Annotated in this window: 216 protein-coding genes and 6 pseudogenes (2 of these 222 cut by a window edge); 91 read left to right on the top strand and 131 right to left on the bottom strand. The window is 61.6% G+C overall.

The genetic code is table 11. The features are described from left to right. Together MESOP_RS14855 and MESOP_RS14850 are read right to left on the bottom strand one after the other, a co-directional pair. Positions 1 to 666, bottom strand: the 5' portion of a protein-coding gene (locus tag MESOP_RS14855) for a phosphotransferase enzyme family protein (protein ID WP_013894130.1). The gene continues 345 nt to the left of window position 1, outside the view; only the first 666 of its 1,011 coding nucleotides appear in the window; it begins with the start codon at positions 664 to 666; its stop codon lies off the left edge, out of view. Positions 667 to 783: 117 nt separating this feature from the next. Then, a complete protein-coding gene (locus MESOP_RS14850; protein WP_013894129.1) occupies positions 784 to 2,067 on the bottom strand; it encodes a class-III pyridoxal-phosphate-dependent aminotransferase in 1,284 nt (427 codons plus the stop codon). Positions 2,068 to 2,167: 100 nt separating this feature from the next. Between MESOP_RS14850 and MESOP_RS14845 the strand changes: the two genes are divergently transcribed. Together MESOP_RS14845 and MESOP_RS14840 are read left to right on the top strand one after the other, a co-directional pair. Continuing rightward, positions 2,168 to 2,929, top strand: coding sequence for an SDR family NAD(P)-dependent oxidoreductase (locus MESOP_RS14845; protein WP_013894128.1), 762 nt, complete (start codon positions 2,168 to 2,170; stop codon positions 2,927 to 2,929). Positions 2,930 to 3,416: 487 nt separating this feature from the next. Then, positions 3,417 to 3,797 (top strand): hypothetical protein, encoded by a 381-nt coding sequence (locus MESOP_RS14840; RefSeq protein ID WP_013894127.1) that lies wholly within the window; start codon positions 3,417 to 3,419, stop codon positions 3,795 to 3,797. Here MESOP_RS14840 and MESOP_RS14835 read toward each other — a convergent pair. Continuing rightward, the gene (locus tag MESOP_RS14835; protein ID WP_013894126.1) at positions 3,778 to 4,695 is read right to left on the bottom strand and encodes an NADP-dependent oxidoreductase; all 918 of its coding nucleotides are present in this window, start codon (positions 4,693 to 4,695) and stop codon (positions 3,778 to 3,780) included. The genes MESOP_RS14840 and MESOP_RS14835 overlap by 20 nt on opposite strands. A gap of 873 nt (positions 4,696 to 5,568) precedes the next feature. Then, complete coding sequence (locus MESOP_RS14830; RefSeq protein ID WP_013894380.1) at positions 5,569 to 6,972, bottom strand: coiled-coil domain-containing protein; 1,404 nt, start codon at positions 6,970 to 6,972, stop codon at positions 5,569 to 5,571. Between the two features lie 94 nt (positions 6,973 to 7,066). Between MESOP_RS14830 and MESOP_RS34670 the strand changes: the two are divergent. Further along, a pseudogene (locus MESOP_RS34670) lies at positions 7,067 to 7,326 on the top strand (ABC transporter ATP-binding protein); the annotation flags it as partial. 328 nt (positions 7,327 to 7,654) lie between these two features. Beyond that, entirely contained in the window at positions 7,655 to 7,870 is a 216-nt protein-coding gene (locus tag MESOP_RS35610) for a hypothetical protein (RefSeq protein WP_013894124.1), read from the top strand. Positions 7,871 to 9,609: 1,739 nt separating this feature from the next. On the opposite strand, the gene MESOP_RS14815 is transcribed toward MESOP_RS35610, so the two are convergent. Continuing rightward, complete coding sequence (locus MESOP_RS14815) at positions 9,610 to 10,134, bottom strand: hypothetical protein (protein ID WP_013894123.1); 525 nt, start codon at positions 10,132 to 10,134, stop codon at positions 9,610 to 9,612. A gap of 674 nt (positions 10,135 to 10,808) precedes the next feature. After that, on the bottom strand, positions 10,809 to 12,329 hold the full coding sequence (locus MESOP_RS14810) for a phosphomannomutase/phosphoglucomutase (protein ID WP_013894122.1): 1,521 nt from the start codon (positions 12,327 to 12,329) through the stop codon (positions 10,809 to 10,811). Positions 12,330 to 12,692: 363 nt separating this feature from the next. On the opposite strand from MESOP_RS14810, the gene MESOP_RS14805 reads away from it, so the two are divergent. Then, on the top strand, positions 12,693 to 12,947 hold the full coding sequence (locus tag MESOP_RS14805; RefSeq protein WP_013894121.1) for a DUF6894 family protein: 255 nt from the start codon (positions 12,693 to 12,695) through the stop codon (positions 12,945 to 12,947). Positions 12,948 to 12,968: 21 nt separating this feature from the next. Here MESOP_RS14805 and MESOP_RS36180 read toward each other — a convergent pair whose 3' ends face one another. Continuing rightward, complete coding sequence (locus tag MESOP_RS36180) at positions 12,969 to 13,706, bottom strand: glycosyltransferase family 4 protein (RefSeq protein ID WP_245265102.1); 738 nt, start codon at positions 13,704 to 13,706, stop codon at positions 12,969 to 12,971. A 719-nt stretch (positions 13,707 to 14,425) separates the two neighbouring features. Here MESOP_RS36180 and MESOP_RS14795 point away from each other — a divergent pair. From MESOP_RS14795 to MESOP_RS14785, 3 genes are read left to right on the top strand one after another with little or no spacing between them, the layout of a single operon-like run. Further along, complete coding sequence (locus tag MESOP_RS14795) at positions 14,426 to 15,970, top strand: DUF4214 domain-containing protein (protein WP_013894119.1); 1,545 nt, start codon at positions 14,426 to 14,428, stop codon at positions 15,968 to 15,970. Next, positions 15,967 to 17,415, top strand: a complete 1,449-nt coding sequence (locus MESOP_RS14790; protein ID WP_013894118.1) for a lipopolysaccharide biosynthesis protein — start codon at positions 15,967 to 15,969, stop codon at positions 17,413 to 17,415. Before MESOP_RS14795 ends, MESOP_RS14790 begins: the two co-directional genes overlap by 4 nt. Further along, positions 17,412 to 18,668 (top strand): glycosyltransferase family 4 protein, encoded by a 1,257-nt coding sequence (locus MESOP_RS14785; protein WP_013894117.1) that lies wholly within the window; start codon positions 17,412 to 17,414, stop codon positions 18,666 to 18,668. The genes MESOP_RS14790 and MESOP_RS14785 overlap by 4 nt, the downstream gene beginning before the upstream one ends. Before the next feature lie 17 nt (positions 18,669 to 18,685). Here MESOP_RS14785 and MESOP_RS14780 read toward each other — a convergent pair whose 3' ends face one another. The 3 genes from MESOP_RS14780 to MESOP_RS14770 all read right to left on the bottom strand — a co-directional run bounded on the left by MESOP_RS14780 (position 18,686) and on the right by MESOP_RS14770 (position 22,501). After that, positions 18,686 to 20,767: a hypothetical protein gene (locus MESOP_RS14780; protein WP_013894116.1), complete on the bottom strand. Its 2,082-nt coding sequence runs from the start codon at positions 20,765 to 20,767 to the stop codon at positions 18,686 to 18,688. Between the two features lie 10 nt (positions 20,768 to 20,777). Next, on the bottom strand, positions 20,778 to 21,530 hold the full coding sequence (locus MESOP_RS14775) for an FkbM family methyltransferase (RefSeq protein ID WP_013894115.1): 753 nt from the start codon (positions 21,528 to 21,530) through the stop codon (positions 20,778 to 20,780). 146 nt (positions 21,531 to 21,676) lie between these two features. Further along, positions 21,677 to 22,501, bottom strand: a complete 825-nt coding sequence (locus tag MESOP_RS14770; protein WP_013894114.1) for a PIG-L deacetylase family protein — start codon at positions 22,499 to 22,501, stop codon at positions 21,677 to 21,679. A gap of 85 nt (positions 22,502 to 22,586) precedes the next feature. Between MESOP_RS14770 and rfbF the strand changes: the two genes are divergently transcribed. The 4 genes from rfbF to MESOP_RS14750 are packed head-to-tail and all read left to right on the top strand — an operon-like array spanning position 22,587 to position 26,895. Then, a complete protein-coding gene (gene rfbF / locus MESOP_RS14765; protein WP_013894113.1) occupies positions 22,587 to 23,357 on the top strand; it encodes a glucose-1-phosphate cytidylyltransferase in 771 nt (256 codons plus the stop codon). 3 nt (positions 23,358 to 23,360) lie between these two features. Next, a complete protein-coding gene (locus tag MESOP_RS14760) occupies positions 23,361 to 24,404 on the top strand; it encodes an NAD-dependent epimerase/dehydratase family protein (RefSeq protein ID WP_013894112.1) in 1,044 nt (347 codons plus the stop codon). Positions 24,405 to 24,424: 20 nt separating this feature from the next. Then, positions 24,425 to 25,678 (top strand): class I SAM-dependent methyltransferase, encoded by a 1,254-nt coding sequence (locus MESOP_RS14755; RefSeq protein ID WP_342447464.1) that lies wholly within the window; start codon positions 24,425 to 24,427, stop codon positions 25,676 to 25,678. Between the two features lie 2 nt (positions 25,679 to 25,680). Continuing rightward, on the top strand, positions 25,681 to 26,895 hold the full coding sequence (locus MESOP_RS14750) for a class I SAM-dependent methyltransferase (protein WP_013894110.1): 1,215 nt from the start codon (positions 25,681 to 25,683) through the stop codon (positions 26,893 to 26,895). Here the strand turns inward: MESOP_RS14750 and MESOP_RS32985 are convergent. The 4 genes from MESOP_RS32985 to MESOP_RS14730 form a co-directional block, all read right to left on the bottom strand. After that, positions 26,882 to 27,871 carry a hypothetical protein gene (locus MESOP_RS32985; RefSeq protein WP_013894109.1) on the bottom strand — a complete coding sequence of 330 codons (990 nt, stop codon included), beginning with the start codon at positions 27,869 to 27,871 and terminating at the stop codon, positions 26,882 to 26,884. The genes MESOP_RS14750 and MESOP_RS32985 overlap by 14 nt on opposite strands. Positions 27,872 to 27,907: 36 nt before the next feature. Further along, entirely contained in the window at positions 27,908 to 28,855 is a 948-nt protein-coding gene (locus MESOP_RS14740; protein WP_041164137.1) for a glycosyltransferase family 2 protein, read from the bottom strand. A gap of 40 nt (positions 28,856 to 28,895) precedes the next feature. Then, positions 28,896 to 29,984 (bottom strand): class I SAM-dependent methyltransferase, encoded by a 1,089-nt coding sequence (locus MESOP_RS14735; RefSeq protein WP_245265099.1) that lies wholly within the window; start codon positions 29,982 to 29,984, stop codon positions 28,896 to 28,898. Between the two features lie 128 nt (positions 29,985 to 30,112). Beyond that, complete coding sequence (locus tag MESOP_RS14730; protein WP_013894106.1) at positions 30,113 to 31,429, bottom strand: glycosyltransferase; 1,317 nt, start codon at positions 31,427 to 31,429, stop codon at positions 30,113 to 30,115. Between the two features lie 268 nt (positions 31,430 to 31,697). Between MESOP_RS14730 and MESOP_RS14725 the strand changes: the two genes are divergently transcribed. Both MESOP_RS14725 and MESOP_RS14720 read left to right on the top strand, forming a co-directional pair. Continuing rightward, positions 31,698 to 32,564 carry a glycosyltransferase family 2 protein gene (locus tag MESOP_RS14725; RefSeq protein WP_013894105.1) on the top strand — a complete coding sequence of 289 codons (867 nt, stop codon included), beginning with the start codon at positions 31,698 to 31,700 and terminating at the stop codon, positions 32,562 to 32,564. Positions 32,565 to 32,577: 13 nt separating this feature from the next. Continuing rightward, a complete protein-coding gene (locus MESOP_RS14720) occupies positions 32,578 to 34,005 on the top strand; it encodes a polysaccharide biosynthesis/export family protein (protein ID WP_013894104.1) in 1,428 nt (475 codons plus the stop codon). Between the two features lie 27 nt (positions 34,006 to 34,032). On the opposite strand, the gene MESOP_RS14715 is transcribed toward MESOP_RS14720, so the two are convergent. Then, the gene (locus tag MESOP_RS14715) at positions 34,033 to 35,493 is read right to left on the bottom strand and encodes a hypothetical protein (RefSeq protein WP_013894103.1); all 1,461 of its coding nucleotides are present in this window, start codon (positions 35,491 to 35,493) and stop codon (positions 34,033 to 34,035) included. Between the two features lie 133 nt (positions 35,494 to 35,626). On the opposite strand from MESOP_RS14715, the gene MESOP_RS14710 reads away from it, so the two are divergent. Continuing rightward, a complete protein-coding gene (locus MESOP_RS14710) occupies positions 35,627 to 35,863 on the top strand; it encodes a hypothetical protein (protein WP_013894102.1) in 237 nt (78 codons plus the stop codon). Between the two features lie 39 nt (positions 35,864 to 35,902). On the opposite strand, the gene MESOP_RS33660 is transcribed toward MESOP_RS14710, so the two are convergent. From MESOP_RS33660 to MESOP_RS14670, 8 genes are all read right to left on the bottom strand, one after another. Next, on the bottom strand, positions 35,903 to 36,766 hold the full coding sequence (locus tag MESOP_RS33660) for a sugar transferase (RefSeq protein ID WP_013894101.1): 864 nt from the start codon (positions 36,764 to 36,766) through the stop codon (positions 35,903 to 35,905). Positions 36,767 to 37,206: 440 nt separating this feature from the next. Then, the gene (locus MESOP_RS14700) at positions 37,207 to 39,021 is read right to left on the bottom strand and encodes a GNVR domain-containing protein (RefSeq protein WP_013894100.1); all 1,815 of its coding nucleotides are present in this window, start codon (positions 39,019 to 39,021) and stop codon (positions 37,207 to 37,209) included. Positions 39,022 to 39,241: 220 nt separating this feature from the next. Beyond that, a complete protein-coding gene (locus MESOP_RS14695) occupies positions 39,242 to 41,566 on the bottom strand; it encodes an AGE family epimerase/isomerase (protein ID WP_013894099.1) in 2,325 nt (774 codons plus the stop codon). Positions 41,567 to 41,759: 193 nt separating this feature from the next. Next, entirely contained in the window at positions 41,760 to 42,533 is a 774-nt protein-coding gene (locus MESOP_RS14690; protein WP_013894098.1) for a response regulator transcription factor, read from the bottom strand. 373 nt (positions 42,534 to 42,906) lie between these two features. Continuing rightward, entirely contained in the window at positions 42,907 to 43,626 is a 720-nt protein-coding gene (locus tag MESOP_RS14685; protein WP_013894097.1) for a Crp/Fnr family transcriptional regulator, read from the bottom strand. A 159-nt stretch (positions 43,627 to 43,785) separates the two neighbouring features. Beyond that, positions 43,786 to 44,067, bottom strand: coding sequence for a hypothetical protein (locus MESOP_RS14680; RefSeq protein WP_013894096.1), 282 nt, complete (start codon positions 44,065 to 44,067; stop codon positions 43,786 to 43,788). Positions 44,068 to 44,348: 281 nt separating this feature from the next. After that, the gene (locus tag MESOP_RS14675; protein ID WP_013894095.1) at positions 44,349 to 45,488 is read right to left on the bottom strand and encodes an acyltransferase family protein; all 1,140 of its coding nucleotides are present in this window, start codon (positions 45,486 to 45,488) and stop codon (positions 44,349 to 44,351) included. Positions 45,489 to 45,695: 207 nt separating this feature from the next. Then, entirely contained in the window at positions 45,696 to 46,865 is a 1,170-nt protein-coding gene (locus tag MESOP_RS14670; protein ID WP_013894094.1) for an acyltransferase family protein, read from the bottom strand. Between the two features lie 151 nt (positions 46,866 to 47,016). Between MESOP_RS14670 and MESOP_RS36755 the strand changes: the two genes are divergently transcribed. Both MESOP_RS36755 and MESOP_RS14660 read left to right on the top strand, forming a co-directional pair. Beyond that, complete coding sequence (locus MESOP_RS36755; protein ID WP_041164134.1) at positions 47,017 to 47,367, top strand: VanZ family protein; 351 nt, start codon at positions 47,017 to 47,019, stop codon at positions 47,365 to 47,367. A 260-nt stretch (positions 47,368 to 47,627) separates the two neighbouring features. Then, positions 47,628 to 48,038, top strand: a complete 411-nt coding sequence (locus MESOP_RS14660; RefSeq protein ID WP_140572128.1) for a hypothetical protein — start codon at positions 47,628 to 47,630, stop codon at positions 48,036 to 48,038. 1,616 nt (positions 48,039 to 49,654) lie between these two features. On the opposite strand, the gene MESOP_RS14655 is transcribed toward MESOP_RS14660, so the two are convergent. The 7 genes from MESOP_RS14655 to MESOP_RS14620 all read right to left on the bottom strand — a co-directional run bounded on the left by MESOP_RS14655 (position 49,655) and on the right by MESOP_RS14620 (position 55,984). Next, a complete protein-coding gene (locus MESOP_RS14655; protein WP_013894093.1) occupies positions 49,655 to 50,020 on the bottom strand; it encodes a hypothetical protein in 366 nt (121 codons plus the stop codon). A 997-nt stretch (positions 50,021 to 51,017) separates the two neighbouring features. Further along, positions 51,018 to 51,536 (bottom strand): RES family NAD+ phosphorylase, encoded by a 519-nt coding sequence (locus MESOP_RS14650; RefSeq protein WP_013894092.1) that lies wholly within the window; start codon positions 51,534 to 51,536, stop codon positions 51,018 to 51,020. Then, the gene (locus MESOP_RS14645; RefSeq protein ID WP_041164682.1) at positions 51,533 to 51,922 is read right to left on the bottom strand and encodes an MbcA/ParS/Xre antitoxin family protein; all 390 of its coding nucleotides are present in this window, start codon (positions 51,920 to 51,922) and stop codon (positions 51,533 to 51,535) included. Before MESOP_RS14645 ends, MESOP_RS14650 begins: the two co-directional genes overlap by 4 nt. Before the next feature lie 712 nt (positions 51,923 to 52,634). Beyond that, on the bottom strand, positions 52,635 to 53,321 hold the full coding sequence (locus tag MESOP_RS14635; RefSeq protein WP_013894090.1) for a class I SAM-dependent methyltransferase: 687 nt from the start codon (positions 53,319 to 53,321) through the stop codon (positions 52,635 to 52,637). 161 nt (positions 53,322 to 53,482) lie between these two features. After that, on the bottom strand, positions 53,483 to 53,959 hold the full coding sequence (locus tag MESOP_RS14630) for a hypothetical protein (RefSeq protein WP_041164130.1): 477 nt from the start codon (positions 53,957 to 53,959) through the stop codon (positions 53,483 to 53,485). Positions 53,960 to 54,699: 740 nt separating this feature from the next. Then, positions 54,700 to 55,314: a class I SAM-dependent methyltransferase gene (locus MESOP_RS14625; protein WP_013894088.1), complete on the bottom strand. Its 615-nt coding sequence runs from the start codon at positions 55,312 to 55,314 to the stop codon at positions 54,700 to 54,702. Between the two features lie 355 nt (positions 55,315 to 55,669). Continuing rightward, positions 55,670 to 55,984, bottom strand: a complete 315-nt coding sequence (locus MESOP_RS14620; RefSeq protein ID WP_013894087.1) for a YMGG-like glycine zipper-containing protein — start codon at positions 55,982 to 55,984, stop codon at positions 55,670 to 55,672. Between the two features lie 238 nt (positions 55,985 to 56,222). Here MESOP_RS14620 and MESOP_RS14615 point away from each other — a divergent pair, with 238 nt between their 5' ends. Beyond that, on the top strand, positions 56,223 to 57,785 hold the full coding sequence (locus MESOP_RS14615) for a recombinase family protein (RefSeq protein ID WP_013894086.1): 1,563 nt from the start codon (positions 56,223 to 56,225) through the stop codon (positions 57,783 to 57,785). A 14-nt stretch (positions 57,786 to 57,799) separates the two neighbouring features. Continuing rightward, the gene (locus MESOP_RS32975) at positions 57,800 to 58,609 is read left to right on the top strand and encodes a plasmid partitioning protein RepB C-terminal domain-containing protein (protein WP_049802363.1); all 810 of its coding nucleotides are present in this window, start codon (positions 57,800 to 57,802) and stop codon (positions 58,607 to 58,609) included. 161 nt (positions 58,610 to 58,770) lie between these two features. Here MESOP_RS32975 and MESOP_RS14605 read toward each other — a convergent pair whose 3' ends face one another. Continuing rightward, positions 58,771 to 59,112 (bottom strand): hypothetical protein, encoded by a 342-nt coding sequence (locus MESOP_RS14605; protein WP_013894084.1) that lies wholly within the window; start codon positions 59,110 to 59,112, stop codon positions 58,771 to 58,773. Between the two features lie 643 nt (positions 59,113 to 59,755). On the opposite strand from MESOP_RS14605, the gene MESOP_RS14595 reads away from it, so the two are divergent. Further along, entirely contained in the window at positions 59,756 to 60,136 is a 381-nt protein-coding gene (locus tag MESOP_RS14595) for a hypothetical protein (protein WP_013894082.1), read from the top strand. 212 nt (positions 60,137 to 60,348) lie between these two features. Here MESOP_RS14595 and MESOP_RS14590 read toward each other — a convergent pair. Beyond that, positions 60,349 to 60,847, bottom strand: a pseudogene (locus MESOP_RS14590) (metallophosphoesterase). Positions 60,848 to 61,227: 380 nt separating this feature from the next. Here MESOP_RS14590 and MESOP_RS14585 point away from each other — a divergent pair. The 3 genes from MESOP_RS14585 (at position 61,228) to MESOP_RS14580 (ending at position 62,638) form a co-directional block, all read left to right on the top strand. Then, entirely contained in the window at positions 61,228 to 61,536 is a 309-nt protein-coding gene (locus MESOP_RS14585) for a hypothetical protein (protein ID WP_013894081.1), read from the top strand. Next, positions 61,533 to 61,802 carry a hypothetical protein gene (locus MESOP_RS35605; RefSeq protein ID WP_013894080.1) on the top strand — a complete coding sequence of 90 codons (270 nt, stop codon included), beginning with the start codon at positions 61,533 to 61,535 and terminating at the stop codon, positions 61,800 to 61,802. The genes MESOP_RS14585 and MESOP_RS35605 overlap by 4 nt, the downstream gene beginning before the upstream one ends. Positions 61,803 to 62,377: 575 nt before the next feature. Continuing rightward, on the top strand, positions 62,378 to 62,638 hold the full coding sequence (locus MESOP_RS14580) for a hypothetical protein (RefSeq protein ID WP_013894079.1): 261 nt from the start codon (positions 62,378 to 62,380) through the stop codon (positions 62,636 to 62,638). A gap of 73 nt (positions 62,639 to 62,711) precedes the next feature. On the opposite strand, the gene ligD is transcribed toward MESOP_RS14580, so the two are convergent. Next, positions 62,712 to 64,478 (bottom strand): DNA ligase D, encoded by a 1,767-nt coding sequence (ligD, locus tag MESOP_RS14575; RefSeq protein ID WP_013894078.1) that lies wholly within the window; start codon positions 64,476 to 64,478, stop codon positions 62,712 to 62,714. Between the two features lie 903 nt (positions 64,479 to 65,381). On the opposite strand from ligD, the gene MESOP_RS14570 reads away from it, so the two are divergent. After that, positions 65,382 to 65,597, top strand: a complete 216-nt coding sequence (locus MESOP_RS14570; RefSeq protein ID WP_245265097.1) for a hypothetical protein — start codon at positions 65,382 to 65,384, stop codon at positions 65,595 to 65,597. A gap of 190 nt (positions 65,598 to 65,787) precedes the next feature. Here the strand turns inward: MESOP_RS14570 and MESOP_RS14565 are convergent, their stop codons facing one another. The 5 genes from MESOP_RS14565 to MESOP_RS14545 all read right to left on the bottom strand — a co-directional run bounded on the left by MESOP_RS14565 (position 65,788) and on the right by MESOP_RS14545 (position 73,595). Next, the gene (locus MESOP_RS14565; protein WP_013894076.1) at positions 65,788 to 68,001 is read right to left on the bottom strand and encodes a putative bifunctional diguanylate cyclase/phosphodiesterase; all 2,214 of its coding nucleotides are present in this window, start codon (positions 67,999 to 68,001) and stop codon (positions 65,788 to 65,790) included. An 857-nt stretch (positions 68,002 to 68,858) separates the two neighbouring features. Further along, positions 68,859 to 69,377: an RES family NAD+ phosphorylase gene (locus MESOP_RS14560; RefSeq protein ID WP_013894075.1), complete on the bottom strand. Its 519-nt coding sequence runs from the start codon at positions 69,375 to 69,377 to the stop codon at positions 68,859 to 68,861. Then, positions 69,374 to 69,763, bottom strand: a complete 390-nt coding sequence (locus MESOP_RS14555) for an MbcA/ParS/Xre antitoxin family protein (protein WP_013894074.1) — start codon at positions 69,761 to 69,763, stop codon at positions 69,374 to 69,376. The genes MESOP_RS14560 and MESOP_RS14555 overlap by 4 nt, the downstream gene beginning before the upstream one ends. 451 nt (positions 69,764 to 70,214) lie before the next feature. Then, positions 70,215 to 70,592, bottom strand: a complete 378-nt coding sequence (locus tag MESOP_RS14550; protein WP_013894073.1) for a hypothetical protein — start codon at positions 70,590 to 70,592, stop codon at positions 70,215 to 70,217. A gap of 318 nt (positions 70,593 to 70,910) precedes the next feature. Then, the gene (locus tag MESOP_RS14545; protein ID WP_013894072.1) at positions 70,911 to 73,595 is read right to left on the bottom strand and encodes an EAL domain-containing protein; all 2,685 of its coding nucleotides are present in this window, start codon (positions 73,593 to 73,595) and stop codon (positions 70,911 to 70,913) included. 280 nt (positions 73,596 to 73,875) lie between these two features. On the opposite strand from MESOP_RS14545, the gene MESOP_RS35600 reads away from it, so the two are divergent. Continuing rightward, positions 73,876 to 74,025 (top strand): hypothetical protein, encoded by a 150-nt coding sequence (locus tag MESOP_RS35600; protein WP_167313555.1) that lies wholly within the window; start codon positions 73,876 to 73,878, stop codon positions 74,023 to 74,025. 321 nt (positions 74,026 to 74,346) lie between these two features. Here the strand turns inward: MESOP_RS35600 and MESOP_RS14540 are convergent, their stop codons facing one another. Then, entirely contained in the window at positions 74,347 to 75,447 is a 1,101-nt protein-coding gene (locus tag MESOP_RS14540) for a tartrate dehydrogenase (protein ID WP_013894070.1), read from the bottom strand. A gap of 495 nt (positions 75,448 to 75,942) precedes the next feature. On the opposite strand from MESOP_RS14540, the gene MESOP_RS14530 reads away from it, so the two are divergent. The 4 genes from MESOP_RS14530 (at position 75,943) to MESOP_RS14515 (ending at position 80,313) form a co-directional block, all read left to right on the top strand. Then, entirely contained in the window at positions 75,943 to 77,022 is a 1,080-nt protein-coding gene (locus tag MESOP_RS14530) for an ABC transporter ATP-binding protein (protein ID WP_013894069.1), read from the top strand. A 38-nt stretch (positions 77,023 to 77,060) separates the two neighbouring features. Continuing rightward, positions 77,061 to 78,386 carry an ABC transporter substrate-binding protein gene (locus MESOP_RS14525; protein ID WP_013894068.1) on the top strand — a complete coding sequence of 442 codons (1,326 nt, stop codon included), beginning with the start codon at positions 77,061 to 77,063 and terminating at the stop codon, positions 78,384 to 78,386. A gap of 93 nt (positions 78,387 to 78,479) precedes the next feature. Then, positions 78,480 to 79,418 (top strand): carbohydrate ABC transporter permease, encoded by a 939-nt coding sequence (locus tag MESOP_RS14520; protein ID WP_013894067.1) that lies wholly within the window; start codon positions 78,480 to 78,482, stop codon positions 79,416 to 79,418. Position 79,419: 1 nt separating this feature from the next. Continuing rightward, complete coding sequence (locus MESOP_RS14515) at positions 79,420 to 80,313, top strand: carbohydrate ABC transporter permease (RefSeq protein WP_013894066.1); 894 nt, start codon at positions 79,420 to 79,422, stop codon at positions 80,311 to 80,313. 427 nt (positions 80,314 to 80,740) lie between these two features. On the opposite strand, the gene MESOP_RS14510 is transcribed toward MESOP_RS14515, so the two are convergent. Beyond that, a complete protein-coding gene (locus MESOP_RS14510; protein WP_013894065.1) occupies positions 80,741 to 81,637 on the bottom strand; it encodes a GNAT family N-acetyltransferase in 897 nt (298 codons plus the stop codon). 238 nt (positions 81,638 to 81,875) lie between these two features. On the opposite strand from MESOP_RS14510, the gene argE reads away from it, so the two are divergent. The 6 genes from argE (at position 81,876) to MESOP_RS14480 (ending at position 88,509) form a co-directional block, all read left to right on the top strand. Beyond that, a complete protein-coding gene (gene argE, locus MESOP_RS14505) occupies positions 81,876 to 83,000 on the top strand; it encodes an acetylornithine deacetylase (protein WP_013894064.1) in 1,125 nt (374 codons plus the stop codon). Between the two features lie 10 nt (positions 83,001 to 83,010). Further along, complete coding sequence (locus MESOP_RS14500) at positions 83,011 to 83,934, top strand: 2-hydroxyacid dehydrogenase (protein WP_013894063.1); 924 nt, start codon at positions 83,011 to 83,013, stop codon at positions 83,932 to 83,934. 81 nt (positions 83,935 to 84,015) lie between these two features. Next, a complete protein-coding gene (locus MESOP_RS14495) occupies positions 84,016 to 84,369 on the top strand; it encodes a cupin domain-containing protein (protein ID WP_041164678.1) in 354 nt (117 codons plus the stop codon). A gap of 147 nt (positions 84,370 to 84,516) precedes the next feature. Then, positions 84,517 to 85,980, top strand: coding sequence for an aldehyde dehydrogenase family protein (locus tag MESOP_RS14490; RefSeq protein WP_013894061.1), 1,464 nt, complete (start codon positions 84,517 to 84,519; stop codon positions 85,978 to 85,980). Between the two features lie 10 nt (positions 85,981 to 85,990). Then, on the top strand, positions 85,991 to 87,034 hold the full coding sequence (locus MESOP_RS14485; protein ID WP_013894060.1) for a tartrate dehydrogenase: 1,044 nt from the start codon (positions 85,991 to 85,993) through the stop codon (positions 87,032 to 87,034). Positions 87,035 to 87,051: 17 nt separating this feature from the next. Next, positions 87,052 to 88,509 carry an NAD-dependent succinate-semialdehyde dehydrogenase gene (locus MESOP_RS14480; RefSeq protein ID WP_013894059.1) on the top strand — a complete coding sequence of 486 codons (1,458 nt, stop codon included), beginning with the start codon at positions 87,052 to 87,054 and terminating at the stop codon, positions 88,507 to 88,509. Between the two features lie 40 nt (positions 88,510 to 88,549). On the opposite strand, the gene MESOP_RS14475 is transcribed toward MESOP_RS14480, so the two are convergent. Both MESOP_RS14475 and MESOP_RS14470 read right to left on the bottom strand, forming a co-directional pair. Then, complete coding sequence (locus MESOP_RS14475) at positions 88,550 to 89,824, bottom strand: NAD(P)/FAD-dependent oxidoreductase (protein WP_013894058.1); 1,275 nt, start codon at positions 89,822 to 89,824, stop codon at positions 88,550 to 88,552. A gap of 16 nt (positions 89,825 to 89,840) precedes the next feature. Next, complete coding sequence (locus MESOP_RS14470; protein WP_013894057.1) at positions 89,841 to 90,509, bottom strand: haloacid dehalogenase type II; 669 nt, start codon at positions 90,507 to 90,509, stop codon at positions 89,841 to 89,843. On the opposite strand from MESOP_RS14470, the gene MESOP_RS33645 reads away from it, so the two are divergent. From MESOP_RS33645 to MESOP_RS14435, 8 genes are all read left to right on the top strand, one after another. Further along, positions 90,508 to 90,681 (top strand): hypothetical protein, encoded by a 174-nt coding sequence (locus tag MESOP_RS33645; protein ID WP_224729596.1) that lies wholly within the window; start codon positions 90,508 to 90,510, stop codon positions 90,679 to 90,681. The two genes, MESOP_RS14470 and MESOP_RS33645, sit on opposite strands and share 2 nt — an antisense overlap. 146 nt (positions 90,682 to 90,827) lie before the next feature. Next, positions 90,828 to 91,667 carry a GNAT family N-acetyltransferase gene (locus MESOP_RS14465; RefSeq protein WP_013894056.1) on the top strand — a complete coding sequence of 280 codons (840 nt, stop codon included), beginning with the start codon at positions 90,828 to 90,830 and terminating at the stop codon, positions 91,665 to 91,667. 10 nt (positions 91,668 to 91,677) lie between these two features. Next, entirely contained in the window at positions 91,678 to 93,051 is a 1,374-nt protein-coding gene (locus MESOP_RS14460) for an aspartate aminotransferase family protein (protein WP_013894055.1), read from the top strand. 267 nt (positions 93,052 to 93,318) lie between these two features. After that, complete coding sequence (locus MESOP_RS14455) at positions 93,319 to 94,011, top strand: HAD-IA family hydrolase (RefSeq protein WP_412033901.1); 693 nt, start codon at positions 93,319 to 93,321, stop codon at positions 94,009 to 94,011. Positions 94,012 to 94,073: 62 nt separating this feature from the next. Further along, complete coding sequence (locus MESOP_RS14450) at positions 94,074 to 95,684, top strand: ABC transporter substrate-binding protein (RefSeq protein WP_013894053.1); 1,611 nt, start codon at positions 94,074 to 94,076, stop codon at positions 95,682 to 95,684. 87 nt (positions 95,685 to 95,771) lie between these two features. Continuing rightward, complete coding sequence (locus tag MESOP_RS14445) at positions 95,772 to 96,722, top strand: ABC transporter permease (protein WP_013894052.1); 951 nt, start codon at positions 95,772 to 95,774, stop codon at positions 96,720 to 96,722. Between the two features lie 2 nt (positions 96,723 to 96,724). Then, complete coding sequence (locus MESOP_RS14440; RefSeq protein WP_013894051.1) at positions 96,725 to 97,570, top strand: ABC transporter permease; 846 nt, start codon at positions 96,725 to 96,727, stop codon at positions 97,568 to 97,570. After that, a complete protein-coding gene (locus MESOP_RS14435) occupies positions 97,567 to 99,222 on the top strand; it encodes an ABC transporter ATP-binding protein (RefSeq protein ID WP_013894050.1) in 1,656 nt (551 codons plus the stop codon). The genes MESOP_RS14440 and MESOP_RS14435 overlap by 4 nt, the downstream gene beginning before the upstream one ends. Positions 99,223 to 99,261: 39 nt before the next feature. Here MESOP_RS14435 and MESOP_RS14430 read toward each other — a convergent pair whose 3' ends face one another. Both MESOP_RS14430 and MESOP_RS14425 read right to left on the bottom strand, forming a co-directional pair. Then, the gene (locus tag MESOP_RS14430) at positions 99,262 to 99,738 is read right to left on the bottom strand and encodes an Lrp/AsnC family transcriptional regulator (RefSeq protein ID WP_013894049.1); all 477 of its coding nucleotides are present in this window, start codon (positions 99,736 to 99,738) and stop codon (positions 99,262 to 99,264) included. Between the two features lie 7 nt (positions 99,739 to 99,745). After that, on the bottom strand, positions 99,746 to 101,839 hold the full coding sequence (locus MESOP_RS14425; RefSeq protein WP_245265096.1) for an NADH:flavin oxidoreductase: 2,094 nt from the start codon (positions 101,837 to 101,839) through the stop codon (positions 99,746 to 99,748). Positions 101,840 to 101,892: 53 nt separating this feature from the next. On the opposite strand from MESOP_RS14425, the gene MESOP_RS14420 reads away from it, so the two are divergent. Further along, the gene (locus MESOP_RS14420; protein WP_013894047.1) at positions 101,893 to 102,834 is read left to right on the top strand and encodes a LysR substrate-binding domain-containing protein; all 942 of its coding nucleotides are present in this window, start codon (positions 101,893 to 101,895) and stop codon (positions 102,832 to 102,834) included. A gap of 44 nt (positions 102,835 to 102,878) precedes the next feature. On the opposite strand, the gene MESOP_RS14415 is transcribed toward MESOP_RS14420, so the two are convergent. Beyond that, positions 102,879 to 103,355: an Lrp/AsnC family transcriptional regulator gene (locus MESOP_RS14415; protein WP_031250456.1), complete on the bottom strand. Its 477-nt coding sequence runs from the start codon at positions 103,353 to 103,355 to the stop codon at positions 102,879 to 102,881. A 222-nt stretch (positions 103,356 to 103,577) separates the two neighbouring features. On the opposite strand from MESOP_RS14415, the gene MESOP_RS14410 reads away from it, so the two are divergent. Beyond that, positions 103,578 to 104,903, top strand: a complete 1,326-nt coding sequence (locus MESOP_RS14410; protein WP_013894045.1) for an NAD(P)/FAD-dependent oxidoreductase — start codon at positions 103,578 to 103,580, stop codon at positions 104,901 to 104,903. A gap of 20 nt (positions 104,904 to 104,923) precedes the next feature. Here the strand turns inward: MESOP_RS14410 and MESOP_RS14405 are convergent, their stop codons facing one another. From MESOP_RS14405 to MESOP_RS14385, 5 genes are all read right to left on the bottom strand, one after another. Next, positions 104,924 to 106,315 carry an FAD/NAD(P)-dependent oxidoreductase gene (locus tag MESOP_RS14405; RefSeq protein ID WP_013894044.1) on the bottom strand — a complete coding sequence of 464 codons (1,392 nt, stop codon included), beginning with the start codon at positions 106,313 to 106,315 and terminating at the stop codon, positions 104,924 to 104,926. Beyond that, positions 106,312 to 106,614 (bottom strand): (2Fe-2S)-binding protein, encoded by a 303-nt coding sequence (locus MESOP_RS14400; protein WP_013894043.1) that lies wholly within the window; start codon positions 106,612 to 106,614, stop codon positions 106,312 to 106,314. Before MESOP_RS14400 ends, MESOP_RS14405 begins: the two co-directional genes overlap by 4 nt. Further along, a complete protein-coding gene (locus tag MESOP_RS14395; RefSeq protein WP_013894042.1) occupies positions 106,611 to 108,596 on the bottom strand; it encodes a hydantoinase B/oxoprolinase family protein in 1,986 nt (661 codons plus the stop codon). The genes MESOP_RS14400 and MESOP_RS14395 overlap by 4 nt, the downstream gene beginning before the upstream one ends. Before the next feature lie 4 nt (positions 108,597 to 108,600). After that, the gene (locus MESOP_RS14390; RefSeq protein ID WP_013894041.1) at positions 108,601 to 110,679 is read right to left on the bottom strand and encodes a hydantoinase/oxoprolinase family protein; all 2,079 of its coding nucleotides are present in this window, start codon (positions 110,677 to 110,679) and stop codon (positions 108,601 to 108,603) included. Between the two features lie 107 nt (positions 110,680 to 110,786). Beyond that, on the bottom strand, positions 110,787 to 111,674 hold the full coding sequence (locus tag MESOP_RS14385) for a LysR family transcriptional regulator (RefSeq protein ID WP_013894040.1): 888 nt from the start codon (positions 111,672 to 111,674) through the stop codon (positions 110,787 to 110,789). A gap of 114 nt (positions 111,675 to 111,788) precedes the next feature. Between MESOP_RS14385 and MESOP_RS14380 the strand changes: the two genes are divergently transcribed. Next, positions 111,789 to 112,907: an NAD(P)/FAD-dependent oxidoreductase gene (locus MESOP_RS14380; protein ID WP_013894039.1), complete on the top strand. Its 1,119-nt coding sequence runs from the start codon at positions 111,789 to 111,791 to the stop codon at positions 112,905 to 112,907. 89 nt (positions 112,908 to 112,996) lie between these two features. Here the strand turns inward: MESOP_RS14380 and MESOP_RS14375 are convergent, their stop codons facing one another. Genes MESOP_RS14375 through MESOP_RS14360 form a run of 4 tightly spaced genes read right to left on the bottom strand, consistent with a single transcriptional unit; the run spans position 112,997 to position 115,476 of the window. Next, positions 112,997 to 113,338 carry a hypothetical protein gene (locus MESOP_RS14375; protein ID WP_013894038.1) on the bottom strand — a complete coding sequence of 114 codons (342 nt, stop codon included), beginning with the start codon at positions 113,336 to 113,338 and terminating at the stop codon, positions 112,997 to 112,999. Then, complete coding sequence (locus tag MESOP_RS14370) at positions 113,335 to 114,219, bottom strand: NAD(P)-dependent oxidoreductase (protein WP_013894037.1); 885 nt, start codon at positions 114,217 to 114,219, stop codon at positions 113,335 to 113,337. The genes MESOP_RS14375 and MESOP_RS14370 overlap by 4 nt, the downstream gene beginning before the upstream one ends. After that, positions 114,216 to 114,707: a gluconokinase gene (locus MESOP_RS14365; RefSeq protein ID WP_041164127.1), complete on the bottom strand. Its 492-nt coding sequence runs from the start codon at positions 114,705 to 114,707 to the stop codon at positions 114,216 to 114,218. The genes MESOP_RS14370 and MESOP_RS14365 overlap by 4 nt, the downstream gene beginning before the upstream one ends. A 13-nt stretch (positions 114,708 to 114,720) precedes the next feature. Beyond that, positions 114,721 to 115,476, bottom strand: a complete 756-nt coding sequence (locus MESOP_RS14360; RefSeq protein WP_013894035.1) for an SDR family oxidoreductase — start codon at positions 115,474 to 115,476, stop codon at positions 114,721 to 114,723. A gap of 78 nt (positions 115,477 to 115,554) precedes the next feature. On the opposite strand from MESOP_RS14360, the gene MESOP_RS14355 reads away from it, so the two are divergent. The 3 genes from MESOP_RS14355 (at position 115,555) to MESOP_RS14345 (ending at position 118,678) form a co-directional block, all read left to right on the top strand. Further along, positions 115,555 to 116,502 carry a 2-hydroxyacid dehydrogenase gene (locus MESOP_RS14355; RefSeq protein ID WP_013894034.1) on the top strand — a complete coding sequence of 316 codons (948 nt, stop codon included), beginning with the start codon at positions 115,555 to 115,557 and terminating at the stop codon, positions 116,500 to 116,502. Between the two features lie 73 nt (positions 116,503 to 116,575). Continuing rightward, entirely contained in the window at positions 116,576 to 117,610 is a 1,035-nt protein-coding gene (locus MESOP_RS14350; RefSeq protein ID WP_013894033.1) for an L-idonate 5-dehydrogenase, read from the top strand. A 48-nt stretch (positions 117,611 to 117,658) separates the two neighbouring features. Then, the gene (locus MESOP_RS14345; RefSeq protein ID WP_031250491.1) at positions 117,659 to 118,678 is read left to right on the top strand and encodes a LacI family DNA-binding transcriptional regulator; all 1,020 of its coding nucleotides are present in this window, start codon (positions 117,659 to 117,661) and stop codon (positions 118,676 to 118,678) included. 81 nt (positions 118,679 to 118,759) lie between these two features. On the opposite strand, the gene MESOP_RS14340 is transcribed toward MESOP_RS14345, so the two are convergent. The 3 genes from MESOP_RS14340 to MESOP_RS14330 are packed head-to-tail and all read right to left on the bottom strand — an operon-like array spanning position 118,760 to position 122,441. Continuing rightward, positions 118,760 to 119,857: an ABC transporter substrate-binding protein gene (locus tag MESOP_RS14340; RefSeq protein WP_013894031.1), complete on the bottom strand. Its 1,098-nt coding sequence runs from the start codon at positions 119,855 to 119,857 to the stop codon at positions 118,760 to 118,762. A 13-nt stretch (positions 119,858 to 119,870) separates the two neighbouring features. After that, on the bottom strand, positions 119,871 to 120,938 hold the full coding sequence (locus MESOP_RS14335) for an ABC transporter permease (RefSeq protein ID WP_013894030.1): 1,068 nt from the start codon (positions 120,936 to 120,938) through the stop codon (positions 119,871 to 119,873). A gap of 9 nt (positions 120,939 to 120,947) precedes the next feature. Beyond that, positions 120,948 to 122,441: a sugar ABC transporter ATP-binding protein gene (locus MESOP_RS14330; protein ID WP_013894029.1), complete on the bottom strand. Its 1,494-nt coding sequence runs from the start codon at positions 122,439 to 122,441 to the stop codon at positions 120,948 to 120,950. Between the two features lie 132 nt (positions 122,442 to 122,573). Between MESOP_RS14330 and MESOP_RS14325 the strand changes: the two genes are divergently transcribed. Next, entirely contained in the window at positions 122,574 to 123,497 is a 924-nt protein-coding gene (locus tag MESOP_RS14325) for an SMP-30/gluconolactonase/LRE family protein (protein ID WP_013894028.1), read from the top strand. Positions 123,498 to 124,138: 641 nt separating this feature from the next. Here MESOP_RS14325 and MESOP_RS14320 read toward each other — a convergent pair. Genes MESOP_RS14320 through MESOP_RS14310 form a run of 3 tightly spaced genes read right to left on the bottom strand, consistent with a single transcriptional unit; the run spans position 124,139 to position 125,522 of the window. After that, positions 124,139 to 124,582 carry a VOC family protein gene (locus MESOP_RS14320; RefSeq protein WP_013894027.1) on the bottom strand — a complete coding sequence of 148 codons (444 nt, stop codon included), beginning with the start codon at positions 124,580 to 124,582 and terminating at the stop codon, positions 124,139 to 124,141. A 52-nt stretch (positions 124,583 to 124,634) separates the two neighbouring features. Then, entirely contained in the window at positions 124,635 to 125,060 is a 426-nt protein-coding gene (locus MESOP_RS14315) for a BA14K family protein (RefSeq protein ID WP_013894026.1), read from the bottom strand. 39 nt (positions 125,061 to 125,099) lie between these two features. Further along, a complete protein-coding gene (locus tag MESOP_RS14310; RefSeq protein ID WP_013894025.1) occupies positions 125,100 to 125,522 on the bottom strand; it encodes an EF-hand domain-containing protein in 423 nt (140 codons plus the stop codon). Positions 125,523 to 125,772: 250 nt separating this feature from the next. On the opposite strand from MESOP_RS14310, the gene MESOP_RS14305 reads away from it, so the two are divergent. From MESOP_RS14305 to MESOP_RS14275, 7 genes are all read left to right on the top strand, one after another. Continuing rightward, on the top strand, positions 125,773 to 126,207 hold the full coding sequence (locus MESOP_RS14305) for an EF-hand domain-containing protein (protein ID WP_013894024.1): 435 nt from the start codon (positions 125,773 to 125,775) through the stop codon (positions 126,205 to 126,207). 42 nt (positions 126,208 to 126,249) lie between these two features. After that, the gene (locus MESOP_RS14300) at positions 126,250 to 126,633 is read left to right on the top strand and encodes a hypothetical protein (protein ID WP_013894023.1); all 384 of its coding nucleotides are present in this window, start codon (positions 126,250 to 126,252) and stop codon (positions 126,631 to 126,633) included. A gap of 108 nt (positions 126,634 to 126,741) precedes the next feature. Then, complete coding sequence (locus MESOP_RS14295; protein WP_245265095.1) at positions 126,742 to 127,326, top strand: RNA polymerase sigma factor; 585 nt, start codon at positions 126,742 to 126,744, stop codon at positions 127,324 to 127,326. Next, complete coding sequence (locus tag MESOP_RS14290; protein ID WP_013894021.1) at positions 127,323 to 127,757, top strand: hypothetical protein; 435 nt, start codon at positions 127,323 to 127,325, stop codon at positions 127,755 to 127,757. The genes MESOP_RS14295 and MESOP_RS14290 overlap by 4 nt, the downstream gene beginning before the upstream one ends. Beyond that, positions 127,754 to 128,155 carry a periplasmic heavy metal sensor gene (locus tag MESOP_RS14285; RefSeq protein WP_013894020.1) on the top strand — a complete coding sequence of 134 codons (402 nt, stop codon included), beginning with the start codon at positions 127,754 to 127,756 and terminating at the stop codon, positions 128,153 to 128,155. Before MESOP_RS14290 ends, MESOP_RS14285 begins: the two co-directional genes overlap by 4 nt. A gap of 126 nt (positions 128,156 to 128,281) precedes the next feature. Next, positions 128,282 to 129,400 (top strand): hypothetical protein, encoded by a 1,119-nt coding sequence (locus tag MESOP_RS14280; RefSeq protein WP_245265094.1) that lies wholly within the window; start codon positions 128,282 to 128,284, stop codon positions 129,398 to 129,400. Then, a complete protein-coding gene (locus MESOP_RS14275; protein WP_013894018.1) occupies positions 129,393 to 130,157 on the top strand; it encodes an ATP-binding cassette domain-containing protein in 765 nt (254 codons plus the stop codon). Before MESOP_RS14280 ends, MESOP_RS14275 begins: the two co-directional genes overlap by 8 nt. Positions 130,158 to 130,455: 298 nt before the next feature. Here MESOP_RS14275 and MESOP_RS14270 read toward each other — a convergent pair whose 3' ends face one another. From MESOP_RS14270 to MESOP_RS14250, 5 genes are all read right to left on the bottom strand, one after another. Continuing rightward, positions 130,456 to 131,316, bottom strand: coding sequence for a phosphorylase family protein (locus MESOP_RS14270; RefSeq protein WP_224729718.1), 861 nt, complete (start codon positions 131,314 to 131,316; stop codon positions 130,456 to 130,458). Positions 131,317 to 131,390: 74 nt separating this feature from the next. Then, positions 131,391 to 132,182 (bottom strand): ABC transporter permease, encoded by a 792-nt coding sequence (locus MESOP_RS14265; protein WP_013894016.1) that lies wholly within the window; start codon positions 132,180 to 132,182, stop codon positions 131,391 to 131,393. Next, positions 132,175 to 133,062, bottom strand: coding sequence for an ABC transporter permease (locus MESOP_RS14260; protein ID WP_013894015.1), 888 nt, complete (start codon positions 133,060 to 133,062; stop codon positions 132,175 to 132,177). Before MESOP_RS14260 ends, MESOP_RS14265 begins: the two co-directional genes overlap by 8 nt. Then, on the bottom strand, positions 133,059 to 134,096 hold the full coding sequence (locus tag MESOP_RS14255) for an ABC transporter ATP-binding protein (RefSeq protein ID WP_013894014.1): 1,038 nt from the start codon (positions 134,094 to 134,096) through the stop codon (positions 133,059 to 133,061). The genes MESOP_RS14260 and MESOP_RS14255 overlap by 4 nt, the downstream gene beginning before the upstream one ends. A 37-nt stretch (positions 134,097 to 134,133) precedes the next feature. Next, positions 134,134 to 135,174, bottom strand: a complete 1,041-nt coding sequence (locus tag MESOP_RS14250) for an ABC transporter substrate-binding protein (RefSeq protein ID WP_013894013.1) — start codon at positions 135,172 to 135,174, stop codon at positions 134,134 to 134,136. A 197-nt stretch (positions 135,175 to 135,371) separates the two neighbouring features. On the opposite strand from MESOP_RS14250, the gene MESOP_RS14245 reads away from it, so the two are divergent. Beyond that, positions 135,372 to 136,370, top strand: coding sequence for a LacI family DNA-binding transcriptional regulator (locus MESOP_RS14245; RefSeq protein WP_013894012.1), 999 nt, complete (start codon positions 135,372 to 135,374; stop codon positions 136,368 to 136,370). 174 nt (positions 136,371 to 136,544) lie between these two features. On the opposite strand, the gene MESOP_RS14240 is transcribed toward MESOP_RS14245, so the two are convergent. The 7 genes from MESOP_RS14240 to MESOP_RS14210 form a co-directional block, all read right to left on the bottom strand. Continuing rightward, complete coding sequence (locus tag MESOP_RS14240) at positions 136,545 to 137,408, bottom strand: aldose 1-epimerase (RefSeq protein WP_013894011.1); 864 nt, start codon at positions 137,406 to 137,408, stop codon at positions 136,545 to 136,547. Between the two features lie 3 nt (positions 137,409 to 137,411). Beyond that, positions 137,412 to 138,167 carry an SDR family oxidoreductase gene (locus tag MESOP_RS14235; protein WP_013894010.1) on the bottom strand — a complete coding sequence of 252 codons (756 nt, stop codon included), beginning with the start codon at positions 138,165 to 138,167 and terminating at the stop codon, positions 137,412 to 137,414. A gap of 12 nt (positions 138,168 to 138,179) precedes the next feature. Further along, entirely contained in the window at positions 138,180 to 138,911 is a 732-nt protein-coding gene (locus tag MESOP_RS14230; RefSeq protein ID WP_013894009.1) for an ATP-binding cassette domain-containing protein, read from the bottom strand. Positions 138,912 to 138,914: 3 nt separating this feature from the next. Continuing rightward, a complete protein-coding gene (locus tag MESOP_RS14225) occupies positions 138,915 to 139,892 on the bottom strand; it encodes an ABC transporter permease (RefSeq protein ID WP_041164676.1) in 978 nt (325 codons plus the stop codon). A gap of 87 nt (positions 139,893 to 139,979) precedes the next feature. After that, positions 139,980 to 140,957, bottom strand: coding sequence for a sugar ABC transporter substrate-binding protein (locus MESOP_RS14220; protein ID WP_013894007.1), 978 nt, complete (start codon positions 140,955 to 140,957; stop codon positions 139,980 to 139,982). Between the two features lie 23 nt (positions 140,958 to 140,980). Beyond that, the gene (locus MESOP_RS14215) at positions 140,981 to 142,183 is read right to left on the bottom strand and encodes a mandelate racemase/muconate lactonizing enzyme family protein (RefSeq protein ID WP_041164126.1); all 1,203 of its coding nucleotides are present in this window, start codon (positions 142,181 to 142,183) and stop codon (positions 140,981 to 140,983) included. A 1-nt stretch (position 142,184) separates the two neighbouring features. Further along, positions 142,185 to 142,904, bottom strand: a complete 720-nt coding sequence (locus MESOP_RS14210) for a FadR/GntR family transcriptional regulator (protein WP_013894005.1) — start codon at positions 142,902 to 142,904, stop codon at positions 142,185 to 142,187. A 107-nt stretch (positions 142,905 to 143,011) separates the two neighbouring features. On the opposite strand from MESOP_RS14210, the gene MESOP_RS14205 reads away from it, so the two are divergent. Next, the gene (locus tag MESOP_RS14205; RefSeq protein WP_013894004.1) at positions 143,012 to 143,911 is read left to right on the top strand and encodes an SMP-30/gluconolactonase/LRE family protein; all 900 of its coding nucleotides are present in this window, start codon (positions 143,012 to 143,014) and stop codon (positions 143,909 to 143,911) included. 404 nt (positions 143,912 to 144,315) lie between these two features. Here the strand turns inward: MESOP_RS14205 and MESOP_RS14200 are convergent, their stop codons facing one another. Beyond that, positions 144,316 to 144,933: a DedA family protein gene (locus MESOP_RS14200; RefSeq protein WP_013894003.1), complete on the bottom strand. Its 618-nt coding sequence runs from the start codon at positions 144,931 to 144,933 to the stop codon at positions 144,316 to 144,318. Next, on the bottom strand, positions 144,930 to 145,529 hold the full coding sequence (locus MESOP_RS14195) for a class I SAM-dependent methyltransferase (protein ID WP_041164125.1): 600 nt from the start codon (positions 145,527 to 145,529) through the stop codon (positions 144,930 to 144,932). The genes MESOP_RS14200 and MESOP_RS14195 overlap by 4 nt, the downstream gene beginning before the upstream one ends. A 285-nt stretch (positions 145,530 to 145,814) precedes the next feature. On the opposite strand from MESOP_RS14195, the gene MESOP_RS14190 reads away from it, so the two are divergent. Beyond that, a complete protein-coding gene (locus tag MESOP_RS14190) occupies positions 145,815 to 146,474 on the top strand; it encodes a response regulator transcription factor (protein WP_041164124.1) in 660 nt (219 codons plus the stop codon). A gap of 174 nt (positions 146,475 to 146,648) precedes the next feature. Here the strand turns inward: MESOP_RS14190 and MESOP_RS14185 are convergent, their stop codons facing one another. Next, positions 146,649 to 147,680, bottom strand: coding sequence for an IS110 family RNA-guided transposase (locus MESOP_RS14185; protein ID WP_013891550.1), 1,032 nt, complete (start codon positions 147,678 to 147,680; stop codon positions 146,649 to 146,651). A 136-nt stretch (positions 147,681 to 147,816) separates the two neighbouring features. Here MESOP_RS14185 and MESOP_RS35060 point away from each other — a divergent pair. After that, positions 147,817 to 147,954, top strand: a pseudogene (locus MESOP_RS35060) (winged helix-turn-helix domain-containing protein); the annotation flags it as partial. Next, positions 147,951 to 149,312, top strand: coding sequence for a sensor histidine kinase (locus MESOP_RS14175; protein ID WP_013894001.1), 1,362 nt, complete (start codon positions 147,951 to 147,953; stop codon positions 149,310 to 149,312). The pseudogene MESOP_RS35060 and the gene MESOP_RS14175, both read left to right, overlap by 4 nt. A gap of 447 nt (positions 149,313 to 149,759) precedes the next feature. Here MESOP_RS14175 and MESOP_RS14170 read toward each other — a convergent pair whose 3' ends face one another. Further along, positions 149,760 to 150,488, bottom strand: coding sequence for a class I SAM-dependent methyltransferase (locus tag MESOP_RS14170; protein WP_013894000.1), 729 nt, complete (start codon positions 150,486 to 150,488; stop codon positions 149,760 to 149,762). Between the two features lie 545 nt (positions 150,489 to 151,033). Next, positions 151,034 to 151,606, bottom strand: a complete 573-nt coding sequence (locus tag MESOP_RS14165; protein WP_013893999.1) for a PadR family transcriptional regulator — start codon at positions 151,604 to 151,606, stop codon at positions 151,034 to 151,036. Positions 151,607 to 151,699: 93 nt separating this feature from the next. Between MESOP_RS14165 and MESOP_RS32970 the strand changes: the two genes are divergently transcribed. After that, positions 151,700 to 152,110, top strand: a complete 411-nt coding sequence (locus MESOP_RS32970; protein WP_013893998.1) for a DUF6194 family protein — start codon at positions 151,700 to 151,702, stop codon at positions 152,108 to 152,110. Between the two features lie 171 nt (positions 152,111 to 152,281). Here MESOP_RS32970 and MESOP_RS14155 read toward each other — a convergent pair whose 3' ends face one another. From MESOP_RS14155 to trbB, 13 genes are all read right to left on the bottom strand, one after another. After that, positions 152,282 to 152,503: a DUF2274 domain-containing protein gene (locus tag MESOP_RS14155; RefSeq protein WP_013893997.1), complete on the bottom strand. Its 222-nt coding sequence runs from the start codon at positions 152,501 to 152,503 to the stop codon at positions 152,282 to 152,284. Between the two features lie 2 nt (positions 152,504 to 152,505). Continuing rightward, entirely contained in the window at positions 152,506 to 153,663 is a 1,158-nt protein-coding gene (locus tag MESOP_RS14150; protein WP_013893996.1) for a TraB/TrbI/VirB10 family type IV secretion system protein, read from the bottom strand. Beyond that, positions 153,660 to 154,715: a P-type conjugative transfer protein TrbG gene (trbG, locus tag MESOP_RS14145; protein ID WP_013893995.1), complete on the bottom strand. Its 1,056-nt coding sequence runs from the start codon at positions 154,713 to 154,715 to the stop codon at positions 153,660 to 153,662. The genes MESOP_RS14150 and trbG overlap by 4 nt, the downstream gene beginning before the upstream one ends. Next, positions 154,712 to 155,401, bottom strand: a complete 690-nt coding sequence (trbF, locus tag MESOP_RS14140; RefSeq protein WP_013893994.1) for a conjugal transfer protein TrbF — start codon at positions 155,399 to 155,401, stop codon at positions 154,712 to 154,714. Before trbF ends, trbG begins: the two co-directional genes overlap by 4 nt. Before the next feature lie 3 nt (positions 155,402 to 155,404). Further along, positions 155,405 to 156,748: a P-type conjugative transfer protein TrbL gene (gene trbL / locus MESOP_RS14135; RefSeq protein WP_013893993.1), complete on the bottom strand. Its 1,344-nt coding sequence runs from the start codon at positions 156,746 to 156,748 to the stop codon at positions 155,405 to 155,407. 2 nt (positions 156,749 to 156,750) lie between these two features. After that, a complete protein-coding gene (gene trbK-alt, locus MESOP_RS33640; RefSeq protein WP_342447462.1) occupies positions 156,751 to 156,951 on the bottom strand; it encodes a putative entry exclusion protein TrbK-alt in 201 nt (66 codons plus the stop codon). Between the two features lie 277 nt (positions 156,952 to 157,228). Then, a complete protein-coding gene (locus MESOP_RS14130) occupies positions 157,229 to 158,260 on the bottom strand; it encodes an IS110 family RNA-guided transposase (protein WP_013891550.1) in 1,032 nt (343 codons plus the stop codon). 129 nt (positions 158,261 to 158,389) lie between these two features. Next, positions 158,390 to 158,539, bottom strand: a complete 150-nt coding sequence (locus tag MESOP_RS35045; protein ID WP_013893991.1) for a hypothetical protein — start codon at positions 158,537 to 158,539, stop codon at positions 158,390 to 158,392. Between the two features lie 11 nt (positions 158,540 to 158,550). Next, positions 158,551 to 159,309, bottom strand: coding sequence for a P-type conjugative transfer protein TrbJ (gene trbJ, locus MESOP_RS14120; RefSeq protein WP_013893990.1), 759 nt, complete (start codon positions 159,307 to 159,309; stop codon positions 158,551 to 158,553). Then, positions 159,306 to 161,756 (bottom strand): conjugal transfer protein TrbE, encoded by a 2,451-nt coding sequence (gene trbE, locus MESOP_RS14115; RefSeq protein ID WP_013893989.1) that lies wholly within the window; start codon positions 161,754 to 161,756, stop codon positions 159,306 to 159,308. The genes trbJ and trbE overlap by 4 nt, the downstream gene beginning before the upstream one ends. 10 nt (positions 161,757 to 161,766) lie before the next feature. Next, on the bottom strand, positions 161,767 to 162,048 hold the full coding sequence (locus MESOP_RS14110) for a VirB3 family type IV secretion system protein (RefSeq protein ID WP_013893988.1): 282 nt from the start codon (positions 162,046 to 162,048) through the stop codon (positions 161,767 to 161,769). Then, positions 162,048 to 162,380, bottom strand: coding sequence for a TrbC/VirB2 family type IV secretion system protein (locus tag MESOP_RS14105; RefSeq protein ID WP_013893987.1), 333 nt, complete (start codon positions 162,378 to 162,380; stop codon positions 162,048 to 162,050). Before MESOP_RS14105 ends, MESOP_RS14110 begins: the two co-directional genes overlap by 1 nt. Beyond that, positions 162,377 to 163,360 (bottom strand): P-type conjugative transfer ATPase TrbB, encoded by a 984-nt coding sequence (trbB, locus tag MESOP_RS14100; protein WP_013893986.1) that lies wholly within the window; start codon positions 163,358 to 163,360, stop codon positions 162,377 to 162,379. Before trbB ends, MESOP_RS14105 begins: the two co-directional genes overlap by 4 nt. Positions 163,361 to 163,779: 419 nt before the next feature. Between trbB and MESOP_RS14095 the strand changes: the two genes are divergently transcribed. The 3 genes from MESOP_RS14095 to MESOP_RS14085 are packed head-to-tail and all read left to right on the top strand — an operon-like array spanning position 163,780 to position 165,858. Next, positions 163,780 to 164,433, top strand: a complete 654-nt coding sequence (locus MESOP_RS14095) for an amino acid ABC transporter permease (protein ID WP_245265092.1) — start codon at positions 163,780 to 163,782, stop codon at positions 164,431 to 164,433. Continuing rightward, the gene (locus MESOP_RS14090) at positions 164,423 to 165,082 is read left to right on the top strand and encodes an amino acid ABC transporter permease (RefSeq protein WP_013893984.1); all 660 of its coding nucleotides are present in this window, start codon (positions 164,423 to 164,425) and stop codon (positions 165,080 to 165,082) included. Before MESOP_RS14095 ends, MESOP_RS14090 begins: the two co-directional genes overlap by 11 nt. After that, positions 165,082 to 165,858, top strand: a complete 777-nt coding sequence (locus MESOP_RS14085) for an amino acid ABC transporter ATP-binding protein (protein ID WP_013893983.1) — start codon at positions 165,082 to 165,084, stop codon at positions 165,856 to 165,858. Before MESOP_RS14090 ends, MESOP_RS14085 begins: the two co-directional genes overlap by 1 nt. Positions 165,859 to 165,929: 71 nt before the next feature. Here the strand turns inward: MESOP_RS14085 and MESOP_RS14080 are convergent, their stop codons facing one another. The 4 genes from MESOP_RS14080 to MESOP_RS14065 form a co-directional block, all read right to left on the bottom strand. Beyond that, positions 165,930 to 166,628: a response regulator transcription factor gene (locus tag MESOP_RS14080; protein WP_013893982.1), complete on the bottom strand. Its 699-nt coding sequence runs from the start codon at positions 166,626 to 166,628 to the stop codon at positions 165,930 to 165,932. Between the two features lie 116 nt (positions 166,629 to 166,744). Further along, positions 166,745 to 167,359: an acyl-homoserine-lactone synthase gene (locus MESOP_RS14075; protein WP_013893981.1), complete on the bottom strand. Its 615-nt coding sequence runs from the start codon at positions 167,357 to 167,359 to the stop codon at positions 166,745 to 166,747. Positions 167,360 to 167,425: 66 nt separating this feature from the next. Beyond that, positions 167,426 to 168,154, bottom strand: coding sequence for a LuxR family transcriptional regulator (locus MESOP_RS14070; RefSeq protein ID WP_013893980.1), 729 nt, complete (start codon positions 168,152 to 168,154; stop codon positions 167,426 to 167,428). Between the two features lie 168 nt (positions 168,155 to 168,322). Continuing rightward, positions 168,323 to 168,589 carry a helix-turn-helix domain-containing protein gene (locus MESOP_RS14065; RefSeq protein ID WP_041164121.1) on the bottom strand — a complete coding sequence of 89 codons (267 nt, stop codon included), beginning with the start codon at positions 168,587 to 168,589 and terminating at the stop codon, positions 168,323 to 168,325. A gap of 202 nt (positions 168,590 to 168,791) precedes the next feature. Between MESOP_RS14065 and MESOP_RS14060 the strand changes: the two genes are divergently transcribed. Beyond that, entirely contained in the window at positions 168,792 to 170,054 is a 1,263-nt protein-coding gene (locus MESOP_RS14060) for a threonine synthase (protein WP_049802455.1), read from the top strand. On the opposite strand, the gene MESOP_RS14055 is transcribed toward MESOP_RS14060, so the two are convergent. From MESOP_RS14055 to MESOP_RS14045, 3 genes are all read right to left on the bottom strand, one after another. After that, complete coding sequence (locus MESOP_RS14055) at positions 170,049 to 171,119, bottom strand: PLP-dependent cysteine synthase family protein (RefSeq protein ID WP_013893977.1); 1,071 nt, start codon at positions 171,117 to 171,119, stop codon at positions 170,049 to 170,051. The two genes, MESOP_RS14060 and MESOP_RS14055, sit on opposite strands and share 6 nt — an antisense overlap. Further along, positions 171,116 to 172,060 carry a GHMP family kinase ATP-binding protein gene (locus tag MESOP_RS14050; RefSeq protein WP_041164120.1) on the bottom strand — a complete coding sequence of 315 codons (945 nt, stop codon included), beginning with the start codon at positions 172,058 to 172,060 and terminating at the stop codon, positions 171,116 to 171,118. Before MESOP_RS14050 ends, MESOP_RS14055 begins: the two co-directional genes overlap by 4 nt. A gap of 121 nt (positions 172,061 to 172,181) precedes the next feature. Then, positions 172,182 to 174,563: a pyruvate dehydrogenase (acetyl-transferring), homodimeric type gene (locus tag MESOP_RS14045; RefSeq protein ID WP_013893975.1), complete on the bottom strand. Its 2,382-nt coding sequence runs from the start codon at positions 174,561 to 174,563 to the stop codon at positions 172,182 to 172,184. A gap of 126 nt (positions 174,564 to 174,689) precedes the next feature. Here MESOP_RS14045 and MESOP_RS14040 point away from each other — a divergent pair, with 126 nt between their 5' ends. Beyond that, positions 174,690 to 175,157: an Lrp/AsnC family transcriptional regulator gene (locus MESOP_RS14040; protein ID WP_013893974.1), complete on the top strand. Its 468-nt coding sequence runs from the start codon at positions 174,690 to 174,692 to the stop codon at positions 175,155 to 175,157. Positions 175,158 to 175,549: 392 nt separating this feature from the next. Here the strand turns inward: MESOP_RS14040 and MESOP_RS14035 are convergent, their stop codons facing one another. From MESOP_RS14035 to MESOP_RS14010, 6 genes are all read right to left on the bottom strand, one after another. Further along, positions 175,550 to 176,278 carry an ABC transporter ATP-binding protein gene (locus MESOP_RS14035; RefSeq protein ID WP_013893973.1) on the bottom strand — a complete coding sequence of 243 codons (729 nt, stop codon included), beginning with the start codon at positions 176,276 to 176,278 and terminating at the stop codon, positions 175,550 to 175,552. Next, positions 176,278 to 177,042, bottom strand: coding sequence for an ABC transporter ATP-binding protein (locus MESOP_RS14030; protein WP_013893972.1), 765 nt, complete (start codon positions 177,040 to 177,042; stop codon positions 176,278 to 176,280). Before MESOP_RS14030 ends, MESOP_RS14035 begins: the two co-directional genes overlap by 1 nt. Positions 177,043 to 177,044: 2 nt before the next feature. After that, complete coding sequence (locus MESOP_RS14025; RefSeq protein WP_245265091.1) at positions 177,045 to 178,004, bottom strand: branched-chain amino acid ABC transporter permease; 960 nt, start codon at positions 178,002 to 178,004, stop codon at positions 177,045 to 177,047. After that, positions 178,004 to 178,915 carry a branched-chain amino acid ABC transporter permease gene (locus tag MESOP_RS14020; protein ID WP_013893970.1) on the bottom strand — a complete coding sequence of 304 codons (912 nt, stop codon included), beginning with the start codon at positions 178,913 to 178,915 and terminating at the stop codon, positions 178,004 to 178,006. Before MESOP_RS14020 ends, MESOP_RS14025 begins: the two co-directional genes overlap by 1 nt. A gap of 119 nt (positions 178,916 to 179,034) precedes the next feature. Continuing rightward, complete coding sequence (locus MESOP_RS14015) at positions 179,035 to 180,156, bottom strand: branched-chain amino acid ABC transporter substrate-binding protein (RefSeq protein ID WP_245265090.1); 1,122 nt, start codon at positions 180,154 to 180,156, stop codon at positions 179,035 to 179,037. Positions 180,157 to 180,304: 148 nt separating this feature from the next. Next, a complete protein-coding gene (locus MESOP_RS14010) occupies positions 180,305 to 180,940 on the bottom strand; it encodes an RraA family protein (protein ID WP_013525175.1) in 636 nt (211 codons plus the stop codon). A 240-nt stretch (positions 180,941 to 181,180) separates the two neighbouring features. Between MESOP_RS14010 and MESOP_RS14005 the strand changes: the two genes are divergently transcribed. Genes MESOP_RS14005 through MESOP_RS13980 form a run of 6 tightly spaced genes read left to right on the top strand, consistent with a single transcriptional unit; the run spans position 181,181 to position 186,910 of the window. Beyond that, complete coding sequence (locus MESOP_RS14005; RefSeq protein ID WP_041164662.1) at positions 181,181 to 181,957, top strand: SDR family NAD(P)-dependent oxidoreductase; 777 nt, start codon at positions 181,181 to 181,183, stop codon at positions 181,955 to 181,957. Positions 181,958 to 181,963: 6 nt separating this feature from the next. Further along, the gene (pxpB, locus tag MESOP_RS14000; protein WP_013893967.1) at positions 181,964 to 182,626 is read left to right on the top strand and encodes a 5-oxoprolinase subunit PxpB; all 663 of its coding nucleotides are present in this window, start codon (positions 181,964 to 181,966) and stop codon (positions 182,624 to 182,626) included. Continuing rightward, entirely contained in the window at positions 182,623 to 183,603 is a 981-nt protein-coding gene (locus MESOP_RS13995) for a 5-oxoprolinase subunit C family protein (protein WP_013893966.1), read from the top strand. The genes pxpB and MESOP_RS13995 overlap by 4 nt, the downstream gene beginning before the upstream one ends. Beyond that, complete coding sequence (locus MESOP_RS13990) at positions 183,600 to 184,763, top strand: epoxide hydrolase family protein (protein ID WP_013893965.1); 1,164 nt, start codon at positions 183,600 to 183,602, stop codon at positions 184,761 to 184,763. The genes MESOP_RS13995 and MESOP_RS13990 overlap by 4 nt, the downstream gene beginning before the upstream one ends. Positions 184,764 to 184,802: 39 nt before the next feature. Continuing rightward, on the top strand, positions 184,803 to 185,831 hold the full coding sequence (locus tag MESOP_RS13985; protein WP_013893964.1) for an Ldh family oxidoreductase: 1,029 nt from the start codon (positions 184,803 to 184,805) through the stop codon (positions 185,829 to 185,831). A gap of 53 nt (positions 185,832 to 185,884) precedes the next feature. Then, positions 185,885 to 186,910 (top strand): proline racemase family protein, encoded by a 1,026-nt coding sequence (locus MESOP_RS13980; RefSeq protein ID WP_013893963.1) that lies wholly within the window; start codon positions 185,885 to 185,887, stop codon positions 186,908 to 186,910. A gap of 50 nt (positions 186,911 to 186,960) precedes the next feature. Here the strand turns inward: MESOP_RS13980 and MESOP_RS13975 are convergent, their stop codons facing one another. Genes MESOP_RS13975 through MESOP_RS13955 form a run of 5 tightly spaced genes read right to left on the bottom strand, consistent with a single transcriptional unit; the run spans position 186,961 to position 191,188 of the window. After that, positions 186,961 to 187,761, bottom strand: coding sequence for a LamB/YcsF family protein (locus tag MESOP_RS13975; RefSeq protein ID WP_049802454.1), 801 nt, complete (start codon positions 187,759 to 187,761; stop codon positions 186,961 to 186,963). Positions 187,762 to 187,772: 11 nt separating this feature from the next. Then, positions 187,773 to 188,168, bottom strand: coding sequence for a biotin attachment protein (locus MESOP_RS13970; RefSeq protein ID WP_013893961.1), 396 nt, complete (start codon positions 188,166 to 188,168; stop codon positions 187,773 to 187,775). Beyond that, complete coding sequence (gene accC, locus MESOP_RS13965; RefSeq protein ID WP_013893960.1) at positions 188,158 to 189,531, bottom strand: acetyl-CoA carboxylase biotin carboxylase subunit; 1,374 nt, start codon at positions 189,529 to 189,531, stop codon at positions 188,158 to 188,160. Before accC ends, MESOP_RS13970 begins: the two co-directional genes overlap by 11 nt. A 5-nt stretch (positions 189,532 to 189,536) precedes the next feature. Then, positions 189,537 to 189,977, bottom strand: coding sequence for an acetyl-CoA carboxylase biotin carboxyl carrier protein (locus tag MESOP_RS13960; protein WP_013893959.1), 441 nt, complete (start codon positions 189,975 to 189,977; stop codon positions 189,537 to 189,539). Between the two features lie 8 nt (positions 189,978 to 189,985). Then, positions 189,986 to 191,188, bottom strand: a complete 1,203-nt coding sequence (locus tag MESOP_RS13955; protein ID WP_013893958.1) for a pyridoxal phosphate-dependent aminotransferase — start codon at positions 191,186 to 191,188, stop codon at positions 189,986 to 189,988. A gap of 183 nt (positions 191,189 to 191,371) precedes the next feature. On the opposite strand from MESOP_RS13955, the gene MESOP_RS13950 reads away from it, so the two are divergent. After that, positions 191,372 to 192,550 carry an NAD(P)/FAD-dependent oxidoreductase gene (locus MESOP_RS13950; protein ID WP_013893957.1) on the top strand — a complete coding sequence of 393 codons (1,179 nt, stop codon included), beginning with the start codon at positions 191,372 to 191,374 and terminating at the stop codon, positions 192,548 to 192,550. Positions 192,551 to 192,656: 106 nt separating this feature from the next. Continuing rightward, complete coding sequence (locus MESOP_RS13945; RefSeq protein WP_013525162.1) at positions 192,657 to 193,310, top strand: GntR family transcriptional regulator; 654 nt, start codon at positions 192,657 to 192,659, stop codon at positions 193,308 to 193,310. A gap of 55 nt (positions 193,311 to 193,365) precedes the next feature. Here MESOP_RS13945 and MESOP_RS13940 read toward each other — a convergent pair whose 3' ends face one another. From MESOP_RS13940 to MESOP_RS13920, 5 genes are all read right to left on the bottom strand, one after another. Further along, a complete protein-coding gene (locus tag MESOP_RS13940) occupies positions 193,366 to 193,815 on the bottom strand; it encodes a VOC family protein (RefSeq protein ID WP_013893956.1) in 450 nt (149 codons plus the stop codon). Positions 193,816 to 193,821: 6 nt separating this feature from the next. After that, complete coding sequence (locus MESOP_RS13935) at positions 193,822 to 194,601, bottom strand: SDR family NAD(P)-dependent oxidoreductase (RefSeq protein WP_013893955.1); 780 nt, start codon at positions 194,599 to 194,601, stop codon at positions 193,822 to 193,824. A gap of 97 nt (positions 194,602 to 194,698) precedes the next feature. Then, complete coding sequence (locus MESOP_RS13930; protein ID WP_013893954.1) at positions 194,699 to 196,177, bottom strand: aldehyde dehydrogenase; 1,479 nt, start codon at positions 196,175 to 196,177, stop codon at positions 194,699 to 194,701. A gap of 8 nt (positions 196,178 to 196,185) precedes the next feature. Next, positions 196,186 to 196,773, bottom strand: coding sequence for a thiamine pyrophosphate-dependent enzyme (locus tag MESOP_RS13925; protein WP_013893953.1), 588 nt, complete (start codon positions 196,771 to 196,773; stop codon positions 196,186 to 196,188). Positions 196,774 to 196,778: 5 nt separating this feature from the next. Next, on the bottom strand, positions 196,779 to 197,351 hold the full coding sequence (locus MESOP_RS13920; protein ID WP_013893952.1) for a thiamine pyrophosphate-binding protein: 573 nt from the start codon (positions 197,349 to 197,351) through the stop codon (positions 196,779 to 196,781). A 100-nt stretch (positions 197,352 to 197,451) separates the two neighbouring features. Between MESOP_RS13920 and MESOP_RS13915 the strand changes: the two genes are divergently transcribed. The 8 genes from MESOP_RS13915 (at position 197,452) to ehuB (ending at position 205,855) form a co-directional block, all read left to right on the top strand. After that, the gene (locus MESOP_RS13915; protein ID WP_013893951.1) at positions 197,452 to 198,387 is read left to right on the top strand and encodes a LysR family transcriptional regulator; all 936 of its coding nucleotides are present in this window, start codon (positions 197,452 to 197,454) and stop codon (positions 198,385 to 198,387) included. A 104-nt stretch (positions 198,388 to 198,491) separates the two neighbouring features. Then, positions 198,492 to 199,640, top strand: a complete 1,149-nt coding sequence (locus MESOP_RS13910; RefSeq protein ID WP_013893950.1) for an acyl-CoA dehydrogenase family protein — start codon at positions 198,492 to 198,494, stop codon at positions 199,638 to 199,640. A gap of 11 nt (positions 199,641 to 199,651) precedes the next feature. Further along, positions 199,652 to 200,392, top strand: a complete 741-nt coding sequence (locus tag MESOP_RS13905; RefSeq protein ID WP_013893949.1) for an NAD(P)H-dependent oxidoreductase — start codon at positions 199,652 to 199,654, stop codon at positions 200,390 to 200,392. Then, positions 200,385 to 201,515, top strand: a complete 1,131-nt coding sequence (locus MESOP_RS13900) for a CaiB/BaiF CoA transferase family protein (RefSeq protein ID WP_013893948.1) — start codon at positions 200,385 to 200,387, stop codon at positions 201,513 to 201,515. The genes MESOP_RS13905 and MESOP_RS13900 overlap by 8 nt, the downstream gene beginning before the upstream one ends. Positions 201,516 to 201,526: 11 nt before the next feature. Beyond that, entirely contained in the window at positions 201,527 to 202,369 is an 843-nt protein-coding gene (locus tag MESOP_RS13895; protein ID WP_013893947.1) for an HTD2 family dehydratase, read from the top strand. Continuing rightward, entirely contained in the window at positions 202,363 to 203,175 is an 813-nt protein-coding gene (locus MESOP_RS13890; RefSeq protein ID WP_013893946.1) for an HpcH/HpaI aldolase/citrate lyase family protein, read from the top strand. The genes MESOP_RS13895 and MESOP_RS13890 overlap by 7 nt, the downstream gene beginning before the upstream one ends. Positions 203,176 to 203,198: 23 nt before the next feature. After that, positions 203,199 to 204,575 carry an MmgE/PrpD family protein gene (locus tag MESOP_RS13885; RefSeq protein WP_013893945.1) on the top strand — a complete coding sequence of 459 codons (1,377 nt, stop codon included), beginning with the start codon at positions 203,199 to 203,201 and terminating at the stop codon, positions 204,573 to 204,575. A 407-nt stretch (positions 204,576 to 204,982) separates the two neighbouring features. Continuing rightward, a complete protein-coding gene (gene ehuB, locus MESOP_RS13880) occupies positions 204,983 to 205,855 on the top strand; it encodes an ectoine/hydroxyectoine ABC transporter substrate-binding protein EhuB (RefSeq protein WP_013893944.1) in 873 nt (290 codons plus the stop codon). A gap of 62 nt (positions 205,856 to 205,917) precedes the next feature. On the opposite strand, the pseudogene MESOP_RS33635 reads toward ehuB, so the two are convergent. Then, positions 205,918 to 206,208: pseudogene (locus MESOP_RS33635) on the bottom strand (conjugal transfer protein TraG); the annotation flags it as partial. 406 nt (positions 206,209 to 206,614) lie between these two features. Here MESOP_RS33635 and MESOP_RS13875 point away from each other — a divergent pair. Beyond that, entirely contained in the window at positions 206,615 to 206,869 is a 255-nt protein-coding gene (locus tag MESOP_RS13875; RefSeq protein ID WP_013893943.1) for a helix-turn-helix domain-containing protein, read from the top strand. After that, positions 206,869 to 208,194 carry a type II toxin-antitoxin system HipA family toxin gene (locus tag MESOP_RS13870; RefSeq protein ID WP_013893942.1) on the top strand — a complete coding sequence of 442 codons (1,326 nt, stop codon included), beginning with the start codon at positions 206,869 to 206,871 and terminating at the stop codon, positions 208,192 to 208,194. The genes MESOP_RS13875 and MESOP_RS13870 overlap by 1 nt, the downstream gene beginning before the upstream one ends. Positions 208,195 to 208,336: 142 nt before the next feature. Here the strand turns inward: MESOP_RS13870 and MESOP_RS13865 are convergent, their stop codons facing one another. From MESOP_RS13865 to MESOP_RS13810, 12 genes are all read right to left on the bottom strand, one after another. Then, positions 208,337 to 208,780, bottom strand: a complete 444-nt coding sequence (locus MESOP_RS13865; RefSeq protein ID WP_013893941.1) for a hypothetical protein — start codon at positions 208,778 to 208,780, stop codon at positions 208,337 to 208,339. Between the two features lie 5 nt (positions 208,781 to 208,785). After that, the gene (locus MESOP_RS13860; protein WP_013893940.1) at positions 208,786 to 210,774 is read right to left on the bottom strand and encodes a conjugal transfer protein TraG; all 1,989 of its coding nucleotides are present in this window, start codon (positions 210,772 to 210,774) and stop codon (positions 208,786 to 208,788) included. A gap of 23 nt (positions 210,775 to 210,797) precedes the next feature. Then, positions 210,798 to 212,537 (bottom strand): relaxase/mobilization nuclease domain-containing protein, encoded by a 1,740-nt coding sequence (locus MESOP_RS13855; protein WP_013893939.1) that lies wholly within the window; start codon positions 212,535 to 212,537, stop codon positions 210,798 to 210,800. Between the two features lie 243 nt (positions 212,538 to 212,780). Continuing rightward, entirely contained in the window at positions 212,781 to 213,557 is a 777-nt protein-coding gene (locus tag MESOP_RS13850; protein ID WP_013893938.1) for a lytic transglycosylase domain-containing protein, read from the bottom strand. After that, entirely contained in the window at positions 213,554 to 213,883 is a 330-nt protein-coding gene (locus MESOP_RS13845) for a DUF736 domain-containing protein (protein ID WP_013893937.1), read from the bottom strand. Before MESOP_RS13845 ends, MESOP_RS13850 begins: the two co-directional genes overlap by 4 nt. Positions 213,884 to 213,918: 35 nt before the next feature. Next, a complete protein-coding gene (locus MESOP_RS13840) occupies positions 213,919 to 214,464 on the bottom strand; it encodes a S26 family signal peptidase (protein ID WP_013893936.1) in 546 nt (181 codons plus the stop codon). Next, a complete protein-coding gene (locus tag MESOP_RS13835; protein WP_013893935.1) occupies positions 214,461 to 214,952 on the bottom strand; it encodes a DUF2840 domain-containing protein in 492 nt (163 codons plus the stop codon). Before MESOP_RS13835 ends, MESOP_RS13840 begins: the two co-directional genes overlap by 4 nt. After that, positions 214,949 to 216,004 (bottom strand): replication initiator protein A, encoded by a 1,056-nt coding sequence (locus MESOP_RS13830; protein WP_013893934.1) that lies wholly within the window; start codon positions 216,002 to 216,004, stop codon positions 214,949 to 214,951. The genes MESOP_RS13835 and MESOP_RS13830 overlap by 4 nt, the downstream gene beginning before the upstream one ends. 17 nt (positions 216,005 to 216,021) lie before the next feature. Further along, positions 216,022 to 216,303, bottom strand: coding sequence for a helix-turn-helix transcriptional regulator (locus tag MESOP_RS13825; protein WP_013893933.1), 282 nt, complete (start codon positions 216,301 to 216,303; stop codon positions 216,022 to 216,024). A 302-nt stretch (positions 216,304 to 216,605) separates the two neighbouring features. Continuing rightward, positions 216,606 to 216,932: a DUF736 domain-containing protein gene (locus MESOP_RS13820; protein ID WP_013893932.1), complete on the bottom strand. Its 327-nt coding sequence runs from the start codon at positions 216,930 to 216,932 to the stop codon at positions 216,606 to 216,608. Positions 216,933 to 217,436: 504 nt separating this feature from the next. Next, positions 217,437 to 218,507, bottom strand: a complete 1,071-nt coding sequence (locus MESOP_RS13815; protein WP_245265089.1) for an ROK family transcriptional regulator — start codon at positions 218,505 to 218,507, stop codon at positions 217,437 to 217,439. Between the two features lie 81 nt (positions 218,508 to 218,588). Beyond that, a complete protein-coding gene (locus MESOP_RS13810; RefSeq protein WP_013893930.1) occupies positions 218,589 to 219,239 on the bottom strand; it encodes an SGNH/GDSL hydrolase family protein in 651 nt (216 codons plus the stop codon). Positions 219,240 to 219,562: 323 nt separating this feature from the next. Between MESOP_RS13810 and MESOP_RS13805 the strand changes: the two genes are divergently transcribed. From MESOP_RS13805 to MESOP_RS13785, 5 genes are all read left to right on the top strand, one after another. Continuing rightward, positions 219,563 to 220,642, top strand: a complete 1,080-nt coding sequence (locus MESOP_RS13805) for a substrate-binding domain-containing protein (RefSeq protein ID WP_013893929.1) — start codon at positions 219,563 to 219,565, stop codon at positions 220,640 to 220,642. A gap of 85 nt (positions 220,643 to 220,727) precedes the next feature. Next, a complete protein-coding gene (locus tag MESOP_RS13800; protein WP_013893928.1) occupies positions 220,728 to 222,239 on the top strand; it encodes a sugar ABC transporter ATP-binding protein in 1,512 nt (503 codons plus the stop codon). A gap of 8 nt (positions 222,240 to 222,247) precedes the next feature. Then, positions 222,248 to 223,210 carry an ABC transporter permease gene (locus MESOP_RS13795; protein WP_013893927.1) on the top strand — a complete coding sequence of 321 codons (963 nt, stop codon included), beginning with the start codon at positions 222,248 to 222,250 and terminating at the stop codon, positions 223,208 to 223,210. Between the two features lie 3 nt (positions 223,211 to 223,213). Beyond that, positions 223,214 to 224,161 (top strand): ABC transporter permease, encoded by a 948-nt coding sequence (locus tag MESOP_RS13790; RefSeq protein ID WP_013893926.1) that lies wholly within the window; start codon positions 223,214 to 223,216, stop codon positions 224,159 to 224,161. Positions 224,162 to 224,242: 81 nt separating this feature from the next. Further along, the gene (locus tag MESOP_RS13785; RefSeq protein ID WP_013893925.1) at positions 224,243 to 224,926 is read left to right on the top strand and encodes an SGNH/GDSL hydrolase family protein; all 684 of its coding nucleotides are present in this window, start codon (positions 224,243 to 224,245) and stop codon (positions 224,924 to 224,926) included. Between the two features lie 277 nt (positions 224,927 to 225,203). Here MESOP_RS13785 and MESOP_RS13780 read toward each other — a convergent pair whose 3' ends face one another. The 5 genes and pseudogenes from MESOP_RS13780 to MESOP_RS13760 form a co-directional block, all read right to left on the bottom strand. Then, complete coding sequence (locus MESOP_RS13780; protein ID WP_013893924.1) at positions 225,204 to 225,704, bottom strand: DUF2285 domain-containing protein; 501 nt, start codon at positions 225,702 to 225,704, stop codon at positions 225,204 to 225,206. Between the two features lie 55 nt (positions 225,705 to 225,759). After that, a complete protein-coding gene (locus MESOP_RS13775; RefSeq protein WP_013893923.1) occupies positions 225,760 to 225,954 on the bottom strand; it encodes a transcriptional regulator domain-containing protein in 195 nt (64 codons plus the stop codon). 198 nt (positions 225,955 to 226,152) lie between these two features. Next, a pseudogene (locus tag MESOP_RS13770) lies at positions 226,153 to 226,747 on the bottom strand (IS91 family transposase); the annotation flags it as partial. Positions 226,748 to 226,751: 4 nt separating this feature from the next. Continuing rightward, positions 226,752 to 227,657 (bottom strand): annotated as a pseudogene (locus MESOP_RS13765) (tyrosine-type recombinase/integrase). A gap of 411 nt (positions 227,658 to 228,068) precedes the next feature. Next, a protein-coding gene (locus tag MESOP_RS13760; RefSeq protein WP_013891550.1) for an IS110 family RNA-guided transposase crosses the window boundary here: on the bottom strand, positions 228,069 to 228,356 show its end. Its footprint extends 744 nt past the window's final position; the window shows 288 of its 1,032 coding nt (coding positions 745-1,032); its start codon lies beyond the right edge, outside the window; it ends in the stop codon at positions 228,069 to 228,071.

The following is a 228,356-nucleotide window of genomic DNA, read 5'->3' as shown; positions in this document are numbered from 1 at the left end:
CAGGTCGCAATGAATGAGGCCGAAGCGGTCTTGGCCCTTGCCGAAGGCATCGAGCCTGCGGCCGATCAGCTCCGCGGCACGGCCAAAGAGTTTGGCTTTCGCGGCGTCGACGCCCATGCCGTCGCGCCAGCGCCCCCAATGGGGTCTTTCCTCACCGAGGCTTGTCTCGAAATCCCACACGTGACGGCTGAACCAGGAAGGGCGCCGCCACTGCCGGGCATGGATGTGCATGCGGGCCGTCACCTCGCCCAGCACCTCGAAGGGCTCGCCAAGCGCCTCGCCTATGCCCGGCTCCGCACCGGTCTCCCATTGCGACAACACGACATTGCGCGGTCGCGCCAATCCGGCATGGCCGACAAGCTGGATTTGGTCGCCGTCCTTGCCCGCGACCGGAACGGGTGTGGGGACGATCCCGGTCTGGCGCAGATCCGTAAGCCAGGCCAGTTCGGATTGGATGGCCGTTCTTGAATGGTAGCCGTCGCGATGGATGCGAAGCGCCCAGCGCCGGCCGTCGCGAGCTGCAATCTTGTAAGTCGCGTTCTCCGACAGGTTGATCATCTCGACGGAGACATCCGCCGGCAAGTCGTAGTTGGCGGTGGCCGCCTCCGCCGTCTCCTGCAGGATGCCGAGTTGCTGGTCGTGAGTGAGCGCATCGAAATCCGTCATTGTCCGTCCTGCCCGATCATTACACCATCGTCCCCTGCCCGACCCTGGGCTATCCCGGCAAGTCCAGTGGCCAGCCCGCACTCGATGCCTGGCAGTTTCAACCAGGTCCGGGGCATGTCAACTCGCCTTGCCTGCCTGATGCAGCAGCTCGCGGGCGCGTGGCATCGCGGCATCGAAACGATCCATGATGTCCCGGCAGGTTTCGGAATCCAGAAGAACGCCGGGCTTCCATTGCAGCACCCGCTTGTCGAGCGACGAGAAAATCGCCCAGACGCCCTGCTCATAGAGTGCACGCGAGACGAACACGGCGCCTTCCGGATGATTGCTGAACTCCAGGCCGAGGATCACGCCTTTCTGGCGCACCCCGGTGAAGATATCGCCGTGACGAGCCTGCATCTCACGCATGGCCTGCGCCATGAACTCGGTCACGGTGCCGACATTGGCGACCAGTTCAGGCCGCTGCAGCATCTCGATGACCTTGTGAGCAACGACACAGCCGAGTTCCGCCCCGCCGGTGGTCGAGATGTGGGCCGCCCCGTCCTCGTTGAGCCAGCCACCGGCCCTGTCGTTCACCAGCGTCGCGCTGATCGGATAGAGGCCGCCGGACAGGCCCTTTGCCGTCACCATGATATCCGGCTGGACGCCATAGGCCTGCCAGCCCCACATGCTGCCGGTCCGCATCAGGCCGGTCTGGACCTCGTCGGCGATGTACATCACGCCATGCTTTTCGCACAGCGCCTTGCAGGCGCCGAGATAGCCGTCCTTCGGCATCGGGAAGCCATAAGTAGCGGGGATCGTCTCCATGATCAGCGCCGCGACGTCTTCGCCCTTCAGCGCCTGCTCCATGGCGTCCATATCGTTGAAGGGAACCTGGATGAACGTCTCCGGCTGGTCGGAAAGAAAGATCTTGGTGAAGCGATCGTCGCCGGTCGCCACCGCGAGTCCCGAATGCCCGTGATAACCCTTGATAATCGACACGATCTTGCGCCGCTTGGTGGCATAGCGAGCGCTCTTGATGGCGATGTCCACCGCCTCCGCGCCGCCTGGCGCGAAGATCGCATATTTCATTCCCGGTGAGACATTGACCAGGGATTCGGCCAGCGCCGTCCGCGCCACGGAGGGAAACCAGTGGTTGCCGATATCGAAATAATCGAGCGCGCTCTTCAACGTCTCGACCAGTTCCGGATTGCGGTGACCGAGATTGTAGGTGCCGCCATTGAGGTGCAGGTCGATCAGGCGGCGGCCCGACATGTCGTAGAGGAAATAGCCTTCCCGCCTGCCGATCACCAGATCGATCCCGGCTTTCTGCCAGAACCTGGTCTTGTCGGGATTCCAGAAACGGATTGCCTTGTCGAAAAAATCCTGCTTCGACTCGAACTTGAAGGGGCCGAAGTCGTACATGCCTGTTTTTCCCCGGAGGTTGGTCGGCGCGCACCCAAGCTTGGGGGGCTCGTCCGCCGATGATGCAGGATTACGGGCCGGGGAGAAAGGGGACTGAAAGATGATCCTGAAGAACAGGACCGCAATCGTCACCGGGGCAGGATCGGGCATCGGCAGGGCGGCAGCGCTGATCATCGCGCGCGAGGGTGCGGTGGTCGGCGTGACGGACCGCAGCGCTGACGGCGCGAACGCGACTGTCGACCAGATTGTTGCTGCTGGTGGCCGGGCGAAAGCGCTTGTGTTCGACCTGACCGACGATCAGGCGCTTGAAGCCGGTTTCCGCGATTTCATCGACACACAAGGCGGGATCGACATCCTGCACAATCACGCCGGCGTACAGGTAGAGGGTGACGTGCTCGGTGTGAGCGTCAAAGGCTTCGACACGTCCTGGACGCTCAACGTGCGGGCTCACTTCCTCGGTGCCCGCATCGTCATGCCCTTCATGAAAAAGGCGGGTCGCGGGGTCATCCTCAACACGTCGTCGAGCTCCGGCGTGCTCTACGATCGCGAGATGATCGCCTATACGACGACCAAGCACGCGGTGATCGCGATGACGAAGCAGATGGCGGGCGACTATGGCCGGTTCGGCATTCGCGTCAACGCGCTTTGCCCCGGTTGGGTCGACACGCCCTTCAATGGCCCCTTCATCGCCCAGATGGGAGGCCGGGAAGCCATCGAAGCCTACATCCGCGAAAAAGTGCCGCTTGGTCGTTGGGCAAGCGTCGAGGAAATCGCGGAGGCAGTGCTGTTTCTTGTATCCGACCGGTCCTCGTACATGACGGGCCAGATTCTGGTTATCGATGGCGGAGAGACGGTGGTCTAGGCGTGGGCTTCAGGAGGTTGTCCAGGCAGCGCTTTCCACACAAAATCAACACGTTAGCAGCTGATTCGCCAGCCCATATCTCTTGCATGATCTCACCTGGGACGGTGGGCCAGCAACCTTCGCGCCAAACCGCCCGATTCCGTCCCAAAAAAGTGGCGACAGGCCAACAAGATGTGGCGATGGGGAGAATGATAATGGTGGTGCTGTCAGTCGGTCGCGAACCAGTCTCTGCCTGAATTTCCCTGTTAGGCGTCGAAAAACAGCGAATTTTCGGCGGTTTTCGGTTTTGGAGCCAATTCCGGCCTGAAATCACAGCGCACTTTCAACGTCTTCGCAGAGAATTCCCTATTCGACCTAACAGGGAAATGGAAATGCCCTAACAGGGATCGACGTGCGCGCCCGAGCCCAGAAATGCACACTACGTGCTTGACTTTGAGAGGCGCAGCGACTGGGTTGTCTCCCTCCGCCAAATCCGCATACAACTAGAATGCAGCACACCTTCACCCGCCAAGAATTGTATGACCTAGTTTGGTCGACCCCCATCCTCACGCTCGCTAAGCGGTTCGACATTTCGGACCGTGGACTGGCGAAGATTTGTGCTCGGTATCAGATCCCCGTCCCAGGCCCGGGCTATTGGGCAAAAATCGAAGCCGGCCAATCTGCGTCAAAAACGCCGCTTTGGAAAATCGATAACCCGACTTTGGAAACCGTCCGCATCGGCGGCTACAAACCGCCAGTGAACCCCTACGTCGCGTTTGCGATCGAGGCCGCGGCCGGCACAGTCGTCGCCATTTCACACAGGAAACCCAAGTTGGGAGGGCAATCGGATTTGACACCGGGGCATGGCCTCACGGCCGAACGCGGATGATCGTCTTCCCCGAATGTCGCTCTTTCGAATTGAAGGTTGCAACGGCATCGTCCAGGGTCGCGACTATGCCAATATTCGTCCGCAATCTTCCGTCCCGCACCCGGTGAACTATCTCGCTTAGCTGGGCGCGATCGGTATCTACGACGAAGTCAATCGCCATACCATTGACGGGCGTTGCACCGGCCGGCCCTATGACGGTCACCAGCGTGCCTCCGGCCCGGATCAGGGCTGCAGACCGCTTCTGAATGTCGCCGCCAATGACATCGAACACCAGATCGACGCCGCCGACGTCTTCCAGAGCGTCGTTCTCAAGATCGACGAATTCATTTGCGCCGAAGTCGAGCGCCTTCTGGCGATCTGCCGTGCGTCCGGTGCCGATGACGTAAGCCCCGGCCTCCCTTGCAAGCTGCGTCACCATCGAACCGACGGCACCGGCCGCACCATGCGCAAGCACACTTTGACCCGCCTGAAGGCGACCGTGCTGGAACAGGCCCTGCCACGCGGTCAGGCCGGAGATCGGCAGGCTCGCACCGACGGTGAAGTCGACGTCGCCGGGTAGTGGGGCGAGATTGCGTGCTTCCATGGCGACATGCTCGGCTAGCGTGCCATCGCGATGCCAGTCGGCGAGGCCGAACACGCGCTGGCCGATTGAAAGCCCCGTCGTGCCGTAGCCGAGCGCAGTGACCACGCCGGCCAACTCATGGCCGAGGATCGATGGCGTCCGGTCACGGAAGGCTCGATCGGCCCAGGTCGAAGGCCACTCCAGTTCGGTGTTGACGAATCCCGCTGCATGAACCTGCACGAGGACATCGTTTATTGCCGCCCGCGGCTCGGGCCGCTGCACCAGCTTCATCCCGGCCTCTCCAGCAGCCTGGTCCGTCACTACGATCGCTTTCATGGGAATTGTCTCCTCAGACATTTGTGAGTGGGGGTAATTAGCGGGCGTGGCAGGTCTTTCGAGCTTCACGCTGCGACCGCGCCCTGGAGTGAGCCAGTCGAGCGCCCACCGATCCAGGCCTTTGTCACACTCCGCCCAGCATTCGGATATCGACGTCCTTTCGTTTCGTCTCGTATCGGAACGACCGGGAGTCGGCAGGGCGCCGCTCAACGGATCGACCGCTTTCAGGAAATCGCTGAGGTGACTCGACCGACATCAGGCGCATTGCTGCCATTCGGTTGTAGATAATGCGGTTGGATCAGCTTCTTGAATCAACTTCGGCGAGCCGCCTTATAACCGATTGAGAAACAACGATTATATCAGTCTGTCAGGGTCACCGTTTCTACAGGAAATCAACGCGACCTGCACATTGCGTCATATCGTCGGTCTCGCGTCAGATCGCAGGCATTTTTGTCGGCATACTCGGCCGAATCGCAAACTGCCAACACAGCTTGCAATTTGCGCTTGCTCAAAAAACGTGCATCTGTTTGTCTAGCGTGAAAACTTCGTTCCTGAAGGCACATACATTTTGTGCTGCCCATCAAATGCCTGGCATCGTCAGCATTACGGCAATGGATTTCCCCCAAGGTCAAGGCGATTGGCGTCGATCATAAGATTGTTGGGGAGAAGCCTCGTCCCACGACTTGGGGGCAGCTCGTCGTCAGCAAGCGAACCATACTCTGCGCCACTAGGACCGGTTGATGCAAGCGCACCTGACACACAGCTTGCCTGGTTCAGTGGCTCTTATAACCGAGCACTTCGGCTGAGCGTTAGTTCCCGCCGCGATTTGGCGATTTCAGGAAACCGATGACATCGGCTTCGGGGGGCGTTGCGCTACCCAGCATTAGCGCGCATCTGACGTCGAGATGTGCGCCTCGCGCGCGGCGCAGCTTCGACGATATGTCCATTTGTGGGCAACACAGCGTCTTTGCGCGATCTCGCGTCGGTCACTCGGTGCAACCGCTCGTAGGGCAGCAATTCCTTAATGCGCGCGTCAAGAGTCACGATTTCGGCGCGCAGATCTTCGCATTCCTGCCTCTGGATATCGAGCTGTATCTGGTCTGAAGCCAGTTGCAATGAGAGCTCCGATAGGTTGGTGCTGACCGCCGACAGGTTTTTCTTGTCGCCTTCGCTCTCAATTTTGAGAGCGACAAGCCTTTCCTCCGCGATCCGGCGCTCGGTCGCGAAATCGTTAGCCTGGGTTCTGAGCAGGGTGATCTCGGCGGAGGTTTCGCTGCTGTCGCTGGATGCCTTCTCCAGCCTCGATCGCAACTCCTCTATCTCGGAACGCAGGCCGCGCATCTCCGCGTGGGCGCGCGCCCGTTCGGCAGCGCTGTCGCTTTCCACGATGCGGGCCGCCTCGGTTGCCTCGGCAAGCTGGGCATGCGTGGTCTCCAGTGACTTCTGCAGCCGGGCTCCTTCCTTCTCGTGCCTGCCGAGTTGGCCCAACAGCTCGGCTATGTGCGCGGTTTCGTTGGCGTGAGTTGCCGCGAACTCGTCCAGTTTATGCCGAGCCTCGGTCTCCCGCTTTTGCGCCTGCTCGAGCTCGACCGAAAGGCCGACCTGCTTTTCGCGCAGCAGCTTGTTCTCGCTTGCGCGTCTGTCGACCTCGACGGTTTTGACGGTCAGAGCCTTGACGATCTCGCCGAACTGCGTTTCGCGCCTTGCACTCTCATTGCCCATTTCCACGAGCTCGAGCCGTGCCTTCGCAAGCGCTGTACGCAGCGACTCGCGGTCCTGGACTATGCCGGCCTCGCGCTGTTGCCAGACCTCGGCTGCACGGTCGAGTTCGCGCAGCTTGCGGGTGGTGTCGAGCAATTGTTCCGACAAGGTCTTGTGTTCCGTCGTCAAAGCGATATTGGCCAGTTCCAACTCATTGGCCCTTAGGGTGTCGCGATACAGGACGTTCAGAACCTCGCGCGTCATGCGATGCGCGGTGGCTATCTCGGCCAATCTGGTTTCGATCTCTTCCAAGTGGCCTTGCCCGTCCCGGAAAAGGCCGGCGACGGCCTCCAGGGCAGCAAGCCGGGTCTGTGTGTGCGGTGTCAACCTCACGGACGGCGCGTCGCTTTCGCCTTCAGCAGGGCCAGTGTCCTCGTTTGCCGGCACTTCCGCATCTTCGGAACCCTGCCCATTGGTCGAAAGGCAGTCCTCGATTGCTTCCGCCAGATCCGATTGGAATTCCTGAAATTCCTTGTCTACGTTCTCGGCCCGCTTGATTAGAGATTTGAAACTCACCACGACACACCCCTTATGCTCACCTTAGGCTGGCCTCCGGGCACACTTAACGAATTGCTAATGTATCGCATCACCTTCCATTCCGAAAGAGGTGGCTGCCATGGCCGATCCCGCCGACCGGATGGACGAGATCAGCGAGAAGTATGGCGAGGCGCAGCACCGGTTCGAGGAGCTCGACGGCAATGGGTTGGATGGCAGGGGGCGCGAGGTGCTCGGCGGGCTCGGCTTTTCAACGTCGGCAAACTGCCCTGGGGCTAGCAGATGCGCGTAGCGCTGGCGCGTTTTCTTCTCGTCCGGCCCGACGTCATGCTGCACGACGACCCGTCCAGCCGTCTCCACCTCGAAAGCCTCCTGCAGCGGTGGTGTTCCTGAGAGCGGAAGACGCCGGGTACGTCAACGCCGGCACCCTGCTGGCGGTTGACAGCGGCAACAGGCTTCAGGAGCGCAAGGGCCGAATCTGAAATGAGCGGTCGTTCCAAGAGCAGCCGTTTGGATTGCTGGCGCCGGCAATGTAGCCGATCGCATCGCCAGGGCCGTGGCCTTGGTCGTCAGAACGGTCCGCCAGTGCGGCGCGCCCGGATACGCGTGTTCGTTCAAAATGGGATGTGTTTCATTTGTATTAGAACAGGAGCATAAATGACTTGTTGCGGCATCTACGCGCAATTTTCAAGGGGAAACAAACATGCAGAATCAAACATCATTTCAACTCGCATTTTTCGCTTCTATATCGTTCTTTGTCACCGACGTCGCATTGGCGAAAGATGCTACCAAGACACCCTGTAGGGCCGATGCGCTGAGAGTATGCCACATGGCCAATGAGATTAAGGCGCAAGGCTGCCTTAAACAGCACCTCAGCGAAATCACTCCGGCTTGTAAGGCCTTTCTCACCAAGAAATGAAACCGCACAGCCAGTTGCCGGCTGTGCTCCGGCAACTGGCGCCACTGCCGCTGGGAAATGGCTCGCTCGCCATTTCCCAGCGGCCAAGGTCCGTATCGGAAATGCGACGCCCTCCCTGCCAGGGCTGGGCGTCCGAAGACGTCCAAATTAGCGCCGGCGCGCTCCATGCTTCTGGGGCCTGACGATACTTCCAGGCGTATGGCAGGCCACTTCGTAGCGCAGTTTCGCGACGGCGACTCCCCATTCCGGTCGCTCGGCCAAACCGCCCTGGGGCGCGAGCAGAGGCTGCAAAAGCTTGGTCAGCGTGCTCTTTCCTTTGGTCCGAACAGCGCGAACGTGAACTCGTGCTCGGCGCTGCGCAATATTAAGCCCCGGACCAATGCAACGCGGCAGATAAGCGTGTGCATACGTAGGGGAATGGCCGGTGCGGTTGGGCGCTTGGGAGCGAGCCACACCGGCCACTGCGGGAATGGTTGGGATGCTCCCCGCGCTGTTTAAATTAAAAGCATATTAGCGATCCCGCAATTATCCTTATGGCTGTCCGAGCCGTGGGAGCATGGATGACCAGCTCGACCCTAATCCGACATAAACGGCCTCCAGCCCGTTTGTCCCAAAGCGATCGCTTGCTATCGCCATCAGAATATCCTTGCATGTCGCAAATATTGTCGCGCCAGTAGCGGATGCCGGATTGGTGAATGCCCGAGGTCGCCGCGCATGCCGATGACCCACACCAGTAAAGACGAAAGCGGCCCGACGCTCCTCGGCAAACCAGCGATCCTCCAATAACCTGGCGTCCTGGTCGATGTTGCAAAAGAAAACCCGCGACAGTGAAGCCGACGGGTTGTCTTCCCTCGAATGTGCGCCCCTTTCCCGGATGGTCCGCCTGACCCAGGAACCCTGCACCCGACCAACTTAGTCAACGCACGCCGTCAGCGCTGTAGTATTGCGGCAACAGAACGGAGGATCACAGCTTGGAACGTTTCCCAACCGGATAGATCGAAGCGCGGCCCACCACCAGCGCTTCTCGAGTGCGCGATCTGCGTCAGAGCGGAGCCTGATCATCACATCAACTCATGTTCGCCCACCCGTCGCGCGGTGTCGGTTGGCATGTCCAAGCGGTCCATATGCGCCATAGGGAGGAAGCCCAGCACGACTCGCCCACCTGGCTTGAGAACGCGTGCTAGCTCCGCTGATCCAGATCCAAGGGTTTGCCAGAAGTACACTGTGTGGTCGCTGTGCAGAGTCCTGTTCATGCAGTTGTTAGGACAATCCTAAAGTCCGGCAAAGCGCCGGATAAGCGATGGATCCAGGTTAGAGACTCCACCGGCGGAAAGGCCAGTGCATTTTGTCGGTGCCGCTGCAGGTCAGTTTCGAGCTTTTGTTCGGGCCGGTGAACCGGCAGTGGCAGACTCACCGGGTGTCGGTCAATCTTACGTCGGGCGGGGCCGCAAGCGCCGGAAATCCGAACCGGCGAGCAGCCGAAGCCAGCCGACACCGCACCCTCGATAGCCGTCAAGCCGAACATGAAAACCAAACCGATCAAGCCGCAGGTGCAATCGTGCCGCTCAACAAAGGACACTTCAGAGGTACGTTTGCATCCTCGACTCAACAGGCGCGCGGACGGTCTGGGATGGCGAGACGGAGATGCCTGCCTCGCTAGAGGCAGCTTGCCTGCCGAAATTCCGTCTTGCTGCTCGATGGGAAGCCGTCCCATGATTCAGAACGCTACATCGCGCTTCTCATACATTCCGACGCGCTGTTGCGTCATCTCGCAGGTTATGCATTGCAGCGCGAAATTCTGCCATCGCATCTGTCTGGCGTGACAGCATCGCGATCCGCCGTTCGTAGCTCAAGATCAGATTTGTCAGCCTGCTAAGTTGCAACGAACGATCTGGCGACACAGAACGGTTTTCAATCGCCTCGTCAAGGAAGGCGGCGTTGGTGACACTGCTTCTATAGCGATTTACGAGATTTTCTTTCTCGGCATCCAACTCGGCAGCAAACTTGTCGAAGATCATTGCCAGAAAATCGAACCGCGCGATCCCCGCAGGTCGACTACGCGATGGATGTCTGGATATGAAGCTGAGTATCGACATCCCACCAATCTCGCTATGGCCTGGATCCTCACTGGCGGCAGCGCGGGTTTTTTGTGAGCGCCCCATCGCGGACTGCTTCCCTACGCCGAACATGGCTGCGTTGGTCTTGTCGCGAATGCCTGCGTGCCACACAACGCAAATCTGGTTGCCGAAAATCGCATCGGCCATGATGCCCTCGCCCCGCCCGGTAGGCAATTAGTCCTTCCGAATAGCAACCACGATCACAAATAGGTAGGTTGGTTGTCCCCTCAGCCGCTCAGGCCCGGCTGCTGGCGGGGGGTCCTTGGCGACAGGATAGGCAGCCGGGCCGAGCCGGGCGCTAGGGCTCCGGCGTGCCAATCTGTCCCGTGGAGCAATCATGCGCAAGGCGTCTCTCAGGAGAGAAAACTATCCCTTGAGATGGCTTCTGGAGGTGTACTACAGCATATGGAGTACTGGAGGTTTGCTGACTGGGCTCAATGGTGGCGTTGCTGATCCTTGCATGCCATCCCAAGGGAGATGTTGAGCGAAAGGTGGCCGGGCAAGTCAAGTAGACAGACCGACTGACTTCGCCGCAACATGACGCCAGCGCAGGCATCGCCGTCGATAGGTCCCATCTCTGTCGTCTTCGCGGGGGTGGCAAGCCCGAACCGCCGGCCGGCCAATTGGATGCTTCGTCGCGGCGGACCTCACCACAGAAAATCCCTGCGAATTATCGGCTGCCGGCCGACTAGCCGGGCTACATCTCGTCGTGTCGTACCAGGCAGGTGGGCGCCAGTTGGTTTGAACCATCAGCCTCGCACAGGCTTCACGTCTTTGACCCAATCCATGTCTGCCTCAGACCAAATGGCAAAACCCGCCTCTCAAAAGGTCTGGTTGTAGGTGCCGACTTCGGGGCTGCGGCGCAGCACGGCGTCGACGGCCTCGAACATCTGGCGGCGACGCTGCGACGACACCGGGCTTTCGACGACCACGACGAGCTCAGGCTTGTTCGAAGACGCCCGCACCAGCCCCCAGGTGCCATCCTCGGCGACGACACGCACGCCGTTGACGGTGATCAGGGCCGATATCTTCTGGCCGGCGAAAGCGGCGCCGTCGCGCATCATCGCCTGAAAGTCGGAGACCACCCGCTCGACCACGCCATACTTCACGTCGTCCGCGCAGTGCGGCGACATGGTCGGCGTGCCGAAGGTCAGTGGCAGCGCACGATAGAGGTCGGCCATCGAGCTGTCCGGGTTGCGGTCGAGCATCTGGCAGATGGCGATGGCCGTGACCAGCCCATCGTCATAGCCGCGCCCGATCGGCGGGTTGAAGAAGAAATGTCCCGATTTCTCGAAGCCGGCGACGGCGCCGAGTTCGGCGACACGCCGCTTGATGTAGGAGTGGCCGGTCTTCCAGTAGTCGGTGACGGCGCCATTGGCCTTAAGCACGCTGTCGGTGTTGAACAGCCCGGTCGACTTGACGTCGACCACGAAGGTCGAACCCGGGTGCTGGCCGGAGATGTCGCGCGCGAGCATCACGCCGACCTTGTCGGCAAAAATCTCGTTGCCTTCATTGTCGACGACGCCGCAGCGGTCGCCGTCGCCGTCAAAACCCAGCCCGACATCGGCGCCGGTCTCCAAAACCTTGTCCCTTATGGCATGCAGCATCTGCATGTCTTCGGGATTGGGGTTGTAGCGCGGGAAGGTGTGGTCGAGTTCGGTATCGAGCGGGATCACCTCGCAGCCGATGCGCTGCAACGCTTCCGGGGCAAAGGCGCCGGCGGTGCCGTTGCCGCAGGCGGCGACCACTTTCAGCTTTCGCGCGATACGCTTGTCCCTGGTCAGGTCGTCGAGATAGGTGGCGCGAAAATCGCGGATGAAATCATAGGAACCACCGCCGACAAGGTCGAAATCTCCGGCCTGCACGATCGCCTTCAGCGCGCTCATCTCCTCGGGTCCGAAGGTCAGTGGCCGCGCCGCTCCCATCTTGACGCCGGTCCAGCCATTTTCGTTGTGCGAGGCGGTGACCATGGCCACCGACTGGGTTTCCAGCGCGAACTGGGCGAAATAGGCCATCGGCGACAGCGCCAGGCCGATATCCCTCACCCGTGCGCCAGCGGCCATCAATCCGGACACCAGCGCCAGCTTGATCGACAGCGAATAGGAACGGAAATCATGCCCGGTGACGATGTCGGGGCCGGCTCCGAGACGGCGGATCAGCGTGCCAAGCCCCATGCCGAGCGCCTGGACACCGATCAAGTTGAGCTCCGGCGGCACAGCCGAACCGGGGTGGCCAAACCACCAGCGCGCGTCATATTCGCGGAAGCCGGACGGCTTTATCAGCGCCGCGGTTTCGAATTCGAAGCTGTTGGGCAAGGCCTCGCCGACGATCCTGGGGGTCAAGACTAGAAAACTCCAAATGGCTGGAACAGATATCGGTCAAGCGGCGACAATATCACACAAGCCCCAGCTCTTGCTCATTCGTCTGACAAACAGGCTCTCCTAACGGTGGGGTCGATCGCCGCATAGTTGTCGGCAGAGTTCCACATTGGCTCACGTATTCCGAAACGATAGGTAACGAATTATATCGCTACCTTATATCTTGTGATCAAGCTTCTGCCAGGTTGTGCACAGCTCCGTTTTGGTTCCCACCTGCGGTTGCTGTCCTGTGTCAGGAAATTGACTTATGAACTGGCGCCAGCACAGCCCAAGCGCCTCGGCGAGCGGTATTTTTGACGTCGCAGTTTAATAAGGTTGAGATAATTAATGCCCGTGTTTTTTTTCGACATCCAGGACGGCAAAACACGCTCGCCCGACACAGAAGGTACCGAATACCTGGGCATTGCCGAGGCGCAGGCCGACGCCATCAGGATGCTCGTGGCCATAGCGCAAGACGAATGGCATGATGGTGTGAAGAGCGCGCTGGCTGTCCAGGTATATGACGACAAACACAGACCTGTGGTCGCAGCCAAGATCGATTGCGCCGTAACGGTCTATGACGGTCCGTTGCGAGCCAATTAATTAGATCCGCGGTCCGAACTGTCAGGTTGCAAGGCGTTCAATGTCTTCAAGACGGCACGGCGCCACTTCCGGAACCCCATCTGCACGAGCCATCAGTTCGAGATATCGTTGAGCCGATGCGGTCCAGCTGTATCGAGCTGCTCTCGCCCGGCCGCGCGAAGACAAATCGCGTCTGAGACCCTCGTTCTGTTGCAGCCGCATGAAACAGTCGAACCAGGCATTGGCATTATCGGGGGAAGCGTAAAGAACGGCATCTCCGCCGATTTCTGGGAGGCTTGCACGGTCCGACATGACGACCGGACATCCAAGAGACATGGCTTCGAGCGGCGGCAATCCAAAGCCCTCAACAAGTGACGGGAACGCCAGGCACAAAGAGTCCTGCAAAAGTGCAGCCAGTTCCGCGTCCGACGTTCTTCCCAGCCAGACGACGTTTGGCGCGTTCTTGTAGTCGATCCTGCTGAAGACACGGGAGGCAGAGGCGCCGACGACCGCCACCTGCAGGCCCGCCGAACCAAGCCTATCCTGCAGGCCAAGGATCAGACCTATGTTCTTGTGCGGAATTGAACTGCCGAGCACAACAATCGTCCTTGGTCCGGCGACAGCCCGGGTGCGGTCTGAATGACGAGGCACCCAGCGAAGCGAATGTTCGTGCCCGTTGCCGATGACCTCGATCTTGGACGCTGAAGACACGCCGTGCCTCATCAACTCTCCGGCAGAGTATTGCGAGACCGTTGTTATCTTCAGTGCAGTCTTGCCCAAGGCAGGTACCAGTGTACGGTAAAGCAGTCGAAACGGCAGCGAATAGCTCTGCGGGCATATTCGCGTATTGACGTCGTGAATGCACAGTATGTGTCTGCGCACGCTCAAAGGGCCTGTGTTGCATAGGCTAAGCAGACCGCCACGAAGACGAGCCGGAAGGACGGCTTGTTCCCAGGCATGCCCCCCGAAGCTGCCGACTGTCCGGACGTCGATCGCTGAAAGGCCCGCCAGGTCATGTGGGCCGGGGGGAGCCAACAACTCAACCGCTAGGTCTCTTGCCAATGGACCTCGATCGGCGAGCAAGCCGTCCAGCGCCGAAATGATCTCGCGTGCATATCTTTGAACTCCTGTCGTCGGTTGCGCCAGGAAACGGCCGTTTATCGTCCAATGTCGCGTCATCAACAATCACAATTGGGCGCAAGGATAGCGGCGCGGGGATAAGCTCTCGGTCTGTCAGACTTTGCATGATGGGAAGGCCAAGGTCATCCTGGCCTTGCGACTTAGCTGGCGCAAAGTACGGTTTCCGGCCGTTCTCATCCGAAGGGCGTGTCCAGGGGCTGACAGCTACGCCCAATGTCTGGGGTTCGCGCCGGCTCGCCAATGGTAAGATGCCGCCCGACATCGCCGGCCTCAAATGATCTCTTCGATGGATCAGTGACAGATCTGGCAATGGAGTGAAGGCACATGATATCTGGCGACGTCCAGGCAAGTTTGACCTGATGCGGGCCGCGACCAAGTCATCGGGATTCGGAGTCGTTGGCCACCTTGCCGCGGCGACCATATGTCCTTGGCTATGCCTATGGTGCCTGATCACCACCGGTGCGTCCGCTGCGGACTTGCTTTGGGGCGTGAATGGCCATCCGTTCAATGCTTATCCCGGTATATCCATCGAAAAGCAGCTCGACTACGTCCGTGACCTCGGGATGAGGTCCTACCGTGTCAACATTTCCAACGTGGATAGCGCAGCCAGACTTGCCGAACTGATCAAGGCTGGGAGGGCACGCGGGGTAGAGATCCTGCCGGTGATCACACCCGAGCTCGATCTCGACCACAGCACTGTCGATGAACTTTACGCACAAGCCTATCGTCTTGCATCGACACTTGTATCTCGCTTCAAGGACGACATTCGCGTCTGGGAGCTCGGCAACGAGATGGAGAACTATGCCATCCTGTTGCCCTGCGAGATAAAGGATGACGGAGTGCAGTACAGCTGTGCCTGGGGACCGGCCAGCGGCATGGAAAAATCAGACTATTTCAGCCCACGCTGGGTGAAGGTGAGCGCGGTGCTGCGCGGTCTTTCAGACGCCACCATCGCGATCGACCCGACCATAAGGAAAGCGATGGGAACCGCAGGCTGGGGCCATCGCGCGGCATTCACGCGCATGCGGCAAGACGGCATAAGATGGGATATTTCGGTCTGGCACCTCTATGAGGGTGATCCCGAGGAGGCATTCAAGTTCCTGGCGACGTTCGGCAAACCGATTTGGTTGACTGAGTTCAATTACAGCGAAGGCAGCCAACGAGGAGAAAGCCAGCAGGCCGAAGGTCTGCTCGAAACCATGAACCTCCTGCGCAAATATCACTCTTCCTATGACGTCCAGGCTGCCCACATTTACGAGCTCCTCGATGAGACCTACTGGGCGCCAAGCTATGAGGCTTTTATGGGCCTCGTCCGGCTGGAAAAACGTGGCGGCGGGTTATGGACTCCCGGTGGAGAAAAACCAGCATACGAGGCGGTAAAGAAGTTCATAGCGGGCGGTAAGTCGGGTTTGGTTTCGCCAACAGTGACAACGACGAGCCCGATGCTTAGCGAGCAGGCATCGGATCCTTCACCGGGACCTGTGCGTGCAATTCACCCCTGTTCTATCGATACTATTGATAAGTCCTCCTTGAACCCGGCAAACCGGGTTGCTTATGCATACTGCTTGCTCCTGCATCGCATGCCCTCGCCGATCGAGCAGTGGAGCCAGGTTGTCGCCTTGAAAACCGACCCGTCGATCTCGTCAACACTCCTGCTGATATTGAATTCGGTCGAATTCAGAACAGGAAAGCTGCCGGCTGGCCTCGGAAACGCGAAATATGTAACGTTCCTATACCGGGTGCTTCTTGGTCGTGAGCCAGACAACAACGGCCTAGATTCCTATCTCGGTAAACTCAGTATCAACAAATTAACGCGCCAAGACGTTATGGCTGAATTGATAAATTCCTACGAATTTCACTCCAAGCATCCATGTTTGTTCTCCAATCAGCAGGCGGTTCAGTGAGTGTATTTGGTAAGCAGATCGCCAACGGGGCTTTCTGGGCGGCTGCGGAAACCTGGGGGCGGCAGGCCGCTATGTTTGCCGTGTTCGTGGTGCTGGCGCGCCATCTTAGCCCCGAGGCATTCGGGCTTGCCGCGCTCTCGATGGTGGTGCCGAATATTTTCGCCGCTCCGGTAACGCGGGGATTGCCCGACGCCATTATTCAGCGGGCCGAAATCGAACCCATTCATCTGGACTCAGCGTTCTGGCTGCTTATCTCGACAGGAGCGGTAATCAGTACCTTCATCTGGATGTCCGCCGGGATGATTGCAGCTGCGTTCGAGCAGCCGCAGCTATACGCGCTCGTCAAGTGGACCAGCGCGGTTGTTGTGATTCAGGCCTTTAATGTCGTCCCTGCGGCTATCTTGAAACGGGAGTTGAGCTTTCGCCTTTTTGCAGTGCGAACGCTGACAGGCTCCGTGGTAGGCGGCACGCTTGGAGTGGCAATGGCGCTTGCCGGATTTGGCGTGTGGAGCCTCGTGTGGATGCAGCTCACAAAAGCCATTGTCGAGACAAGCGTCATTCTCATTGGCAGCACATGGAAGCCGCGCTTCCGATTTTCCTTTGCCCGTATCCGGGAGCTTTTTGGATTTGCCGGCCCACTGATTGTGCAAACTCTCTGGAACCTGGGTAACGATGAACTCCCCAAGATCGTGCTTGGTGCGTTCCTCGGTCCGAGCGCCGTTGGCATATATGCCCTTGCGCGTCGACCTCTCGATCTTCTGGTCGAATTCCTGCTCTGGCCGATTATGGCCATCACGATGCCAACCATTTCCCGCATCCAGGCTCAACCAGAAAAGATAGACAGCTTTTTCAACACGACGATCCGCGTCGCCGGGATCATTGGTTTTCCAGCGTTTTTCGGTTTCGCAGCGGTGGCGCCCGTCGCCGTTCCATTCATCTTCGGCCAACATTGGTCGGTCGGCGTCGTGGCCGTCCAGATATTGATGATATTGGGAGTACAAAGAACGGTTGACGGCATCTGCGCGTATACGATCCTCGCACTAGGCCGCTCCGGGCTGCTGCTCAAGCTGAACATGATCTATACGGCTCTGGCCCTGGTCTTCATAACCGGTGGCGTGCAAGTCAGCTTCGCCTGGGCCATCGCTGGCCTGGTGGCCAGCAACGTACTGCTTCTGCCGGTCTTCCTTGTCCAGATCCGCCGAATTGCCCACATTGATGTCCTCCGGCCGCTGGTGATTTTCCCTCGGCTTGCTCTGGCATCGATCGCAATGTTTGCGCTGGTCAGTATGTGGGTAAGGGGCGCCCCCGCCAACGCCGCGCCAGGCTTCGTCCTGATCGGCGGCATCTTTGTTGGCGCGATCGTCTATGCCGCGGCCTCCTTCATGCTGGTGCGGCCCGACCTGCTCAATGCACGTAATTTTGTGCTTGGACTGAGGGCCCGATGAAAGTTGTCATACTGAGCCAGCCCTTTGACACAGTGACACCGCCGGCCCAGAATTCGATTGGCATATGGACATATGAGGTTGCCAGGCGGCTGGGTGGCGATTGCGAAACGACGGTTTTGGCGCGACGTTTGCGGGGCATGCCGGCGCAACTGGAGATCGACCGCGTACGTTTTGAACTGCTGAGATGCGCGCCGGCACGTATTTGGGGCCTCGCCTCGCGTGTCTGGAGGCATGTCAGGCCGCGATCGCCGTTGGTCGCGCAAAGTATCTATGCGGTAGACTATCTAGCCCAGGCCCTGCGGGCGATACGTCGGGTCTCGCCTGATGTAATCCACGTGCAGAACTTCCCTCAGTACGTGCCGGCGATCCGGCGAGCGGCGCCGAAAGCGGCAATCATGCTGCACATGCATTGCGACTGGCTTGCCGAACTTGACCGCGAAGCGATGAGGCGCGCACTGGCGGCCACCGATCTTGTCGTCGGGTGCTCTGGACATGTCCTCGCCGGCGCGCGCAAGCGCTTTGCCGAATTGGATAAAGCCTTCGCGGTTCTGCCGAATGGAGCCCCCGTTAGCCATACCGTCTCGGCCACAGCGCGAATTCCTGGCCGGGTATTGTTTGTCGGCCGCGTGTCTCCCGAAAAGGGCCTCCACACATTGATGGAAGCCTGGCAGATTGTGAGTGCTGAACTTCCCATGGCTCGCCTCGAGGTCGTTGGTCCATCGGCCACTCTTCCTCGCGAATTCTTGATTGACTTGAGCTCGGATTATGACGTTCGCGACCTCGCTCGCTTTTATAAGGGCGGTCGCGAATATCTCGGTTCTTACGAAGCGGCATTGCGCGCCATGCTACCCGCATCAATCGCTTCCACCGTCAGCTTTCTTGGTACCCTGCCCTACGGGTTGTTGACCCAGCGATATGTCGAGGCATCGCTCCTCGTAAATCCTTCCTTGAGTGAATCCTTCGGAATGAGCCTGATCGAGGCCCTGTCGGCGGGCACTCCCGTTCTGGCAACGCGCGTCGGCGGCATGACGGAAATTGTGGAAGGGATCGGGGGTGGTGTTCTTGTGGAAAAAAATGACCCGCAGGCGCTGGCAACTCAAATGATCGATCTTCTGGCCAACCCGGCGCGAGCGGCAATGATGGGATCTCAAGCAGCTGCGGGCGTCGCCGATCTTTATGGATGGGAAAAAATTGCTGAATCAACCCTTGCCCAGTATGCGACGGCCATCTCTGCGCGCCGTGCGCGTCTTTGAGGCAAACCGCTCTCGGATCAGCGCCGGGCCTTGAACGAGGTGAAGACCGAACCGGTGTCGTCGCCCCACTCCCAGTTCACGGCAAGTCCGACCCGCATGATGCGCAGTGCCGGATCATTCGGATAGATGTCGGTCAGGCTGCGTTGCATCACAGCTTCGTCATCGATGAAGATTTCAAACCGATTGCCGTCGAATGCGACGCGCATGCGAAACAGCTTCCCCCAGACGACCTTGTCCGCCACGTTGGTCCATATCGCATCGTAAAGTTCTTCAAAGCCGAAGCGTTTGATAAACACTGAAATCGAGGCCCCCGGGTAAACGTCGTCGAGCCAGGTCGTGACGCAGATGTAGTTGTCGCAATCTTGCCAGAAGACCAATCCGGCCCGGCTGCGTTGATCTTGTCCTCGACGCTCTCCGGGGGGCAGTACCGAAACCTCCAGATCGGTGAAACCCTGCAGATCCCACGGCAGTGAATAGAACGTGCGACCAGGGTTCGGCCGTTCCACGCTTGCCCGCACACGGGCGCCGCCGCGCCCGTCGAGGTCGATGATCCCGCCTCCGAGCGTCCGGCTCCATTGTCCGTTGCCGAACTCCGTCGTGCGTTGTTCCAGCTCTCCGGCAGGGCCGACAAAACTGTCGGCGTAAGACAGGCATGTACCGAGCAGCCGCCTATGCTCGCGCAAAGGCGCCATTAATGGCACAGGGACCTCGCTCGGATGCGCCTCGAAGCTGTGCCATCGGATTTCGCTGTCGGCACATTTCCATATACCTGCTCCGGTCGCGGTCTGCATGTCGACAGCACCCGCATGTGCCTCGAAAAGGCGAACCCCGTCCAGAAAACAGCTCACCTGGCCGCCCCAGTCGAGAATCTGGACCGAGTGCGTAGTGCCGGCTCGCAGCCCGTGTTCTGCATGTGAGGCGATGGCTGTCTCCTTGCCAGAGCGCTTGGAGACCAAACTGCATCCGAGCGCCGAGAGTTTCAGCAGCCAGTAATTATCGATATCGCCGAACCGCCAGACGAGCCCCCCGGCGCCAGAGGCCTTGTCGGTCTGCAGCAGTGCGTGGATCAGTCCGGACGAGCGGCCGGGATCGACGAGGCAGAAAGTGCCGGATCCATCCGCCCAGCTACGCCAAGATCCGCCGATATTGGCAGGCCGCGTTGGCAAGCCTTCGTCAAATGCGTCGGCAGCGTGAGCGGATCCAAACGTTTTAGCGAGCTGCGGTACCGTTCCGACGTGGATCGCCTCGACGCGCGTGTCGACCCTAAACCCGATCTGACCCAGCGCGGCTTGATGGACGCCGGCGAAAAGCTTCTCGTCCTTGTTGAACGGGTCGATCGCGATCGGCCGCATCATCGGGAACGCCGGAACGCCGAACGCGGTTTGGTCGGCTGCCGCGTAGTAGACAGCGCCCTGTTCGCGCAATGCCACGACGTAATACATATGAATGTTCTTCAAGCGCCGAAACGCACTAAGACAACGCTCGCCGACACGAGCCCATAGCTCTCCGTTCTCACCTTCCGCCGCGTGAACGACAAAGCAGCAGCCGTCTGCAGGCGGATCCATGGGGGCCTCTTTGGAGAACCAACCAACAGCCAGATTCTCGTTGATGTTCGGTCCCCGGTAGGTCTTTGACGTGCTGAGGGCCCACCACAAAAACCGGCGGACTGTGAGGCTCTTTCGCGGCGAGCGCACCAAGGCAAGCAATCGGCGGGGCCAAGGGTCGATGCCTGGTCCCCGCAGCCAACGGTAGAAGCGCCTGGCGATGTCGTCGGGTAGTGGTGAACCCTGCGAAGTGTTGTGTCCGTTGCTCAAGGAGACCATGAGCACGAGGCCGGGCTCGCGCTGAAAGGGGCCATAGGCGATACCTTGCCGACCCCAGCCCGGTCGCACAAGCGGCTGAAAGCGCAGGGCACCGTGATCAATCGCGATCTGTCGCTCGACATCGCGGCCGTGCCTGATGCCTCCTGTCGTCGCAGGCGTTCCTATCACCGTGCCGCGCGCGCGATTGTCGATAAAGTCATCGACCAGTATCGCGCTGGGGGAAGCGCCGTTGGCTTCTACCCCTTCAGCCGGCTCCGACCGGTCGTGCCAATCCAAGAAGATATCCTCACATCGTCATGGGCTGGGCAAGCAAATGCGACACCTGCCAGCCATCGTTGGCATAAGCTAGCGGCAGGGGCGAAACGGTGTATCGGATTGAAGCCAGGAACTGGGCGATCTCACCCATCTTGCGATCTGCACCCTCCTTTGTGGCATCATCAATCTCGCAAATCAGCTTTGGGCGATGCGTGTCCAAGGTCGCCACCATTCCACGAAAGACGTCCATTTCCGCGCCTTCGACATCGATCTTGATCAGGTTCGGCGGCCTCAATCCGTGTTCGGCTATGGAGGCGTCAAGGGTCGTCATCTTGACCTCGAGACGCCCATTCATATCCGGAGGCATGGAAACCGTGGCCAGGGTGGCGCCTCCGAGATGGCGAGCCAGCAACAACTCGACGTGCCCGCTGAGGGCACCAACGGCTTCGGCAAAAACACGAAGCCCGGTCAGTCCGTTGGCGTCACGGCTTCGCTCGATAGCGGCAGCATTTCGGGGGACAGGCTCATAGGCATAGACTTGGCCGGTGGCGCCGACCTGGCGCGCTGCAATCAGTGAAAAGAAACCTATGTTGGCGCCGATGTCATAAAAAACATCACCAGCTCTCAGGCGCGATGCAATCGCCTTCTGCACCGGAAGCTCATAGATTCCCTCGGCAAAATCGGGATCGGCACCGCGCGAAAATATCTTCAGGCCGGCGGCTTCTCCCTTGGCAATTGTCGGCATGCCGGACAAGACGTCATGCAGCTTCGTCGCTAGTCGCATCGATCTTCCTCACGAGCTGGCTCAAAGCGAGCACACCTCGAATATCGCAGAACCAGGCGCGGCTTTCGAGTTATACATCAGTTGCTGCGCTCACATCCTTCTGGCGGTACCCCAGCTAATCACCTATCGCATCAGACATGCCGACCTCACGCGTTAAGCTCATAGCGCGTGAACATCTCGTGGTTGCCCAGCAACCGACCGAGGAAGTCGCCGCCACCGATATCCCCCAGCACGGGCCAGCTATCGAGCCCCGCCGGCCGCTCGACCTGAGATCGGTGTGACATCAAGGCGTGGCGTTTTACATCGATCATGTCGCCGACATCGACAACGCAGTTGAACAATCCGATGCCACGCAGGCCGGCAAGGGTCCGCAGCGTTTGACGCAGCGCGGCGCGATGGAGCCCAGGCACTTGGCTGTGCAGGCTAACCCAGGGCCACTGATGCCAATACCAGACGGGATACTCGAAAAGGCTGACATGGCGGCCGTAAATTCGCAGCGCCTGCCTTGTGCCAAGATTGACGGCAACGTGATCGGAAGGCGGCTCCTTCGCGTGCGTGACGAAAACGCTTTGCGGCTGCCAGGCGACAAACAGCGGCGCGAGCGCATTCGCGATCGCTCCCACATGGGTCCTCGCCGCACCGTCCGGAACGCGCAGGAATGTCACACGGTCGGGCGATCCGCCCAGCCGGCGAACGGCCTCGACCGCTTCGCGTTCCCGGACAGTCCTTAGTGCCTGCGGCTCAACATGATCTGAATGGGAGGCCGCACCATCTGTAACGAACACAAATCTCACGTCGACCCCGCGGTGGAGTTTCTTGCTCGCGACACCTCCGCATCCCAAGGTCTCATCATCTGGGTGCGGTGCAACAATGACCGCCGATAACCCCCAGTCCGCTACCTCGAATGGATGAGCCCCCCTTATTATCGCTCTGTCGAGCATAGCGCCAAACGTATGCCTGAAGTTACGCATTCATGTCTTCCCATCATCCCTTCTTCGGTCTGGTTCAACCTGACAAACGCATGCTAGCAAAACCACAGTAAGGGGTGTGAAAATAATGAAGGTGGGAATTCTAGCAGGCGGACTAGGTACGCGCTTGGCGGAAGAGACCGAAATCAAGCCAAAGCCAATGGTCGAGATCGGAGCCAAGCCGATTCTATGGCATATAATGATGCACTATTACGCCTACGGCCACCGCGAATTTGCGATCGCCTTGGGATACAAGGGCGAATACATCAAGCGCTGGTTCAGTGACTATGTCGCATTCGATGGTAGTTTAACGGTCAATGCCGGATTGGGCAGTGTCAAGCGTCACTCCAATTCGCTGCCGGACTGGTCCGTCGATCTGGTGGAAACCGGACTGAACACGCTCACCGGGGGCCGCATAAAGCGGCTTATCGAATGGATGGGCGGCGAGACCGTGATGCTCACATGGGGTGACGGCGTTTCGGATGTAAATCTCGACGAGCTGATCGCCTTCCACAAATCGCATGGCAAGCTGGCCACCATGACGGCGGTGCGACCGCCGGCCCGCTATGGGCACATTGAATTCGATGGCAATCGCGTCGTCGACTTCACGGAAAAGCCGCAGGCCTCCGAGGGCTGGATCAATGGCGCCTTCTTCGTGCTCGAACCGGGGATCGCGGACTACATCGACGGCGACGACGTCATGTTCGAGCATGCGCCCATGCAGAGGCTCGCCAACGACGGGCAGTTGATGGCCTATCGCCACGAATCCTTTTGGCAATGCATGGACACGGTGCGCGAAAAGCATCTGCTTCAGAAGCTGTGGGACGGCGGCAACGCCCCCTGGAAGACATGGGATTGATCGATGAAAGTTCTGGTTACGGGTCATCTTGGCTATATTGGCTCTGTCTTGGCGCCGATGCTGCTGCAACGCGGTCACGAGGTTACAGGCCTTGACAGTGATATCTTCCGGGCGTGCACTTTTGTCGGCGCGCTGGCCAACACGCTGACGATCGAGAAAGACATTCGCGACATCGAATCCGATGATGTCGCTGGCTTCGATGCCATCATCCATCTCGCCGGCCTTTCAAACGATCCGTTAGGGGACTACCGGCCGCATCTCACAGAGGACATCAACTGCAACGCCTCGGTAAGGCTCGCCAGGATCGCCAAGGCGGCCGGCGTCCAGCGCTTCCTCTACGCGTCATCGTGCAGCAACTATGGAGCGGCCGGGGACAGCTTCCTGGCCGAAGACGCCTCGTTCAATCCCGTTACGCCCTATGGCGTATCGAAGGCGAATGTGGAGCGCGCCGTCTCACCTATGGCCGACGAAACGTTCAGCCCGACATTCCTGCGCGCGTCCACCGCCTATGGCCTGTCGCCGCGCATCCGCTTCGACCTGGTGGTCAACAACCTGACAGCATGGGCCTATACGACCGGCCTCGTCTACCTCAAAAGCGATGGATCGCCATGGCGCCCAATCGTCCATGTCGAGGACATTGCACTCGCCTACATCGCTGTGCTCGAAGCCGACCGGGACCTTGTCCACAACGAGGCATTCAATGTCGGCTTGACGACGGAAAATTACCAAATCCGTGAGATCGCCGCCCTGGTGCAGGCGATCGTTCCCGGCAGCCGTGTGGAGTTCGCGCCAGACGCCGGGCCGGACAAGCGATGTTATCGCGTCGACTGTTCCTATATCGGACGGCGGCTGCACGGGTTCAAACCGCAATGGACTGCACGGCGCGGTATCGAGCAACTCTACGACACCTTCAAGGCCGCAAGTCTGACGCTGGAAGACTTTGAGGGCGAGCGCTTCAAACGCATCGCCCATGTACAGAAATTGATCCGAGACGGCGAGTTGGATGGCGACCTGCGTCGCAGGCCAATGCTGGCGATGGCAGTTTGACAAAAATGTAGTTGAGGACGATGACCATGATGATCGCTGGTACGGCATCTGTGACCGAACAGACCTGCAGGTCTTGTGGTGGGCCTCACATGGATACGTTCTTGAAGCTTGGCAGGACACCTCTTGCCGACCGGCTTACAACTGATGCCAACCGTGGCGAGGCAGAGCCCGTTTTTCCGCTCAATGTCGCCTTCTGCCAAGACTGCAGTCTGGTGCAAATCACCGAAACGGTGAACCCCAGGATCCTGTTTGCCGATGCCTATCCCTACTACTCGTCATTCTCGCAAGCGTTGTTGGAGCACTCGCGGGAGAACGTTCTGGATCTGATCGAGCGGCGCGGACTGACCGGCGACAGTTTCGTGATCGAACTGGCGAGCAACGATGGCTATCTTCTGAAGAACTATGTCGAAGCGGATATTCCGGTATTGGGCATCGACCCGGCCGATGGACCTGTCGCTGCGGCAAACAAGATCGGTGTTCCGACAGATCTTGCCTTTTTCACGCTGGAGCTAGCCGAAAAACTTCGTGAGCAAGGCAGACAGGCCGATGTCATTCACGCAAACAATGTCCTTGCCCATGTCGCCGACACCAATGGTTTCGTCGCCGGCGTCGCCGGGCTCCTCAAGGATGACGGCGTCGCGGTCATAGAGGCGCCGTATGTCGAGCCAATGATCGATCATTGTGAATTCGATACGATCTACCACGAACATCTGTGCTATTTCTCAGTGACGGCTTTGGACAATCTGTTTCGCAGGCATGGGCTCTATCTCAATGAGATAAAGCACCTGTCGATCCATGGGGGCTCGCTTCGCCTTTATGTCGAGAAGCTGGAGCGTGTCGGAGCGAGCGTAAGCAATCAGCTGGCACACGAGAAATCACGCGGACTGGATGCTGTTGAATATTACCGTGATTTTTCCGCGAAAGTCGACCAGCTGAAGGTGGACCTTCGCAGTCTGCTGCATCGTTTGAAGGCCGATGGCGCCACGATCGCGGCCTATGGGGCCGCGGCCAAGGGGGCCACCTTGATCAACACCGCCGGGATCGGAGGCGATGTCCTCGATTTCGTGGTTGACCGCAACACACACAAGCAGGGCAAATACATGCCAGGCCAGAGAATCCCCATTCGCCCGCCCGAAGCCTTGCTGGATGCCCAGCCAGACTATGTGCTCGTCCTGGCTTGGAACTTTATCGACGAGATCGTGGCGCAGCAGTCGCAATATCGCGCTCGAGGTGGCAAGTTCATCGTGCCGGTGCCGACCCCACGGATCGTATGATCATGGGAATCCAAACCGCGCTCGGTGGCGAATTGCGCAGCGCCGTCCCAAGTCCCGCGCGCCTTCGTGGGGATTGTCCCGTGTGCGCAGGACAGCATTTGCTGCATTCAGTCTCCTTTAAAGCATTGCCGGTTTCGTGCAACTCACTGCACTCGGACGCGAAGTCGGCCGTCGCTGCAGCGACCGGCCACTTCGCCCTCGCCTTCTGCCGTGGCTGCGAACATTTCTTTAACGCGGCATTTGAAGACGATCGCGTCGGATACACCCCAGATTACGAGAATTCGCTGCACTTCTCGCCGCGTTTCGTAAAGTTCGTCGAGGATCTCGCGCACCGCCTATCCAGCACTTACGCGCTCGAGGGAAAACTGGTCGTCGACATTGGTTGCGGCAAGGGGGATTTCCTCAAACGCATTTGTTCGATCAGCGGCGCCAGGGGCATTGGCTTTGACAGGAGTTACGAAGACAATCGGGGCGAAAAAGTCGCCGGCGTAGAGTTCATCAACGACTGGTTCGGCGATGCCTATCCGAACGTCGACCCCGACTTCGTCTCCTGCCGTCACGTTCTGGAGCACATGGCCAATCCAATAGCCTTCCTGCAGGGACTTCGCTCTCATCCTGGAGTTGGATCCAAGTCGGTGTTCTACATCGAAGTGCCCAATGCTCTTTATACATTGCGCGACATGGGCATCTGGGATCTGATCTATGAGCACGTATCCTATTTCACGCCGCAATCCTTGCGGGCAGCGATGCAGACGGCCGGTTTCGAGGTGCTGGACGAGGGTTCCTCATACGGCGATCAGTACCTCTTTATAGAAGCAAAACCTCTGGCATCTCCGACGGCTATCGGTCTCTCGACGTCCGGGACGATCGACGCGCTGGTCCGCAAGTTCGATCGCACCTACCGCGACAAAGTGGCGTGGTGGCATCAGTACCTTTCAAAACAGGACCCGGCGCAGACCGTTGTGTGGGGTGCGGGATCGAAAGGCATCACTTTCGTCAACGTCGTTCCCGAGGGCGCGCGCATAAGCGCGCTCGTCGACGTCAACCCGCACAAGCAAGGCCGCTTTGCCCCGGGGTCTGGAACCCCGGTGATCGGGCCCGATCACCTGCGTGGCAGGCCTTTGCATTCGATCATCGTGATGAACCCTCTCTATCGCGACGAAGTAGCCCAGGCCGCCCGCCAGCTCGGCCTTGCGTCGGAGATCATCGTGGCATGATCGAACGAGGCGTCCTCTCGCAGTGAAGGCCTGGCTTCTTGATACTGGCGATGTCGATCCGCTGCAGGTTGATCGGCCTTAACCAGCAATGTCGCGTATAGTCGGTGGCCAGACGCAGGAACTGGGTCCACTTGAGTGGCGTTTTGAACAGCGATCGCAAAAGTGTCAGGGAATTCAGGCCGATCAGAAAGCGGGAGCGAACAAGCTGCCCTCGCCGATTGACGGCCGCGTATGTTACGAACCCACGAAACTCAGCGCCAAATCGCTTCAACACGGCATCGATTTGAACATCATAACGTTCGTTCACGCCAAAGCCCTGCATGGTTTTTGTCGTTCCCACGGGCCGCGTATGGCGCACGACGACATCGTCAATAATGGCGTACCGCAGCCAGGGTGTGTCAGTCAGGCGGGTCCAGAGCAAATCTATCCCTGTCTCGTAGCCCAGCCCGAACAATCCCAGCGCGGCCCGCAGGCAACGTGCGCTAAACACGGGGCACATCATTTCGACCGTGTTGGTGTATCGCAAGACGTATTGCCTTCCGCTGGTCAGGGTCGACGCATATGAAAAATAACTGTCTGATGACAAAGCCGGTTGAAACAAATCGAGATTGTACGTCTTGCCGATTTCAAAAAGGCGATTGATATCGTCCATGGTGGTGTCGATGTCATCGTCGATCAGCGCGATAAGATCGTAGTTGTCCAAGATCTCTGGGTAGCATTGGAACAGGGCATGATATCCGGCAATCTTGCGGCCGGGGAGGAAGACATTGAGATCGGTCGGTCGATGAGGAACACCAGCCTCATAGGCGGCGACCAGAAGGTCAAAACCGGCCTTGCCCACCCCATTCACCCAGCCGGGATGCAAAGATCTGCGTCCCGCGCGTACGATCACCAGATTCCTCATGCCCGACCCCTTGGGCAATTGTCGCGGGATTGGGAAGGCCGATGCACCCGGTGCCAGCTTGCGGCGATTCATTCAACCTCCGAGCGGATGGTCACCAAAATTGCTCATTTAGCCAGGAGATCGATTGGAAATTGTTTGGATGCGTTTTAGCGCCTCAAGGCCGGCACCGCGCAGTTTCGTGCGCAAGGTGGGAGAAACAACCCCCACGGCTTCAAGGCACAGTCGCGCGACAAGCAGTGGATTAAGGGCCCAGGCAAACAGATGAAAAAGTGTCCGCCCAAACGGTACGATCCCGCGGTGCCGATAGACGATCGCCATCAGATGCCTTAGCCGTGTCGACAGCTCAAAGGCGTTTGCCTTGGAGCCATCCGGATTTTGCCAGACCAGTCGATCGGAACTCGGCAGTCGAACCGAGCGCATAGGATGGTCACGGCTAAACAGAACGGCCTCAGGAGCGCCCACAAACGTCCCCAGCAGAGCGATTTCGGCCAGAAGGGCACAGTCAGACCCATAGTACGGCTCGTGCAATGTTGTTTTGACCAGGGCGTCTCGCCGCCAAAGGCCAAACATGGCCGCGTCCCATCCGTGCGCCGCAACCATCAGCCGGAAGCGGGACGCCGGCGGCGCTCTTTCCATGCCGGGCGGCACACGTTCGACATACCCCGTCAACTGTCCGGCCTCGTCGATGCCCAGCAGGCGGGGGTAGGCAATCACATGCGTGGCGTTCTCGTCGAGCGCACGAACGCACGCCGTGAGAAAACCTCCGTTTACCGTATCGTCGTGCGCGCACCATTTGAAATATTTGCCGGTGCTCAGTTTGAAAGCCTGGTTGAAGTTGCCGGCGGCGCCTAGATTGCGTTCGTTGCGAAAATAGCGGATGCGTCCATCCCGTCGTGCGAATTCCTGACAGATATCCGCGGTCCTGTCGGTGGAGGCGTTGTCGGTTATGACCAGCTCGAAATCGTTGAAGTCCTGATCGAGGATCGAACGGATCGCCTCGGCGAGGAAATTCTGGCCGTTATAGACGGGCAGACCTAGGGACACCTGTGGAGGCATGGGTACTTCCATTTTCAGCTCGCTCCGCGCGAGGTCGCGATCACACCGAGACGACTTCCGGCCGCAAGCCCAAGGCGTCCAGGGACTGGACCACTTCGTTGCGATAAATTGGGTTCATGACAATGACGAGGTCGGGTGGATGATCAACAAGCTCTGTCGGAGCGATCACAGGATGGCCGCTCCCTGGCGTAAATTTGCCTTGCTTGTAGGGATTGATGTCGACAGCAGCAGACACCTCCTCCCCTATCTTCAGTGTCGTCAGGAATGACACCGCCTTGGAGCCGCCGCCCCACAGCACCACGCGCCGGCCAGCGGCATGGGCAGAACGGATACGCTCCAGCCATCGATGTTGCGAAGCCCTTACGCGGATGGGAAACGTTTCGGCCAAGTGGTGCATTTCCTCCAGGTCGCGTTCCAGCGGCAGCCTTGGCATTGATCGGTCTTTTGACGGCCTGGCGTACTGGACGATGTACTGCTTGTCGTAGACGAGTTCCAGATCGATGACGTCGAAGCCTTCCTGCCGAAATAGGCGCGCATGCGCGCCGGCACTGAAATAGGAACAATGCTCGTAATAGATATCCCAAAAGGCACTTTCGGCGAGCACGCGTTTTGCGTCGGGGGTTTCGAAGAAGATCCAATCTTCGGTCCGTTCGCCAACCATCTCGCGGATCAGCCGCACGAATGCGGCAACCGACTTTATGTGCTCGAGCGTGTGTCGGCAAAGGACCGTGTCGGATTGAAGATGCCGATACCGCGTTCCGAAGAAGTCGACGATAAACTCGATGTTGTGGAAGTCTTCGTTGCGTCCCTTGTCGGCGCGATACCCTGGATCGATGCCGACCCCCGTGGCCTTGCCCGACTGGCAGAGTTCTCGCAAGAATTCTCCCTTGCCGCAGCCTATCTCCAGCACCCTCTTGCCCGCTATCTCGCATTTGCGAGCGATCTCATGCGCGAGCTCCTTCGCGAAGTCGTTGAAGGTGCTCGAAAAATGCTGCGATTCCTCGAAATTGGTCGAGTAGACCATAACGCCTTCGTCAAAGGCCTTGTTGAATATGAAGCCACACGCTTCGCAGAATGCCAGATCAATCTGGCGACGGGGAAAGGCTTGAGCTTCCTCAGCCGTGTTCAAGAGGACGCAACTGTGAACCGGGACCGATTCGACGCAATAAATTGATCGACCAACCGCCGCAGAGCAGCACGGACACGCCGTCGTTCGAAGTGCCTGGCCGTTCCTGGCAGCATGCGGGTCAAATGAATTCATGGCAGGGTTGCCTCGGCAAGACTATCGGAAATGTCGCGGGCCGTACTCTCGGCTCCGAGATATGCGTTGTGTCCCATTTCGCGGGCAGACTGAACTGATTGAGCAAGGCCAAGGGCGTCACATATGGCCAAATCAAACCGTTCCTCGGAGAACCGGGCTGCATTCAGGCGGCATGCGTTCGGCGCAATAGAAGTTGTGTTCGCCTCGAACCGCTCAATAGCGGTCGAAAGGGAGCCAAGTGTCTGCTTGTCGAAGAGCACGCCGGTGGGGTGATTGCTGTCGCCAAGCGGCCGAACAATGTCGCGAGCCCCGCCACGGCCGAAAGCGATCAACGGAGTACCGCACGCTTGCGCCTCGGCAAGGGCAATCCCGAAGTCTTCGCATCCGGCGAAAACCATGGCGCGAGCGCGCGCGATCTTGTCGATATAGTCGTGCCGGGGCAGGTACCCGGTAAAGACAATGTTAGGACCGGCGATCGATCTCAGGTGCTTTGATTGCACGTCGTCGCCTACAACGACCAGCCGGCGCGATGGCATTTTGCTGAATGCCTCAATGATGAGGTCCGTGCGCTTGTAAGGAGCGTGAAACGCAGCCGTGACATAGTAGTCGTCCTTGTCAGCGACGAATTCGAGCTCCTGGATGGCCACAGGTGGATGGACCACCCTTGCGTCGCGACCGTAGATCCGCTGGATTCGCGAACGGACGTAGGTCGAGTTCGCCAGCATCAGATCAGGACCATGCGCGGTGCGAACATCCCACATCCTCAGATTGTGAAGCAGATACCGAAACGCCAGGCCCTTCGGCCCGAATCCTAGCCCACCCTGCTGCAGGTAGGAGAATTGCTCGTCCCAGGCATATCGCACCGGACTATGGACATAGCAAAGATGGGGCTGGTCCGGCCTGGTCAGAACGCCTCTGGAAAAGGCTGCAGACGAGGAAATGACGGCATCGTACCCAGTTACATCAAATTGCTCGACCATGAATGGGCAGAGAAAGAAAAGTGACCGATAATACTTTTTTACAAACGGAAGACGATTCATAGGGGATACGTGGAACATGACATCCCTGAAATAATCTTCTTTTACGTCCTTCGGCAGAAAATCAAACAGCGTAAAGACCTCGGCTCGCGGGAATATCTTGCAAAGACGAGCGAGAACGCGTTCCCCGCCTCGAAAATTCGGGCACCAGTCGTGCACGAGAGCGATGCGGGCGTTGCGGTCGATAGCGGCCAATGGCGTCGTGGCAGCGGAACGGGTGCTACTGCCACCAAGACGTTGTGAGTCAGAAGATTTTGCCCGCCGCTCATGACGCATGTGCTTTTCCCCGACCCCTTGCCATCATGCGACAGTGTGTTGTGCGTCCGATCTGCACAAGCTCCCTTTCAGGCTGAGCTGCGTCCCTGACAGAGCATGCATGCATGCATTCCAACGGAGTAAGCCTGCTACTTCGATGTGCCTAAGAGCGGGCATCAGCGCCAACCTATGCACAGGCTGCATCGCTGCGTTTGGCGCGTTAGGATGCATCATGGAGCCTGGCGCGCCTGCATCTGGTTTTGTTTGCCAAAGGAAGAGCTGATCGTCGATGAAAGTGGTCGTGGCCATTGCAACGTTCGGACGTCCTGAACACGTGACCCGACTTCTTGCACAGCTTGAGAAGCAGTCCAGATTACCGGACGCCGTCATCATCTCCGCCCCGGATGCCGGACACATCCCCACCAATATGGCCTCAACGTTCCCCGTCTCGATACTGCTCGGCAAGACCGGCTTGCCCGCTCAGCGAAACGTCGCTCTCGACGCGGTCGTTGACCGGTTCGACATTGTCACCTTTTTCGATGACGACTTCATTCCTGAAGACACCTATCTCGCCGGCGTGTCGAGGGCCTTCGAGCAGCAACCTGACTGGGCGGTCATAACAGGCAACGTGCTTAGGGATGGAGCAAGCTCGGCAGGCCTGACCTGGGATGAGGGTATGCAAGCGCTCGCAGATGCCGGCCCCACCGCGCAAGCGCGCGGCGTGGACAAGCTGTGTGGCTATGGCTGCAACATGTCCATCAGGACGGCATTCATAGGCAATCTGCGCTTTGATGAGCGCCTAGTCCTCTATGGGTGGCAGGAAGACGTCGATTTCACCAGCCAACTGAGAGTCAAAGGGCGGGTTGTTGGCTTGAACTCGGTCCGGGGTGTCCACCTCGGCGTGAAGACCGGCCGCGTTAGTGGTGTTCGCTTCGGTTATTCTCAGGTAGCCAACCCAATATATCTTATCCGCAAAGGCACCGTTCCGTTCATCTTCGCATTGCGGCTGGTGGGCAAGAATCTTCTCGCTAATCTCGCACGCAGCCTCTGGCCGGAGTCCTATGTCGATCGGCGAGGACGCCTCCGTGGCAATCTTCTTGCCATATCACATGTGGCGAGAGGTCGGGTAGAGCCGGAATATATTTTGGAAATCTAGCGCAGAGGTCGTGATGCTGGAAGAGCCAACTCGTTCGATCGACATTGGGTTGACCAATCGCGTGGCGTGCTCACGCAAGCTGTTCAATCGATGGAGGACCGCGCATTTTCTTCGTGTGGCTGTGCTGGCGGGACTTTCAGCCAGCGCAGTTGTTGGCGCTTCATCTGCCAACCCCACAGGGTATGTTCTGGGGGCTCAAGACAAGATTCGCGTGAAGGTCTACGAATGGCGGGCGTCTCGGGACTCGATATTTGCTTGGGATGCGCTCAATGACGTTTATACGGTCGGCCCAGATGGCTCCGTTTCCCTGCCATTGGTCGGAGAAATCAAGGCTGCCGGCTTCACGACCCAGGAGGTCGCGGGCTTCGTCGGCGAAAGCCTGATGCGAAGCATTGGTCTGGCAAGACCACCGGCCGCAGCGGTGGAAATCGTCCAGTTCCGACCGATTTACGTGGTGGGCAAGGTCTCGCAGTCGGGAGAGTTCGCGTATCGGCCGGGGCTGACGGTCTTGAAGGCATTAGGTCTTGCAGGCGGACTGCGAACCCGGGAAGACAAGGACGCAAGGTTCGAACGCGAGGCGATCCAGGCCCGCGGGGATCTTGGTCTGATCAGGTTGAACGAGGTCAATCTGCTCGTGCGGAAAGCACGGCTGGAGGCGGAATTGTCTCATGCCGACGAGATAGCCCTCCCGCCGGAAGTGACGGCCCACATTCAAGACAGTGCGATCGCCATGATCGTCAAGCAGGAGCGCCTGGTGTTTCAGGCGCGGAGCGAAGGGCTGGATACCCAGATCAAGGCACTTCAAAACCTGCGAGAGTTCCTTGAAAAAGAACTCACGTCGCTTGAGGAGCAACTGGTTTTCCTGGATACGCAGATCAAGTCCATTCAAAAGGAGCTGAAAAGCGTCTCAGCGCTGGTGGACAAAGGTCTCGCGGTTGCGCCTCGCGAATTCTCCTTGGAACGGACGCTCGCGCAGGCCCAAAGTGAAAGGCTTGCGGCTGAGACCAGCCTGCTGCGGGGCCGCCAGGAAATCAGCAAGACGGACATTTCGATTCTTGAACTCCAGGATGGGAGGAGAAACGAGGTGACGGTCGACTTGCGCCAAACGCAGGCCGAGCTCGATGCCCTCGCGAGCAAGACAGAGACAACACAGCAGCTGTTGTACGATTCCGAAGTCTCCGCCCCAAGCCTGGAAGCCCGCCGGGCCGATACGGAAGCGGCGGCGCCGATCTACACGATTTTCAGGCCATCCGCGGACGGCACGACAGAGAAGTTGGAAGCGAGCGAGACGAGCGCTGTCGAGCCCGGGGATACCATAAAAGTCGACATACCGATGATCTCGGATGACCTGGGTGCGTTCGGCGCAACATCGAAGGGACGCAAGCAGGCGCCCGGTATAGCGCTTCGGGAAGACCCCACCAATACCATCGCTATTCCATAGGCCGCGACCCCGGGCATTCGCAACTTGTCACGCGTGCCCAGGGATCGAAGCCGTTCGACGCTTGCCGGAACGGACTGGATGATCGAACCGCGGCATGGCGGCAACCACGGCGCGATTGTCTTTGACGGGCAAGCGTCGACACACGAGAACGACAGCAAGTGGAATATAGAACACGATGCCTGGGTCGGGGCTGCCACTTGCCAGCGATCCAGCCACCAGTGAGGACAATGCGCAGGCGCGGGCGCTCGAGGCGATGGCGTCCACCTGCGGATCGACATGGCTGCTGCCTCGTAGGCCTCGCATCAGCATCGCCAGTAGAACCATCATGATGACCGTACCGAACAATCCCAATTGAGATAGAAGCGCTATCGGCCAACTTGACGCTCGAGAGCTGCCGAGGCCGACTCCCAACCCCGCCGTATCGAAGAAGGACTGCAGGCTCTTGTAGTTCCAGTAGCTGCGCTCCTGGCCGGAGGTCGACGTGACCTTGTTGATGATGGTGGTGTCGACAAGCTGCACCACCGGATCGAGGAAGTGAGGGTAAAACAAGATGACGCCCATACCCAGCAGCAGCAGGGGCATGAGAAGCGTCAAAAGCAAGGCTTCCCCAGATCTTAGCCGACCTGAAGCCAGGGACGTTGCGATGGATATGACGACCGGCAAGCTGACGATGGTGAGGCCGACATAGGCGGTCGACGATGTCGATAGCAACAGGAGGCCGAACAATACGGATCCCAGGCCGAGCGCAAACTTGGATCCGGTCTTGGTCCAGTAGGTGTAACTGAACGCAAGGCCTGACAGGGATACGCCGCCGAAGGCCGAAGCTTCTGAAAACGCCCCCGCGATGCGAAAGAATCCAGCCTCTGTAACGTCCGTCAACATAGAGTAGTTGGCGGTCCGGATGGGGGCGAGGATGTCGCCGGCACCTGCGACTTTCCCCAACAGATCCAGCATGCCCATCGACACGTGCAAGATGAACCACAAGAAGTAACCGCGTTTGATATCCGTTAACGTGCCTTCGCGCTGAACCAGCACGCAGACTGCCAGAAACGTAAGCCCAGCAAGCACGAAGTATCCGGTCTGAGAAATGTTGGCCGACACCGGCGCCAACGCCGCTTCGTAGACGCCCCTGCCGGTTCGCGACGCAACAAAGGCACTGGTCTGTCCCTCAAACAGCCGTGGGAACAGCAGCGCGCCCAAAGTCACATAGATCATCAGCGCGCACACGATCCATGTTGCACCAATATGTCCGAAGGCTATTCCAATTTCGCGCCATATTCCACGCCGCGCCAACGCTGTCGCGATGAGCAGTATGTTGAAAATCGTGAAGATCAGCGGAGATGATCCTCCTAGGGAGCCTATTGTGCCGATTGCGGTCGCGCCGAAAGCCAGCGAGGCAATAAGGGCGGTGATCATCGACCAGCGCATGTAGGTCACAACTGCAAGAATTCCACAGCATACCAACAGGCCAACGACGGAGATTTGCACTCAAATCCTCCAATAACCGGCGTATGATGCGCAAGCGCATGGACAAATCATCTGCTTCACACGAAGGGCCGACTCTGATCTCCTGCGCACGCTGATCAGATCGACCGTACCAAGCCGACCTGGGGAGATCGTCGTGTTATTTGCCGTCGTCGGCGTTGCAAGCCTGTCCCTGCTGATCGGGCTGAAGTTCCGCGCGCCAGCGATTATTGTGGCTACGCTTGTGGTGATCCTCATGGGCATCATCACCGGCAGTGTTCTCCAGCTTTCGGTTCGAACCACGATCGGCTCTACACTATGCCTGGTTCTCGTTGCGCAGACTTTCTATCTGATCGGCCTTGCGATCGGACTGCTGCGCCACCGTACCCGGTAGCGTTGTAAGCGCGTTGGCCGTGGTTCCAGCGGGTGCCACCTAGGAAGTCTGATCAAATCGCAAGATCGCCGGTATTGTCCTTGCAAGGATTTTGAGGTCGCTTGCGAATGACCATGTCTGGATATACTCAGTGTCGATCGATACACGGGAAGAATATTCGGCCAGGTTTCTGCCGCTCACCTGCCAAAGGCCCGTCAGCCCTGGGCGCGCTTTCAGATATTCCAGCGATGCGGCTCCATAGCGTTCCAGTTCGTCGGCCACGACAGGTCGCGGACCAACGCAGCTCATGTCGCCACGCATGATATTGAACAACTGCGGCAGCTCATCCAAGCTCGATCTCCGCAGCATATGGCCAAAAAACACAACACGTGGATCGCACTTCAGCTTCTGGTTGGCCTCCCACTCTTGAGCGGCGTCAGGATTGGAACTCAAATGTCGTTCCAGCACCTCCTCGGCATTTCGAACCATGGTGCGGAACTTGTAGCAATCGAAGGCCGCTCCGTTGAACCCGATGCGGCGGTGAACGAATAGTACCGGCCCGCCCGTCGTTATTTTTATGACGAGAGGGATGAATATCATAACGGGGCTGACCAGAACGAGCGCGATTGAGGCAACCAGGAGGTCTAGCAGCCGTTTTGCACGACCCCCGATTGGCTGCAGGCGTCGGCTTGGTGCGTTGTCGTTGGCGATTGCCGAAGATTTGTCGGTCCCAGGAGTGATGGCGTTGGGGGCTTGGCTGGCGCTGACTTCTGCTGAACAGACAGAATGTACATGCGGCCTGATGCTTGCGCTGGGCTCCGGCAGGGCAAACAGTGCCACCGGCGCGGCTCGCTTCCCCACCGAAGGGTTCATTCCAAGCTGCTGCAGACTGTTTTCAAACGTGTCGGACATTTGTAGCGACAACTTTCTGTTTCCTTGACATATTCGCAATCGAGCATGCCGGTCAGCAAGCAACGAAAAGGTAGTAGGTCTGCGATTACGCACTTCACCCAACTTACGCCGAAGTTGCTAGAGAACGACCCCTGGTGCCCACCCACATATGCGCACCCGCCAGCGTTTATAGCGAGTGCACCGGCGAGACCTGCGCGTACGACGCAAGCCTTGCCGCAGGCCGCACGGCTATGCCGGCGGGTGTGAGGCGGGCCGATTGGACGGAGCGGCGGCCAGATTGTCTACGAAAGCGAACGAAGCGGGGCGATGGCGTGCAACCTGGCGCCGGCGACGCCCGTCATCAGCATTGCAAGACGCCTACGCATCCAAGCGTCAGGATGCCTGACTGTCATGTCAGCCGAACCAAATCGACGGGGTCAATTCCAAGACGGCAACGCGCCAGGGGGTCATCGTTAGCGTGGAGCTTGAGCTGCGAGCTTACGGTGATCACGCGTCGAAGCTGAATGGACTTTGGTCAGTATTACGCCCAGGACGGTTGAATTGTTGTTCCTGAGGGTCGCCACTAACTCTGCAAGTTGGTCCATGGAGGTTACGCCCCACTGCGCTACAACAATCACGCCAGCAAGCATCGGGCAGATTGAAAGTGTATCGGATCCCGATGTAAATGGTGGAAGATCTACAAGGGTCATCTTGTAGTATAGGCCGACTTCCTTCAGAACATTCTCCAAATTCTTGGCGATAATCAAATTGCCTGCTCCACTCTCAGAGCTCTTCAAGCAGTAATATCCAGTTTCCTCAATTAACTGGATTTTTCTTACATGCCCTTTTGCATCAACGGATTCCTGGTCGAACACATCGAAATTCGGCGTCTTCAGCAAATCATTGGCCACGGCGGAATTATTGTCGGCATTAACGACCAGAGTTTGAATGCCCGATACTGCATAGAGCGCCGCCAGATTGCTAACGACGGTGGCTTTTCCGTCTCCGGGGGACACTGAAGTGATCCCGATCCGCGCTTGGCTGGGTCCTCTCGCGACGTTGATCGATAATTTGGCACTTTTCAAGCTGGCCGCGAAGACGGATTGAGGCTCCCTGAGCACCTCGTCGAGACGACCGAAACCACCTCGTTTGAAACGAACGTGCGGCAACTCTCCAATACACGCCAGACCCAGTTCCCGGCCGATTTGCTGCGCCGAGCGTACATTGCGATCAAGACTTCGTCGAGCAACGGCAAAGCCGATGCCGGCGACCAGTCCGGCGAGTCCCCCGAAGGCAAGGATCAGTTTCTTGCGTGGCCAGCTTTCCACCTTCGGGCTGGTCGCGGAGGTGATGACCCTGGCATTTGCGATTAGATATGGCTGTTGATCAACCGAATTTGTGTATGCCGCAAGCAGGCTCTCGTACATCTTGCGGTAGGTATCCGCGGTAACTTCCAGCTGCTCCAGGGTGGTCTGGCGGTCGCCGCCAGCCACGCCATCCTGGCCGCCGACAGGCGTTTGGTTTTGATCGATACTATAGTCATGCTTTGCCCGAAACTCCTGGGCGATGCGGGTGGCTTCGTTCATCTGGTTGCCGACCTCCTGCATCCTCTTCTCCAACCAAACGATCCCTTCTCCAGCTGCCTGCGTTGTCGTTTGAACCTGCTCGCGCACGAAGGCATCGGCCGTCGCATTTGCAATACGTGCCGACAAAGCCGGCTCCAAGGACTGGAAGGTGATATCGATCGCGTAGGAGACGCCGACACGCTGCACCTCCAGACCCTCATCGAACACCTCAACCGCGACGCGCTCGCGCTCCGATTCCGGTTGCCGAACTTCCGTTTGTTTGTCGTCTGACCACGGGAAATTCTCCAACGCGGCATAGCCGCCATGGTCGTGCAGCGACGCGGCGTCAACGATGCTGGCCCAGGCCCTTCGAATCCGGGTCCCGATGCCAGGCCCATGAATGTCTCTGAAGCTTGGATCGTTCATAAGCCCTAGGTCATCGATTACCATCATCGCGATCTTCTGGGAGCGCAGAACCGCGAGCTGGCTCTCGACCTGGGCGGTGTCGAGAGACAGGTTCACTTCGGCGGGCTGCTGTTGCTGAAGGCCGCGGGGAATCTTCGGCTCGATCAGGATTTGCGTTCGCGCCGAATAGATCGGGTCAGAGGTGATGACATAGAACGTCGATAGCAAGAGACCCGCAACACAAAACGCAGATATGAAGACAGTATACTGTCTCACAAAGTAGAATACATCATGAAGACTGATGAATTCGTGCGACATGCCAACTTCTCGCCATGACCTGTCGTTTGTCGCCAGCGACCGTTGTAGCATGCTTGAAATCCATATTTACGACTGGACCAATGCCAGCAGTTGAGTGATAGGCTGTCGCTTCCGCTGCGAAAACCCGTTCAAATGGTGTACAATGCCGCGCGGTGTTGCTCCCAATGGTGGTCGGTATCAGCTCATTTTGATGAGGCGCGGCCGGTATGACAGAGGCATTCTAAGCCGAATCCCGAAGCGCCTGATCGAACATATCTCGATCCAAGCCGGGCCTTGATGCATCAGGCGATGCCGATATCGGCCGAACTATCGCACTCTCCGTCTTGTCAAGATACTGCATCAGGGCCGTCACCAGGTGGTAGAATATGCTGGCGGGCGTTTCCGTGGCTAAGGCCCTGCCCTTTTCATCGATCCTGTCGATCCACAGTCCTACGGGGGCTGGGTCGATATGCCAGCGAAACAAGCGCCCGACACGGGTTTCGATCTCCGGCTTCAGGTCTGGCCCGCCGGTTCCATCCAGTGCGATCGCGGCCTTGATCGCCTCCGCCTGGGGCCAGCTCCTCGAGATCATGTCGAGCGGCAAAGCTGAACGCGACACGGCACCATAGGCCAGGCCGGTCGATCGATTGAGCCCATTGGCTATAGCGGAGGCATAGAGCTTTCTTGCATAGGGCATGAGATCAGTCTGTCCGCTCTTGTCGGCAAACTCGACGAGGAGCGAGGCCCATTCGAAATGGTGGCCGGGCTCAGTCCATTGCCCCTGCTCACCGGCAGCCGGCTTCCATTTGTCGTCGAAATACTCCCCGAGCGTCCAGCTGTCGGCATCGAAAAAATGCGTGCGGAAGAGATCGACGATGCGCGCTGCATGGCGAAGATAGCTCCGCTGGCCGGTAGCCGTATGCCACGCCAAGAAGGCTTCCAGCAAATGCATGTGGGGGTTGCTGCGGCGTAGCCCCGTCCCGCTCGACGTTTCGAGAAACCCGTTCAAACGGCCATCTTCAAGATGCGCGGCGACGAAAGCCATGGTTTCTTCGCCGAGCCTGAGCGCATCCGGGTTTTGTGCCTGATGGGCGTATGCCAGGGCCAGAAGAACACAGGCATGATCGTAGGCATCCTCGCACGGATCCGCGACGGCTCCGTCGACATTGAGTGTACGTGCCCAGCCACCTCGACTGGTTCGTCCACGCTTCATGAACTCGATTCCATGCGCGATGATATTGTCGGCGGGTCCGTCCCACCCGCGCAGCTTGGCGACCGAAAACGCATAGACCTGCCGCGCCATTGTTCGCATGCGCTTTTGCTTGGAAAGCGGCTTGCCGTCTAGCGATAATGCCTCGTGGAAGCCTCCGTAGCGTTCGTCCACCCCCACCGTCGACCAGTGCGGCAATGTCTCATTGAAAAGCCAGTGTGCAACACGCTCGCGCCAGGCGCCCGGCAGCAGAACATGATTGTGGGAAGGCGTGAACTTGGTTTCGAGACGGCCCCATTTCTCAAGCCGCTCGACAACCCGCCTAACATGCTGGCTTTCGGCTACAGGGGCCACGAAGGTCGCATCGGCGGTCGAGACAACGGCAACGTTCTTCAGCCCGATTGCCGACAGCAACCTGCCGCGGCTGCGCAGATAGGAATTTTCGCAGTCTATGGCAACGACATCGCCGATCACCACATTTCCGCTCTCATCGGTCACGCTTGAATCCAGCAATGATTGCCAAGAGCCAAGATCGCTCCAAGTGAAGCTTGCAGGTACCAGAGCGATATTGCTGACTTTCTCCATGATGGCGTAGTCAATGGATATCGCCGGGATTGACGCATAGAGATCGAGCGGGAGATAGGTACCAGAGACGTTTGTCGTCGCCGCATCCAGGGCTTTTTCAGCGCGACGCCAAATCTCGGGACGGTGGCGAAGAAAGGCTTCGCGCATGGTGCTCGCGCGGTACAGAAAGATGCCTGTGTTCCAGAAAAATGAATCGGTGCCGATGTACGTCTTTGCCACCTCGAGCTCGGGTTTCTCGATGAACCGAAGCACGTTGCGAATGTCGGCTCCATCCGTGGGCGCCCCGGCCTCAATGTAGCCATATCCAGCTTCAGGGCGACTTGGACGTAGGCCAAACACAACAAGGCTGCCTTCGTCCGCAGCTGGCATGCCTTTCTCGATTGTCTCCCAGAATTCCAGGTTGGTGGAGATCGCATGATCAGAGGGCACGATGAGAACGATCCCATCCCCGTAGCGAGCCATCGTGTGCAGCGTCGCAGTGGCGACGGCAGCAGCAGTGTTGCGTCCGACCGGTTCGAAGACGGCACATCCACCAGAAAGGTCAATTCCGACAAGGTCGGACCGGACCCTATCTGCGTTGCGTTCCGACGCTATCAGATGGATCGGCGTCTCGGCGTTGCAGCGGCTCTTCAGTCGCCTGACGGTTTGGGTCAGCATTGACCCTTCACCAGCGAGATCATGGAACTGCTTCGGGTTGTCCTCCCGAGACAGCGGCCATAGCCGGGCGCCAACTCCGCCACTCAACACAAAACAGGAAATTCGACCAGTCATGATGCTTTCAACCCGCTCAGGCGCGACACAGATCGCCAGTAAGCTTTCCCTTGAGAGCCCGGCAGCCGTAGCCGACGCAAATCTCGAAGCGCCTGTGAACTGGAGTTACAATCTACGCCTGCGTAGCTCGTGAGAGTCGCCGCTGAGAAATCTCTCCAACACAAGGCATGCTAGATCAACACGCAAGAGCGCTTCAACTCGCTCGTACCGACTGATTTGCACCGGGAAACATCTCGTTCAGCATATAGACAGCCTCTGTCCTGTTCGTTGCTTTCAACTTTTTCATGATATTGCGGATATGAACTTTGACCGTACTTTCTCGAAGATTGAGCTCGTGGGCGATTATCTTGTTCGCCTTCCCGCGTCTGAGAGCTTGGACAACGTCCTCTTGCCGCTCGGTAAACACGCTCGCCATAGGTCTTGGCATTTCGACATCAGCCTCAATGGTCTTGTGCAACCCTGCAAGGCTACTTGCCGGAACAAATGTGCCGCCAGCGATGACGAAGTTTATGGCTTCGACACAAATTTCGAAGCGGAGGGATGAGGGGATATACGCCTTGGCGCCGTAGCCCAGAGCCCTGAGAATCTGCTCCAACTCGTCAGTGTCAGCCAAGATCGCAACTGGAGCGGGATGAGCCTTCCTGACGAGGTCGGCTATAGCGTCTCCTGTCTTTGCATCACTGACCTTCCGGCTTCCCAGGTTTAGCAGAACTGCCGAAGCCGGCGGCATATTCTCGCACAGCTGCCATTCGTCGATCGAGCCGAATGACACGATATCTTTCCCGACACGGTAAGTGGTCAAGCATTGTGCCAAGCATTGCCGATCAAGCACACGTTCATCGAGCAGAACCAGGCAGGTTTCAGCAGTTGCCTTTCCGTGAAGACGTATTGCCCCTGCCCCGCCTTTTTGACCGACGAGTTCCAGCCCAAGGATGGGTTTGGTATCTGTTTGAATTGCCGTAATCATGCCACTCACCCCTAAACAACACCCACGTTCGAGACCGGCACGAGACGGGGATTTCGGGACAAGCGAAATAGTGCGAACGATTTTCTGTTCGCGTCAAAGATAACAGACTGTGCGTTCCCAGGCCCCCGCCATCGTCACACGTCTAATTTAGTCAGGCTATCAGCGAAACTGCACGCTTTCACTAATATAAGTTAAAGAAGCGTAAAAAAATTGAGTTCATTTGGCGGGAGGAAGATCGCCCGGCATCCGTGCACAACCCTCGGCAAAGGCTCGTGCTGTTGGGGGGCGAAACGCACCCGCACCGGGCCATATAGAGGCGCCCGCCCGTGTAGTTGAAATGGACCGTCTCGGGCATGCAGACCGGGGACATGCGTCAGCTGTCGACATACCTGTCGTCGAACCCTGCAAACTTTGCGATGCCCTCTCGATCCAGGATCCGGACATGGCCCTGACGAAACTCCAGAAGCTTGCGTTCACGCAGTTCTCGCAGCATGCGATTGACGTGAATAGGCGTCAGCCCTAGCGCGTCGGCGAGGTCGTACTGGGTAAGCGGGCAAGAATAACCATTGCGGGCAACACCACCCACGCGCTCCAAGCGCGTCCTAAGCTCGAGGAGCAGGTGTGCGGTGCGCGTCAAGGCACTGCGCCGACCAACATTGGTCAGATGTTGAGCGACAAGCGCCCGCTGATGGACCAAAGTTTCAAGAAATAGGGAAGCTATGCGAGGCGACTTGGCGACTGCAAGCGCGAACGCCTTGGTTGACGTCTCGAATACCGCAAGATCGGTCTGTGCGACAAACGTCTCCGGAGCAGTTCCTGGGAAAGAGTGTGGCAGGACGACGTCGCCTTTCAACGCAAAATCCAGGATCTGACGCTGACCGCCGGCCAGATTGTGTGATATGCATCCCCAGCCAGACTCGATTATGAAGACACGAGCAGCGTGCTGGCCTTGATCGACGATTGCCGTTTCGGCCGGATACCGCCTCAGCGCGAAGCCGAGTGCTTTGATGTAATCCTTGTCATCATCATCAAGTCGGGTCGATGAGGGACGGTTTTCGTTCCCAGTCACAAATGGATGCGATGCAGATACCATTGAACCCCACCAGCCCCTCCTTTTGACATCCCGGGGTTAGTGTATATCAGGCTCGAGTAGATGAGTAGCCTATATTAGCTACACCTATTGGATGAAGAAGCGACGTCGGGGTTACGTTGGCCGCAGCCAATCTGGCGAACAGCGCCCGCCGGGCGCGGATCAGGCTTTGCTTTTCTTGAAACTTTCTCGGATGGCCTCGACCATCTCACTCGCCACCATACAACTTCGGTTGTCCACCTGCGTTGCAGCATTCCGCAGCGTCGTCGCGGCGTCTTTCAGCACCCCCCTGATTTCTCTGGCCGTGAGTATCTCGGATGCTTCCAATTCAAGCAACAGCGCTTCGCTCACATGCAAGGCGGCAAGTGCTATTGCCTTGGGTCTGTTGCCCTGCACAACGGGCAAGTCGCCGCTCGGTCTGCTGCGTGACTTCCTTTTTCCCATCTTTAATCTCTCGATCTCTCCGAACCGGACCAACTTACAACGCACGCCGCTGCAGAATTTGAACCATACTAGTCCTATTCAACAGCCCACCACAGCATATCGTGCCTACCAAGTTAGCTGTAGCTCATTGACAGGCCGAGACCCCAACGGACCTATCGACACCAGGCAGACGTCGCGAGGTTGGCCTTTGGGGAACTGACCCTGCGAAGGAGCCCGCAGCACCATCTCATGGTTGCCAACAAAGACCTGCCGCGGATTTGCCCGTCCCGCATTGCGACCCTTCACATGACCGCCAGTTTGGCCGCGCCTGAAATGGGACGTGCGAACCTTCCGGTGATGGCGTTCTGGATTTTTTTCTCCAACCAGCTCACGCCAGCACTGACAATCAAGACCGAGGCTACAGACACGACAAACACGGCATTGGCTGAGAGTCCCGTGCGAAACAGAAACCACACAATAACCATTCCAAGCGCATAATGATTTAAGTATACGGTGTAGCTTATCCTCCCAATATACTTTACAGCACCACGGTACATTCCGGATGTTTTACTAATTTTCAGGTCAAAAAAATTTCCAAGCGCCATTGCCGATAACAGAAAAGCGTAAATTGAAACCGCTATGTATCTATATTCTCCAGAGTTGTCCAAATTGAGCAATATCTCAATTATTCCCATTATCGAGAACGCAACAAACAGAATGGTCATTGGCATATAGCTGGGGCGCGGTCCACGATCTTGGTTGCTGGCAACGAAAAACAACATTCCAGCCGCGAAGAAGACGCCGTGCTGCAACAAGAGTAATTTGAAAGGAAAGCGGGAGAGCACAGCTATTGCACCCTCCGCCCCAACGGAGGACGGCGCCAAATGAAGGCCGCTCATAACTAGAAGATATGCCGAACTCGACAGACCTATCAATTTTGCCAAGTCATAGAGCGACAGGCGGAATTTGGATATGACGCAAACGGCGACCAGTAAATAGAAAGTCACCTGCACAACGAGCGACCAGACCACACCGTCAATGTATGGTCCCTTGGGAGATAAAACAGCGGATCTGATAGCATCCAATACCAGAACTCGGAAGTCTTCGCCGTAAAAGGCGCGCGCACCCAAACTGACGATTGCCGACAGCCACAAGGCAGGCAGGATGCGCGTAGCCCGGATACGCGCGAACCTCAGAGCCGCGGACACCCCGCCATCGCGAGAGGCGCTCATTGCAATCGCAAAACCCGAAATCACAAACAAGGTGGCGACACCTGCCGCTCCCAAGCCTGCAAAGACAGACAGGAACCCGAAGGCCGCATCCTCTCCGCTGGTGACCGATGCCGACGTCGCGGCATATGTAGCGAAATGGCTTAGGAGCACCAATATGGCGGACACAATCCGCAGGAAGTCCAAGGTGAAGTAGTGCGGCTTGCGGTCCATGGGATGTTATGGGCCTTTGCTCCGGGCGCCACGAAGGCATCGCTTTTTGCTACATCGAAAGGCCTGCCGCGACCACTGCACAGTTTGAAGAGGGCGTCATCCCTTCGGATAATCGGTCGACTGAACATGGCTGCTCAAGGCCCATGCTTTGCGACTCCTGACGAGCTTCCAGGCGCCGCACGGCCACTGCCCCCATCAAGAAATGCGCTAGGCGCCCGCGGCGACCACTCGGACGCGAGTGTCGTCGTCGGCAGGCTTGACCTGCGAAGCCGACGCGGGGGTGTGAAACCAGCTTTTGGCCACACCTTGGATCTTGCCCTCCAGCCACAGGACAGCCAAACTTAAAATCAATACGGTCAGCAAGGAAACTCCAAAGGAAACGGGTGCCGGAAGCCTAAAAGAGTTTACAAACCAAACAATAATCATCCCAGAAGCGTAATGATTGAGATACAGCGGATAGCTCAATCTGCCGCAGAACTTGATCGCCCTGCTATATCCCAGAAGGCGTGAATTCACCGCGTCTTGTGAAACGACGTTTAGAATTATTGCTGCCACGCATGAGGCCCAGATTCCAGCTGCTGCGATTCTGTAGGAATAAGCCCTGTCCACCGAAAACAATACCTCCAGCACACCCATTGCGAGGAAAACATACATCAACGAAGCCATCTGTGTACGACGGAGTCTCTGCAGGCTATCGTTCAAGCCAAACAGCATCATCCCAGCGGCAAAAAAAATGCCGTGCTGAAGAAGCAACACCTTGAAGTGGAAGCCGGACAGGGGCGCAATTACATCAGATGAGAAGCTATTGGCTGGCATGCTATTGAGAACAAACAGGGCCAGTACATAGACAGAACTGCAGGCGCCTATAACGATTGCCAGTCCATAAAGAGATAGGCGAAATCGAGAGATTATACAGATGAAGATCATCGCGTAGAATACCGCTTCGACTACTAAAGACCATACGACACCGTCAATGTATGGCCCCTTCGGTGATAGGATAATTGATCTTATAAACGCCATCGGCAGCAATGATACATTCTCTCCGTAGGCAACTCTAGCTGCAAGACAGATCAGCGCAGATATCCATAAAGCCGGTAATATACGAACGGCGCGGAGTCGCGCGAACCGGAATGCGTGCGACAATCCTCCCTTGCCGGAAGCACTCATGGCGATCACAAAGCCGGAAATTACAAAGAATATTTCGACCCCCACCGCGCCCACGCCGGCGAAAGCCGAAAGGAAGCCGAACGCGGCTTGGTCGAGGTCGACAACCGACGCCGACGCCCCTCCGAAAGTCGCAAAGTGATTCAACAGCACCAGGGTCGCCGCCAAAATGCGCAGCAGGTCTATCGCCAGATAGTGATGGGTAGATTTCATTGCATTCCCGCACTCTGCCTGGCGCTAAAGGCAGGATGATAGACCGAAATGGTCGGTGCGGCTGCTAGTACGTTTGGATGTGGGCAGAAGGCTAGCCGCTGACATTAAACTGAGGATAGATGCGTGCCTGATTGCTTGCTAGTGGTGAAGAATGTTTGTGACCGTCTGCCGGACTGCCGCGTGGCTAACCCTTGTTGCTATCGTCGTCGTGACGATTGTTCCGATCGGGATGCGGCCTATGTCGGGGTTTGGACCGGAACCCGAGCGAATAGCCGCTTTTCTAGCCTTTGGCTTGCTGCTCGGGCTCGCGTACCATCGAAATTGGCTTCTGACGCTCTGCCTTGTCGTTGCTGTAGCGTTCGGCATAGAGGCCTTGCAACTGTTAAGCCCAACACGACACCCGGCCGTCGATGACGCTGTCGTTAAGGCTGCTGCGGGTGTTGCCGGGGTCTTGGCGGGTTGTCTAATTGCGAGGAACGGTCAGTCTCGACAGCGCCCATAACCTCTCTTCCTCACGTATTCGCTACGGAGGTTTGGCGATACGGGAAGGACGCACAATCCGTGGACCTGGGGCAAAACCGTTCGGTGCTGAACCGCTTGCCAATTTGAATAGCGCGAACCTTGGGACGACGGGGCTAGTCCCTTTGCATGCCTGCATCATCCAAGTTGTGGAATGGACTGACCGTTCTGCCGGGCTGTAGGCTCAGCAGGGGCAGTGCGCCTTGGGGGGCGATGGTGATACCGTTATCAATCAGAGAGTTGTTGGAACTTGACGCCTACCGGCGAACGATCAAGGCAATTGACCACGCGTATGAACTCACCCTGGGAGAGGCTGGTTCGGACGCAGAGCGCGAGCGGGCACGGTACAAACGTCATTGGGAGACATTGTTGTACTCCGAGCAGATCGAAGCGATTAGGACGCGACGACTGTTGCGGAAAGCAGACAAGTTGGCGATTGACTACGCGGTTGAGGATGGAGCGCTTTGGAAGCGGTCAATCCAGCTTGACTGCTGGATCCTGACGGCAAGCGGATATTCGGAAATCCGGAACGCGGTCCGGGAAGAACGCAAGGAACAATGGCGAGCGGCCATGGCGCGGATGGGCTGGCTCATCGGCATTTTCGGCTCGTTCACAGGTCTGTTGTCCGTGTGGCGCCTTGCGCGGGGACTCTAGCAAATCGGGCTAGGGCCGCCGCCCCCTTCTCACTTCGCGTGACAAGACTATGCCTCACTGCGTACTGTATTCGCACTTTTATCGGCGCCAGCAGCATGGCTTCAGTTGCAGATTGCTCCCGCGCCAACTGCGGTTGAGCAACCGGAGGCGCAGGGCCTTCGATCATCGCAGTGCCGGAGCCGTTGCGGTGATGTCCTCGGCAAAGGCTGCAGGGTATTGCCGAGTGAGGAACGAGGCCCCGCCGTGTTGAAGTCGGCCGCCATTCGATAGTGGCGTTGCGGACGTGGTCGCGGCCGAAGAGCAGGCTCTCCTGCAAGAGTTTTATCACGCCTGCGGCCGGAAGGCAGTAAGCCTGCGCCACTGAAGAAGGCGCCGATCAAGCGGATGCCAGATGATATCAAGCGCATACCCGGGCCGGGATTCTCCCACTTGCCACCCGGTCAGGTTGCATGCCGGGTTATCATTTGTTGGAGAATTCAGGCGCATCGTAATTGCGGACATGCCATGTGATTCGTTCATGTCCATAGGCCTCGGCGTCTCACCCATCGCCGAGGCCTATTCGTGCCTAAACTGTTGGCTCGACAAGCCTCGGTCCATTTTGTGTAACCACGAATTTATGGCGTTCGTTCGTCCTCAGCCGGCCGTGTCGGCCCCCAATCGTCAGTTGTCACCGCGCAATTCCGATGTTGATATTTGCGTTGAGCCTATCGCGTCCCTGCCCGAAATATCAGTGCGAAACGATACGCCTTTGGCGAGACGGGTTGGCAGAGCGCACGAGAAAGTGCTTCCGCAGTGCGCTGATCAAGTTCAAGCATGACATTGTCGTAAGTGTCCGTGAGGCCGCAACTGGGGCAAGTCAACCGGTCGGACCCTGGAGACCGAGTGACACCGGTAAGGGGCACTTTGCATCGATTGCAGCCAACCTTAGGATCACTTTCGATCATGTAGGGCGTATCCCGCTTGTCTTTCTGAACAAGCAATTGCGGTGCCAAACGCGGTTGATCCGTTTCGGGACATCCTTACAGCGGCCTCGCCGTGTCCTACACGATCATTGAGACCACGCCTTCGATATGGCTACATGGTCGATCAGCTGGAAGATGGCAGCCTCGACGGCATGATCTGGCTGAACTGGAAACGGCTATCCGGCGCGATGACACCCTAGCTCGCGGCGCTCACCTGGCTTTGATATGCAGACGGCTTAGCCCTCATATTGCGGGTGTGCCTCGAGGAGCGTTGCGGGCAGAGATCGGTAACCGGCTGGTCTTTCCGATCATCCTCAATGAGCCTGGATAGCTGCCATTCAGCGCGTCAGGTGGCGCATTGCCCTTCCATCTGCTGAGCAAGCTTACGAGCGCACCAGGGTCATCATCGCCAGTCTCAGCCAATGTCTCCGGAGACGTCAAGCTGGCCACGTCACTGCTCGGCCGTGCGACCCATTGCGTTGGTGACGCCGAGCTACAGGCCCTAAGCGCAAGCCAGTTGCAGCCTCTCGTGGTTGATATCGTCCGGGCGGAGGGTTGCGACCGGCGGGAACGAGGACGATGGCCACCCTACCATTGTGGAACTCGCGTGGGATCTTTACGAGAAACGTCGCGAGGATCTGTAGCAGCCCACAATCAGCGGCGGTCGCGTTTTCCTACGGGTAGGTCGTGACTTTGCCCCGGCCGGGCTGGGATCTGACGCCAGAACTTCGGTTGCTCGTTTGGGCTCGACTGGGACCAGCGCGGCTTGCCGGGGCCATCCGACCACCAGTCGATGTGAATTTCCGGAAAGATGCGCGCACGGGGGCAAAGCACGAGAATCCTGGTTCCGTCCTTGGGAGCAGATGAAATGTCATCCCATCTTTCATCCCGCGCCCGTGCAGCCGCGATGACCTTCTTCGCGAAGAGCTCGTAGGAGTCGATCGAAGACGGCAATTCACATGCAACCAGGAACTCTTGCGTAAGCGCCTGTGCTAATGTTGCATCGGTCTTATCTGTCATCTGTACCTCCTGAGGTGTAAAAGCGGTCATGCGCGGTGGCCAAGGTCGTTGACTAACTCAGTTCGCATAGTGCGAAAGTCTGTACGAAGTGGGAGCGATTACTCACCACAGATATCCAAACGGTTCCAGCCCCACAATTATTGTTGTTCCCATTCGAAAAAGTGAAACACACCTTTAGGTAAAGACAGCTAGATCGCCCGCCGTTTCATTAACATCGGCACTATCGTGAATCTTATTCCCCTTGAATGCTCTGCGTCTGAAGCATTTTAGCAACGGCTCATATATATCATATGAGCCGCTTGGGTGTCCATCTCGCCATTCTGCAACAAGCTCGCGCGTAAGCCCTAAATTTCGGGTCAGAATGAACAAGATCGGCGGATATCATCCAGCCTTTCCTGGGTCCAGCAAGGCTCTCTCTCGAAATCCCAGAAGGAAGCGGGTTGAACGAACGCTATATACACTGCCTGTGCTCACTAATTCCGGCTAGGAGATGACATCTCGCGGCATTGATTGCCATGGCCCTGCCCCGAGCGAGCATCCTTGCCGAATTCCACCGCGCACCCGACGCGTCGAGGCGCTGGGCGCACTCAACCGTTAGCCCGGCCGCACCGGTATTGCCATCGCAGAATATCTCCGGCAATGGGAACAGAGCTGCACGGAATTGCATGCCTCGCCGCAACTGCCACTCCGCTTGCAGGAGTTATTGCGTACTCCGTAACGGTTGCTGCTCGACGCAGCGGCCGAAGGCTGTGGGTCAGACCCTGCTGATTGTGGGTCGTTGCCGCACGCATCGCTGAGAGGTCTGCTAGCGCGCTCGCCTCCAGCGCCTTAGCGGCCTACCTGCCTGGCTGCTTTCATTCCGGGAATGGAGGTTCTGAGCTACCCGAGCTTTGGCTGGCGGGGCGCGGACGCGACTGTTTCCCTGTCAATCTCGCCAAACCATCAGAGCTGTAGGGCAAAAGACCCCTCCCCTGCCGTCCGGATGAGCGAGAGTGTGTTACCGCCAGGATAGCTGGTCCTTGGGCAACCGACCGCTCGGGTCGAATACAGCTACTTTGTGCGGCAGATCCGGACCCCAGTCCCAAAGTACCAGGTTGCGATCCTCCATCTCGGCGCTCGGCGCGAAACTTGGGACAACGATGCCGGCAATATTTCGAGGCCGCAGCCGGTCGTAGACGGACCAGGACGCCGGGCGCTCCCCATCGCTAAGCGCCGTCGCCCAGGCGCAGCCCATGTCTTCGAGCGCGACAGAAAATTCTCCCCTCGTCCCTTTCGTTGTCAGATCCGCGATGTCGTCGCAGTCAACCTCATACGAACACAGCACGCAGGGGTCGATCCGCTGCGCGAAGCCCTGGTTGGCTTCCTTGATGGCTGTCATTAGGCTCAACGCCAGATAGAGCGCCGGCACACCTTTGGGATTGAATCGGGCCCCTCGGATCGCTGCTCCTTCACCGGAAGTCGGTTTGAATGCCCAACGTGGATCGTGCGCGCGATAGCAGGTTCCGACGAACTTCACGCAAAGCCACCAACGGCCATGTGATCGAGATAATCACGGACCGCGACGGCCTTGCCGTCCTTCACCAGCGCCTCAGCCGTGCGTCCGCCGAATGCTGGAAGCGGCTGAGCCCGATACCAGGCCATCGCCTGCTCCTTGCCGCCCGCCCAATCCGTCACGCGACTAATAATCTCGAGCATCTCCCGCAGACGCCCCTGTGTCTTTACCGCAGCGCTGCGCTCTGAGCGATACAGGGTCTCGCGAGCAAGACCAGCGGTTTGGGCCAACTGGCTCTTGGACATGCCAAAACCATCCGCGACCTGTGCGATCGCAATCTTCCCGTTCCGGTCCATATAGGACAGGATGAGAGGTCCGTTCTGTTCGGGGATCTTAAGTGCCTGGGCCACAGAATTCATCCTACCCATAGTGAGAGTCAGATTTCTTGTGCAAAAGATATGGCAGCCCTCGACGACTTTCAAGTCCAGGTCTGAACCATTCAAGCTCGATAGCCTCGGCCTTCAGCGTGCAGTTCAGCGGGAAGCTCGCCAACGCATCGCATCCCGCCTCATTTTCCAAAACATACATCGATCAAAACGCGCTGCTCGTGCGGCGGCACGACGACGACCGCGGCAGCCATCAAGCCGCCGCTGAAGAAGATGCTCAAGGCGCCGGCCAAAGCGTAGCCTGCCGCGTCTGACAGAGACCTAGGCTGCGCCTGAACCAACACGGCGAAGCCCCGCCTCTCGGGAGGCTTCGTGTTAAATCGGATCACACCGCGGTGCGGCGGGACCAGATGAGCTGGAAATTGGCCTCGGTGTCGGTCTCGATCAGGCTCGCATAGAGCAACGAAGGCCGATGGGGGGCCCGGAGGGTCAGCGTTTCCCACACATAATCAACACGTTAGCGGATGGTTCGCCAAGCCGTTTCCTTCGTATTCTCTCGTATGGTCTGGCGAACCTAAGGACGATGAGCGCGACTAATTAGAGGCTTTGAGGCTTAGAAAGGCCGGATATTAGTTCGGCCTTTTCGTTTATCGCGCAGCACCCGGGCAGCATCCGGCGTCATCTATGACACCGCAGATGGACCCGACGGTAATCCTGGCGCCACAGTGATCATCCACTATCTAGCCACTTTGACGGAGCGTTTGCGTTGCCGCAGCCTCCCCAAAATGAATGAGTTGATGGCAGAGCGGACATCAAACCTTCCGTCAGCAACTTTCTGCGCTGCGATTTGGTGCCCGACATGGAGAACTTTAATTTCGTTGCGTCTGGAAGCCACGAAAACATTGATGGCTTCTTCCGGCCTTGTTTCGATCGGCTGTTTCCGTTCCCAAGCGTAATCGTCCCAAATAATTGTCCCCCCATTCTTGAGTAGAGGCCACGCCAGAAGGGAATCGACGTGAACCGCGTCCCGCTCGTGGGCGCCGTCGATATAGATCAGGTCGTAGGATCTTTTTTGGTCCTGCAGGTCGATCAATGCCTTGCTGGAAATCGACTTCAACTTTGTGACGCGCCCGGCATAAGAGGCCGTGTTGGCATCGAAGCGCTGTTCAACTTGGGTAAATCCGCCAGCCGAAGTTACGTATTCGTTCTGCCCTCCAACGAACGGATCGATGCACGTAATCCGCGACAGATGGCAGTACTCAAGGAAAAAGATCGCGGAACGTCCTTCCCAAGATCCGATTTCCAAGATGTTGAGAGGTCGATCCCGCATACTTGCAAGGCAAGCGCTCCAGACACGGAAATTATTAGACGTCCAATCGGAAGAAAATTCTTTCCCTTCGTACCACTTAGCAAAATCGACCACTGCTAACTCCTCTATTCGCGGCGATCTAGCGCGGCTCCCCACGTCGATGCAACCCCGCTGTAAGCGCTGAAGCAGTCTACTGTGACGCCCCTGACGCGGTGGCGCTCGTTACTGCTTTAAACCTCGATCCCGCCTGTGATCCTGGAAAATGAGCCCGCGATCTAACGCGCTGAAGCGACCAAACTCGCTGGTTCAATCGTAAATGAGGACAGGTGTTCCGCCCAAAGTTTGCGGTTCCCGGCCCAGGTGCTCCCCCCAATCGGGTAATCTCCTTCGGGTCCGTCCAGAACTAAGTAGGCCTTGTGTGAGCAGCGCTTTGCGATTTCGTCTGAAAGCTGCCCTGCGATCGCCTCCGACATCGGAACGCCGACGACAAACAGCGTTGACAGTGGATTATCGAGCGCTTCTGTCGTCGCCGCGCACCAGTGGTAATGGAGGAGCCGCGCCTTAGAATAAAGTGCATTCAGTTGTTCCGGTGAGAGGTCAGCGGGAAATTCGTGCTGATGTTCCGTCTGAAAGCGCTCGTTCCAAACGACCCCCTTGCGCAATACTAGATCGCTCCGTTCGAACATGCCCCGGAAGTCCCGCCGCAGATATTCCAGCACCGTTTCAAAAGGTGTGAGCTGCCAATCGAACACATGTCTCCGAGATATACGTTCGCCAAAATGATTCTGGATCTGTCGTTTCGGCCTACAATTGGGGCCTAAACAGACAATCTGCTCAAATGTGGCCCTCGGCCTACCACTGGCGATCATAAACGTCCTGAAACAGTACGAGCCAACCGGTGTGCTGGCGCCTTAGCCCTTCACCCTACTGAAAATCTCAATCTGAACAACCTCCTCCCAAGAAGGTGGAAAGGATTTCGCATGGCTGATTCTCGTGAAAAGCGCAGACTAGCGCGTCCGTTGATCCCGCCTGTTTGGAAAATCCGCGTCTACCGCAATGTAATATGTTCCACCTAAGGGAGGCGGACCACCTGTTGGCGAACCTGTCGGCACCCAATCTCCACCCGGTCTAGTACGGCAACTCGGGGTACTAAAACTCGGACACTCCCCCGCTGGCTCGTCGGCCCCTGACGACGGCTCCGAGCAAGCGCAAAGCGAGTAGGTTCGGGCGCCCCAGTCTCGCCAATGCCCTGCACGATCACGCCATGATGCCGGCTCGGCGAATCGGCCATGTGTAAACTGCGGCGGATCTGATTGTCCGCTTGGCCGGCGTCTTCCCAAAGGGCCCCAATCCGAGTGGGCGCCGGGCATTTTATTGCTTGATGTTATCGCCTGGCCTTAAATGTGACCTCCTCGACGTTCGCCTTGACATCGTCCTTGGACCGTCGTCTGCTCCAGCCGCCAGTCACGGCATCCCAAGCAGCTAGCTCCAACTAGGCCTTCTTGGCGAAGGCCCAAACCATCAGCGGGTATTCCTCGTCGTTGCTCAGATCCCGCCACAGGCCGTAGGCGCGAACCGGCCCACCGATATGGGCCCTGGCGCAGGCCTTGTTGCCCCAACCATGGACCTTGACATTGGCTTCGGAAAAGCCGCCCTCGACCATCAACTGTTTCAAGCCGGCAGGCGTCCATCTGCTATAGTCGTGCGGCCTGGCGTGGACCCTGAACAGGAAGGGCGTCGCCACCATCGCCCAGCCGCCGGGCCGGGTCATGTCATGGATATTGGCCATCGCCGCCAGCGGCCGCTGGACATGCTCCAGCACCTGGTCGGCGATGACGATGGAATATTTCTCGTCGGTGCGATTCCTGCAGATGTCGAAGTCGGGGAAATCGACCGATCTGTAGTTGGGGCACATCGCCCGCCAGTAGCGGTTCCAGCCGGGCGAGATCTCGATCACGTCGGAGGCTTTGCGGTTGCCGGCTTCGAGGAAGAGGGTGAACGCCTCGATCTGGCGGATGCGCAGCCAGTTTCGGGAATCGTAGCCGATGAGTCGTTTGACGGCGCGTTTGCTTTGGTTTTTCAAGGCGGCAAGGCTTGTCGTCGTCACATCGACCTCCTCCAAAGCCCGCCTCAAAAACAAGGTAGTCCAGGCAAGTGGGCAAAAGATGACAATGAGCCCACTTTCGCCACCGCTTAGGGGCGCCGATAGCGCGGACATGAAAAAGGCGGATCCGGGGACGGGATCCGCCTTGCATGTCGACCGGGCTTCGGGGGGAAGACAGGTGTCGGCAAGCGTCCGATAGCAATGTCAGCAGGCGTCTACTGGGCTTCGGATGCCTAGAGTGTGAGCGCGTTTAGCGGCCGACACAATTAGTCCGATGGACGTAGCCTGCCGTACCCATATCGCGGACGAGCGTCGGCCAAGGTCTATTGGGGCGTCAGTAGCCGGCGAACACCGCCCTTCAATAGTTGCCGTTGTAGTAACGGTCATCGCATGGTGCTGTGTAGATCCGCCCGTAACGGTCCTGGTAGCGGCACATCTCATCGCCGCGACGCTGCGGGGTGGTCGCGCTACCTACGACTGCACCCAGCAAGGCGCCGCTGGCCGCGCCGATGACCGTGCTTTTGGTGTTGCCGCCGATGGCCTGGCCGACGAGGGCGCCGCCGGCGCCGCCGATCAGGGCTCCGGTTCCAGCCCTCTGCTGGCCTTCGGTCTGCGCGCAGCCTGCGAGTACAGCGGTCATAAGCACCGCCAGAATGGCCTTCTTCATCATCATATCCAGAGCTCCTTTGTAGCCCCGGGACTGCACATGGGGCGATTTCGCTCAAGTGCGGTCGGATTGCGGCCGAACAGCGGCGTGCCGGCTCACGAAGTGAGTCAGGGTTTCCCGGCAGTTGAACGCCATGGTTTCCAAACAGAAAAGCCCGGCATTCGACGCAAACTGGACAGGAATTTTCAACCAAACCATAGCGCTGTGGTCGCTAACATGACCGATCGGCAGGACAGCGCGAGCGATGGACGAGGTTGCCAAAACCCCAAGAGTTCCTTCAGGCAAACGCATCGTTCGCGCCGCTCAGTACCTGCGCATGTCGAAAGAGCACCAGACCTACTCGATCGACAATCAGAAAGATGCCATCCGCAACTATGCCGAAATCATGGGCTACGACATCGTCGCCACTTACGAGGATGCCGGTCGCAGCGGTCTCAACTTAGGCGGTCGTCCCGGCCTCCAGCGGATGCTGGCCGATGTAGAAAGTGGGCGCGCCGAGTTCGAAACGGTCGTGATTTATGATGTCAGCCGCTGGGGACGTTTCCAGAACATCAATGAAAGCGCCGCCTACGAATACCGTTGCCAGATGGCCGGCGTGCGGATCGAATTTTGCGCCGAGCAATTCGCAAATGACGGCAGCGTCGGCTCCGATGTGCTTATGGCTATCAAACGCAGCATGGCTGCCGAGCACAGCCGCATGCTCTCTCAAAAGACGTTCATAGGCCAGGCGAGGCTGATCCGGCTGGGATTCCGTCAAGGTGGCAAGCCGGGGCTCGGCCTAAGACGCCAGTTGGTGGACCATTCAGGACGTCCCAAATTTATCCTCTGCCCGCACGAACAAAAGAGCCTGCACACCGACAGAATGATCTTGGTGCCCGGGCCGCCAGAAGAAATCGCGACGGTGCGCTGGATCTTCGGTCAGTTCGTCAAAACGCATAAGACAGAGCTTGAGATCGCAAGGCTGTTGAACAAGCGCGGCGTCGTCACAGACCTTGGGCGGCCATGGAAGCGGGAAACGGTGCGCGGAGTTCTGACCAATGAGAAATACATCGGCAACAATGTCTGGAACAGGCGCTCGCGCAAGCTTAAAGCAAAGGCAACGAACAATCCTCCTGAACACTGGGCTCGAGCGGACGGCGCATTCGAGCCCATCATCGACCGCAGGCTGTTCGAACGGGCGCAACTCATCCACCAGACGCTCTATTCGCGCATCAGGGTGAGCAACGAAGAGATACTGCTTGCGTTGAAGAAAGTTCTGGCGCGCCGAGGCTACTTGTCTGCCTCGGTCATTGACGATGCGCCTGATTGCCCCGCGGCTAGCCTGTATTTCCATCGCTTCGGAAGTCTTCTGAAGTGCTACGAATTGATCGGATATCGGTCGCCCAGGCAGTTCATTGCCTCGAAAAGGCGATTGGCGACGGTACGTATACAGGCGATAGAAGGCTTACTGGGCGCGATCGGAAGCGCTGGCGGACAGGCGGCCTATGACAAAGAGAACGAGATCCTGCGGATCAACGACGAGTTCACGGTTGCAATCGAAGTCCTACATTGCACCGCTTCCGACTACGGATATCCCTTCTGGTCCCTGAAAACCCGACGCCAGTCGGTGGCCGACATTTTCATCTTGGTCCGGATGCGCCCAGGTGACCTTGTCATTCGAGACTATCTGATTGCCCCTATTTCTAAAATCGTCGGCAAATCGGAATTGCGCGCTAACAATGGGGCTCAACTGGATACCTACCTTTTCCCCACGCTCACCCCAATTACCAGACTGGCAGCGCGAGCAAGTGTGGAGACCATATTGTGAGTTCGAAGTATCGTATGACCCGCATAGCCGCCTACAAAGCTTTCCAGGATAACGGCCACAGACACGCCCGGAATATTGCCACTGATCAACCGGGATCAAAGGTAAAGCTCTTTGGGCCAGAGCTTTTGGCAACCTATGAAGCTGAGTGCAGACGTAAGCGCCGTTTCATAAAAGAAACAGTGGAAGCAGAACAGCGCTTGGGGCGTATGGTCAAAGCGCTTCGCCTGATCATGAGCGACACGAAATTTCGCTCATTGCTGGTGTCCGAAAGCCTTGCCACCATGCCAAAACCCCTGGCCCAGCGGTTGCAAGGCCTGACGGTCGAATCTCAGACAGCCGCGCATGCCTGCGAGTCCCCTTCTGACAGCAGTGCCCAATCTGTCGGCGGGATTTGCCCCGACGTCCTCAATTTTCTTCAGGACTACCCTGTGAAGGTGAAAATCTTCGGCTTACTGCGGCATGTGCTCCCGGCCAGGCAATTGGAAATTGCCAAGTTGATGGTTGCCATGGAGCGGGTCACGTTCACGTACGAAAAGTTGCTTGTCGCCTTCACGCCGCGTGCGCTGCTGGCCGAGGGTTTCGATCCGACGACGGTTGCCAACGCGTCTAAAGATCAACTGGACGCGATGACGCCAAAACTTGACCGGCTAAGCCGTGAGTTTCTGAGCGCTGTGGAGCGACGTGGTTCGGTGAGCTTGGAACTGTTGGCTGCCGGCCGCTATCTCGATCGGCTGATGAATAACCCTCGGGCCGTGCGGTATCTGGCGCGCAATTTTTCCGGCCATTTTGAAGAGTTCCACAATTTGTCGGTGCCCTACAAATAGGTGGATCGAATGACATACCGGGCCGGCTTGGATAGCCCACGTCCGCGGCCATGCTGCTTGTGCCACTACCGGATTTTTGGCGCGACAGCACCACATGGCTCACTCTATTTTCTGATCAATCGCTTTCTCATCCAAAGATGAATGCCACCACCAGCCATAGCTTAGCCACGACGTTGACGCGGCGGCGCTGACAGTGGTCCCAGCCGAGGCCGGTCCGGCCGTGTTCCCAGCAGTGGTGTGGTTTCGTTCTCGCCGATTGCCGATGTACCGATGACAGGGATTAAGGACGGCCCTCCCGTCTTATCCCGGCGCTTTTTCAGCGCATCGATTTCGTCGTCACGACGGGCGATGCGGCTTTCCAGATTGGCGATGCGCTCGGTTAGAAAATAGCGACCCACGACGAACCCTCCACTCCCGAAAAGAAACGCGAACGTCGCGAAGGCAATAGGATTGGCAATGATCAACGTCGCATTGTCCTGGAAGAACCTGATCAAATCATGCATTCTCAAACCCGCTCAATCCCTTGGCATCCTCTGGATTTCCACCGGACCGACGGTCCCTTCTCTGCTCCTCGCCGGTGGTCGACACCAGAGGTGCTGCTCGCGTCAGACTCGCGAAAAACGTTCGAAATCGCACCACACGACAAGCCAAGCTCGCGTTCCAGTTCTGTCTTCCTCGCGACCCGGGTGCAGCGTCTAGTGCGCTGCCGGGCTGCGGATGCCAATTCCGACAGAGCTCAGCCCGCCGCCCCGTTTAGGGGCTTTGCCATGGACGCTCTCTGGCTTCATGCTGTCACAAATAAGGAATATATTCCTGCCCCGTCAAGACCGCAGCGGCCTATCGTTCTTTTTTTGCTCCGAATGGGAGCGGTACAGACTGCGGGATTTGGGCAGCCCCGGGGAGCCGCTTCGAATTGAGACCGTGAACGCGCATGCCGCCGTCTATCTTCCGATCCCTCTACACGCCCGCTTCGGCCTGAGTTTTTGCCTGCACCGTTGCTTCATCGTGATCCTGGAGATCGTCTACGAACCACTCGTCAGGCCATCGCGGTGATTGGCGGCGTGCGCAGTGCGTCCTGTGAACAACGGCAGATATCCACGAAATGTTGGCTAGGCCAATCGCACAGAACAGCGCACTGTCGCTAACATGGTGGCTGGACATGTTGAAATGGTTCTGTTCGAGCAATCGATGGCCAATGCGGATGGCATTCAGCAGCCGTTTTCCGACAGGGTGATCGACGCTGCGGAGAAAACTGCTGGCGCGGTGCTGTTCGATGTGCGTGTCGACGGTGACGCCAACATTTATAGAATGGCCGCCATCGGATACGGTGACGCAGATACGGCGATAGTCGTGCTCGAGAAGAGTGGCCAATTAAGGTGCGCCTCAGTGAATGGTGCCGCGTCGCCTTTCGTCGCGGCGCTCGCTGCATGGGAGGCTTCCCCATTGAGCGAACACGTGCGAGCTGACTACCATGGCACAGCACTGATCTTGCTGGCAAAGCTTCGCGCGGCTGGTCACCTCAAATGATCAGAACTACGCCATCACTCTGGTAGCATTCTGTCGGCACCATCCGAATCCAATCTTGCAAGTTCGCGGGTCAAACAGGTCAACCGCTTGTATTTGTCCAAGCCGTACACGATCGACGAATTGGCGGAGAAGATCCGGAAGGTGCTGGATAGAAAGTGAAAGGGCAACGGCCGCCGGTGCTCGCTCACCAAACCCTCTCCGCTTCAGCCGCGTCACCGCAGCCCGCGCCTGCCGCGCAATGTGTGCAGCGAAACGGGCCGGAAATCCCAGCTGTCGACACCGACATCATATTGGCGCGTCAACGGCTTCAATTTGCCGTGCGAATGTCCGTGCAGGTTTATCGATTTCTTGCCCATCCGGTTCCACGTCTGGAACGGATAATGGCACAACACGATAAGCTGAGCCTCCTGCACCAGCTCCCTATAGTGCTGGACGCTGTGCCACCCGTGTGCGGCCGTTGTCTCGAAAGCATCATTGTTGCCGACGATGAGGTTCTTGCGGCCGTTCAGGTGTGCCAGCAGGGCTTCGACGTTCGATTTGCCTAGCCGCGCGAAGTCGCCCAGATGCCAGATTTCATCCTCGGGGCCGACGGTCTCGTTCCACCGGGCAATCAGCTGCATCATGCTCGGCCAGCGATCCGAACGGCCGGCGATCGATCCTGAGAATGCGGGGATCATTGAAATGCGTGTCGGTTTGGGGGGCGACATGCACTAGCGGGGGAGATCCCGACGGTCGCGCGCTTTTTGTGGCTACTCGCAGGTGCGTGCCAACAGTCCTAAATCGTTCCCCTGTACTGGGTTGCCTCAATCCATAGTAAGAGTGCAACAGCTGGCGACCGCCCCTTAACTTCCAAATCCCGACCTCGATAGCCCCCAGCCACGATCCATACCGTCTTTGAACGCTGATATATTTTAATGCCCCGTGCACTCGCCCAAGCGCACAGGTATGCAAAGTCTCGCTTCATGATTTCCCCACACGCGCAAAAATCTGAACGGTCATAACTGCGAAGGTGGAGGTATGTTCCACGACGGGCGATCACATTTTAGCATCTGCTTACGAAACAAACTCGCCTGCTCCGAGTTTGAATCGGCATGGCTAAGGGCAGCATCAGCATAGGCGATGAGGTGGCAATCGTGGCGACAGTCCGGCGGCGCGTCACCGCAGACCGCGTAAGCGTCTCGATCGCCTCTTATGGCTTCCCGCATTCCATCATCGACCGGACTTCCCAAGTGCAGCAGGGCCAGCCGATCGAGCTTATCGGCAGCGTCACTCACATCGATGGGGATCTGGTGACGGTGAACTTTGGCGTGCCTATCACAGTCAAGCTGGACACCCTGCGCCTGGTGAATGCCTACAAGCCGCCGACGCGGCAGACGCCGCTGGTGGACAAACCGGCATGACGAAGCTTTCAAAGCTTGGCCCGCCTATCCCCGGCAAGTTGCACGGCGGCGAAGACTCCCGGAAGAGCGGCATTTCTATCCGTGCCCCAATTTTGGGCAAGAGGTGGACCAGCGGGATTTGCGCCAATGCCGCCACATACGAATACATCTTGGCCGAACCAGGCGACCCGACTCATTCCTCCGAATTCATGCTCTCCGAACTTGGTCCGCCTATTCCCGGCAACAGGCGCGAAGGCGATCCGGCTGACGAACAGGAGGATTTCTAACCCTGCAAGTTTCCCGTCAGCAAGTCGACATCGGGAGCTGTACCAGGTCCTCATACGAGCAGCCAGGCTACAGGCCGTTTCGGATTGGCAGCGGCAGACGACAACTAGGCCGGCGATGCATTTCCGGGGATTTCCGACGGCGGGACGAGCATCCCCGGCCCCCGACTTCGCCGCGTCGCAAAAGCTAGGACAGCAAAGAACCCGCAGACCGGAGCCAGCGGGTGTACGCTCAGGCGATAGGACGCTCCCAGCCGGGCACGTGTTTGCGGCCCTTTTTGGGGCCCGGAGCGGAACGAAAGGGCCAAGTGACGATTTTCTAATGGAAGGCTGATGATCGAGGACGCCGAGGAATGGTTGAACTTTTGAACCTGGAAATGGCGGTCGCCAGGCAACACGCTAGGCGCGGCGAACTCTCCCTCGATCGGCCACAGACAATGAACAACGACAACCACGGGCTTGCGATCAGTCTTGCGCTGTGCAGCCGCATGCGAGCCGGGCAGGCGCGAGCAAAAGCGGCCCGTCGGCGGTTACTCAAAATAGCGCACCCGACAAGCACGCCTTGAGGAGCCAAACCCATGATGTTGTTCGAACCACTCAATTGGGATGGTCACAAGCGAAGCGAGGTCTACCACGCCGCGCGGTTGTCGATGCTCCATGATCGCGTCCTGAAGCGCATGGATCGACTCGACCACTTGGCCGATGAAGTTGAGCGAGCGGCAGCCATTCTGGTCGACCTCACCCACGCCTCTGCTGCCGAGGCTTTTCAGGACGCGGTTTTCAGGAATCCGTCGGCAGCCTTCCTTCAGCTTGAAGCAGGTCAAACACTAGGGCTCTGATCGGTGAGGCAGGGCGCCACCCCGCCTCACGCTTTTGCCACTGGGAAGATTGCGCCTGTGGCCAAAGTTTGGGTTATGCCGCCCTTCGGCTATCGGGCCTGAAGGGGTTGGCGAGTGTGAAGGCGTCTGGCCTGACACCTCGTTCAACCTGTCTCCATGTGACAGGATGGGAAATGGGGAAGCCCGGCCGCGCTCGCGGAGAAAAAGCCCCGACGGCGGTGTTGCCCCGGCCGTTGCGCAGACAGTCAAGGAAGATGCGGCTCTTTCGGGCCGCCGGGTCGGCTGACAGCAGGTATCGGTCGGGTTCGGCATCGATGAGGCATTGAGCCAGCGATCTGGCCAGTTGCCGGACCTCGTCGTGGGTCATCCTGGAGCCGAGCGGCGTCATCAGGTGGATGCCTTTGCCGCCGGTCACCTTCGGCCAACTCTCCAAGCCAGCCGCTTCCAAGATACGGCGCAGCGACAGCGCGGCCTCAACCAGCGCTTGCCACGGAACGCCTTCACCGGGATCGAGGTCGAGGACGAGCCGGTCAGCATGTTCGATATCGTCAATGGTGGCGTTCCAAGGATGCAGCTCGACGGCGTCCATTTCGACTAAGCCAAGCAGACCGTCCAGATCGTCAATCCACACTCGGACACCTTCGCCACCTTCGCGCTTTTGGACCCGAAGCTGGTGCACCGAAGCCGGTATCGGAGGCAATTGCCCCTTGTGATAGAAGGTGGCGCCGAAGGCGTGGCGGACCAGCTTCAGCGGCCGGCGGCTCAGATGAACCAAAGCCTGATCGGCCACCCGCTCCCAATAGCGCGCGAGCTCTTCCTTGGACGGCGCGATAGCATCGGGCAGAAGCTGCAGAATGTTTTCGCGAGGGACGCCATGCAGGGCTTCCGAGCGCTTGGAGGGAGACGGCGGCTTGGCCGGGATCGCCTGCAGATCTTCCCGCAGCCCCTTGAACACGGCCTCCCGCAAGATGCCGCGATCCGTGACACCGCTGAATTGCACCTCCGCCAGCACGTCGGGCCTGACCCAGGTCGCCTTCGGCTTCTCAACCGGTTCGGACAAGGGGGATTTGCCGACGACCAGCGGATCTAGCCGTTCCCTGACCCTCCGTGCTGCGTCCAGCGTATAACCGCTCTGAGCTTTCCCGGCATAAAGCAGCCGGTCGCCTTTCCACCTGCCGATATACAGCGAGGCGATACGGCGGGGGTGAGCACCAAGCTTCTCGACAAAGGCGACAATCGGGAACGTGTCGCTCTTGATGCATTTCACCTTGAGCCAGCTCGTCTGGATGCCGGAGCGGTACGGCGAATCGGCTCGCTTGGATACGATGCCTTCCAGGCCCATCCGGCACGCGTGGTCGAACACGTCGCGACCGCATGCCTCTAGGTGCTCGGCATAGGTCAGCGTCGGCGCCGTGTCCCTCAGCACCTTCTGGAGGGCGGCCTTGCGTGCAATCAGCGGTTCTCGCCGAAGATCGCGGCCGTTGAGGTGCAGAAGGTCGAATGCAAAGAACATAAGCTTATGCGAGTTCGCATTCCCCAGTTCCCGCTCAAGAGCTTGAAAATCCGGCAGGCCGGTGCTGCCCAGAACAACGGCTTCGCCATCGAGGATCGCGGATTCGACGGGCAGCTGCGCCGCCGCCTGAACAATCCGCTTGTAGCGGTGCGACCAGTCGTAGCCCCGGCGGGTAAATGCGCGTGCCTGCCTGCCCTCGACGACAAGCTCCGTCCGGTAGCCGTCATATTTGATTTCATGCAGCCAGTCGGCCTCCTCGGGCGTGTTTAGAACCAGCGTTGGCGATTGGAACGCGATGAAAGCGAGTTGGCCTTCCGGTTTACGCATGCACTTGCGACTCCCTGACCGGAGTCAAATCGGATAGCAGCAATCGGTTCCTGGAGTTTTAGTAAAAATGAATATGACCTGTTCGGGCGACCAGCATGCCCACCCAAGCCGGCCAGTGCTCGTATGCATTCCAGCGAACTATTCACCCTGTCAGGCCGATCCCCGCCCGGGCAAGTTCGTCTCCTCCTTCACCTGTCGTCCCAAATCTCTGCGGAGGCGTTCGGTTTCGTCGGAGCCGTCCTTGACGTCTGTCCGTTCGAGTTCGCGGTCGATTGTTTCGCGCGACCCTCCACGGGATCCTGTTCTGGAGATCCGTCAGGAGCGTTGTCGACCTTGCCTTTGTTGCCCGGCCCGCTTGGGTAGGAAGATCTCGACATATTCAGTTCCTTTCCGTCTGTCCGCAAAGCCCGAGTACCAGCTCTCAGTGCTTGCCTATCAAACCAGACCGCCAGTGCATTGTTCCATGTCCGGCACCGCCCTGGTGCACTGTCCCGCCTGCGAAGAATGCGACGAACCGGGAGAGTCATCACGCCGCTAGGCCGAGGCTAAAGTGAGCTCCAATACAAGAGGGCTGTTGCCGCCCCGGGCCGTGCTTAGACCGCTTTGCTTCGGGCCGCCCGTCGCCGGCCATCGTCGGGGCTGATGGCGCAAGTCTCATCTGACGTGAGGCGCAAACTTTGGCGATAGCCATCTCGTTAACCATGTCCATCGACAGGCCAGGCGGCCTCGGACCGACTTGGCAAGAATGCCGACTGGTCGGCGTGCACGATGTTCGCGGCCCGGCAAAGGCCAGATGCCAGGCAAATTCCGCCGCCACACGCGGCCAGGGAACATTTCCTCTTGCTTGACGTTTTGCGCCACCCTCGTACAGCAAGTATGGCCATGCATAGTCGCAAACCGGTGATGGCCGCGCTCGTCAAAGAGATCGACGCGGTCCGCCTCAGCATCTCGCTGCTTCAAATCGATCAATGCAGAGACGCACGACCCGGGAGAAGCGCATGGCGTTCCGGCTATGAGCTGAACGCCCAAAAGGCCCGCCTGGCTCGCCTGGAGACGGTGCTCGCGAGCTATCCGTCGGCACCGGCAGCCCGGAGATTGGAACATCAACAGAGTGAGTGACAAGCAACGCGGCAAAGTTTTTATGGAAAACGGCATGGCAGGCAGGCGCAACCACAAAGTGGAGGTTCTGGGCGACGGGTGCTCAGCTCCTCTCCGCCAGGAAATGTGCTGGCCGATTTTGACCGAGTGCCAGAACCGCATCGCCTGCCACAAGCCCGTTAAGGGTCACCCGAACCCGCATTCGGCGGCCTCAGGCGGAAGCGCGCCTTGTTGCGCCCGTTGTGAGATTCTCGATCTCTTGCTTGGGCACGGGCCTGGACAGCAAGAATCCCTGTAGCTGGTCACAGCCGAGTTTGCGCAGAAAATTGCGTTGGCTGTCCGTCTCCACACCTTCCGCCGTGGTGCTGAGGCCAGTGGCGCGGGCCAGGTCAATTATCGCCTGAACAATAGCCTCGTCTCCATTTGAGTGACCAAAGCCCTGCACAAAGCTTCGGTCGATCTTGATCCGGTCGACTTCCAGGGTCTGCAGGCGTCCAAGTGAGGAGAACCCCGTCCCAAAATCATCAAGAGCAAAGCGTACGCCGATGCTGCGCAATGCTTCGACGTTCTGCTGGCATTCAGTCCGGTGCTGAGACAGCGTGCTTTCGGTGACCTCGAGTTCAAGCCGTCGAGGGTCCATCTGGGTCTCCAGCAGGATGCTCGTGACCTTCATGGCAAAGCTCGGATTGTTCAATTGCAAAGCCGAGACGTTCACCGCCAATGTCTCGATTGGCCAGTGTACCGCATCCAGACACGCCTGACGGAGAACCAGTTCGCCCAATTGTTCAACCAGTCCCATTTCTTCGGCCAACGGTACGAACAAGTCGGGCGCAACCCAACCACGCTCCACATGCGACCAGCGGGCAAGCGCTTCAACACCTGCCATCCGGTTTGTGTCTGCGGTGTATAGCGGCTGGTAGTAGACCTGAATCTGGCCGGGCGCTTGCAAAGCACTGCGCAGGTCCTGTTCGAGACCCTTGCGCATTGCCAGGGTTTGGTCCATCTCGGTTGCGAAGAATGCATAGCTGCTGCGGCCCCGAGCCTTGGCGTGATACAGTGCGACGTCGGCTTTACGCACCAACTCTACCCACTCCAATCCGTCCCTTGGAGCAAACGCTGCGCCAACACTCACCCCCACAAAGACCTGAGCTCCGGCGACCTGGAATGGCCGGCGCGCGGACTCGAGCAAATGTTCGCATAACGTCCTGACCTCATCTTCGCCTGCGACCGAACGCTTGATGATGATGAATTCGTCGCCACCCAGGCGCGCGACCGTGTCTGCCTCGGTGGTTAGCCGCCTCAACCGGTCTGCAAACTCCCTAAGCAGCTCATCGCCGGCCGGGTGACCGAAGGTATCATTTACCTGCTTGAACCTGTCCAGGTCGAGGTAAAGAACTGCCAGTTGCTCGCCCGTCGAAGGCAGCCGCGACAGCGCGTCGGCCAAACGGTCGTTGAATTGCCCGCGATTGGGCAGCGCGGTAAGCAGATCGTTGTGGGCGAGTTGAAAGATTCGATCTTCCGATTCAATTAGCTTCAAAGTTCGCCTGCGCAACGCTCTGAGAGCCACAATGACGCCGCCCAGAACCAGCCCGCACAAGACGACCAGAATTGGAACCAGTTGAAAGAGAACGAAGGTCCCGGGCCGGTATGGCTGCCAGACGAAGAAGCCGATGGTCGAGCCAGATCGGTCGACGAGGGGATAAGATGCCTCTGCCGAGGCGAGCTTGTTGAGCCAGGAGAAACGCGCGCCCTCGAGCAGATAATCCTGGCGCAGCAAGGTAAGCAGACTGCCATCGAGATATCGAATTGCGACGTGCAGGAACTCCTCCCCTGGTATTTGCGCGATGTGGCCACTGTCGGAAACGACCGGCTTTACACTCACAATGGCGGGGTGGCCCGAGATGACGGCCATGTCGGAGGCACCTACCGTGAGCACCTGCTCCGTCACTCCATCGGTGTCCTCACGTTTCAATCTTGCCCTAAGATTGAGGACAAGAGGCGCTGTCATCGGGCTTGCGGAACGGTAGCTGGAGGAAGCGACAATAGAGCCGTCGACGAATGCGTAGACTGGCGCGTCATTGGCGTCGAGAATGTAGACCTGGTCGTGGCCAAAGTAAGTGTGCATCCAGCTGCCGAGATTGGTGTCGATCCATTTTGCGTCGCGGCTCCGCAGCGCGTTGACCGCATCGTCCCAAACCGTGACGCTCTCCTGGTCATGCGCTACTCCGCTCTCCAGGTTGGATACGATCAGCGCAACCAGGCTTTTTTGCCGCGACACGGCAACACGGTCAGTCTGGATAGCCGACCACAGCAAAAGTCCCGCGGTGACGATCGCAACTATCAGCGTCACCACGGTGATGGGCAAAGCCGTTCTCAAGAGGAAGAGACGGCGGGTTGGTTCGCCAAAATGCCGTAGCGGTTTCATGAACCTGCTGTACGCCAGGAAAACTTCTGGACCGTTAAAGGCGCCCGCTGCCAAGGACGGCGGGCAATGAGCAACTGTGCCGTTAAACTCGATGATAGGTGACCTGCCCAGGTGATGGCACCGCGCGAAGAGATCGAGCCAGGAAGGGCACTAAACGTGCCCAGCAAGCCAAGCGGTATTGCCCTCCAATACTCCGACCTCTGCTGCTGCCCCGAGCGTTTCAGGAAATTGGCAACCTACATCCTACACGCGAATATGACGGGCGGGCGCCACTGTCACTTCGATCAGCGATGGGTTGATTAAGCGCGGGAACATTGGTGGGCCAGCGAGGTTCTTGGCGTCAAAGGAGCACCAGCCAGCCGGGACCCGTGACAGGACACGGTGGAATATCCGGGCTCGCAACAGGGGTTTCCGATAGGGCAGCTTATGAAATCAGTACCGCGCCAAGCAGCACTCCTCTTCGACACGATCGCGACCTGATCGAGGAGAACAGCAGTGATGAAGACGCTGCAGCGGAACGCAAGAAAGCTGGAGGGGTGATTGCAAACCAAATCGAGCCCCACCGCTTTCGGGGCTCTCACTGCACAAGCACCGCTCGACGCAGTGGCAGAACCCGCCCTGGTTGTGGGTCGTTGCCGCCGTTGCAGCGCGCATCGCTGAGAGTCTGCTACCGCGCTCGCCCGCAGCGCCTTAGCTCCCTACCTGTCCTGGCTGCTTTCATCCCGGGAGTGGAAGATCTGAGGTACCCGAGATTTGACTTGGCGAGGCACAGACGCGATTGCTTTTGTGTCAACCTCACCAAACTATCAGACCTGTAGGGCGAAAGCCCCCCTGCCGTCCGGATGAGCGAGAGTGCGTTACCGCCAGGATAGTTGGTCCTTGGGCAACCGACCGCTCGGGTCGAATACAGCTACCTTGTGCGGCAGATCCGGACCCCAGTCCCAAAGTACCAGGTTGCGACCCTCCATCTCGGCGCTCGGCGCGAAACTTGGGACAACGATGCCGGCAATATTTCGAGGCCGCAGCCGGTCGTAGACGGACCAGGACGCCGGGCGCTCCCCGTCGCTAAGCGCCGTCGCCCAGGCGCAGCCCATGTCTTCGAGCGCGACAGAAAATTCTCCCCTCGTCTCTTTCGTTGTCAGATCCGCGATGTCGCCGCAGTCGACCTCATACGAACACAGCACGCAGGGGTCGATCCGCTGCGCGAAGCCCTGGTTGGCTTCCTTGATCGCTGTCATCAAGGTTAACGCCAGATAGAGCGCCGGCACACCTTTGGGGTTGAATCGTGCCCCCCTGATCGCTGCTCCTGCACCGGAAGTGGGCTTAAATGCCCAACGTGGATCGTGCGCCCGATAGCAGGTTCCGACGAACTTCACGCAAAGCCACCAACGGCCATGTGATCGAGATAATCACGGACCGCAACGGCCTTGCCGTCCTTCACCAGCGCCTCAGCCGTGCGTCCGCCGAATGCTGGAAGCGGCTGAGCGCGATACCAGGCCATCGCCTGCTCCTTGCCGCCCGCCCAATCCGTCACGCGACTGATAATCTCGAGCATCTCCCGCAGACGCCCCTGTGTTTTTACCGCAGCGCTGCGCTCCGGCCGATACAGGGTCTCGCGAGCAAGACCAGCGGTTTGGGCCAACTGGCTCTTGGACATGCCAAACCCATCCGCCACCTGTCCGATCGCAATTTTCCCGTTCCGGTCCATATAGGACAAGATGAGAGGTCCGTTCCGTTGGGGGATCTTGAGTGCCTTGGCCACAGAATTCATCCTACCCATAGTGAGAGCCAGATTTCTTGTGCAAAGGATATGGCAGTCCTCCACGGCTTTCAAGCCCAGGTCTGAGCCAATTCAAGCCCACAGTCTCGCCCTTCAGCAGAGTGCAGGCAGCAGAAAGCTTGCCAGTGCATCGCATCCCGCCTCATTAAAACGCGCTGCTCGTGCGACGCAATTTACGCCAACAGTTTGGTTAGCGCCGAATTGATTTGCAGCCCCCCACCAAAGACAAAGCGGTGGCGGTCGCGCTGTCGAGAAGATGCAGCACCATGAAGAGCCGACGCCGAACCAGCCAGCGGCGGCAGGTCGCGGCCGCTGGGACGCCGTGGCGTCTGTGAACAGTAGCTGTATTACCTCCGTGACTGAAATTCATGTCATGGCCGATGCTTCGGGCCAGACCGTCGCTTTGCCACGCGACCATAAGCTTGCGTTTGGGTCAGGTTCCGATGCTGGATGAGGCACGCCGCCGCCACCATGAAAACCCGTAAGCGAATATCCAGTTGAAATAAATGAGAGCGATAATCGACCCGGTCAGGGGACCTTGCAGGCGCCAATAACCAAGGAAGTAGCCCGTGCCTTCCGACAGCGTGCCGTATGCCGTGCCCACCAGCACGACGCATGGGGTAACAAGCAGTCCGTTAGCGACATTGAGCGAAGGCACGGTGCGCAGTGCGTTGAGCCAAGCGGCAAATGAGACCGCAGCTAATGGCAGACAACTGAACGCGCCCGCGATCCAGCCGTGGCCGGCGCCGGCCAAGGCGATGAACCCGAACAATAATAGGGCGCCGAACAGCGAGGCGACTACGTATCTCATGGGTCCGAGTTTCCAGCACTCCTGGTCTTAACGACTGCCAATCTGTTCCTCCAGCTAACGGCCCAGCGGTTGCTTTGAAAGCGGCACAAGTTCAGCCTCGTCTTTGACGCCGGCTACGTGTTGGCAATGATCCGGGAGGCAACGGCGTCACGCGCTTCCGGCGCCTACCGTCGGGCCTCAAATGTTGAAAGACCCTGGGCCGAGCAGTCAGGCGGGATGACCCGCATCGCGACCGCCGCCACTCACTCCTGCATGGGTCGCCATCACGTGAGGGCTGAAGCCTTTTTCGGTCGACGTCGGCGATCAACGCAATCTGAGCTATCTGCTGCGGCTCTCCAGCAACCTTTCGATCTCTCGTGAGCATACCGGTTTGCTGAAGTGATAACCCTGCATCTCATCGCAATTGTTTTTGCGTAGAAACGCCACCTGCTCGTCAGTCTCGACTCCTTCCGCAATGACTCTCATTTTCAGTTTTTGACCGAGCGATATGACGGCACTCGCGACCGCCTGATCGTCTTCGTTCGTGGCGACGTCGTCGATAAACGACTTGTCGATTTTTAGCCGTGCGATTGGAAATGTCTTGAGAGCACTCAGGCTTGAATACCCTGTGCCGAAATCGTCGATCGAAATCTGAACCCCTAAGCTTTGGAGTTTGTTCATCGTTGTGACTGCCAGACCGACGTCCTGCATGATCAGGCTTTCTGTGAGTTCAAGTTCGAGATAGCAGCCCTCCAGGTCACTCTCACTGAGCGCGTGAACGACACGTTCAACCAGGTTTTTTTCGCTGAATTGGCGAGCCGAGACATTCACGGAAACGGTGATCGGCTCCAATCCGAGATCTTGCCAAGCCTTGTTCTGCCGACAAGCCTCATGCAGGACCCAATCGCCTATGGGCACGATCAGGCCTGTCTCCTCGGCCGTGGGGATGAAGCCAACTGGGGCCATCGCCCCGTGTGCTGGATGGTTCCAGCGTATCAACGCTTCTACGGCCACGATCTGCACGGATCGGAGATCTATCTGCGGCTGATAGAAGAGCTCGAACTGTGATCGAGCCAGCGCAGTTCGAAGCTCTTCCTGCAATAAGAAGCGTTCATGAGCCCTGGTGTTGAACTCCGGAGCATAGAACTGGAAGTTGTCGCGCCCGACCGCTTTCGCCCGATACATTGCAGCATCGGCATTGGCCACGAGGCTTTCCGGGGCTTTTCCATCTTTTGGGTAAGTTGCGATACCGATGCTTGCTGTCGCCCTTACGCAATGGTCGCCCAATTGAAGTGGCTCCGCTATTGCCGTACGGAGTTTCTGCAGCGTTTCTGCGATGAGGTCGACGTTCTTCGGTTGATCCGAAAGCACAAGGACGAACTCGTCACCACCAAGTCGAACGATAGTATCGGTCGAACTGATGCACCCCACCATCCGTTCGGCGACTGTTTTGAGCAGCCTGTCGCCTGCGTTGTGGCCGAGCGTGTCATTGATGAGCTTGAAATTGTCCAGATCGATGAAGACGACCGAAACCCAGCGATCATATCTTTGGGCGTGTAAAATCGCCTGCGAAAGTCGGTCCTGAAGCAAGGCTCGATTGGGCAGTCCGGTAAGCACATCATGGTTGGCCATGAAGTGGATCTGGTCTTCCGCCTTCTTGCGCTCGATGGCGATGCCGGCGATGCGAGTGGTAAAGTTGATCAGACGGGTCTCGGCCTCCGCGGGCTCACGAACCGTCATGGAGTACATTGCAAAGACACCCAGAACAGCGCCTTGGTGGGAAACTATCGGGGTGGACCAGCAAGAGCGGTAACCGTACCTCTCCGCCAGGTCGCGATAATCGTCCCAGAGAGGATCTCGCATGATGTCGGCAACTACAACCGGTTCGCGTCGAAACACAGCGGTCCCGCAAGATCCGACCTTGGGTCCGATGGCGACTCCATCGATGGCATTTATGTACCCTTCCGCCAAGCTCGGCGCCGCGCCGTGCCGCAGATGCCGGCCCTCCTTGTCGAGGAGCAGCACCGAACCCAGAATCCCCGTGAGTTGTGATTCCATGAGACGCATCAGGCGGTCCAGCACGTCGTCCAGCGGCGCGCCGGTCGCAATCATCTCAAGGATTTCTGCCTGCCCGGTGCGGAGCATGTCTTCCCGCTTGCGGCCTGTTATGTCGTGAGCAATGCCGACCAGGCCAAAGACGTCATTTCGGTCGTTACGCAACGGTACCTTGGTTGAGGAAAGCCATTTGCCCGCCCCTGAACGATCGACAACGAATTCTTCCTCATCGATCATCGGCTGCCCCGTCTGCAGAACACTCAATTCGTCGGCTCGAAATTTGCTCGCAAGCTCGGGGGCGTGAAGATCGAAGTCTGTCAATCCAATCATGTCGCGGGTCGTTTCGCGCCCGCTGTCGGCTGCGAGCGCCCTATTGGCCACAATGAAGCGGCTTTCCGAATCTTTGACCCAAAGGTAATCGGGTACCCAGTCGATCAAGGTCTGCAGCGATATCCGCTCGTCGACTATCTGGCGTGTAGCGATTAGCTCGGTGACATCCTCGTGGGTCGAAACCCAACCGCCGTCCGGCATAGGGTGATGATAGACTTGCACCGTTCGTCCGTCGGCAAGATCGGCAGCCCACGTTCGCGATATCGCACCTGAATTAACTGATCTGGCCAAAGCAAGATATTCGTCGACCGACATTGCGGATGTCCCTGCGGCGACGCGGTGCACCACGATCTCCCGCAGTGTGATGCCCGGGACAAGACGCTCGGGCGGCACCCGGTAAATTTCAGAATACCGAGGGTTCGATAATATCAACCGCTCCTCGGGATCGAATAAACAGATACCTTGGGAGATATTATCAATGACAGTCGCAAACCGTAGGGCCTGGGCTTCGAGACTTTGAAGTTTAGCGTCCAGATCGCACTGGCGGCCCTCGTAGGAAGTCCTTGCCAATTTGGCCAATGCGGCAAGCCCTACCGACTCCGAATCTTCTCCCGCCTTCTTCGCTGGTTTTGATGCCAAGCTGGGCTCCTCCGGTTAGTTGCTCCTCCGAAAGCAACAAAACCAGACTGAGCCTAGCCCGTAAACGTTATTGAAAACTGACTGACCGCAGGTGAATTGGACAGGATTTTGCCGCCGCGTTGCGATCGGTCTCACGGCGCATCAGGCACGCAGACCTGCGCCCTGCGGGGGCAACATGCTTACATCCCGCATCAGCGTCCGCCCGCCGCGGTCGAGGACGAACGTGATCGAGGTCGGTGCGAGAAGCCGTGATCGCCTTCTGCCGGAGGCTCGAGTCGGCTTGTGGCGACACCACAATCTCGAAGCGGTCGCCTGCGACGTCAGCTGTCGGGCAACGGTGAAGCTGATTTATATGGCCGGCATCGTGACGCCGTTTCCCAACATCGTCTATGCGCTCGATCTCTCCTTGCCTGTCGCGCCGGTGAGGTGAAAACACGAGCCCACTCCCGAGCCGGCGGCACAAGGGGTGGCCCTGCTGCGACGCGGTCAACCGAGCGGCGATCTTCGCCGACCGGCGCAATGCATCCTCCTAGGTGTCCTCGATTCCGAGGGATCGAACCAAGCCATGGCGGACTCGACAGTCTCGCTGCCCAGCCCGCCATCGTTCCCGTGGCGCTGGGCATGCCGCCAGGAGTGCTCCACACGCCTGCTTGGGACCGCATCTCGCAAGCCGCGGCCGACAGTCACCAACCCCAAGCACCTTATGTAGGGTATCTCGTCATGCGACTTGCAAGCGAGCAACCGTGACTGTCTATCCGACCGGCGAAGATGAACTCGTGCTGTTTAGACCTGACAGCGCCGCAATCACTGCAGCGGTGACCTCGGCGGTGCGGGCCATCCCCCCAAGATCCGGACTGAGATGCTCCCCCCGGCCGGTGACGATTTCAATCGCTACCATTAGGCGCCGCGCCGCGGCGTGCTCGCCGAGATGGTCGAGCATCAGGCTTGCCGTCCAGAACGATCCAAGCGGATTGGCGATGCCTTTGCCGGTGATGTCGAATGCGGAGCCATGGATCGGCTCAAACATCGATGGGCGGGTGCGCGACGGTTCAATGTTCGCGGTTGGGCCGATTCCCAGCGAACCCCCAAGCGCCGACGCCAGATCAGACAGGATGTCGGCGTGCAGGTTGGTCGCCAGCACAGTGTCCACGCTGCCGGGCCTGTTGACCATTCTTTGCGTCATGGCGTCGACCAGCATCCAGTCAACGGTCAGCCCTGGGTAGCCGTGGACTACTTCGCGCACGACTTCGTCCCAGAGCACCATGCCATGGCGCTGTGCGTTCGATTTGGTTACGACGGTCAGCAGCTTGCGAGGGCGCGACAAGGCAAGATCGCAGGCAAAACGGGCGATACGCTCAATACCGGCGCGGGTGAAGACAGCAACGTCCATGCCGACTTCGATGGGCAATCCACGATGGGCGCGACCGCCAACCCCCGCATATTCGCCTTCGCTGTTCTCGCGTACGATCACCCAGTCGATCTGTTGGCCGAGGTCGGGCCGCAGCGGGCCTGTCAACCCGGGCAGAAGGCGCGTTGGCCGCACATTTGCATACTGGTCAAACCCCTGGCAGATCGCCAGGCGCAAGCCCCATAGCGTGATGTCGTCGGGGAGCTCCGGGTCGCCAACCGCGCCGAAATAGATCGCGTCGAAATTTTCAAGCCGAGCAAGCCCATCCTGCGGCATCATGCGGCCATTGCGGCGATAATAGTCCGAGCCCCAATCGAAGCGCTTGAACTCGAAGGCAAGACCGAATTCCGCGGCAGCCAAGGTCTCCAGCACCTCGACGCCGGCCTCAACCACCTCGGGGCCGATTCCGTCGCCACCGATCACCGCGATCCTATGCAAGGACATTTTCAGTTTCCTTCTCAGCGGCAGCGACCTTGGCGCTGGTCATTGGTTCGGAGTAGTGGGCACGTATATCGTCAGTCCGCGTCTCTTGCCACGCGAGAGCGGCAACAGTGGTCTTGCCCTGATCAGCGAGGCGGATGGGCGATGCCACGGTAATGGCCGCTCCATCCGTCATCAGCTGCTTCAGTCGCCGCGCAAGGATTTGACGATACTCCAGCGGGCCGGTCACCTTCCACCAACTTGGCCGCAGCCGAGTTCCAAGATGGCGCCCTTCGGCCACGGATTTGGACCATAGACCCGCTGTTCTGCGGTTCCTGCATGCCCGCTTTACAGGCGGATTTGGTAGCGCTACCGTTTCAGAGTCGCGTGACCGGGGATCTGGAGGCAGACGTCGCCGACGCAAGTGGTGGATCGCCGCACTGCCGGCATCCGTTTCAAGCCACGCCTGATACAACGGCTCCTCGCGACGTTTTCGCAGGAACCATCGGGAGGAGTTCGATGGCGGCTGTCGCGATTGGCGATGTCTACAAATCCTTCGGGGCCACTGAGGTTCTGCATGGCGTCAGCGTCGATATCGAAGACGGCGAGTTCGTCACGCTCGTCGGGCCCTCCGGCTGCGGGAAATCCACGCTCCTGCGGATGATTGCCGGTCTGGAAAAGATTTCGCGGGGCCATATCTCGATTGGCAGCCGGATCGTCAATGACGTTGCTCCTAAGGAACGCGACGTGGCCATGGTCTTTCAGAATTACGCGCTCTACCCGCACATGACGGTTGCGGAGAACATGGCGTTCTCGCTGATGCTCAAGGGCGTTCCGAAGGCGGAGAGCGATGCAGGCGTCGGTCGGGCAGCAGAAATCCTTGGGCTTGTTCCGCTTCTGTCGCGGTATCCGCGGCAGCTTTCAGGCGGCCAACGTCAACGCGTCGCCATGGGCCGCGCGATCGTGCGCAATCCGCAGGTGTTCCTGTTTGATGAGCCGCTCAGCAATCTCGATGCCAAGCTCAGGGTGCAAATGCGCGCCGAGATCAAGGAGTTGCACCAGCGGCTGAAGACCACGACGGTGTATGTCACGCACGACCAGATCGAGGCCATGACCATGGCCGACAAGATTGTGGTCATGCACGACGGTATGGTCGAGCAAATCGGGTCGCCGCTGGAGCTCTACGACCGCCCGAACAACCTGTTCGTGGCAAGCTTCATCGGCTCTCCCGCCATGAACATGCTCAAGGGAACAATCCTGACCGAAGGCACGCCGCGTTTTCAGGGCGCGGGAGGGATTTCGGTGCCTTTGGCCGCGCCGTTCTCCATCGGCAATGGCGAGCCTGTCGTGCTGGGGATACGGCCAGAGCATTTGCGGCTCGGCGACAATGGGATTGCGGTCACCGTGGTGGTGATCGAGCCAACCGGCTCGGAAGTACAGATCATAGGCCGGACGGCGGGAGGCGAGGATGTCGTCGCCAATTTTCGGGAACGCCATTCCTTCGCGCCGGGAGAAACCATCCGGCTGTCGGTCGAACCTGGTCTCGTTCATCTCTTTCACGGCGAAACCGGCAAGCGCATGAGCCTCCCGCAGCAGTAGGGCAACACGCAACGAGGAAAACACAGGAGGAAACGAGCATGAGATTCACCAGACGCGACGTGATCCGTACGACGGCCGGCGCCGCCGCCGGCGCGTTGGGGAGCCGGTTCGTCGGCTCTCCGGCCTTCGCCAAGGAGGCTTTGACGTACAAACCGGAGGATGGCGCGAAGCTCAGACTGCTGCGCTGGTCGCCTTTCGTGCAGGGCGACGAGGACCAGTGGCTGAAAAACACCAAACGGTTCACGGAAGCAACGGGGGTGGAGGTCCGCGTCGACAAGGAGAGTTGGGAAGACATTCGGCCCAAGGCTGCGGTCGCCGCCAATGTCGGCTCGGGTCCGGACCTGATGTTCGTCTGGTTCGATGATCCGCACCAGTACCCCGACAAGCTGCTCGATGTGTCGGAACTGGGCGATTATCTCGGCAACAAATATGGCGGCTGGTATGACGGGCCGAAACAATATGCGACGCGCGAGGGTAAGTTCGTGGGCCTGCCTCTGGCCACCATCGGCAACGCCATCGTCTACCGCGAAAGCTGGGTGAAGGAGGCCGGTTTCTCGGAGTTTCCGAAGGACACGGCCGGCTTCCTCGAGCTCTGCAAGGCGCTCAAGGCCAAAGGTCATCCGGCCGGCTTTACCCATGGCCACGGCGTCGGCGACGGCAACAACTATGCGCATTGGCTGCTGTGGAGCCATGGCGGCCAGATGGTCGACGAGAAAGGCAAGGTCACGATCAACAGCCCCGAGACGCTCAAGGCGATCCAGTATGCGCAGGAGCTCTACAAGACCTTCATCCCCGGAACCGAAAGCTGGCTCGACGTCAACAACAACCGGGCCTTCCTCGCCGGCGAAGTGAGCGTCATCGCCAACGGGATTTCCGTCTACAACACCGCCAAGGTCAACAAGGACAATGATCCGAAGCTGACCGACATTGCCAAGGACATGCGCACGACCAACATGCCGATCGGTCCGGTCGGGAAATCCGTCGAGCTGTTCCAGGTGACCACGGCCGTCATTTTCAACTACACGCCCTACCCCAACGCGGCGAAAGCCTATCTGCAGTTCATGTTCGAGGATCCGCAAATGTCGGACTGGATCACCTCCTCGGCATGCTACTGTTGCCAGACGCTCAAAGCCTTCGCCAACAATCCGGTCTGGAAGGCTGATCCGAACAATGCGGCATACGCGAAAGCCTCCGAGACGCTGCGTCCCAACGGCTATGCCGGGCCGCTCGGCTACGCCTCGGCGGCCACCATGGCCGACTATGTTCTGGTCGACATGTTCGCCAAGGCCGTGACAGGCCAGGCCACGCCGCAGGAAGCGATGGAAGAGGCGGAAAAGCGGGCCAACCGCTACTATCGCGTTTGACCCTAGCCGAGCCGGGCCGCGGATCATGCTGCCCGGTCGGTTTCGGACGGCGGCTTGCGTCGCCATGCAACCAGACCTCGTAAGGAGCCGCCCATGGCCGTGACGTCCGCTGCGGTTCGGCCGCGCCCATCAATCCTGTCGCGTCTGGCCGAAAGCCGAAATGTCCTGGGCTTCGGCTTCATGCTGCCGGCGGCGGTGCTGCTGCTGGTCTTCCTGACATACCCGCTGGGGCTTGGTGTCTGGCTCGGTTTCACCGATGCGCGCATCGGCCGCCCTGGCGTCTTCGTAGGTATTGAGAACTATGAGTATCTGTGGAGCGATAGCGTCTTTTGGCTCTCGGTCTTCAACACGCTGCTCTACACTGTCAGCGCTTCGATCCTGAAATTTGCGCTCGGGCTCTGGCTGGCGCTCATCCTCAACGAGAACATTCGCTTCAAGTCCTTTTTTCGTGCAGTGGTGCTTTTGCCCTGGGTGGTGCCGACGGTGCTTTCGGCGATCGCCTTCTGGTGGATCTACGATTCGCAGTTCTCGATCTTGTCATGGGCGCTGCAGCAGATGGGACTGATCGATCATCGCATCAACTTCCTCGGCGACCCGACCAATGCGCGCGCGTCGGTTATTGCCGCCAACGTCTGGCGCGGCATTCCATTCGTCGCCATCACTCTGCTGGCGGGTCTGCAGACCATCCCGCAATCGCTATACGAGGCCGCCACCCTCGACGGCGCCAGTCGGTCGCAGTTGTTCCGCTACGTGACCCTGCCGCTGCTGACGCCGATCATTGCCATCACTATGACCTTCTCAGTGCTGTTCACCTTCACCGATTTCCAACTGATTTATGTGCTCACTCGTGGCGGCCCGGTAAACGCCACTCATCTGATGGCGACATTATCGTTCCAGCGCGGCATTTCCGGAGGCCAACTCGGCGAAGGCGCGGCAATCGCCGTCGCCATGATCCCCTTCCTGCTGGCGGCGATCCTGTTCAGCTATTTCGGCTTGCAACGGCGCAAATGGCAGCAAGGCGGCGGAGACTGACATGGCCGCGATCAAGCAACCGGAACGCATCAACAACGATGAAGGCGGCATGGGCTATTTGCAAAGCCTGCCCCGTCGGGTTGTGACGGTCTATCTGCCGCTTCTGGTGTTTATGATCGTGCTCCTGTTTCCCTTCTACTGGATGACGATCACGGCAATCAAGCCGAATGCCGAGATGACCGACTACGTGAACTACAACCCGTTCTGGGTTGATCACCCGACATTGCAGCACGTACGTTATCTGCTGTTCGAGACCTCCTATCCTGGTTGGCTGCTCAACACGATCATCATCTCGACCGCCGCCACTTTCCTGTCGCTGTTGGCAGCGGTGCTGGCGGCCTATGCGATCGAACGCCTGAGATTCTCGGGCGCGCGGCAGGTCGGCCTTGCAGTGTTCCTGGCCTATCTTGTGCCGCCTTCGATTCTATTCATCCCGCTATCGCTGATGGTGTTCAACCTCGGCCTCTATGACACCCCGTTCGCGCTGATCCTCACCTACCCCACCTTCCTCGTCCCCTTCTGCACCTGGCTGCTGATGGGCTATTTCCGCTCGATCCCGTTCGAACTGGAAGAATGTGCTCTCATCGACGGTGCGAGCCGCTGGCAGATCCTCACCAAGATCGTGCTGCCGCTGTCAGTCCCTGGCCTGATTTCCGCCGGCATCTTCGCTTTCACGCTATCCTGGAACGAGTTCATCTACGCGTTGACCTTCATTCAATCGTCCGAAAAGAAGACGGTGCCAGTCGGCGTGCTCACCGAGCTGGTTCGCTCCGATGTCTATGAGTGGGGCGCGCTGATGGCCGGCGCGCTGATCGGGTCCTTGCCGGTGGTGGTGCTCTATTCATTCTTCGTCGAGCACTACGTTTCCTCAATGACCGGCGCGGTAAAGGAATAACGCCGTGCGACCGAACGCCGTTGGCAGATTAGCCACGGGAGGCGAGCAATGAAACTCGCTTGGAGATCGAGAAGCTTCTATTTCGGCGAACCGCCCCGTAAATATTAGGATTACGTTGGTCGCTGAGGGCTGCCAATTTCTACCGAAAACGTTAGCGGATGGTTCGCCAAGTCGTTTCCTTCGTATTCTCTCGTATGGTCTGGCGAACCAAAGGACCAAGAAGACGACTGGTTACGAGCTTCGAGATATCGCCAATGTAGCCCCAGGTCGCCAGGAACTCCTGGTAGTGAATGACCGAAATGGGCCGCGAGCGAACGGGCCGCTTTCTGTGGCCAAGGTGGGATAGAACACCATGCGGACCACCCTAGGCGAGCAATTGATAAAACCAGGGTCGACCAAGCCGATACCGTTGCGCGACAGAAGGCAACTACCCGAGGGTTTGGCTTGCTAAGGCATAGGTCCTCAACGAGCTGCCGTAAGGAACAGCGGCAATGCGTTTGCCCAGCGACATGGTCACCACCGTGTCAAATACCGGCATTCCGCTGTGCGACAAAAAGGCGGCGAACTCGCCATTGTCCATATGGGTGTCGATGCGCAGGAAAGACCCCGAATGGTCGGCCACGTGCGGCCGGACGACCGCCAACGCGTCGGCGTCGCTAACCGCCACGACCGGTCCCACGACATGGCCCCGCCCGAACGGCCGGCAGAGCGCGAAAGCGCTCAGCGTATCGCCCTTGAAAAGACCATAGCCGGCCGAGTGTGCGAAAAGCCGTTCGATGAGCGCCGCCCGCCTCACGCCAAACCCGGCCGCGTCGAGCGCGATCACAGCGGCAATGTCATTTTCGCCCAAACTTCGGACATCGCCTCGAATATTTGCCGGCCTGCCCGTCATCTGCAAGCTGGCGATGCCCTGGCATTGATAGACGGTCTTCTCCGGCTGGAAGTCGAGCGAGAGATAGAGCCGCCTTGCCGCGCGCGTTGCATTCAGGCGCAGATCGCGCCCGGCGACCTTCTCGAAGACCCGCTTCATCAGCCATTGCCCCGCCCCCAGCGTCTGCAATCGCGGCGAGGTGATGACCATCCCCACTGTGGCGAAATCGGCACCATGCGCGAACCACATGGCCGAGCCGAGAACGCGGCCGATCTCGTCGAGCGCCACGAACCCGTCTCCCATTTCGCGAAGGAACTGCCAGTCCTCGGCGCGATGCGGCCATCCCACGGCGAGCGAGTGTGCGTGCAAGCGGTCCAGTTCGACGCCTTCGATGTCGCCGATCCGCATCGAGAAAGTGTCGATTTTCAAGCTTCCGGACGGCTTCAAGTCCATGCCCCTACAAGATTGTCCTACCGAGCGCGGCACAACGACAGCCACCCTCTGCCCGCCAACGCTAAACGAGCGGACCGGTACGATCAGCTCGAAAGCCGCGCGGCAACGCAAGATTCAACTGAAACATTTCAGCTTTCGGCACGCAATCGCGAAAGAATGCACACACTCTCTCTGGAAATCTAGCAGCATATGGTCGACGGCTCCGATCCCGGCGAACCCGAACGTTTTGAGGACTGGAATGGACGTCTTCGACATCCTCGATCGTCTCGTCGCTTTTCCAACGGTCGCCGGCAGGCCGAACGGCGATATCGCGGGCTGGATCAAGACCTATCTCGCTGAACACCGAGTTCAGGTCACCGTGCTTCCGGGGCCGGAAGGCGATCGTTCCAATCTTTTCGCGACGATCGGCCCCGCCGATGTCCCCGGCTATATCCTGTCCGGCCATATGGACGTCGTTCCCGCCAGCGAGCCGCAATGGAGTTCGAGCCCTTTCGCACTGCGCAAGGAGGGCGAACGGCTCTATGGACGCGGCACCACGGACATGAAGGGGTTTCTTGCCGCGGCACTCGCGGCCGTGCCCGCGCTGACGGGACTGCGCCTTGCCGGGCCTATCCACCTCGCCTTTTCCTACGACGAGGAGGTCGGATGCCGTGGCGTGCCGCATTTGATCGCCCACCTTCCCGAATTGTGCGCGAAGCCGTTGGGCGTCATCGTCGGCGAGCCGAGCGGCATGCGCGCCGTGCGCGGCCATAAGGGTAAGGCCGCCGCCCGGGTGATCGTCAACGGGCGCTCGGGCCATTCCTCGAGGCCCGATCTCGGGCTCAACGCCGTCCATGCCATGGCCTATGCGCTGAGCGCCGCCGTGAGCGAAGCCGAGCGGCTGACACACGGTCCGTTCGATGCCGCCTTCGAGCCGCCCTACTCCTCGCTGCAGGCGGGCGTCGTGGCAGGCGGACATCAGGTCAACATCATCCCCGACACCTGCACTTTGGACCTGGAGGCACGCGCCATACCTGGTGTCGACCCGGCAAGCCTGCTCGCGCCGGTCAAGGCGCGGGCAGAGGCCCTCGTGGCCGACGGTTTTCGTATCGAGTGGAGGCCGATGAGCGCTTATCCGGCGCTGTCGCTGCCTCAGGATACGGCGCTTGCGGCACTGCTGGGCGAACTGACCGGCGAAGCGCCGCTCGCCGCCGTCAGCTACGGCACGGAGGCCGGACTTTACCAGGCCGCCGGGCTCGATGCGATCATTTGCGGACCCGGCGACATAGACCGCGCCCACAAGCCTAACGAATACATCCTTGCCAGCGAACTCACCGCCTGTCAGCGAGTGATCGAGGCTCTGGGCGTCCGCTGCGCGGCATGAGAGGAACGGAATGACATTCCTGTTCAATTCCGATGCACGCCGCGGCGCGATCTTCTGCGAGGTATTCGCGACAGAACTGCCGGATGTTCCCATCACGATGGATGCCGCGACGGTCGATCCCGACGCCGTGCGCTATCTGATCAGCTGGACCGTGCCGGACAATCTCGTTGTTTATACGAACTTGGAAATCCTGTTTTCCATCGGCGCCGGCGTCGACCAATTTCGCCTCGATGCGGTACCTGCGAACGTGAAGGTCGTGCGCATGATCGAGGAAGGCATCGTGCGCATGATGCAGGAATATGTGACGCTGGCCGTACTCGCGCTCCACCGCAACCTGCCTGGATATCTCGCGCAGCAGCGCGCCGGCGAATGGGCTGACATCGCGCAGCTCCAGGCCGGGGCGCGCCGGATAGGCGTGCTCGGCCTCGGACAGCTTGGCCAAGCCGTCCTCGACCGCCTGAAGCCCTTCGGCTTTCCGCTCGCCGGATGGAGCCGCTCGCCCCGGCGGATCGAGGGCGTGACCTGCCACCATGGCGAGCCCGGGCTGAGCGAGATGCTCGCCGTCAGCGACATATTGATCTGCCTGCTGCCGCTGACCGAGGAGACGCGCGGTTTGCTCGATGCCGGCCTGTTTGCGCAACTGCCTGAGGGGGCGGCAATCGTCCACACCGGCCGCGGGCCGCAGCTCGACGACGAAGCCCTCGTCACCGCGCTCGACAGCGGCCACCTTTCGGCGGCGATGATCGACGTCACCGATCCCGAACCGCTGCCGGCAGGTCATCCGTTCTGGTTGCATCCGAAGGTCATCCTGACCCCGCATGTCGCCAGCGTCACCCAGCCCGCCAGCGCAGCAAAGGCGGTTGTCGAAAACATCAGGCGTTACCGCGCCGGTCTTGATCCCATCGGGCTCGTCGACCGGTCGCGCGGCTACTAAGTGCATCTCACCCGGAAGTGTGCAGCGGTTCTGGGACAAAGACACATCAAGCCAAGATCCTCCAACATGAAAGGCCATCCCTTGTCCCTGCTCAAGACCGTCGATACCAGACCTGTCTTCCAGCCGCGCGAATCCGCGGCGCTGCCCGAACGGCTGATTTCCGGCGACCCTGGCTTCAAAACCTGGGCGCAGGATGTCGCCAAGGGCGACCTCGTCCATACCGGCGTCTGGGAGGCGACGCCCGGCGAAACGCGCTCGATCAAAGGCGAGACTTTCGAGTTCTGCCACATCCTCTCCGGGTTGATCGAAATCACGCCCGACGGCGGCAAGCCGGTGACCTATCGCGCCGGCGACAGCTTCGTGATGAAACCTGGCTTCACCGGGGTTTGGAAGACCATTGAGACGGTACGCAAGATCTACGTGACCGTAGGGTAACGGGAGGGCGGAGGCGCCGGCCTCCGCAACAGATTTTGCCGTCTGTCATCGCCGGCACACAACAATCATCCGCGACCGATCGTCGAACGGCGCATGCTGCGCCAGAGCCCGCGCTAGGCTTCTGCAGAATATTCCAGAGTGGGTACCATGGGCTTGAGCTTCGATCCGGATACCGTCTCGCTTCCCGTCGGTCATTTCATTGGCGGGGAGATGATCGCGGCCGAGAGTGCCATCGAGATGCGCCGTCCGTCGGATGGCAAGGCATATGCCGGCTGCCCCGTGGCCGGCGTCGATATGGTCAATCGTGCGGTGGAAAGCGCCAAGGCGGCGCTGAAGGCCAGCAACTGGGGCGGCGTTCGGCCGCGCGAACGGACGAAGGCGCTCCAGGCCTGGGCCGACCTGATCGAGGCGGAGGCCGAAACGCTGGCCAGGATCGAGGCGCTGTGCTCCACCCGGCCCGTCGGCCAGCTCGTTGCCGGCGATATCGCCATCACCGCCGAGCAGATCCGCTTCTTTGCCGAGTTCGCCGACAAGGAAGGCAGCGAGCTCGTGCCGACCGACGACGCCACTCTCGGCATGATCATGAGCGAGCCCTATGGCGTGGTCGGTGCGATCACGCCCTGGAATTTCCCGATCTCGATGGCCGGATGGAAGCTTGGTCCAGCATTGGCCGCGGGCAATGCGGTCGTTCTGAAGCCGTCGGAAATGACACCCTTCTCGGCAGTCTACATGGCGCAACTCGCCGTGAGGGCGGGCCTGCCGGCAGGGCTCATAAACGTCGTGCTGGGAGACGGCCCGACGACCGGCACGGCACTGACCGGCCATCCCGAGATCGCCAAGGTCTCGTTCACCGGCTCGACCCGCGCCGGCTCAGCGATCATGGAGAACGTCGCTCGCACCGGCGTCAAGCCGATGACGCTGGAACTCGGCGGCAAGAGCCCGCAGATCGTCTTTGCCGATGCCGATATGGAGAAGGCCACGACGGCCATCGCCGGCAGCGTCACCTTCAATGCCGGTCAGGCCTGCGTCGCCGGCACGCGCCTGATCGTCGAGAGGAGCGTGGCCGACAGGTTGACGGCTGCCATCCTGGAGAGGATGAAGGCGGTGCGGCCCGGCCCGACCTGGAACGAGGCGACGCAGTATTCGCCTGTTATCTCGGAACGGCAGCGGGCCCGTGTCGACAGCATCGTGCGGTCCGCGATCGAGGCCGGCGGCGAATGCCTGACCGGTGGCGGCGTCATGGACAGCCCCGGCTATTTCTACCAGCCGACGCTGATCTCTGATGTCGACCAGGCCAATCCGGCGATCGTCGAGGAAATCTTCGGCCCGGTCCTCACCATCCAGACCTTCGAGACCGAGGAAGAGGCGCTGGCGTTGTCCAGCCATCCAACCTACGGGCTGGCTTCCGGCCTGTTCACCGCCGACCTGTCCCGCACGATCCGTCTGGCAGGCAAGCTCGAAGCGGGCACCGTCTGGATCAACCGCTACAGCCGCTCGCGCGACCATATCCTGCCGACCGGCGGCTACAAGCGCTCCGGCATCGGCAAGGATCTCGGCCGCGAGGCCTATCTCGCCAACCGCAGGACCAAGAGCGTCCTGATCAGCCTCTAGAGAGATGCCGATGAAGCCCTACTTGATCGCTTTGATCCCCGGTGACGGCATCGGCCGCGATGTGACCGCCGCCGCCTGGACGGTGCTGGAGACCGCAGCCAAACACGCGGGCTTTGCCTTGACGGGAACCGAGTTCCCTTGGTCCTGCAAATTCTACAAGGATACCGGCCGCATGATGCCCGAAGACGGCATCGAGAGCTTGCGCGGCTTCGACGCCATTCTTCTGGGCGCCGTCGGCTGGCCGGCGGAGGTCCCGGATTCCGTTTCGTTGCACGGCCTGCTGCTGCCGATCCGCAAGGCATTCGTGCAATACGCCAACATCAGGCCGCACCGCCTGCTGCCGGGCGTCAAGGGCCCACTGCGTGCCGAGAGCTTCGACATATTGTGCATCCGCGAGAACACCGAGGGCGAATATTCGGGCGCCGGCGGGCGCGTGCATCAAGGCACTCTGGACGAGGTCGCGGTGGAAACCTCGATCTTCACCCGCGCCGGCGTCGAGCGCATCCTGCGCTTCGGCTTCGAGCAGGCGCGGACACGGCGCGGCAAGCTCGCCTCCGTCACCAAATCCAACGCGCAGACATATTCGATGGTGTTCTGGGACGAGATCACGCGAAAGCTGACTGCGGAGTACTCTGACGTCGATGTCACCAGCTATCATGTCGATGCGCTCGCCGCGCGCATGATCATGGCGCCGGAGAGCCTCGACGTGGTCGTCGCCTCCAACCTGTTCGGCGATATCCTGACCGACATCGGCGCAGCGATCCAGGGTGGGCTCGGCTACGCCGCCTCGGCCAACATTAATCCCGACCGCTCGGCACCATCCATGTTCGAGCCTGTGCACGGGTCGGCGCCCGACATCGCGCATCTGGGCATCGCCAATCCCATCGCCACTATATGGTCCGGCGCCATGATGCTCGACCATCTCGGCGAAGCGGCCGCAGCCGGGCGGGTCATGCAAGCGGTCGAGGCGACAACCGCGCGCGGCATTGGAACCATTCCGGGCAAAGACAGAACGCAGGCCATCACGGCCGCCGTCGTCGCAGCGCTCTCCTGATTGCAAGGTCGTTTTCGATGAAAAATCTCAAAGACAAAAGTCTCTTCCGCGAAGCCGGCCTGATCGACGGCAAATGGGTCGCCGCCGGCTCCGGCAAGACGGTCGATGTTGTCGATCCGGCTGCTCAATGCGCGATCGGCACGGTGCCCGACATGGCCGGTCATGAGACCCGGGCGGCCATCGAGGCCGCGGCGTCCGCTTATGCTGGCTGGAAGAAGAAGACCAACGCCGAGCGCGCTGGCCTCCTGGAGGCCTGGCATGGCCTGATGCTGGCGCATCTGGACGATCTCGCGCTGATCCTGACGACGGAACAGGGCAAGCCGCTGGACGAGGCCAAAGGCGAGATCCGCTACGGGGCGTCCTTCGTCAAATGGTTTGCCGAGGAGGCACGCCGCATCAACGGCCACACCATCCCCTCGCCGACGCCGGACCGGCGTATCATCGTGCTCAAGGAGCCGGTCGGTGTGTGCGGCATCATCACGCCGTGGAACTTCCCCAACGCGATGATCACCCGCAAGGTCGCGCCGGCGCTGGCCGCCGGCTGCACGGTTGTGATCAAGCCATCCGAGTTCACGCCCTATTCGGCGCTGGCGCTCGGCGTGCTTGCCGAACGCGCGGGCATCCCTGCCGGCGTCATCAACATCGTCACCGGCATGCCGGCCGAGATCGGCAACGAGATCATGGCCAACGAGACCGTTCGCAAGATCTCCTTCACCGGCTCGACGCGGGTCGGTTCGCTGCTGATGCGCGGCGCGGCCGATACTGTCAAACGGCTCAGCCTCGAACTCGGCGGCAACGCGCCCCTCATCGTCTTCGACGACGCCGATCTCGATCTCGCCGTCGAGGGCGCGCTTGTCTCGAAATTCCGCAATGGCGGACAGACCTGCGTCTGCGCCAACCGCATCCTCGTCCAGGCCGGTGTCTACGAAGCCTTCGCCGCCAAGCTTTCCGCTCGCGTCAACGCCATGACGGTCGGACCGGGCACTCAAGCCGGTGTCGCCATCGGGCCGATGATCAACATGGCGGCGGTCGAGAAGATCAACCGCCATGTCCAGGACGCGCTCGCCAAGGGTGCTTCGATCATCACAACGAGGCCGGCATTGCCGGACGGTCCTCAATATGTCGCGCCGCTGGTGCTGACCGGCGCCACGAAGGACATGCAGCTTGCCGGTGAGGAAACGTTCGGCCCGGTCGCACCGCTTTTCCGGTTCGAGACGGAAGAGGAGGCGATCACGCTCGCCAACGGCACGCCCTACGGGCTTGCTTCCTACTTCTACACCGAGAACCTGAAACGCGCCTGGCGCGTCGGCGAGGCGCTGGAGTTCGGCATGGTGGGGCTCAACACCGGCTCGGTCTCGATGGAAGTCGCCCCCTTCGGCGGCGTCAAGCAGTCCGGCCTCGGCCGTGAGGGGGCGCAGGTCGGCATCGAGGAATATCTCGAGATGAAGAGCTTCCACATGGGCGGGCTCAGCTGAGGCCATTTGGCTGAGAGCCCAAAGCGGACCGTATCGAAGCTCACTGGATCCGGTCGAGCGCCTTGTAATAGAGGCCGACCATCGGCAGGAACCAGGGCTTGCCGGAATAACCGGGAATGGCAGGCCACTTGAGCCCCTTCATCGGATTGCGGTCTTCGCGGCCGAGCATGGCATCGGCCAGGACCATGCCGAGATGGGTGGAAAGCTGCGCGCCGTGGCCGGAATAGCCCATCGCGTACCAGACCCCGTCATGATAGCCGGCCCGCGGAAAACGGTCCTTGGTCATGTCGACCAGCCCACCCCAACAATAGTCGATCTCGACCTTGGCGAGCTGCGGGAAGATCGCCGCGAGGCCCCCCTGCAATATCTGTCCGCTCTTCGAATCCGAGCGCTGGTCCGAAGTCGCCGAGAAGCGCGCGCGACCGCCGAAGATCAGGCGCCTGTCCGGTGAAAGCCGGAAGTAGTTGCCGATATTCATCGAGGTGACGCATGTCCGGTTGCCGGGCATGGTGGCAGTGATCTCGGCGTCGCTCAACGGCCGCGTGGCGATGATGAAGCTGCCGACGGAGATGATCCTGCGGCGAAAATAGCTGAAATTCGGCGTGGTATAGGCGCCGGTCGCTACCAGCACATTGTCGGCGCTGATGCGGCCGCGGGAGGTCGTCAGCTCATGGATGCCACCGACCTGCTTGCGGTCGGTCACCGCCGCATTCTCGTGGATGATGGCGCCGTGGCGGGCGGCGGCTGTCGCAAGGCCTGCCACATAGCGGCCCATATGCATCATGGCGCTCTTCTTCGACAGCATCGCGCCGTGGAAGGGCGAGCCGATCTCGGATTTGAGGTCGACCGCCGACAGCAGCGCCGTATCCGGATCCACTTCCGCATGGAGGGCTTCGAAATTGCGGGCGATCGCTTGGAAATGCTGCGGCTTGGAGGCGAGCTTCAGCTTGCCGGCGCGGCGGAAATTGCAGTCGATGCCCTCTTCGGCAACCAGCGCCTCAATGGTGTCGACGGAGTCGTCGAGCGTGCGGTAGAGCGCGATCGCGCGTTCCTTGCCGAGTTCCGCCTTGGCAGAGAGGTAGCTGTGAGCGAGGCCGTTGTTCAGGTGCCCGCCATTGCGGCCGGATGCGCCCCAGCCCACGCGCTGCGCCTCCAGCACCGCCACCTTCGCGCCGGCCTTCGCCAGTTGGCGCGCCGCAGCGAGACCGGTGAAGCCGCCACCGACGATGACGGCATCATAGTGCCCCTCGACCGGGCCTTGCGCTCCGCCGGAAAAGACAGGGGCGGTATCGTGCCAGTAGGAGATCAATTTCATCGACGATCCGCCTGTTTCAAAGCCCGACCACTCCCGGGAGACCCGAAATGTCTGATATCTCGACATAGCCATAGTAAGGGTTTGCCGGTTCGTGGCCGCGATTGACCCAGACCTTGTTCGTGATGCCGAGATCATGTGCCGACATCAGGTCGTAGCGGAACGAGGACGAGCAGTGAAGAATATCTTCCGGGCCGCAGCCCAACCTGTCGAACATATATTCGAAGGCCTTGAACCGTGGCTTGTAAGCCTGCGCCTGCTCGGCCGTGTAGACGGCATGGAACGGCGCGCCGAGCTTCTCGACATTGGACATGATCTGCGCGTTCATGGCGTTGGACAGGATGACCAGCGGAATTTCCTTGGCGACCTTAGCTAGGCCGGCTGGGACATCTGCATGGGGCCCCCAGGTCGGGACACGTTCATAGACCATCCTGGCGTCGTCAGGGCTGAAGGCAACACCATTGCGCTTGCAGGCCCGCTCGAGCGCGTTGTGGACAACGTCGGCGTAAGGCTTCCAGTCACCCATGATCTCGTCGAGCCGATAGGCGGCGAAGTTCTTGATGAACTCCTGCATACGCGGTTCGTCGAGCCGGCTGCCGTAAAGGTCTCGCGCCGCTTCCGCCATCTGGAAATTGGTCAACGTACCGTAGCAGTCGAAGGTAATATATTTGGGCCTGAAAGAAGCCATGTCCGTCGATCTCCAGTGGAAGCACATTCGCGTTGGGAAGCATTTCATCATAGGACAGGTGGTGGCGACCCACCTGACCGAAATCGCCCTCCCGAAAGCAGAAAGTTCCGTATCCACCATCCGGTTTGGCACGCTGTGGCATCTGGTGTGTCGAACGCGGCGCCGCGCGTGACGTGAAGCGCCTCCGCCGAGCGGGCGCCAGCACAAGATGCGGCGCACCGCTTGCGCTACGGCGAAAGATACCGCCGAGGCCGAAGCCTTCAGACGATTTGCGACGCGACAATGGTCGAGACTTGAGGGCAGACGGAAGGATGCCTCATGCAGCAGGGCGAGATCGAGATTCAGGACTTCGGGCCGGACCATATCGAGGGAGCCGTGGCGCTTTCTCGCCAGGAGAATTGGCCGCATCGGCCGCAGGACTGGCAGATGGCGCTGCAGCTCTCGAGCGGCGCGGTCGCGCTCGACGACCAGGGCCGTGTCACCGGAACCATCCTGGTGACACCCTATGGCGCGGACTGCGCCATGATCAACATGGTGATCGTCGACAGGAACGTGCGTGGCAAGGGGCTCGGGCGCCGGCTCATGGATCAGGCCATCGCCCTTGCCGGCGACCGTCCGCTGCGGCTCGTCGCGACGAATGACGGCATGCCTCTCTACCAGAAACTGGGCTTTGTGCCCTCCGGCACGATCCGGCAGCATCAAGGTACGGTTGCAGCGCTCGGCGTGCCGGATGGAGTGGAAGCCGCAAGCATGGACGAGCTGCCGGACATCAAGGCGCTGGACCGCAACGCCTATGGCGCCGACCGGCAAACCCTGATCGATGCGCTGGCCGAGCGCGGCCAATTCGCAATCATCGGCCGCCACGGCGTGATTGAAGCCTATGCCGCAATCCGCCCGTTCGGACGCGGTGAGGTGATCGGACCGGTCATCGCGGAAAGCGCTGACACCGCGAAGGCCCTGATTACCTTCTTCGCCGCGAACCGCCCCGGCGCCTTTCTGCGCGTGGATACCGACAGCAGGACCGGCATTGCCGGTTGGCTCGAGGAAATCGGCCTCACCCATGTCGGCGGAGGCGTGGCCATGGACCGTCCGCCCAAGAGCGTCGCGGAACAGACCAAGCCAAAAGTTTACGCCCTCGCCAACCAGGCGCTCGGCTAGGAGGACAACAATGCTCGCGAATTCCCTGATCGAACTCGATCGCGCCCACCTCATCCATCCGGTCTCATCATACCGCGGCCATGAGGCCCTCGGCGTGCGCGTCTTGAAATCGGCGAAGGGGGCGACCGTGACCGATGCGTCAGGCCGGCAACTCGTTGACGGTTTCGCGGGGCTGTGGTGCGTCAATGCCGGCTATGGCCATGACAGCATCGTCGAGGCTGCGGCCCGGCAGATGCGCGAACTCCCCTACGCCACCGCCTATTTCGACCTCGGCTCGGAGCCGGCCATCCGCCTCGCCTCGGAACTGGCCGAGCGCGCGCCAGGCGACCTCAATCACGTCTATTTCACGCTCGGCGGGTCGGACGCGGTCGACAGCACGATCCGCTTCGTCCGCTACTACTGGAATGCCAAAGGCGAGCCGCAACGCGACCAGTTCATTTCCATCGAGCAGGGCTATCACGGGTCATCGGTGGTCGGCGCGGGCCTGACCGCGCTGCCCGCCTTTCACGCCGGTTTTGGCGTTCCCTTTGAATGGCAGCACAAGATCACCTCCCCCTATCCCTACCGCAACCCGGTGGGCGAGGACGGCAATGCGATCATCGCCGCATCACGCGCCGCGCTGAAGGCCAAGATCGAGGCAATCGGACCGGAGCGGGTCGCTGCCTTTTATGCCGAGCCGATCCAAGGTTCGGGCGGCGTCATCGTCCCGCCGAAAGGCTGGATAAAGGCGATGCGCGAGCTCTGCCGGGAGTACGGCATCCTGTTCATCGCCGACGAGGTGATCACCGGCTTCGGCCGAACCGGACCCTTGTTCGCCTGCACCGATGAGGACATCGTTCCCGATTTCATGACGACCGCGAAGGGGCTGACTTCGGGCTATGTTCCCATGGGCGCCGTGTTCATGGCCGATCATGTCTACGACGTCATCGCCGACGGCGCGGGCAGTTCGGCCGTTGGTCACGGCTACACCTATTCCGCCCACCCCGTCAGCGCCGCCGTCGCGCTTGAAGTGTTGAAGCTCTACGAAGACGGCCTGCTGGAGAACGGCATCAAGGCCGGCGCTCGCCTGATGGCGGGCTTGGAGGGCCTGAGGGACCACCCGCTCGTTGGCGACGTGCGCGGCCGCGGCATGCTTGCCGCGATCGAACTGGTGGTCGACAAACAGAAGAAGACCCCGTTTCCGGCGTCGGCCATGCCGGCGCGGCGCGTCTTCGACAGGGCGTGGGACAACGGCCTGATCATCCGTGCCTTTGCGCATGGGGTTATCGGCTATGCACCACCGCTCTGCTGCACCGACGCCGACATCGACGCGATCATCGAGCGCACGCGCCGGACGCTCGACCAGACACTGGACGATCCCGATGTCCGTCAGGCAATGGCATGACCGCGGACGAATACCCTGCGTTTCGAAATAGCGCCGGGGCAGACGATTTCGCAATTTTGTGCCGCCCCCTCACGTCTTTTCGGCGAATCCAGCGCGGGGGAAGTGCCAGACTGTTGATAAGACAAGGCCAGAAAGCCCGGATTTCCGGGCCTTCGAAAAAGGCCTACGCCCCGGACAGCACGGAATTTTGTTCTGTTCAACACATGCAATTCGGCCGCGTGCAGAGGAGACCCAGTCTTGGCCAGGGGCTTTAGCGAATTCAAATACATGACCTTCGATGTGGTCGGCACGCTGATCGATTTCGAAGGCGGCATCACGACCTGCCTGGCCGGGATTGCCGCCGAGGCCGGCGTTCCGCTCGACGGCGAGGAAGCGCTGAGCCTTTACCGGCAAGCCCGCTACATGCCCGATGCAGGCCTGTTCCCGGACGATCTCGTGCGTGTCTACAGGGTCATCGCACCACGGCTCGGCCTGCCGGCCGAGGAAAGATACGGCATGCGCCTGCGGGACTCCGCCAGCGTCTGGCAAGGCTTCCCCGACAGCGCGGCTGCATTGGCGAAGCTTGCAAAATCGCACAGGCTGATTGCCATGACCAATGCCCGGCGCTGGGCGCTCGATCATTTCGAGAAGCAACTCGGATCGCCCTTTTTCGCCACCTTCACTGCCGACGATACAGGCACGGAAAAACCAGACCCGGCCTTTTTCCAGAAGGTCTTCGATTTCGTCGCCTCAAGGGGCGACAGCAAGGAGGACATCCTGCACGTCGCGCAAAGCCAGTATCACGATATCGGCATATCCCGGGCGCTTGGCATGACCAATTGCTGGATCGAGCGCCGGCACGCCCAGAAGGGCTATGGCGGCACGATCGAGCCCGAGCGCTTCACCACGCCGGACTACCACTTCACGTCAATGGCGGCCCTTGCCGCCGCCGTGCGGGAAAGCCTGAAGCAACGAACCTGAGCCCAACCCGGAAAGCCGCGTCAAGACGAGCAAGCCGGAAAACAAACGAAAAGGGGAATGATATGACCGACAACATCACGAACTGGACCAGCGCAGACGATGCCATGGTCGAAAATGCCATTCGGCGGGGCGCGAGCCGCCGCGAACTCCTCAAGATGCTGTTGGCCGGCGGCGCTGCGGTTGCCGCGGGCAGCGTGGTGCTTGGCCGCGCCACCAATGCCGTCGCCGCCACGCCGGTTTCCGGCGGCAGTTTCAAGGCGGCTGGCTGGTCGTCCTCGACCGCCGACACGCTCGATCCGGCAAAGGCGTCGCTGTCGACCGACTATGTCCGCTGCTGTTCGCTCTACAATCGCCTGACTTTCCTCGACAAGGATGGCGTCACGCAGATGGAGCTGGCCGAAAGCTTCGACAGCAAGGACGCCAAGACCTGGACCGTGAAGCTGCGTAAGGGCGTCACCTTCCACGACGGCAAGGCCCTCACCGCCGACGACGTCGTCTTCTCGATGAAGCGTCATCTCGATCCGGCGGTCGGTTCCAAAGTCGCCAAGATCGCCGCGCAGATGACCGGCTTCAAGGCGGTCGACAAGTCGACCGTGGAAATCACGCTGGCCGATCCGAATGCCGACCTCCCGACCATCCTGGCGCTGCATCACTTCATGATCGTCGCCGATGGCACCACCGACTTCTCCAAGGGCAACGGCACCGGCGCCTTCGTGCTGCAAACGTTCGAACCGGGCGTGCGGTCGGTCGTCACCAAGAACAAGAACTACTGGAAGTCGGGCCAGCCCTATCTCGACTCTTTCGAATTCATCGCCATCAGCGATGACAGCGCCCGCGTGAACGCCCTGCTGTCCGGTGACATCAATTTCGCCGCCTCCATCAATCCGCGCGCGATGAAGCTCATCGGCGGGCAGCAAGGCTTCGAACTGTCGAAAACCACCTCGGGCAACTACACCGACCTCAACATCCGGCTCGACATGGATCCGGGCAACAAGGCCGACTTCGTGGCCGGCATGAAATACCTCGTCAACCGCGAGCAGATCGTCAAATCGGCATTGCGCGGCCTCGGCGAAGTCGGCAACGACCAGCCCGTCTCGCCGGCGAACATCTTCCACAATGCCGACCTCAAGCCGAAGGCGTTCGACCCCGACAAGGCCAAGTTCCACTTCCAGAAGTCGGGCTTGCTCGGCCAGTCCATTCCCGTGATCGCCTCCGACGCCGCGACCTCGTCGATCGACATGGCGGTGATCATCCAGGCCGCCGGCGCCGACATCGGCATGAAGCTCGACGTCCAGCGCGTCCCGTCCGACGGCTATTGGGACAATTACTGGCTCAAGGCGCCGGTCCATTTCGGCAACATCAACCCACGCCCGACGCCGGACATCCTGTTCTCGCTGCTCTACGCCTCCAACGCGCCGTGGAACGAAAGTCAGTATAAGTCGGAGAAGTTCGACAAGCTGATGATCGAGGCGCGCGGCTCGCTCGACCAGGCCAAGCGCAAGGAAATCTACGGCCACATGCAGACCATGGTCTCCGAGGAGGCCGGCACCATCATCCCGGCCTACATTTCCAACGTCGATGCCCTCTCCAGCAAGGTGAAGGGTTTGGAGGCGAACCCGCTCGGTGGCATGATGGGCTACGCAATGGCGGAATATCTCTGGCTCGAAGCCTGAGAGGCGCCTGCCAGGGATCGGACAGCCGGTCCCTGGCACCTTATTGCGCAACATCGCTTGGCCGAACGCAACCGCAGGAGCGCTTTCATGACGTCTGGGGTTCTAAACCTCGTGTTAAAGCGGCTGGCAATCGCGGTGATCACACTTCTGATCGTCCTGTTCGCCGTTTTTTTCGCCACTAGCATGCTGCCCGGCGACACCGCGTCGATCCTGCTCGGCCAGGCGGCGACACCCGAAGCGGTCGCCGGCCTGCGCGAGGCCATGCATCTCAACGATCCGGCAATCCTTCGCTTCCTGCGCTGGCTTCTCGGCCTGCTCCACGGCGATCTCGGCACTTCCTATGCCAACGAGATGCCGGTCGCGGCGCTGATCGGCGGGCGCTTCGTCAACACCATGGAACTCGCCGGCATCACCACGCTGCTCTCGGTCCCCCTGGCCCTGACGCTGGGCATCACCGCCGCCATGCTGCGCGGCTCCCTCTACGATCGCACCGTCACCATACTTTCGATCGGCGTCATCTCGGTGCCGGAGTTCATGGTGGCGACTCTGGCGGTCCTGCTTTTCGCCGTCTATCTCAAATGGCTGCCGGCGCTGTCCTCGGTCAATGAGGCGCATACGCTGACCGACCTCGTACGCATTTATGCAATGCCGGTGATCACGCTGACCTTCGTCATCTCCGCACAGATGATCCGCATGACCCGCGCCGCGGTGATCGAGACACTGTCCACGCCTTATGTCGAGATGGCGCTTCTCAAAGGCGCCTCACGCGGCCGCATGGTGCTCAAGCACGCGCTTCCCAATGCGCTCGGGCCGATCGTCAACGCGGTTGCGCTGTCGCTGTCCTATCTGGTCGGCGGCGTCATCATCGTGGAGACGATCTTCAACTATCCCGGCATCGCCAAGCTGATGGTCGATGCGGTCGCGACCCGCGACCTGCCGCTGATCCAGAGCTGCGCGATGATCTTCTGCCTCGGCTACCTCTTGCTCATCACCGTCGCCGACATCATCGCCATCATGTCCAACCCGAGGCTCAGGTGACGATGGCGCGCGTGGCAGCTTCGCGACGGTCCTTCCTGGGCCGCAGCTACAATCTCGTGGGCGTGGTGGCCGCGCTGGTCATCCTGGCGTGGACGCTGATCGCCATCTTCGCGCCCTATATCATTCCCCATTCGATCGGCGACATCGTCGACGATGATTATTTCGGCCCGATGCGACAGGGCCTATGGCTCGGCTCGGATTATCTGGGCCGCGACATGCTCTCGCGGGTGCTGATGGGGGCGCGCTACACCGTCGGCATATCGCTCGCCGCCGTGGCCATCGCCTGCTTCTGCGGCGTGGTGCTGGGGATGATCGCGGCCGTCACCGGCGGCTGGCTCGACACCTGCCTTAGCCGTTTTCTCGATGCGATGAACTCCATCCCCAGCAAGCTGTTCGGCCTTGTCGTCGTCGCCGCGGTCGGCTCGTCGATCCCGGCGCTGATCATGACGCTCGCCGTCATCTATATCCCCGGCGCCTACCGTTTCGCGCGGGCGCTCGCCGTCAACATCAACAGCATGGACTTCATGACCGTCGCTCGCGTCCGTGGCGAAAGCACCGCCTATCTCATCGGATCCGAGATCCTGCCCAACATCATCCGCCCGGTGCTGGCCGATTTCGGCCTGCGCTTCGTCTTCATCGTGCTCTTGCTCTCCGGCCTGTCCTTCCTCGGGCTCGGTCTGCAGCCGCCGCTCGCCGACTGGGGCGCGCTGGTGCGCGAGAACATAGGCGGCCTGCCCTTCGCCGCGCCCGCCGTCATCGTTCCCTCGCTGGCGATCGCCAGCCTCACCATCAGCGTCAACCTGCTGATCGACAACCTGCCGCAGAAGATCAGGGACAGGGACGCATGAGCAATCTCGTCGAAGTCAGGAACCTGAGGATCGAGGCGACGACGGACTCGGGTCGTGTCGTCGAAATCATCAAGGGCGTCAGCCTCGACATCGCCGATGGCGAGATCGTCGCTCTGATCGGCGAGAGCGGTTCCGGCAAGACGACGATCGCACTCTCGCTGATGGGCCATGCGCGGCCTGGCTGCCGGATCGCCGGCGGCCAGATCAATGTCAACGGCAAGAACATGGCGGCACTTTCCGAAAAGCAGCGCGCAAGGATGCGCGGCACCGACATTGCCTATGTACCGCAAAGTGCTGCCGCCTCCTTCAACCCCTCGTCCACCATCATCGAGCAGGTGATCGAGGTTACGCGCATCCACGGGCTGATGTCCCCCGAGCAGGCGCGAAAGCGCGCGGTCGAGCTGTTCCGGGCCTTGTCGCTGCCGGATCCGGAAGGGATCGGCGCGCGCTACCCGCACCAGGTTTCGGGTGGGCAATTGCAGCGGCTCTCGGCGGCCATGGCGCTCATCGGCGATCCCAAGCTGATGATCTTCGACGAGCCGACGACGGCACTCGACGTGACGACGCAGATCGACGTGCTGAAGGCATTCAAGTCGGTCATGCGGGCGGGCGGAATAGCGGGGGTCTACGTTTCCCACGACCTCGCGGTCGTCGCCCAGATCGCCGACCGCATTGTGGTGCTGAAGGGCGGCGAAGTGCAGGAGGCCGGCACCACGGCTCAGATACTTTCGGCTGCCCAGCATCCCTATACACGCGAACTGCTGGCTGCCTTCGAGCCGAAACCGCGGCAAGCGCATGCGGACGCCGATGCCGGCGCGAAGCCGTTGCTGCGCATCGACAATGTGACAGCCGGCTATGGCGCGATACGGGCTGACGGACTGCCGCTTATCCGCGCTGTCAATACCGTCAGCCTGATCGTCGAGAAGGGGCGCAATCTCGGTGTCATCGGCGAATCCGGCTGCGGAAAATCGACGCTGGCGCGCGTCATCGCCGGCATCCATCCGGCAGCGGCCGGCGACATCGTCTTCGACGGCAGGGAGCTGGAGCGCACCGCCAGGAAACGCAGCCAGGACCAGCTGCGCGAGATGCAGATCGTGTTCCAGTATGCCGACACAGCGCTCAATCCGGCCAAGCCCGTGGAGGACATCATTGCCCGGCCGCTGGCGTTCTATCACGGGCTCGACAGGCAGGCGCGCTCGAAGCGCGTCGACGAACTGCTCGACATGGTTCGCCTGCCGAGAACGCTGCGCTACCGCCGCCCGTCGGAACTCTCGGGCGGCCAGAAGCAGCGCGTGAACTTCGCGCGCGCCCTGGCGGCCGGCCCCAAGCTCATCATCTGCGACGAAATCACTTCGGCGCTCGACACGGTGGTGGCGGCCGCGGTGATCGAACTGCTCAAGGAACTGCAGCGCGAGTTGGGCCTTTCCTACATTTTCATCAGCCACGACCTCTCCGTCGTCGAAGCGATCTGCGACGAGATCATGGTCATGTACAATGGCGAGCGGGTGGAGCAGATCACGCCCGACAGGCTGCAGGCGCCCACCCACCCCTATTCCAAGCTTCTGTTCTCCTCGGTGCCGAAGCTCGATCCGACCTGGCTCGATGGCCTCGTCCGCGACCCCGAGCTGGTCAGCCAATACGGCCATCGCTAGAGCGGCTCAGCATTTTACGGGAACGGTGAGCCGCTTCGACTACATCGGAAACAGGCTGGGCAGCGGCATGTGGGCCTTGACGATAGGTGACTTCAGCACCACGAAGCTGAAATACTTGTCGATGCCGATATCCATGTCGCTCAGCCGCTCCATGATCTCCTGGTACTCGCCGATGCCGGCGGCGACAAATTTCGTCAGATAGTCGTAGCGGGCGGAAACGCGGTGGCATTCGACGGCCGCATCGACCTTGTCAATGGCGGCAAGGAAACGCGAGAAGTCGATCTGGCGATGGTTCTTGAGCGTAATTTCCGTGAAGACGGTGAGCGTCCGCCCCAGCTTTGCGATGTCGATCTGCGCCGAATAGCGTACGATATAGCCTTCAGCATGCAGCTTCTTCACCCGCATCAGGCATGGGCTGGGGGAGAGATTGACCCGTTCCGCCAGCTCCACATTTGTGATGCGGCCGTTCTTCTGCAGCTCGTAGAGAATCTTGATGTCGATTCGATCGAGTTTCACGGCCCATCTACAATTGCGAGCAGAGCCGGTAGGCCTCATAGATCGACGAGTAGATGTCCCGGCTGGCAACCGCGTCTCCAATGCGGTGCAAGACGAATGATCCGGCAGCTTGCGGACCATTGTCCCGCCTGGTTTCCGTGCCCGTGATCAGGGCTATGTCGGTGACGCCGTTGTTGGCTGAGCGCGCCCGCAAGTCCTGATAGGTATCCTCCATGGGCACCGTGCCGCGCTCGACAATGAGTTGGGCTGCGGTCATTTCCGTTTCCGCACCGGTGAGCTCGTGCCGGAACGTGGCGGCGATGCCGTTGCCTTGGCGCGCGGCCTTGACCAGGCGCACATCGCTGACGACGCGGATGCCGCTTTCCGCGGCGCGTTTGCGAAAACTCACCCTGTCCGGATAGGGCGTCTCGATCGCCAACGTGTCGTCCGCTATGGCCAGGCTGATCACGCGCCCCGGACGGGCAAGATGCAGGCCGCAGGAAACTGCGGCCTGGCGTCCGGTCTCGTCGTAGATGAGCACATCGTCTTTCGCCGGCACGACCCCGGTCAGGACGTCCCAGACGCTGTCACAATGTTCGGCGCCCTCCAGCCTTTCCATATCGGGAACGCCGCCGGTGGCGACGATGACCGCATCCGGTTGGTCGGCAAGGACGATTTCTGCGTCCGCATAGGTGTTGAGACGGACTTCCACGCCAAGGCGCGCGAGTTCGTCGACGCGCCAGTCGACTATGCCGATGAGATCCTTGCGATCGGATGCCGAGGCCGCGACGAGCACCTGCCCGCCAAGGCGCGCTCCGGCTTCGAGCAGGCTCACTCGGTGGCCGCGCTCGGCAGCAACCCTTGCCGCTTCCATCCCACCCGGACCACCGCCGACCACGACCACCCGTTTCGGCGTTTCAGCCCGCACGATGGTATGGCTGATGATCGTTTCATGGCCGCTGGCCGGGTTGTGAATGCACTGCACCTTCTTGTACAGGCAGTAGGACGCCCCGACACACGGGCGAATGCGTTCTTCTTCGCCGCGCATCATCTTGTTGACGATATCGGGGTCGGCAATATGCGCCCGAGTCATGCCGACCAGGTCGACAAGGTTTTCGCGGATGGCATGCCGCGCTGTCGCTATATCCCGGATCGCTGCGGCATGGATCACGGGCAGTCTGGTTTCCCGTTTGAACTGCCCGACCAGCGGCAAAAACGGAGCGCTCGGGCTAAACATGCCGGGCATGTTCTGCTCAGCCAGCGACAGGTCGGTGTCCATGCGGCCAAAAATGCAATTGAAGAAGTCGAGATGACCTTCCCGTTCGAAGAGCCTGGCAAAAGCAAGGCATTCGTCGAAATCGGATCCGTCCTTGGCCGCCTCGTCGATCACGAACCGGATGCCGACGGCGAAATCGTCGCCCACCGCGCGGCGGATCGCCTCGTGAACCATCAGGCCGAAGCGCGCGCGGTTTTCCAGCGAACCGCCGAATCCATCCGTGCGCCTGTTGGTTCTGAGCGAGAGGAATTGACCGATCAGATGGCCGCCGGTGACGGTTTCGACGCCATCCAGACCGCCGTCCAGGCAGCGCCTTGCGGCACTGGCGTAATCCTTGATGATCCTGTCGACGTCCGCGGCGTCCATCTCCTTCGGAAAATTCCGGTTTCTCGTCTCGCGAACGCGTGACGGCGCCACCGGCGGCAACCAGTTTCCTGCATAGGCGGTGGCACGCCGGCCAAGGTGTGAGACCTGGCACATGACGGCGGCGCCGTGGCGATGCACCCGCTGCGATAGCGATTGGAGATGAGGCACGATGCGGTCGGTGGAAAGGTCCAACTGACCGCCGCCCCAGCTCGAATCGGGCGACGTCATGGCCGAGCCGCCCACCATGGTCATCGCAAGGCCGCCGCGCGCTTTCTCCTCATGGTAGCGCTGATAGCGCTCGAGCGGCAGGCCGCCATCGTCCAGCATCGAGGCATGGCTGGTGCTGACGACACGGTTGCGCAGCGTCAGACCCTTGAGCCGAAACGGCTGAAGCAGAGGATCGCTGGATGTGCTGCCCGCTTGGGATGCCGCTGTCTTCATGTTCTGCTCCGGCCATTCATCAGGGTTATAGTTCGCCATTTCCGAGCTCATAGAAAGCTTGAAAATCGTTGGGGTGCCTATACGCTGGACGCATGGCTGGTTTTGCAAAACTCGTTCCCTCCGCGCGCGGACTGCTTGTCTTCGAAGCTGCCGTCCGGTCGGGTAGCTTCACGGCCGCGGCGCGCGAGTTCAACGTCACGCAACCATCGATCAGCCGCAGCATTGCCCAACTCGAGGCCGATTTTGGTGTGCCTCTTTTCACACGAGGCCCAACGGGATTGACCCCGACCCCGGACGGACGTGTGCTCTATTCGGCCGTGCGGGAGGGATTTGACGGCATCGCGGAAGTGATCCGCAGGATCAAGCAGAACAGCGCTGCAAAGCCGGTGGTCACCCTTTCCCTTTCGAGTTCTCTGGCAACCTATTGGTTCGTTCCCAGGTTAGGGGCTTTCAACACGAGGTTTCCCGACGTCGATCTGAGGTTCGAACTGACCGCGGGCGTTCTGCGAGGACCCGCCGAGAATGTCGACCTGGCCACGAGAATCCTGACCGATGACGACCCCCACTATCACCACTGGGCATTCTCGCCTGAGATCATCGTTCCGGTGTGCAGCCCATCCTATTTGTCGGCCCACGGTCGGCTGATCCATGCCGGAACCGGGGAAGGTCATGCCCTGCTTCACCTGACCGACGCCAAGGAGCAATGGCTGGACGCCTGGGGCAGTGTGGCGGACCGCAAGACCAGCAGGGCAAAGTGGCTCGAATTCTCGGACTACGCCGTCGTGCTTCAAGCCGCGATGAACGGGGAAGGCGTGGCGCTCGGCTGGCTCAGCAACGTTTCAAGGGCATTGCTTCAGGGAACCCTTGTCCCGGCCTCGGACAGGCAGATCAAGACGGGCCGGATCCATCGGCTGATTGCCCCGCGCTCAAGGCCGCTACGACCTGTCGTGTCCGACATCTGCGCCTGGATGATCGCCGAGATGCAAATCGAATTGAAGGCACTGCACCCGATATTGGGGCCGGACATCTTGTAGCGGGCTGCAGGCGACAAATGCAGCGCGCGCAAGGCCATCGCTGACTACCTCGGAAACAGGCTGGGCAGCGGCATGTGCGCCTTGATGATGGGCGACTTCAGCACCACGAAGCTGAAATACTTGTCGATGCCGATATCCATGTCGGTCAACCGCTCCATGATAGTTTGGTACTCGGCTATGCCGGCGGTCACGAATTTCATCAAATAGTCGTAGCCGCCCGACACGAGGTGGCACTCGATGACCTGGTCGATCTTCTCCACCACGGCGAGAAAGCGGGCAAAGTCCACCTGGCGATGGTTCTTCAAGGTGATTTCGGTGAACACGGTCAGCGTCTGGCCGAGCTTGCCGATATTGACCTGCGCGGAATAGCCTTCGATGTAGCCTTCCGACTGGAGCTTCTTGACCCGCATCAGGCATGGGCTTGGCGACAGATGCACCAGATCAGCCAGTTCCACATTCGTGATGCGGCCGTTCTTCTGCAACTCGTACAGAATCTTGATATCGATCCGATCCAGTTTCACGGTCGTCTCCGCAGAACGCAGGCCGTAGCACAAAATGCTGCCTTGCTCATTGGCATTGACACTACCACAGCCCGTAGGCCTGTCCATCCAAGCGGACAGCGCTTGAAACGCAGCGGCTCCCGATTTCGCCCAGGCTGCCGGAATAAAATTCTGCTTCAGCGTCAACTGCGGCACCGGCTGCCTGCACAACACGGTAGATTGGCGCGTCAAGGCAGAGAGACCATGCGCGCACCACTGCAGCAAATCGAGACATCCGGCGAACTGCCACGGACCGCGGACGCGGTGGTGATCGGCGGCGGCATCGTCGGCATCTTCGCGGCCTATTACCTGGCCAGGCGCGGCATGAAGGTCGCGCTTGTCGAAAAGGGACGCGTCGGCGCCGAGCAGTCCTCAAGGAACTGGGGGTGGTGCCGCCAGCAGAACCGTGACGCGCGCGAGTTGCCCATGGCGACGCGCAGCCTCGACCTGTGGCAGCGCTTTGCCCCAGAGACAGATGAAGACACCGGCTTTCGGCGGTGCGGCTTGCTCTATCTCAGCAATGACGATGCGGAACTGGCTGGCTGGGTGCGTTGGCGTGACTTCGCCAGGACGGCCGGCGTCACCACGCACATGCTCGACAGCGCCGAGGCCAGCGAGCGGGGCCGCGCCACGGGCCGGACCTGGAAGGGCGGCGTGTTCTCGCCGACCGACGGCACCGCGGATCCGTCGCGGGCCGCGCCCGCGGTTGCCCGGGCCATCCTCAAGCTCGGGGGCTCCGTGCACCAGAATTGCGCCGCGCGCGGTATCGAGACCGAAGGCGGACGACTGAGTGGTGTGGTCACCGAAAGCGGAACGATCCGCACCAAGGTGGCGGTGCTGGCCGGCGGCGCCTGGGCCTCTTCCTTTTGCCGGCAGTTCGGTTTCCGTTTTCCGCAGGCGTCGATCCGCTCCTCCATCCTCTCCGTCTCGCCAGGCGCCGAGGGTCTGCCTGATGCGCTGCATACGGCAGGGGTCTCGGTCACGCGTCGCGGCGACGGCGGTTACACGCTCGCCATAAGTGGACGCGGCCGTGTGGACGTGACGCCGCAGCAGTTGCGCTTCTCCTCCCAGTTCCTGGCCATGTTCCTGAAGCGGTGGCGCAGCCTCGCGCCGGGCGGCCTGCAAGGCATGCGCTCGGGCCACGAAACGCTCCGACACTGGCGGCTCGATCAGCCGACGCCGATGGAGCGGATGCGCATCCTCGATCCGGTTCCGGACCAGGCGACCATCCGCCTGGCCCACGCCCGGGCGCTCGAACTGCTGCCGGCACTGCGCCAGACCAGGATCAGCGCAAGCTGGGCCGGCTACATCGACAGCACGCCCGACGGCGTGCCTGCCATCGGCGAGATCAACACTGTTCCGGGTTTCTTCCTGGCTGCCGGGTTCTCGGGGCATGGCTTCGGCATCGGACCCGGCGCCGGGCATCTCGTCGCCGATCTGATGACTGGTTCCAAACCGATCGTCGATCCGCAATCCTACGATCCCAGGCGCTTCGACGCTTCAGCCTGGGGGAAAGTTGCCGACTTCTAAGGCACGATACATTGCGACATCTAGACATGGTCTCCGCGACGCCATGAGCCGTCCTGCAGAAAGGCACCGACAGGCGCCGGGCGGACAGGCGCCTGCCCGCGAAACCGGCCGACAGCGCCAGGCGTGCAGCCGGTCTGCGCCGCGATGAGTTCGACGGCGGCCAACTGACAATAGCGCCCCTGGCATCGTCCCATGCCGACGCGCGACAGCGCTTTGACCCTGTTGGCTTCGCTGCCGCCGAAATCGGAGCTCTGGCGCACGGCCGCGGCGGTCACGTTTTCACAGCGGCAGACGACCGCGTCGTCCGGGAGTGCCCGCGCCATCGCCGCCGGCCAGGGAAAGGCGCGAACCAGGCCACGGGCAAAGCGTTCGAGCCGCGCGAGCTTGCGCAGATCGGCACCGAGGGAAGGCGCCGGCAATCCGAGATCGGCAAGGCACGCCGCCGCGGCAAGGCGTCCCGCGATCTCCGCGCCATCTGCTCCCAGAAGACGAACTCCATCGCCCGCAAGATAGACTCCGCCGCCGGCGCGGCCCATCCGGTCGGTCTTTGGCAGCCATTGCCGCCACTGCTCGTCATAAATGAAGGCGCATCCCGCCAAGTCTGCGAGATGCGTCTCCGCCCGCAAATGCCAGCCCATGCCTATCGTGTCGCATGACGTGAGGTGTTGCCTTCCGCCGGCGTCGCGCCAGCACATCGCTGAGACCCCCTTTCCGTCGGCGACGATCCGTTCGAGCTTCACGCCCGCATGGTAGCGGCCGCCGAGCCTCGCCCGCAGGGCCAGACCGCGCAGCGCGACCAACGGCCGGGCGGCAAGGTCCCAGAGCCCCCGCATCTGCTGGCGCCAGGGGGAGGTGTCGAGCACCGCCGCCACATCCGCTCCAGCCTTGATGAGCTGAGTGCCGACCAGCGTCAGCAAAGGCCCCGATCCGACGAGCACGATGCGCCGCCCGAGCGCGACGCCCTGCGCCTTCAGCGCGATCTGCGCCGCGCCAAGGCTGTAGACGCCGGCGCTCTGCCAGCCGGGGACCGGAGCGACACGATCGGATGCGCCGGTGGCAAGGATCAGACGATCATAGCTGACTAGCTGCACGCCGCCCTCCCCCAGCATCTGCAGCCGACCTTCATGCACTGCTATGACCGAGCTGTCCGCGCAATGGGTAAGCCGCCCGTCTGCCACCAACCGATCGAAGAGCGCATGCAGCGCGCGCGCCTTCGCCGCCTCCGACCCATAGAGCTGCTCGGGCGTGCGGACGAACCCATCAGGTGGCCGGCGATAGATCTGGCCGCCGGCGCGATTGCCTTCGTCGATCACCACCGGATGAAGTCCCGCCTCGACCAGCGTCGCGGCCGCCCTTATGCCGGCCGGACCGGCGCCCACGATCACGATCCGCGGCGACGAGGTCTCGCTCACGGCCAGCTCTCCGGTGGCGTCGTGCGCAACCGCATGCCTTGACTGACAAGTGACGAGCACGCCCGCATGCGCGGTCCCTCGTCCTGCCATACCCAGCAATCCTGGCAGGCTCCCATCAGGCAGAAGCCGGCACGCGGCTCGGGTCCGAACTCGGATTTTCGCAATGCATGTCCTGATGCAAGCATGGCGGTCAGCACGGTGTCACCCGCAAGGGCGCCGCGCATCTCACCGTCGAGAAAGAAATGCACCACTGCGCGGTCGCGCTCGGCCAGCCGGACGATGCGGCCGGCGGTGATCATTCCGCTGCCTCTCGCACGGTGCGAGGACTGGGCAGTTCGGGGAACCGTTCGCAGACCGCATCGAACGCAGCCTGGACGCCTTCCTGTCCCGAGCGCCCTTTCATGCGACGGAATATCTCCGTCTTGGCGAAAAACCGCCAGTGGATCGGCAAGTCCCGCAGTATGGCGGTCAGCAGGTCATAGGCCGCGGGCGTCCACTGCGCTTCGTAGCCATCGCGCTCCGGACCGAAATGAAAATGGCCGACGGCTGGTCCCTGCCGCGCACGCAGTCTTTCCGTCGCCTGCACGTCGACCTCGCCGTCACGGATGACGACCCCATAGTCGCGCTCGGCAGCCGTTCGCGTGACATAGCCACGCCGCACATCCTGCGCGACGCGCCAGGGCTCGCGCTCACGCGGATCGCCGCGCCCGCCGCCTCCGGCGGAGCGGATATCGAGCACGTCACCAGGCTGCAGCACCGCAGTGTCGATGTTGCCCAGCCGCCGCTCGTGCTCGGTCCCTGGGTTGACGATCATGTCCGATAGGCCGGCTGCCTTGCCGCCCAGCACGCCCCACGGACGAAAGAAGCTGCGGTCGCGGTTGCGCGCCGTGATCCTGGAGTCGGGGGCGAAGACACGGAAAGCCATCTCGGTCGCCAGGCCGCCGCGCCAGCGCCCTGCACCGCCACTGTCCCTCGCGAGCCCGTATTTCACGAATTCGACCGGGGTCTCGGTCTCGGTGATCTCGATCGGCGTGTTCTTGAGATAGGCGGCATCCGCGCCCGATCCATTGGTCCCGTCGCGATGCGGCATCGCGCCGCCGCCGCCCACTACGGGATTCACCGCCGTGATGACAGTCTTGCTGGTCCGCTCGTCCGTCGTCATGACATTGACGATGCAGTTGTTGCCGGCAGGTGCTGCGGGCAGGCGCTCCGGCACCGCTTGCGAGAAGGCGCCGAAGATGACCGACCGCAGCCGGGCGCAGGTGAGCGAGCGCATGCCCACAGCAGCGGGATGGACCGGATTGAGCACCGAACCTTCGGGCGTGATGCAGGTAAACGGCCTGGTGAGGCCCGTATTGAGCAGTATCTTCGGGTTGAGCGTGTAAAGCACGTAATAGACGCCCACCAGCAGCATGGTGTGTCGCGGGTCGCCGCCTGAAGGCACGTTGAGCGAGGAGCCGAGCTGCGGATCGGAGCCGGTGAAGTCGAGCACCGCCTCGTCGCCTTTGATCGTCAGCGTCAGCTTCAGCCTGCAAGGATTGGCTTCGACCGAATCCTCGTCGGCATAATCGGCGAACTGCCATGTGCCGTCCGGCATGGCGCGCAGCACGTCGCGCGCCTGCGCCTCCGCATGGTCGAGAAGCGCGGAAACGCCCTCGATGAAGCCGGCCTTGCCGAACTTCTTCACCATCGCCTGGATCTTGCGCTCGCCGGTGTTGAGCGCGCCGACCAGCGCCTTGATGTCGCCGATGTTGAGGTCGGGCTTGCGCACATTGGTGCTCATGATCCGCAGGATCGTCTCATCGAAGACGCCTTCGTTCACCAGCTTCATGGGTGGAAAGCGGATACCTTCCTGATGGATTTCGGTCAGCGCCCTGCTGAGCGAAGCCGGCACCGCGCCGCCCATGTCGGTGTTGTGGATATGCCCTCCGGTCCAGGCGACGATCTCGCCGTCGACGAAGACCGGCTTCCACAGATGCGTGTCGGGCGCGTGCGTGGCGACGTGGCCGGAATAGGGATCGTTGGTGAACGCAACGTCCCCCGGCCGGTAGTCGTCGACCATCGCGATCGCGCGGTGATATGAAAGCCCCGGATACCAGGTGGCCCCAAGTTCCATCGGCACGGCGAAGGTCGCGCCTGAACGGTCCATCAGCATCACTGTAAAATCCTGCGTCTCCTTGACGAAGGCGGAGTGCGCGGTGCGGTGCAGCGTATGGGCCATGTTCTCGGCGGCCGCGCGGGCGTGGTTGGCCAGAACCTGAAGGTTCGTGCGGTCAAACATGGCTTTACTCCGGGAACGTCAGCAAAAGGTTGAGGTGACGGTCGACCCTTGCCTGCGCTCCCGCGGGAATGGCAAAAGTGGTGTCTTCCTGCACGACCACGGCAGGACCGTGGAATTTGCTGCCGGCTACGAGGGCCTGCCGCTCGTAGAGGTCGACGGTCTCGACGTTCAGGCCCGTATAGACCGGGAGCCGGCGCGCCGGGATGGCCGCAACTTCCACTTCTTCGGCCTCCGGGAGGGAGAGTTTCGGCCCCGCGCCTATGGCGGACAGCCGGACATTCACAAGTTCTATCTCGCCGTCCGGGTCGTGGAAATCGTAGAGCTGTTCATGGGTGAGGTGGAAGCCCTGTGCGATGGCGACCGCATTCCCGTCCGTCAGCCATTGCGGCTGAAGGACGACCTCGATCTCATAACTTTGTCCGACATAGCGCATGTCGCAGGAGAGGTTGAGCTCCGCCTCCCCGTCATGACCTTGCGCCGCAAGCCAGTCGCGCCCCTCACGCGCCAGAGCCTCGAAGGCCTCGCCAATTCCGGCAAGCGACATGTCCGACAGCGGGCTGAAGATGGTGCGAATGAAGTCTCCGCGCAGATCAGCAACCAGCCCGCCCAGCGCCGACACCACGCCGGGCCGGCGGGGCGCCATGACGCGTTTCATCCCGAGTTCGCGGGCAAGGAAGGCGCCGAGCATCGGGCCGCCGCCGCCGAACGGCATCAGCGTGAAATCGCGCAAGTCGACGCCGGCGCGCGAGGCAAGCTTCTCGACCTCGACGAACATCTCCGACACGGCAATGTCGAGGATCGCCTGCGCCGTCTGCTCGATCGGGCGGCCGAGCCGGGCGGCAAGCTCGCCGACCGCGCGATGCGCCAGTCCGGTATCGATGCGGAGCTGGCCATAGGCCATCTCGCTGTGACCGAGCCATCCGCACACCACCATGGCGTCGGTCACCGTCGCCCGCTCGCCGCCGCGGCCGTAGCATGCCGGTCCCGGAGTCGAACCGGCCGACTCAGGCCCAACCCGCAGCACCCCTTGCGCGTCGACGCTGGCGATCGAGCCGCCGCCAACGCCGATCGAGCTCACCGATACCGAGGGGATATGGAGCGGAAACTCGCCGATCAGTTCGCCGGTGCCGAACTGCGCCTCGCCACCGATGATGAGCGCGAAGTCGGCCGAGGTCCCGCCGATGTCGAGGGTAAGAACCTGGTCTTCGCCGGCCTGACGCGCCAGCCATGAGGCACCGATGACGCCGGAGGCCGTTCCCGACAAAAGCATGTTCACGCAGGCGCGCTTGCCTTCGGCGGCGTTCATCAGCCCGCCGTTCGACTTCGTCAGCATCGGGCGGGCCGGCACGCTGCGGTCCTTCAGCCGCTCTTCCAGCGCCGTCAAATAGCCCGAGACGCGCGGATGGACATAACCATTGAGAATGGCGGTCGAGCCGCGCTCGTATTCGCGGATGACCGGCCACACCTCGGCCGAAGAGAAGACGAAGAGGTCGGGAGCGTGACGCGCGATCGTCGCCTTGACGGCAGCCTCCTGCGCGGCGTTGCGCCAGGAATGGAGGAAGGAGACGATGATCCCCTGCGCCCCATCCGCTTTCGCCGCGGCCACCGCGCTGGCCACCACCGCCATGTCCGGTGCCTGGGATTCACTTCCGTCGGCGCGCATGCGGGCCGGAATGCCGAACACCATGTCGCGCGAGATCAGCGGGTCCGGCCGCGAGCAAAACAGCGAATACATGTCCGGCATTCGCAATCGCGCCAGTTCGATGACGTCCTCGAAGCCGGCATTGGTGAACAGCGCCAGCGGTGCGCCCTTGCGCTGGATGATGGTGTTGATGCCGACCGTTGTCCCATGCACGAAGCGCGTCATGCGTTTGGGATCAAAGCCTTCGCGTTCGGCCAGAAGGGTGAGGCCCGTCATCAGTTCGGCGCCCGGATCTTCTGGCGTCGTCAGAACTTTCAGCGAGGCCACGCGCCCAGAATTTGCTTCCAGCGCGCAGAAATCGATGAATGTGCCGCCGATATCGACGCCGACCTTCCAGTCGGCTTCGTTCCGCGCCTCGTCCGCCGCGATGGCACCATCCATGATGCGTCCCTTCCTGTCTGCCAACCAAAGCTGACACGACAGGATGGCCAGGGTCCAAGACGTATGATGAGCAAGGATATAAGCCTTGCTTATGCTTTCGAGCGACGCTAACCCAGCACGGCGGCACAGGCCGCGCGGATCTGGTCGCGCATCAGCTCATCGGCCCGCGAAAGTGCCCGTGTGCGAGACGTGAGCAGCGCAATCGGAAATTCCGGCCCATTTGCGAGCAGCCTGACCGCAAGCCCGGCAAACTGATGCCAAGGCAGCAGCGCGTCGACCAGGGCGATGCCCAGACCGGCCTGGACAAAACCGACCGCGGAGATGGATACGTCGATCTCGAGCGACGGCGAAAGCGTCACACCTTGCGCGCGTGCAGCGTGGGCCAGTTCGTCGGCAGGACGGGTGTTGCCCCGATACGATATCAATTCCTCGCCTGCGAGATCGGCGAGTGTCAGCTCGGTTTTCCCGGCCAACACATGCCCGGTCGGCAGCAGGCAAGCAAAACCGACGCTGCCGATCACTTCCGCCTCAATATCCGGAGGGAGCCGGTCGTCCATGGCCACGCCGAGGCTGGCGTCGCCCGCTCGCAGCATGTCGACGATGGCGGCGATCGGCGCGCTATGAGCGCGCAACATTATGTTGGGATGCTGGGCCCGGAATTTGGTGAACGCGCGCGGCAAGATCGCCATGGCCGGCGGCGGTGAGGCGGCGACCCGCACCAGCCCTGCCCGGCCCAGACGCAGATCGGTGGTTTTGCGGCGCAAGCCTTCAAGCCCCGCCGACAACCTCTCGGCATCAGGGAAGATCTCGAGCGCCTCCGGGGTCGGCCGCAGCCGGCCCTTAACCCGCTCGAACAGCGTGAAGCCGAGTTCGTCTTCGGTGTGGAGCAGGATCTGGCTCAAAGCGGGCTGGGAGATGTTCAGCATCCGCGCCGCGGCGGTCACGGTGCCCGCGCGCATGACGGCGATGAACACTTCGAGCTGCCGGGCCCGCATTGCCACTCCATAGGTAAAGCTTATGGGTCCTGTCCAAACCCATCTTTGACGCAATGCCACGGCGCGGACAAGATCAGTCAAAGGATAGAGTGCTGTTTTGCAAGAGGCCGCGCCATGGATGTGATCGTGCTGGGCGGCGGACTGATGGGAACGGCTTCTGCCTATTTCCTGGCCCGGCGCGGCGCGCGCGTTACCTTGATCGAGCGCAATCGGATCGGCACAGGAGCAACGGTTGCCTCCTTCGGCAACATTCGGCGCACGGGGCGTGATCTGTCCCAGCTTCCGCTGGCCCATCGCTCGCTCAGGCTGTGGGGCGAGGCCGAAAAAATGCTTGGCCGCGACGTGGAATTCCGCGCTACCGGTCATATCCGGCTGATCTTCGATGAAGATAGCCTCGCCGACATGCGGGCCTATGCCGAGGCGGCGCGGCCCTGGGGGCTGGACCTCGAGGAGCTCGGCCCACCCGAGATCCGTGCCCGCTTTCCCGGTCTCGGTCCCGAGGCGATCGCGGCGTCGTTCTCGCCGCAGGACGGCAGCGGCAATCCGAGGCTGATCGCACCGGCATTCGCCGAGGCCGCCCGCAAACTGGGCGCGGAAATCGCCGAGGCGACTGAGGTCGAGACGATCCGGCACACAGGCTCCAGCTTCCTTGTAGCCAGTTCAAAAGGTGCATTCGCCGCCGAGTGTCTGCTCAACACCGCTGGTGCTTGGGGCGCGCGCATCGCCGCGCAGTTCGGCGAAGCGGTTCCGCTCGACGCCCGTGGCCCGCAGATGGGCGTGACCGAGCCGCTGCCGCATCGTATCTTGCCGGTGGTCGGCATCTGGACGCGCAACAAGGACCATGGCGCCTATCTGCGTCAGGTCGAGCGAGGCAACATCGTCTTCGGCGGAGCGGCCGAAAGGGTGGCAGTTAACCTGGATCCTGGCCATGCAAACGCGGATCCCATACGCCTGCCGACGCAGTTGCGCGCCGTCGCACGGTTGCTGCCGGGAATCGCGCGGGTCGCGGTCATCCGCACGTGGTCCGGCTGCGAGGGTTATGTCAGAGACATGCTGCCGATCATGGGACGCTCGGCGACGACGCCACGCCTGTTCCACGCCTTCGGCTTCAGCGGACATGGCTTCCAGCTCGGTCCGGGCGTGGGCGATGCCATGGCCGAGCTCATCATGACCGACCGTTGCGAAACACCGCTCGACGATTTCAGGGTCGATCGCTTCGCCCGCACAGCCTGAAGAAAGCAACCGGTGACATCCGCGCAGCCGCTGCCGCCTCGATAGCAATACGGGTGTTTTCCGGGTCGAAAATTCCCCATGATAGGGGGCTAATCTCCGGCTAGCGGAAACTCGTTGGCGATGGTGACGTGGTGGTGGATGCGGCCCTCGAAATATCTGCCCAGCACCGCCTCGGTCGCGGCGCGGGATTCGGCGCGGACGGGGCTGGCAAGGGCCGCGTCGACGGCCGCCATGTCGGGGTAATTGATGGCCAGGATCATTGGAAATTCCGGCGCGCCGTCGTCGCGCTTCTCGGCAAAGCTGACGCGCACGTGTAGCGCACCGGGGAAGGCCTTCCATTTCGGCAGGACAGTCTCGATCACGTCCCGGCGGAACGCCTCCGTCTGGCCATCCTTCACCTTGCCTTCAAACAGTGCGTAGCGCGTGATCATTTGCCGTCCTCGTCCTTGCGATGGAAAAATTCCATCAATGCGGCCTGATCCTCGCCGCCCAGTCCGGCGGCTGTCAGCAGCCTGTGCACCTCGGCGCAGACGGCCGTCAGCGGCATCGCCGTGTGTGTCCGCCGCGCCAGATCCTGCGCGGCATTGAGGTCCTTCACCATATTGTCGATGCGGCCGGTGCGGCGGTAATCGCGGGTGGCGAAGCGCGGCAGGTATTCCTGCAGGATGGCGCTGTCGGCGCGGCCGCCCCTCAGCGCCTGCGGGATCTTCAGCACGTCGACGCCGGCATCCAGCGCCAGCCGCGTCGCCTCCGCCACCGCCATGAAGTTCAGCGCGCACAGCACCTGGTTGATCAGCTTGGTCGTCTGGCCGGCGCCCGCCGGACCCATATGGGTGTAGTTGGCCGCAACATCGCGCAGCACATTGTGGGCATCCTCGACGTCATCCTCTTCGCCGCCGGCCATCAGTGTCAACTCGCCGGTCAGCGCCTTCGGCGCACCGCCCGAGAGCGGGCTGTCGACCCAGCGAAAACCCTTCTCGCATGCGTCCGCGGCGAGCTGGCGCGTCGCATCGGGCTCGATGGACGACATGTCGATGATCAGCGTGCCAGGCTTGGCTCCAGTCGCCACGCCGCCGTCGCCGAACACCGCGCGGCGCACGATCGCCGCCGAATTGAGGCTGAGGATGACATAGTCGGACGCGCCAGCGGCCTCGGCCGCACTTGTCATGGGGGTCGCGCCTCTGGCGACCAGCGCCTGGACCTTGACCTTGTCGAGATCGAACACGGCGAGGCGATTGCCGGTGGCAAGCAGGCGCTCACCGATCGCCCCGCCCATGGCACCGGCGCCGATCAGTGCGACTTTGTTGGTCATGACGGCCACTCCTCGAATTTCGTTGTTATCTCCGCGACAATCTCCTTGAGCGGCGCGTCGATCGCCACCCTGATCGCGTTCTCGTCCTTGCCTGGTATCTCCAGTGTCGCGAACTGGCTGTCGAGCAAGCTGGTCGGCATGAAGTGGCCGGTGCGTTCCCGCATTCGACGGGAAATCAGTTCGCGCGAACCGTCGAGATAGATGAACAGCACCGGCGCGCCGGCCCGTTCGGTGATGAAATCGCGATAGGCGCGCTTCAACGCCGAGCAGCCGACGATGACGGGCATTGTGCCTGGCCTCAGGGTTTCGCCGACCTTTGCCAACCACGGCCACCGGTCGCTGTCGGCAAGCGGAATGCCGGCGCTCATCTTGGCGATGTTGGCCTCCGGATGCAGCTGGTCACCATCCAGATAGGTCGCCGAGATCGCGCGGGCGAGTGCCTCGCCGATCGTTGTCTTGCCCGACCCCGCAACGCCCATGATGACCATGCGGCGGGGCTGATCAGATCGACGCTGTGATGCCGCCATCGACATAGAGGACATGTCCGTTGACAAAGGATGACGCGTCGGAGGCGAGGAAGACACAGGCCCCGACCAGCTCCTCGACCTTGCCCCAGCGACCGGCCGGCGTGCGCTTTTCAAGCCATGCGCTGAATGCCGGATCGGCGACCAGTGCGGCATTCAGCGGCGTGTCGAAATAGCCGGGCGCGATGGCGTTGCATTGCAGGCCGAACCTGGCCCAGTCGGTCGCCATGCCCTTGGTCAAATTACCGACCGCGCCTTTGGTCGCCGTGTAGGGCGCGATGCCGGGGCGGGCAAGCGCCGTCTGGACGCTGGCGATGTTGATGATCTTGCCGCGCCCACGACGGATCATGTGCCGGGCGACGGCCTGGCCGACATGGAAGACGCTGGCGACATTGGTCTGCAGCAGGCGTTCGAACGCGTCGGCAGGAAAGTCCTCGAGCGGCGTGCGGAATTGCATGCCGGCATTGTTCACCAATATGTCGATCGGCCCGCCTGACAGCTCGAAACTGTCGATCGCGGAGCGGACCGCGTCATGGTCGGTGGCGTCGAAGGCGAGTGTCTCCGCCCCTTTTATCCGCGCCGCAGCCTCGGCGAGCTTTGCCCCGTCGCGGCCATTGAGGACCACTTTGGCGCCGGCTTGGCGCAGCCCTTTGGCCAACGCAAAGCCGATGCCCTGGGAGGAGCCGGTAACGAGCGCCGCGCGCCCGGTGAGATCGAACAGTGTGGACGACATTTTCCCGATTGCCTCTCGTCGTTGAATGTTGTTATGTTATCGATAACATTGTTGTCAAGTCAGTTGGAGCGAAAACCGATGCAGCGGCCTCACATCCTTCAGATTGGACCCTACCCCGCATGGGACGAGGAGCCGCTCAATGAAGCCTTTACAGTGCACCGCTATTTCGCGGCTGATGACAAGCAGGCTTTCCTCGCCGAGATCGGACCGCAGGTGCGCGGCATAGCCACGCGTGGCGAGCTCGGCGCGAACCGCGCCATGATCGAGGCCTGCCCTTCGCTTGAGGTTGTTTCCGTCTACGGCGTCGGTTTCGATGCGGTCGATCTCGCGGCATGCCGGGAGCGAGGCGTGCGCGTCACCAACACGCCGGACGTGCTGACCAACGACGTCGCCGATCTCGGCATCGCCATGATGCTGTGCCTGTCGCGCGGCGTGATCGGCGCCGAACGCTGGGTGCGCGACGGCAGCTGGGCGGCGAAGGGCCTCTACCCGCTCAAGCGCCGCGTCTGGGGCCGGCGGGCCGGCGTGCTCGGTCTTGGGCGCATCGGCTACGAGGTGGCCAAGCGTCTCGCGGGCTTCGGCATGGACATCGCCTACAGCGACGTCGCGCCGAAGGATTTCGCCCCGGATTGGACGTTCGTCGCCGATCCGGTCGAGCTGGCGAGGCGTTCGGACTTCCTGTTCGTGACGCTTGCCGCGTCGGCCGCGACGCGCCACGTCGTCAACAAGGATGTGCTTGCGGCACTCGGCGAGGACGGCATGCTGATCAACATTTCGCGCGCATCCAACATCGACGAGGATGCGCTGCTCGACACGCTCGAGGCAAAGGTGCTCGGCTCCGCCGCGCTCGATGTGTTCGAGGGCGAACCGAAGCTCAATCCGCGCTTCCTGGCGCTCGACAATGTGTTGCTGCAGCCGCACCATGCGTCGGGCACCATCGAAACGCGCAAGGCCATGGGCAAACTGGTGCGCGACAATCTTGCCGCCCATTTCGCCGGCCAGCCGCTGCTCACGCCGGTGCTTTAGGCTTGTCTTACGCGGATTCGGACGGAAAACCGCTGCACATTTTTCCTGGAATTGCCCGAGGAGTCTACTGACCATGAAGTCGATCGTCATCCACGCCGCGAAGGACCTGCGCATCGAGGACCGGCCGGTCGAGGCGCCGGGTCAGGGACAGGTGCTGCTGCGTCTCGCCGCCGGCGGCATATGCGGCAGCGACCTGCACTACTACAATCATGGCGGCTTCGGAACGGTGCGCCTCAAAGAGCCGATGATTCTCGGCCATGAGGTCTCCGGCGTCATCGAAAAGCTCGGCCCCGGCGTCGACGGACTGCGGCCAGGCCAGCTGGTCGCGGTCTCGCCGTCGCGGCCCTGCTACAGCTGCCGGTACTGCCGGGAAAGGATGCACAACCAGTGTCTCAACATGCGCTTCTATGGCAGCGCCATGCCGTTCCCGCATATCCAGGGCGCGTTCCGCGAAATGCTTGTGGCGGACGCACCGCAATGCGTGCCGGCCAATGGGTTGAGTGCTGCCGAAGCGGCGATGGCCGAGCCGCTGGCGGTCTGTCTCCACGCGACGCGCAGGGCCGGTGAGATGCTGGGCAAGCGTGTGCTGGTGACTGGCTGTGGGCCGATCGGCCTGTTGTCGATCCTCAGCGCGCGCCGCGCGGGCGCCGCCGAGATCGTCGCCGTCGACATCACTGATTTTACCCTGTCCATGGCCACGCGTGCCGGCGCCGACAGCACGATCAACACACGAACCGATCCGGATGGGCTAGCGCCTTATTTCGCCGACAAGGGCACGTTCGACATTCTCTATGAATGTTCAGGAGCCGCCGCTGCTTTGGCGCTGGGCATCGCGGCGCTGCGGCCGCGCGGCACGATCGTTCAGCTCGGCCTTGGTGGTGCGGAGATGGCACTGCCGATGTCGGTGGTCACCGCCAAGGAACTGTCCATCAACGGGTCGTTCCGCTTCCATCCGGAATTCGCCGTGGGCGTCGAATTGATGCGCAAGGGGCTCATCGACGTGAAGCCTCTGATCACCCACACCGTGGCATTCGCCGAGGCGCTGTCAGGCTTCGAAATCGCCAACGACCGCAGCCAGGCGATGAAGGTTCAGATCGCCTTCTCGTAAGCCGCGACGGTGCGTTGCATTCCGCAGTGATATCGATAACGTATGGCCATGCAGCCTTCGCCAAAACGCCCGACCATGGCCGATGTCGCGCGTCGCGCCAACGTCTCGACGATGACCGTGTCGCGCGCCTTCAAGAGCGATACCTCCATCAGCGCGGACACGCGCGACCGTATCATACGGGCCGCGGACGAACTCGGCTATGTCTTCGACAGCATCGCCGCCAACCTGTCGTCGCGCCGGTCCGGTTTTGTCGCGGTGACGATACCGTCGATCAACAACGCCAATTTCGCCGACACGGTGCGCGGCATGACCGAGGGCCTGCGCGACAGCGGGCTGGAGATCCTGCTCGGCTTCACCGACTACAATGTCGAGGAGGAAGAGCGCCTGGTCGGCCAGTTGCTGCGGCGGCGGCCGGAGGCGATCATCGTCACCGGCGGACGGCACACGCCACGCTGCCGCAAGATGCTCGAGAATGCCGGCGTCCCGGTGGTGGAGACCTGGGACCTGCCGGCCGATCCGATCGGTCATGTCGTCGGCTTTTCCAACGCCGAGGCCGGACGGCTGATGGTCGACCACTTTGTCGCACGTGGCTATTCAAGGCTCGGCTTCATCGGCGGTGACACATCGCGCGACACGCGTGGCCTCGATCGCCGGCGCGGCTTCGTCGCGGCACTGCAGGAACGCGGTCTCGATGGCTCGCGCATCATTGCCTCCGGCGTGCCGCCGATATCGATGCGCGAGGGCGCCACCGCCATGGTCGAGATGATTTCGCGCTGGCCGGACACGCAGGCGGTGATGTGCGTTTCGGATCTTTCCGCTTTCGGTGCGCTTATGGAATGCCTGCGGCGCGGCATCCGCGTCCCCGAGGATGTCGCGATCGCCGGCTTCGGCGCCTATGACCTCGCCGAGCAGTCGGTGCCGTCGATCACCACGATCGATGTCGAGGCGCACGAGATCGGCATCCGTGTCGCCGATCTCGTGCTCGACCTGCTCAACGGGCGCCGGGCGCCTGACGACCGGGTGGTCGTCGGCATGACGCCGAAGGTGATCGCGCGTCATACAGCCTGAACCCAGGCGAAACACAACGGCCGGCGGGTTGACCGCCGGCCGTTGACCGTCCTGCCCGTTTGCAGAGGTACTCATCGGCGCCTATTTGCCCCAGATCTTCTTGTACTGGTCGCGGTAGCCGTTGCCCGGATCGAAGCGGTTATCCGGCCCGCCGTCGAATTCGACATTGTCCGACGTCACAACATGCAGCGGCGAGATGTAGCCCGACCATTTCTCGCCGGCCATGGCGCGGTTGAGCTCGTCGACGAGCTGCCAGCCCTGCAGGTTCAGCGGTTCGGCAACCGTCACCTTCTGGAACTGGCCGGAGCGGATGCGCTGGTAGGCCGATTCGGAACCGTCGCCCGCCGCCACGTTTATCGGCGCGTCGGTGCCCGACTTTCCGGCCGCCGCCAGTGACGGTCCCATGAAGTCGAAATAGAGATCGTTGATCGCCAGTGAGTGAGTCCACTGGTCGCCGTATTTCTGCAGCAGCGAGGTGGTGAGCTGCGGCATGCGCTGCGAGGTCTCGGCGATGGGCGTGTCGACATATTCGAGCACCTTGCCGCCGAGATCCTCGATTTCCTTCTTCATGCGGTCGGCCTTGGCGATGGCGATCTGGTAGGTCGAGTCGGTGAAGATGATGACGCCGGGCTTGCCCTTGGCGTTCACGAAAGCCCAGTCGGCGGCAGCCTTCGACACTTCCATCGGATCGGTCGAGACGTTGGCGATGATGCCGAGATCGTCGATCGGGCCGACCGTCGGAGCGGCATGCCATGCCGCCATCGGAATCTTGGCTGCCCTGGCCTGCTCCAGCGCCGGCTTCTGCTCCACGGCATCGAAGCCGTTGATGATGATGCCGTCGGGGTTGAGTGCCAGCGCCTGGCCGAAGGCCGCGGTGCGACCGCCGATGGAACCGGCGCCGTCAAGTGTCTTGACGGTCCAGCCAAGGGCCGCGGCTGCTTCCTCGACGCCCTTGGTGACGCCAAGGATGCCGCCGTTCTTCATATCGGCGCCAAGCACCACGATCGTCTTGCCGGCCGCACCTTTCGGTCCGGCCGTCGGGCCATCCCATTTGTCGACCTTGCTGGCATATTTGTCGACCACCGCCTTGGCGTCGGCCATCGGGTCGGCCAGCGCGTTGGAGCCAATGCCAAGCGCCAGGCAGGCGACGCCGAGCTGAAGGACTGTTCTGCGATGCATGTTTCTTCTCCCATTAAGCATTGTCATTTGTCTTTGTTGGTTGGCTGGTGGCTGGTGGAGGCGGCACGACAGCGCCCCGGCGCCGCTGCGCGTAGCCGGCAATGCCGATCGCGACGAGCAAGGTGACGCCGTTGAAGAGCGGCTCCACCCAGAACGAGCCACCGAATTGCTGGATACCGGAAATGCCGGCGGCGAGGATGACGACGCCGATGATCGTGCCCCAGACATTGACGCGACCGGGTTTGATGGTGGTCGATCCGAGGAAGGCACCGACGAGCGCCGGCAGCAAATATTCGAGGCCGACGCTGGCTTGGCCGATGCGAAGCTTGGAGGCGAGCAGCACGCCGCCAAGCGCCGTCATCGCGCCGGAGGCGACGAAGGCGCCCATGACGAATTTCTGCACCGGTATGCCGTTGAGCGCGGCGGCCTTGGGATTGGCGCCGATGGCGTAGAGGTAGCGCCCGATCGGCATGTATTCGAGCACAAGCCACATCACCAGCGCCAGGACGATGACGTAGTAGCCGGTGATCGGCAGGCCGAACAGCATCGTGCCGTTGAGGGCCAGAAAGCCTTCGGGAAGCACGCCGACGACTTGGCGCCCGCCCGTGTACCACATGGCCAAAGCATAAAGCACGGTGCCGGTGCCGAGCGTGGCGATGAAGGAATCGATGCGCGCCACCTCGACCAGCAGGCCGTTGATAAAGCCGGTGACGACGCCGAGCAGCAGGACGATCAGCACCGCGATCGGCCACGGGATGCCGAAGGCGGTCTGCAGGCTAATGGCCAGGATATGCCAGAGCACGATGCCGTAGCCGACCGTCAGGTCGATGCGGCCCGAAGCCATGGGGATCATCGCCGCCAGCGACAGCAAGGCGATGATCGCCTTGTCGGAGACGATGGAACGCAAATTCAGCAGCGTCGGGAAGGTGCGCGGCAGGAGCAGCGAGAACAGCAGGATGAGCAGCAGCGTCAGGATCGGCAGGCCGTAGACCGGCAGATAGCGTGCCGCCTTCTGGCCAAAGCTGAGCCCGGAGAGTTCCGAGCGGGTCGGCTCCAGCGCCGTCGATTTGATCGAGTTCATGGATACTCCTCAGGCGGCTTCGGACACGGAGGCGGCATGGATAAGCGCCGCAGTCGTCAAGGCATCGCCGGCCAGTTCTCGCACGATGCGGTTGTGCGAGAAGACCAGCGCGCGATGGCAGATATGGGCGACTTCCTCGAAATCGGTGGAAACGACGACGACCGCCAGCCCGGCTTCGACGGCTGCCGCGATCAGCCGATAGATTTCGGCCTTGGCGCCGACATCGACACCCGCCGTCGGATCCTCGGCGATCAGCAGCTTGCGCCCTGTCGCCAGCCAGCGGCCGACGACCACCTTCTGCTGGTTGCCGCCTGACAGCGCCTCTATCGGCAGATGCGGATCGTTGGGCCGCAGCCCGAGCCGGGTACCAAGTTCCTGCGTCAGTTCGCTTTCCCGCGCCGGCGTCATGAAGGAGAAAAGCCCGCGGCCGGCGGCGGACGGGTTGAGATACATGTTTTCGCGCACGGACAGCGACAGCGCCACCGACTCCTCGGTGCGGTCGCGCGCAATCAAGCCGACACCGGCGGCAAGGGCTGCACCGACCGAGGACAGGTCGAGGCGTTTGCCGTCGAGCGATATAGTGCCGACGAAAGGCTCGGCGCCGAACAGCGCGCGGCCGACGGCCTCCTGTCCAGCACCACGCAGGCCAACCAATCCGAGAAGTTCGCCGGACCGCGCCTCGAAGTGGACGGGTCCGATACTGCCGCAGCGCAGGTCCTCGACTTTCAGCCGCTCGGGTCCGTCCTGCCAGCGCGACTTGGCGAACATCTGGTGCGCCGGGCGGCCGACGATGAGATCGACCAGTTCCTGCGGCGTCGTCTCGGCGACCGGCTCGACCGCCACCATGCGGCCGTCCCGCATCACGGCGACCCGGTCGGCGATGCGGAACACTTCATCCAGGCGGTGCGAGACATAGATCATGCCAACGCCGCGCTCGCGCAACGGTCGCAGTGCCTGGAACAGGCGTTCGACCTCATCCGCGGGCAAGCTTGCCGTCGGCTCGTCCAGCACCAGCACGTCGGCTTCGGTAGCGAGCGCGCGGGCGATGGCCACCAGCGATTTCTCGGTGCGGGAAAGATCCTGGACGCGCGTCGCCGGATCGAAGGCGCAGCCGACCAGGGCCAGGGCGCTCTCGGCGCGACGCTCTGTGTCGCGCCAGTCGATCAGGCCAGAGCGGCGCGAGAAGCCTTGCGCCATGCCGACATTCTCGGCCACTGTCATCCATTCGATGAGGCCGAGATCCTGATGGATGAAGGCGACCTTCTGCGGCTGGTTCGGGCCCGGCGGGCGGTGGTGGTAGTCCTCGCCGCGAAACCGGATTGTTCCCTGGTCGCGCTTGTAGATGCCGGCCAGCGTCTTGATCAGCGTTGACTTGCCGGCGCCGTTCTCGCCCAGCAGCGCAACGATCTCACCCTCGTGGATATCGAGCGAGACCGACTTCAACGCCAGGGTGCCGCCGAAGCGCTTGGAGATGTCGATGAATTCTATGAGCTTGGGCCGCATCCATGGCCCTCCCAAGCCAAAATAAACGGACTGAATTGGGACCGATGTTATCGCTAACATTTTTGCAGGTCAAGTCTTGAAAATGCCTGGCAGCGAAGGCTAACGATAGGCCGGTTTCATGGAGGACAAGGCATGTTCGGAGATATCGAGGGCGCTGGTTTCGAGGTTTTCGACGAGCGGTTCGAGAGTTGCTTCGTCGGCCACGTGGCGGTCGAGCGGCTGTGGACCGGAGGGCGCTGGCTGGAGGGTCCGGCCTGGTTCGCGGCTGGGCGATATCTGGTGTTTTCGGACATCCCAAATGACCGCATGATGCGCTACGACGACACCAATGGAGCCGTCTCGGTGTTCCGGGCGCCGTCCAGCAACGCCAACGGCAATACAGTCGACACCGAAGGGCGGCTGGTGACCTGCGAGCACCGGGCGCGGCGCGTCACCCGCACCGAGCATGACGGGTCGATCACGGTGATCGCTGATCGTTTCGAGGGCAAGCGGCTGAATTCGCCCAACGATGTGGTGGTACGATCGGACGGCACGGTGTGGTTTTCCGATCCACCCTACGGCATCACGACGGATTATGAGGGCGACCGCGCCGAGCAGGAGATCGAGGGCTCCCACGTCTACCGTGCCGACCCTGCAAGGGGCGCGGTGGCACGCGTCGTCTCGACGATGGCGAAGCCCAACGGTCTCGCCTTCTCGCCGGATGAGACGATCCTTTATGTCGGTGACACCGGCGTCACGCATCAGAAGGACGGGCCGCGGCACATCCGCAAGTTCGCCGTCGAGGACGCCGCGCTCAAGGAACTCGGCGTTTTCGCGACCTGCACGGCTGGCCTGTTCGACGGCTTCCGGGTGGATACGTTTGGCCGCGTCTGGGCAGGCACTGGCGATGGCGTCCATTGCTTCGACCCCGACGGCACGTTGATCGGCAAGATCCACATTCCGGAGACGGTTGCGAACCTCACCTTCGGCGGCCCGAAGCGCAACCGCCTGTTCATCACGGCACGGCAGTCGCTCTATTCGGTCTTCATCGTGGCGAATGCGGCTGCGCGATCTTGAGTCCTCGGAAGGCCCATAAACTGGCTGAAGAAAATCGGGAACTCGCTCAGAAATCTCTGCCGACCCGGTGCTCCCAGCTGCTGGAATGGTCGAACTCTCGTGCCTATGAGACGGCAGTTTGTCCCAAGCGGACTGTTCCGACAGGAGGTTCGAGTCCACGTTGTGAGCCATTTACAAAAAGCGCAATAAAATCAGAGCTCTAAAGGTTAGTTCTGGTGGGCCCGGAGGCTCATCATCCAGTTTCCATGCAAGCGCTGAGTCAGTTATAGAAGGGTCAATCTACATTTTGCGCTACGAGCGCGGCCGCAATGGCGCCGGAAGCAGACCAGCAGCTTCCGACCGGGAAACATCGATGCGGCATCCAGCTTAGCGTGGGCGTGGTGCTCCGGCGCTAGTACCGCAGTCGCGTAAGCCTTCTAGGTCGAGATCGTCGCTGATTACCCATTAATCGCAATACGCGAGCACCGACATGACGCCATCGTAGGAAGGCTAGCTTTCGTGAATGCTTCTCCCGGTGGCAGAACTCGAAGACGGTCATCAAGCTGCAGTCACTTGCACGATGAGGTTGGTCTTAGCCGTTGAGCAAGTCGTGACGGCGTCGCGATCCAAAGCTTATGGACTGTCGCTGCTGCAGATCGGTGTCAGCTCTCCATATCAGGATCGTTTGAGCTTTCCACGACGATGCGACCCCAGTCGTCGGGCATTACATCAGCTATCGACTGCGAAAAGGTCCAATTGTGGCCGGCGAGGTCACGGCAGGAATATTGACGCTCGCCATAGGGATGGCTCGTTGGGCCGCTGAGAATAACTGCGCCATGCCTCGCGGCTCGGCTCTGGTGCGCGTCGACATCCTCGACGCGTACCATCACTGCGAATGGCCCACCTGTCCGCGTCAGTCCGCCAGACTTCAATTCTGTGACAACGACGGCGCCGTCTCCGAAGCCGAGCTGGGCACGGTGATTGCCGATCATCAGCCGTATTTCGAACCCGAAGGCCCCGCAAAGCCAATGGCTGGCCGTCTCGACATCGGGATACGAAAGCACCGGTATGACCGTGCTCGTGGGCATCGAGCGGTTGTCGATCATGGTCATCTCCTATGCTGCCTTGAAAGGGTTGAAGGCTCTCAGCGAAGAGCCCTCAACTATAGGGCGACCAACATTGTTGGCGAGGACCGTTATAGGGCTGGTAGCTGTTGTCCCAGGCGCGGTAGGAGACGTAGCGCTCGAAACACCAGCGCACATGCGCTGCTTCCAATCGGATCTTCGGACTTGGTGCTACCGGTGCGACGGTCGCCGCCGCGACACCGGCGGCAAAGGCGGCTGCCGGGAACCAGTAGCCATTGTAGTAGCGATAGCCTGGCCGCACGCGGACATAGCCGCGATAGCCATTGTAGTAGTATCCGCCGCCAACGACGTAGAAGCCACGCCGAAACCAGACTGGCGTCGGCGCTGTGGCGACCGACGCCGGGGCAGAGGCCGGCACGACAGGCAAGGCCTCGGCCGGCGAGGCGAGCCCGGTGGCGCCAATCATCAAACCGCAAAACGCCGTGATTGTCCGTTTCATCTTTTCACTCCTGTTGGATGGGGTCGAAGGGTTCGGGGATTACTGACGTCGGAGCGCACGCAGTTCGGAAATCGAAAGCGCGCCATCGCCGTTCTTGTCCGCCTGCAGCAACCGGCCGGGAATGAAGGCGGCAAACTCGTCGCGCGAAATCTTACCGTCTCCATTGCGGTCAATGCGGCTGGCCTGGGCCTGGAAGCCGACGAATTGCGTGGCCTGGAAGTCGCGCTTCGACTTCACCCGTTCCACTTCCCCGCGCACTTCGCCCGCGTCGAGCAAGCCATTGTGGTTGGCATCCATCCGGTCGAACATCTGCGCCCGCACGGCCTGGATTTCGCTGAATTCGAGCTTGCGGTCGCCGTTGGTGTCCATGCGCCGGAAGAGTTCCCTGGCACCGCTGTCCGCCGCACAGGCGCTACCCGCGCCAAGAAGCAGGCCGGCAAAGGCCATGACGATCTTGTTCATATTGATCTCCGCATTGGGTCGGATGGTCCGCCGCGGACCGTCCTTGCAGAGCCTTCTACGCAGCGCCTGTGGTGGTCCTACGCAAAGCGAGATGATTTTTTCGAGGTGCGGCCAGCACAGCCGCCTATCCCCGCCGCGACAGAAAATTCAAGGCCGGCAAAGAATCTTGAGTGTCGAGCGTAGGAGCCCGGCTCTCGCTGCGTATCGGTCAGCAGTCGCCCCCGCGGCCTGACACTGAAAGGACATCAACATGAAACGCTCAGTACTGATTGCGGCCTTGCTCGTCGGGCTTGCACCGCTCTGCGCGGCGCAGGCACAGGACATGCCGGGCCAGCGCATCCTGCAACGGATCGATACCAATGGCGACGACGCCATCTCCAAGGATGAGATGACAGCCGTGCGAGAGCGCCTGTTCAGGCGGCTCGACCGCAATGGCGATGGCGTCATCGACGAGAAGGAGATCGAAAGCGCCCGCGATGCCATCATGGATCGGGCAGATGCCGCGCAGGCGCGGCTCGGCAGCCGCTGGCGGCGCATGGACGCCAATGGCGACGGCAAGGTCTCTGAACAGGAATTCGCCAGCAGCATGCCTTTGTTCGACCTCGCGGACCGGGACGGTGACGGCAAGCTCTCGGGCGACGAGATCGCGTCTGTCCGCAAGCTGATCGCCGACCACGCCAACTGATGATCGGCAGCTCTCATTCCTCTACAAAACAAGGAGTACGACATGTTGTCTTCGGTAAAAATTCCGATGTTCTGTCTCGGTGCGATGCTTGCCTGGTCGGCAGCTTCGCCGGCTTCGGCCGAGGAGTGGCAGCGCCCGACGGAGCATGGCGGCGAGATCAGCCGCAGCGTTGGCAAGGACGGCAACGTCTATACCGGCTCGACCACCCGCACCGGTCCCAATGGTGGCACCTACACGTCCAACTCAAAATGCATAGGAGGCGTTGTTGACCGCTGTGCCCGCAGCTATTCTGGTACCGGGCCGAATGGGCAGTCCTTTTCGGGAAAACGGATGTCGGCGCGCGGGCCGTTCCACGGCCGCTCGGCCGGCAGCTTCACCGGCCCGAACGGCAACACGGTCCATGGCTTCCGCCGCTGGCGGCGCTGACATCTGGTGTGATGGATTTGAATCCGAAGTTCGTTTCTGTGCTTCTCCTGATCGATGCGAATTTCGGATTCGCCCAACCAGCAGTCTCGTCCGTGGATGTGCGCCGCCGTGCGACATGAGGAGCCCCATTGCGACGATGAGCTTCTGGCGCGCGTCGCAGCGGGCAGCCAAAGCGCGCTGTCCGAGCTCATCGCCCGCCATGGCCGTGGGCTGCGGATGTTTGCCGCGCGCTATCTCGGCAATGCCGCCGATGCCGAGGATGTGGTGCAGGAGGTGTTCGTGACCGTCTGGAAACAGGCCGCGCGTTTCGATCCGGCCAGAGGACGGGCTTCGACCTGGCTCTACCGGATCACCGCCAACCGTTGCATCGACCAGCGTCGACGCAGGGCGCTGCGCAGTTTCATCGGGCTGGACGACATAAGGGACGACATCGCGTCGCCGGAGGCGGATGCCGAAGCAACGACCGTGGCGCGGCAGGAGCTGGCGATCGTGCGCGACGGGCTCTCGCGCCTGCCGGAACGGCAGCGCATGGCGGTGCTGCTGAGGGCCGTCGGCGACCTCGACATCGCGGCGATTGCCGAGGTGATGGGCAGCAGCGTCGGCTCGGCCGAGCAATTGCTTGTGCGCGGACGGCGCGCACTCAAGGATCATTTGGCAATGGTGGCCGTGGGCCGTGAAAGGAAGTCCTCATGACACGGGACGAATTTGAACGATGCAGGCGCCGCTTCGGCGATACCGCCGAGGCATGGCCGGCGCCTTTCCGCCAGCAGGCGCTGGCCTTGATGGCAGCGGAGCGGAATGACGACCCGGATGCAGCGCTCGATCTCCTCGTGCTCGAGGCGGCGCTGGCCGATGGCGACGATCAGGCGCTGGCGCGCAAGGTGCTGGCTCGCATCGAAGCCGGCTCGATCCGGCCGTCCTTCCTGCCGCGCCTGCTCTTGGGTCCGGCCGGGTTCGCGGCCTGGGTTGCTGGCGCGCTCGTGGCGGCGACGCTGGCAGGCTACCAGGTGGCGCGGCTGCAGGACGATCCCTCCGATACGGAGCTTCTGGCGCTGGCGTCGGGATCGTCGCTGGCCGATGGCGGCGGTGTCGCGGATGATCCGGCAGAGGAGGGCTCGCTTTGAAGCGTTCCTGGATATGGACGGCGACGCTGGTGCTGCTCACCCTTTCGCTCGCCGTCAACTTCTTCCTGGTCGGTTATGCCATGCACGGCCTGCGCCAGGGCGCGGCGGCGCGCGTGCTGTTGTCGGAGATTGCCAGCAACTATCCCCCGGAGGTGAGGAAGGAGTTCCGCGGCATTCTGCGCGACAACCGCGCGCGCACCTTCCAGGCCCTGCGCGAGCTGCGTGCCGCGCGCGCCAATCTGGCGGCGGCACAAACAGCCAAACCCTTTGACGAAGCGGCGGTGAAGGACGCGATGGCGGCGGTGCGCAGCGCAACGACCAACCTGCAGGCGACCATGCAGGACTATCTCCTGGCCGCGCTAAAGAATGTCAACGCCAAGGCCGCCGTGGGAGGTTGAGGCGCGACGGCCCTACTGGCGGCACAATCGTCGCCGACCTATGTCGATATCCAACCGGCTTGCGATCGCGAAGATGGAACAATGCGGCACGACAGGCTTGTTCTGACTCTGCTCCGGCGCGAGCTCTTGGCTGGCTTGCACTCGATGCGCCGCCGCGACCTTGCCTGGATTGGGCTCGGCGGCGGCGCTCTGCTTGCCTATGCCATCGCAGACATCGTTGTCGCGTTGCAGGCGGGGGCGGCCACGCTGCGGCAGGAGCAGGCGCTGTGGCTGCTTGGTTTGCCGGGCGCGCTTCTCATTCTTGGCGGTGCCGCTGGCAACGCGCTAGCGAGACTTTGCCTGTCGCGTGCCTTCGCGCCTTTCCTGAAGGCATTGCCGCTGTCGCTTCGGGAGCGCCGGCGCATGGCAGCGGTGGCGGCATTTACGCTTGGCGTTCCCATTGCTTTCGTCGTCGCGGCGGCGGCGGTGGGCCTTGGCTGTTTCGTCATCGTCAAGCCACTGGCGCCGGCCTGGGGTCTCGGCGCCGCGATCCTGTTTGGCGCCGGCTTTTGCGCGACAGCCGCGCTGCATCTGCGGAGCGCTCGCGACTTGGTCCGCATCAGCAATTCCGATCTGGCGAGGGATCCAAGCGGGCGCCGGCCCTGGCTCGGCGCCTTCGATCGTTCCGCACCAGCCTGGCTCTCCAGCTGGGCGTGGGGTCTGCCGGCTGGCCATGTGCGCCCGTCCTGGCGACTGGTGGGCGCGGCCGTCTTCTTCGGCATCGTCGCGGCCCTTTCCGCAGCGATCAGCCTCGTTCATCACGATGCCGTGCCGGCGGCCATGGCCGGCCTGACCGGCGGCCTTCTCGTCTTCATGCTGAGCGCGCGGTTCCATCCGCTCGGCTCGTCGGTGCTGCGCACGGCTCCAATCGGTTTCGTCAGGGCATGGCTGCGCCTGGCGCGGCTTCCCCTGCAATTGTCGCTCGCCTTCTTTCTCATGCCGGCAGGTGCTGCCCTGGCGGCGGAGCCATCGGCCTGGGCGATGCCGCTCGCCACTGGCTTCTGGCTGCTGGCGCTGAACGGCGCCTATGCAGTGTTCGCCGCCTATTTCATGACCGCGCCGTTCGTCGCCGCGCTGAGCTTCCTCAGTGCCATCGCCTATACCGGTTACGAATCGCTCGAATATGGGCGCACGGTGCTGATCGGCTTTGCCGCCCTTGTCCTGTTCCTGTGGCACCGGGCGCAACGGAGATATCGCCATGGATAGCAGCATCGATCCTGCCGAGATCCTCGCGGTTCGCGGGCTCAGCGCCGGCTACGGTGGCCACGCGGTCGTCAGCGGCATCGGTCTCTCGCTCGGCCGGGGCGACATCCTTGGCCTGCTTGGCGCAAATGGTTCAGGCAAGTCCACCTTGCTGAGAGCGATCAGCGGGCAGATCCGGCCGCTCGCGGGAAGTGTAGTGATCAACGGCGTCGACCTTGGCGATGCACCGGAGCGCGCCAAGTCGGGCTTCGGCCTCGCCATCGATCCATCCGATCTGCCGGTGGCGTTGACCGGGCGGCAGTATCTCCAGCTCGTCGCCTCGATCCGCGGCTGCGCCGAAGACGACTGGCCTGGCGTCAATGTCGCCGAACGGCTCGGGCTCAAGCGCTGGATCGACCGGCTAATCGCTGAATATTCGCTCGGCACGCAGGCCAAGATCGCTATTGCCGCGGCTCTGCTCGGTGCGCCACCGCTGCTGATCCTCGACGAGTCCCTGAACGGCCTTGATCCGCTTGCCGCCTTCGAGGTCAAACGCGTCATCCTTGCGTCGGCGGCGAGCGGCCACCAAGCCGTCATCATCTCCACCCACGTAGTCGAAGCAGTTCCCGGCCTGTGCAACCGCGCGGTGCTTCTGGCCGAGGGCAGCATTGCCCGAGAGTGGAATGCATGGCAGTTGGCCGAGGCCAGCCACGCGCCCGGCGCCTTTGAGCTCCACGTTATGCAGGCGCTGTCGGAACCCATGAGCTGGCGAAGGAGGTAGTGGCAAAGGCATCCCGAACTACCGGAATGAGGCGCAAAGCTGCCAACGGGGCGTAAGTAAATGGCTGGCTCAGCTTCTTGAATCAATTTGGGCGAACCGCTTCGCAACCCATCGACAAATAAAGATATGTTGGTCGCCGAGGGTCAGTGTTTTCTACAGTAAATACGCTAGCGGATGGTTCGCCAAGAAATGGGGCGGAAGCAGCCCGGACGTTTCGGGCATGGGACCTTCAAAAGCGGACTCTCAGTTCGGCGCGAGCATCGTCGCGAGTGAACGATGCAGACTCTGTCGCTGCTTTTCAGAACCGGGTAGACCGCTCCGCCGGTTGGGGCGACTTCAAGCCGTGGCAAGAGCATTCAGGATTAGCCGGAAGACGTGCCGCGGTCTCCAGCGCAACCCGCGAGGCTGTCATAGAGAGGCTCGGCAACACGTCTTCCTGCAGCAATGCCTGGCGATTGCGGTCCATATAGTCGTTGAAACCTGCGGTCACGAACGCAAGAGGCACGAAACACGCGCCTATCTCGCGCGACAAGGTGGCCTCAGGGGCGATCGAATGGTTGAGCACATCCGCCCCCAGGTTTCGAAACGCCAAGGCTTCGGCTGGGGTGGTCAGCCGCGGACCGTAGCAGTGGCCAGCGACCAACTGCTGCTCGATGCCATGAACGCGGCATTCGGCTGGCCAATGACGGCGGGCGGTTTCGACCAGAACCGCCGCACATCTTGGGCAGACGATCTGCTTGCCCGAGCAATCGAAGCTCTGGCGGCCGGGAAGCAGTGAAAACGGGGTCTGGGTCAGTTCGATGATATCGGCGTTCACGACCATGTCGCCGGGCTTGATCGCCTTGTTGACGGCGCCGATGGTCGAGCAGGACAGCACTTGCCTCACACCCGCTTCCATCAAGACCCAGAACGCGCGGCGATGACAGGAATGGTCTATATGGTCGCGGGGATTGCCGTGCGAATACATGCACAACGCACGTTTCATTTTGCCCTCGACGGTAATCGACGCATCGAACTCGAGCAGCTTCCAGTTGTCGCTGCGACCGAAAGGCGTTTCAAAACTCATGTCGCGCCGCAAGGTGCGCACACTCTCGAACTTAACATCTTCCGGGAAGGCAAGCCCCCAGTTGGCCGAGCCGGTGATGATCGCCAACCCCACCTGGGGTATGTCCGTTGAATGACACGCCGGAGCAACGGCTGCGTGATGATTTGTCGGCATGTTTCCAGTCTCGGTCATGATTTTTGGCGAAGGCTCACGATCAGGACGGCGACCAAGACGATGACGGTCCACAATGTCGAGATCGCCGCAATGGTCGGGTCGATCTGATCGCGCAGCGACAGGAACATAAGCTTCGGCAACGTGCTGTTTTGACCGCTGGCGACGAAGATCGAAATAACGGACTCGTCCAGTGAAGTCAGGAAGGCCATCAACGTGGCCGACAAGAGACTGATCTGAAGCTGCGGGACGATTATTCCGCCAATGGCTCTCGCCCAGTTTGCGCCGAGGCTTCGCGCCGCCTGCACCTGGTTCCAGTCAAAGCGGGCCAGGGCCGGCAACAACACAATGCAGGCGACAGGAATGGCCAGCACCACATGCCCGACCAGCACGCCGAACAGCGTTCCGACCAGACGTTGCGCCGCGAGCACAAAGAAGAGACCGATCGCAAGCAGGATGCCCGGCACGATGGACGGGGTGAGCAGAGCGCCCTGAATGGCCAAGGCGGTCCTTCCGCCGAGCCGGTTGGTCGAGATGCAGGCCAGCAGCCCCAGGGGCACTGCGAGCGTCGCCGTCAATGTCCCAAGGATCAGGCTCGTCCTCAGCCCGGCCATCCATGTCGCCGAACCGAAGAAATTCTCGTACCAGCGCAACGAGTATGCGCGCGGCGGAAACTCAAGGAGATCGGACGCTGAAAAAGAGAGCGGCACGACCACCAGCGTCGGCAGCATCAGGAACGCCAATATGAGCGCGCAAAAGCTCCACAGGAGGATACGGGCCAGCCTGTTGTCTGGATAGGCTTCAAGCATGGGCTGTACCGACTTTGCGCCCGGCAATCAGCCGCCCCGCAGCCAGGAACATCACCCCCACCAAGGCCATCAAGATGAGCAGCAGAATGCCCAGGACGCTCGCCGAGCCCCAATCCTGGAACGTCGATAGCGTGCGCTCGATCCGGGTGGACAGTGGATTTACCTTGCCGCCGCCAAGCACCGCCGGCGTGATGAAAAAGCCTATGGTGTAGATGAAGACGATCAATGAGCCCGAAAAGATGCCGCCGGTCGAAAGCGGCAGGATAACGGTGCGGATGGTTTGCCCAAGTGTGGCTCCCATGCTCGCCGAGGCGCGAACAAGGTTGGCGTCGATATCGCGCATCGCGGCATAAACGGGCAGCAGAAAGAGCGGCAGCATGTAGTGAACCATGCCGATGAGCGTTCCGGTGAAGTTGTAGACCAGCGGCAATGGCTCGGCCGTCAGGCCTGAACCCGTCAAAGCCGCGTTGATCAGGCCATCGCGCCGCAACAGGACGAGCCAGCCATAGGTGCGCACCAGAATGGAGGTCCACAAGGGCAGCATGACGAAGGCCATCAGCAAATTGGCCACCCTTGGTCTGGTGCTGGCCAGGGCGAGCGCCAGAGGGGTGCCGAGAAGAATGCAGATCGCCAGCGTGCCCAGGGACAGTTCAAGGGTTGTGACCAGCGCCGACCATGTCAGACCGCTCGAAAGCACCTTCTCGTAGTTGCCGACGGTGTACTCGCCCGCCGTGGTGAGGAAGGATTGCCGGATGATCCAGGCGATGGGCAGTATCGCCGCCAGTCCTACGATGAACAGCGCAGGCAGTGAAAGCGAGAGGAAGAACCGCCGCTCGCGTCGAGCGTCTGCTGCGAGAGCAGGATCGGCAAGGAAGGTCACGGCACCGCTCCCGGTATCGCGTGAACTTTCGCTGCTGGTGCATAGGCGGTCACCCGCTGACCGGCGGCAAGTTCGGCGCAGTCACTGGCCAGCGCCGCCGGAATGCAGACAAGGACTTCTTGCCCGCCGTCAAGCGTCAGCGTCAAAAGCCAGTTCTCACCGCGAAACGCCTTGGCGCGCAGCATTCCCTCAAGCGCCACTCCGTCTCGCCCGACGAGGGTCGCATCAAGATGAAAGCTTTCCGCGCGGATCATCAATGCTTCGCGCGACACGTCGGCGCCGTCGATTCTGCGCACAGATCCCGGGGCCACGATGTTGGCCTCACCCATGAACTCCGCGACAAAGCGTGTCGATGGACGATCATAAATCCGCTGTGGGGTGTCGATCTGCTGGATGCGGCCGGAATTCATCACCGCAATCCGATCTGACATGATCAGTGCTTCGCGCTGGTCATGCGTCACATAGATCGTGGTGATCCCCAGATCATCGTGCAGACGCCGGATCTCGTACTGCATGGTTTCGCGCAGATTCTTGTCGAGTGCCGACAACGGCTCATCCATCAGCATCACGCGTGGCTCGAAGACGATCGCCCGCGCCAACGCCACCCGCTGGCGCTGGCCGCCGGACAATGCGGCGATGTTGCGCTCCGCCAAACCTTCGAGCTTCACGCGGGCCAAAGTGTCGAGCGCCCTCTGGCGGGCCTCAGCTTTCGGCGTCTTGCGCAGCACCAACGGATACTCGACATTTGCCAGGACGCTCATGTGTGGAAACAGGGCATAGTTCTGGAAGACTATGCCGATGTCTCGCTTGTTGGGGGCCAGGCGGGTGATGTCGCGATCACCCAACAAGAGTTTACCGCGATCCAGCCGGACAAAACCGGCCAGGGCCATGAGCAACGTGGTCTTGCCCGATCCGGACGGCCCTAGCAGCGTAAGGAATTCGCCAGCCTGAACGTCGAGCGAAACATCATCCAGCGCGACATAAGACCCATAGGTCTTGCGCACGCCGTCGATGGTGATCGGGAGCGACTTCATGACGGGCTCCAGCTTTGGAAGCTGACGAATTCAAGACTCAGCGGTTCATCATTTCATCAAAGGCCTTTTGGGCGACCTCGCCGTTCTTGACCCACCAGCTGGCATTTGAGAACACCGAAGTGCCTGCGTTTTCAGGCGCGGTCGCCAGGGTCTTAAGACGGTCTTTGGGGATAAGGCCGCCCTCATAGCCGGCAGGATTGACCGGTCCATAGGCGATGAAGTCGGTCAGCTTCGCCACGCGGGCGGGCTGTGTCATCGCCGCGATGAGCTTCATGGCCGCTTCCTTTTTCGGCGCCCCCTTCGGCACCGCCAGGCAGTCCGTGCCGATGACGGAACCCTTGAACGTGTAGTCGGCCGCGCCGCCATCGGCTTTCACGGTCTGGGCTCGTCCATTCCAAGTAACCAGCAAATCCGCCTCGCCGTCTTTCAGCAACTGCGCGGACTGCGCTCCCGAGGTCCACCAGACCGAGACATTCGGTTTGATCGCTTCAAGCCGCTTGATGGCGCGATCCAGACCCTCCGGCGTGCTGAGCACGGGATAGACGTCGGCCGGCGCCACGCCGTCGGAGAGCAGCGCGATCTCTATCAGATCCTGCGCATTGGCGCGGAGAGCGCGACGGCCCGGGAACTTGGCGACATCCCAGAACTCCGCCCAGGTCTTCGGCGGGTTCTCGCCATAGGTCTTGGTGTTCCACGACATGACGGTGCCATAAGAGTCGAACGGATAGCAGTAGTCGGACTTTGCGCCGTCCGGCACGGACTTTGGATCGATGATCTTGTAGTCGAGCGGCTCCAGCAGCGACTGTGCGGCCGCCTGCGCGCCTTCCGGCGAGCCCAGGTGGATGATGTCTGTCGAGACCGCGCCCGAGGTGACCTGCATCTTGAGAGCTGCCAGGCCGTCGCTCTGCGTCTCCTCGCGGACATCATAGCCAAGCTCTTTTGCAGCGGGGGCCCACATGGCCTCCTTTATAGCGTTGCCATAATCACCGCCTGCGGTCGTGATGGTGACCGTCTGGGCCGAAACGGGCAAGGCAACGGTGACCGCGATTGCGGCCAAGGAAATGCGCAGCCAAGACATAGGTTCTCCTCCCTAGGACTCATCGAAACGTCGCTCAAATGAGCTATTTTTGTTGATCGTAACGTTACGATTGCATCCAAAGACAATGGAGTCAAGTTGCTTTAGCAAGAGCTTGGATTGACCGTGAGTTGGAATCCGGTAACGTTGCGACGCTCTGCAAAATCAGCCGGCGCTTTCGCAAATGAATTCAGGCGACAATGTCCAATCTAAAACAGATCGCGGCGGAACTTTCCCTTTCAGTGACCACGGTATCGCGGGCTCTCAAGGACGGGCCGGAAGTGCATCCCTCGACCACGGCGCGCGTCAAGGAGGTGGCGAAGCGGGTCGGCTATGTCCCGAACCATCATGGTCGCGCGCTGAAAACCGGACGAACCCTGACCTTGACGGCAGTGCTACCGATGGAAACGCGCGACTACCTTTCCGATCTGGCGAAGCTCCCTCTGGTCGAGGGCATGACGCTGGCCGCGAGGAGAGCGGGTTATAGTCTATCCATCTATTCCACCACGCCCGACGATGACCCGGTCGAAAGCGTGCAGCGCCTGCTTCAGGCGCATAGCGCGGACGGCCTCATCATCACACGCCTGGTGTCGGGTGATCCGCGCGTCAAGCTGCTGCTGGATGAACGCATCCCATTCGTCGCGTTTGGAAGAACCGACCTGGATACCGCGTATCCTTATGTCGATATCGACAATGAACAGATTGCCTACGAGGCAACCCGACGGCTCATGGACAAGGGCTGCCAACGTATTGCGCTGCAGCTCCTCGTTCCGGAGGATCAGGCGAGCACCATGCGTCTCGCCGGTTATGGAAGGGCGATGGCAGAGGCCGGTATTCCGATAGACCAGTCGCTGATCGGGCACGGCATGTTCACGGTGGAATCGAGCGCAGCCTGGTTCGATCGCCTGCTGGCGTCGTCAGATCCGCCGAGAGGCTTGGCATGCGCCAACGAACTGGGCCTTTTAGGGGCGTTACACGCTGTTGGCAGAAGAGGCTTTGTGCCAGGCAGCGACATCCACATTGTCACTCGGGACAGCACGCGACTGGCACGCTTCCTGCCGGCGAAGATCGGCGTTCATTTCGTGGACATAGCGGGGGTCGGACGCAAACTCGTCGAAATCCTGGAGAGCCGGATTGCCAATCCGCTTGGACCGGTCGCGACAGTCCTATTCAAAGGTGAGTTCGATCCTGGCGAATAGTCGGACCGGAAGAAGTCGGTGACCGCGATGTCCGCTTTCGACCCAACCAATACGCTCTTGGACAGGATTTTTCCCGCCATCCGGCTCAACTCGGACACGCAGCCCGAAGCAGGCATTGTACACGACAGCAGAGATAGGGTCCGTGCTCGATTGATGATTGTGTTTCAGCCAACATCAACCGATATGACTCCAGCCCATCCTAATGTTGGCGCTCATGGTGGCGCCCTCTTCGAGCCGCATCATGCCCCCGCTGTGGTGCGCGTCGACCAGATGCGAAACCGGTTCGAAGCAGAAGTATCCGGCATCCGTCGAAGGCGAATAGAGGATGAAAACATCGAGTAGCGACGAAGCCGTGAGCGAGAGGGTGATACCGTCCTCTGGCTGCATGATCGCGGCGTGACGGTCCCAGCCACCGAATGCGTTATTCACCCAGCTTGGTGGCAGCAAAGAGGGTCGCGAGAAATCCCACTCCGGGTAATCGGCCACAGGCGCTATGCCGACCGGCAGATGACGTTCGTCCTCCAGCCAGACACGTGCCGCCTTCGCCTCAAGCGTCGTTCCAGCTCGGCGTGGGAACCATGGATGAAAGCCGAGGCCATAAGGTAGGCGAATGCCGGCACGATTCTGCACGGTGAGGCTGGCATCCAGCACCCCGTCATGTAGCGCATAGACAACCTGTGCCTCGTATCGGTAGGGGCCGATCCCACCGGCGTCGAGGACCAATTCCGCCTCGGTGGCGCTGCAGCCGGCAATCCGCCACTCCCTCTGAAACCCGTCGCCATGGATCGGAAAGGCCTCTCCCGGCACATTCGGCTCGACGGCATGGAAACGGCCGTCGCACTCGAAGCCGCCGCCTGAAATGCGGTTCGACCAGGGAACCAGAAGCTGGCAGCCCGAGGTGCCGGTGCCATCACCGGGCCTAAGCAACGGCACCGGCACATCGCCGACCAGCGCGTCGAAGCGCGCAATGGCGGCACCCTTCTCTGGCGCCAGCACAAGACGCGCGCGGCCGTCGCGCAGCTCCAGCAGGCCGGCCATCCCTTACCAGCCGCCGTCGATGGCGATGTTCTGCCCGCTGATCATGTCCGAGGCGGGAGATGCGAGGAACAGTACGAGATCGGCAACGTGATGCGGCTCGATGCGCGTCTTGAGACCCTGGTTCTCCAGGATCCAGTCGTTGTATTGCGCCAGCCGGTCGCCGAACACCCGCGCCTCGGCCTCCGAAACCACGGCGCCCGGCGATACGGCATTGACCCTGACGCCATGCGGCCCGAGCTCCCGCGCCAGTGATTTGGTGAGGCCGAGCATTGCGCCCTTGGAAGCGACATAGGGCACGTAGCCGTCCCAGCGGCCGTTGAGCGTGATCGAGCAGAAATTGACGATCTTGCCATAGGCCTTCGCCTTCATCCCCGGCGCGCAGGCCCGCGCCAGTGCGAAGGCGGCCGAGGAGTTGACCCGGATCTGGTCCTCATACTCGGTCAGCGAGAATTCTTCGAACGGCCGGTTGATGATAAGGGCGGCGTTGTTGATCAAAACGTCGATGCCGCCTTGCCTCGCCGCGAGCGCCGCCACCATTGCCTCCGCCTCCGCAAGCCGGTTGAGGTCGCAGCCGACAAAAGTGATGTCGCCGTCTGCCTCAGCTGTCAGCGCCGAAGCAATTCCTGCCCCATCCTCACTGTCGGGGCGGTCGAGCACCAGCACGCGCGCGCCGGCCCGCGCCAGCGTCACCGCCTGGGCCCGGCCGAGTGAGCCAAGGCCCCCGGTCAGGAGCACGACCCGATCGGCAAGGACTGTCATTGCCGCCACCTTTTACAGAACGCTGTGGACTTCATCGATCGACGTCTCCGCGACCCGCTTGTCCAGCACGATTTCGCCGCGCGCCATCGCCACGACGCGGTCGCAGCATTCGAAGACGTGATGCATGTTGTGGCTGATGAAGACGCCGGTGATGCCCTGCTCTTTCAGGCCACGCACGAAGCCGATCACCTTCCTCGTCTCCTTGACCGAGAGATGGTTGGTCGGCTCGTCGAGGATCATCACCTTCGACTTGAAATGCATCGCCCGGGCGATGGCGACGCCCTGCCGCTGGCCGCCCGAAAGCTCGCCGACAAGAGCATCCGGCGAACGCAGGTGCAGGTCGACATTGGCAATTGCTCTGATGCTTTCGCTGGCCATCTTCTTCTGATCGAGCAAGCCGACCCCGAGGACCGAAAACCGGGTCGGCTCGCGGCCAATGAACAGGTTCCTGGCGATCGACATGGTCGGCACCATGGAATTGTACTGGTAGATCGTCTCGATGCCCAGATCCATCGCGTCGCGAGGCTTGGCGATGCGGACTGTCCTGCCCTCGACTTTGATCTCGCCCTTGTCCGCCGTGTGGACGCCGGAGAGGATATTGATGAGTGTCGATTTGCCGGCGCCATTGTCGCCGACCAGTCCAAGCGCCTCGCCGCGGGTGAAGTCGAGTGTCACCCCCTTCAGCGCATGGACGCCGGAATACCATTTGTGAAGGTTGTGGACGGAGATGATCGCGTCGGCCATCGCTCAAGCCTCCATCTTGATGGCCTTGGCGCGCTTGCGCATCCAGGCATTGGCGACGACGGCGAATATGGTCAGGAAGCCGATGGCGAACTTGAACCAATTGGCGTCGACATGGCTGAGCACGAGGCCGTTGTCGATGACGCGGATAAGCGTCGTGCCGATGATGCCGCCCACGACGGTGCCGATTCCGCCAGCGAGCGAAGCGCCGCCGATAACGGCGGAGGCCACCGCCTGCAATTCCATGCCCTCGCCGATCGAAGGCAAGGGCGAGCCGAGCCGCAGCACCTGCAGCATGCCGGCGAAGCCGGAGAGCATCGAACAGAGCATGAAGCAGATGATCTTTACCCTGGCGGTCGGGATGCCCATCGCGGCGGCGGCCGGCGGGAAGCCCCCGGTGGCCTTGATCCAGTTGCCGAAATTCGTGCGCGAAAGCATCAGCGAGGTCAGCACCGCAATGCCGGCAAACCACAGGAAGGACATGCGGAACATGTTGCCGGGGCCGACGAAGGAGGTGAACAGCCAGTTCGGCAGATCGGCCGGGAGCAGCGGCGGAAAGCCGCCCGAGACGACGACGGTGAGCGAGCGCGCCATGAACAGCATGCCGAGTGTGGTGATGAAGCTCGGTATGGCGAAGCGGATGGTGATGTAGCCATTGACGAAGCCGATGGCCGCGGCGACAAGCAGTCCGGCGAGCAGCGCCAGCGGGAACGGGGCGCCATGCACCATCAGCACCGCCATCGTCATCGGCATCAGCGCGAACACCGAGCCGACGGAGAGGTCGAACTCGCCGCTGATCATCAGGATGGTGACGCCGATGGCAACAAGCCCCGCCTCCGGCAGGATGCCGAGAATGCCGCGCAGGTTGTCCTGGTTGAGGAACACGCCATGCGAGCGGATCTGGAACACGACGATCAGCAGCAAGAGCAGGATCAGACCGGCCAGCTCCGGCTTCTCGAGATAGGTCTTGAACAGACGCTTCACGTCAGGCTCCAGGAATTCGAACTTCTGTTGATGCATCGGCGGCGCGCGGGCGCCGCCGATGGAAAGTCGCTCATTGGCACCGCGCAGTCAGCGCATCCCCTGGGCCGAGAGCGCCATGATCGCATCAGCCGCGTTGGGCCGCACAATGCCCTGGCCGGTGTCGATATCGGAAGGCGCCAGGCCGATCTTCTTGTTGAGATAGGCCTCCATCACCGGCATGAAGCCTTGCATGTAGGGCTGCTGGTCGACCAGTGCCTGCACGTAGCCCTTCTGCATCTGCTGCAGCACTTCCGGCACCAGGTCGAAGCCACCGAGCAGGACTTTGCCTGGTGCTACGCCGCGATCGGCCAGCACACGGGCGACGCCGGCGCACCAGAACCCGGTGTCGAAATAGGCGGTGGTGTCGGGATGGGCGTTGAGATAGGCGCCGACGCGGTCGGAGGTGATGGCAAGGTCGGTGCCGCTGTCGATGCGCTCCCACGACACGTCACGGTCGGCATGCGCGGCCTTGTATTCTTCGAGAAACTGCATCACGCCGGCACCGCGGCTCTCGGACCAGTTCTGGCCGGGCGCCGAGATGCCGACCAGCACCTTGATCGGTCCGTCCTTCGGGAAGCTTTCCGAAATGGCCTTGGCGAGCGAATAGCCCGCCGGCTTGAAGCCCTGCCCGACGAAAGCCTGCCGCGCGTTGCCCTTGGCGCCTTCCGTGTCGTCGACATTGACGGCGATCACCAGCACGCCGGCATCGCGCGCCTCCTTGATGACGTCATCGAAGGCATGGTCGTCGACGATCGAGGTCAGCAGCGCGTCGGGCTTGGCGGCAAGGGCTGCGCGCATGTTGGCGACCTGCTGTTCGATCGAGCCCTCGGTCTGGGTGAAGACCATGTTGCAATTGGCCTCGACCTTGGCGCAGCCGTCGTCAAAGCCTTTCTTCACCGCCTGCCAGAAGGTGTTCGATGCCGATGAATGGTGCGTGAAAACGATGTTCAGCCCCTCGGCACGCGCGGCGGTCTGGGCGCCGAAAAGAGCGACGCCAAGCAGAAGTGTTGCAGTCAGTTTTTTCATTTCAATTCCTCCCTTTGGATTTTCTAGATGTCGGTCTTGTTCGAGACGCGGCGCTGGACGGTGTAGACCTTGCCAAGGTCAGGGTTGAGCGCCAGCCCCAGGCCCGGTCCCGGCGGTATGGTGATCATGCCGTTCTTCACTTCAGGCAGCGCCGTCACGAGGTCTCGGTACCAGGTACGGTAGAAGGCGCGCACGCTCTCCTGGACCAGCGCGTTGGGCGCATTGAGCGACAGATGCGTCGAGGCGGCGAGCACAACCGGACCGGTGCAGTCATGCGGCGCGATGGGCAGTCGCCAGGCCTCCGCCATCGCGGCGATCTTGCGCGCCTCCGACAAGCCGCCGCACCAGGAGATGTCGAGCATGACGATGCCGGCAGCCCCGGTTTCGAGCAGGTCGCGGAACGCCCAGCGGCTGCCCAGCGTCTCGGAGGCCGAGATCGGCGCCGGGCTGACCGCCTCATAGCGTTTCAGGTCGCCGAGGCTGTCCATGCGGATCGGGTCCTCGTGCCAGAAGGTGGCATAAGGCTTCAGCGCGCGGGCGATCTTCATGGCCGGCAGCAGCTGCCACATGGAATGGAACTCGACCATGATGTCCATCTTGTCGCCAACGGCGCGGCGGATCTTCTCGAATGGCTGCAGCGCGGATTTCAAATCTGCCGCCGAAATGTCGTTGCCACGCGTCTTTTCGGCGGCGTGATCGAACGGCCAGATCTTCATGGCCGTGATGCCGTCCTCGAGCAGTTCCTCGGCCAGCTCGCCGGCGCGGTTGAGGAAGCCGTTGAGATCGTCGTAGTCGCGCCCGGCGCCGATGCCGTAATTGGCGGTCGTCTGGCCCTTGGCGTCCTTGATGTATTCGGTGCCGGCACACGTGTTGTAGGTGCGGATGGAGCGCCGGCTGAAGCCGCCCAGAAGCTGCGCAATCGGCTGGCCGGTGACCTTGCCGAAAATGTCCCACAGGGCGATGTCGAAGGCCGAATTGCCGCGCACCTCGGCGCCGCTGGAGCGGAACCCGAGATAACCAACCAGGTCGGCGGACAAAAGGTCGATTTCTAGAGGATCGCGGCCGATCACCCGGGGCGCGACATATTCGTGCAGATACGCCTCGACAGTGCGCGACAGGAAGAAGGTCTCGCCGAGCCCGGTGATGCCCTCGTCGGTATGGACCTCGACCCAGAGAAGGTTGGGCCGCTCCTCGATGCGAATGGTCTCGATCGCGGTGATCTTCATGTCAGGCGATTCCCGCATCGAGGAGCGCCTTGACGCTCTTGTCGAAATGTTGCGCCATGTGCTCGGCGGCGAGGCGCGGATCGCCCTTGAGGATCGCCTCGGCTATGTCCTCGTGCCCCTTGATCATTTTGAGCTGGTCTTCGCTGGAAGAGCGTGTTCGCCAGCCGATCACCCAGGTGCGGCGCGTCACCCCGCTGAAGGCGGTGACGATCAGCGAGAAGACCGGGTTGTGCGAAGCCGCCGCGATCGCCTCGTGAAAGGCAATGTCGTGCTCCATGACGATCACGGGGTCCTGGAAATTCTCTCGCATCAATCTGGCGGATTGCGCGATTGCGGCGGCTTCCGCCTCGGTGCGGCGGAGCGCCGCGAGCGCCACCGTGCGCATCTCGATCGTGCGCCTGACATCATAGACCTGATGGACGCTGATCTGCTGCGTGGTGATGCCGTGCTCGATCACCATCGACATGGCGCCGGTATCGAGCTTGGCCACGGTGGCGCGGCGCCCGGCGCTCATGTCGATCAGGCGCATTGCCGAAAGCGATCGGAACGCTTCGCGCACGACGGTTCGCGAGACATTGAGCTGGCGTGTCATGGCCGCTTCGCTCGGCAGCGGATCGCCCGCCGCAAGGCCCGCGGTGCGGATGTGCTGAGTGATCGCCTGGATCGCCGTGATCACTAGGCCGGGATTCGGTTCACCCGTCGTTTCCGTCGGAGCCTGCATGTTGTCCCCTCGAAACCTGTATGACAGGTTATTATTTAATTGTTGTTAGTTCATGGGAAAGATATGTGTCAAGTGCGTTTCTGGATGCGCTCGCCTGGAGGAACCGCATGCACGACATGAATGCTGGCCTGCTCTTCGATGCGCGCGACGTCGTCGGCGAGAGCCTGGTCTGGGACGACCGCCGCAACCGGCTGGTCTGGATCGACATTATCGGCCGCAGGATCCACCGGCTGGATCCGCTGACCCTGGCTCACGAGTCTTGGGAGACGCACGATCTGGTCACCTCGATCGGCCTGCGCGCCGATGGAGGCGCAATTGTCGGCCTCAGGAACGAGATTGCCTTGTGGGATTTCGGCGGGACGTTCCGAACGATTGCGACCATCGAGCCGGACAGGCCCGACATCCGGCTGAACGAGGGCGTCGTCGCGCCCGATGGCTCGTTCTGGATCGGCACGATGGCCAACAACATCGGACCCGATGATGCTCCCGTCGCCATCACGCAGGAGGCCGGACAGCTTTTTCGGGTTGCTCCGGATGGCGTCGTAACGCGCCTGTCCGACGACCGGTTCGGCATCACCAACACCATGGCATGGACACCGGACGGTCGCTTCATCACCGCCGACACAATGAAGAACGAACTCTACAGCTATGCCTGGGACAGCGGCTCTTCGCGGCTCACCAATCGGCGACTGCTTTTCGGCGACTTCCAGCGCGGTTTGCCGGACGGCTCCTGCATGGATGCCGAAGGTCACATCTGGAACTGCCGGGTCGCGGGCGGCAGCTGCATTGCCCGCATCGCGCCGGACGGCCGACTGGATCGGATTGTCGAACTGCCCTGCTCTTGGCCAACGAGCTGCACCTTCGGCGGTGCCGATCTCGATATTCTGTTCATCACCTCGGCGCGCTTTACCATGACCGCCGAGGATCTTGAATCGCGCCGGCATGAGGGCGGCCTCTTTGCACTCCGGCCCGGGGAGCGAGGCCAATCGATCAACCGTTTCGGTTAGAGCCTCTGCAGTGCGGCCGCGATTTGCCTTGGCGCAAGCCGTGTCTGCGTGGGGACCGAACCGGATAGCTGGAATAAACGACATGCGGCGCATTGCTGCCATTCGGTAGAACATGCGGTCAACGAGCGGCTGGGTCAGCTTCTTGAATCAATTTAGGCGAACCGCTTCGTAAGCCGTTGACGAATAACGATTATGCTATTCGCTGAGGGTCAACGTTTCCTTGGAAATCAGCATGTTAGCGGATGGTTCGCCGTTTCCTTCGTATTCTCTCTATGGCCTTGCTCGGTCATGGCGATGAAGAACTGCAGCTGACGGATGGTGAAGGCCATGGCCGGACCAAACACCGGCGCGGAAGCGAAGGAAAGCCGACGGCAGAGCTTATCCCATGACCGGAGAGCTGGCGCTCAGCCGAGCACCTGCCTGATGCGCTGCCGGCATGCGGGGCCATAGCGCAGCGCAAGCATGAAGGCCGTCTCCAGGGCCACGACAATGACAATGATGCGCAGGCCCACCGTGAACGGGTCCTGGCCGCTGCCGCGCAGCAGATAGCCGGTGGTGAGAAAGCCGGCGTTCCAGAGCGTGGCGCCGAGCAGCGTCGCGGCCGCAAAGGGTAAGGCCGGCAGACAGAGCGCGCCGGCTGCGATCGGCAGGTAATTGCGCACCGTCGGGGTGAACTGCGCCAACAGGGAGACCCGGACGTGATTGCGGCGGTAGGCTTGGCCGAGCTTGCGGTAGGTCGCATGGCGCAGGAAGACGTATCTGCCGAAGCGCTCGATCAGCCTGTCGGCACGGTCAGGTCCAATCCGGCGCCCGACCGCATACCAGACAAGGCAGCCGCTGGTGGAGGCAAGCGTCGTCACCAGCAGCAGGATCGCCAGCGTCGAACCATGCGGCGCCGCGGTCATGCCGAGGAACAGCAGCAGCACGTGCGAGGGCGGGATTGGCAGGAGCTTTTCGGTGAAGGCGAGGCAGAAGACGCCCAACAGACCGAAGCCGAGGATTGCCGCCAGCGCCCCCGTCATGCGAAGCGCCAGTCATAGATGCTGAGCGTCTTGATCCTGGCGATGCGATAGACTGTCGCCGGCGGGAAGTTGCGGAAGGTGTGGCCAACCCGCGTGACTTCTAGATCGAGCCGATCGAGCAACGACTGGTCGAACGGACATCGCCGGCCGAGCGTGAACTGATAGAGCGCGCCGCCCGGGCGAAGATTTGCGAAAACCCCTTCGAGAATGGCGAGCGTCTTGCGCGGCGAGATCAGGCGGAAGGGCAACCCGCTGACGGCGGCGCCGACCGCCGGCCCCTGGAATAGCGACAGATGGCGCAGACCGACGGCATCCATTTCGAAGACCCGGGCGGCGGGAAAGCGCCGCTTGAGCAATGCGGCAAAATCCGAATCGGACTCGATCAGCGTCAAATCCTCTTCCCTCACCCCGCGCGCCAGCAGCGCCCGGGTGAACGGGCCGGTTCCCGGACCAAGCTCCAGCACGGGGCCGGTGTCGGGACCGATATCGCGCGTCATCAATGCCGCCAGGCTGGAACTGGACGGTGTGACGGAGCCTATCCTGAACGGCGCCACCATCCACGCCATGAGAAAAGACAGAGCATCATTTGCAGACATAGCTAACCTCAATCCGGACAGCAGCGCGACAATCAGTTTGGTGCGGCCATTTGATTTCGTTTCAGCGTCGGACCCGAACCTGTTGCGCAGTCGGGTCCGACGCCTTGATGCCGGCATGGGCGGTTCCTGCCGACTGGCGCTGTTTGGCGCGACTGGATTGCATGGGCATTGCGCAATATCGCGGATGCAAAGAAAACTCTTGCCGGGTTCGATCATTCGGCTTTGCCATGTTTGCGCAATGTTGGCGCGGTAGCGCCATGGCTATGTCGTTATCAAGGATGGTGCATGCGTATCTTGATGGTCGAAGACGAACCCGAGATGGTCTCGGCGCTGCGCGCCGCGCTTGAGCGTCACGACATGGTGGTCGATCACGCCGGCACATTGCTGGAGGCGGAGGGCTTCGTTGCCGCCGACAGCTACGACGCCATCCTGCTCGACCGCCAATTGCCGGCTGGCGACGGGCTGTCGCTGGTGCCCAGACTGCGCGCAGCAAAGAACACCACGCCCGTGCTGGTGCTGACGGCAAAGGGCGACACGTCGGACAAGGTCGACGGGCTGAACATGGGCGCGGACGACTATCTGGCAAAGCCTTTCGCCTTCGAGGAATTGCTGGCTCGGTTGCGCGCGCTGCTCAGGCGTCCGGTACCGATGCAGTCGCAATTCATCCGCACCGGCCATCTGGTGCTCGATGTCGGGCAGCGCGAGGTGTCGATCCGTGGCGAGCCGCTCAGCCTTCCGCGCCGCGAACTCCTGGTGCTGGAAACCCTGATGCGGCGCACCGGCCGCATGGTGCAGCGCGAGGCGCTGATGGAAGCGGTGTCGTCTAATCGCTCGACCGTCAAGGGGGTGAGTGCAAGGCCGTCGTCCTTTCTGTCGATTCTCGTTCGTCCGAATGCCGGGTACAGGGTCGTCTACGCGGTCGACGCGATGATCGCCGCAGGATGAGTTTCGCAGGTGAGATCTTCCTATGTTCGTTGCGCAATCTGCTTACCGAGGCAGTTGCTTCCCGCTTCGCGGAATGATCTCAGCCACGTCCCGGCAGGGACAGCTTGATGCGTCTGTAAGAACGCTGTTGGTGGAATGGTATGGCGGAATCGTCGCAGGCGAGCGACCGAGGTATCAGACAGCGGCTTGCGTTCCTCCGTGCGGATCAAACAGCTCGCCCGTCCGAAGCATCGCATGCATGATCACCGCCAGCTTGCGCGCCAACGCTACGGCCGCTCGCTTGAAGCCGATCCGATCTTTCAGCTCCAACGCCCAGGTTCGCAGGCTGCTGGTATCCGTCGACCGGTTCAGGATAACCGCGGCCGCCTCATATAGCAGTCCGCGCAACTGATTGTCGCCACGGCGCGAGATATGACCATCATTATCGACCTCGCCGGACTGGTAGCGCCTCGGGGTCAGGCCTACCCATGCGCCCACGGCGCGCGAGTTCCTGAAGTTGGCCGGATCCTCCACCGCTGCGGCAAAGGCAGTGGCTGTGACGGTGCCTACACCGGGCACTGACATGAGCAGACGGCAGTGCTGGTCCTCACGCGCCGTCGCGGCCAGCTGCTTGCTCAGCTCTGCGATTTGGTATCGGATACCACTCCATGCCTGAAGCATTGGCACAACAATGCGCGCCAGCTTTTCTTCACCCTGCAGAAGGTCGCGAACGTTGCGTTCGAACACGCTTCCGGCGCCCTTGGGCACGACAAGGCCGAACGTCTTCATCAACCCACGGATTTGATTGGATATCTGCAAACGCATCTTAAGAAGTTGGCGCCGTGCGGTGATCAGCGTGCGGATCAGCATGCTGTCGAAACCTTTGACCCGGACCTCTCGGTAGAAGCCGACCTCGGCCAGATGTGCCAGGCCATCGGCATCGTTCGCATCGGTCTTGTTCGCGGCCATGTCGAGCGCGGCTTTGGCATGCCGCGCGTCGATGCAGATCACCGGCAGGCCCTCTGCCGTCAACGCATGGTAGAACCACACCGACAGCGGCCCCGTTTCGAACACGACCCGCCGGACATGCGGTGCGCGCTTGCGGATCACCGCCGCAAGCAGTTGCGGATCGGACGCGCACTTGCCCCGCCAAATCCTCTTACCGTTCTGCCGGATCGATATTGCCGTCTCTTTCATGGATACGTCGAGACCGATATAGTGTTCCATGGCTGTCCTCCGTTCGGTGGCTGGGCCCGGTGTCGATCGAGAGCCCGTTCTTCATCCTATCGGAGGACAGCCAGCCGGCCAGATGTTCGAACATCGCCGCCACATCTCAGGTGGCCACCGCTTCCGCGATTACTTCATGTTCGGCCTCGACGACGAGATCCAGTCCAACGCGCTCGACACTCATGTCTCGCGCCTGCGCCGAAAACTCGCCGACGGCGGCGTGACAATCAACGGCATTCGCGGCGTCGGCTACCTCCTGCGCGAGACGACATGACAATCAAGCGCCCGCGTTCGCTGAAATGGAGCCTGGTGCTGCGCATCGCGTTGCTGCAATGCGCGATGCTGACACTGATCATCGTCGGCATTCTTGGAGCCATGCTGGCCACGGGTCTCATTCCGCACGACTATGAGGACGGCACAATGGACGTGCTGGCGGATGCGGTGGCACGCGATGCCAGCGGCAAGCTGGTTCTCAACGAGACGCCGGATATGGCAAAGCTGCGATCTGGGGTTCCGGACCTCTGGTTCATCATTCGCGACAGGCAAGGGCAGCGGCTACAGGAAGGAACGGTGCCGACCATCTTCCAGCCCTTCGCCGGACTGCTGGACACCATCAGCGATGCCCGTATCGACCAGGCGATCGGGCAAGCCGCGCCGCCCGGAGGAAAGATCCGCTGGACCGATACGGCGGCAGGCAATGTCCAGATCTTCACCGGCACCAAGGGCGGGCTTTCGCTCATGCGGCTGCTCCAACAGGCGCCGCAATTTTTCCTGCAGGGGATACTGCCGCTTGCCGGGCTGATGGCACTGGCAACGCTGTTCGCCACACCCTGGGTGGTGCGCGGTGCGCTTTCGGGCCTTGGCCATGCGGCGGCCGAGGCGGGGCGCATCGACGTCGACCAGCGCGGCGCGCAGTTGCCGCTAAAGGACGTGCCCTTGGAGGTGGCACCGCTGGTGAAGGCGGTGAATGCAGCGTTGTCGCGCCTCGACAAGGGCTATGAGCGCCACAAGCGTTTCCTGACCGACGCGGCGCATGAACTGCGAACACCGGTCGCCATCCTCAACACGCGCCTCGCCGCGCTGCCGGCGACACCGGAACGGGCGCGGCTGCTGCAGGACGCCGCGCGGCTTTCGACGCTGACCGACCAGCTGCTCGACCTGCAGCGTCTCGACCGACAGGTCACTTCTTTTGAAAAGGTCGACCTTGTGGCGATTGCGCGCAGCGTCATTGTCGACCTCGCGCCGATGGCGTTTTCGGCCGGATACGAAATGTCGTTCGAACCCGAAAGAGAAACAGTTTTCGCCTCCGGCGACCGCACCGCGATCGAACGCGCCGTGACTAATCTCGTCCAGAACGCCATCGAACATGGCGGCCGCTCGGGCAAGATCACCGTCAGCATTGCAGCTCCCGCCGTCATCGAGGTGCGGGACGAAGGCGGCGGCGTTCCACTGAGCGAGCGGGAACGCGTCTTCGAGCCCTTCTACCGGCTGCGCCCGCAGGATCACGGCGCCGGGCTCGGCCTCAACCTAGTGCAGGAGATAATGCAAGTGCATGGCGGGCGTATCGAGATCCTCGACGGCAGGCCGAACGGCGCCTGCTTTCGGATGAGTTTCCGCGCTTTGCCCGCCTAGCGCCGTTCACCGTTTGACGGAAGCGGCAAACCGCTCTAACTCTTTGTTTTGAGGCAATTCCTGACGGAAAACCTTTCACGCTTTTCCTGGAATTGCTCTAGGCATTCCCGCTGGTCCGCATGAGCGCAGGTGCGTGTTTGACATCGGCGCGAATCGTAACTGACTAAGTTACATGAAACGCAACGGCCGGCTTTCCTCGACCCTGCACATTCTCGTCCACCTGGCCGAGAGGCCCCAACAGACGGCTGACCTCCGAGCAGCTTGCCACCTTCATTTACAAACAATCACCAAACGGTGTAGCCGCCGTCGATAACGAAACTCGCACCCGTCACATAACTCGAGCCGGCGATGCCAGATAGACGCGAGGGGTCCAATCTCCTCCGGTTCGCCGGCCCGCCCCATTGGAACCTCCTCGTGATCAGCACATCAGACAAGAACTCCGATGTGCTACCGCCTTGCGGATATGAGAAGCATCATAGGCCTCTCTAGTTCTTCCTCCAAAGCTGGATTTTCTCTGATTTGCTCCAGCGATGGCGCGAACTCTTCCACGGCTTTGATTGTAAATCCGGCGTGAATCAATGCGTTGAGTGTCGTACCAACGGTCCGATGATACTTGACCACTCCTTTTACAAACCAGTCGGTCCGGCGCTCGCCTTCAACAGCGTAGCGGTTCACAGGCCAGGTCTTCCGACCGTTCTCATCTTTGATCCATCGCGGGTGGGCGGCCGCCATGAAAATCGGATGCTCGATGATAAAGACGAAATCCGCTCCAGGCACGAGCGACTGATGAACCATGCGAGCGAGGCGCTCGAAATCGCGGATATAGTGAAATGTTAAGGCGCTATAAGCGAGATCAAAAGCTGCTTCGGGCAACTCAAGCGTTTCGAGATCTGCGGTGCGGTAAGTGATCGCATTGTCACTCGTGTTCTCTTGTGCACGCGAGATCATGTTCTCGGACAAATCGATCCCGAGAACGGATGTCGCGCCCTGTTCGCGCATCCAGCGAGAAGCCCAGCCGAAACCACAACCAAGGTCGACGATCCGTTTGTCGGCCAAGTCAGGAAGTAGAGCGCGTATCGCGGGCCATTCGGGAGCGCCGGAGAGGCCCTGAACTTGCCTGGGAAGCTGGCTATAGCCAGAAAAGAAGTTCGGATCGTCGTAGATATTTTGTGCCATGATAACTCCATCAAAACGTGATGCGACGAGGCACAGGTCATGCGGAAAGCCTCGTCCACGAACGGCGAGGCCTAGGTATCGTTCCGCTGTCGATATTAAAACGGCCGATGTCCCGGCATCCCGCCTTCTGGGATGCCGGCGAACCGGGAGACAATATTGGTATCCTTCTCGACCATGCAGAAATGATATTATCCGGTACCGTTGGCGTCAACGCCGCATTTGGCCCTTACGGCCGTCGAAGTTGTTTTCCGACGAAAGGTCGGTCGCGTAGCCGCTTGCGATCCACCAAGGGAAACTCGCATTCTCGAACGCGGTGGCAAACCTCACAGGGAGCGGCGCGCGAACTCGGTTTTGGGCTGAAGGCCCACAGGGACGGCCATGGGAAAAAGGCGCTGAGGAACATCTCTTCGCCATCCTTAGTCGAAAGATTCATCGGCTTCCGGGATCGACTGAATCCACGCACGAGCACCGTGACGATTTCGACGAGGAGAAGGAGCGCGCGAAGCCGGTCCTGAGCATCCAGAACTCTACGGTTTCCTGAACGTCTATTTCGCCTGCCCTCCGGCATGAGCCTTGGTTTCGGCTGTCCCGTCTGATGCGAAATCCGCACTGAGTTGATCCACCGCGCGCGCCGTGACTTCCAGGTAGCCGATCCAAAGTTCGAGCAGGTCGGAGGTGCGAGGCGCCGTTTTTTGTCGCGTTGTTGCTGCCGCGAGACGCGTCAGGTGGTCGCGATTGGCCGTCAGCCTATCATGAAGAGCCACCAGCAGCATGCGGGCCCTTTCAGGTGCCAGCAGGTCCAGAAACGCAATCCCGGCGCTCAAGTGGGTCAACTCAAAGCTGCCCAAGGCTTCTTCGAGGAGGCCAAAAAACTCCGCCTCGCCATCGTGCGTCAACGCGAAGGCAGTCCGGTCCGCGCCGCGCTCGCCGTCCTCCCGCCCGCGCTCGACAAGCTTGCCTTCCTTCTGCAACTGTCCGATTGCGTGGTAGACCGAACCCGAGCGCACCTTGGCCCAGGTTTCGACATGCCAATTGTCCAACTGGCGGCGCACGGCATAGCCATGGGCAGCGCCGAGTTCCCGGATGGCGCCATAAACCAGAAGCCGGATCACGTTCATATTATGCTCCCAATCTCGTAGATAATCTCTATGGCCAAATTTGGCTAAGCGAGCTATGGGTTTAACCAACTTTGGCTAAACGGGAGGAGTCTTATGCCCATACCGCTTGACACCGTAAAGCAGGACATCCTCGCATTGGGGTCAGATCTACACATCGACACCACCACCCCCGACTTGTTCTTTTTCAGAGGCCAGGAACGGACAATGCCCTTTGCCACGATCGTTACACGCGACAGTGACTATGACACTTTTTCCAAGCTGGACGCTGAGGGAGATTTTCGACTCAACATGGGACTCAGCCGCGGCGAATTTGAAGCGCTGTTTCCAAATCATGTGACGCGAAAGGCCCTGGACGCGTCCCAATTCGACTATGCAATTCGGGATAGTTTCTTCCCGCACCCCCACTACGGGCGCATGCGTTGGGTGAGCGTCGTCAACCCGGACATCCTATACCCGCAGTGTCTCGACTTTCTACACCACGCCTTCGAGCGGGCGCGGCGATAGGACGAGGCTGTCGCTGGATATTCATGTTCGCGTCTGATGGTCGTTGACAAGGCTTCGGTCTATGGCGACGACCTCGTAGCTTTTGAATGTTACGCGGCCCGGATTCCCGGGAATAGAACGCTGCTCCCCCTTGACCAGACCCCCGCTGAATCACCGGGAGGCGTCAGCAATCTAAGGCTCCTCCTTCTTTGCTTTGGCAAAGCCGCGATCCGTTGCGATAAACCGTTCAAGCATCGGCGCGATCAAGCGCGATGGACTGGCATTAGGCTGCCCGGTTTCGCGCCCAAGGACTTCTGCGTATTTCACCAAATCGCGGTGCAGCGGCGCCGGCAGTTCCACTGTGAGCTTAACCGGCTTGTCGTCTGCAATCGGACCGAGTTTCAGCTTGGCCATTTTCAGCCTCTGTAGGGTTCGAGCACGAGATCGCGCGTAACAACGACACGCACATTCGCGCCCGGCCGTACCGTCAGTGTCGGTGCGATGTTGAGTTGGCGCTGGACGATCTGCTGGCCCACCTGGCTGAGGCTGTCGGCGGCGCCGCCGCGCAAGGCGCGCACGAGGTCACTTTCCTGCCCGGACGAGCCGGCCTCCGCGCCAACGCTGAGCATCGTGGTAAGTGCGGCCGCCTTGAACAGCTCGGTCCAATGATAGTCGACGCCGTCCTCAAGTCCGGCATAGCCTTGGGCGTCAGAGCCAGGCTGGCGTTCAAGAACAATGGAGCGTCCGTTGGGAAAGACCAGCCTGTTCCAGACAAGCAGCACGCGCCGCTGGCCGAAGCCGACGCCGTTGTCGTACTGGCCAATGACACGCGTCCCTTGCGGGATCAGCAGCGAGCGACCTGTTGGACTGTCATAGACATTTTCAGTGACCTGGGCGGTGATCTGACCGGGCAGATCGGAACGGATACCGGTGATGAGGGCCGCCGGGATGACAGCCCCTGCCTGGAGCACGTAGGGCGACGCCGGCGGCGTGACGCGATCCGGCGCCACGGTGCGCCGATCAGTGGCCGCATTCAGAAAGCCAAGTTGACGATCTTGCGTGGTCGGCTGGCCGATCTGACCGGCAAGTTCGGCGCCGCCAAGAGTCGGAGGAGAAGTTCCTGCGGTCGGGGTCTCGACCATCGCCGCCGTTGATTGCCCCGTCTGGAAGAAGACACGCGAGGTTCGGGCCGCCTCCTCTTCGGCTCGCCGGCGCTGTTCTGGCTCATCAACCATTGGTGTCGCCACGATCGGCGGCACGACGGGCTGTCCCTTGTTCTGGGCGTCTAGGATCGGCCGGCCGAGATCGCCGGGCAGCGGCGGCCCCAGAACGGGACCAGTGTAATCGCGCGGCAGGCTGGCCAGTCCGTCAGCGGGCTGCCTGTTGGACGTCGAGTAGAGCTCGTCGCCATGCCTGCTGGCTTCACTCGTCCGAAGCGCGTAGATCAGCGCGCCGCCGACGCCAAGCGATGCACATAAGCCGATACCGGCGAGCACCTTGCGCGACAGCCGCGTGACGCGCGGCGGATCGGCGCGAAGCTGCATGGGGGCAGCCGGGGTCGCGTTCTCGCTCATGATTGCTCCCCTCCCCTTTGACGAAAGGCGTTCTTTGCATTCCGCGCCGCGTTGCTGCCTGACATCCACAGACCTCTCTTCGTGGCATCGGTGCGAACGATCCTGACGGTCTGTTGCCGCTTGCCACTGCCAAGCCGCAGTTCCGCCGCGCCAAAGAGACGGTCGACGATCAGGGTGTTCTGGTAGATTCGGCTGTTGGCAATCTGGGCCTCGCCGTCCGGGCCGATGACAAAGATGGACGGCATCTCCCCTTGCACGATTCCGCGTGGAAACTCGACATAGACCCGCCTGCCGTCGTCATAGACGCCGACGGGCCTCCAGGGGGGCGCGTCGCCGGTGAGACCATAGCGGTAGTTGCGTGCGGTGATGACGGGAATCACAGGTGTCGCGGGGATCGCACGCGCTTGTCCGGCCGGCGGCGCGGGATAGGCCCATGACACGGCGGGCATGTACGGCTTCTCGCCCGATTGCAGCTCGATCATGTAGCTGCGCCGGTCGGTGGTGATGACGAGATTGGTGTTGATGTCCGAGCGCGAAGGCTTGACCAGCACATGGACGCGCCTGGTGACGCCCGCTCCGCTTTCGGTGTCACCGATGATCCAGCGCGCCGTATCGCCCGCCGCGATTGGACCTTCACCAGTCAGGCTTTCGCCAGGCTCAAGTGCGATGTCCGTTATCTGTCCTGGAGCGGCATAGACCTGATAAAGGGCTCCTTCACTCCAAGGATAAATCTGAATGGCGTTGTAATAGCCCTCACGACGCGGCTGGACCCGCGCCGCCGCGTTGGCGTTCTCGACGCGCGCCACCGGCGTGCTGCCGGCGAAACCGCCGCGGGCCGGGACCCACCCTGGTGGAACGTGCAGCGGTTTGGGCCTCTCATCGAGTGCGGCCACCGGAGCGGCGGGCAAAGGCGGCACGGACGCGTCATAGGAGATCTGAGGTGGTTTCTGCGGTGTGGCGCAACCGGCAAGCAGGGAGCCCGACAACAACGCCGCGGCAAGCGCCGACGTCCTCAGAGCCGGAGTGGCGATGACACCGAATGGCTGGTTCATTGGCTCATCTCCCGCGACCAGTTTATGGCGTTGACGTAGATCCCAAGCGGATTTGCCCGCAGCCGCTCAGCGTCGCGTGGCGGCTGGATCACGGTTGTCAAGATGGCTGTCCATCGCTCGGTGGTGGAGAGCTGGCCGTTTTCGTAGTGACGCTCGGTCCAGGCGACGCGAAAGGAGTCCGCCGAGGCACGAATGACGGACGAGACATCGACGGAGACCTGCTGCTTGCCCACCTTGGAGAAGGGGTCGTTGACACGGGCATGGTCGTTGAGTGCCGCGGCACCCCCGTCGGTGGTCCATTCATAGGCGCGCATCCAGTTCTGACGCACGACGATCGGATCGGCCGGGATGGAGCGGACCTGCTCGATGAAACGGGCGAGATGCCACGCAATTTGCGGGTCGGTTGGCCTATAGTCCGCGGTGGCGGGCGCGAGTGCCTGCGCCTGTCCGAGCGTGTCAACCTGTACGACCCAAGGGACCACGGTCCCTCGCAGTGACTGCGAAACGAGCGTGGCGGCCAGGCCGGCCGACAGGATCAACGACCCGAAGGCCATCAAGCGCCAGTTTCTGGCCTGCACGCGAGCAGAGCCGATGCGCTCGTCCCAGACCTGCGCTGCCTTCTGGTACGGAGTCTCGGGCTGAGGTGCCTTGCCGTAGTGGGTGGCGGGCCGTCGAAAGATGTTCATGGGTCATTTGCCTTCGGAGAGAGAAACGGAAATACCGCTGCCATGGGCGTCGCCAGCGCGGACTGCGTGGGCAGCGGTCTGTACCCCGTGCGACAGGCGCTGGAACCGCTGCATGCGCTTGGCCCAGTCGGGTGTATTTTGTGCTACTTCGCCCGGGCCGGTCGCGCGGGAGGCGGAAGGGTCGCTTGCGCGTTCGGCATTGCCCCCGGCCGTCCCCGCTGTCGCGGTGTCCCCAAGCTGCGTGTCGGCGGACCGTGGGCTAGCGGAGAAGGTCGATTGCACGGATTCATGGGCACGCGCGGCGGCGCGCCTGAGCGGCGAGCCATTCTGCGAAACACCGCCGCTCCCAACGCCGCCGCCCAGGGCGGAGGCGGCAGCTGCGGTGCCGCCCGAGGCGCCTGCAATCGAGCCGCCACGCGCAATGGAGCTGCCTGCGGAGAAAGCCGCCGAGCCGCCGCTGACCGCGAGGCTTGCGGCGCCGCCGGTGGCAAGCACCATGCCGCCTGCGGCCAGCCCTGTACCGACGGCGGCACCCGCACCGAGTTGCGGTCCGCCAGAGACGATGCCGTTGGCAATGCCCGGGCCGAAGATGCCGAGACCAAGAAGTGACAATGCAGCCAGCACGATTGCCATAGCCTGGTCGATGGTGGGGTTTTCGCCGCCGAACCCTTGAGTGAACTCGCCGAACAGCGTCGAGCCAATGCCGATGACGACGGCCAGCACCAGCACCTTGATGCCCGATGAGATGACATTGCCAAGCACGCGTTCGGCCATGAAGGCTGTCTTGCCGAAGAGGCCAAAGGGGATCAGCACAAAGCCGGCCAGCGTCGACAGCTTGAATTCGATCAGCGTTACGAAGAGCTGCACCGCCAAGATGAAGAAGGCGAGCAAGACCAGCGACCAGGCAAACAGAAGGCAGACGATCTGGATGAAGTTTTCAAAGAAGGAGACGTAGCCCATCAAACCGGAGATCGCCTCAAGCAATGGTCGTCCCGCATCGAGGCCGGTTTGCGCCACCTTGCCGGGGTGCAGCAGGTCCTGCGCCGAGAAACCGGTTCCACTCGCCTTCAGGCCAAGACCGGAAAAACTCTCAAAGACGATTTGAGCGAGACCGTTCCAGTTGGATATGAGATAGGCGAAGACACCGACGAAGAGCGTCTTCTTGACGAGCCGCGCAAGAATGTCGTCATCAGCGCCCCAGCTCCAGAAGAGCGCGGCGAGCGTCACGTCGATGACGATCAGTGTGGTGGCGACGAAGGCGACCTCGCCGCCAAGCAGGCCGAAACCGCTGTCGATATAGCGGGTGAAAGTGGCCAGGAATTGGTCGATGACACCGGTATTGCCCATATCTAAGGGGCCTCGTGCAGGGCAGCATCTGGCGCGTCCGGCTCGACAATCGAACGCCCCGATGGCTGTTTCAGGCCGAGGAAGCGATCGCGCTGTGCGGCCCACAGCCGCGCGCATCCATCGTCACGCAGGGCAGCCTCGCCGAGGACCTGGCAGCGGCGCAGGCCGTCGCGAAGCAGGTCGTCTAATCGCTCGACCGTCAAGGGGGTGAGTGCAAGGCCGTCGTCCTTTCTGTCGATTCTCGTTCGTCCGAATGCCGGGTACAGGGTCGTCTACGCGGTCGACGCGATGATCGCCGCAGGATGAGTTTCGCAGGTGAGATCTTCCTATGTTCGTTGCGCAATCTGCTTACCGAGGCAGTTGCTTCCCGCTTCGCGGAATGATCTCAGCCACGTCCCGGCAGGGACAGCTTGATGCGTCTGTAAGAACGCTGTTGGTGGAATGGTATGGCGGAATCGTCGCAGGCGAGCGACCGAGGTATCAGACAGCGGCTTGCGTTCCTCCGTGCGGATCAAACAGCTCGCCCGTCCGAAGCATCGCATGCATGATCACCGCCAGCTTGCGCGCCAACGCTACGGCCGCTCGCTTGAAGCCGATCCGATCTTTCAGCTCCAACGCCCAGGTTCGCAGGCTGCTGGTATCCGTCGACCGGTTCAGGATAACCGCGGCCGCCTCATATAGCAGTCCGCGCAACTGATTGTCGCCACGGCGCGAGATATGACCATCATTATCGACCTCGCCGGACTGGTAGCGCCTCGGGGTCAGGCCTACCCATGCGCCCACGGCGCGCGAGTTCCTGAAGTTGGCCGGATCCTCCACCGCTGCGGCAAAGGCAGTGGCTGTGACGGTGCCTACACCGGGCACTGACATGAGCAGACGGCAGTGCTGGTCCTCACGCGCCGTCGCGGCCAGCTGCTTGCTCAGCTCTGCGATTTGGTATCGGATACCACTCCATGCCTGAAGCATTGGCACAACAATGCGCGCCAGCTTTTCTTCACCCTGCAGAAGGTCGCGAACGTTGCGTTCGAACACGCTTCCGGCGCCCTTGGGCACGACAAGGCCGAACGTCTTCATCAACCCACGGATTTGATTGGATATCTGCAAACGCATCTTAAGAAGTTGGCGCCGTGCGGTGATCAGCGTGCGGATCAGCATGCTGTCGAAACCTTTGACCCGGACCTCTCGGTAGAAGCCGACCTCGGCCAGATGTGCCAGGCCATCGGCATCGTTCGCATCGGTCTTGTTCGCGGCCATGTCGAGCGCGGCTTTGGCATGCCGCGCGTCGATGCAGATCACCGGCAGGCCCTCTGCCGTCAACGCATGGTAGAACCACACCGACAGCGGCCCCGTTTCGAACACGACCCGCCGGACATGCGGTGCGCGCTTGCGGATCACCGCCGCAAGCAGTTGCGGATCGGACGCGCACTTGCCCCGCCAAATCCTCTTACCGTTCTGCCGGATCGATATTGCCGTCTCTTTCATGGATACGTCGAGACCGATATAGTGTTCCATGGCTGTCCTCCGTTCGGTGGCTGGGCCCGGTGTCGATCGAGAGCCCGTTCTTCATCCTATCGGAGGACAGCCAGCCGGCCAGATGTTCGAACATCGCCGCCACATCTCAGGTGGCCACCGCTTCCGCGATTACTTCATGTTCGGCATCAAGCCTGCGCTTGTGTGCGCGCCTTTGCCCGCCGGGTTGTTTTCCTTCCGGCTCATACCGAGCGCGGCTGCCGTGACGGCGGCCGCGACAAAGATGACAGCCGCCGTGCGAGCAAGCGTTTTGCCGTCCATGATCTTCGACCTCAGCGGTTGAACATCTGGACCGGGCCGGCCTGGTAGCCGGGGCCAGGCGCCAGGAAACGGCGGCGTTGCTCGCGGCCCTGGTTGACCGCGGCGGCACGCTCGGCCTCAGTCAGGGCCTGGGCGCGGCCGTTGGCGGCGACAACAGCGGTCAGGTCCGCGAGCTGCTGGCCCTGGAGCGCAAGAAGCTGATTGCCAGCTTGCGTCGCCTGCAGCGCTCCGGTCGCGGACTGGCTGGCGCCGACCAGCGCCGTCATCTGCGCGCGGCCGGTCTCGATGTTTCCAACGGCGCCCGCCTGGACGCGCATGGCGTCCTGAAGGCCGCCCACCGTGTTTTGCCAGCGCGAGCGGGCCTCCGTGACGAGCTGCTGGTCGGACGCAGAAAGCGAGACGCTGCCATATTGCTGCTGAAAGGCCTTGTCGACCTGCTGGACGTCGAAGGCGATGTTTCGTGCCTGCCCGAGAAGCTGTTGCGTGCGTTGCACCGACTGTTGCAGTTGCTGCAGCGAGGACAGAGGCAGGCTGGCCAGGTTGCGCGCCTGGTTGATCAGCATCTGGGCCTGGTTCTGAAGCGAGGTGATCTGGTTTGCGATCTGCTGCAGCGAACGCGCAGCGGTCAGAACATTCTGGGAATAGTTCGATGGATCAAACACAATCAAGGCATAAGCTGGGGCAGTCATCATCGGCGAGATCGCGACCGGCCCGGCGAGCATCGCCGTGATCATGAGAAGGGCGCGCGGACGGCTTTGGCGAGCAGTCATGGTTTGGGATCCTTTCCAGGTTCAGAGACGGTGAGATTGACAATGAGATCCGCGGCCCAGCCGACGTCACGGGCATGCAGCCAAGCCGCCAGGAAGCCATCGCGGCCATGCTCGGCGATGATGTTGTCGATCAGGGCCTGATCGCTCTTCGAGGAGGCGGCGCAAAGTGCCAGCCCGACCTCGGACAGGCCGAGCTCGAAGAGACGGTTGCCGCGACGGGACTGGCAGTAGTAATCGCGCTTGGGTGTCGCTCGTGCCAAGATTTCGATCTGGCGGTCGTTCAGGCCGAAGCGTCGATAGATGGCGGTAATCTGCGGCTCAACCGCACGCTCATTGGGCAACAGCAGCCGGGTTGGACAGCTTTCGATGATCGCCGGCGCGATGGCCGAATTGTCGATATCGGCAAATGACTGGGTGGCGAAGACGACGCTGGCGTTCTTCTTGCGCAGCGTCTTCAGCCACTCGCGCAACTGCCCGGCAAACCCCTCGTCATCGAGGGCAAGCCAGCCTTCGTCGATGATGAGCAGCGTTGGACGCCCGTCGAGCCGATCGCCGATGCGATGGAACAGATAGGACAAGACAGCCGGCGCTGCTTGTGTGCCCACCAGTCCTTCGGTCTCGAACGCCTGCACGGATGCCTGGCCGAGGTGTTCGGCCTCGGCGTCGAGCAATCGGCCATGAGCGCCTCCGACACAGTATGGGTGCAATGCCTGTTTCAGGTCATTGGCTTGCAAGAGCACACTGAGCCCGGTGATGGTGCGCTCCTCGACGGGAGCCGAGGCAAGCGACGTCAGCGCCGCCCAGATATGCTCCTTTGCGTCCGGGGTGATCCGGATGCCCTCGCGCATCAGGATCGCGGCAATCCAGTCAGCCGCCCAGGCGCGCTCGTATGTGTCATGCACCCGGGCGAGCGGCTGCAGCGAAACGGAGGCGTCCACGCCTTCGGTGAGGTGCCCCCCAAGATCGTGCCAGTCGCCACCCATGGCGAGCGCAGCGGCGCGGATAGAGCCGCCGAAATCGAAGGCGAAGATCTGAGCGTTGCTGTAGCGGCAGAACTGCAGTGCCATCAGCGCGAGCAGCACCGACTTGCCGGCGCCAGTGGGGCCGACGACCAGCGTATGGCCTACATCGCCGACATGAAGAACCAACCGGAATGGGGTCGAGCCTTCGGTCTTGCCGTAAAGCAAGGGAGGACTGACCAGATGCTCGTCCCGTTCCGGCCCCGCCCACACGGCAGACAGCGGCATCATGTGGGCGAGATTGAGCGTTGAGATGGGTGGCTGACGGACATTGGCGTAGGCGTGCCCTGGCAAGGAACCGAGCCAGGCTTCGACGGCGTTGACGGTCTCGGCAATCACCGTGAAGTCGCGGCCCTGGATGACCTTCTCGACAAGCCGTAATTTCTCGTCGGCGACCCGGGGGTCGCAATCCCAGATAGTGACGGTTGCGGTGACATAGGCCACGCCCGCCATGTCGGCGCCGAGCTCCTGCAGCGCGGTGTCGGCGTCGGCGGCCTTGTTGGCGGCGTCGGTGTCGAGGAGGGCTGACGCTTCGTTGGTCATCACCTCCTTCAGGATTGAGGCGATGCTCTTTCGCTTGGCAAACCACTGCCGCCTTATCCTGGTCAACAGGCGGACGGCATCAACCTTGTCGAGCAGGATCGCGCGGGTCGACCAGCGGTAGGGGAAGGCCAGCCGATTGAGGTCATCAAGCAGGCCGGGCGTCGTGGCGGTCGGGAAGCCGACAATCGAGAGCACGCGAAGATGCTTGTCGCCAAGCCGCGGCTCGAGTCCGCCAGCGAGCGGTTCATCGGCCAACAGGGCATCGAGATAGATCGGCGTCTCGGGGACGCGCACCTTATGGCGTTTGGTCGAAATCGTCGAATGCAGGTAGGTGAGCGTTTCGCCGTCATCGAGCCAGTGGCATTCCGGCATGAACCCGTCGAGCAGGGCCAGCACGCGCTCTGTCCGGTCGACAAAGGCGCGTACGATCTCGCCCGGATCCGCGTCCGACGGGTCGCGCCCCTCATAAAGCCACCCCTCGGCGCGCGTGGCGTCTTCCGGCGGTGGCAGGAACAGGAATGTGAGAAAGTAGCTCGATACGAAATGAACCCCCGCCTCGTCGAAGTCGGCTTTGCGCTCGGCATCGAGCAGGCGGGAGGCCGGATCGGGGAATTGGCTCTGGGGATAGGAGGCGGCTTCGTGCCGCTGCGCTTCAACGAAGATGCACCAGCCCGAGCCGAGACGACGAAAGGCATTGTTGATGCGCGATGCCACGGCGACAAGTTCCGCCGCGACGGCGGAGTCGAGATCGGGCCCGCGAAAGCTGGCGGTGCGCTGAACGCTGCCATCCTTGTTGAGCACGACACCGGGCGCGACGAGAGCGACCCAAGGCAGATAGTCGGCAAGTCGAGCAGCGGTCCGGCGGTATTCGTAAAGGCCCATCATCGCGGCGCCCTCAAACCGACAAATGCCCAGGCAGCCGCAGGTGCCTGCGTCCAACCTCGAAAAAGAGCGGATCGCGCCTGACGGACCAAACCGCCGTAGCATGCCCGATTGCCCAGATGAGCAGGCCGACCAGCCAGAGCCGCAGCCCAAGACCGACGGCGCCCGCAAGCGTGCCGTTCAGGATCGCGATTGCGCGCGGCGCGCCGCCGAGCAGGATCTGCTCGGTCAGCGCTCGATGGACAGGCGCCGACCACCCCGGCACCGCGTCGAGTTGTTCGAGAACGGTCGTCATCAGATCAACGCCCCGCCACCGAAGGAGAAGAACGACAGGAAGAAGCTCGACGCCGCAAAGGCGATCGAGAGACCAAAAACGATCTGGATGAGCCGCCTGAAACCGCCCGAACTGTCGCCGAAGGCCAGCGTTAGTCCGGTGACGATGATGATGATGACGGCCATGATCTTGGAGACCGGTCCCTCGACCGACTGCAGGATCTTTTCGAGCGGCTGTTCCCATGGCATCGATGAGCCCGAGGCATGGGCGAACGGGACGACCATGAGATCGAAGCCAATGGCGGCGCTGGCCGCGGCCAGGCTGGCGCGGCAGCGCCAAAGCAGGCGGATCATGAGCTTTCTCCTGTGTTGATCGGGGTGGCTTCAGCAATGTGATAGTCGCCGTCGCGGCCAAGACCCTCGACCGTGACCAGCTCGACAAGCCGACGCGCGGCGCCGCGCCCGGCAAGCACGGCGACAAGGCCGATCGTGTCGGCGATCAGCGCACGCGGCACGGTGACGACAGCCTCCTGGATAAGCTGCTCAAGGCGGCGCAGGGCGCCGATACCGGAGCCGGCATGAAGGGTGCCGATGCCGCCCGGATGCCCGGTCCCCCAGGCCTTCAGAAGGTCCAACGCTTCGGCGCCGCGCACCTCGCCGATGGGAATGCGATCGGGCCGCAAGCGCAGCGAGGATCGAACCAGGTCGGAAAGCGTGGCGACACCATCCTTGGTGCGCATCGCGACGAGGTTGGGCGCGGCGCATTGCAATTCGCGAGTGTCCTCGATGATGACGACCCGATCCATTCCCTTCGCCACTTCGGCGAGCAGCGCGTTGGTGAGCGTCGTCTTGCCCGTCGACGTGCCGCCGGCGACGAGAATGTTCACGCGGCCAGCAACAGCGGCCCGCAATATCGCGGCCTGGCCAGCCGACATGGTGCCTGCCGCGACGTAGTCTTCGAGCGTGAACACGGCGACGGCGGGCTTGCGGATCGCGAAGGCTGGTGCGGCAACGACGGGCGGCAACAAGCCCTCGAAACGCTCGCCGGTTTGCGGCAACTCGGCCGAGACGCGCGGGGAACGGGAATGGACCTCGGCGCCGACATGATGGGCGACCAGACGCACAATGCGCTCGCCGGCGGCGGGCGCCAGCATTTCCCCCGTGTCGGCCAAACCGTCCGAGAGCCGGTCGACCCAGATGCGGCCGTCCGGGTTGAGCATTACCTCGACGATGGCGGGGTCGTCGAGAAACCGGGCGATGGCGGGTCCGAGCGCGGTGCGCAGCATACGCGAGCTGCGCGCGCGTCCTTCGGTATCGTTGTGCGAATTGGCCATCCTGTCCCCGTTCGGGCCGGGAACACGTTCAACGACGCCCGGTCGGGGATGATCAAAAGAGGCCTGCGGCGGTCCGATTCAACGGGTTTCAGCCGCCGTCGTAGCGTAGCGTGCAATCACCTGCCAACGGCGGCGCCGAAGCCCGCCACGCTTCGGCGAGCCCGGCGACCCCGTCCTACTTTGCAACGTATGTATTTACGCAATAATTTGTACATGTTTATTGACAGACGATTCTCACCGGGTTTATGAGACGGCATCGATCATCCGTAGAGGGCGATCGTCCTTTTCACGGTGCGAAGGATTGCCATGAGATCGGATCCGGAGGACGCGATTTTCCAGGGCAGAGACGCCTTCCTCAAATGCGCCGAAATGAGACCGTGGACGCCCGCCTCAGAAAAAAGCCGTGGTGCCTCGTGAGCATGCTCGACATCTGGCTTGGCATAATGCAGGGGGTGGGTATCACCGCAGAGGTCACGGCCTATGGCCTGATCTTTGCCGTCCCCTTTGCGCTTGTCTTCGGCGTCGCACAGTTTCTGACCACCGGCATGACCCGCTTTCTGGTTACCGCCGTAATTGAATTCTGGCGCAGCTCCGCGGTCGTCATCCTGCTCTTCTTTTTTTATTACGTGCTGCCTGTGATGGGGGTCGCTCTGTCGGCGCTGACCGTTAGTGCACTGGTGCTCGGTCTCAACACGGGCGGCTATGCCAGCCAGGCGGTTCGTGCCGGGCTCCAGTCTCTTCCCGCCGGCCAACGCGAGGCGGGCATGGCGCTCGGCCTCTCGCGCCCGGCGATCCTGCTCCTGATCGAGCTGCCGCAGGCGCTGGTCGCGATGAGCCCGACCTTCGTCAACAACCTTATCCAGCTCGTTAAGGCGACTTCCCTCGTCTCGTTGGTCACTTTGACCGACATGACCTTCCGAGCCAAGGAAATCGCGCAGACCAACTACGACCCCGTCGCGATCTATTCGGCGTTGCTGCTGGCCTTCTTCGTTGTCTGTTACCCGATCGCACTTGCCGGCCGCTGGCTCGAGGCGCGGGTCAACCCTGAAAGGGGAGCGCCGCGTGGGATTTAACGTCGATTTCGCACTATCGACCGTCCCGATGATCATCGGGGCGATCGGAACGACCCTGCTCGCAACGGTCTTGAGTTGCCTCGGTGCTTCGGCGCTTGGCTTCATTTTCGAAATGATCCGCCGCGGGGGCGGAGTGACTGGCCTCGCCGTCCGCTTCCTGATCGACTTCATCCGCTCGACACCGGTTCTGGCTTGGCTCTATTTCCTGTATTTCGTCCTGCCCTTCTACGGCATCCGGCTTGGCGCCATGACGGTCGGCATACTGGGGCTGAGCCTGTACTACAGCGGCTATCTGGCGGAGGTGTTCAAAGCCGGCATCGACGCGATCCCGAAAGGCCAGCAGGAAGCGGCCAGGGCCTTGTCGCTCACCCGCCGCGACACGGTCGTTTTCGTCATCGCGCCGCAAATGTTGCGCAACGTCGCCGCACCATTGGGCAACTATCTCGTTTCGATCCTCAAGGCGACGCCCTATCTCGCAATCCTGGCCGTGCCCGAAATGCTCGGACGGGCCTTTGATATCGCTTCCGAGACCTATCGATACGCAGAGCCGCTGACCGTCGCCGGCATTGTGTTTCTCGCCTTGGCGCTGCTCATTGCTTATGGTGTGAAGCGCATCGAGCAGCGCCTGCTTGCAGTTGGACGCCGCTGATGCTCGCTCAAGCCCCACATCCAATCCTGGCCGTCCAATCCATCCCTCATGTCCGGATCGACGGCCTCAACAAGTGGTTCGGCGCCCTCCACGTTTTGAAAGACATCGATCTTTCGGTACGAGCTGGCGCACGCATCGTCGTTTGCGGACCCTCCGGCTCCGGCAAGTCGACCTTGATCCGCTGCATCAACGGTCTCGAGCCTTTCCAAAAGGGAATGATTCAGTTCGAAACGGCAACTCTGGACAAAGATGGTCGCGATACCACCAAGGCGCGCCGGCAGACGGGCATGGTGTTTCAGAGTTTCAACCTCTTTCCGCATCTCACCGTGCTCGCCAACTGCACGCTGGCGCTGCGCCGGGTTCTTCTGAAACCGGCACGGGAGGCCGAAGAGATCGCCATGCAACATCTGACAGCGGTGCGCATCCCCGAAAAAGCGCAGGCCTACCCGGCTCAGCTCTCGGGCGGTCAACAACAACGGGTGGCGATCGCGCGCGCGCTTTGCCTCAATCCCCGCATCATGCTGTTCGACGAACCCACTTCGGCGCTCGACCCGGAAATGATCAAGGAAGTCCTCGACGTCATGGTCGCGCTCGCAAAAGCCGGCATGACCATGGTTTGCGTGACGCATGAAATGGGTTTCGCACGCGAAGTCGCCGACGAGATCGTTTTCATGGACGAAGGCCGCATCGTCGAGCATGCCTCGTCCAAAGACTTTTTCTCAACAGCCGCTCACCCACGCGCCCGGTTGTTTCTGGATACCATCCTGATCCATTGAGCGGATGTGTCCGGACGCTGCGTGCCGGCAATCGGGGCGCACGAGTGCCGGCGTCGGAGACGCCGAGCGCGTCACCAGTCCGGCGCGAATGCGTAACCAACCGAGCGGACCGTCCGGATCACATCGCTTCCCACGGACGTCCGAAGCCTTTTGCGCAGCCTGGCGATATGAACGTCGACGCCCCGCACGTCGGTTGCGGCGGCACGTTCAGGCCACGCGGTCGCGACCAGTTCCTCGCGGCTGAAGACTTTGCCGGGTTGCGCCAAAAGGCTGCGCAAAAGCTTGAACTCGATCGGTGGCATCACGACTTCTTTTTGCCTGAAGAATGCCCGGTGGGTCTGCCGCTCCAGCCGGAAATCGCCCTGCACCAGCTCACCCGAGTCCGTTTCGCGCGATGGCTTGGCAAGGCCCGCTTTGCCATGCAGCCAGGCCAGAAGCTGTTCGGGGGCGAACGGCCGGGAAAATATCTCGTCGACCCCAGCCTTGATCAAGTCCAGATGCAGCTTGCCGGATCGCGGGGCGACCAGGCTCACGACCGGTGTCCCTTTGGTTGCGGCGCCAGACTTCAACCAGATGCACTGTTTGACCATGGCACGGTCGCCTGGATGGCAGTCCATGATCACGGCAAGCGGGGCTGCCGCCTCGATCGCGCGTGCGATTTCCCGATCCCCCGTGATCAGCCGTACTTCGAAGCCAGCTACCGACAGTATGTGACCGAAAACCAGGAAAAAATCCGGGTCCGTCGAGGAGATCAGGACCAGCGGCTTCATGAGTCCATCAACCGGGTTCGACACATCATATGGCTGACTACCGCGCTAATGGGCGCGATGACAATATGCCATGACGATCGACGCCTCGCTGGCTTTCCGCAAGTCCTCTTATGAGCCTAGATGTTGTCGGCAAGTATGGCGCCGCTGATGCCGTAAGCGCGGCGCGTCTGTTCGACAGCCTCGGGCGTGACATCGATCAACAGCGCGATGATGTCGCCATCGGGATGTTCCAGAGCTTCGCCGAGTTCGATCAGCGTCCAGCCAAGCGCGCGCAGCCGTTTTGGCCAGAATGTTTCGCATACCACGCTGATCTGTCGAATCCCCAGGCTCTGTGCGGTCTCGAGCAGACCGCAAAGAACGAAGCCGGCGATGGGCGACGGGGCGCTTTGCATGCGTAGCGATGGAACGACGAAGAAACGCGTCCATTCGAAGATTTCAGCTGCTCTCGGAGGCGTGCCGCCGGCGAGACCCGGGAACACCTCGCTCATGAGATGCGGCTCCAGCGTCGGGACAAGACGGGAGCCGCCTACGATCTTGCCGTTGGTGTCAAGCGCCAGAACGTAAAGCGTATGCTCGTTGTCGAAGGCGTCGATCTCGATGTTGATAGGCCGTGCGACGGCGCGCCATCGCCTTTGCTTGACATAAATCTCGTAGCGTATCCGAAAGTAGCGCTCCAGGACTTTCCTGTAGTGCTTCCTGTTATCCCAAGTGACCAGATGTATACGAACCATGACGCCTCCAGGCGGAGGGTCGTAGGAAAACGGATTTGCCGCACGTATGACGGTATTCAGGTATTGCTAAATCTGGATTTCCTGCCGTCGCAGCGCCTTGACGATGGCATGCGCGACATTGATCGCATCGAGCTTTGCTCGGATGTTGCGCTGATGGCTCTCAACCGTGTTCCTGGTAACGCCGAGGATACAAGCGATGTCATCGGTGGATTTGCCTTGCGCGCTCCACTCCAGGAGTTCGCGCTCACGCGCCGTCAAGGGCGTGGGCTCATAGCCATCGCCGGGTGTTCCCAGCCCTGAGAGGCTCCGAAAAGTATGCACGCAAAGCGTTTCGATAAGGGGCATGGCGCTTGGCGGTACATCCATCCGGTCACTCGCCATCGTGACGACCCCTGGCCCGGCCAATGGGACATGAATTGGGACGCAGATACCTTCTTTCATCCCGAACTCGGCCGCCTCGTCCATGACCAGCTTCGCGCGTGCAACCAGCCTTGCGGCCGGCAGCTCGGCCCATCGGAAAGGCTCTGGCGAGTGCCGGCACTGGGCGACACAAGGATCGTGCAAAAAATACTCCTCGCTGACATAGCGATGGTGCCATTCAGGAGACCAGCCATCAGCAAGAATCTCACGCTGCCAGTCGGTACCGTGCGGCACAGGCAGTCCGGTGATCAGAAAATTGCGCAGTCCGTAGCGTTCCATGGCCAAGCGGAACTCGTGAAGGATTGCTTCGGCCGACCGCGCAGTGTCGATCTTCGTGATCGCTCCAAAAAGATCGACAACAGTTTGGTTCTCCATCGGCAGACCTCAACCACAGTCAGGCCCTACCCCGCGGAACAACCTATGGCTGTCTAGGCGCCACCTTCAATGGGGCGTGCATCGAATGTACACTAGAGGAGTCAACCAGATGCCACAAAGACGGGATAAAGTGAAATCAGGACAGCACCCCATTTTGGAAGTCTGGCTTCAATCGTTCGACTTTGGTGTCGCCTGCTTCGTCACCCGAATAGCTCGCTTGCTTGCCGGGCTTGCTGAAACCAACTCTTGTGGCTCGACATTCAACGCCTTGGCCAAAATCTCGACTGTGTCCAGCGTGGCGTTGCGCCGCCCTGCCTCGACGCTGCTGATATAGGCGCGCGTGCGGCCCGAAACGAAAGACAACTGCTCCTGAGAGAGTTTTCGCTCTCTGCGAAGCCGCTGCACGTTCAGCCCAAAAACGCCGCGAAGTTTCATCCAACAACGGATGCTACGACGCGCACTATGGTGCGACACACTATAGTGCACATTCCGCATTGACAGCCGTGCTGTTGGCTGTTTGAAACAACCAGCGAATTCATCGTTTCCTGGACAAGGAATTGCCATGGCGAGCCGGCCGTTTCGCGACCTCGCGCACGACATGTCCGCGCATCTCTCAGGCGAGCAAAACCGACCCGGTATGGACACAAGTCGGGTCCTAGAGTTCGTCTGCATCCGATGTGGTGCTTCCTACCCTGCCGATGTCACCATCGACTCCAAAGGGTGCCCGCGCTGCCACGACGCCGCGCCGGCAAATCTTGCGCCGGTCTACGCGGCCTCGCAGGCTCACCCCTTGGCCGGCGCCACCAGCTCGCGCTCGCTGTGGCGATTTGCGCATATGCTGCCTTGCACGGAAGCGGAGGCGGTGAGCCTCGGCGAGGGGCTGACACCTTTGCTTGCCGCGCCGCGCATCGGGGCGTTTCTCGGCGTGCCTAACCTCGCAATCAAGGACGAAGGCCGAAACCCCACATGGTCGCACAAGGACCGCTTCTCGACGATCGCGGTCAGCGTGGCGCGCGCACGTGGCGCGAAGATCGTCGCGACCGCCTCATCGGGAAACGCCGGCGCTTCGCTGGCGGCCTACGCCGCTCGAGCGGGTCTCAAATGCGTCGTCACCACTTTCGCGGGGTCGGCCGGCGCGATGCAGGCGCAGATCCGAAAGTATGGCGCGACGGTCCTGCCGCTGGTCAGCAAAATGGACCGTTGGTCGCTGCTTGAACAGGCGGCTGCTCGTTACGACTGGTTCATCGCCTCGCCCTATCACGGTCCGGTCGTCGGCAGCCATCCACTCGGCATCGAGGGCTATAAGACGATCGCCTATGAGATCGTCGAGCAATCGAGTGGCACGGCGCCAGACTGGTGCGTCCTGCCGGTCTGCTATGGCGACGCCTTGTCCGGCGTGTGGGCCGGTTTTTGCGAGCTGTTCGCGGCAGGATCGATCGCGCGCTTGCCTCGGCTCGTCGCAGCGGAGGTGCATGGGTCGCTGGCGCACGCTCTTGCCAGTGGCGCCGATGCCTTGAGTGAACGCAAGATGCTCTTCGACAGCCTGGCCGTATCGATCGGCACGCCACGCAGCACCTTTCAGGCTCTGAAGGCGCTGCGCGAATCCGGCGGGCACGCCGTCCCCGTCAGCAATCACGGCCTGATCGCGATGCAGGAGCGCCTTGCACGGGACGAAGGGATCTTTGCCGAACTGGCGTCGGTCACGCCGCTGATGGCGATATCGACATTGAAGGAACAAGGTGTCATCGCGGCCTCAGACCGTGTCGTGGCCGTCGTGACAGCCAGCGGTCTCAAGGATCTCGATCGGTCCGCCGGATCGAACGAACACGACCAGGTCTTCCAGACGACGGGCGATGCCTGGCGCTGGCTCGACAAAGGCAAACTGGATCTCGCTTCATAGATTCTCCGCAGCGCCAACAGCCGGTGGCACGTCGCTTGCTTCGCGCGTTTTCAGCACATCGTCGAGACTGCGACGCAGCCAAAGAAAGCGCGTCCATTGTGTCTCCGCGGCCGGTGCGATGGTCGTCAGCGTCCTTGGCTCGGACAGTTCCTTGCAGGGCCAGCCAGGCAGAGCCGCGAGCCACTCATCATTGTAGACAGTCTCGGCATGGCGATGGCCTTCATCAGGCATAATGACCGCCACTTGCGCATCCGGAAGGGTCGCTGCAATCCATTGCGCCACCAACGCGGCGGCGCCGCTGGTCGGCCCCATGAAGAGGCCGTGCTGGCGCAGCAAACGGTGCGCGCTCTTATACGCCGGGTAGGCGCCAACCCAATGGATCTCGTCGACAAGTTCATGCCTGACGTTTTTCGGCAGTACGCTGTTGCCCAAGCCACGCAGCATGCGCTTGCCGACCGGTTGGCCGAAAAGGATGCTGCGATGGGTATCGACGGCAAACACCGTCAGATGCGGAAAGACCGTTCGCAAAAACGAAGCGGTGCCGCATAGCGAGCCGCCCGTGCCGACGCAGCCGACCAGACAGTCAACCTTGCCCATTGCCCGGATGAAAAGTTCGGCCAGCCGCGCATAGGCAAGCCAGTTGCCCGCACTGTCGTATTGGCGGGTCCAGAAGCCATCCGGCTCCTTAGCCAGGATTTCCTGGAGGCGCTCCAGCCGGCCAGGCTGGTTGCCGTCTCCGCGCGGATCGTCAAGGGCGATGACCGTGGCGCCGACGCGCTCCAGGCGGGCTTTGTATTTGGCATCGATCAGCGTTGAAGCGGAAACGAGGGTCAGGCGGTAATCACGCGCCGCCGCCAGCAGCGCCACCGCCATGCCGAACGTGCCCGACGTCGTCTCGACAATGTGGGAGCCTGCCTTCAGTTCGCCATCCGACGCTGCGCGATCCAGAATGTAGCGGGCCGGCATCAGCTTCATCAGCGGAAACGCCGCGGCCACGAGATTTGGCGCCAGGCGCGCAAGGCGCGGGGTCTCAAGATCCCTGAAATAGTCCACGTCGTAGGTCATGCTGTCCAGCCCTCTGCATTGACCAGATGGACCTCGACATCCTTGAAACCGGCACGCCGTATCTGCTGGGCGACCAGAGCCGCCCGCCGCTTCAGGTTCGGGGTGAAGAGATCGAAAATCAGACCGAACAACGAACCGCTATGGGCGACTTGCACCCCGCACGCTCCGGCTCGCCGGGCGATTTCGGCGATCTCCCCGAAGCCCTGTTTCGGCAAGTGCCGTTGACTGATGACCGCACTGGCTGAGGCGGCACGTCCGAGAAGATAAGGATCCTGAAGGCGGACCGCCCGCGCCACCAGCGCCCGCAGCACGCCGAATTCCTGGATTTCGGCACTGTCGTAGCGTGCGGGCGGCAGCTGCAATGTGTCGACCGGAAGCCCGCCATTTGCCTTGAACCCGACCAGGAGCAACGGCGGCAGGGAGCCTCCGAAATTTTCGATCACCGTGCCTTCGCGTTGCGCGAAAAGCACTGCGTGCTCATCGAATGCGATCGCGTCGCTGGCGCGCTCGGCAGCAACCGCCAGACGCCCGATGCTCGACGACCGCAGTTGGACGTTGACGGCTGCTGCGACAGCGCGAATGGAAGCGACAACGTCAGCCGTCGACGAGCCGTAGCCGTGCCCCACGGGGATCGAGCTTTGAAGCGTCAGCTCGCCGCCTCCAGTGACGTTCAGGAAATCGAGCGTGAGGCGCGCGGCTGCCGCCGCCTTGATCTTGTGATCGGGGCGGACAACGACCGCATCGCCGTCTCCCCTGGCAAAGCGCGCCTCCGATCTCAAGCCGGCAATCGGCAGCGTGACGAGCCCGCGATGAAGGCGCCCGCCATCATCCTTGAAGACGCCCTGGATGAGCTCGCCGTGATGCGCCATCGCCGTCGCTGTTCCCACCGCCAACCGCAGCGCTTCACGGCTCATGAGATCGCCGCCCTCAGCCATTTTCATCTCCCCCAGGCCATTTTGCCATGCGGGAAGATGGCGCCGACGATCGGCAGCCGCCCTCAAGGAATTCCGGTATTGACGGCTTCGATCGCACCAGCAGCCGCGAGGCGATGCTGGCGGACCGTCAGGCGACCGAGCCAAGGTGCCTCAGCGGCCGGCCGGCCGATACAGATTGCGCCGCGGCCATGATACCTTGCGCATCGATCCCGTAGTGCCGGTAGAGATCCGCGATCGTACCGGTCTGGCCGAAATGCTCGACGCCGAGCGCGCGCGTGCGGTGGCCGTGGACCGACCCCAGCCAGGCGAGCGTTGCGGGATGTCCGTCCAACACCGTCACGATGGCGCATGAGGTCGGCAGGCCGGCCAGCAGGCGCTCGACATGACTGGTGGCGCGCGGATGGCCATACTGCCGCGCCCGCGCCGCGGCCGACCAGCCGGCGTTCAGCCGATCGGCCGAGGTCACGGCCAGAAGCCCGACATCGCGCCGGTCACCGGCCATCAGCCCCAATGCCTGTACCGCCTCCGGCGCGACAGCTCCAGAATAGGCGATCACCACAGCGGCATTCGGCCCGGGTTTGCGCAACCAGTAGGCGCCGTCGATGATGGCGCGCGCCAGCGGGTCCTCCATCTGTCGAGACGGTTGTTCGACCGATCGCGTTGAGAGCCTGAGATAGACCGAACCTCCCGTCTGATCGCGCAGCCAGCTATGGTCGTCGGGCTCGGCCTCGCCGGAGCGCTGCATGTAGTCGAATGCCCAACGCAGGATGACTGCCAGCTCGTCGACATAGGCCGGCTCGAACGTCGCCAGCCCGTCCTGCGCCATGCCGATCAGCGGCGTGGCGATCGACTGATGCGCTCCGCCCTCGGGCGCCAGCGTCACGCCGGAAGGCGTCGCCGCCAGGATGAAGCGCGCATCCTGATAGCAGGCATAGTTGAGCGCATCGAGGCCACGCTCGATGAAAGGGTCGTAGAGCGTTCCGACCGGAAGCAGGCGCTCGCCGTGAAGCGAGTGCGAAAGACCCAGCGCCGACAGCATCGTGAAGAGGTTCATCTCCGAGATGCCCAGTTCGAAATGCTGACCCGACGGCGAGAACGTCCAGTTGAAGGTCGAGGGAATGCGTTCTTCACGAAAAACGTCCGCATGGTCGCCGCGCGCGAACAGACCCCGCCTGTTTACCCAGGCGCCAAGATTGGTCGAGACTGTGACGTCGGGAGACGTGGTGACGACACGCTTTGCAAAATCGCTGTCTGACTTCGCGATCTCGTGCATCAAAAGGCCGAAACCCTGCTGTGTCGACATGGAGATTTGTGCGCTCCAGGGTATCTGCGCCGGCACGGACACGGCCGGGGCTTTGTGGCGGCGGGTAGCTGCCCGCGCGAAAGGCGACGACGCCAGATAGGACCGGATCGCGGCCTCATCGTATGCAAGGCCCTCAAACATCTCCCATTCACGTCCCTGGCGCACACCCATGCCTTGCCGCAGCGCCTCGACCTGCGCCGGCGTCATCAATCCGGCGTGATTGTCTTTGTGGCCGGCCAGCGGCAGGCCGAAGCCCTTGATCGTATAGGCGATGAAGCAGGTCGGACGATCATGCCCGCGCGCTTCCTCAAAGGCATCGATGATGCTCGCCAGATCATGGCCGCCGAGATTTGCCATCAAGGCGGCAAGGTCTTCGTCGCTGCGCTTCTCGATCAGGCGGCTGACCGGTCCCTGATCACCAAGGTCGTCCAGAAGACGCCGGCGCCATGCGGCGCCGCCCTGGAAGGTGAGCGCGGAATAGAGCTGATTGGGGCATGCGTCGATCCAGGACCGCAGCTTTTCGCCGCCCTCTTCCTCGAAGGCGACCTGTTGCAATGTCCCATGCTTCAGGATCACCACGTCCCAGCCGAAGTTGCGAAAGATGGACTCGAAGCGCTGCCACAGGCCTTCGCGCACCACCGCATCCAGGCTCTGCCTGTTGTAGTCGACGATCCACCAAGTGTTGCGCAGGCCGTGCTTCCAGCCTTCGAGAAGGGCCTCGAAGATATTGCCTTCATCCATCTCTGCGTCGCCGAGAAGGGCGACCATCCGGCCTTCCGGCTGGTCCGCATTCCAGCCTTTTGCCCTGACATAGTCCTGGACCAGGGAGGAGAACAGGGTCTGCGCCACGCCCAGTCCGACCGACCCGGTCGAGAAATCCACATCGTCGATATCCTTGGTTCGTGACGGGTAGGACTGCGCGCCGCGATAGCCGCGAAAATTCTGTAACTGCTCGAGCGTCTGCTTGCCGAACAGATACTGGATGGCATGGAAGACGGGGCTCGCATGCGGCTTGACGGCAACGCGGTCTTCAGGCCTGAGGATCTGGAAGTAGAGTGCCGTCATCAAGGTCGAGGCGGACGCCGACGACGCCTGGTGTCCGCCGACCTTGAGGCCGTCCTCCGACCCGCGGATATGATTGGCATGATGGATCATCCAGACAGCCAGCCAAAGAACCTTGCGTTCAAGCTCGGAAAGGATCGTCATCGTCGGCTCCCGTGAAATCGCGGTTCAACGATAACGGCCAAGGTCTCTCAAAAGTGGCTATTCTTGCGCAAGCTTGTCGATGATATTGGCTGATCCAGCCAACAATGACGCTCAGACGAGGGAAACGTGCCAAATCCGACGCTCGATGCAATCGACCTCAAAATCATCGCCGCGCTGCAGAAGAACGCGAAGGCGACGACGAACGACCTCGCTGAAGCCGTCGGTCTTTCGCCTTCACCTTGCGCCCGGCGCGTGAGGCTCCTGGAGAGCGCCGGCGTCATCAAAGGTTACACCGTGGTCCTCGACCAGAAGAAGCTCGGCTTGCCGATCAGCGCTTTTGCGTCGATCAAGCTTGAGCGGCAACGCGAGGACGATCTCGACCGCTTCTCGCAGGCGGTGCTGCGCTGGCCGGAGGTTGTCGACTGCTATCTGATGACCGGCCAGCGCGATTACCTGATGCGCATCGTGGTGCGCGACCTCGACGCCTATGAGCGGTTCATCAAGGACAAGCTGACGCGTCTGGACAACATCGCCTCGATTGAAAGCAGCTTCGCGCTCGGCCAGGTCAAGCGCTCGGAAGTGTTGCCCGTCTAGGCCAAAAGCACGTCAGTTGGTCCATTGGGAGGAGATACTACGCTCCGCGTTTCTCTAGGTGGGAACAGTTGCTGTAATGCGAGCTAGGGTGGTATGGGTGAATTGCTCCGGTCAAAAGATGATTTTAAGCGCGTAGGACAACGTTTCATTATGCCTAGCCTGCGTCAGCAGCTGCCCCCCTTGGATGCCCTCGTGATGTTCGATGCCGCTGCACGTCACATGAGCTGCGAGCCGCAGCCTGCCTTAAAGAAGATGCCATCGTAGGTATCAGCGCCAACGGCTAAGCCAAGATCTGGGACCGGCTTAGAGTGCCAAGTCCTTCCCCACGGCTATTTGTCGAATAGAGACCGGTGGTATCATTTGTAGAATCCGGGTGTTGGCGGCTTTGCCAGCTACGTGGCGACGCCGCCTAGATAGGCGCTGATGACCGCTTCGTTGCTCGCAAGTTCACTGCCTGGTCCCTCAAGCACCATACGCCCGGCCTTGAGAACATAGCCGTAGTCGGCGAATTTCAAGGCGACTTTGCTGTTCTGCTCCACAAGCAGGATGGTGACGCCTTGGCGATTGAGGCGCTGGACGATGTTCATAACTTCTTTGATCAGTTGCGGCGCCAGGCCCATTGACGGCTCATCGAGCAGAAGCACCTTGGGAGCGGCCATGAGGGCTCTGCCGATCGCCAGCATCTGCTGCTCTCCTCCAGAGAGGTTCCTTGCATCGCCATTCTTTCTGCGCGCCAGGATGGGAAAGAGTTCAAAAACGTGATCCAGCCGCCGCCGGCGCTCGGTGTCGTCGGCAAGCGTAAACGAGCCGAGGTCAAGGTTCTCCTTGATCGTCATGTCGCCGAAAATACGCCTGCCCTCCGGGACGTGGACGAGCCCGCGATGCGGCAGCCGATGGGCCGGGGCCTTGGTAATGTCCTCGCCCAGGAAGCGGACATTTCCAGAGGACGCCGCAATGAGGCCGGACAGCGTGCGCAGCACCGTGCTTTTGCCGGCGCCGTTCGCGCCAAGCAGGGCGACGATCTGACCGCGTTTGACCGAAAGGCTAACGCCATGAAGCGCTTCGATGGCGCCATAGCGGGCAACGATACGGTCCGCGCTGAGAACAATCTCGGAGTCCATCAATCCTCCGTGCCGAGATAGGCTTCGATGACCCTGGGGTCCGCGCGGACGGCCTCCGGCGCACCATCGGCGATCTTCTGACCGTAGTCGAACACGACAATCTTTTCCGACACTTGCATGACCAGCCCCATATCGTGTTCGATCAGCAGGACGGTGACGCCGGTTTCATCGCGAATACGGCGGATCAGATGTATGAGGTCCAGCTTCTCGCGCTCGTTCAGGCCGGCGGCAGGCTCGTCCAGCAGGATGAGCTCGGGCGCAGAGGCCAGGGCTCTTGCGAGTTCTAGCCGCCGTTGATCCCCATAGGAAAGACCACCCGCACGGCGATGCGCATGCTGCTCGATGCCGACGAAAGCGAGCCAGCGCATGCCGATCGCGCGGATCGCCTCCTCCTCGCGCCGCTGTGCCGGCAAATGCAGGATCGCCGACACAATCCCGTGGCGGCTGCGGCAGTGCTGGCCGGACATGGCGTTTTCAAGAACGCTCATCTCCTTGAACAGCCGGATGTTCTGGAAGGTACGGGCGAGCCCGAGCGCGGTGATGCGATGCGGCGGCAAACCGGTAATTGGCCGGCCGCTCAGGCTGATCGAGCCGCCCTTCGGCTTGTAGAAGCCGGTCAGGCAATTGAAGAGCGACGTCTTGCCGGCGCCGTTCGGCCCGATGAGACTGTTGATGGCACCTTTCTCAACCGAGAACGAAATATCGTGAAGGACTTTCAGTCCTCCAAAACTCAGGCGCAGATCGCGGACTTCCAGCAAGGCCATGGTCAAACCCGCTTGTCCGGCCACAGCCCGTTCGGCCTGAAGAGCATGATTGCCAGCAGCGCAACCGCAGTCACCAGGGGACGATAGGTGCCCGCCCCGCGCAGCACTTCCGGAAGCAGGGCCACGAGAATGGCGCCCAGGACGACGCCTGGAATGCGGCCCATGCCGCCCAGGACGACGCCAAGCAGGATGAGAAGCGATTGGTTGAAGGTGAAACTCTCCGGCGAGATGGCCGTCATCTTGGCGGCGTAGAGGCACCCGGCAACCGAAGCGATCACCGCGCCCATCATATAGGCCTGCAGCTTGGCCGTGACACGGTTGATGCCGATGCCGGCGGCGGCGTCCTCATCATAGCGAACGTAGAACCAGGCTCGTCCCATTCGTGACCGCTCGACGCTCAGGCAGACGAAGGCGGTGAGCAGCGCCAGCACCAGGAACGCATAATAGAAGTGCTGCACCTGCATCAGCCTGAAGCCGAAGATCTCCGGCCGCTCGATGCCGATGAGACCACTCGCGCCACCGGTGATGTCGAGGTTGCGGGCGATGATGCGGACGATCTCGCCGAAGCCCAGCGTCACAATCGCCAGATAGTCGCTGCGTAGCCTCAAGGTCGGTGCACCAATAATGATGCCGGCCACGCAGGCCGCCGCCATGGCGACCGGGATGGTGAGCCAGAAATTGAACCCGAATTCCGCAGTCAGGATGCCTGACGTGTAGGCGCCAACCGCAAAGAAGGCGGCGTAGCCGAGGTCGAGCAGGCCGGCATAGCCGACGACAATGTTGAGGCCGAGGCACAGCACGACATAGAGCAGCGCCGTGGTCGCCACCTCCGTCACGTAGGCGTTGGCGAACTGCGGCAACACCAGCGCGACGGCGAGTGCCGCCAGGCCGGGCAGCACGACGGACCAGCGCATCAATTGCGGTTGCCCGGCGGCCGGCATGGTTCTCACGTCGTCGATCATCATACCCGCTCCACGACAGAGCGGCCAAGAAGGCCCGTCGGCTTGAACACAAGGAACAGGATCAGGGTCCCGAAAACGAAGACGTCACGCCATTCCGATCCGACGAAGGGCAATGACGAACCGAAAGCCTCGAGCAGGCCGAGCAGCAAGCCGCCGAGCATGGCGCCCGGGACGCTGCCGATGCCGCCTATGACGGCTGCCGTGAAGGCCTTGAGCCCCATGATGAAACCCATGAAGAAATGAACACTGCCATAGTACGCGCCGGCCATGACCCCGCCGCCGGCCGCGAGCGCCGAGCCCATGAAAAAGGTCAGTGCGATCACCCGGTCGACATCGATGCCCATCAGGCGGCTCGCCCCCATGTCGATGGACACGGCGCGCATCGCCTTGCCGTACATGGTGCGTGAGACAAAGGCCTGCATCCCGGTCATAAGAGCGATCGAAGCGGCCACCAGCACCACCTGCGTGTAGGTGATGTGAACGGTGGAAATGTCGATGCCCGCAAAACCGAGATCCGTGTTGAAGGCATAGTGCCGCCCGCCAGTCAGGGCGAGTGCCGTGCCGTTCAACACCATTGAGGCGCCGAGCGCCGTGATAAGGATTGAGAGGCGCGGCGCATTGCGCATCGGCCGATAGGCGAAACGTTCGATGACGACGCCGAGCAAGCCGACGACCAGCATCGACACCAGCAGGGCGCAGACCACGCCCAGCCAGCCATTACCGACCCAGATACCGACGAAGGAAAACACAATGAGGCCGACGAAGGCGCCGTTCATGTAGATGTCGCCATGGGCGAAATTCAGGAGCTTGATGACGCCGAAGACCATGCTGTAGCCGAGCGCGATCAGGGCATAGAACGAGCCGACGATAAGACCGTTCACCAGTTGCTGAATAAGCAGGTCGAGCGTCATTGATGCTCCTGGGGCAGAATTGAAAAAGTCTTGTCTGGGCGCAGCGTTGGCGCGCCAGACAATCGGCGATGGCGCCGAGGCCGCCACAAGGGCCGCCCCGGCATCAATCCGGTTAGCCTTTATTCGACAGCCACCCACTTGCCGCCTTTGGCGATCACCGGGCGGAAGTTCGAGGTCTGGAGGGTGTTCTTGTCGGTGAACTTGATTTCGCCGGCAAGGCCTTTGAAGTCGCTCGCCTTGAGGGCCTCGATGATCGCCTTTTGATCCGCCGACTTGGCCCGCGTGATGGCATCGGCGATTAGGTCGCCCACATCATACGAAAGAGCTGCATAGGCACCGGCGTCACGACCATAGGTTTCCTTGTACTTGGCTTTGAAGTCGGCGGCGCCGGACAAGAGGTCGACGGTCGGCGGAGACAACAGATACACGCCCTCACCGGCCGACCCGGCGATTTCCAGATACTCCGGCGAATTGTTGCCGTCGCCCAGCACGATGCCGCCCTGGAAACCGGCCTGCCGAAGCTGCTTGGTGAGCAGTGCGCCGCCGGCATGGTAGGCGGTCCAGAAGACGGCGTCGGCGCCGCTTGATTTGATCTTGGTGACGACCGCCGAATAGTCCTGCTCGCCGGCCGTGGTGGTCTCCTTGGCGGCAATTTCGCCGCCTGCGCCCTTGAAGGCTTCGGCGGTCAGCTTGCCCAGGTCGGATGAATAGGCATCGCCTTCGTCGACGACCGCGATCTTCTTGTAGCCGTTCTTCTTGAAGAGCTCCACCGCTGTAGTCGCCTGCATGTCGCCGGTCGAATTGGCGAGGAAGGCATTACCCTGATTGGCGGCGACCAGCTTGGTCGAGTTCGCTCCGATGATGACGAACGGAATGCCGGCGTCGCCGTAGATCTTCAATGTCGGCAAGACGGCACCCGAACAGTAGCCGCCAACGATGGCGGTCACGCCTTCCGAGACAAGCTTGCTGCCTGCGGTCACCGCCTGCTGCGGATCGCAGGCGTCGTCAGCGGTCGTGGTGATGATCTTGTCGCCGTTGACGCCACCTTGGGCGTTGACGGCGTCGATCGCCATCTTCACGGCGTTCTCCATATCCTGCCCTTCACTGGCCAGTTGGCCAGTCATGGGAGCCACGATGCCGATCTTTATATCGGCAGCCGCGGCCATCGTGGTCATAGCCAGCCCGGCAAGGGCGGTCGCACAAGCCAGCCTCTTGGCAAGCCTCTTGAAGGAAACAACCATTAATTCTCTCCATTTCCCCTGTTGGCGCATCCAGGCGGCGTGCCCGAAATGCATTGTTTCGCCCCTCGGTTAGTTGCGGAGCGGTTTTGTTGAGCAAGATCGCCAGCCTGCCATGCGATTTCTCACCGGCAGGCTCCTGATCCGCCGATCAGTGACTGCCGCTGGAAGCACGGGCATAGGCTCCCTGATAGCGGTTCTCCTGGATGCTCTGCATGATCTCGGCCTCGCGGGCTTCCTGCGCCCGGACGGCGGCCAGCAAGGCCGCGGCACCGTCCATTGGAAATGCCACGACGCCATCTTCGTCGCCGACGACGATGTCGCCTGGACCGACGACCATGCCGCCTATGCAGACCGGAACATTTATGGCTCCCGGACCATCCTTGTAAGGTCCGAGATGGATGGCCGACCGCGCGAAGCATGGGAACGGATTGCGGCCGATGGCACCTGCATCGCGAATGGCGCCGTCGATGACGATGCCCGCGGCGCCGCGCGAAGCCGCGACACTTGTCATGATCTCGCCGACCAGCGCGCGCCCCTCATAGCCACCGCCGTCGACGACAATGACGTCGCCTGGCTGCAACAGATCGAGCGCACGATGGATGAACTGGTTGTCCCCGGGACGAGTCCTGACCGTCAGCGCTCTCCCCGCCATGACGCCACTCACCCGATGAAACGGCCGCAACCCGACAGCGCCGGGAACGCGAGCGAGATTGTCGCTGATCAACGGCGTCGCAAGAGCGCGGAACGCGTCGATCAGTTCGCTTTCCTGTGATCCATCCGCCATCGCCTGCACTCCTCATCGTCGGCACTTATTATGAATATAGTATCCAATCATACTTAATTCGGTCGAGTCAACCGACCTTGCGATTGTCGGCAGAAAAAAGCCAAATCGACTTATAAATGGCGTAGGTCTGGTCAGAATGACCCAACCGCTCCTGCCATTCGGACTTGCAATGGCGTCAAAGTTCAAGATAGATTGGATAACATATCCATAGATGTCATGATTGTGAAAAGGGATTCGGTTGTGAAGCACGCAGGAAAAGTCGTGATCGTCACCGGGGCGGCACAAGGCCTGGGCCTTGCCTGCGCTGAGCGCTTTCATGCCGATGGCGCCAAGGTGGTGCTTGTCGACGTGCAGGCCGATCGCGGACGCGAGCATGCCGAACGTCTTGGCGAGCGTGCCGCCTGGCTATCGGCGGATCTCTCCGAATGCACCCAGGAGATGGCAGCCGATGTTGTTGCCAAGGCCACGGAGCGATTCGGCGGTGTCGACGTCCTCATCAACAATGCCGGCATCATCCATCTGGACGATTTCGTTGACTTCCCCGAGGAAGCCTTCGACCTGGTTCAGCGCGTCAATCTCAAGGCGCCCTTCCTTCTCGGGCAGGCCGCGGCAAGGGCCATGATCGCGCAGGGACGCGGCGGCTCGATCATCAACATGTCGTCGATCAACGCCATCCTGGCCATTCCCAATTCCGTCGCCTATGCCGTGTCCAAGGGTGGCATCAAGCAGTTGACGGCGGTGATGGCCGTCGGATTGATTCCGCATAACATTCGCGTCAACGCCATCGGCCCCGGCACCATCCTAACCGACATGGTCAAGAGCTCGGTCATGGCCAGCGAAGCGCAGCGCCAGACCATACTGTCGCGCACGCCGAGCGGCCGCTGTGGCGAACCTTCGGAGATCGCCAGCGTCGCATCCTTCCTGGCCAGCGACGACGCCTCCTACATTGTCGGCCAGACCATCTATCCGGATGGCGGCCGCCTGATCCTGAATTATACGATGCCGGTGAAGGACTGACCGCCAATGGTTGTCGGTACGCCCCACATCAGTCTTGCGGGATCGGCCGCGCTGCTGCTCGACGGGGCGCAGGGGGCTTTCGATGATGCCACCCAGGAGCTGGTCTGGGCGGTAGCGAATGCTGCGCTGAGCCTCGAAGGGGTGCGCGAGACCGTTCCCGGCATGAACAACCTGCTGGTGGTGTTTGACCCGCTCGCCACGGACGCCCACAGTGTCGGCGATCAGTTGATGTCGCTCTGGACCAGCACCGATGCCCATGCGGTGGCCGGCACGAATCATACTATTCCTGTCAGCTATGGCGGCTCGCGCGGCGAGGACCTCGCCGGCTGGGCCGCGCATTGCGGCCTATCTGTCGACGAGACCGTCAGGCGCCACGCGGCAGCCGCCTACACCGTCGCCGCCATCGGCGCCATGCCGGGCTTTCCCTATCTGTCCGGTCTCGACCCACGGCTTGCCTGGGCAAGGCGCAGCACGCCTCGCCTGAAGGTCACTGAGGGCGCCGTCATAATCGGCGGTGCGCAGGCGGGCGTCATGCCGATGACTGCGCCGTCCGGATGGCACATGATCGGCCATACCGACGTGAAGCTGTTCAACGCCGAAGCGGAATTGCCCGTGCTGCTCTGGCCGGGAGACACGATCCGATTCGAAATCGCGGGGATTGAGGCATGATCGAGATCCTCACCACCGGTCTGCCGAACACAATCCAGGATCTCGGCCGGCCTGGCCATCTTGCGCTGGGGGTCAGCCATGGCGGCGCCATGGACAGGCAAGCGCTTGCAATCGCCAATCTCATGCTGGGCAATGATCCCTCGGCTGCCGGGATCGAGGTCGCGCTTCATCCGTTCCGGCTGCGCACGCATGTCGACACCGCGGTCGCTGTCACCGGCGCGGATTGCGCCGTCAGCGTCGGTAATCGGCCCTGCCCGCCCTGGTGGGCCATGACGATCCGCGCCGGTGAGACGCTTGTCCTCGAAGCACCGCGCACCGGTGCGCGTTCCTATATCGCCGTTGCCGGGGGGCTCGATCTACCCCTCGTCATGGGGTCGCGCGCGACGGATGCGAAGGGTGGCTTCGGCGGGCTCGGCGGGCGCGGCCTGTCGCGCGGTGACCGGCTTGCGCTCAACCCGGCGCAATGCCGGCTTCCCGCAGGCGGCATCGGCGCAGCGCTGGAAGAGCGACGCGGCGCGGTGGACGGCTTTGCCTCGGCATTCGAGTTGCGAGTTCTGCCGGCCGCCGAGTTCGACGCCTTCACCCCTGAATCCCAGGCAGCCTTCACCGGATGCGAATGGAGCATCACCAACGACGCCAACCGGATGGGATATCGCCTTTCCGGAGAGACGCTCTCGCTCCTCTCGCCGCTGGAATTGCTGTCCCACGGCATCGTACCCGGCACTGTCCAGGTGCCACCGTCCGGCCAGCCAATCATCCAGCTTGCCGATGCCAACACTTGCGGCGGCTATCCGAAGATCGCTACGGTGATCGAAGCCGACCTGTGGCGGCTCGCACAAGCGCCTGTCGGGGCGCGTCTGCGTTTCTCAGCGGTCTCGATCGAAGCGTCGACGGAAGCGCTTCGCACGAACTGGCAGCGACGCCGCGACTTTGTCGCCGCCCGGAACCTCATGGTCGGCGAGCAGAGGAGCCCATGAAAATTCGCCCCTTCACCATCGAGATCGCCCAGTCTGAAATCGATGATTTGAACAAGCGCATCTCGAACTGGCGCGAGCCGGACCAATTGCAGGCAATGGGCTGGGCGCAGGGAACAGAGCACGAGGAACTGCGGCGGCTTATGCAGCACTGGCGCACCGGCTTCGACTGGCGCAAGCAGGAAGCCGCCTGGAACGCCCATCCGCACTACCAGACGGACATCGGCGGCCAAACCATCCATTTCATCCATGCGCGCGCCGCTGTTGCGACCGGCAGAACGATCATACTCACCCATGGCTGGCCAGGCAGCGTCTTCGAATTTCATGAGCTGATCCCGCTTCTGACCGACCCGCTTTCGCATGGCGGAAGACAGGAGGATGCCTTCAACGTCGTGGTTCCGTCGATTCCCGGCTATGGTTTTTCGAGCCGGCCGACCAAGCCTGGTCTCAACCTGTTCACCGTCGCCGACCTTTGGGCTGAGTTGATGAGCCGTCTCGGCTACAAGCGATATCTCGCGCAAGGTGGCGATCTGGGCGCCAGCGTGTCGACCTGTCTGGCGCACGCACATCCAGACAGTCTCGCCGGCGTGCATCTGAATTTCATCCCCGGCTCATTCTCACCGCCTCACGATGCAAGCCCGGATGGTGACTTGACGCCGGAAGAACGCGCGTTCCTGGAACGGAAAGCCGGATGGGCGGACCTTCACGGCGCCTATGCTCATATTCAAGGCACACGTCCGCAAACGCTTGCCTACGGGCTGACGGATTCGCCGGTCGGACTGGCAGCCTGGATGATCGAAAAATTCCGCGACTGGAGCGATTGCGATGGCGATCTGGCCAACGCCGCATTTTCGCGCGACGACATGCTCGCCGACATCTCGCTTTACTGGTTCACCCGGACCGTCGCTTCGTCGATGCGGCTCTATTGGGAAACGCGCGCCAGTCCGCTTGCATTCGCGCCCGGCACGGCGATCCACGTCCCGCTTGCGGTGGCGTTGTTTCCCAAAGAGCTGCCGATGCCGCCAAGGAGCTGGGTCGAGCGCGTCTTCAAGGACATCCGCCAGTGGACAGCGATGCCGCGCGGTGGTCATTTCGCGGCCCTCGAACAGCCCGCTTTGCTTGCACAGGATTTGAGAGCCTTTGCCGGTGGTCTGGATTTTTAACGGCACCTGCATTCGCGCAGCCAAACCCGAAGGCCAGAAATGACCAGCACCGTTCTCACCATCGATGCCCTGCATGAGCGCGTCGATGCAATTTTCCGCAAGGCCGGAGTGAACCCCATCCAGGCCAGCGCCATCACAAGGGTCATCGTCGCGGCGGAACGCGACGCCTGCAAATCGCATGGTGTCTACCGGATCGAAGGCGCCCTGCGGACGATCAAGGCCGCGAAGGTAAACCCGAACGCGGTGCCCGAGTTGTTGTCGCAAGGCGCGCCGGCAATCGTCAAAGTGGATGCGAAGCACGGCTTCGCCAACCCAGCCTTCGAACTGGGTCTGCCGGTGCTGGTCGAACGGGCACGCTCGTGCGGTATCGCCGCGCTCGCAATCAACGATGCCGTTCATTTTTCCGCCCTTTGGGTGGAGGTCGAAGCCTTGTCGCAGGCAGGCCTTGCCGGCCTTGCCATGTGCCCGAGCTATGCCACGGTCGCTCCGACCGGTGGCAACGGACCGTTGCTGGGCACCAATCCGTTTGCCTTTGGTTGGCCGCGCGACGGACAGCCTTATATTTTCGACTTCGCTACCTCGGTTGCCGCGCGCGGCGAGATCGAGCTCCACCGCCGGGCAGGCCAGAAGCTGCCGGAAGGCTGGGCCATGGATTCTGACGGCAGGCCAACAACCGATCCCGAAGCTGCCCTGGCGGGCGCCATGCTTCCCTTCGGCGGTCACAAGGGCTCCGCCATCGCGACGATGATCGAGTTGCTCGCCGGGATCATGATCGGCGACCTGACCAGCCCCGAGGCGCTCGATCTGCTCGGCACCACGACGCTTTATCCATCGCATGGAGAGCTGATCATCGCCTTTTCGCCGCAGGCTTTTTCCGCAAGCCGTCCCGGTAACCCGCTGGGACGTGCGGAAGCTCTGTTCGAGGCGATCCTTGGCCAGGGCGCGCGCCTGCCCTCGCAGCGGCGATTCATTGCCCGAGCAGCATCGGAGAGTAACGGCATCAGCCTCTCGGCCAAGGAGATCGAACAACTCGATCGATTTCTTGAAGAAGGACTCGGCGGCGTTTGAGGTGATCCGTCCGCCTCACTCAGATTTGGTCATCAAGGGGAAAGGGAGAAAAAATGCGCTGGTCAAGAACATTCACGGTCGTCGGCTGCCATGCCGAGGGCGAGGTCGGCAATGTGATCACCGGCGGCGTCATGGACGTGCCCGGCAAGACCATGTTCGAAAAGAAAGAATATCTCCAGGAGCATATGGATGACATACGCGGGCTCGTCCTCTTCGAGCCGCGCGGCGCGCCCTACGTCAACGCCAACATCATCCTGCCGCCCTGCGATCGCTCGGCCGACCTCGGCTATGTGATCCTCGAAAGCACTGAATACCCGCCCATGTCGGGCTCCAACACCATCTGCGTCGCCACCGTGGCGCTGGAGACGGGCATGGTGCCTATGAAGGAACCCGAGACGCGGCTGCGCATGGAGGCACCCGCAGGCATGATCGAGGTGCGCTGCCTCTGCGAGAATGGCAAGGTGAAGCAGGTGGAGTTCACCAATGTGCCGGCTTTCGCAGTCCACCTCGACACGCCAGTCGAAGTCGAGGGGCTTGGCACGATCACCGTCGACACCTCCTATGGCGGCATGACTTTCGCCCATGTCAATGCGCGCGCACTAGGGTTCGCTGTCAAACCCGACGAGGCACACCAGATGTCGCTGATCGGCCAACGCATCAAGAAAGCCGTCAACGAGCAGCTCGTTGTCGTGCATCCGGAGAACCCGAAGATCCGCGATGTGTCCAACGTGATTTTCGAAGGTCCGATCGAGCGCGTCGACGGGCGCGTGGAAAGCATCAACGGCACGGTATGCCTGCATGGCAGGCTCGACCGCTCGCCGACAGGCACCGGCACCACCGGGCGACTGGCGGTGATGTCGGCAAAGGGCCAGATCGCCAAAGGCGAGCTGTTCCGCAACAGGTCGATCATCGGGACCCATTTCGATTCCCGCGTGATCGCCAATGCGCACGTCGGCGACCGCGACGCGGTCGTGGTCACCATCGCTGGACAAGCCTGGATCACCAGTATTGGCCAATATGGCCTCGACCCGACAGACCCTTATCCACGCGGCCATCGCCTCAGCGACGTCTGGTTCTGAAACGGACGCGGCCGTGCCCTCGGCGCGGCCGCGTAACCGTTCGGCCGTGCTCAGGCAGCGAACGCTCGGACCCTGACACCGTTCGCTTCCAGCCGTCTCCTGACATGCGCGGCGATGGCGACGGCCGCTGGCGTGTCGCTGTGGACGCAGATTGAATCGATCGGCGTCTGCAGCAACTGCCCGGAAAGCGTCTCGATGGCGCCTTGCTTGACCATCCGCACGACCCGTTCAGCAGCCTTCTCGGCATCGTGGATGACGGCGCCCTCCAGCTTGCGCGATACAAGAAACCCTTCCTCCGTATAGGCGCGGTCGGCGAAGATTTCGGACCTGACCGCCAGGCCAGCGTCACGCGCGATCCTGTCCTGGAAGCCGAGCGCAATGGCCAGGCAGATCAGGCCGGGATCGACCGCCTTGACCGCGCGCGTCACCGCTTCGGCGACGCCACGATCGGTCTGGGTAAGATTGCCCAGCGCGCCATGAGCCTTGACGTAGCGGATCGGGTGGCCGGCATAGGCGGAGAGCGCCTGTGCCGCGCCGATCTGGTAGGCGACCAGCCTTTCGATCTCATCCATGGAATGCGGGATGACGCGGCGTCCGAACCCCCACAGATCGGCGAAGCTCGGATGCGCGCCAACGGCGACGCCCTTGTCGCGCGCCATCGAGAACGTGGCCGCCATGATCTCGGGGTCACCGGCATGAAAGCCGCAGGCCACATTGGCGGAGCTGACGATGTCGAGGATAGCCGCATCGTCGCCGAGCCTGTAGGCTCCAAAACCCTCGCCCATGTCGGAATTGATATCGACCTGCAATCCTTCGGCCGCCACGGCGCTTTCCTCAGTGGTTCGAACCATCGCCTTTGCCTTCACACCAGTTCGTAGAGCGGCGTGCCGTAACCGACGACCGCTCCGTCCTTGATCAGTGCCGCGCCCAGCACGCCGTCTGCCGGCGCGAGCACGGCCTTCAGGCATGGGCCGACCTGCAGGACGCCGACCGTCTCGCCCTTGCGGACCGTCTGGCCAGGTCCGGCAACAGGGTGGCCGGTCGTTGGATGATCGATACGGAACACGCCGACTCCGGGCGCACGCACGCCCTTGAAGACCGTTTCGGGCACCGGCGCTTCGGCCGCAGCCGCAGGTGTTTCGGCAACAACGGCCTGCATATGCAGCCGCAGCGAAAAGCCGGCCTCCGACACTTCGATCTCGCCTATGCCGGCGCTTGCACACCAGGCGGTCAGCCTTTCGATCTCCTCAATCGTCATCGCCGCCTCGTCCCTGGAGCAGGCCGCCTTCAATGAGATGTTCGAGATGATGGATATCGAAGCCTCCGGCGGCGAAGCCGGGCTCCTCCATCAGGATACCGTGCAGCGGCGCATTGGTGGCGATGCCGACTGCCTCCATCTCGCCCAGCGCCCCGCGCATGCGCCCGATAGCCTCGGCCCGCGTCGCGCCATGCGCCAGGAGCTTCGCCACCAGCGAATCGTAGTGCGGCGGCACGGTGTAGCCTGAGTAGAGATGCGATTCGACGCGGATACCGGGACCGCCGGGCGGCGTCCAGCGCTCGACCCGGCCCGGATGCGGCCGAAAGCTGTATGGATCTTCAGCGTTGATGCGGCATTCCACGGCGTGGCCCTGAATGCGGATGTCTTCCTGGCTGAACGACAGCGGCTCGCCCCGGGCGATGCGGATCTGTTCGCGCACGATATCGATACCGGTGACGAGCTCGGTGACGGGATGCTCCACCTGCACGCGGGTGTTCATCTCGATGAAAGAGAAGCGCCCGTCCTCGTAGAGGAATTCGAACGTGCCGGCACCTGTATAGCCGATGGTCAGACATGCGCGGGCACAGAGGTCGCCGATTTCGCCAATCGCCTCGCGGGCGATGCCGGGCGCCGGCGCCTCCTCGATGATCTTCTGGTGGCGGCGCTGCATGGAGCAATCCCGCTCGCCGAGCCAGACAGCCCTACCGTGCTTGTCCGCCAGAATCTGGATCTCGATATGGCGCGGCTGCTCGAGAAATTTTTCCAGATAGACTTGCGGGTTGCCGAAGGCCCGGTCCGCCTCTTTCACCGCCATGGAAACGGCTTCCATCAGAGCCTGCTCATCGCGAACGATACGCATGCCGCGCCCGCCCCCGCCACCCGCTGCCTTGACGATGACCGGATAGCCGATGGCCTCTGCAATGGCGCGCACCTCTTGCTCATCCTGCGGCAGCGCGCCCTCCGAGCCCGCAACGCAGGGAACGCCGGCGGCTATCATCGTGCGCTTGGCGGAGACCTTGTCTCCCATGGTGCGGATCGCCGTCGCGGATGGCCCGACGAAGATGAGGCCGGCGTTTTCGACAGCCTCGGCGAAGGCGGCGTTCTCGGAAAGGAAACCATAGCCCGGATGGATCGCGCCCGCGCCGGTGAGTTGCGCAGCCGCGATGATCTCGGCGATGTTGAGATAGCTCTCCGTCGCGGCAGCCGGTCCGATGCAGATGGCCTTGTCCGCCAGTGCGACATGGCGAAGGCTTGCATCGGCCTCCGAGTGCGCCGCCACCGTTTTCAATCCGAGATCGCGGCAGGCGCGCAGGACGCGCAGCGCGATTTCACCGCGGTTGGCGATAAGGACGGTATCGAACATCGCCCTCAGCCCTCATCTTCCAGCACGAACAGCACGTCGCCGGACTGCACCGCTGCATGGTCGTTGAACGCGATCTGGACGATGCGCCCAGCGCGATCGGATTCCACGACATTGAACGTCTTCATGGCTTCGAGGACGCCGATTTTCTGCCCCTCCGCGACCACATCGCCAACGGCAACCAGCGGCGGTTCGCCTTCGGTGCCGGAGCAGTAGAACACGCCCGTCAGCGGCGCGCGGATCGAATGGCGTGCGATGGGCAGAGATGTCGACGTCTGATCTGGGGAACGGACCGTTACGTCAGGTCCAGGCTGCACCTGCGACGCGGATTGCGCCGACGCCGTAGGCCTGAACATGCGGACGCGAACGCCGTCGCGCTCGATCTCCAGTTCGGCAATGGGCGAGCGCGAGACAAATTCGATCAGCTTCTGGACGAACTCAAGATCCATCGCCGGCCCTACCGCAGCGCTTCGACGGCCTCGGCGATGCGCCCAATCGCTTTTTCGATCAGGTCCATCGACGTGGCTATGGAAATGCGGAAATGCGGAGACAGGCCGTAGGCAGAGCCCTGCACCACCGCGACTCGTGCCTGATCGAGTAGGTAGAGCGAGAAGTCGTCGTCGCTGCCGATGGGAGTGCCGTCGGGGCGGCGACGGCCGATCAGGCCCGAGCAGTTGGGATAGAGATAGAAGGCGCCCTCGGGCGTCTGGCAGGTGAGGCCGGGAATCTTGCGCAGCAGTTCCAGAGCGCGGTCGCGCCGAGCCTGGAATTCGAGCGCCCGAGGGCGAAGAAAGTCCTGGGGACCTTCCAGAGCGGCAATGGTCGCGGCCTGCGAGATGGATGACGGGTTCGACGTGCTTTGGCTCTGCACGGTCGCCATGGCGCGGATCAGCGCTTCCGGCCCGCCGGCATAGCCGATCCGCCAGCCGGTCATGGCATAGGCCTTCGATACCCCGTTCACTGTGAGCGTACGGTCCTTCAGCCGCGGCTCGACGCCGGCGATGGTATGGAAGGTACGTCCATCGAACAGGATATGCTCGTAGATGTCATCGGTCAGCACGTGGACGTGGCGCTGGTCGAGCAGCACTTCGGCCAGGCCAGCGAGTTCGTCGCGGCTGTAGACGGCGCCTGTCGGGTTGGAAGGCGTGTTGAGCAGAAGCCACTTGGTGCGCCCGGTGATCGCAGCTCGCAGGGCTTGCGGCGTCAATTTGAAGCCCTGCGCCTCCGTGCAGGGAACGACCACGGGCTTTCCTTCGCCGAGCAGGACGATATCGGTGTAGGAAACCCAATAGGGCGCTGGGACAACCACCTCGTCACCCGGGGCCAGCGTTGCCAGCAGGGCGTTGTAGATGATCTGCTTGGCGCCCCCCGCGACGCTGATTTGCGAAGGCTTGTAGTCGAGGCCGTTCTCGCGCCTGAATTTTTCGGCCACCGCCTTCTTCAGCGCGGTGGTGCCGTCGACCGCCGTATAGCGCGTCTCGCCCCTGCGCATCGCCTCGTAGGCCGCCTCGACGATGTGCGGAGGCGTGGGAAAATCCGGCTCGCCGGCGCTCAGGCTGATAACGTCGATGCCGGCCGAGCGCATTTCGATTGCCCGCGCGGTGACCGCCATGCTCGGACTTGGCTTGATGACGTCGAGACGGGGAGCGATGAGGCCCACGGAACAATCCTCGGCATGTAAGATATTTGCTACAGATTGGATAATGTATTCTGATTTTCGCGTCAAACCCCTTTTTCTGCGTCTAAGACCGGGGTATGTCTCATCCTGGAGGTGGGTCGATAGAGGAAAGTATCCAATCCTTGGTCGCCACGGATGATATTCGAAATAGGGAACACGATTGGAATGGGCACAAACTATGATGTGGTGATCGTTGGCGGAGGCGTTGTCGGCAGCTCGATCGCCTACTTCCTGTCAACCAACCCGGATTTCGACGGCAGGATCGCGGTGATCGAGCGGGACCCCTACTACACGGCCTCCTCGTCTTCCTTGTCGACCAGCGCCATCCGCCAGCAGTTCGGCACGGCGCCCAACATCGCGATGTCGAAGTTCAGCATCGACTTCCTGCGCCAGGTGAAGACGCGGCTAGCAATTGGCGACGAGTTGGCCGACATCGGCCTGCATGAGCCCGGTTATCTGGTGCTGGCGACGCCCGAGCGGGCCGACGCGCAGCGTGCCAAGAACCGCGTTCAGCGCAGCATGGGCGTCGACGCCGAACTGATCGAGCAGGTCGATCTGGCGCAACGCTTCCCGTGGCTCAACACGGACGATCTCGCGCTTGGCTCGCTTGGCCTTGGCAGCGAAGGCTGGTTCGACGGTCCTGGCCTGATGCAAGCATTCCGTCGCAAGGCGCGCACACAGGGCGTGGACTATCTTGCCGCGACAGTGACCGGACTGACCATGGCATCTTCCGGCAAGGTGGGTGAAGTGCTGCTGGACAATGGCGACCGGCTTGCCGCCGGCACGGTGATCAACGCGGCCGGGCCATGGAGCGCGGGCATTGCCAGGATGGCCGGCGCCGAACTGCCGGTCGTCCCGAGCAAGCGCTGCGTCTTCGTCTTCGAAACGCCGACAAGGATCGAAAACTGCCCCTTCATCTTCGACACAAGCGGCCTCTGGCTGCGGCCGGAAGGTCAGCTCTTCCTGTGCGGTGTTCCGCCGGTGCGCGAGAACGAGCCGGACGATTTTGGACTGGATGTGGACTACGACCTGTTCGACGAGTTGATCTGGCCGGCGCTGGCCCATCGTGTGCCCGGCTTCGAGCAATTGCGCATGCTGCGCGCCTGGGCGGGACTCTACGAGTACAACACCTTCGACCACAGCGGAATCATCGGCCGGCATCCTGAGGTCTCGAACTTCGTCCTGGCCACCGGCTTCAGCGGCCACGGCATGATGCATGCGGCGGCGACCGGGTCGGGCGTCAGCGACCTCATTGCCTACGGCGAGTACCGCTCCATCGACCTTTCGGCCTTCCGCTACGAACGGATCGCCAGCAATAAGCCTATCGAGGAACATGTCTACTGAAGCGAAACGGGCGACATGGCATCGCAGTGACAACGGTGCTATGCGTCCACTTCTTCAATCAAAACGGCGCCAGTCGACAAACAAGGCGGCCGCCCCAGGCTGATTCATGCTCGTACAGAAGAAAACCATCTCGACCCAGGTCGCCGATGCCATCAGGCAGAAGATCCTGATCGGCGAATACGAGGCCAACTTCCAGCTGCGGCAGGAACATCTGGCCACCGAGTTCGGCGTCAGCCGAATTCCGGTGCGAGAGGCGCTGCATCAGCTTCATTCGGAAGGCTTCGTCACGCTGGTTTCCCACAAGGGCGCCGTCGTCACCTCCATTTCCCTGGACGAGATCCTCGAGCTCTACGAATTGCGGGCCCGGATCGAAACATGGCTACTGGCCCTGGCCATTCCAAGGATGACGGAGGCCGACCTCGCGCTGGCCCGCGAGCGCGCAAAACAGCATCAGGAGCAGGGCAAGACCGGCGAGTACTCGAACCAGCTCAACTGGAATTTCCACGCCGCGCTCTACCAGCCGTCCGGCCGCAAGGCGACGATCGAACTGGTGGGGCGCATCTACCAGCAGCTGGAACGCTACACACGCATGATGGTGACGCTAACCGAGATCCAGGCCCAGTCCGACCGCGACCACTGGCAACTCATCGACCTGTGCGAAGCCAAGGATACGCTGCGCGCCGTCGGCCTGTTGGAAATGCATATCATCACCAGCGGCAAATTCCTGGTCGACCGGCTTCAGGAATTGCGGGGAAGCTGACGGCCCCGTCGTTCCTGGGCCTCATCGACCTCCCCAATCCTTTGCGTTGGTGGAATCATTTGCCAGGCAGATTGGTCGCCCGCGTCAGCAGGATCACGCCTGCCTTTTCGGCTGTGTCGTAGTAGGTGAAGCCGGTGCGGTTTTCCCGGCGCCCGCGCATCAGCACGGAAAGCCCGTCGGTTTTCGCCTTGGCTTCGGCTGCATCCGCATCGCGGACCTCAAAGCCGATATGGAATACGCCTTCACCCTTGGTATCGAGATGGATGCGCTGCAGTGAGGGATCATGGCTCGGCTGGCAGAGCTGCAGCTGGACGTTCGGCAGGTTGCAGATCCGGTATTGCATGGCATGGAAACCCTTCGGACTTGGGACCTCGAGTTCTTCGTACTCCGCCAGCGGCGGATAGGATTCCCATGGCCCAATGCCGATGGAGTCGTAATAGGCCTGGGCCTTGTCGATATCGTGCACGACGATGCAGAGATGATGCAGCTTGTCGAAGTTACCCATATTCTCTCACTCCTTGATCGGGACCGTATAGTTGAGAACGCGGCGCCCCCCGTCGGGGTAGATCGTCTCGCCGGTGATGTAGGAAGCGTCGTCGCTGGCCAGGAACGCCACGACCGAGGCGATCTCGGCTGCCGTGCCGAGGCGACCGAGCGGTGTGCGCGAAAGAACCGCCCGTCGCATTTCTTCCGAATCGATGAATGTCCCGTCCATGACCATGTCCGTGGCGATGGTGCCCGGGCCGACACCGACCACGCGGATGCCGTGGGGAGCGAAGGCAACAGCCGCGGTACTGGTGACCTGGTTCATGCCGCCCTTGGAGATCGCGTAGGTGGCGACGCGTGGATTGGCGAGGCCTGAATTGATCGATGACATGTTGATGATGACACCGCCTCCACCCTGCGCAATCATCTGGCGGGCTGCGGCCTGGGTGCCCGTGAACGCGCCCTTCAGATTGACGGCGAGAACTCTGTCGTAGTCCGCCTCTGTGATGTCGAGAAAGTCCTGGACCGGAGCGATGCCGGCGTTGTTGACCATGATGTCGACACGGCCAAACTTCGCCACCGCCGCCGCAACCAGCCCATCGACCTGCTCCTTCTTGCTGACATCCGTAACGACCGCCAGGACGCTGTCGGCGGTGCCGATTTCCGCGGCACATTTTCTCAGTTCCGTCGCATCGATGTCGCCAAGCACGAGCTTCGCGCCCTCGGCCAGAAACCGTTCCGCGCAAGCGCGTCCGATGCCGCGCGCCGCGCCTGTGACAACAGCCACCTTTCCTGCCTGTCTCATGTCCAATCCCTCGATCATTATAAGTCGACCCCCGTCTCAGTGAGCGGTGTGCCGAGCTTGGCCACGGATAAGGATAATTCTCCCACCGAAGCCTACCCTATCGGATCACGAAGGGATTGGCGGTCTTGCCCGCCGTATCTATCCACACCGTCTTGGTCTGCAGATAGGCATTGATGGCCTCCTGCCCGCTCTCGCGACCGATACCGCTCCTCTTGTAGCCGCCGAAGGGCGCCATATAGGAGACGGCGCGGTATGAATTGATCCAGACCATTCCCGCTTCCATCACGGCCGCGCCGCGCAGCGCCCGGCCCATGTCGCTGGTCCATATCCCGGCCGCCAGCCCATAGGGGCTGTCATTGGCAATGGCGAAGGCCTCGTCCTCGTCGTCAAAGGGGATGACGGACAGGATCGGCCCGAACACCTCCTCACGCGCGATCCGCATGGTGTTGTTCACGCCGGTGAAGATGGTCGGCTCGACGAACCAGCCCTCGGCCAGTTCACTGGACGCAGGCTTGCCGCCACCGAGCACGCATAGTGCGCCCTCGCGGCGTGCTATGCCGAGATAGGACAGCACCTTCTCGCGCTGGGCTTGCGTGGTGATCGGCCCCACCTGCGTCTCGGCCAGAGCGGGATTGCCCAATCGAGCACTGGCCGCCAGCGTTATGACGCCCTCCACGAACCGGTCATGGATCTTGCGATGCACCAGCAGGCGCGAACCCGCGATGCAGGTCTGGCCGCCGGCAGCGAAAATGCCTGAGATCGCGCCGTTGACCGCGCTCTCGATATCGGCGTCGTCAAAGACGATGTTGGCCGATTTGCCGCCAAGCTCCAGCGTGACGGTCTTGAGCTGGTCGGCAGCCGCTCGATAGACTGCGATCCCGCCGGGCTCACCGCCGGTGAAGGCTATCTTGGCGACGTCGGGGTGGGCAACGAGCGGCACGCCGACATCGAGCGGCATGCCGGTAACGGTGTTGACCACGCCTGGCGGGAACCCAGCGTGCGCAAACAGTTTCACGAACTCCAGCGTCGAGGCCGATGCGTGTTCGGACGGTTTGATGACGACGGTGTTGCCGGCCGCCAGCAGCGGCGCTAGCTTCCAGGTCAGAAGCAAAAGCGGCGAATTCCAGGGCACGATGGCTGCAATGACACCCAGCGGCTCGTGGCGGGTGAAGGCGAACATGCCAGCCTTGTCGATCGGCAGCACCGCCCCTTCGATCTTGTCGGCAAGACCGCCGAAATAGCGGAACCATTCCGGGATATAGCGCAGCTGCGCCGTCATTTCGGTGAGCAGCTTGCCATTGTCGCGCGTCTCGATGGCGGCAATGCGCTCCGCGCTGTCGGCGATCAGGTCGGCCATTCGCACGAGCAGCTTGCCACGCGCAGTGGCGGTGATGCCGGCCCATTCCTTCGACCGGAATGCCGCCTTGGCGGACGCCACGGCAGCGTCCACCTGGGCTGCTCCCCCACGCGGGATCAGCGCCCAGGGCCTGCCGGTGAACGGATCATGGCTCTCGAATGTATCGGCTGTCGATTGCAGCCGACCGCCGACCGTGTTCTGGAAACTGACCAGCGCCATATCGGTCCTCAACAAGTGGCAAAGCCCAGATGAGCGCGAAAGCGGTTCTTGACCTCGACCGCGTCGCGCGGTGGCAGCGAGCGCGGCAGGTTCTCGGCGGTGATTTTCAGCACGAAAAGGCGTGGACCTTCGGCCGGGCGACGCAGCTCTTCACACAGCGTGTCGACCTCCTCCAGCGAGCGCAACTCGGCGGTTTTCGAAAACCCGCAAGCGGCCGCGACCTTGTCGAAACCGATGCCGCGACCGGTATGGCTCGACTGCATGCCCGTCTCGCCGAAATGCTGGTTGTCGAGCACGATCAGGTCGAGATTGCTGGGCCGCGCCACCGAAATCGTCGCCAGCGAGCCGAACGCCATGAGCTGTTCGCCGTCACCGGTAATCACCATGACCCGCTTGTCGGGCTGGGCCTGGGCAAGCCCGAGACCGATCAGTGCAGCACCCCCCATGGCGCCCCAGAGATAGTAGTTGTCGTTGCGGTCACCGGCGGCGTGCACGTCGTAGGTCGGCGAGCCGAGACCGGTCACGACCAATGCGCCGTCGCGGGCGTCAAGGAGTTTCTTCACCGCAACCCGGCGGTCCAGTGTCGGTAAATTCATCTCATTCACCACTTCTTCTTGCCGAGCAGGCGCTGCCCGATCAGCACCGCGATCTGTTGATCGGCGTCAAAAGCCATCAGGGCTGCCTGAGCCACCGTCTCCACGAGGTCTGGACCAGTCTCGGCGCGCAGCACCTTGAGGCCGATCGATTTCAGCGAGGCTTCCGTCGCCTGCCCCATCGGCACCTGCCAGGGGTTGAACTCGGCCCATTCGCCTCTCATCGTCACCAGAACGAGCAAGGGGAAGCGTGCCTGCACGGGAAGCGACAGCATGTTTATACAGTTGCCGACCCCTGACGATTGCATGAGCACGACGCTCCGCTTGCCGCCGAGCCAGGAGCCGGCGGCGACGGCGATGCCCTCTTCTTCCGTCGTCAGCACGTTGGCGACGACCTCGGGATCCGCGCTGAAGCGTCGGATCAGGGTCGTATGTCCAGCATCGGGCACATAAGACATGTGGCTGATGCCGGCAGCCTTGAGCACATCATAGACCTGATCTGGCCACTGCTTTTCAGACGCCGCCGGAGCGGCCCCAGGCGTTGCTGTTTCCGGATGTTTTGCTTCTACGCTCGCCGTCACGTTGGAACTCCGAGATTTGGATTGGCATCAGGTTATCTCGGCTATCCGATCTAATCGTCGTCTCTTTCTTGTGATCAGATATAATGATATTTGATAGCTTATGGAGTTGTCGCAACTGCGTACGCTGATCCACGTCGCCGAACTCGGGAGCCTGAGCAAGGCTGCCGATCGGCTACACATCGCGCAGCCTGCCCTCAGCCGGCAGGTGCGCATGCTGGAGGAGGAACTGGGCTTTGCCCTGTTCGTGCGCCACGGCCGCGGCATGGTGCTGTCTGAGCAGGGCAAGCAGGTGCTGACGCACGCCATGCGCGTGATGGCAGAGATCGATGAGATCCGTGCCACGGCCACGCCAGCCGACGCGCCGCTCACCGGTGAAGTGGCGATCGGTCTGCCACCCACCGTCGCGGACATTATTTCGCTGCCGCTGGCTGCCGCCTTCGCCAAGAACCATCCCAAGGCGAAGCTGAGGCTTGTCAGCGCCTACACCGGCTATTTGCTCGACTGGATGCACCGAGGCGAGGTGGACGTCGCCGTGCTGTACGACCCGCGCATGGCGCGTTCGTTGCGCTCGCGCCCGTTGCTTCTGGAAAATCTCTTCCTGATTGGGCCGCCTGATGCGGGGTTTTCAACCGTGCGCGCGGTATCGTTCGCCTCGCTTGCCGGCAAGCGCCTGCTGCTGCCCAGCATCAAGCACGGTCTGCGCATCATCGTAGAACGCTGTGCCACGGATGCCGGCATCACGCTCGATGTCGGCATCGAGGCGGATTCCTACGCCGCGCTGAAGGACCTAGTGCGCAACGGCCATGGCTGGACGATCCTGCCGCTCGCTCCTATCCATGCCGATGTAACCGCGGGGCTGCTCACCGCCGCGCCGCTGATCGATCCCGTGCCGGTGCGCCGCCTGATCCTTGCATATCCGGCAGACCGACCTGCCTCTCGGCTGGCGCGGTTTGCCGGACAAGCAATAGAGGACATCGCCAAGGACCTCGTAGGGCGGGCGATCTGGGTTGGCCAACTCCTCGGCCCCTCGCTGTAAGCATTCGAATTCCGTTATGTCTGCTCACGCCAGCTTTGCGTTGCTGACAGGACGCGGCGGCGCGATAGTGAGGCCCGCAGCACGACGAAAGCCGGACAAACCCCATGGAATACTATCAGGACATTCGCGATGCCGTCGCCCGGCTGTGTGCGCGCTTTCCCGGAGAATACTGGCGCGCGCTCGACAGGGACATGGCCTATCCCCGCGAGTTCGTCGAAGCATTGACGGAGGCTGGTTGGCTTTCGATCCTGATCCCGGAGGCGTATGGCGGCTCGGGCCTGCCGCTTTCGGCCGCCGCCGCCGTGCTGGAGGAAATCCAGCGCGCCGGCTGCAATGGCGGCGCCTGCCATGCCCAGATGTACACGATGGGCACGCTTGTTCGCCACGGCTCTGAAGCCCAAAAGCAACGATACCTGCCGAAGGTCGCCGCGGGAGAATTGCGTCTGCAGGCCTTCGGCGTCACCGAACCGACCAGCGGCACCGACACCGGCGCTCTCAAGACCACTGCTCGCCTCGACGGCTATCATTTCGTAGTCAAGGGCCAGAAGATCTGGACCAGCCGCGCCGAGCATTCGGATTTGATGCTGCTTCTGGCGCGGACCACGCCGCTCAAGGATGGCATGAAGAAGACCGACGGTCTCTCCGTCCTCATCGTCGACATGCGCGAAGCCGTTGGCAAGGGCCTCACCATCCGGCCGATCCGCACGATGATGAACCATGCCACCACCGAAGTCTTCTTCGACGATCTGCGCGTGCCGGCCGAAAACCTGATCGGCGAAGAGGGAAAGGGATTCCGCTACATCCTCTCGGGCATGAACGCCGAGCGCATCCTGATCGCAGCCGAATGCGTCGGCGATGCGAAATGGTTCATCGAAAAGTCGAGCGTCTACGCGAAGGAAAGGCATGTGTTTGGCCGAGCGATCGGCCAAAACCAAGGCGTCCAGTTCCCAATCGCAAGGGCCTACGCCAACATGCGCGCGGCCGAATTGATGGTGCGCGAGGCGCTGAACCTCTACGAGGCCGGCAAGAACCCCGGTGCCGAAGCGAACATGGCCAAGATGCTGGCGGCCGACGCCTCTAACGAAGCCGCCAATGTCTGCATCCAGACGCATGGCGGCTTCGGTTTCGCGGAAGAGTACGATGTCGAGCGCAAATTCCGCGAGACGCGTCTTTATCAGGTCGCGCCGATCTCGACCAACCTCATCCTGTCATACCTTTCCGAGCACGTGCTTGGACTGCCGCGTTCCTACTAGGAGTTGCCGCCGTGAACGTCCTCATCGTCTACGCCCACCCGGAAGCAAGATCCTTCAACGGCGCCATGAAGGATATGGCCGTGGAAACACTGACCCGCGCAGGTCACGATGTGGTCGTCAGCGACCTCTATGCGATGGGTTTCAATCCTGTCGCAGGGCCGGGCGACATATCAGGCGAGCGCAACGATCCGGACTTTTTCAGCCTGCCGCGCGAGCAGACCGCGGCGTACGAGGCCGACGCGCTTTCAGCCGACATCATCGCCGAGATCGAAAAGCTGAAACAAGCGGACTTCGTGCTGTTCCAGTTCCCGGTTTGGTGGTTCGGACTGCCCGCAATGCTCAAGGGCTGGGCCGACCGTGTGTTCGCGCGCGGTTTTGCGTATCTGCCGGGGCGCAAATACGACACCGGCATGTTCAAGGGAAAGCTCGCCATGGTGGCCGCCACCACGGGCACATCGGCCGACACCTATGCGCCCGATGGCATCGATGGTGACATCCTCACGGTGCTGTGGCCGATCCACAATGGCCTGCTTCGCTACTCAGGCTTCGACGTGTTGCCGCCCTTCGTCGCCTATATGCCGGGCCGTGTCGGCGACGATGGCCGCAAGGCCTATCTGGAAGCCTATAGCAAGCGGCTAGAGGACATCGACGGCACGCCGCGGCTTTTCTTCCACGCCGCCGAGGACTACGGCAAGAACGAGCGGCTAAAACCAGGCGTGCTGGCGCGCTCGGGGGTACAGCGCAATGTCTAACGGCACCCGCCCGCTGGAGGGTCTGTTCGTCGTTTCGATCGAGCAGGCGGTCGCCGCTCCGCTCTGCACGGTTCGCCTCGCCGATGCCGGGGCGCGCGTCGTGAAGATCGAGCGTCCGGAAGGCGAAACCGCGCGTCATTACGATTCCACCGTTGAAGGCATGTCGGCTTACTTCGTCTGGCTCAACCGCGGCAAGGAAAGCGCGGTTCTCGACCTGAAAGCCGAGGACGACCTCGCTCTCCTGCAGCGGATGGTGGCGCGCGCGGATGTTCTCGTGCAGAATCTCGCGCCGGGCGCCATCGACAGGCTCGGCCTCTCCGCCGATGTGATTGCGGAAAGGTTCCCCCGGCTGATTGCCATCAACATCGTCGGCTACGGACAGGACACGCCTTACGCCGCGATGCGCGCCTACGACATGCTGGTGCAGGCGGAAAGCGGCATCTGTGCCGTCACTGGCACGCCGGACACGCCGAGCAAGATCGGGGTTTCCGCCGCCGACATCGCCACCGGAATGAATGCGCATGCAGCGATCCTCGAAGCCTTGTTGGCGCGCGAGAAGACCGGGCGCGGCCGCATTGTCGAAATCGCCATGTTCGACGCCATGGCAGACTGGATGACCGTGCCGCTGCTCCACTACGAATATGCGGGCCGCGAGACGCAGAGATATGGCTTGGCACACGCTTCGATCTACCCCTATCGACCTTATGCCTGTCGGGATGGCAGCGTGGTCGTGTCCATCCAGCAGAACAATGAATGGAAGCGCTTCTGCACCATCGTGCTGCAAAGGCAGGATTTGTTCGCCGACGAACGCTTCGCCACCAATGCCCGGCGGGTGGCCAACCGCATGGCGCTCGACGCCGAGATCGAACCGATCTTCGCGGCAATCGACTGCGAAGAGGCCATCGACCGTCTCAACGGTGCGCAGATCGCCTGGGGCCGGGTGAGCGCTATGCACGACCTGCCGCGCCACAAGGCATTGCGCCGGACAGAGGTGGCGCTGCCGGACGGCAGGCGCATCTCCGTGCCCATGCCGGCAGGGCGGTCGGAGGGATTCGCAACGGTCCCAAGCGTTCCCGCCCTTGGCGCCGACACGGACCGGATCCGGTCCGAATTCGCCGCCTGACGAGGGAGCCCATGACTCTGGACACGAGCACGCTGCAGGAATGGGTTGGACGCACCCACGAGGTCGAGGATGTTGTCACCCCGCGCCTGCTGGCCAGCTTTGACGCCACGCTCGGGGACCACGCAGCGCAAACCGCCGGGAGCACGGCCCCGCCCGGACTGCACTGGTGCCTGACGCCCGATATTGCCGACAGGCGCAAACTCGGACCTGACGGGCACCCCACCAAAGGCGGCTTCCTGCCGCCGGTGCCGCTTCCGCGCCGCATGTGGGCTGCCAGCGATGTCCGTTTCATAGCGCCGATCCGCTCCGGCGACCGCATCCGCCGTCGCTCGACATTGACCGCCATCGAGGAGAAGCAGGGCCGCACCGGCCCGCTCACCTTCGTCATGGTCCGGCACGACATTGCCAACGACGCTGGCCCGGTGATCGAGGAGGACCAGACCATTGCCTATCGCGCCGCCGGCGCTACGGCAGCGACCCCTGCCCCGCCGGGAACTCCACCCCCGGCGGCATCGAACGAGCGCTGGGTTGACGTGGATCCGGTGCTACTCTTTCGTTACTCCGCGCTGACGTTCAATGGGCATCGTATCCACTACGACGCGCCTTACGCCACAACGGTCGAGGGTTATCCCGGGCTCGTCATCCATGGCCCGCTGCAGGCGACGCTGCTCCTGAACTTTGCCACAGCCATTTTCGGCTCCTCGCCGCGCCGTTTCTCCTTCCGGGGCGTGCATCCGGCAACCAGACCGCAACGCCTGCTTCTGAGCGCAACGTGTCCGGGCAATGACGGCATGGCTCTCGAGGTACGGTCGGCCGACGGCCATGTGACGGTGAAGGCCACGGCGCAATGGTGAGCTTCGTCACGCCTGTCGTGTCGCTTTTCGTGCCGGGCTCGCGGCCGGAGCGGTTTGCCAAGGCCGACAACAGCGGCGCGGATGCGGTCATTCTCGACCTTGAGGATGCCGTCGCCCCTGGCAACAAGGACCTCGCTCGCGAAGTGGTCGTTGCTCATGCGGCCATGCTGAAATCAGCGATCGTGGTCCGCATCAACGCCGCCGGCACACCCTGGCACGAAGCGGATATCGATGCCGTACGGCGCCTCGACGGCGTCTCCGTCATGCTGCCCAAGGTCGAACGTCCAGAAGACATTGCTAATATGGCTAGGCACATGGCACGCAGCGTTTCCGTCATCGCGCTGGTCGAAAGCGCTGTCGGCCTTGCCAACCTGCCGGACATACTGGCCACGTCCGGCGTCGTTGCCGTGGCGTTCGGCTCGGTCGACTTCTCGCTCGATCTCGGTTGCGCGCATGATCGGCTGACCCTGCTTGCGGCCCGCAACGAAATTGTCTGGCGCTCGCGCGCGGCCGGCCGTGCTGCGCCGATCGACGGTGTGACGACCGACCTGAGCAGTCCCGAAATCACCGAGGTTGACGCCCGCCATGCAATGAAGATGGGCTTCGGTGGCAAAATGGCGATCCATCCGAGGCAGATCGAGCCGATTCGCATTGCATTTCGCCCGAGCGACAATGAAATCATCTGGGCACGCGACATCGTCGGCGCAGCTTCGTCCGGCGAAGCTGTCCAGGTGAACGGCGAAATGGTGGATCGGCCAGTCATAGAGCGAGCAAGGCGGATCCTTCGCTGGGCCGCCTTGGTCTAGAGGGCGCAGAGGAGGAGCAATAGGTGAGCCTGGACACCGCCGATCGGCCGACAGCCAGGCTTTGCGCCTTCATCGCCGAGCTCGACTTCGAGCAGATTCCGCCGCGCGTCGTTCATTTCGCGAAAGGGCTGATGATCGACTGGCTCGGATCGGCTCTCGCCGGCAAGGGCGCGCACCAGGTCGAGATGATCGATGGTTTTGCCCGCGCGATGGGGCCGGCGGGCGGACCCAGCATTGTCATTCCGACGCGGCGGGGCACAAGTCCTTACTTCGCGGCGATGGTCAACGCTGCGGCCTCACACGTCGTGGAACAGGACGACGTCCACAACGGCTCGGTCTTTCACCCGGCAGCGGTGATCTTTCCCGCCGTGTTGGCGGTTGCCGAAGCTGAGGGGAAGAGCGGACGAGAAATGCTGACTGCCTGCATCGCCGGCTATGAGGTGGGCATCCGCGTCGGAGAATTCCTGGGGCGCTCACATTACGAGGTCTTCCACACCACCGGCACGGCCGGCGCTGTCGCCGCGGCTGCGGCCGTCGGCAAGCTCATCGGCCTGGACGCCGCCGGTCTCAACCATGCTCTCGGCTCCGCCGGTACGCAGGCGGCAGGGCTCTGGGAATTCCTGCGTGATGCCGCCGATTCGAAGCAGCTTCATACCGCGCGCGCAGCCGCCAATGGTCTGTTCGCCGCCTATCTTGCACGCGACGGCTTCAAGGGCGCCGCGCGGATCCTCGAAGGGGAAAAGGGCATGTCAGCCGGCATGTCCAGCGATGCCGATCCGTCCCGATTGACGGACGGGCTCGGCAGCCGTTGGGCAACGGAGGAGACGTCCTTCAAATGGCACGCCTCCTGTCGCCACACCCATCCGGCAGCCGACGCACTTCAGCTGCTCATGCGCCGCGAGGGGCTCGGCCCGGACGACATCGCGGAGGTGGTCACCCATGTCCACCAGGGCGCCATCGATGTCCTGGGTGCGGTGGACATCCCTCAGACGGTCCACCAGGCGAAGTTCTCCATGGGCACGGTGTTGGGGCTCATCGCCGTCAATGGCGTCGCCGACCTCGACGCGTTCGAACGCCAGGCACTTGCCGACGCTGGCGTAACGCGCTTCCGCTCGAAGGTGCGTATGGAATTCGATGCCGAGATCGACAGCCTTTATCCGAGGCGATGGGTCGGCAAGGTGAGCGTCACGACCGTTGACGGCCGCAAGCTGACTGCCCGGGTCGACGAGGCCAAGGGCGATCCAGGCAACACGCTTGCCAAGCAGGAATTGGAATCCAAGGCCATTCGTCTCGCCGAATTTCGATGCGGGGCCACAGCTGATGAGATGCGCCGCTGTATAGCCCGTGTCTGGAAGCTCGATCAGCCAGGAAGCACGGCGGAAATATTTGCTGAGCGCTAGTCCGCTATAGCGAAGGCTTTCGATGCTTAGCAGGTTGACCACTGTTCAACCGCAGCAACGAAGCTTGAACTGGCAGGCCAATGAGTGGGGGAAAGGCGGTAGCGCTCTACCGACTCAGATGAGCATCTCGATCAAGTTCGCACCGCAGCAGTCGAACGGTAGTCTCCAACGACCATCGCGGCGGCAACCGAGCCGGGTGGGGGCGCCAGCGTCAACCCAATAGCAACTCACGTACAAACGTATTTCCCTCCTCGCCACAAGCGAGAGGCTCTCACAGCTGCACTCGCAATACTTAGTACATATTTTATACATATATATTGACCGATTGCCATCTTCAAACGTAGCCTCGTGCGGCTGAGGCGGAACGCCTGCGCGCAACAACTCAATCTCACGGGAGGACTGCACCAATGAAATTTCGAGCCCGATCGGCTGCGATTGGCCTGGCCTGCATCGCCTATGCCGCGCTTGTTGGATCAGTGCTGCCGGCAACGGCAGAGACCACGAAGGAACGCGTCTTGAAGGAAGGGCGCATCGTCATCGGCATCCACAACCGCTCGCCATGGGGCTACAAGAAGGAGGGAACCGGCGAGCTGCTCGGCTGGCATCCGGATCTTCTTAGGGCGGCCTTTGCCGATCTCGGGATCAAGCAGGTCGACTTCGAGGTCACCGAGTTCGGCGCCTTGATCCCCGGCCTGATGGCCGGCCGTTTCGATGCCGTTGCATCGGGCCTATCGATAACGCCCGAGCGATGTCAGCAGGTTGCCTTCGGCGCTCCCGACCTGAGGACCGACGACGCGGCGGTCGTGCTCGCCGGTAACCCCAAGGCGATCCACAGCTATGCGGATCTTGCCAAAAAATCCGACGCGATCATGGGCGGCGGCCGCGGCAGCAATGTCATCAAGAACGCCATCACCGAAGGCGTGCCGGAGGACCGCATCCTGCAGTTCCCGGACATCGAGACCAACATCGCGGCACTGCGCGCCGGCCGCATCGACGCGGCTCTGTTCTCTTCCCCGACGGTGATCGGACTGCTGGCCGGCAACAGGAGCCCCGATCTGGAGCGCGCCAGCCCGTTCACGACGGACGAGAAGTCGATCAGCTACATCGCGATCGCGTTCAGGAAGGACGATGGCGATCTGCGCGACCTCTACAATCAGGGTCTGGCGAAGGTCATGTCGAATGGCACGATCGCCAGCCTCATGGCGAAGTACGGATTTGGCCCCACGGAGAACGTGCCGCCAGGGTTGACGACGTCGCAGTTGTGCGGAGCCGCCAACTGAACGCGATCAGCAACAGAACCCAGCTGGCATCAACTAGCGCGGGCGGCGCCGTGCTAGCGCGGGCGGCCCGCGCTGGCGATGACCGGGTGCGGACCGCCCTCCCCCAGATGCGGCGTCGTCATCAGGGTCGCCTTGGTCAATTCGATCGGGCGCTTCGGATCGGACAGGAATGACGCGACGTCGCCAGCGTCTGTCCGGTCCGGCATAGAGCACATGCAGGATCGCACCGCCCAGCAGCGCGTGGCTCGTGTTTTCCCAATGATTGCGCCTTTCAAGCGAGCCTTCGGGGTCGACCAGGATGTAGGCGATGTTTTGTACGTCGCGGACTCCCATTCCCCACGCCGGACTGCGAGAAAGTAACTCGAGGCGTAGCCGCTCGGGCAGACGCTCGTGTCGCTTAAGAACCTTGATCCTCGCCGAGGTGGAATGAATCGCGAGTGAGCAAGGAATACATGGTTTTCAGGAGGCGTCTCGTCGCAGCCGTCCGGCATCTGAAGTTCCGTATCCCAAGATGCCAGTCAAGTTGACGTGTTCCCAACTGAGCGGCGAGATGTGCTTCAACAAAGTATCAAGAATGTTCTCGTCCCGCTCGTTTCAGCTGGGGCGCCAAGACCGCCGCTGCCAGCACACACGTCGGGATCATACGCGATCGCGTATATCTTCCTTATATACGGTATCGTGTATATTCCATTTTATACGCGATGCGGTATATTGACAATTGATACGCGATCGCGTATATTACGAGGGTGGAGACCCATTATGACGGACCAGATCGCTCGCAACGCAAAACAACTCGGAGCCATTCTGCGCCGCGCCCGCAAGAACGCCGGGCTCACGCAAGGCTCGCTCGGCAACCAGATCCACCTGCGCCAAGGTACGGTCTCCCGCCTCGAGGCCGGCGAGCCCGCGATGCAACTCCGCACCTTGATGGCCGCCCTCTCCGCCCTCGACCTTGAACTCGTCGTGCGCGCGCGCAGCAAAGGCAGCTCTGCTGATATTGAGGATCTGTTCTGATGGCACGGCGTCCGGCTCACATCCCCCTGAACGTGTTCCTGAACGGGCGCCTGGTCGGCGTCCTGCGCAGGGAATCGACGGGCGCCATCGACTTCCAATACGCCCGCGAATGGCTGGACTGGCGCGGCACCTTCCCGATCTCACTCTCGCTTCCCTTACGCGAAGACCGCTATATCGGCACGCCAGTGACCAACGTCTTCGATAACCTGCTTCCGGACAATGACGCGATACGCAGGCGTGTTGCCGAACGCGTCGGCGCCGACGGCACGGACGCCTACAGCCTGCTGGCAGCGCTCGGCCATGACTGCGTCGGCGCGTTGCAGTTCCTGCCCGATGGCATGGATCCAGGCCCTCCCGGCAGTGTCGAAGGCAAGCCGGTCAGCAACGAGGACGTCGCCGGAATAATCGCGAACCTTGCTGCCGCTCCGCTCGGCCTGGGCGAGGATGAGGACTTTCGCATCTCTATTGCCGGCGCGCAGGAAAAGACCGCACTGCTGCGCAAGGACGGAGGCTGGTTCAAACCGATCGGCACGGCAGCGACCACCCATATCCTGAAGCCGCAGATCGGTCGGCTGCCGAACGGCATCGATCTCTCCAACAGCGTCGAAAATGAGTATCTGTGCCTTAAGCTGCTACAGGCGTTTGGCGTTCCCGCCGCCCAGGCGCAGATCGCTGACTTCGGCGAGCGCCGCACGTTGATCGTAGAACGCTTCGACCGGCTGTGGGCCCGCGACGGTCGCCTTCTGCGCCTGCCGCAGGAGGATATCTGTCAAGCGCTGTCAGTGCCACCGACGCGCAAGTACCAGTCGGATGGCGGTCCCGGCATGCGCGAGATTGTCGAGCTCTTGAAGGGTAGCGATACGCCAGATGAAGACATCGCCACCTTCTTGCGCACCTGCATCCTGTTTTGGCTGATTGGCGCGACCGACGGCCACGCCAAGAATTTCAGCATTTTTCTCAGCCCTGGCGGACGATTCCGCATGACGCCGCTTTACGACGTGCTGACCGCGCAGCCCAGCCTTGATACCGGACAGATTCCGCGCAAAAAATTCAAGCTGGCAATGTCGGTCGGCAAGAACGGGCACTATTCGGTACCAGACATCATGCCACGCCACTTCCTGCAGACCGCTGACATCGCCGGTGTGGGTACCCCCCTCATGCGCAGAATTTTCGATGACATTGCTGAAAACGTGGAGAAGCAGGCCGACGAGGTGATCATGTCGCTGCCCCGCGGCTTTCCCGAGCAGCTGGCCGACGCAGTCAAGTCAGCTATCGGCAAGCGGGCGGCTCTCCTCGCCGACAACAAGGCTGATGCCGTCGATTGATCAAGGTGCGACGAACCGGCTGCCAGGACTTGCTCGCGCATCCTGGTGCGGCGACTGATCATCGATGTCGGCGTCGGTGCAACAAACATTGGCGTCGCGCGACCGCAGGCTTCAGGCTAGCCGACTATCAGCCTGCAATCCGTCAGGGTGGGTTTCCGCTGCTGTCCATCGGATTGATATCCTCGGAAACCTCCTGCCGCAGTTTCGGCCCCTTCGCCAGGCGTCTCCCCAACGCCGTGACGAAGGCCTCATAGCGTTCGGCCGCCTTGGCCCGTGCGGCCTGGGCGGCGGGCTCGGGCAAGGCTGGCGTTGTCGCCAGCCAAAAGCGGACGAACACCGCCAGTGTCTCGACCGCGATGCCGATATCGCGCTCCTGCCTGGCCAGGCGTCGATCGACCTGATCGAGGCGTTTGGCGATCGCGGCCTCGCGACGCTCATCCGCGTCCGGCGACAGGAACGAAGCCAGTGCTGCTTCTGCAATCATGGACTGGGGTTGACCGCGCCGTGCCGCATAATCGCCAAGCATCGTCATGATGGCCTGATCGAGATAAACGGAAATCTGCGCCTTCTTTTTGCGAGCCGTCATGGCGCCTACAGCTCCATGCCGTCATCGGGGTCCAGGGAAACCTGCCGCGCCACCCCTTGCATGAGGCGCGCCAGGCGCCGATTGCGGATGGCATCGTCGTCGTCGGCATCGTCGTCCGGTCCCATTTCGAATTCGTTTTCGATCGGCGCCGCTTTCTCGACGGCCTGCGCCCGATTGAGTTCTGCTTGCAGGCGGCGCTCCGATCCCGTTGGATCGCCATCACCCTGCCCCAGCGTTCCGGAAACTTGTGTGACCTCCAAGTGAGCCGGGATCGGCAACTGGCTCCAGTCGTCAGGCTCGGCCACTTGCGATCGCGCCAGTTCGGGTGGCGGCAGCACGCGCTCCTTAAAGCTGGCGTCCTCGTAGTACCGGGCCTTCTTGGCCCTGATCGGCGGCGTGCCCGCCACCATGACGATCTCGTCGGTCGGCGGCAGCTGCATGATCTCGCCGGGCGTCAGCAACTGGCGGGCCGTCTCTTGCCTCGACACCATGAGATGCCCGAGCCAGGGCGAGAGCCGGTGACCGGCATAGTTCTTCATCGCCCGCATTTCGGTTGCCGTGCCGAGAGCGTCGGACACGCGTTTGGCAGTCCTTTCATCGTTCGTGGCGAAGCTGACGCGGACATGGCAGTTGTCGAGGACCGAGTTGTTGGGACCGTAGGCCTTCTCGATCTGGTTCAGCGACTGCGCGATGAGAAAGCTTTTCAGGCCATAGCCCGCCATGAAAGCCAGTGCGCTCTCGAAGAAGTCGAGGCGGCCCAGCGCCGGGAACTCGTCCAACATCAGAAGCAGCCGGTGGCGATTTGTCTTGGTATGCAGATCCTCTGTCAGGCGGCGACCGATCTGATTGAGGATCAGGCGGATAAGCGGTTTGGTCCGGTTGATGTCCGAAGGCGGTACGACGAGATAGAGCGTTGCCGGCTGCTTCCCGCCGACGATGTCGGAAATTCGCCAGTCGCAGCACCGGGTCACCCCGGCCACAACCGGATCGCGGTAAAGACCGAGGAAGGACATTGCGGTGGATAGCACGCCCGAGCGTTCATTGTCGGATTTGTTGAGCAGCTCGCGCGCCGCGCTGGCGATAACCGGATGCGGGCCGGCATCGCCCAGGTGCGCGGTCTTCATCATGGCGGCAAGCGTCGATTCTATCGGGCGTTTGGGATCGGAAAGAAACGCGGCGACGCCGGCGAGCGTCTTGTCCGGCTCGGCGTAGAGTACATGGAGGATCGCGCCGACCAGCAGCGCGTGGCTGGTCTTTTCCCAATGGTTGCGCTTCTCCAGGCTCCCTTCCGGGTCGACGAGAATGTCGGCGATGTTCTGGACGTCACGGACCTCCGATTCGCCGCGGCGGACTTCCAGAAGCGGATTGTAGGCTGACGATCTCGAATTGGTCGGATCGAAAAGCAGCACGCGACCGTGCAAAGAGCGAAAGCCCGCGGTGAGCTGCCAGTTCTCGCCCTTGATGTCATGGACGATCGCCGAGCCCGGCCAGGTCAGAAGCGAAGGCACCACCAGGCCGACGCCTTTGCCGGACCGGGTCGGGGCGAAGCACAACACATGCTCTGGCCCGTCGTGACGCAGATAATGGCGGTCATAGCGCCCGAGCACCACACCATCGTTATCGATCAGGCCCGCGGCCTCCACCTCTCGCTTCTCGGCCCAGCGCGCCGACCCGTAGGTGTGGACATTCCTGGCTTCGCGCGCCCGCCACACCGACAGGGCGATGGCAACGATGATCGAGAGGAAGCCACCGGAGGCGGCGATCAGTCCGCCTTCCACGAAGACAGACGGGGCGTAGGCGTCGTAGAAATACCACCACCAGAATAGAGCTGGCGGATAGTAGACAGGTATCCCAGCAATCTCGAACCAGGGTGGACCGAGCCCGATCTGGAAACCGAGTTTCCATGCGGTCCATTGCGTCGCCGCCCAGGTCGTCGCCAGGACGATCAGGAAGACCGTGAGGATCTGACCCCACAGGATTTTTGTGGCGGACATGGCGTGCTCCTTTCATCTGGTTTTCAGAGGCCGAGCCACTTCTTGCGGCCAAAACTCCAGTCGATGCCGCCATCGCCGCGCGCGACACCGGAGACGTGCTGGCCGAGATGCTTTTCGAGCGAGGGCGTCCAGGGGACGAGCTGGAAGCCGAGCCCGTCGTCGATCATGGCGAAACGGCCGGAGGCGAGCGCCAGGCGCTGGCGATAGGCGCCGGCAACGAAGTCCCTGCTAGCGGCCTGCTTGAAAGGTTTTCCGGTGTCGGCGGCGAGTCTGTCGCCAAGCGTCTCCAATTCTGCCCGCCGCAACGTGTCGAGCAGGTTCCGGGTGAAGACGACCCGTCTGCCTTGCCTTTCCGCGAACCCCTGTTTGACAAGATGTTCGGCGCGCCGATGCAAGGCGTCGCGAACCTCGGCGCCGAAGCCGGCCTCGGCCAGGGCGGCAGGCTCTCGCGCTAGCGCCTGGCGATCGAGCCAGGTCGCCCCCGATGCCGTAACCTGCTGATCCACAGCAAGGTCGGAGCGCACCGCGAGTGCGGCCCGGCGTTGACCGCGCGCATCATCGAATTTGCGCAGCTCGACAATCGATCCCGGCGCGCCGTCGCCGGCCGCCTCCAGATCGGAGAGCTTGATGTGATGGGTGCGTCCGTCGACGCCGTCGACCACGGCATAGGCCGTGCCGATCAGTTCGTCATCGAGCCCACGATCGACCAGCCGGCCGATAACCGGGGTCTCCAGGCTCTCCCCGGCCAGGACATAATTGGCTGAGCCACGCTCGATGCCAGCCGCACTCATGGCCCGGTGGATGCGCTTGATGATGTCGCCACGCTCGCCAAGCGCGCGCAGTGTTGCTTCGGCCCGTTCGTCGATTGCCCATTGGCCAGGCCCGGCCTGCTGGGCAAGACCAAGGGTCTCGAGCTTGCGCAGGCGGCCGACCTTCAGAGCGTGATACTCGTCCGGTTGCCTTGGGCGAGATAGCGCGAGATCGATGATCCCGTTGTCACGGCTCTCGCGAAGCAACTGCCGATCAAGTTGCGTCCACCGCTCGGACTGGATCTGGCTTTCGAGCCTGTGGCGGATATCGAGATCGGTGCGCGGACCCAGTTCCTGGGTCACCAGTTCGCGAGCCCGGTCGCGCATGCCTTCCTTGATGTAGTCACGCGCAATGACCAGGTCCTGGCCATCGTCGCGAACCCCACGCACGATCAGGTGAATGTGGGGATGCTCGGTGTTCCAGTGATCGACCGCCACCCAGTCGAGCCGCGTGTCGAGGTCCTTCTCCATCTGCCCCACCAGATCGCGGGTGAAGGCGTTGAGGTCCGCCATTTCGAGAGCGTCGTCCGGCGAGACGATGAAGCGGAAATGGTGACGATCGTCCTTGGCGCGCGCGGCGAAGGCAGCGCCATCGGCATTCTCCGTCCCCGGCCCGAACAACTGCCCCTTCTCCCCGTCCCGGCTGACACCCTCGCGGCGCAGATAGTTGAGGTGGGTGCCAAGGGGAGCGGCGCGCACCGAATGACGCACGACCCGCGCCTTGACGACGGCGCCGCGCGACCGCGAGGTGATGAGGCGGTTGGCCTGGATGCTGGCGCGCTGACCGTGACCAAAGCGGGAGCGGCTTGCTTGTACAATCCGGCCCGAGCGCGAAATGCTGCCGCCGGCCTTTTTCGCCGCGGCCAACACCTGCGCGATGAAGGGCCGGGCCTGCTGGGCGCGCGTGGAGCGGATGCGCCCGGGTCGAATGCGAAACTCGCGCTCATCAGCCATGGCGCGGCACTGCAATGTTGAAAGAGAAAAACAAATACAATAACTTGGCTGTTTCATACACATTGCACCGATGGCCGGCAATGTGCGGAACACGCCAGAAAATCAAGCAAGAACAACCACCCGACCGGCGCGCAATGTGCGCCCTTTTATCCTGCCATCCCTCGGTTGTTGCTTTGCGCCCGACGCGCCTCACAGGCTGCGACGTAAAAAAAGACGTCAGGCGACGACCTGAAGGAGACTTCGTCATCGCCGCGATGTCCGAATGTCTGACCCTGTGAACAACTGGCTCGGCTGCGAACCGGTCGCGAAAAGCTCGTGCACCAACGGTGGTGACGGGACCGCGACGGAAGGGTCCTCGCTGGACGAAAGACGGGACTCGGCCATGGACCCGGACAGCACTGTGAACAGCGGCGCGACCTTCCAGCTGACGGCGTTGGCATGGCCGGCGGTGAGCGCGCCGGTCGCATCACCGCCGCCCCAGAAAGGGCGGAGCGTCGCAACGTAGGCGCGGGTCTCGGCCGGCAGCGGACGGCCCTTCAAGGAGGCTTCGTAACGCCCTGGCCCGGCATTGTAGGCGGCCAGAAAGCCCGGTGAACCGTATCGATCATACAGCTCGCGAAGATAGGCGGCGCCTGCAAGGATGTTGTTGCGCGGATCATAGGGATCGCGGCCGAGCTGGTGACGAAGGCGCAGCTCGGCAAAGGTTGCAGGCATGATCTGCATCAAGCCCAAAGCCCCCTTTCGCGACACCGCGCGCGGGTCGCGGGCGCTTTCGCGATGCATGACTGCCCGTATCCAGCGCTCGGGAACGCGGAAACGACGCGACGCCTCGGCAATAGGCGCGGTATAAGGATCGTCCGCGGACTTGCGGGAGAGTGGCGCGGATTGTGCCAGCGCCCCCGTCATTGCGTGACAGACGATCAGCATGCCACCGATAAGGCAGAGTGCTTCTCGCCGGCCAGGCAGCGGAGTGACGGGGCGGCTTCCGTCCGCACGTTTTGGCGCCGATGGCCCACTCATCGAGCACGCTCCGGCCGCGATTTCGGCCGGATCCAGCGCAGCGACCAGGAGCCGTCGTCGGATCGGAAGAGACCGGCGCGGAAGCGCCGGCCAAACAGCGGATCTTCCAACCGGCACGACAGATAGTCGCCGGCCGTCTGTCCGGTTTCCTTCCAGGCCGCGCCGACCTCGGGGCCGCTGTCGTCACCGATGTGGATGCGAAAATCCGGCGCTTTGCCGTCAGATAGTTTGGTCGGCACGAGCACCAGCTCGGCATCCACCAGCAGCGTCCGAATGCGTCCGGAATAACCGGATTCTGTTTTGTGGAAGACGCCGATCTCGGCCATGGATAATCTCCTTCTCTTGTTGGCTGGGCTGAATTTCAGTTCACCGGAGCGAGCCAGGTGTAGTGGCCATCACCCCTCTCGTCGGTCCAAAGCGGCAGCGCGGCTCCGACGATCGAGCTCGCCGGGAACGGGCCAAAATAGCGGCCGTCGAGACTGTCCCCGACCTTCCGGTTCATGACGAAGATTTCGGCGGCGGCGACGATGCGGCAGCCCTGCCATTCCGGCAGCGCGCGCCCCTTGTGGTCGCGCGCCAATGCAGCACCCACGGCGAGCCCGTTCACCGTGATGACGCGACCGAGACGGCAGACTTGGCTCCCGGGAAGGCCCTCGATGTGCTTCAGCATCGGCACGCCGAGCGGAAGGTAGCCACGCCTGGCGGCGAACCGGGCGACCTTGTCTGGCGGTGCGATGACAGCGAGCGCGCCGGCCGTTGGCACGACCATTTTCCTGATCGCATAGAGCCCAAGAGGCGCGCTGGCTGATGCATTCCACAGCAGCAGCGGCGGCTTCGCGACGACAGCCGGGGCGACCGTGGCGACCACGCCCGCAAGTGCTGCGACCGTGCAAGCGACGCGGCTCATGGCGTCGCTCGCTTGCGCAGCAGAAAGGCCCGGTGCTGCTCGAGCGAATAGGCACGCGGCGTTGCGCCGGCAATGAGACGGTTGTGGGCCTGACGCCAATAGTCCGGTGCGGCTTCGGCCGGGTCGAGACCGATCGCATCGATCGCATCGATCCGTTGGAGAACCCGCTCAACGTTGTCCCAGCCTGCGATCTTGAGCAGGATCTCGCCGCCTGGCCTGACGTAAGGCAGCGTCTGATAAGGTTCAGCGAGCAAGACCGCGCGCACGATGTCGATGCGCGAAACGACAGTGCCGAAGTCATTGGCCGCCCAGCGCACGAACGCAAAGACACTGCCTGGCGCAAATCCGACGACGCGGCGCCGCTTGTCGATGATCGTCTCATGGGATGAATGTCCGAACCGGATACGATGCTCGATCCGCTTCTCGATCCAGATCAGCTCGACCGTCGTGAGGTCGCCGCGCAGCGTCGATTGGGGAGACGACGTCATGTATCGTCTCCTTGGCACCGGCCAACGCACCGCCGCTTCTCGTCCCAACCATCAGTCCGCGTCTGGCGCGCAAGACTGTTAGATTGAGAGTTAGACTCTAAGTTAAGAGCGCGATTTTCCGTTGCTAGCCCGTCCCTTACGGCCGATCGCGGTTCCCGAAAGCACGAGGATGCGGTTCCCGATGGCACGATAGTTCGGGTTCCCGATGGCACGATCCTGTCAACCGGCGCGGGCGCCGGTTCGAAAGCCAGCAGCACACGGCCGCTGGCTTCGACTTCCGTGAACAGCAGATATCCCGGCAACGGTTGGCGGCGCACGATGTCACGCAGCTCGAAGGCGAAGCGCTTGAGCGGCGAGAGGCTGCCGGACTTTTGATGCAGGTGCCGGATGTCGAAACGCCAGCCAGCGCGCTGGCGCCCGCCGTGCTTGCGCACCAGCCGGTAGAGCCAGCGATCCAGCCCACCCGTCAGTGCGAAATAGGCACGGTCAATCGTCAGGATGAGCGCATCGTCCATAACGGCGCGATAGAACCAATCCGGCAAAATCAATTCGACGCCGAGCGGCCGGCCGTTCCGATCGAAGCGCTCCTGCCATTCATTGATCCACGAGAAGCGATGGCGCCGGCCCTCGGTGGGCTGGCGAATGGAAGTAACGACGCTTGTCGCCTGCAGGCGATCGAGCGCGGCCTTGAGGCGCAGATAGTCTCGCTTCGAGACACCGCGGCCGACGAAGGTGAGCATTTCGTATGGCGTGGCGGCCATCAGCCGCGACGTGCGCAATCCGGCGTCCCGCGCGCTGACGATCTGGCTCGCGGCCCAGATCAGGATATCGGCATCCCAGATCGTCGCCATGCCGTGGTCGGGCATCGCTTCGACACGGATCGCCACATCGCCGGCGCGAAAGTCGATCGGCGCGATGCGCCTGGATTTGGCAAGTGAGAAGAAGGGATAGGCCATGAGATCCTGCGCATCGCGTGGGGCGACGACACCGGGCAGCGCGTGGAACAGATCAAGCTGCCCGCGTTCCGACGGTTGACGTGGTCGTGCCGACATAGGGGAGACCAGCGAGCTTAGCGCCTTTCGCGCCCGGCATAGGCGATCAGGCGGGCGGCTTGAGGCTTGGCGGGCAGCACCGAGCCATGCGGATCGGATGTCGACATCATCGCGCCGCGCTGCACCCAGGCCTGGAGGTCATCGACGGCGTAGACGACGCGGCCGCCGAGTTTGCGATAGGCTGGCCCGGTCCCATAAGTGCGGTGCTTTTCCAGCGTACGCGCAGAAAGACTGAGGAAATGCGCAGCTTCCGAAGTGCGCAGGTAGCGCGGCGGCAATGGCGCGGCGTCGGTGTTCATGAGGTGTCTCCTTGGGGTCGTCGCGATTGAACGGCGATCGATGGCCAGGATGGAGGAGCGTGGGGACGGTGATCAGGTGCGCAATTGAAGGGCGCTATTTCGCACCGCCAAAAGACCTTCAGGCAGTCGCGCCGGCGCGCGCAGCAATTGTGATAGCCGCGCTCAACCATCTCCACGCCATCGTACATCAAACAAAGCATCGGATGACAGGGAGCCCGGTGATGGCAGCCGGCGGCGCGGAACGCTTCTGCGGTCACCGGCAGAAGACGCCTCGCCCGGTTCGGGGCGAGGCGTCTGCCAGTTCACTCGCCGTTGCGGCGGTTGGGGCGCGACCAGATGAGGCTGTGGCCCTCGCCTTCCTCGTCGGCGAAGAGGTTGGCGTAGATCGGAGCGGTGAAGCTCGGATCGTCGAGCTTGAGCCCGAGATAGTCGCGGCCCTCGTTGGAGCGCTTGGACCAGGCGGCGCCGATTTCGGCTTTGCCGACCACCACGCGGTGGCTTGGAGCGTTCTCGCCGCTGGCCCGGGAATCGGGGACGATGCGCACGCCCTTGGCCTGGACGCTGAGGGTGACGATCTCGCCGGTGAACTCGTTCGCATTGGTCTTCTTGAAGGTGCCGATGGTAGCCATTTTCAGTCTCCGTTTTCTCGTTTCCGAGCCCGCACCATGCGACCTCGATGGCGATCGCGGGGCCAAAGGCGACCGCCGCCGCATCGCTTGCGACCGCAGCAAAGCGGAGGATGGCGCAGGTGCGCGTTTCTTGGTTTCGCGAGGAATGGGCTTTGCCCAGGGGAAGAAACGCGCGACGCGCCATTGCGGCATAGGCGGTCGAGGCTTCAGCCGTCCTTCGGCCAGATCAGCCCGTTCGAGAGGTCGTTGGTGCGCTACGTGAACAGAGACATGGGGGCAATGGCGGCGTCGGTGCAGAGCCGATGCGGACTGGTTCGCCAAGATGTCAGCCTACAATGCTTGACCCGCATCAAAGCCCCTGCCCATCCGGTTCCAAGCGCACGACCCCACACGACGAAGGTGCTGTTTGGGGCCGTAAGCGACGCCGGCAGGTTATTGCATGCTAAAAATCGACAGCAGACTCTCGTAAGACGGATAACGTCCCAATCAGGGATAACGTCCCAGTCATTGAATCATGAATCTTGAGCTGAATGGTAGGCTCGCTGCTCCAACGGCTTTCGGGCTGATGGTGACGCGTGCCGGCAAGGCTTCAATGGTGGCGAATTCCTGGCCGATATGCGCGCACAATGCTTCGGCGATCTTCCGGGGCGCGTAGCTGGACAGCACGACGGTTTTGAACTCGACAAACTGGGTCAGCGCGGAGATCGACGCTTTCAGGCGGTTGGAACACTCACCTAGCCATTCGCTGTAGGCTTCCCCGAGGTCGGGCCATTGCGGGCTGCTGCTCCAGATGACCCCGGACGACTGCCCGCGCGCGCTCAGTGCGTTTTCCAGGCGCATCAGGCCATGATCGAAGCTTGTGCTGGAGTTTCCCTTGTAGATCTGGTGGTTGAGGATGAGTCTGCTCTGCAGCCGTGCTCCGAGATAGAAGAACAGATAGTCGTTCAGCGGCTTGGCGACGCCGAACATGCTTTCGCCGCCGGCCGCCGCGGTGATGTCGTTCTGCACGAAAACCGGCAGCTTGATCTGCTCTTCGATCTCCCCCTGCAAGGCCTTGAGCGAGGTGCTCGACCCGTTGCGGGTTGCAGCCAAAGCATCGACCTCGTCGGGAACGGCCAGCCCGATGCCGGCGATCCGGCTGCGCGCCGCAACCGGCAAGCTCGTCATCGCTTCCTTGATCGTTTCCAGCAAATCGATGCTTTGTGGAAACGGGTTGGCCTCCTCCGCCGGCAACTGCTTGTGGAAACGCACAGTGCCGATGAAGTCGATCAGAGCGATGTCAATCCGCCGTCTGCTGAAGCCGACGCCAACCGCATAGGCGCCCTCCGGGTTGAGCGAAAGCGGTTTCGTCGGCGGCCCGACGCGGCCGCGCTGCGCCTCGCCCTGGGAGACTAGGCCCTCCTGCTCGAGCGAACGGACGATGACCGAGGCCGTCTGCGCCGACAGGCCGGTCTTCTCGCCGATTTCCATCCGCGATATGCCCACGTTCTGAAGCAGCAGGGACAGCACCAGACGCTCGTTGTAGCTGCGCACACTCAGCGCATTCAATCCGCTCGCACGATCAGCGATGCGCAATGGATTGGGTGGTGCGAATCTCATGTCAGGCAAAGCTCGCTCCGTCGGTAAGAACACGGTGCCTAGCGGTGGTGCGATAGCTCATGTCGAGCGACTCCAGCCGATGGCATCCACCGCGCGGGCGAGCGCCGTGCCAAGCAGTCTGTGAGCTTCCGCATCGATATGAAACCCGTCCGCTTCGCTGCAGGACACCACCGAACCCGCATCGAAAAAGTGGAGTTCGAGCGAGTCCGCCAAAACCTCGAACTCGAGCGCGAGCAGTCGCGATTTCTCTGGCGCGCCGGCGAAGATCGACTTCCATTCCTTGACGTCGTCCTGCATCGGCGGCGGCGCCACGATCATGATTTCGGGCGTGGTGCCGCCCGGGCCGGGCGCCAGCTCCTTGATATCATAGACCAGGCAGCCGATGCCCATAGCCACTTCCGACGGCGGCTTGTTGAAGCGGATCTTCAGGTCGTTGGTGCCGAGCATGATGATGACGAGGTCGAGCGTCGCATGGCTCTGCAGACAAGGGCGAAGATAGGTTCGGCCATTCTTGTGGGCACCCTCGATCGGATCGTCGTGGACGGTGGTCCGGCCGCTCAATCCTTCCTCGATGACATACCAGTCGGGCCCCAACTGAGCACGCAGTATCCCGGGCCAGCGATCATCGGGACCGTAGCGCTCGAGCGGCCCCCTTCCGGGGATCTGGCCGTGTGTGTTGGAGTCGCCGTAGCACAAGACTGAACGCATGTTTTTTCCCGCCGGGACTGACTGCGCGCCGATGCAGACGAGCGCCCTTCATGATGGATAGAGGAGCGGCGAAAGGCAAGCAAGGGAATAGTCATTCAACATGACTAACTATTGACACGCTGAATCCGCTGTGCTTCTAAAGTGCGCGGAGGAGTTCTCGACCGTCATCATCGTCCAGCCTTGGTTGGGCCTGGACACGCCTGTGTTCGGGGGCGGGAGAATTGCGTGCATCGGTCGGTTTGCGACGACGAGCATGCATTGGGAGAGCGTCTCGCGGCCGTACGCATTCGTTCGGCCGGGGCAACCACAAGGAGGAGAATTCAATGTTAGGACTGCTAAAAACCGTCGGTCTGGGAGTGCTCGTTGCATCTGCGCTTGCCGTGACGCCCCTGGCGCATGCGGAAGATGTCAAGCTGATGGACGGCGTGACGCCACGCGCCGACGACATGCGCATGACCGCGGCCGGCGCGTTCAAGAAGGACCCTCCCTGGGTCATCGGAATGAGCGACTTCGGCGTGAACGCGAACACTTGGACGGTTCAGGTGGCGCATGAGGCCGAGAATGCCGCGGCAAAGGACAAGCGCATCTCGAAATTCATCCTGCTCGATGCAGGCTTCGACCAGAAGAAGCAGGTGGCCGACATCGAGGACCTGATCGCGCAGCATGTCGACGCGATCATCGTCCAGCCGGTGACCAGCACGTCGGCCAATGCCAGCATAGCCAAGGCAGTCGCCGCCGGCATCCCGGTCATTCTGCACACCGGCCGCATCGATTCCGATGCCTACACCACCGAAATCCAGGGCGGCGCCGAGCATTTCGGCAAGGTGATGGGCGACTGGCTGGTGAAGACCGTCGGCGACAACGGCAAGATCTGGGTTCTGCGTGGCCTGGCCGGCCATCCGGAAGACACCAACCGCTACAACGGCCTCCTGGAATCGCTCAAGGGCACGCATGTGAAGATCATCGCCGAGGAGCATGGCGACTGGCAGTATGACAAGGCCAAGAAGCTGTGCGAGACGCTCTATTTGAACAATCCGCAGGTCGACGGCATCTGGTCGTCCGGCGCCGATATGACGCGTGCCTGCGTCGATGTCTTCAAGCAGTTCGGCACGCCCATTCCGCCGATTTCGGGGGAGGGCAACAACGGCTATTTCGGCCAGTGGATCACGGATGGATTCAAGTCGATCTCGCCGGAATACAGCCCCGCCCAGGGTGCGGCCGGCGTGCGCGCCGCTGTCGCTCTGCTCGAGGGTCAGCAGCTCTACAAGCGCTATGTGTACAACCCCGACGGCTGGGACAAGGACAAGGCCAAAAAATACTATCGCGACGACCTGACCGCAAACGTCTGGTGGCCAAGCGAACTGCCCGAGGACAAGCTCAAGGAATATTACGGCAAGAAGTGACGGCGAAAGCCGTGACTGGCGGGGAGTGGACACCCATTCCCCGCCGGCCGCTCCATCTGTCGTAGCCGGTTTGTTCGAGGGTTCTGTGACCAGTCTTATTGAGATGTCCCACATTTCGAAGGCATTCGGAGGTAGCAAGGCGCTTCACTCCGTTTCCCTCGATCTCAAGGCGGGTAGCGTTCATGCCCTGATGGGGGAGAATGGCGCCGGGAAATCAACGTTGATGAAGATTCTCGCGGGCGTGCATCAGCCCGATACCGGGGAAATCTTCATGAACGGGCAAAAGCTCGATCTGAAATCGCCGCGCGACGCGTTGGACGCCGGCATCTCGACCGTTTTCCAGGAGCATTCGCTGCTCCCCAATCTGTCGATCGCCGAGAACATGTTTCTCGGCCGCGAACCGACGACAAGGTTCGGCGCGATCGACTACTCTATGATGAACAGCCAGACGGCCAAGGCGCTTGGCGAGCTCGGCCTCACGCTCGAACCGTCGCAACTCGTTTCCAACCTGTCTATAGCCGAGCGGCAATTCGTCGAGATCGCGCATTGCATCCAGGCCGACGCCAGCATGCTCATTCTCGACGAGCCGACGGCAGCGCTCAATGCGGCCGATGTCGACGCTCTCAACCGCAACATCCGCCGGCTGCGCGATAAGGGAAAGGCAATCGTCTACATCTCGCATCGCATGGAGGAGATCTTCGAGCTGTGCGACACGGTGACGGTGCTGAAGGACGGCGCGCTGGTCGGCACCAGAATGGTGTCCGAGATCACCACCGACGAACTCATCGCCATGATGGTCGGACGCGAACTCCAGGACCTCTTTCCTGATCGCACTGATGACAAAGGCGACGAGATTCTGCGCGTCGAAAACCTCAAGATCACCGAGACATCGCAGGTGCTGTCGCTGACATTGCACAAGGGCGAGATCGTCGCCTTGGCCGGGCTGGAAGGGCAAGGCCAGCAGCGCTTCCTTCGATCGCTGATCGGCCGCTACCATCCCTTCGGCGGGACGATTTCCATCAATGGCAAAGCGCTTAAGATGCCACTTTCTGAGTCGACGGGCGTCCGCCATTTGCAGCAGCTGAAGGTCGGCTTCGTTCCCGAGGACCGCAAGGAAGAGGGGCTCTTTCTCGCTTTGCCGATCGCCCACAACATCGCCATCGGATTGCATTCGACGCGATCCGAACTGGCGCTGGCGCGACCATACCGGAGCGTCATCGCCGGCATGATGCAGGTCATGAACATAAAGGCGGCAGGTCCATCGGCTCCGGTCGGCTCCCTGTCGGGCGGCAACCAGCAGAAGGTTCTGCTCGGCCGCTACCTGGCCGCGGATCTCGATCTGCTGCTGGTGGAGGAGCCGACCCGTGGCGTCGACGTCGGTGCCAAGTCCGAGATCTACCACCTGCTGCGCGATTTCACCCGCAAGGGCGGTGCCGTGCTGGTGCTGTCGCGCGAGACGATCGAGCTGATCGGGCTCTGCGACCGCATCTACGTCGTGCATGACGACACCATCGTTGCCGAAATGCCGGCGGCGCAGGCGACAGAGCACAAGATCCTCGACGCGGCCCTCACGGGCGGCTCCGCGCGCCGGAATTAGGGGCATCCATGGTTCGTTCGCTGATCAACATCCTGAGTGGCCGGAACACACGGCAAGGCCTGTGGGGCCTGCCGCTCCTGGTCGCCTTGCTCATTTCGCTGTGGCTGACCATCGAGACGACGCAGTTCGCCACGACCGAAAACCTCTTCAACCTGGTCGCCCAGGCGATGCCGCTGATCATCGCGGCGATCGGACAGCTGGTCGTCGTGCTCATCGGCGGGCTTGACCTGTCCGTCGGCTCGGTCATCAGTTTCACCACGGCGGTGCTGGCTCTGGACCAGCCGGTCATTGTGCTGATCCCCGCGGTCTTCGTGCTGGCCGCAATTATCGGGCTGATCAACGGCCTGGCGATCACCCGTTTCAACGTCCATCCGATCATCGCGACGCTGTCGACGCAGTACATCGTGCTCGGCATTACGCGCATCTTGCGGCCCGTGTCCGGCGGCACCGTGCCGGAGATCGTCATCTCTGCAGTTTCAGGCAGTTTCCTTGGTATTCCCTATCCGGTTTTCTGGGGCATCGTCGTGATCCTGGCGGCGTGGAAGCTGCTCTACGGATCGCGATACGGGCTGCATCTGTTTGCGATTGGCGGCGGCATTGCTTCGGGGGCTGAGAGTGCTGCCCGCAATTTTGGCGTCTACGACCGCCGCAACATCGTCCTCGCCTATGTGGTCTGTTCCTGTTTCGCGGCCGTTGCCGGTGTCTTCCTGGCCGGTCGCATCGTATCGGGCGATCCGAATGTCGGGCTGCTGTTCGAGCTCGACACCGTCACCGCCGTCGCCCTTGGAGGCACCCAGCTCTCAGGCGGCATAGGCAGCCTGCACGGAACGGTGATCGGCGCGCTGGTCATGGCGCTGCTGGCCAATGGCATGAACCTCGCCAACGTCTCGCCGTTTGTGCAGACCGCGATCAAGGGCGGCATCCTGCTGGCGGTGGTCGGGCTGCAATCCCGCAAGAAGATGGGGCTCTGAGCGATGGCTCTCGCAAACCCGATCGCCCGGCGACTGCTTCGCATACCGCCGTCATACTTTGTCTTCATCGTGCTTCTGGCTACGCTGTGGATCGCGCGGCCGAACATGCTCAATCTCAACGTGATGGGCATCTTCGTCAGGCAGATCGTTCCGCTCGGCATCCTGGTGCTGGGGCAGCTCATCGTCATACGGGTCAAGTCGATCGACCTGTCCGGCGGTGGGGTCATCCTCTTGATCAACTATTTCATCTCGTCGGGCAGTTTCCCTGGCGCGTCGATGCCCTTCTTCATCGTGTTGGCGCTCGCCAGTGGGCTCGTCATCGGCCTGTTCAACGGCTTCATGATCGGCAACCGGCGGGTGTCGGCCGTCATCGTTACGCTGGCCGTCAGCATCATCCTGGTCGGGTTGGTGCAGTTCCTGTCGAGTGGAAATCCCCCCGGCGACGTGCCGAAACTGTTCAACGATCTCTACAACACGAAATTCCTGTCGGTTCCGACGCCGGTCCTGTTCTGGATCCTGCTGACCGCCGCGGTCTCGTTTCTGCTGTCGCAGACCGTGTTTGGCCGCTATGTCGCCTCGGTCGGGGAGAATGCCGAAGCCGCGCATTTTTCCGGCGTGCCGGTCCAGCGCAGCGTCATCGTGGCGCACACGCTCGCCGGCCTGATCGCGGCGATCGCGGCCCTGGTGCAGACAGGCTCGATTGCCGTCGGCAGCGTCCGGGTTGGGCTCGATCTGCCGATCCTCGCTGTCGCGGCAACAATCCTGGGCGGAGTCGTCTTCGGTCGCGGCGACGGCGGCGTCTGGGGCCCTTTCTTCGGGGCGCTGTGCTTTGCGCTTTTGTTCGTGGTGATGACGGTGCTTGGCATCGACGAGCCCGGCAAGCTCATCGCCCAGGGCGTCATCATCCTCGGCGCGGCGATCTTCTACGGAGTGCGCGTGCGAAACCCCTGACCTGAAACGGCAAGAGGCAAGCCGGCAGCGGCGGTCGACAAAACCGCGCGGTTCAAATCACTGCAAAATGGAGAAACATGGATGTCACCACCAAAAAACATCATGTGCTACGGCGATTCACTGACCTGGGGCTGGGTGCCGGTGAAGGAGGGATCGCCGACCCACCGCTACCCCTTTGAGCAGCGCTGGACCGGCGTGATGGCTGCGGCGCTGGGAGCGGGCTATTACATCATCGAAGAAGGCCTGAGCGCGCGCACGACCTGCCTCGACGATCCGAACGATCCACGCCTGAACGGGGCCAATTATCTGCCCTCGGCCATCGCCAGCCACATGCCGCTGGACCTGGTCATCGTGATGCTCGGCACCAACGACACCAAGTCCTATTTCCGCCGGACGCCTTACGAGATCGCCAATGGAATGGCGAAACTGGTTGGTCAGATCCTGACCAGCGCCGGCGGCATCGGCACGCCTTACCCGGCGCCGAAGGCGCTGGTCATCGCACCGCCGCCGCTGACGCCGATGCCTGATCCATGGTTCGAAGGCATGTTTGGCGGCGGCCATGAAAAGTCCAGGGATCTGGCCAAACAGTACAAGGCGATGGCGAATTTCATGAAGATCGACTTCCTGAACGCCGGCGATTTCGTCACCACGGACGGGGTCGACGGCATCCATTTCACCGCCGCCAACAACGCCGATCTGGGGCTCGCGGTCGCCGGCAAGGTCAAATCGATTCTCGAGCCCGGCAAGATCAGCACCGCCGCCTGAAGCCGTAACGCGCCCTAGGCTTGCTGCACCAGGCCAACGGAGCACAGGTGTGTCGCGATTTCCTCCCGCGACACATGAATGCGGGGCCGGACGGTGAGTTCGGCCTCGTATTTTGCATAGCTGTCTTTGGTGCGGCGACCTGCTCCGGCCACCTCCGCTTCCAAGCAGCAGGAACTCGCGCGTCACTGGCCGATATTGGGCGCATGGCCGCCGTTCACTGCAGGATCGCACGCCTGCAGATAGCAGTAAGTGGACCATGTGGCGGATGAAACCCCCTTCACGAAAGGCGCCTTCGCGCGCGCAACAATTGGCGGTAGTCGCGCTCGACCATCCTCAGCCCGTCGCGCACGAGGCGATACGTCTGGTAACGAAAAGCCGAGTCGTGCCAGTCGGCGTCGCTAACCAGCCGCCGGCCGAACAAGGCGGTTGCGACTTCAAAATGAGATGCCTGCTCCTCACGGCCGTCAAGGCATTGTAGCATATGGCCAAGGCGTCGGCGCTGTGCCGCGGTTAAGCGGGGGTCGGGAAGGTGTTGCCTGTGGATCGAGCGGATGAACCGCTCGATCGCCTGGAGCCGGTCGTGCGCCATGTCGTCGAGCGGGATGATGACGGCCAGCGGTTCGCCGGGCTGCGCATCGCCGAGAAGCGCCAGTTGCGTTCCGCCCGGCGAACTGCGCACGTGAAGGCCGACTTCATCGCGCTGGCCTACGGCCAGCGGAACGTCGAGGGCGCTGACCTCCCGCGCTCGCAGATCCGGCGGAACTTCGACCAGGTTCACAACGCCAGGGTCGATCTGAGGCGCCCAATAGACGGGCTGCTCGACTGCGGATTGGTCAGGCCTGGCGGCGAAACTGCAACCCCCAGCGCTTGCGTAATGCGCGCATCGCCTTGGCGGAGCGGGAGGCCGCGAAGTCCTCCTGATACTGGGGATTGCGTCGCAGGAACTCCCAAGCAATCGCATCGGCGGCGGCCCCTTTAACGAACGCATATGCTTGTGGGTCACGCCACTGCGATGTGTCCGGCTTCATCCGCATCCTTCCCTTCTCAAGGATTTGATAGGGGGACGCGGCGTTGAACGAAATCCTTGGATTCCGTCATTGACGAATGGACGAGGAGATCCCGGCGACGAACGATCAGGCCGGGCTTTTGTGATGTCTACTGGCTTGCGCCTTGCAGTGTCTTGAATGTGTCCGTCCAGGCGCGATAGGCACGCGCAGTGCGATCCGCCGGGCGAGGAACAGGCGGCGGAACAGCTTGCCGAGCACGCGCACCGGAAGGAGGAAGGCCGGGCGCGAGGAGACCCAGCGGGTCCCGTCGAGGGCGATGCCACCGCCCGGCACGATCATGTGGACATGGGGATGATGCGTCATTGCCGAGCCCCATATGTGGAGCACGGCGGTGATGCGATGCGCGCGCCGAGGTGCTTGGGATCCGCCGCGATCGTCAGCATCGTCTCCGACGCCGCGCGGAACAGCAGGTCGTAGACCATCGCCTTGTTGTGGGAGGCGATGTCGGCGACTTCGGCCGGCAGCGTGAACACGACATGGAAGTAGCCGACCGGCAGCAGGTCGGCTTCCCGCTCGGCGAGCCATGTCCGCGCGGCCGCGCCCTGGCACTTGGGACAGTGCCGGTTGCGGCAGCTGTTGTAGGCGATCCGCCACTGGCCGCAGTCCTCACAGGCCTCGACGTGACTGCCGTGCGGCAGTTCTCGATCGCCGACATGACATTGAGATGCTGCAGGCTCAGGTGCCTTGCATGGGCGACCCGGTACCCGGGACCTGCAGCACGGAAGATATCGGCGACTTCCAGGTCCGCGCGCACCGGTTCAACCGGGAGGCGTCTTGCCTTCCATGAGAGCCATCAGCCTGTCGAGCGGCCCTGCGACCGCGTGGATCGTCGGGGTCGAGACTTTGGTGTAGAGCGCTGTCGTTTCGAGCTTGCTGTGCCCGAGCAGGACCTGGATGACGCGGATGTCGACATCCTGCTCGAGCAGATGGGTGGCGAAGCTGTGCCGCAGCGTATGCGGGCTGACGCGCTTGCGAATGCCGGCGACTTCGGCCGCTTCCTGAACCGCGCGATGCAGTTGACGCGACGAGATCGGATCGGTGCAACTGCGCCCCGGGAACAGCCAGCCATGCGGAAGCATCACCCCGCGACGCCTACCTTCGCGCCACCACAGCCGCAGCAGTTCCAAGAGCTGCGGCGAGAGCATGGCGTTGCGATCCTTGCGTCCTTTGCCCTGTTCGACCCGGATGAGCATGCGTGTCGAGTCGATGTCGTCGACCTTCAGGTGCGCGACCTCGGACACGCGCAGGCCCGCGCCATAGGCGACGCCGAGCGCAGCCTTTTACTTGATGCCTGGTGCTGCCTCGAGCAGCCGCGCCGCTTCCTCCACGCTCAGCACGTCCGGCAGCTTGCGTGGATAGCGCATGATCACCAGCACACGTGCCAGATCCCGCCGCTTCAGCGTCGCCAGGAACAGGAACCGCAACGCTGAGACCGCGCCGTTGATGGTCGCAGGCCCGACGCCGTTCTCATGCTGATACAACTGGAAGCGACGGATGTCCTCGGGCGTCGCAGTATCGGGAGAGCGACGGAGGAAGGCTGCGAAGCGCCGGACGTGACGAACGTAGTCCTGCTGGGTATGGGGCCCTAGACCCCGCATGAGCATATCTGGCTGCATGCGCTGGCGAAGCGGCGTGATCGGTGCATCGGTCGACAGAGTATCCATGGCAAGTTCCTCTCGTTGAAGGAACCCCATGGTCGGATCGCAGCTTCTACCAGCTCAAGACCAATGCTTGTCGTACCATCTCAGAATGAGGCGCCCCTCCCGCGAAGCGGGTCGTCTAATCGCTCGACCGTCAAGGGGGTGAGTGCAAGGCCGTCGTCCTTTCTGTCGATTCTCGTTCGTCCGAATGCCGGGTACAGGGTCGTCTACGCGGTCGACGCGATGATCGCCGCAGGATGAGTTTCGCAGGTGAGATCTTCCTATGTTCGTTGCGCAATCTGCTTACCGAGGCAGTTGCTTCCCGCTTCGCGGAATGATCTCAGCCACGTCCCGGCAGGGACAGCTTGATGCGTCTGTAAGAACGCTGTTGGTGGAATGGTATGGCGGAATCGTCGCAGGCGAGCGACCGAGGTATCAGACAGCGGCTTGCGTTCCTCCGTGCGGATCAAACAGCTCGCCCGTCCGAAGCATCGCATGCATGATCACCGCCAGCTTGCGCGCCAACGCTACGGCCGCTCGCTTGAAGCCGATCCGATCTTTCAGCTCCAACGCCCAGGTTCGCAGGCTGCTGGTATCCGTCGACCGGTTCAGGATAACCGCGGCCGCCTCATATAGCAGTCCGCGCAACTGATTGTCGCCACGGCGCGAGATATGACCATCATTATCGACCTCGCCGGACTGGTAGCGCCTCGGGGTCAGGCC

Origin of the sequence: Mesorhizobium opportunistum WSM2075 (assembly GCF_000176035.2) — a bacterium.
GTDB lineage: Bacteria > Pseudomonadota > Alphaproteobacteria > Rhizobiales > Rhizobiaceae > Mesorhizobium > Mesorhizobium opportunistum.
The sequence above is the reverse complement of the archived record's forward strand: the minus strand, read 5'-3'. Positions and strand labels throughout refer to the sequence as shown.

Coding starts and splice junctions, on each gene's coding strand:
- MESOP_RS13775 (WP_013893923.1), bottom strand. CDS start 225,954: ATGAAGCCGGACACATCGCAGTGGCGTGACCCACAAGCATATGCGTTC.
- MESOP_RS14475 (WP_013894058.1), bottom strand. CDS start 89,824: ATGAAATTGATCTCCTACTGGCACGATACCGCCCCTGTCTTTTCCGGC.
- MESOP_RS14175 (WP_013894001.1), top strand. CDS start 147,951: ATGACAATCAAGCGCCCGCGTTCGCTGAAATGGAGCCTGGTGCTGCGC.
- MESOP_RS14620 (WP_013894087.1), bottom strand. CDS start 55,984: ATGATGATGAAGAAGGCCATTCTGGCGGTGCTTATGACCGCTGTACTC.
- MESOP_RS14365 (WP_041164127.1), bottom strand. CDS start 114,707: ATGGTCATCATGGGCGTTGCGGGGTCGGGCAAGACAACGATCGGCGAG.
- MESOP_RS14060 (WP_049802455.1), top strand. CDS start 168,792: ATGGACACAAGTCGGGTCCTAGAGTTCGTCTGCATCCGATGTGGTGCT.
- MESOP_RS14110 (WP_013893988.1), bottom strand. CDS start 162,048: ATGACGACCGTTCTCGAACAACTCGACGCGGTGCCGGGGTGGTCGGCG.
- MESOP_RS14480 (WP_013894059.1), top strand. CDS start 87,052: ATGAAAAATCTCAAAGACAAAAGTCTCTTCCGCGAAGCCGGCCTGATC.
- MESOP_RS13850 (WP_013893938.1), bottom strand. CDS start 213,557: ATGAGTGGGCCATCGGCGCCAAAACGTGCGGACGGAAGCCGCCCCGTC.
- MESOP_RS13860 (WP_013893940.1), bottom strand. CDS start 210,774: ATGTCCGCCACAAAAATCCTGTGGGGTCAGATCCTCACGGTCTTCCTG.
- MESOP_RS14420 (WP_013894047.1), top strand. CDS start 101,893: ATGGCTGGTTTTGCAAAACTCGTTCCCTCCGCGCGCGGACTGCTTGTC.
- MESOP_RS14335 (WP_013894030.1), bottom strand. CDS start 120,938: ATGAACTCGATCAAATCGACGGCGCTGGAGCCGACCCGCTCGGAACTC.
- MESOP_RS14370 (WP_013894037.1), bottom strand. CDS start 114,219: ATGACCAACAAAGTCGCACTGATCGGCGCCGGTGCCATGGGCGGGGCG.
- MESOP_RS35045 (WP_013893991.1), bottom strand. CDS start 158,539: ATGGACGGCAAAACGCTTGCTCGCACGGCGGCTGTCATCTTTGTCGCG.
- MESOP_RS32970 (WP_013893998.1), top strand. CDS start 151,700: ATGCCCATACCGCTTGACACCGTAAAGCAGGACATCCTCGCATTGGGG.
- MESOP_RS14350 (WP_013894033.1), top strand. CDS start 116,576: ATGAAGTCGATCGTCATCCACGCCGCGAAGGACCTGCGCATCGAGGAC.
- MESOP_RS14325 (WP_013894028.1), top strand. CDS start 122,574: ATGTTCGGAGATATCGAGGGCGCTGGTTTCGAGGTTTTCGACGAGCGG.
- MESOP_RS14655 (WP_013894093.1), bottom strand. CDS start 50,020: ATGACAGATAAGACCGATGCAACATTAGCACAGGCGCTTACGCAAGAG.
- MESOP_RS14740 (WP_041164137.1), bottom strand. CDS start 28,855: ATGCCTCCACAGGTGTCCCTAGGTCTGCCCGTCTATAACGGCCAGAAT.
- MESOP_RS14390 (WP_013894041.1), bottom strand. CDS start 110,679: ATGGATGGTGCCATCGCGGCGGACGAGGCGCGGAACGAAGCCGACTGG.
- MESOP_RS13910 (WP_013893950.1), top strand. CDS start 198,492: ATGGAATACTATCAGGACATTCGCGATGCCGTCGCCCGGCTGTGTGCG.
- MESOP_RS14330 (WP_013894029.1), bottom strand. CDS start 122,441: ATGCGGCCCAAGCTCATAGAATTCATCGACATCTCCAAGCGCTTCGGC.
- MESOP_RS14065 (WP_041164121.1), bottom strand. CDS start 168,589: ATGAAACTTCGCGGCGTTTTTGGGCTGAACGTGCAGCGGCTTCGCAGA.
- MESOP_RS14400 (WP_013894043.1), bottom strand. CDS start 106,614: ATGATCACCGCCGGCCGCATCGTCCGGCTGGCCGAGCGCGACCGCGCA.
- MESOP_RS13805 (WP_013893929.1), top strand. CDS start 219,563: ATGTTAGGACTGCTAAAAACCGTCGGTCTGGGAGTGCTCGTTGCATCT.
- MESOP_RS13840 (WP_013893936.1), bottom strand. CDS start 214,464: ATGAGCCGCGTCGCTTGCACGGTCGCAGCACTTGCGGGCGTGGTCGCC.
- MESOP_RS13985 (WP_013893964.1), top strand. CDS start 184,803: ATGACCAGCACCGTTCTCACCATCGATGCCCTGCATGAGCGCGTCGAT.
- MESOP_RS14785 (WP_013894117.1), top strand. CDS start 17,412: ATGAAAGTTGTCATACTGAGCCAGCCCTTTGACACAGTGACACCGCCG.
- MESOP_RS14155 (WP_013893997.1), bottom strand. CDS start 152,503: ATGGCCAAGCTGAAACTCGGTCCGATTGCAGACGACAAGCCGGTTAAG.
- MESOP_RS14540 (WP_013894070.1), bottom strand. CDS start 75,447: ATGTCCTTGCATAGGATCGCGGTGATCGGTGGCGACGGAATCGGCCCC.
- MESOP_RS14240 (WP_013894011.1), bottom strand. CDS start 137,408: ATGGCCGGCCTGCTGGAGCTGCGCGACGGCCGCGCGCGTCTTGTGCTG.
- MESOP_RS13810 (WP_013893930.1), bottom strand. CDS start 219,239: ATGCGTTCAGTCTTGTGCTACGGCGACTCCAACACACACGGCCAGATC.
- MESOP_RS32975 (WP_049802363.1), top strand. CDS start 57,800: ATGACCCGCATAGCCGCCTACAAAGCTTTCCAGGATAACGGCCACAGA.
- MESOP_RS13980 (WP_013893963.1), top strand. CDS start 185,885: ATGCGCTGGTCAAGAACATTCACGGTCGTCGGCTGCCATGCCGAGGGC.
- MESOP_RS14165 (WP_013893999.1), bottom strand. CDS start 151,606: ATGAACGTGATCCGGCTTCTGGTTTATGGCGCCATCCGGGAACTCGGC.
- MESOP_RS14615 (WP_013894086.1), top strand. CDS start 56,223: ATGGACGAGGTTGCCAAAACCCCAAGAGTTCCTTCAGGCAAACGCATC.
- MESOP_RS13790 (WP_013893926.1), top strand. CDS start 223,214: ATGGCTCTCGCAAACCCGATCGCCCGGCGACTGCTTCGCATACCGCCG.
- MESOP_RS13940 (WP_013893956.1), bottom strand. CDS start 193,815: ATGGGTAACTTCGACAAGCTGCATCATCTCTGCATCGTCGTGCACGAT.
- MESOP_RS14675 (WP_013894095.1), bottom strand. CDS start 45,488: ATGGACCGCAAGCCGCACTACTTCACCTTGGACTTCCTGCGGATTGTG.
- MESOP_RS14380 (WP_013894039.1), top strand. CDS start 111,789: ATGGATGTGATCGTGCTGGGCGGCGGACTGATGGGAACGGCTTCTGCC.
- ligD (WP_013894078.1), bottom strand. CDS start 64,478: ATGCGTAAACCGGAAGGCCAACTCGCTTTCATCGCGTTCCAATCGCCA.
- MESOP_RS14190 (WP_041164124.1), top strand. CDS start 145,815: ATGCGTATCTTGATGGTCGAAGACGAACCCGAGATGGTCTCGGCGCTG.
- MESOP_RS14510 (WP_013894065.1), bottom strand. CDS start 81,637: ATGGACTTGAAGCCGTCCGGAAGCTTGAAAATCGACACTTTCTCGATG.
- MESOP_RS14055 (WP_013893977.1), bottom strand. CDS start 171,119: ATGACCTACGACGTGGACTATTTCAGGGATCTTGAGACCCCGCGCCTT.
- MESOP_RS14320 (WP_013894027.1), bottom strand. CDS start 124,582: ATGATCGACAACCGCTCGATGCCCACGAGCACGGTCATACCGGTGCTT.
- MESOP_RS35610 (WP_013894124.1), top strand. CDS start 7,655: ATGCAGAATCAAACATCATTTCAACTCGCATTTTTCGCTTCTATATCG.
- MESOP_RS14315 (WP_013894026.1), bottom strand. CDS start 125,060: ATGAAACGGACAATCACGGCGTTTTGCGGTTTGATGATTGGCGCCACC.
- trbE (WP_013893989.1), bottom strand. CDS start 161,756: ATGATGGGCCTTTACGAATACCGCCGGACCGCTGCTCGACTTGCCGAC.
- MESOP_RS14845 (WP_013894128.1), top strand. CDS start 2,168: ATGATCCTGAAGAACAGGACCGCAATCGTCACCGGGGCAGGATCGGGC.
- MESOP_RS13835 (WP_013893935.1), bottom strand. CDS start 214,952: ATGACGTCGTCTCCCCAATCGACGCTGCGCGGCGACCTCACGACGGTC.
- MESOP_RS13975 (WP_049802454.1), bottom strand. CDS start 187,761: ATGGTTCGAACCACTGAGGAAAGCGCCGTGGCGGCCGAAGGATTGCAG.
- MESOP_RS13950 (WP_013893957.1), top strand. CDS start 191,372: ATGGGCACAAACTATGATGTGGTGATCGTTGGCGGAGGCGTTGTCGGC.
- MESOP_RS14375 (WP_013894038.1), bottom strand. CDS start 113,338: ATGATCACGCGCTACGCACTGTTTGAAGGCAAGGTGAAGGATGGCCAG.
- MESOP_RS14305 (WP_013894024.1), top strand. CDS start 125,773: ATGAAACGCTCAGTACTGATTGCGGCCTTGCTCGTCGGGCTTGCACCG.
- MESOP_RS13865 (WP_013893941.1), bottom strand. CDS start 208,780: ATGACGGCTCGCAAAAAGAAGGCGCAGATTTCCGTTTATCTCGATCAG.
- MESOP_RS14275 (WP_013894018.1), top strand. CDS start 129,393: ATGGATAGCAGCATCGATCCTGCCGAGATCCTCGCGGTTCGCGGGCTC.
- MESOP_RS13960 (WP_013893959.1), bottom strand. CDS start 189,977: ATGGATCTTGAGTTCGTCCAGAAGCTGATCGAATTTGTCTCGCGCTCG.
- MESOP_RS13925 (WP_013893953.1), bottom strand. CDS start 196,773: ATGAATTTACCGACACTGGACCGCCGGGTTGCGGTGAAGAAACTCCTT.
- MESOP_RS14300 (WP_013894023.1), top strand. CDS start 126,250: ATGTTGTCTTCGGTAAAAATTCCGATGTTCTGTCTCGGTGCGATGCTT.
- MESOP_RS14030 (WP_013893972.1), bottom strand. CDS start 177,042: ATGGCCTTGCTGGAAGTCCGCGATCTGCGCCTGAGTTTTGGAGGACTG.
- MESOP_RS14340 (WP_013894031.1), bottom strand. CDS start 119,857: ATGCATCGCAGAACAGTCCTTCAGCTCGGCGTCGCCTGCCTGGCGCTT.
- MESOP_RS14170 (WP_013894000.1), bottom strand. CDS start 150,488: ATGGCACAAAATATCTACGACGATCCGAACTTCTTTTCTGGCTATAGC.
- MESOP_RS14230 (WP_013894009.1), bottom strand. CDS start 138,911: ATGGCCGACGCGATCATCTCCGTCCACAACCTTCACAAATGGTATTCC.
- MESOP_RS14195 (WP_041164125.1), bottom strand. CDS start 145,529: ATGTCTGCAAATGATGCTCTGTCTTTTCTCATGGCGTGGATGGTGGCG.
- MESOP_RS14725 (WP_013894105.1), top strand. CDS start 31,698: ATGAAAGTGGTCGTGGCCATTGCAACGTTCGGACGTCCTGAACACGTG.
- MESOP_RS35605 (WP_013894080.1), top strand. CDS start 61,533: ATGACGAAGCTTTCAAAGCTTGGCCCGCCTATCCCCGGCAAGTTGCAC.
- MESOP_RS13795 (WP_013893927.1), top strand. CDS start 222,248: ATGGTTCGTTCGCTGATCAACATCCTGAGTGGCCGGAACACACGGCAA.
- MESOP_RS14465 (WP_013894056.1), top strand. CDS start 90,828: ATGCAGCAGGGCGAGATCGAGATTCAGGACTTCGGGCCGGACCATATC.
- MESOP_RS14500 (WP_013894063.1), top strand. CDS start 83,011: ATGACATTCCTGTTCAATTCCGATGCACGCCGCGGCGCGATCTTCTGC.
- MESOP_RS14695 (WP_013894099.1), bottom strand. CDS start 41,566: ATGACTGGTCGAATTTCCTGTTTTGTGTTGAGTGGCGGAGTTGGCGCC.
- MESOP_RS14525 (WP_013894068.1), top strand. CDS start 77,061: ATGAGATTCACCAGACGCGACGTGATCCGTACGACGGCCGGCGCCGCC.
- MESOP_RS14130 (WP_013891550.1), bottom strand. CDS start 158,260: ATGGAACACTATATCGGTCTCGACGTATCCATGAAAGAGACGGCAATA.
- MESOP_RS14565 (WP_013894076.1), bottom strand. CDS start 68,001: ATGAAACCGCTACGGCATTTTGGCGAACCAACCCGCCGTCTCTTCCTC.
- MESOP_RS14605 (WP_013894084.1), bottom strand. CDS start 59,112: ATGCATGATTTGATCAGGTTCTTCCAGGACAATGCGACGTTGATCATT.
- MESOP_RS13935 (WP_013893955.1), bottom strand. CDS start 194,601: ATGAGACAGGCAGGAAAGGTGGCTGTTGTCACAGGCGCGGCGCGCGGC.
- MESOP_RS14550 (WP_013894073.1), bottom strand. CDS start 70,592: ATGAGATACGTAGTCGCCTCGCTGTTCGGCGCCCTATTATTGTTCGGG.
- MESOP_RS14690 (WP_013894098.1), bottom strand. CDS start 42,533: ATGATTACGGCAATTCAAACAGATACCAAACCCATCCTTGGGCTGGAA.
- MESOP_RS14235 (WP_013894010.1), bottom strand. CDS start 138,167: ATGACAGTCCTTGCCGATCGGGTCGTGCTCCTGACCGGGGGCCTTGGC.
- MESOP_RS13855 (WP_013893939.1), bottom strand. CDS start 212,537: ATGGCTGATGAGCGCGAGTTTCGCATTCGACCCGGGCGCATCCGCTCC.
- MESOP_RS14520 (WP_013894067.1), top strand. CDS start 78,480: ATGGCCGTGACGTCCGCTGCGGTTCGGCCGCGCCCATCAATCCTGTCG.
- MESOP_RS14490 (WP_013894061.1), top strand. CDS start 84,517: ATGGGCTTGAGCTTCGATCCGGATACCGTCTCGCTTCCCGTCGGTCAT.
- MESOP_RS14450 (WP_013894053.1), top strand. CDS start 94,074: ATGACCGACAACATCACGAACTGGACCAGCGCAGACGATGCCATGGTC.
- MESOP_RS13870 (WP_013893942.1), top strand. CDS start 206,869: ATGGCACGGCGTCCGGCTCACATCCCCCTGAACGTGTTCCTGAACGGG.
- MESOP_RS14010 (WP_013525175.1), bottom strand. CDS start 180,940: ATGGCGGATGGATCACAGGAAAGCGAACTGATCGACGCGTTCCGCGCT.
- MESOP_RS36755 (WP_041164134.1), top strand. CDS start 47,017: ATGTTTGTGACCGTCTGCCGGACTGCCGCGTGGCTAACCCTTGTTGCT.
- MESOP_RS14750 (WP_013894110.1), top strand. CDS start 25,681: ATGGGAATCCAAACCGCGCTCGGTGGCGAATTGCGCAGCGCCGTCCCA.
- MESOP_RS14150 (WP_013893996.1), bottom strand. CDS start 153,663: ATGAGCGAGAACGCGACCCCGGCTGCCCCCATGCAGCTTCGCGCCGAT.
- MESOP_RS13890 (WP_013893946.1), top strand. CDS start 202,363: ATGGTGAGCTTCGTCACGCCTGTCGTGTCGCTTTTCGTGCCGGGCTCG.
- MESOP_RS14850 (WP_013894129.1), bottom strand. CDS start 2,067: ATGTACGACTTCGGCCCCTTCAAGTTCGAGTCGAAGCAGGATTTTTTC.
- MESOP_RS14310 (WP_013894025.1), bottom strand. CDS start 125,522: ATGAACAAGATCGTCATGGCCTTTGCCGGCCTGCTTCTTGGCGCGGGT.
- MESOP_RS14085 (WP_013893983.1), top strand. CDS start 165,082: ATGCTCGCTCAAGCCCCACATCCAATCCTGGCCGTCCAATCCATCCCT.
- trbB (WP_013893986.1), bottom strand. CDS start 163,360: ATGGCCAATTCGCACAACGATACCGAAGGACGCGCGCGCAGCTCGCGT.
- MESOP_RS13915 (WP_013893951.1), top strand. CDS start 197,452: ATGGAGTTGTCGCAACTGCGTACGCTGATCCACGTCGCCGAACTCGGG.
- MESOP_RS14670 (WP_013894094.1), bottom strand. CDS start 46,865: ATGAAATCTACCCATCACTATCTGGCGATAGACCTGCTGCGCATTTTG.
- MESOP_RS33645 (WP_224729596.1), top strand. CDS start 90,508: ATGTCCGTCGATCTCCAGTGGAAGCACATTCGCGTTGGGAAGCATTTC.
- MESOP_RS14840 (WP_013894127.1), top strand. CDS start 3,417: ATGCAGCACACCTTCACCCGCCAAGAATTGTATGACCTAGTTTGGTCG.
- MESOP_RS14205 (WP_013894004.1), top strand. CDS start 143,012: ATGCACGACATGAATGCTGGCCTGCTCTTCGATGCGCGCGACGTCGTC.
- MESOP_RS14250 (WP_013894013.1), bottom strand. CDS start 135,174: ATGTCTTGGCTGCGCATTTCCTTGGCCGCAATCGCGGTCACCGTTGCC.
- MESOP_RS32985 (WP_013894109.1), bottom strand. CDS start 27,871: ATGAATCGCCGCAAGCTGGCACCGGGTGCATCGGCCTTCCCAATCCCG.
- MESOP_RS14755 (WP_342447464.1), top strand. CDS start 24,425: ATGACCATGATGATCGCTGGTACGGCATCTGTGACCGAACAGACCTGC.
- MESOP_RS14220 (WP_013894007.1), bottom strand. CDS start 140,957: ATGAAAAAACTGACTGCAACACTTCTGCTTGGCGTCGCTCTTTTCGGC.
- MESOP_RS14585 (WP_013894081.1), top strand. CDS start 61,228: ATGGCTAAGGGCAGCATCAGCATAGGCGATGAGGTGGCAATCGTGGCG.
- MESOP_RS13995 (WP_013893966.1), top strand. CDS start 182,623: ATGATCGAGATCCTCACCACCGGTCTGCCGAACACAATCCAGGATCTC.
- MESOP_RS14805 (WP_013894121.1), top strand. CDS start 12,693: ATGCCCGTGTTTTTTTTCGACATCCAGGACGGCAAAACACGCTCGCCC.
- MESOP_RS14245 (WP_013894012.1), top strand. CDS start 135,372: ATGTCCAATCTAAAACAGATCGCGGCGGAACTTTCCCTTTCAGTGACC.
- MESOP_RS14770 (WP_013894114.1), bottom strand. CDS start 22,501: ATGCGTAACTTCAGGCATACGTTTGGCGCTATGCTCGACAGAGCGATA.
- MESOP_RS13895 (WP_013893947.1), top strand. CDS start 201,527: ATGACTCTGGACACGAGCACGCTGCAGGAATGGGTTGGACGCACCCAC.
- MESOP_RS14425 (WP_245265096.1), bottom strand. CDS start 101,839: ATGGCGAACTATAACCCTGATGAATGGCCGGAGCAGAACATGAAGACA.
- MESOP_RS13845 (WP_013893937.1), bottom strand. CDS start 213,883: ATGGCCGAGATCGGCGTCTTCCACAAAACAGAATCCGGTTATTCCGGA.
- MESOP_RS14775 (WP_013894115.1), bottom strand. CDS start 21,530: ATGCGACTAGCGACGAAGCTGCATGACGTCTTGTCCGGCATGCCGACA.
- MESOP_RS14395 (WP_013894042.1), bottom strand. CDS start 108,596: ATGTTTGACCGCACGAACCTTCAGGTTCTGGCCAACCACGCCCGCGCG.
- MESOP_RS14685 (WP_013894097.1), bottom strand. CDS start 43,626: ATGGTATCTGCATCGCATCCATTTGTGACTGGGAACGAAAACCGTCCC.
- MESOP_RS14050 (WP_041164120.1), bottom strand. CDS start 172,060: ATGAAAATGGCTGAGGGCGGCGATCTCATGAGCCGTGAAGCGCTGCGG.
- MESOP_RS14440 (WP_013894051.1), top strand. CDS start 96,725: ATGGCGCGCGTGGCAGCTTCGCGACGGTCCTTCCTGGGCCGCAGCTAC.
- MESOP_RS14835 (WP_013894126.1), bottom strand. CDS start 4,695: ATGAAAGCGATCGTAGTGACGGACCAGGCTGCTGGAGAGGCCGGGATG.
- MESOP_RS14815 (WP_013894123.1), bottom strand. CDS start 10,134: ATGGCCGATGCGATTTTCGGCAACCAGATTTGCGTTGTGTGGCACGCA.
- MESOP_RS14730 (WP_013894106.1), bottom strand. CDS start 31,429: ATGCGTCATGAGCGGCGGGCAAAATCTTCTGACTCACAACGTCTTGGT.
- pxpB (WP_013893967.1), top strand. CDS start 181,964: ATGGTTGTCGGTACGCCCCACATCAGTCTTGCGGGATCGGCCGCGCTG.
- MESOP_RS14105 (WP_013893987.1), bottom strand. CDS start 162,380: ATGATCCGCCTGCTTTGGCGCTGCCGCGCCAGCCTGGCCGCGGCCAGC.
- MESOP_RS14460 (WP_013894055.1), top strand. CDS start 91,678: ATGCTCGCGAATTCCCTGATCGAACTCGATCGCGCCCACCTCATCCAT.
- MESOP_RS14680 (WP_013894096.1), bottom strand. CDS start 44,067: ATGGGAAAAAGGAAGTCACGCAGCAGACCGAGCGGCGACTTGCCCGTT.
- MESOP_RS14470 (WP_013894057.1), bottom strand. CDS start 90,509: ATGGCTTCTTTCAGGCCCAAATATATTACCTTCGACTGCTACGGTACG.
- MESOP_RS14595 (WP_013894082.1), top strand. CDS start 59,756: ATGGTGGCTGGACATGTTGAAATGGTTCTGTTCGAGCAATCGATGGCC.
- MESOP_RS14385 (WP_013894040.1), bottom strand. CDS start 111,674: ATGCGGGCCCGGCAGCTCGAAGTGTTCATCGCCGTCATGCGCGCGGGC.
- trbF (WP_013893994.1), bottom strand. CDS start 155,401: ATGAACATCTTTCGACGGCCCGCCACCCACTACGGCAAGGCACCTCAG.
- ehuB (WP_013893944.1), top strand. CDS start 204,983: ATGAAATTTCGAGCCCGATCGGCTGCGATTGGCCTGGCCTGCATCGCC.
- MESOP_RS14215 (WP_041164126.1), bottom strand. CDS start 142,183: ATGAAGATCACCGCGATCGAGACCATTCGCATCGAGGAGCGGCCCAAC.
- MESOP_RS14445 (WP_013894052.1), top strand. CDS start 95,772: ATGACGTCTGGGGTTCTAAACCTCGTGTTAAAGCGGCTGGCAATCGCG.
- trbJ (WP_013893990.1), bottom strand. CDS start 159,309: ATGACTGCTCGCCAAAGCCGTCCGCGCGCCCTTCTCATGATCACGGCG.
- accC (WP_013893960.1), bottom strand. CDS start 189,531: ATGTTCGATACCGTCCTTATCGCCAACCGCGGTGAAATCGCGCTGCGC.
- MESOP_RS13820 (WP_013893932.1), bottom strand. CDS start 216,932: ATGGCTACCATCGGCACCTTCAAGAAGACCAATGCGAACGAGTTCACC.
- MESOP_RS13785 (WP_013893925.1), top strand. CDS start 224,243: ATGTCACCACCAAAAAACATCATGTGCTACGGCGATTCACTGACCTGG.
- MESOP_RS14355 (WP_013894034.1), top strand. CDS start 115,555: ATGCAGCGGCCTCACATCCTTCAGATTGGACCCTACCCCGCATGGGAC.
- trbL (WP_013893993.1), bottom strand. CDS start 156,748: ATGGGCAATACCGGTGTCATCGACCAATTCCTGGCCACTTTCACCCGC.
- MESOP_RS13825 (WP_013893933.1), bottom strand. CDS start 216,303: ATGAACACCGACGCCGCGCCATTGCCGCCGCGCTACCTGCGCACTTCG.
- MESOP_RS14290 (WP_013894021.1), top strand. CDS start 127,323: ATGACACGGGACGAATTTGAACGATGCAGGCGCCGCTTCGGCGATACC.
- MESOP_RS14210 (WP_013894005.1), bottom strand. CDS start 142,904: ATGCAGGCTCCGACGGAAACGACGGGTGAACCGAATCCCGGCCTAGTG.
- MESOP_RS14045 (WP_013893975.1), bottom strand. CDS start 174,563: ATGACGATCCTTTCCGAGCTTGAACGCAAGGTTCTTTGGCTGGCTGTC.
- trbG (WP_013893995.1), bottom strand. CDS start 154,715: ATGAACCAGCCATTCGGTGTCATCGCCACTCCGGCTCTGAGGACGTCG.
- MESOP_RS13945 (WP_013525162.1), top strand. CDS start 192,657: ATGCTCGTACAGAAGAAAACCATCTCGACCCAGGTCGCCGATGCCATC.
- MESOP_RS14795 (WP_013894119.1), top strand. CDS start 14,426: ATGCGGGCCGCGACCAAGTCATCGGGATTCGGAGTCGTTGGCCACCTT.
- MESOP_RS14015 (WP_245265090.1), bottom strand. CDS start 180,156: ATGGTTGTTTCCTTCAAGAGGCTTGCCAAGAGGCTGGCTTGTGCGACC.
- MESOP_RS14095 (WP_245265092.1), top strand. CDS start 163,780: ATGCTCGACATCTGGCTTGGCATAATGCAGGGGGTGGGTATCACCGCA.
- MESOP_RS13830 (WP_013893934.1), bottom strand. CDS start 216,004: ATGTCGGCACGACCACGTCAACCGTCGGAACGCGGGCAGCTTGATCTG.
- MESOP_RS14035 (WP_013893973.1), bottom strand. CDS start 176,278: ATGGACTCCGAGATTGTTCTCAGCGCGGACCGTATCGTTGCCCGCTAT.
- MESOP_RS13990 (WP_013893965.1), top strand. CDS start 183,600: ATGAAAATTCGCCCCTTCACCATCGAGATCGCCCAGTCTGAAATCGAT.
- MESOP_RS14020 (WP_013893970.1), bottom strand. CDS start 178,915: ATGACGCTCGACCTGCTTATTCAGCAACTGGTGAACGGTCTTATCGTC.
- MESOP_RS14515 (WP_013894066.1), top strand. CDS start 79,420: ATGGCCGCGATCAAGCAACCGGAACGCATCAACAACGATGAAGGCGGC.
- rfbF (WP_013894113.1), top strand. CDS start 22,587: ATGAAGGTGGGAATTCTAGCAGGCGGACTAGGTACGCGCTTGGCGGAA.
- MESOP_RS14345 (WP_031250491.1), top strand. CDS start 117,659: ATGCAGCCTTCGCCAAAACGCCCGACCATGGCCGATGTCGCGCGTCGC.
- MESOP_RS14700 (WP_013894100.1), bottom strand. CDS start 39,021: ATGTCGCACGAATTCATCAGTCTTCATGATGTATTCTACTTTGTGAGA.
- MESOP_RS14530 (WP_013894069.1), top strand. CDS start 75,943: ATGGCGGCTGTCGCGATTGGCGATGTCTACAAATCCTTCGGGGCCACT.
- MESOP_RS14485 (WP_013894060.1), top strand. CDS start 85,991: ATGAAGCCCTACTTGATCGCTTTGATCCCCGGTGACGGCATCGGCCGC.
- MESOP_RS14580 (WP_013894079.1), top strand. CDS start 62,378: ATGATGTTGTTCGAACCACTCAATTGGGATGGTCACAAGCGAAGCGAG.
- MESOP_RS13930 (WP_013893954.1), bottom strand. CDS start 196,177: ATGGCGCTGGTCAGTTTCCAGAACACGGTCGGCGGTCGGCTGCAATCG.
- MESOP_RS14265 (WP_013894016.1), bottom strand. CDS start 132,182: ATGCTTGAAGCCTATCCAGACAACAGGCTGGCCCGTATCCTCCTGTGG.
- MESOP_RS14185 (WP_013891550.1), bottom strand. CDS start 147,680: ATGGAACACTATATCGGTCTCGACGTATCCATGAAAGAGACGGCAATA.
- MESOP_RS14070 (WP_013893980.1), bottom strand. CDS start 168,154: ATGGAGAACCAAACTGTTGTCGATCTTTTTGGAGCGATCACGAAGATC.
- argE (WP_013894064.1), top strand. CDS start 81,876: ATGGACGTCTTCGACATCCTCGATCGTCTCGTCGCTTTTCCAACGGTC.
- MESOP_RS14255 (WP_013894014.1), bottom strand. CDS start 134,096: ATGAAGTCGCTCCCGATCACCATCGACGGCGTGCGCAAGACCTATGGG.
- MESOP_RS14360 (WP_013894035.1), bottom strand. CDS start 115,476: ATGTCGTCCACACTGTTCGATCTCACCGGGCGCGCGGCGCTCGTTACC.
- MESOP_RS14075 (WP_013893981.1), bottom strand. CDS start 167,359: ATGGTTCGTATACATCTGGTCACTTGGGATAACAGGAAGCACTACAGG.
- MESOP_RS13875 (WP_013893943.1), top strand. CDS start 206,615: ATGACGGACCAGATCGCTCGCAACGCAAAACAACTCGGAGCCATTCTG.
- MESOP_RS14760 (WP_013894112.1), top strand. CDS start 23,361: ATGAAAGTTCTGGTTACGGGTCATCTTGGCTATATTGGCTCTGTCTTG.
- MESOP_RS14410 (WP_013894045.1), top strand. CDS start 103,578: ATGCGCGCACCACTGCAGCAAATCGAGACATCCGGCGAACTGCCACGG.
- MESOP_RS14080 (WP_013893982.1), bottom strand. CDS start 166,628: ATGAAGCCGCTGGTCCTGATCTCCTCGACGGACCCGGATTTTTTCCTG.
- MESOP_RS14025 (WP_245265091.1), bottom strand. CDS start 178,004: ATGATCGACGACGTGAGAACCATGCCGGCCGCCGGGCAACCGCAATTG.
- MESOP_RS14720 (WP_013894104.1), top strand. CDS start 32,578: ATGCTGGAAGAGCCAACTCGTTCGATCGACATTGGGTTGACCAATCGC.
- MESOP_RS14435 (WP_013894050.1), top strand. CDS start 97,567: ATGAGCAATCTCGTCGAAGTCAGGAACCTGAGGATCGAGGCGACGACG.
- MESOP_RS13900 (WP_013893948.1), top strand. CDS start 200,385: ATGTCTAACGGCACCCGCCCGCTGGAGGGTCTGTTCGTCGTTTCGATC.
- MESOP_RS14455 (WP_412033901.1), top strand. CDS start 93,319: ATGACCTTCGATGTGGTCGGCACGCTGATCGATTTCGAAGGCGGCATC.
- MESOP_RS14570 (WP_245265097.1), top strand. CDS start 65,382: ATGGCCGCGCTCGTCAAAGAGATCGACGCGGTCCGCCTCAGCATCTCG.
- MESOP_RS13970 (WP_013893961.1), bottom strand. CDS start 188,168: ATGACGATTGAGGAGATCGAAAGGCTGACCGCCTGGTGTGCAAGCGCC.
- MESOP_RS14200 (WP_013894003.1), bottom strand. CDS start 144,933: ATGACGGGGGCGCTGGCGGCAATCCTCGGCTTCGGTCTGTTGGGCGTC.